The 179,159-nt window shown below is 73.6% G+C and carries 148 protein-coding genes, 1 tRNA gene, 1 other RNA gene and 5 pseudogenes; 76 read left to right on the top strand and 79 right to left on the bottom strand.

The genetic code is table 11. The features are described 5' to 3' along the window. Positions 1-118 precede the first annotated feature (118 nt). The 3 genes and pseudogenes from POF43_RS02855 to paaI all read right to left on the bottom strand — a co-directional run. Positions 119-982, bottom strand: a complete 864-nt coding sequence (locus tag POF43_RS02855; protein ID WP_271318097.1) for a carbohydrate ABC transporter permease — start codon at positions 980-982, stop codon at positions 119-121. A 761-nt stretch (positions 983-1,743) separates the two neighbouring features. Continuing rightward, a complete protein-coding gene (gene paaK, locus POF43_RS02850) occupies positions 1,744-3,066 on the bottom strand; it encodes a phenylacetate--CoA ligase PaaK (RefSeq protein WP_271322863.1) in 1,323 nt (440 codons plus the stop codon). A 215-nt stretch (positions 3,067-3,281) separates the two neighbouring features. Continuing rightward, positions 3,282-3,665, bottom strand: a pseudogene (paaI, locus tag POF43_RS02845) (hydroxyphenylacetyl-CoA thioesterase PaaI); the annotation flags it as partial. A 300-nt stretch (positions 3,666-3,965) separates the two neighbouring features. On the opposite strand from paaI, the gene POF43_RS02840 reads away from it, so the two are divergent. Both POF43_RS02840 and POF43_RS02835 read left to right on the top strand, forming a co-directional pair. Continuing rightward, a complete protein-coding gene (locus POF43_RS02840) occupies positions 3,966-4,937 on the top strand; it encodes an NADP-dependent oxidoreductase (RefSeq protein WP_271318006.1) in 972 nt (323 codons plus the stop codon). Positions 4,938-5,115: 178 nt separating this feature from the next. Further along, positions 5,116-5,610 carry a DUF2000 domain-containing protein gene (locus POF43_RS02835; RefSeq protein WP_271322862.1) on the top strand — a complete coding sequence of 165 codons (495 nt, stop codon included), beginning with the start codon at positions 5,116-5,118 and terminating at the stop codon, positions 5,608-5,610. Positions 5,611-5,731: 121 nt separating this feature from the next. On the opposite strand, the gene POF43_RS02830 is transcribed toward POF43_RS02835, so the two are convergent. Further along, on the bottom strand, positions 5,732-6,178 hold the full coding sequence (locus POF43_RS02830) for an SPW repeat protein (protein WP_271318008.1): 447 nt from the start codon (positions 6,176-6,178) through the stop codon (positions 5,732-5,734). 662 nt (positions 6,179-6,840) lie between these two features. Between POF43_RS02830 and POF43_RS02825 the strand changes: the two genes are divergently transcribed. The 5 genes from POF43_RS02825 to POF43_RS02805 all read left to right on the top strand — a co-directional run bounded on the left by POF43_RS02825 (position 6,841) and on the right by POF43_RS02805 (position 14,298). After that, the gene (locus POF43_RS02825; RefSeq protein ID WP_271322861.1) at positions 6,841-7,797 is read left to right on the top strand and encodes a hypothetical protein; all 957 of its coding nucleotides are present in this window, start codon (positions 6,841-6,843) and stop codon (positions 7,795-7,797) included. After that, on the top strand, positions 7,787-8,614 hold the full coding sequence (locus POF43_RS02820; RefSeq protein ID WP_271317554.1) for a hypothetical protein: 828 nt from the start codon (positions 7,787-7,789) through the stop codon (positions 8,612-8,614). The genes POF43_RS02825 and POF43_RS02820 overlap by 11 nt, the downstream gene beginning before the upstream one ends. 127 nt (positions 8,615-8,741) lie before the next feature. Then, on the top strand, positions 8,742-10,703 hold the full coding sequence (locus tag POF43_RS02815; RefSeq protein ID WP_271322860.1) for a hypothetical protein: 1,962 nt from the start codon (positions 8,742-8,744) through the stop codon (positions 10,701-10,703). Between the two features lie 536 nt (positions 10,704-11,239). Then, positions 11,240-12,916, top strand: a complete 1,677-nt coding sequence (locus POF43_RS02810; protein ID WP_271316465.1) for a glycoside hydrolase family 13 protein — start codon at positions 11,240-11,242, stop codon at positions 12,914-12,916. Positions 12,917-13,386: 470 nt separating this feature from the next. Next, entirely contained in the window at positions 13,387-14,298 is a 912-nt protein-coding gene (locus tag POF43_RS02805; protein ID WP_271316466.1) for a phosphatase PAP2 family protein, read from the top strand. Between the two features lie 280 nt (positions 14,299-14,578). Here POF43_RS02805 and POF43_RS02800 read toward each other — a convergent pair whose 3' ends face one another. Continuing rightward, on the bottom strand, positions 14,579-17,593 hold the full coding sequence (locus POF43_RS02800) for a bifunctional [glutamine synthetase] adenylyltransferase/[glutamine synthetase]-adenylyl-L-tyrosine phosphorylase (RefSeq protein ID WP_271322859.1): 3,015 nt from the start codon (positions 17,591-17,593) through the stop codon (positions 14,579-14,581). Between the two features lie 258 nt (positions 17,594-17,851). On the opposite strand from POF43_RS02800, the gene POF43_RS02795 reads away from it, so the two are divergent. After that, on the top strand, positions 17,852-18,280 hold the full coding sequence (locus tag POF43_RS02795) for a hypothetical protein (protein ID WP_271322858.1): 429 nt from the start codon (positions 17,852-17,854) through the stop codon (positions 18,278-18,280). Positions 18,281-18,465: 185 nt separating this feature from the next. On the opposite strand, the gene POF43_RS02790 is transcribed toward POF43_RS02795, so the two are convergent. Beyond that, positions 18,466-18,984: a hypothetical protein gene (locus POF43_RS02790; RefSeq protein WP_271325950.1), complete on the bottom strand. Its 519-nt coding sequence runs from the start codon at positions 18,982-18,984 to the stop codon at positions 18,466-18,468. Between the two features lie 1,139 nt (positions 18,985-20,123). Between POF43_RS02790 and POF43_RS02785 the strand changes: the two genes are divergently transcribed. After that, positions 20,124-22,823 (top strand): type 1 periplasmic-binding domain-containing protein, encoded by a 2,700-nt coding sequence (locus tag POF43_RS02785; protein ID WP_282704378.1) that lies wholly within the window; start codon positions 20,124-20,126, stop codon positions 22,821-22,823. 183 nt (positions 22,824-23,006) lie between these two features. On the opposite strand, the gene glnA2 is transcribed toward POF43_RS02785, so the two are convergent. Both glnA2 and POF43_RS02775 read right to left on the bottom strand, forming a co-directional pair. After that, positions 23,007-24,368 (bottom strand): gamma-glutamylpolyamine synthetase GlnA2, encoded by a 1,362-nt coding sequence (glnA2, locus tag POF43_RS02780; RefSeq protein ID WP_271318237.1) that lies wholly within the window; start codon positions 24,366-24,368, stop codon positions 23,007-23,009. A 448-nt stretch (positions 24,369-24,816) separates the two neighbouring features. Next, positions 24,817-25,509 carry an NADPH-dependent F420 reductase gene (locus tag POF43_RS02775; protein ID WP_271324921.1) on the bottom strand — a complete coding sequence of 231 codons (693 nt, stop codon included), beginning with the start codon at positions 25,507-25,509 and terminating at the stop codon, positions 24,817-24,819. 438 nt (positions 25,510-25,947) lie between these two features. Here POF43_RS02775 and POF43_RS02770 point away from each other — a divergent pair, with 438 nt between their 5' ends. From POF43_RS02770 to POF43_RS02755, 4 genes are all read left to right on the top strand, one after another. Continuing rightward, a complete protein-coding gene (locus tag POF43_RS02770) occupies positions 25,948-27,540 on the top strand; it encodes a multicopper oxidase family protein (RefSeq protein WP_271325844.1) in 1,593 nt (530 codons plus the stop codon). Between the two features lie 318 nt (positions 27,541-27,858). After that, complete coding sequence (locus tag POF43_RS02765; RefSeq protein ID WP_271325593.1) at positions 27,859-29,610, top strand: NAD+ synthase; 1,752 nt, start codon at positions 27,859-27,861, stop codon at positions 29,608-29,610. A 133-nt stretch (positions 29,611-29,743) separates the two neighbouring features. Continuing rightward, positions 29,744-31,513 (top strand): RNA ligase family protein, encoded by a 1,770-nt coding sequence (locus POF43_RS02760; protein ID WP_282704377.1) that lies wholly within the window; start codon positions 29,744-29,746, stop codon positions 31,511-31,513. A gap of 112 nt (positions 31,514-31,625) precedes the next feature. Continuing rightward, complete coding sequence (locus POF43_RS02755; protein WP_282704376.1) at positions 31,626-34,880, top strand: RNA repair domain-containing protein; 3,255 nt, start codon at positions 31,626-31,628, stop codon at positions 34,878-34,880. An 83-nt stretch (positions 34,881-34,963) separates the two neighbouring features. Here the strand turns inward: POF43_RS02755 and POF43_RS02750 are convergent, their stop codons facing one another. Continuing rightward, positions 34,964-35,452, bottom strand: a complete 489-nt coding sequence (locus tag POF43_RS02750) for a MarR family winged helix-turn-helix transcriptional regulator (protein ID WP_271316944.1) — start codon at positions 35,450-35,452, stop codon at positions 34,964-34,966. A gap of 88 nt (positions 35,453-35,540) precedes the next feature. Between POF43_RS02750 and POF43_RS02745 the strand changes: the two genes are divergently transcribed. The 3 genes and pseudogenes from POF43_RS02745 to POF43_RS02735 all read left to right on the top strand — a co-directional run bounded on the left by POF43_RS02745 (position 35,541) and on the right by POF43_RS02735 (position 37,123). Then, complete coding sequence (locus POF43_RS02745; protein ID WP_271325208.1) at positions 35,541-36,128, top strand: NADPH-dependent FMN reductase; 588 nt, start codon at positions 35,541-35,543, stop codon at positions 36,126-36,128. 162 nt (positions 36,129-36,290) lie between these two features. Beyond that, positions 36,291-36,419 (top strand): annotated as a pseudogene (locus tag POF43_RS35075) (IS5/IS1182 family transposase); the annotation flags it as partial. Between the two features lie 101 nt (positions 36,420-36,520). Further along, positions 36,521-37,123 (top strand): GNAT family N-acetyltransferase, encoded by a 603-nt coding sequence (locus POF43_RS02735; protein ID WP_271325209.1) that lies wholly within the window; start codon positions 36,521-36,523, stop codon positions 37,121-37,123. Positions 37,124-37,223: 100 nt separating this feature from the next. Here the strand turns inward: POF43_RS02735 and POF43_RS02730 are convergent, their stop codons facing one another. From POF43_RS02730 to POF43_RS02720, 3 genes are all read right to left on the bottom strand, one after another. After that, on the bottom strand, positions 37,224-37,853 hold the full coding sequence (locus POF43_RS02730; RefSeq protein ID WP_271325210.1) for a GNAT family N-acetyltransferase: 630 nt from the start codon (positions 37,851-37,853) through the stop codon (positions 37,224-37,226). A 446-nt stretch (positions 37,854-38,299) separates the two neighbouring features. Beyond that, complete coding sequence (locus POF43_RS02725; RefSeq protein WP_271325905.1) at positions 38,300-39,514, bottom strand: MFS transporter; 1,215 nt, start codon at positions 39,512-39,514, stop codon at positions 38,300-38,302. Positions 39,515-40,005: 491 nt separating this feature from the next. After that, the gene (locus tag POF43_RS02720; protein ID WP_271326028.1) at positions 40,006-41,031 is read right to left on the bottom strand and encodes an endonuclease/exonuclease/phosphatase family protein; all 1,026 of its coding nucleotides are present in this window, start codon (positions 41,029-41,031) and stop codon (positions 40,006-40,008) included. 391 nt (positions 41,032-41,422) lie between these two features. On the opposite strand from POF43_RS02720, the gene panB reads away from it, so the two are divergent. From panB to POF43_RS02705, 3 genes are all read left to right on the top strand, one after another. Beyond that, positions 41,423-42,298 carry a 3-methyl-2-oxobutanoate hydroxymethyltransferase gene (gene panB, locus POF43_RS02715; RefSeq protein WP_271324864.1) on the top strand — a complete coding sequence of 292 codons (876 nt, stop codon included), beginning with the start codon at positions 41,423-41,425 and terminating at the stop codon, positions 42,296-42,298. Positions 42,299-42,590: 292 nt separating this feature from the next. Then, complete coding sequence (locus tag POF43_RS02710; protein WP_271324865.1) at positions 42,591-43,625, top strand: ATP-binding cassette domain-containing protein; 1,035 nt, start codon at positions 42,591-42,593, stop codon at positions 43,623-43,625. After that, positions 43,622-44,452, top strand: coding sequence for an ABC transporter permease (locus tag POF43_RS02705; RefSeq protein WP_271324866.1), 831 nt, complete (start codon positions 43,622-43,624; stop codon positions 44,450-44,452). The genes POF43_RS02710 and POF43_RS02705 overlap by 4 nt, the downstream gene beginning before the upstream one ends. A 143-nt stretch (positions 44,453-44,595) precedes the next feature. Here POF43_RS02705 and POF43_RS02700 read toward each other — a convergent pair whose 3' ends face one another. Continuing rightward, entirely contained in the window at positions 44,596-48,318 is a 3,723-nt protein-coding gene (locus POF43_RS02700) for an AfsR/SARP family transcriptional regulator (RefSeq protein WP_282704375.1), read from the bottom strand. A gap of 440 nt (positions 48,319-48,758) precedes the next feature. On the opposite strand from POF43_RS02700, the gene POF43_RS02695 reads away from it, so the two are divergent. Further along, entirely contained in the window at positions 48,759-49,544 is a 786-nt protein-coding gene (locus POF43_RS02695; RefSeq protein WP_271318775.1) for a site-2 protease family protein, read from the top strand. 213 nt (positions 49,545-49,757) lie between these two features. Here the strand turns inward: POF43_RS02695 and POF43_RS02690 are convergent, their stop codons facing one another. The 3 genes from POF43_RS02690 to POF43_RS02680 form a co-directional block, all read right to left on the bottom strand. After that, on the bottom strand, positions 49,758-49,952 hold the full coding sequence (locus POF43_RS02690) for a hypothetical protein (RefSeq protein ID WP_271318776.1): 195 nt from the start codon (positions 49,950-49,952) through the stop codon (positions 49,758-49,760). A gap of 301 nt (positions 49,953-50,253) precedes the next feature. Beyond that, positions 50,254-51,003, bottom strand: a complete 750-nt coding sequence (gene npdG / locus POF43_RS02685; protein WP_271314581.1) for an NADPH-dependent F420 reductase — start codon at positions 51,001-51,003, stop codon at positions 50,254-50,256. A 47-nt stretch (positions 51,004-51,050) separates the two neighbouring features. Then, positions 51,051-51,242: a hypothetical protein gene (locus tag POF43_RS02680; RefSeq protein WP_271314580.1), complete on the bottom strand. Its 192-nt coding sequence runs from the start codon at positions 51,240-51,242 to the stop codon at positions 51,051-51,053. An 82-nt stretch (positions 51,243-51,324) separates the two neighbouring features. Between POF43_RS02680 and map the strand changes: the two genes are divergently transcribed. Then, positions 51,325-52,182, top strand: a complete 858-nt coding sequence (gene map, locus POF43_RS02675; protein WP_271314579.1) for a type I methionyl aminopeptidase — start codon at positions 51,325-51,327, stop codon at positions 52,180-52,182. Between the two features lie 260 nt (positions 52,183-52,442). Next, positions 52,443-53,477: an SCO2278 family lipoprotein gene (locus POF43_RS02670; RefSeq protein ID WP_271326035.1), complete on the top strand. Its 1,035-nt coding sequence runs from the start codon at positions 52,443-52,445 to the stop codon at positions 53,475-53,477. A gap of 103 nt (positions 53,478-53,580) precedes the next feature. On the opposite strand, the gene POF43_RS02665 is transcribed toward POF43_RS02670, so the two are convergent. Next, positions 53,581-54,276 (bottom strand): bifunctional DNA primase/polymerase, encoded by a 696-nt coding sequence (locus POF43_RS02665; protein ID WP_271314577.1) that lies wholly within the window; start codon positions 54,274-54,276, stop codon positions 53,581-53,583. A 303-nt stretch (positions 54,277-54,579) separates the two neighbouring features. On the opposite strand from POF43_RS02665, the gene POF43_RS02660 reads away from it, so the two are divergent. From POF43_RS02660 to POF43_RS02645, 4 genes are all read left to right on the top strand, one after another. After that, positions 54,580-55,248, top strand: a complete 669-nt coding sequence (locus POF43_RS02660) for a biliverdin-producing heme oxygenase (protein WP_271314576.1) — start codon at positions 54,580-54,582, stop codon at positions 55,246-55,248. Between the two features lie 348 nt (positions 55,249-55,596). Next, complete coding sequence (locus POF43_RS02655; RefSeq protein WP_271324153.1) at positions 55,597-56,061, top strand: hypothetical protein; 465 nt, start codon at positions 55,597-55,599, stop codon at positions 56,059-56,061. 203 nt (positions 56,062-56,264) lie between these two features. Further along, positions 56,265-57,041, top strand: a complete 777-nt coding sequence (ddaH, locus tag POF43_RS02650) for a dimethylargininase (RefSeq protein WP_271314583.1) — start codon at positions 56,265-56,267, stop codon at positions 57,039-57,041. A gap of 228 nt (positions 57,042-57,269) precedes the next feature. Next, positions 57,270-58,805, top strand: a complete 1,536-nt coding sequence (locus tag POF43_RS02645) for a phytoene desaturase family protein (protein ID WP_271314574.1) — start codon at positions 57,270-57,272, stop codon at positions 58,803-58,805. Between the two features lie 70 nt (positions 58,806-58,875). Here the strand turns inward: POF43_RS02645 and POF43_RS02640 are convergent, their stop codons facing one another. The 3 genes from POF43_RS02640 to POF43_RS02630 form a co-directional block, all read right to left on the bottom strand. Continuing rightward, positions 58,876-59,889, bottom strand: coding sequence for a small ribosomal subunit Rsm22 family protein (locus tag POF43_RS02640; protein WP_271324152.1), 1,014 nt, complete (start codon positions 59,887-59,889; stop codon positions 58,876-58,878). A 116-nt stretch (positions 59,890-60,005) separates the two neighbouring features. Continuing rightward, on the bottom strand, positions 60,006-60,722 hold the full coding sequence (locus POF43_RS02635; RefSeq protein ID WP_271324154.1) for a YdcF family protein: 717 nt from the start codon (positions 60,720-60,722) through the stop codon (positions 60,006-60,008). 34 nt (positions 60,723-60,756) lie between these two features. Continuing rightward, positions 60,757-61,539, bottom strand: a complete 783-nt coding sequence (locus POF43_RS02630; protein ID WP_271314572.1) for a GntR family transcriptional regulator — start codon at positions 61,537-61,539, stop codon at positions 60,757-60,759. A gap of 202 nt (positions 61,540-61,741) precedes the next feature. Here POF43_RS02630 and POF43_RS02625 point away from each other — a divergent pair, with 202 nt between their 5' ends. Next, on the top strand, positions 61,742-62,314 hold the full coding sequence (locus POF43_RS02625) for an ATP-binding protein (protein WP_271324151.1): 573 nt from the start codon (positions 61,742-61,744) through the stop codon (positions 62,312-62,314). 132 nt (positions 62,315-62,446) lie between these two features. Here the strand turns inward: POF43_RS02625 and POF43_RS02620 are convergent, their stop codons facing one another. Further along, entirely contained in the window at positions 62,447-63,388 is a 942-nt protein-coding gene (locus POF43_RS02620) for a glycosyl hydrolase family 18 protein (protein WP_271325991.1), read from the bottom strand. 427 nt (positions 63,389-63,815) lie between these two features. On the opposite strand from POF43_RS02620, the gene POF43_RS02615 reads away from it, so the two are divergent. Further along, positions 63,816-64,580, top strand: coding sequence for a metallophosphoesterase family protein (locus tag POF43_RS02615; RefSeq protein WP_271316118.1), 765 nt, complete (start codon positions 63,816-63,818; stop codon positions 64,578-64,580). A gap of 165 nt (positions 64,581-64,745) precedes the next feature. Here the strand turns inward: POF43_RS02615 and POF43_RS02610 are convergent, their stop codons facing one another. From POF43_RS02610 to POF43_RS02570, 9 genes are all read right to left on the bottom strand, one after another. Beyond that, the gene (locus POF43_RS02610; RefSeq protein ID WP_271324523.1) at positions 64,746-65,591 is read right to left on the bottom strand and encodes a metal ABC transporter permease; all 846 of its coding nucleotides are present in this window, start codon (positions 65,589-65,591) and stop codon (positions 64,746-64,748) included. Then, positions 65,588-66,529, bottom strand: coding sequence for a metal ABC transporter permease (locus tag POF43_RS02605; protein ID WP_271324524.1), 942 nt, complete (start codon positions 66,527-66,529; stop codon positions 65,588-65,590). The genes POF43_RS02610 and POF43_RS02605 overlap by 4 nt, the downstream gene beginning before the upstream one ends. Continuing rightward, entirely contained in the window at positions 66,516-67,475 is a 960-nt protein-coding gene (locus POF43_RS02600) for a metal ABC transporter ATP-binding protein (protein WP_372515783.1), read from the bottom strand. Before POF43_RS02600 ends, POF43_RS02605 begins: the two co-directional genes overlap by 14 nt. A 128-nt stretch (positions 67,476-67,603) precedes the next feature. Beyond that, positions 67,604-68,566, bottom strand: coding sequence for a metal ABC transporter solute-binding protein, Zn/Mn family (locus tag POF43_RS02595; RefSeq protein ID WP_271324526.1), 963 nt, complete (start codon positions 68,564-68,566; stop codon positions 67,604-67,606). A gap of 246 nt (positions 68,567-68,812) precedes the next feature. Further along, the gene (locus POF43_RS02590) at positions 68,813-69,934 is read right to left on the bottom strand and encodes a serine hydrolase domain-containing protein (protein ID WP_271324527.1); all 1,122 of its coding nucleotides are present in this window, start codon (positions 69,932-69,934) and stop codon (positions 68,813-68,815) included. Positions 69,935-69,982: 48 nt separating this feature from the next. Next, entirely contained in the window at positions 69,983-71,308 is a 1,326-nt protein-coding gene (locus tag POF43_RS02585) for a multidrug effflux MFS transporter (RefSeq protein ID WP_271324528.1), read from the bottom strand. Between the two features lie 234 nt (positions 71,309-71,542). Further along, positions 71,543-71,806, bottom strand: coding sequence for a hypothetical protein (locus POF43_RS02580; protein WP_271316125.1), 264 nt, complete (start codon positions 71,804-71,806; stop codon positions 71,543-71,545). Between the two features lie 239 nt (positions 71,807-72,045). Next, positions 72,046-72,708: a DNA polymerase beta superfamily protein gene (locus POF43_RS02575; protein WP_271325988.1), complete on the bottom strand. Its 663-nt coding sequence runs from the start codon at positions 72,706-72,708 to the stop codon at positions 72,046-72,048. A gap of 154 nt (positions 72,709-72,862) precedes the next feature. Beyond that, a complete protein-coding gene (locus POF43_RS02570) occupies positions 72,863-73,297 on the bottom strand; it encodes a hypothetical protein (protein ID WP_271325987.1) in 435 nt (144 codons plus the stop codon). Positions 73,298-73,960: 663 nt separating this feature from the next. Here POF43_RS02570 and POF43_RS02565 point away from each other — a divergent pair. The 4 genes from POF43_RS02565 (at position 73,961) to POF43_RS02550 (ending at position 78,347) form a co-directional block, all read left to right on the top strand. After that, positions 73,961-74,926 (top strand): LamG domain-containing protein, encoded by a 966-nt coding sequence (locus tag POF43_RS02565; RefSeq protein WP_271317149.1) that lies wholly within the window; start codon positions 73,961-73,963, stop codon positions 74,924-74,926. A 302-nt stretch (positions 74,927-75,228) separates the two neighbouring features. Then, a complete protein-coding gene (locus tag POF43_RS02560; RefSeq protein ID WP_271325339.1) occupies positions 75,229-75,687 on the top strand; it encodes a MarR family winged helix-turn-helix transcriptional regulator in 459 nt (152 codons plus the stop codon). Between the two features lie 227 nt (positions 75,688-75,914). Then, the gene (locus POF43_RS02555; protein WP_271325340.1) at positions 75,915-77,606 is read left to right on the top strand and encodes an MFS transporter; all 1,692 of its coding nucleotides are present in this window, start codon (positions 75,915-75,917) and stop codon (positions 77,604-77,606) included. 180 nt (positions 77,607-77,786) lie between these two features. Continuing rightward, positions 77,787-78,347 carry a cysteine hydrolase family protein gene (locus POF43_RS02550; RefSeq protein WP_271325338.1) on the top strand — a complete coding sequence of 187 codons (561 nt, stop codon included), beginning with the start codon at positions 77,787-77,789 and terminating at the stop codon, positions 78,345-78,347. 54 nt (positions 78,348-78,401) lie between these two features. On the opposite strand, the gene POF43_RS02545 is transcribed toward POF43_RS02550, so the two are convergent. The 3 genes from POF43_RS02545 to POF43_RS02535 form a co-directional block, all read right to left on the bottom strand. Then, positions 78,402-79,010, bottom strand: a complete 609-nt coding sequence (locus tag POF43_RS02545) for a cysteine hydrolase family protein (RefSeq protein ID WP_282698464.1) — start codon at positions 79,008-79,010, stop codon at positions 78,402-78,404. Positions 79,011-79,175: 165 nt separating this feature from the next. Then, complete coding sequence (locus tag POF43_RS02540; RefSeq protein WP_271317248.1) at positions 79,176-79,664, bottom strand: MarR family winged helix-turn-helix transcriptional regulator; 489 nt, start codon at positions 79,662-79,664, stop codon at positions 79,176-79,178. A gap of 261 nt (positions 79,665-79,925) precedes the next feature. Next, positions 79,926-80,888: a quinone oxidoreductase family protein gene (locus POF43_RS02535; protein WP_271325619.1), complete on the bottom strand. Its 963-nt coding sequence runs from the start codon at positions 80,886-80,888 to the stop codon at positions 79,926-79,928. Between the two features lie 119 nt (positions 80,889-81,007). On the opposite strand from POF43_RS02535, the gene POF43_RS02530 reads away from it, so the two are divergent. Further along, positions 81,008-81,541, top strand: coding sequence for a MarR family winged helix-turn-helix transcriptional regulator (locus POF43_RS02530; protein ID WP_271325618.1), 534 nt, complete (start codon positions 81,008-81,010; stop codon positions 81,539-81,541). A gap of 276 nt (positions 81,542-81,817) precedes the next feature. On the opposite strand, the gene POF43_RS02525 is transcribed toward POF43_RS02530, so the two are convergent. The 11 genes from POF43_RS02525 to POF43_RS02475 all read right to left on the bottom strand — a co-directional run bounded on the left by POF43_RS02525 (position 81,818) and on the right by POF43_RS02475 (position 93,797). Then, positions 81,818-82,105 carry a LuxR C-terminal-related transcriptional regulator gene (locus tag POF43_RS02525; protein WP_282698463.1) on the bottom strand — a complete coding sequence of 96 codons (288 nt, stop codon included), beginning with the start codon at positions 82,103-82,105 and terminating at the stop codon, positions 81,818-81,820. 515 nt (positions 82,106-82,620) lie between these two features. After that, positions 82,621-83,877: an MFS transporter gene (locus POF43_RS02520; RefSeq protein WP_271325693.1), complete on the bottom strand. Its 1,257-nt coding sequence runs from the start codon at positions 83,875-83,877 to the stop codon at positions 82,621-82,623. A gap of 58 nt (positions 83,878-83,935) precedes the next feature. Then, on the bottom strand, positions 83,936-84,121 hold the full coding sequence (locus POF43_RS02515; RefSeq protein ID WP_271325692.1) for a hypothetical protein: 186 nt from the start codon (positions 84,119-84,121) through the stop codon (positions 83,936-83,938). Positions 84,122-84,315: 194 nt separating this feature from the next. Then, entirely contained in the window at positions 84,316-85,569 is a 1,254-nt protein-coding gene (locus tag POF43_RS02510; RefSeq protein WP_271323953.1) for a hypothetical protein, read from the bottom strand. Positions 85,570-85,575: 6 nt separating this feature from the next. Continuing rightward, positions 85,576-86,037, bottom strand: coding sequence for a hypothetical protein (locus POF43_RS02505; RefSeq protein ID WP_271316441.1), 462 nt, complete (start codon positions 86,035-86,037; stop codon positions 85,576-85,578). 54 nt (positions 86,038-86,091) lie between these two features. Beyond that, a complete protein-coding gene (locus POF43_RS02500; RefSeq protein ID WP_271316440.1) occupies positions 86,092-87,378 on the bottom strand; it encodes a cation:proton antiporter in 1,287 nt (428 codons plus the stop codon). A gap of 76 nt (positions 87,379-87,454) precedes the next feature. Then, positions 87,455-88,009 (bottom strand): nucleoside/nucleotide kinase family protein, encoded by a 555-nt coding sequence (locus POF43_RS02495; protein ID WP_271316439.1) that lies wholly within the window; start codon positions 88,007-88,009, stop codon positions 87,455-87,457. A gap of 1 nt (position 88,010) precedes the next feature. Next, a complete protein-coding gene (locus POF43_RS02490) occupies positions 88,011-88,973 on the bottom strand; it encodes a S66 family peptidase (RefSeq protein ID WP_282704374.1) in 963 nt (320 codons plus the stop codon). Positions 88,974-89,059: 86 nt separating this feature from the next. Then, positions 89,060-90,106, bottom strand: coding sequence for an amino acid--tRNA ligase-related protein (locus POF43_RS02485; RefSeq protein WP_271316437.1), 1,047 nt, complete (start codon positions 90,104-90,106; stop codon positions 89,060-89,062). Between the two features lie 48 nt (positions 90,107-90,154). Next, positions 90,155-91,534, bottom strand: coding sequence for a B12-binding domain-containing radical SAM protein (locus tag POF43_RS02480; RefSeq protein WP_271323952.1), 1,380 nt, complete (start codon positions 91,532-91,534; stop codon positions 90,155-90,157). A 1,540-nt stretch (positions 91,535-93,074) separates the two neighbouring features. Next, entirely contained in the window at positions 93,075-93,797 is a 723-nt protein-coding gene (locus POF43_RS02475) for a dienelactone hydrolase family protein (RefSeq protein ID WP_271325904.1), read from the bottom strand. Positions 93,798-94,339: 542 nt separating this feature from the next. On the opposite strand from POF43_RS02475, the gene POF43_RS02470 reads away from it, so the two are divergent. After that, a complete protein-coding gene (locus tag POF43_RS02470) occupies positions 94,340-94,642 on the top strand; it encodes a putative quinol monooxygenase (protein ID WP_271325045.1) in 303 nt (100 codons plus the stop codon). 146 nt (positions 94,643-94,788) lie between these two features. Here the strand turns inward: POF43_RS02470 and POF43_RS02465 are convergent, their stop codons facing one another. Both POF43_RS02465 and POF43_RS02460 read right to left on the bottom strand, forming a co-directional pair. Then, entirely contained in the window at positions 94,789-95,982 is a 1,194-nt protein-coding gene (locus POF43_RS02465) for a methyltransferase domain-containing protein (protein WP_271325044.1), read from the bottom strand. Between the two features lie 390 nt (positions 95,983-96,372). Next, a complete protein-coding gene (locus POF43_RS02460) occupies positions 96,373-96,930 on the bottom strand; it encodes a TetR/AcrR family transcriptional regulator (protein WP_271325043.1) in 558 nt (185 codons plus the stop codon). A gap of 87 nt (positions 96,931-97,017) precedes the next feature. On the opposite strand from POF43_RS02460, the gene POF43_RS02455 reads away from it, so the two are divergent. The 3 genes from POF43_RS02455 to POF43_RS02445 all read left to right on the top strand — a co-directional run bounded on the left by POF43_RS02455 (position 97,018) and on the right by POF43_RS02445 (position 99,381). Next, positions 97,018-97,998: an NADP-dependent oxidoreductase gene (locus tag POF43_RS02455; RefSeq protein WP_271325042.1), complete on the top strand. Its 981-nt coding sequence runs from the start codon at positions 97,018-97,020 to the stop codon at positions 97,996-97,998. Further along, a complete protein-coding gene (locus POF43_RS02450; protein WP_271325041.1) occupies positions 97,995-98,156 on the top strand; it encodes a hypothetical protein in 162 nt (53 codons plus the stop codon). Before POF43_RS02455 ends, POF43_RS02450 begins: the two co-directional genes overlap by 4 nt. A 703-nt stretch (positions 98,157-98,859) precedes the next feature. Further along, on the top strand, positions 98,860-99,381 hold the full coding sequence (locus POF43_RS02445; protein WP_282704373.1) for a hypothetical protein: 522 nt from the start codon (positions 98,860-98,862) through the stop codon (positions 99,379-99,381). 243 nt (positions 99,382-99,624) lie between these two features. On the opposite strand, the pseudogene POF43_RS35070 reads toward POF43_RS02445, so the two are convergent. The 4 genes and pseudogenes from POF43_RS35070 to POF43_RS02430 form a co-directional block, all read right to left on the bottom strand. Further along, a pseudogene (locus tag POF43_RS35070) lies at positions 99,625-99,720 on the bottom strand (hypothetical protein); the annotation flags it as partial. 247 nt (positions 99,721-99,967) lie between these two features. Further along, on the bottom strand, positions 99,968-101,494 hold the full coding sequence (locus POF43_RS02440) for an NHL domain-containing protein (protein WP_271323615.1): 1,527 nt from the start codon (positions 101,492-101,494) through the stop codon (positions 99,968-99,970). 32 nt (positions 101,495-101,526) lie between these two features. Then, positions 101,527-102,009 (bottom strand): hypothetical protein, encoded by a 483-nt coding sequence (locus tag POF43_RS02435; protein WP_271314778.1) that lies wholly within the window; start codon positions 102,007-102,009, stop codon positions 101,527-101,529. 32 nt (positions 102,010-102,041) lie between these two features. Continuing rightward, on the bottom strand, positions 102,042-103,142 hold the full coding sequence (locus tag POF43_RS02430) for a hypothetical protein (protein WP_271314779.1): 1,101 nt from the start codon (positions 103,140-103,142) through the stop codon (positions 102,042-102,044). Positions 103,143-103,548: 406 nt separating this feature from the next. On the opposite strand from POF43_RS02430, the gene POF43_RS02425 reads away from it, so the two are divergent. Next, positions 103,549-104,268, top strand: a complete 720-nt coding sequence (locus POF43_RS02425) for a hypothetical protein (RefSeq protein WP_271323614.1) — start codon at positions 103,549-103,551, stop codon at positions 104,266-104,268. A gap of 67 nt (positions 104,269-104,335) precedes the next feature. After that, positions 104,336-106,228: an FG-GAP-like repeat-containing protein gene (locus tag POF43_RS02420; protein ID WP_271323613.1), complete on the top strand. Its 1,893-nt coding sequence runs from the start codon at positions 104,336-104,338 to the stop codon at positions 106,226-106,228. A gap of 802 nt (positions 106,229-107,030) precedes the next feature. Here POF43_RS02420 and rnpB read toward each other — a convergent pair. Then, an RNA gene (gene rnpB, locus POF43_RS02415) (RNase P RNA component class A) lies at positions 107,031-107,433 on the bottom strand. 74 nt (positions 107,434-107,507) lie between these two features. Here rnpB and yaaA point away from each other — a divergent pair. After that, on the top strand, positions 107,508-108,290 hold the full coding sequence (gene yaaA, locus POF43_RS02410) for a peroxide stress protein YaaA (RefSeq protein WP_271323612.1): 783 nt from the start codon (positions 107,508-107,510) through the stop codon (positions 108,288-108,290). A gap of 18 nt (positions 108,291-108,308) precedes the next feature. On the opposite strand, the gene POF43_RS02405 is transcribed toward yaaA, so the two are convergent. Genes POF43_RS02405 through POF43_RS02395 form a run of 3 tightly spaced genes read right to left on the bottom strand, consistent with a single transcriptional unit; the run spans position 108,309 to position 111,151 of the window. Next, on the bottom strand, positions 108,309-109,529 hold the full coding sequence (locus tag POF43_RS02405; protein WP_271323611.1) for a bifunctional RNase H/acid phosphatase: 1,221 nt from the start codon (positions 109,527-109,529) through the stop codon (positions 108,309-108,311). After that, positions 109,526-110,269, bottom strand: coding sequence for a zinc ribbon domain-containing protein (locus POF43_RS02400; RefSeq protein WP_271314787.1), 744 nt, complete (start codon positions 110,267-110,269; stop codon positions 109,526-109,528). Before POF43_RS02400 ends, POF43_RS02405 begins: the two co-directional genes overlap by 4 nt. A gap of 42 nt (positions 110,270-110,311) precedes the next feature. Beyond that, positions 110,312-111,151, bottom strand: coding sequence for a Nif3-like dinuclear metal center hexameric protein (locus POF43_RS02395; protein WP_271323610.1), 840 nt, complete (start codon positions 111,149-111,151; stop codon positions 110,312-110,314). A gap of 237 nt (positions 111,152-111,388) precedes the next feature. Here POF43_RS02395 and POF43_RS02390 point away from each other — a divergent pair, with 237 nt between their 5' ends. Then, entirely contained in the window at positions 111,389-113,131 is a 1,743-nt protein-coding gene (locus POF43_RS02390; RefSeq protein ID WP_282704372.1) for a hypothetical protein, read from the top strand. Between the two features lie 246 nt (positions 113,132-113,377). Beyond that, positions 113,378-113,536 (top strand): hypothetical protein, encoded by a 159-nt coding sequence (locus POF43_RS02385; RefSeq protein WP_271317605.1) that lies wholly within the window; start codon positions 113,378-113,380, stop codon positions 113,534-113,536. A 167-nt stretch (positions 113,537-113,703) separates the two neighbouring features. Here the strand turns inward: POF43_RS02385 and POF43_RS02380 are convergent, their stop codons facing one another. Beyond that, positions 113,704-114,558: a MaoC/PaaZ C-terminal domain-containing protein gene (locus POF43_RS02380; RefSeq protein ID WP_271324975.1), complete on the bottom strand. Its 855-nt coding sequence runs from the start codon at positions 114,556-114,558 to the stop codon at positions 113,704-113,706. A 171-nt stretch (positions 114,559-114,729) separates the two neighbouring features. Between POF43_RS02380 and POF43_RS02375 the strand changes: the two genes are divergently transcribed. From POF43_RS02375 to POF43_RS02345, 7 genes are all read left to right on the top strand, one after another. Next, complete coding sequence (locus tag POF43_RS02375) at positions 114,730-116,118, top strand: histidine kinase (RefSeq protein ID WP_271324974.1); 1,389 nt, start codon at positions 114,730-114,732, stop codon at positions 116,116-116,118. A 31-nt stretch (positions 116,119-116,149) separates the two neighbouring features. Next, on the top strand, positions 116,150-116,854 hold the full coding sequence (locus tag POF43_RS02370; protein WP_271324973.1) for a response regulator transcription factor: 705 nt from the start codon (positions 116,150-116,152) through the stop codon (positions 116,852-116,854). A 291-nt stretch (positions 116,855-117,145) separates the two neighbouring features. Further along, complete coding sequence (locus tag POF43_RS02365; RefSeq protein ID WP_282698460.1) at positions 117,146-117,847, top strand: class I SAM-dependent methyltransferase; 702 nt, start codon at positions 117,146-117,148, stop codon at positions 117,845-117,847. 2 nt (positions 117,848-117,849) lie between these two features. Beyond that, entirely contained in the window at positions 117,850-118,761 is a 912-nt protein-coding gene (locus POF43_RS02360; RefSeq protein WP_271325687.1) for an N-acetylmuramoyl-L-alanine amidase, read from the top strand. Between the two features lie 167 nt (positions 118,762-118,928). Continuing rightward, positions 118,929-119,768 carry a hypothetical protein gene (locus POF43_RS02355; protein WP_271325686.1) on the top strand — a complete coding sequence of 280 codons (840 nt, stop codon included), beginning with the start codon at positions 118,929-118,931 and terminating at the stop codon, positions 119,766-119,768. A 309-nt stretch (positions 119,769-120,077) separates the two neighbouring features. After that, on the top strand, positions 120,078-121,088 hold the full coding sequence (locus POF43_RS02350) for an LLM class F420-dependent oxidoreductase (RefSeq protein WP_271323336.1): 1,011 nt from the start codon (positions 120,078-120,080) through the stop codon (positions 121,086-121,088). Between the two features lie 142 nt (positions 121,089-121,230). Further along, on the top strand, positions 121,231-121,491 hold the full coding sequence (locus POF43_RS02345) for a hypothetical protein (protein ID WP_372515771.1): 261 nt from the start codon (positions 121,231-121,233) through the stop codon (positions 121,489-121,491). 79 nt (positions 121,492-121,570) lie between these two features. On the opposite strand, the gene POF43_RS02340 is transcribed toward POF43_RS02345, so the two are convergent. The 3 genes from POF43_RS02340 to POF43_RS02330 are packed head-to-tail and all read right to left on the bottom strand — an operon-like array spanning position 121,571 to position 124,748. Further along, a complete protein-coding gene (locus POF43_RS02340) occupies positions 121,571-122,650 on the bottom strand; it encodes a prenyltransferase/squalene oxidase repeat-containing protein (RefSeq protein WP_271316950.1) in 1,080 nt (359 codons plus the stop codon). After that, positions 122,647-123,381, bottom strand: a complete 735-nt coding sequence (locus POF43_RS02335) for a class I SAM-dependent methyltransferase (protein WP_271316951.1) — start codon at positions 123,379-123,381, stop codon at positions 122,647-122,649. The genes POF43_RS02340 and POF43_RS02335 overlap by 4 nt, the downstream gene beginning before the upstream one ends. After that, positions 123,375-124,748: a glycosyltransferase family 4 protein gene (locus POF43_RS02330; protein ID WP_271316952.1), complete on the bottom strand. Its 1,374-nt coding sequence runs from the start codon at positions 124,746-124,748 to the stop codon at positions 123,375-123,377. The genes POF43_RS02335 and POF43_RS02330 overlap by 7 nt, the downstream gene beginning before the upstream one ends. Positions 124,749-124,977: 229 nt before the next feature. On the opposite strand from POF43_RS02330, the gene POF43_RS02325 reads away from it, so the two are divergent. The 9 genes from POF43_RS02325 to POF43_RS02280 all read left to right on the top strand — a co-directional run bounded on the left by POF43_RS02325 (position 124,978) and on the right by POF43_RS02280 (position 134,614). Then, a complete protein-coding gene (locus POF43_RS02325; RefSeq protein WP_271323335.1) occupies positions 124,978-125,607 on the top strand; it encodes a TetR family transcriptional regulator in 630 nt (209 codons plus the stop codon). Between the two features lie 312 nt (positions 125,608-125,919). Then, positions 125,920-127,194, top strand: a complete 1,275-nt coding sequence (locus POF43_RS02320) for an SCO2321 family membrane protein (protein WP_271323334.1) — start codon at positions 125,920-125,922, stop codon at positions 127,192-127,194. 2 nt (positions 127,195-127,196) lie between these two features. After that, positions 127,197-127,865 (top strand): SCO2322 family protein, encoded by a 669-nt coding sequence (locus tag POF43_RS02315; protein ID WP_504992271.1) that lies wholly within the window; start codon positions 127,197-127,199, stop codon positions 127,863-127,865. Next, positions 127,835-129,091, top strand: coding sequence for an energy-coupling factor transporter transmembrane component T (locus tag POF43_RS02305; RefSeq protein WP_372515769.1), 1,257 nt, complete (start codon positions 127,835-127,837; stop codon positions 129,089-129,091). The genes POF43_RS02315 and POF43_RS02305 overlap by 31 nt, the downstream gene beginning before the upstream one ends. Then, positions 129,088-130,701, top strand: coding sequence for an ABC transporter ATP-binding protein (locus POF43_RS02300; RefSeq protein WP_271323333.1), 1,614 nt, complete (start codon positions 129,088-129,090; stop codon positions 130,699-130,701). Before POF43_RS02305 ends, POF43_RS02300 begins: the two co-directional genes overlap by 4 nt. Then, positions 130,698-131,516 carry an ECF transporter S component gene (locus POF43_RS02295; protein ID WP_271323332.1) on the top strand — a complete coding sequence of 273 codons (819 nt, stop codon included), beginning with the start codon at positions 130,698-130,700 and terminating at the stop codon, positions 131,514-131,516. The genes POF43_RS02300 and POF43_RS02295 overlap by 4 nt, the downstream gene beginning before the upstream one ends. A gap of 617 nt (positions 131,517-132,133) precedes the next feature. Continuing rightward, positions 132,134-133,303 (top strand): acyltransferase family protein, encoded by a 1,170-nt coding sequence (locus POF43_RS02290; RefSeq protein WP_271323331.1) that lies wholly within the window; start codon positions 132,134-132,136, stop codon positions 133,301-133,303. A 94-nt stretch (positions 133,304-133,397) separates the two neighbouring features. Further along, complete coding sequence (locus POF43_RS02285; protein ID WP_282698459.1) at positions 133,398-133,976, top strand: hypothetical protein; 579 nt, start codon at positions 133,398-133,400, stop codon at positions 133,974-133,976. Positions 133,977-134,107: 131 nt separating this feature from the next. After that, positions 134,108-134,614, top strand: a complete 507-nt coding sequence (locus POF43_RS02280; RefSeq protein WP_271326097.1) for a DinB family protein — start codon at positions 134,108-134,110, stop codon at positions 134,612-134,614. Between the two features lie 179 nt (positions 134,615-134,793). On the opposite strand, the gene POF43_RS02275 is transcribed toward POF43_RS02280, so the two are convergent. Continuing rightward, the gene (locus tag POF43_RS02275; RefSeq protein ID WP_271318907.1) at positions 134,794-135,201 is read right to left on the bottom strand and encodes a PGPGW domain-containing protein; all 408 of its coding nucleotides are present in this window, start codon (positions 135,199-135,201) and stop codon (positions 134,794-134,796) included. 349 nt (positions 135,202-135,550) lie between these two features. Between POF43_RS02275 and POF43_RS02270 the strand changes: the two genes are divergently transcribed. Then, a complete protein-coding gene (locus tag POF43_RS02270) occupies positions 135,551-136,213 on the top strand; it encodes an HAD-IA family hydrolase (protein WP_271323872.1) in 663 nt (220 codons plus the stop codon). An 86-nt stretch (positions 136,214-136,299) separates the two neighbouring features. Next, positions 136,300-137,190, top strand: a complete 891-nt coding sequence (locus POF43_RS02265; RefSeq protein ID WP_271315597.1) for a helix-turn-helix transcriptional regulator — start codon at positions 136,300-136,302, stop codon at positions 137,188-137,190. Between the two features lie 30 nt (positions 137,191-137,220). Here POF43_RS02265 and POF43_RS02260 read toward each other — a convergent pair whose 3' ends face one another. Next, entirely contained in the window at positions 137,221-137,805 is a 585-nt protein-coding gene (locus POF43_RS02260) for a TMEM165/GDT1 family protein (protein ID WP_271323873.1), read from the bottom strand. A 387-nt stretch (positions 137,806-138,192) separates the two neighbouring features. Between POF43_RS02260 and POF43_RS02255 the strand changes: the two genes are divergently transcribed. From POF43_RS02255 to POF43_RS02245, 3 genes are all read left to right on the top strand, one after another. Next, entirely contained in the window at positions 138,193-140,148 is a 1,956-nt protein-coding gene (locus POF43_RS02255; RefSeq protein ID WP_271323874.1) for an FAD/NAD(P)-binding protein, read from the top strand. Then, positions 140,145-141,041 carry a DUF2797 domain-containing protein gene (locus POF43_RS02250; protein WP_271323875.1) on the top strand — a complete coding sequence of 299 codons (897 nt, stop codon included), beginning with the start codon at positions 140,145-140,147 and terminating at the stop codon, positions 141,039-141,041. Before POF43_RS02255 ends, POF43_RS02250 begins: the two co-directional genes overlap by 4 nt. Positions 141,042-141,225: 184 nt before the next feature. Then, positions 141,226-141,897 carry a DedA family protein gene (locus tag POF43_RS02245; RefSeq protein WP_271315593.1) on the top strand — a complete coding sequence of 224 codons (672 nt, stop codon included), beginning with the start codon at positions 141,226-141,228 and terminating at the stop codon, positions 141,895-141,897. Positions 141,898-141,931: 34 nt separating this feature from the next. On the opposite strand, the gene POF43_RS02240 is transcribed toward POF43_RS02245, so the two are convergent. The 5 genes from POF43_RS02240 to nicT all read right to left on the bottom strand — a co-directional run bounded on the left by POF43_RS02240 (position 141,932) and on the right by nicT (position 149,506). Continuing rightward, a complete protein-coding gene (locus tag POF43_RS02240; protein ID WP_271315592.1) occupies positions 141,932-142,909 on the bottom strand; it encodes a DUF6227 family protein in 978 nt (325 codons plus the stop codon). Positions 142,910-143,070: 161 nt separating this feature from the next. Beyond that, positions 143,071-144,810, bottom strand: a complete 1,740-nt coding sequence (locus POF43_RS02235) for a pyruvate dehydrogenase (protein ID WP_271323876.1) — start codon at positions 144,808-144,810, stop codon at positions 143,071-143,073. A 59-nt stretch (positions 144,811-144,869) separates the two neighbouring features. Further along, on the bottom strand, positions 144,870-147,554 hold the full coding sequence (locus POF43_RS02230; RefSeq protein ID WP_282704371.1) for a chorismate-binding protein: 2,685 nt from the start codon (positions 147,552-147,554) through the stop codon (positions 144,870-144,872). Between the two features lie 129 nt (positions 147,555-147,683). Beyond that, positions 147,684-147,953, bottom strand: a complete 270-nt coding sequence (locus POF43_RS02225; protein WP_271317262.1) for a hypothetical protein — start codon at positions 147,951-147,953, stop codon at positions 147,684-147,686. Positions 147,954-148,432: 479 nt separating this feature from the next. Continuing rightward, the gene (gene nicT, locus POF43_RS02220) at positions 148,433-149,506 is read right to left on the bottom strand and encodes a Nickel transporter NicT (protein ID WP_372515779.1); all 1,074 of its coding nucleotides are present in this window, start codon (positions 149,504-149,506) and stop codon (positions 148,433-148,435) included. Between the two features lie 321 nt (positions 149,507-149,827). On the opposite strand from nicT, the gene POF43_RS02215 reads away from it, so the two are divergent. From POF43_RS02215 to POF43_RS02205, 3 genes are all read left to right on the top strand, one after another. Then, positions 149,828-149,974, top strand: coding sequence for a hypothetical protein (locus POF43_RS02215; RefSeq protein ID WP_271317260.1), 147 nt, complete (start codon positions 149,828-149,830; stop codon positions 149,972-149,974). 17 nt (positions 149,975-149,991) lie between these two features. Next, positions 149,992-150,705, top strand: a complete 714-nt coding sequence (locus tag POF43_RS02210; protein ID WP_271317259.1) for an acyl-CoA thioester hydrolase/BAAT C-terminal domain-containing protein — start codon at positions 149,992-149,994, stop codon at positions 150,703-150,705. 470 nt (positions 150,706-151,175) lie between these two features. After that, positions 151,176-151,934 (top strand): AfsR/SARP family transcriptional regulator, encoded by a 759-nt coding sequence (locus POF43_RS02205; RefSeq protein WP_271317258.1) that lies wholly within the window; start codon positions 151,176-151,178, stop codon positions 151,932-151,934. 202 nt (positions 151,935-152,136) lie between these two features. Here POF43_RS02205 and POF43_RS02200 read toward each other — a convergent pair whose 3' ends face one another. The 3 genes from POF43_RS02200 to POF43_RS02190 all read right to left on the bottom strand — a co-directional run bounded on the left by POF43_RS02200 (position 152,137) and on the right by POF43_RS02190 (position 155,907). Beyond that, positions 152,137-154,437, bottom strand: a complete 2,301-nt coding sequence (locus POF43_RS02200) for a tetratricopeptide repeat protein (RefSeq protein WP_282704370.1) — start codon at positions 154,435-154,437, stop codon at positions 152,137-152,139. After that, entirely contained in the window at positions 154,434-155,690 is a 1,257-nt protein-coding gene (locus POF43_RS02195; protein ID WP_271325773.1) for a hypothetical protein, read from the bottom strand. The genes POF43_RS02200 and POF43_RS02195 overlap by 4 nt, the downstream gene beginning before the upstream one ends. Positions 155,691-155,784: 94 nt before the next feature. After that, positions 155,785-155,907 carry a hypothetical protein gene (locus POF43_RS02190; RefSeq protein WP_271318462.1) on the bottom strand — a complete coding sequence of 41 codons (123 nt, stop codon included), beginning with the start codon at positions 155,905-155,907 and terminating at the stop codon, positions 155,785-155,787. A gap of 753 nt (positions 155,908-156,660) precedes the next feature. Between POF43_RS02190 and POF43_RS02185 the strand changes: the two genes are divergently transcribed. Continuing rightward, positions 156,661-157,416, top strand: coding sequence for a L,D-transpeptidase family protein (locus tag POF43_RS02185; RefSeq protein ID WP_271324821.1), 756 nt, complete (start codon positions 156,661-156,663; stop codon positions 157,414-157,416). A 520-nt stretch (positions 157,417-157,936) separates the two neighbouring features. Beyond that, entirely contained in the window at positions 157,937-158,299 is a 363-nt protein-coding gene (locus POF43_RS02180) for a peptidase inhibitor family I36 protein (protein WP_271324822.1), read from the top strand. A 333-nt stretch (positions 158,300-158,632) separates the two neighbouring features. On the opposite strand, the gene POF43_RS02175 is transcribed toward POF43_RS02180, so the two are convergent. From POF43_RS02175 to POF43_RS02165, 3 genes are all read right to left on the bottom strand, one after another. Next, a complete protein-coding gene (locus POF43_RS02175; RefSeq protein WP_271317340.1) occupies positions 158,633-159,919 on the bottom strand; it encodes a hypothetical protein in 1,287 nt (428 codons plus the stop codon). A 914-nt stretch (positions 159,920-160,833) separates the two neighbouring features. Next, positions 160,834-161,568, bottom strand: a complete 735-nt coding sequence (locus POF43_RS02170) for a glycine-rich domain-containing protein (RefSeq protein ID WP_271324823.1) — start codon at positions 161,566-161,568, stop codon at positions 160,834-160,836. A 660-nt stretch (positions 161,569-162,228) separates the two neighbouring features. Beyond that, positions 162,229-162,435, bottom strand: coding sequence for a hypothetical protein (locus POF43_RS02165; protein ID WP_282704369.1), 207 nt, complete (start codon positions 162,433-162,435; stop codon positions 162,229-162,231). Between the two features lie 93 nt (positions 162,436-162,528). On the opposite strand from POF43_RS02165, the gene POF43_RS02160 reads away from it, so the two are divergent. Both POF43_RS02160 and POF43_RS35265 read left to right on the top strand, forming a co-directional pair. Continuing rightward, a complete protein-coding gene (locus POF43_RS02160; protein WP_282704368.1) occupies positions 162,529-163,140 on the top strand; it encodes a hypothetical protein in 612 nt (203 codons plus the stop codon). A gap of 188 nt (positions 163,141-163,328) precedes the next feature. After that, positions 163,329-164,381: pseudogene (locus POF43_RS35265) on the top strand (IS630 family transposase). A 451-nt stretch (positions 164,382-164,832) separates the two neighbouring features. Here the strand turns inward: POF43_RS35265 and POF43_RS02145 are convergent. Both POF43_RS02145 and POF43_RS35060 read right to left on the bottom strand, forming a co-directional pair. Next, the gene (locus POF43_RS02145; protein ID WP_282704367.1) at positions 164,833-165,273 is read right to left on the bottom strand and encodes a hypothetical protein; all 441 of its coding nucleotides are present in this window, start codon (positions 165,271-165,273) and stop codon (positions 164,833-164,835) included. A 1,029-nt stretch (positions 165,274-166,302) separates the two neighbouring features. Next, the gene (locus POF43_RS35060) at positions 166,303-166,584 is read right to left on the bottom strand and encodes a peptidase inhibitor family I36 protein (protein WP_372515776.1); all 282 of its coding nucleotides are present in this window, start codon (positions 166,582-166,584) and stop codon (positions 166,303-166,305) included. Positions 166,585-167,209: 625 nt separating this feature from the next. Between POF43_RS35060 and POF43_RS02140 the strand changes: the two genes are divergently transcribed. Beyond that, positions 167,210-167,389, top strand: a complete 180-nt coding sequence (locus tag POF43_RS02140; protein ID WP_271325052.1) for a hypothetical protein — start codon at positions 167,210-167,212, stop codon at positions 167,387-167,389. A 490-nt stretch (positions 167,390-167,879) separates the two neighbouring features. Here the strand turns inward: POF43_RS02140 and POF43_RS02135 are convergent. Then, positions 167,880-167,951, bottom strand: a tRNA-Val gene (locus POF43_RS02135). A 165-nt stretch (positions 167,952-168,116) separates the two neighbouring features. Between POF43_RS02135 and POF43_RS02130 the strand changes: the two genes are divergently transcribed. The 3 genes from POF43_RS02130 to POF43_RS02120 all read left to right on the top strand — a co-directional run bounded on the left by POF43_RS02130 (position 168,117) and on the right by POF43_RS02120 (position 170,670). Beyond that, positions 168,117-169,361: a hypothetical protein gene (locus POF43_RS02130; protein WP_271325958.1), complete on the top strand. Its 1,245-nt coding sequence runs from the start codon at positions 168,117-168,119 to the stop codon at positions 169,359-169,361. A gap of 302 nt (positions 169,362-169,663) precedes the next feature. Next, positions 169,664-169,885: an FmdB family zinc ribbon protein gene (locus POF43_RS02125; RefSeq protein ID WP_282698454.1), complete on the top strand. Its 222-nt coding sequence runs from the start codon at positions 169,664-169,666 to the stop codon at positions 169,883-169,885. Positions 169,886-170,043: 158 nt separating this feature from the next. Further along, on the top strand, positions 170,044-170,670 hold the full coding sequence (locus POF43_RS02120) for a DUF4383 domain-containing protein (RefSeq protein ID WP_271322000.1): 627 nt from the start codon (positions 170,044-170,046) through the stop codon (positions 170,668-170,670). Here POF43_RS02120 and POF43_RS02115 read toward each other — a convergent pair. Continuing rightward, a complete protein-coding gene (locus POF43_RS02115) occupies positions 170,627-171,286 on the bottom strand; it encodes an O-methyltransferase (protein ID WP_271321999.1) in 660 nt (219 codons plus the stop codon). The genes POF43_RS02120 and POF43_RS02115 overlap by 44 nt on opposite strands. A gap of 53 nt (positions 171,287-171,339) precedes the next feature. Here POF43_RS02115 and POF43_RS02110 point away from each other — a divergent pair, with 53 nt between their 5' ends. Then, positions 171,340-171,969: a nucleoside/nucleotide kinase family protein gene (locus tag POF43_RS02110; RefSeq protein ID WP_271312637.1), complete on the top strand. Its 630-nt coding sequence runs from the start codon at positions 171,340-171,342 to the stop codon at positions 171,967-171,969. Between the two features lie 383 nt (positions 171,970-172,352). Here POF43_RS02110 and POF43_RS02105 read toward each other — a convergent pair whose 3' ends face one another. The 3 genes and pseudogenes from POF43_RS02105 to POF43_RS02095 all read right to left on the bottom strand — a co-directional run bounded on the left by POF43_RS02105 (position 172,353) and on the right by POF43_RS02095 (position 176,865). Beyond that, positions 172,353-173,189, bottom strand: coding sequence for an HAD family hydrolase (locus POF43_RS02105; protein WP_271321998.1), 837 nt, complete (start codon positions 173,187-173,189; stop codon positions 172,353-172,355). Further along, positions 173,186-175,660: pseudogene (locus POF43_RS02100) on the bottom strand (phosphoribosyltransferase). The gene POF43_RS02105 and the pseudogene POF43_RS02100 overlap by 4 nt, the downstream one beginning before the upstream one ends. A gap of 17 nt (positions 175,661-175,677) precedes the next feature. Continuing rightward, positions 175,678-176,865 (bottom strand): HpcH/HpaI aldolase/citrate lyase family protein, encoded by a 1,188-nt coding sequence (locus POF43_RS02095; RefSeq protein ID WP_271312639.1) that lies wholly within the window; start codon positions 176,863-176,865, stop codon positions 175,678-175,680. Positions 176,866-177,200: 335 nt separating this feature from the next. Between POF43_RS02095 and POF43_RS02090 the strand changes: the two genes are divergently transcribed. Next, on the top strand, positions 177,201-178,355 hold the full coding sequence (locus tag POF43_RS02090) for a TerD family protein (protein WP_271321997.1): 1,155 nt from the start codon (positions 177,201-177,203) through the stop codon (positions 178,353-178,355). Positions 178,356-178,398: 43 nt separating this feature from the next. Here POF43_RS02090 and POF43_RS02085 read toward each other — a convergent pair whose 3' ends face one another. After that, positions 178,399-179,136, bottom strand: coding sequence for a TerD family protein (locus POF43_RS02085; RefSeq protein ID WP_271312641.1), 738 nt, complete (start codon positions 179,134-179,136; stop codon positions 178,399-178,401). Positions 179,137-179,159: the final 23 nt, after the last annotated feature.

Below are 179,159 nucleotides of genomic sequence, written 5' to 3'. Positions count from 1 at the left end.
GGGGTGCTTTTCGGCGGCGGGGCGGGTGGCGGGGGCGGAGGTGCTCTTCGGCGGCGCGGGGGCGGGTGGCGGAGGCGGCGTCGGGGCGGGCAACGGCGGCGGGGCGGGGGCCGGGCGGTCAGGTGGTGTCGGCGATGCTGCTGGTCGTACGCCGTTGCAGCAGGGTGAAGGCGGCGATCACCAGGAACAGGACCAGGGCCAGCGAGGCGCCGTAGCCGGTGTGGCCGATGACGGCGAACCCCTCCTGGTAGACGAGGTAGCTCAACGTGGTGGTCGCGTAGACCGGTCCGCCGCGGGTCATCTCGTAGAACTGGGTGAACGCCTGGAGCGACATGATGCTGGTGATGATCACCACGAAGACCGTCACCGGGCGCAGCTGCGGCCAGGTGATGTGCCAGAACTCCTGCCAGGCGTTGGCGCCGTCCACCCGGGCCGCCTCGCCCATCTCGGGGGAGATGACCGCCAGCCCGCCGAGGAAGAGCATCATCGTGAAGCCCACCTCGTGCCACAGGCTGTAGATGATGATGGCCGGCATGGCCAGCGAAGGCGACTGGAACCACTGCGGGTTGCCCAGGTGCAGTGCCTTGAGCACGGTGTCGATCAGGCCGAACTGCGGGTTGAAGATGAAGATCCAGGCGATCGAGGTGGCCACCACCGGTGTCGCGTACGGCGCGAAGATGGCCACCCGGGAGGCGGTGATCAGCCGTCCGCCGCCCTGCACCAGCAGCGCCAGGGCCAGCGAGATCACCGTGCCGCCGATGACCATGCCGCCGGTGAAGTACAGCGAGTGCCAGGTGCTCGACAGGAACGACGGCGAGTCGCCGGCGAACAGGTTGCGGTAGTTGCCCAGCCCGATGAACTGCGACATCGAGGTGTTGAGGCTGTTCCACCGGAAGAAGCTGACGTACACGGTGTACGCGGTCGGCACGATGGTGAACACCGCGAAGATGATCAGCGCGGGCGCGGTGTACAGCCAGCCCATCCGGCTCTGCCGGAGCCGCGCTATCCGGCGCCCCGGGGCCGGACCGCCCGTGCGGGGCACGCGGCCGCCCGGGCCGGTCCCGTCCGCCTCGGCCGGCCGGCCCGACGTGGCCGCGGCAGCGGCTCCTTGTGACATCGTTCTCGACACCCCACGCTCAACTGCTGTCGGACCCAGATCGCTTGGAGGGCGGAACCCATCGTTCCCTTCCCCCGGGGACCGTCCGGCGGATCGGCCGCGAACAGCTAAACGCGCGTAGATATCAGCCAGGCAACCATCCGAACAACTTTGCATGACATGCTGGCGGTTGATCATGATCATATGAAATTCTGAAAGGCTGGGCGCACTCTCATCGCCTCCCTCTCGCCGACTCCTCTTGAACGGCCGTTAACCCGCGCTTGGAGAGGTGTTGACCAAGTGGCGGTGGGGGTTGGTGGGGTGCGGTCGGCGGTGCGGCGGCTGGACGGTGCGGCCGGTCGACGGCAGGGTGCGGCGGCTGGACGGCGCCGTGGCTGACGGGGGTTGGCGTGGTTGGCGGACGATGGCGTGGCTGACGCGGCAGGTTGACGCGACGGTGCGGTGCCTGGCCGGTGCGGCCGGTCGACGCGGCGGTGCGGTCGCTGGGCGGCACCGCGACTGACGGACGGGGGCGTGGTCGACGGCGGTGACGCGGCCGGACGGTGACGTGGCCCGACGGTGGCGTGGCCCGACGGTGGCGTGGCCGGCGGAGCCACCGGCTCTGACGTGCCGGGACGGGAACGCCCTTACGCCTCGCGGGAGTCGATGACGCGGCGGATCTTGCCGACGGAGCGTTCCAGCGTCTCGGGATCGACGACCAGGACGTCCGCGGAGACGCCTATCCGGTCCTTGATCTCGGCGGCGATGGCGGTGGCGGCGCGGTCGCGGTCGTCGGGGGTGGCGCCGGGGCGGGCCTCGACGTGCACCGCGAGCTGGTCGAGCCGGGCCGGGCGGGTGAGATGGAGCGTGAAGTGCGGCGCGACGGCGGGGGTGCGCAGCACGATCTCCTCGATCTGGGTGGGGAAGAGGTTGACCCCGCGCAGGATGATCATGTCGTCACTGCGGCCGGTGATCTTCTCGATGCGGCGGAACGCCGGCCGGGCGGTGCCGGGCAGCAGCCGCGTCAGGTCCCGGGTGCGGTACCGGACGACCGGCATCGCCTCCTTGGTCAGCGAGGTGATGACCAGTTCGCCGCTGTCCCCGTCGGCCACCGCCCCACCGCTGAACGGGTCGACGGTCTCCGGGTAGAAGTGGTCCTCCCACAGGTGCGGTCCGTCCTTGGTCTCCACGCACTCCGACGCGACGCCGGGCCCCATGACCTCCGACAGTCCGTAGATGTCGACCGCGTGCAGCCCGGCCCGGGTCTCCAGTTCCTGGCGCATCGCCTCGGTCCACGGCTCGGCGCCGAAGATCCCGGTGCGCAGCGAGGACGTGCGCGGGTCGACGCCCTGCCGGTCGAACTCGTCGAGCAGGGTGAGCATGTACGAGGGGGTGACCATGATGATGTCGGGCTCGAAGTCCTGGATCAGCTGGACCTGGCGGGCGGTCATGCCGCCGGAGGCCGGGACGACCAGGCAGCCGGCCCGTTCGGCGCCGTAGTGCGCGCCGAGGCCGCCGGTGAACAGCCCGTAGCCGTAACCGACGTGCACCCTCTGCCCGGCCCGGCCGCCGGCCGCGCGGATGGAGCGGGCCACCAGGTCGGACCAGCGGGAGATGTCGCCCTCGGTGTAACCGACCACCGTGGGGCGCCCGGTGGTGCCGGACGACGCGTGCACCCGCCGCACCTGGGACGTCGGCACGGCGAACGCGCCGAACGGGTAGTACTCGCGCAGGTCGGCCTTGGTGGTGAACGGGAAGTGCGCGAGGTCGGCCAGGCTCCGGCAGTCCTCGGGCCGGACGCCGGCGTCGTCGAACTTGCGGCGGTACATCGGCGAGTGGTCGTACGCGTGCCGCAACGTGGCCTGCAAACGGCGCAGTTGGAGGTCGAGCAGCTCCTCGCGGGTCAGCCGCTCCCCCGCGTCCAGCAGTTCCCGCGGCGGCCCGTCGCCCAGCCGGCGCCCGGCGCTCACGACGCGACTCCGTCCGAGCCGGCGGGATCGGCGGGTTCGGCGGACGCGGGGCTGTCCGGGGTGAGGGGCGCCGCACCGGAGGCTTCGGGTGCGGCGCCGGGGGCGGCGGACTCCGCGCCGGGCGGTTCGGGCACGGCACCGGCCGCGATCACCTCGTCCCCCGAAGAGCCGGCGTCCACCCCGTCCCCGGAAGTCCCGGCGGCCGGCGGGGTCGGGCGCAGGGCGCGGCTGCGGCCGCGGAACTCGGCGACGACCTCGTCGCCGCGCCGGACGGTGACGTCGTAGATGCCGCTGCGGCCGGACCTGCCGCGTTCGGCGGCGGTGGCGGTGAGGGTGTCGCCGAGCCGGGCGGGAGTGAGGAAGTCGATGGCGGCGCCGGCCGCGACGGTGACGGGTCCGTGGCTGTTGCAGGCGCAGGCGAACGCGGAGTCGGCGAGCAGGAACAGGAAGCCGCCGTGAGCGATGCCGTGGCCGTTGACCATCGTGTCGGCCACCGTCATCCGGACCGTCGCGGCGCCGTCGCCGGCCGCGAGCAGCTCGATCCCGAGCCCCCGGGACGCACGGTCCGCGGCGAACATCTCCTGCGCCGGTCCTGCCATGTCGCACCACCTCGTACGCCGAGCCGCGGCAGCGAACCGACCGATCATTCGGTCACCCGCGACGAGATCAAGTAATCCAGTACCCGCACTCGCTGTCAAGACATCCCCAGAGGTAATCGACCGACCTCCAGGTTGACGCGGAACGCCCGACGACGCGCGGAAACCCGCCCTGACGTCGTTACTTCCCATGGGGAACTAGGAGACCTTGCGGGTTACTAGGGCGAGACGGGTAGCTTCAGTGCGTCGGCGTGCCCCTTCCCGGTGCCGTCGGCACGACGGCCCCGCGACGAGGAGAGAGCCATGACCACCACCCCCACCATGCGCGCCATCACCCAGGACACCCTCGGCGGCCCCGAGGTGCTGCGGCTCGCCGACGTGCCGCGTCCCGACCCGCTGCCCACCGAGGTGGAGGTCCGGGTGCACGCGGCCGGCGTCAACCCGGTGGACTGGAAGACCCGGGAGGGCGGCGGCATGGCCGGCGTGCTGGGCGAGCCGCCGTTCATCCTCGGCTGGGACGTCTCCGGCGTCGTCGAGCGCGTCGGCTTCGGGGTGACCGGCGTGGCGGTCGGCGACGAGGTGTACGGGATGCCGTGGTTCCCCCGGCAGGCCGGCGCCTACGCCGAGTTCGTGACCGCGCCGTCGCGGCAGTTCGCCCGCAAGCCGGCCTCCGTCGACCACGTGCGGGCCGCCGGGGTGCCGCTGGCCGCGCTGACCGCCTGGCAGGCGCTGACCGACGCCGCCCGGGTCCAGCCGGGGCAGCGGGTGCTGGTGCACGCGGCGGCCGGCGGCGTCGGGCACTTCGCCGTGCAGTTCGCCCGGCACCTGGGCGCCCACGTCACCGGTACCGCGCGGGCCGCCAAGCACGACTGGGTGCGCGAACTGGGCGCCGAGGAGGTGATCGACTACACCACGACCCGTTTCGAGGACGCCGTCAAGGACGTCGACGTGGTGATCGACCTGGTCGGCGACGGCCACGACCGCACCAGCACCCGCTCGCTGGACGTGCTGCGGCCCGGCGGCACGCTCGTCGCGGTGCCCTCCGGCGTCTCCGGGGACCTGCTCGACCTGGCCAGGACGCGCGGCCTGCGGGCCACCGGCTTCCTGGTCGAGCCGGACGGCGCCGCGCTCACCGCGATCGCCGGCCTGATCGACGGCGGCAGGGCCGTCGTCGGCGTCGACGACGTGCTGCCGCTCGCCGAGGCCGCCGAGGCCCACCGCCGCGGCGAGCAGGGCCGCACCCGCGGCAAGCTGGTCCTGCGGGTGGCCGGCTGACGTCCCCGCCCCGCCCGCCGGCGCATGCGGCGTGCGGCGGGCGGGGCGGATCGCCGCACGGGGTTCGACGAGTCACCCGGCGGCACGTCACGTACCGAATTTCGTACGGCAATCGAGCAGCAACACCACCTGACCGCCTAGCGTTGGCCGGTAATTCCGTACGAACGAGAGGCCAGCAGTGGAATCGTCCAGCTCTGATACGACGCGGACGCCCGGGGTCGGATTCGCCCCCGACGAGGTGATCACCGACCAGCCGACGCGGTCCGCCCGGCTGAAGTGGGTCATCGTGGTCGACCGGACCGTGCCGGCCGGCCAACTGGCCAACGCGGTCGCCTGCGTCGCCGCCAGCACCGGGCAGGCCGTGGCCAACCTCATCGGCCCGGCCGGCCCCGACGCCGCCGGCCACCTGCACCCCGGCCTGCCGTGGGCGGGGTGCAGCGTCCTCGCCGCCGACCCCGGCGAACTCGCCGAGGTCCGCGAGAAGGCCGCCGCCAGCGACGGCGTCCTGGTCGCCGACATGCCCGTGCTCGCCCAGCGCACCCTGGTCTACGACGACTACCTCGCCGGGCTCGCCGGCACCGGGGCCGCCGACCTCCAGGTGCGCGCCATCAGCGTGGTCGGACCGCGCAACAAGGTCGGCAAGCTGGTCAAGCGGCTCGAACTCCTGCCGTAGCCACGGCCGTCGACGCCACCGGCCGTCCGCCGGCCCGGGCTCTCGAGACCGGCGGCCGCACACCGGCAGGCCCCTGTCGCGTCGTTCACGTCATCAGGGGCCTGTCGCCGTGCGGCACCGGCTAGCGGGTGGAGTGCTTCCCGCGCCGGATGGCGAGCGTCGCGGCGAGCCCCAGAAGGCATATGACGGCGCCGATGATCACGTTGTTCCAGATCATTCCGGTGTCCGGGAAGCGGGTGACCACCCAGGGCGAGACGATCAGCCAGATCCCCACGCCGGTCGCCGCGAGGGACATGCCCCGCATGCGCTGCGGTGCCATGCTCATCCCGACGCCGATCAGCGCCACCGCGAGCCCGAGGATCAGGTTGTTGATCATCAGGTCGTTGCGGGCCCCGGAGAAGTGGACGACCCACGGCGAGATGGCGGCGTACAGACCGGCCATCACCACCAGCCCGTCGACAGCCACTTCACCCCGGCCCGCCTCCACCCGGGCGTACCGCGCCCGCATCTCGGATGCGTCGGGGTGGCTGGAAAGATCGCTCGCGTGGTGCGAGACATCGCCGCCCATACGTCTCATCTCCTTCGCTGTGCGCTCCGTGACGTGCGCGATCCGGCGCCACCGCGCACAGCCGTGATCCGACCTCACGCGGCAACAGGGACCGCACAGTCCATTGTGCCTTCTCCTTGCCATAACGGAAATACCCGCCAAAAAGGTCCGATAACCTGTTCGAGGCTGCCAGCTGTTCCCCGTCCGCGGATCACCCGCTGACCGGCCCCCGCCGTGCGGCGCCTCGGACCGCCGGGACCCACGCCAACCGGCGCCGGGCTCCGCGACGTTGGCCGGCGGCGGAGGTCGACCGTCAGGTCCCGCGCCGGGACGTGCCCCCCGACCTGGCGATTTCGCCCACCCGCCGACGGTCCGGCCGCGCTCCCCCACGCACGCCGTCCCGGCCCGGCCGGCCGCTCCCGGCTCCCCGGCTCCGCAGCGCCGCCACTCCGCAGCCCCGACCCCGACCCCGGCCCTGCCATCCCCCCGCGGCCGCCTTGTCCGGCCGCCCGGACCGTTCCCGTGGGACCCCATGGGGGCGGGTGGCGGGCCGCCTGCCAGGATCGGACCGGGGACACAGGGAACGACCGACAGTGCGGAGCCTGAGCGTGCGCGAGCGGAACGATGGCCGGCGCGGGAGGAGCGGCCGGGGCGACCGCCCGGTCGGACGGCTGATCGCGGCCATGCCGGCGGAGCGTGCCGTCCTGCTGGAGCGCGGCGCCGGGCTGAGCCCGCGCGAGCTGCGGGAGCTGGCGGCGACCGAGGAGGGCGAGCGGCGGGTACGCGCCCTGCTGACCGCCCCGGCGCCCGGTCCGCTGGACGTGGTGCCGCTGGACGCCTCCGCGATGGATCAGCTGCTGGACGCGCTGGGCGAGGACAACCGGGCGGCGCTCGCGGCCCGTCATCTCGACCTCGACGTACTGCGGCGGATGTGCGCGATTCCGGAGGGCCTGGCGTTCGTGCGCGCCCTGGTGGCGCCCCCGGCGCTCGTGGCGTACCCGGAGGTGCTGCCGGACCGGCCGCAGCCCCCGGCGACCGGGCGGCGGGTGGCGACGGCGTGGCTGCTGGTGGTGGCCGGGGCGCTCGCCGGGGTGGCGCTGTGCATGGGGATCAGCGCGCTGATCGGCGGTGCCGCGTTCCTCGTCGGCATCATCTATCTGATCTTCGGACTGACGATCTTGTTCCTCAAGGTGCCGGAGACCCGCGGTCAGAGCCCGGCGGCCGGCCTGGTGGCGCTGGCGTTCTCGGTGCTGATGGTCGTCGCCTCGTTCAGCGTCAGCGACTGGTACCTGGCGGTCCGCGGCGTACCGGAGCACGTGACGGTGGTCCCGCCCGCGCACTACCGGGAACGCGGCGGCGACGTACCGGTGTGCCAGGTGCGGTACGCCGACGGGTTGGTGCGGCGGGTCGCCACCAACGACGCCGGATGCGCGCAGCACGACGTGGGCAGCCGCACGACGGTGATGACCGACCCGGCGGGGTGGTTCGCCCCGCACCTGGGTACCGCGGCGGACCTGAACCTGGCCGAGACCGGCAGCGTGGCCGGGGCGGCCGGCGCCCTGCTGGTGATCGCGCCGCTCAGCGTGGTCGTCATGGCGGCGGCGGACCGCAGGAGGAGGGGGACCCGCGGTGACGCGTGACGAGGGCGCGACGTCCGCCGGCCTGTCGGCCGACGAGGCGGCGATCCTGGGGGAGTTCGGCTACGACTCGCGTTACGTGGCGAGGTTCGCCCGCCGCCGGGACGGGCCGCGGCGGCTGGCGGAGATGGTGCCGCTGGCGCGGGCCGGGCTGCTGCCGTTCCGTGAGACCCCTTCGCCGGTCTCCATCGCGTCGTACCGGCGCCCGCCGGCGGGGTCGGCGGCCCTGCGCGGGTGCCTGCTGTCGTGGCTGGCGCTGGTCGTCGTGGCGGCGCTGGTCGTGGTGCTGAGCGTCGGCGCGGTGGTGCTGCTCTCCCGTGTACAGGGCGAACGCGGTGCGTATTACGGCACGATGATGCCGTGGTGGGCGGCGGCACTGCTGGTGGCCGTACCGCTGGCGGTGCTCGACGCGCTGGCCCGGTGGCGCGGACCGCGCGCGGTGTGGGGCGAGGCCGGCGAACACGCCGGCCTGCTGCCGTCCCTGCTCGGGCTGCGCCCGGTACCGCCCGGCGTACAGGAGCTGGCGTGCCTGCCGCTGCTGACGCTGATCCCGTTGTGCGTCGCGCAGCAGAACGCGCGGGTGCCGGTGATCGTCCCGCTGGAACTCGCCGCGGTACTCCTGCTGGGGGCGTGTGCCCTCACCATGGTGCTGATCGGCGGCCTGGTACCGGTGGTGGCGCTGGTCGCGGCGTGGGCCGGCTGGGCGTGGATCGCGCTGCGCGGCCCGAGCGGCTGGGCGACGCTGGCGCTGCTGGGCGTGACGGTGGTCATCGGCGTGCCGTACTGCGCGCGCATGGTGCGCCGGGTCAACGGCGGTTGACGGCACGGTGTCGTGACGGGCGACGGCGAGGGCCCGGCGGGCGCCCGCGACCGGCGCGGCGTGCCGGCGCGGGGAGAAACGGGCGCCGGCGCGGTGACCATCGCTCCGACGGCTCGTTGGGCGGGATGTGGATACGCAGACGCCCCCGCGCGCGAACGGCGGCACCCGGCGAGCCGGTCAGGTCGAGGTCGACGAGGCCGAGGCGGCCCTCGTCGAGCATTACGCGCGCCTGGTGAGGATCGCCTACGTCACCCTTCCGGCGACCCTGAGCCGCCACCGCAGGGTGATGCTGGCGCACCGGGTGGTGCAGCGCGCGCTGCCGCGCCGCCGTACGCGGGGCCCGGCGAACCCGGCCGGTGCCCCGCCGGCGTACGCGCTGGTGCGCACCGCCGCGGTGCGCGGCGCGCTGGAGCACGGGCGGGCGCGTGACGGGTGGCGCCGCCCGGCGGGGCGGGTGGCCGACGCGGTACCGCTGCCGCCGCTGGCGGTGGGCCTGCGGCTGTTCCCGCGGTCCGGCGGCGCCGGGGAACTCGCCCTGGAGCGGGCGCTGTCGGACCTGACGGCACCGGCGCGGGCGGCCTTCGCGCTGCTGGGGGTCGACCGTCTGGCGCAGGACGTCGCGGCGGAAGTGCTGGCGGACGCCGGCGTGGAGGCGCCGCGGCGGGCGGTGCGCGACGCCGTCGAGGCGGCGCGCGGCACGGACGCGCGGCTGCTGGCGTCCGGCGAGTTCGACCCGTGCGTCCTGCTCGCCGGCCCCCCGGACCTGCTGCGGCGCCGGCAGCACGTCCGGGCCGCGGTGGCCACCGCGGCGGCGCTGGCGGTGGCGGTCACGCTGCTCGCGGCGCCGGGAGGCGGCGGCGCGGGTACGGGCGCGGCGGGGTCGCCGGGATCGCCGGCGGCATCCGTGCTGGACCCGGCGTCGGTGCTGCGCGGCTCGGCGACGGCGTGGCGGCGGTCGGACCGGCTGGGGTTCGCCGCCTGGCCGGCCCGCGGCGCCCGTACGTCGGACGCCGCGCTGCTCGGGCGGGCGCTGACTACCTGGGGGGCGCCGGGCCGCGCGGTACGCGTGTCGGCGAGCGTCGGAACGGTGCGTACACCGCCGGCCGAGCCGCCGCGGCTGCTGTTCGCCGGCGACGTGGACGGCGCGGCCGTCGTGCTGTTCTACGACGGCGTGCGGCTGGTGCGGTACGCCGAACCGCTGTCCGGCACCGGCCCGGTGGCGCTGGACTTCGCGCGCGCCGACGGGGCGACCGGCGCGTCGGCCTCCGCGGTGCTGCTGGACCGTTCCGACGGCAACGCCCGCTACTTGACCGCGCCCTGGGTGGCCGGCGTCTCGCTGCGCAACCTGCTGACGCCCGGCACCGCCGCGCAGCCGGTGCGTACCGGGTCCGACGGTGTCACCGACCCGGTGCCGACCCCGGCCGCCGACGCCGGGTGCGGCGCCCAGGCCGCCTCGGCGCCGGCCGCCGGCTGGCCGGCCGTCGTCCTGGCCCCGCGGCCGGGCGTGCCGGGCGGGCACCCGATGGTGCTGACCGACCTCGGCGACCTGACGCCGGTCCACCTGACGTACGCGGCGGGCGCCGGTGCCCGGCAGGGTGAGGCGTCCGGCGCGGCGGGGCTGGCGGCGTGGGCGCACTCCTCGTGCGAGCTGGCGGTGCTGCGCGGTACCGGGGTGCGGACCACCGGGGCCTGGGACTTCGCGCAGCAGACGCTGCCGGACGGCGCGGGGGTCGCGCGGTGGCTGTGCACGCGGGCGGATCTGTGGTCGGGCGACGACCACGTGCTGGTGCAGTTCCTGCCGCCGGGCTCGGCGCCCGCCGCGCCGGCCGCAGTCTCCGCGGCGACCACGTCCACCGCCGCGTGCGGCCCGATGACGCCGGCCGTGCTGTCCGGGGTGCTGTGGAAGTCGCCGGCCGGACGCTGGTTCCTGGTGGCGGCCGGCAGCCCGGAGGTGGCGTCGCTGGCGGTGAGCGGCGGCCTGCGGTACGCGGCACCGGGCCGCACCGCGATCGTGCCGGCCGCTTCCGGCAGCAAGGCGACGCTCAGCGCACGCCTGACGGACGGGACGGCCCTGGCAGCGCTGAAGTGACCGACGGCTCCCCCGCCGCGCTGCTCGGCGGCGCCGCACTGCTCGGCGCCGGAACGCCCCCGGCCGCGCTGAAATGACCAACGGCGCCGGCGGGATCGCCCCACGCGATCACCGCCGGGTCCGCCCGCGCCCGATCGCCGGCGGACCGCCCGCCGACCGGCGGTGCCGACCCCGCCTCCCCGCGATGTGCCCCGGCCGGTGGGGGGCGCGTGCACGGTGCGTGACCACGGGGTGAACGCGCCCGCGTACGAGCCCCCGGGAGCGGTTGCCGCAGGACGACCCCGCGGTCGGCCTGCGGGGGCCAACCGGCAGGTGACAGCGGTGATGTGGGGGCCCTGACCGGTCGTGAGGCGGTGGTGGCGGGTGCTGCGGGAGGGGTGCGGGCCCTGCGGGGGGTGACCTCGGGCGAGGTGCGACCGTAGGCTTTCGAGCTGGTGCGGCGGCACCGGTCCGTGCGGGGGTGCGCCCCTGGCGACGGGCGGCCGCGGCATCCGACGTATGCCGGCACCACCTGTTCCGAAGATCGTTAGGACGCCATGACCAGCCAGACCTCCGCCGTTGTCCCGCAATCGGCCGACCGGTCCGCCGCCGCGACGCAACGTGAGGAGTGGTGGCGCGGCGCGGTCATCTACCAGGTCTACCCGCGCAGTTTCGCCGACTCCGACGGTGACGGCATCGGCGACCTGCCCGGCATCCGTGAGCGTCTGCCGTACCTGAGGCGGCTCGGGGTGGACGCGGTGTGGCTGTCGCCGTTCTACGCCTCGCCGCAGGCCGACGCCGGCTACGACGTGGCGGACTACCGGCGGGTCGACCCGGTGTTCGGCACGCTGGACGACGCCCGCGAGCTGCTCGACGAGGCGCACGGTCTGGGCCTGCGGGTGATCGTCGACCTGGTGCCCAACCACTGCTCGGACCAGCACGAGTGGTTCCAGCAGGCGCTGCGCGAGGGGCCGGGGTCGCCGATGCGCGAGCGGTTCCACTTCCGGCCGGGCCAGGGCGACGACGGTGAACTGCCGCCGAACGACTGGCAGTCGGTGTTCGGCGGCTCGGCGTGGGACCGGGTCACCGAGCCGGACGGCACGCCGGGCGAGTGGTACCTGCACCTGTTCGCGCCGCAGCAGCCGGACTTCGACTGGCAGCACGAGACGGTCCGCGAGGAGTTCCGCTCCGTCCTGCGCTTCTGGCTCGACCTCGGGGTGGACGGGTTCCGCATCGACGTCGCCCACGGCATGGTCAAGGCGCCCGGCCTGCCCGACGTCGGCGGCCGTACCGAGGTGCAGTTGCTGGACAACCGCGAGCTGCCGTTCTTCGACCAGGACGGCGTGCACGAGATCTACCACGACTGGCGCGCGATCCTGGACTCCTACCCGGGTGAACGGATCGGGGTGGCCGAGGCGTGGACCTCGACGGTGGCGCGCAGCGCCCGTTACCTGCGCCCCGGCGAGCTGCACCAGGCGTTCAACTTCTCGTACCTGACGACCGACTGGGACGCGGACGCGCTGCGCACGGTGATCACCGACTCGCTGGAGGCGATGGCCGCGGTCGGCGCGCCGGCGACGTGGGTGCTGTCCAACCACGACGTGGTGCGGCACAGCACGCGGCTGTCCGGCGGGGACGCGGCGGTCGCGGTGCCGCGGGCCCGGGCGGCGACGCTGCTGATGCTGGGGCTGCCGGGGTCGGTGTACGTCTACCAGGGCGAGGAGCTGGGGCTGCCGGAGGTGACGGAGCTGCCGGCCGGGGTGCGGCAGGACCCGGCGTTCTTCCGCGGCGACGGCCAGAGCGGGCTGCGGGACGGCTGCCGGGTGCCGCTGCCGTGGTCGGGCGAGCGGGCGCCGTACGGCTTCGGGCCGGCCGGGGACGGGCCGAGCTGGCTGCCGCAGCCGGAGAGCTGGGCCAAGCTCAGCGTCGCGGCGCAGACCGGGGACCCGGATTCCACGCTGGAGTTCTACCGCTCGGCGCTGGCGGTGCGGCGCGCGGAGCCGGCGCTCGGCGCGGGCGAGTCGGTGACCTGGCTGGACGCCCCGGCGGGCGTGCTGGCCTTCCGCCGCGACGCGGACGGCGGGTCGGTGGTCTGCGCGGTCAACGTGGGTGGGACGCCGGCCGTGCTGCCGTCGTACGGCCGGCTGCTGCTGGCCAGCGGTCCGCTGGCGGTGGACCCCGACGAGGCCGAGGTGACGCTGCCGGCCGACACCGGGGCGTGGTGGGCGGTGTGACCCGCGCGGTCCGACCCGCGCCGTCGCGGTCCGCCCCGCGGAGTCGCGGGGTGGCCCGGGGCCGTCGCGGGGTGGCCCGCGCCGTCACGGGGTGACCGGGGCCGTCGCGGAGTGGCCGGGTACGTCCGCCTTCGTACCGGGGGCGGACGTTCCCAAACATCGCGTCGCTGATGTCACTCGTTCGGCCGAATCCCCCGTGCGCGTCGGCTGTTCGGGGGCGCCGGTCCGTTCGCGATCGCCCGGAGCCGTTACCGCAGACGGGTGACACGGCCTGCGGAGTCATTACGTGACGCTTTGGGGTGAATTTTCCCGGTTGAAATTTTAGTTCAACCGGCAACTTCCGAGGTCCCCACAACGGCTTGTCCATGGGGTGGGGTGCGGCCCGTGGGGCCGGCGGGCGGCTACGAGATGACCTGGAACCAACCAGGGGATGATCGGCGGTACGGGGCCGTCTGGCAGACTATCGACCTATGGGGGAACCGACGAAAACCACGGAAGGCCGCACTCCCGCCCCTCCGCGTTCCTCCGGTTCCATCGACAGCGATGGAACCGGGCCGCAGGAACGCCGGGCGCCGGGCGGGCACACCGTCGTCGGCTGGATCCGCCGGCCACGCAGGCCGCGCCTGTGGTTCGAAGTCCTGCTGATCGGCGTCAGTTACTGGATCTACTCCCTGGTGCGCAACGCGGTCCCCGAGCAGGAGGCCGCCGCGATGCACCACGCCGACCAGATCTGGCGGCTGGAGTCGACCCTCGGTATCAACGTCGAGGACCACATCAACCACGTCATGAACTCGGTGACATGGCTGATCGTCGGGATGAACTACTACTACGCCACGCTGCACTTCATCATGACCATAGGCGTGCTGGTGTGGCTGTTCCGCAAGCATCCGGGGCGGTACGCCTCCGCGCGGCTGACCATCTTCACCACCACCGCGTTCGCCCTGGTCGGCTTCTACTTCTTCCCGCTGGCGCCGCCCCGGCTGATGCGCGGCGGCGACTTCGTCGACACGGTCACCGTGCACCACACCTGGGGATCGATGGCCTCGGGCAACCTGTCGCACGTCTCCAACCAGTTCGCCGCGATGCCCTCGATGCACATCGGCTGGTCCCTGTGGTGCGGTCTGACCATGGCCATGCTCGCCAAGCACGTCTGGGTCAAGGTGCTCGGCCTGCTCTACCCGGCCGTCACCCTGCTGGTGATCATCTCGACCGCCAACCACTTCTGGCTCGACGCGGTCGGCGGCGTGGTCTGCCTGGCGGTCGGCCTCGGCGTGTCCTTCCTGGTCTACGGCCGCCTCACCTACCGCCTGCCACGCCTCGTGCCGTCGACACCGGTCGCCACACCGGTCGCCACGAAGGCGTCCAGCAAGAAATCGGCGTAAGCACCCCACGCCGGAACGGGCCACGGACGCGTCACGTCCGAGCCGGACGACGGCCGCACGTCAGGCGGGGAACGGGCTCCGGGCGCGTCACTTCCGCGGGCGGAACCGCGTTAACGTCACGTCTGCGGGCGGCACCCGTTCACGTCACGTCCGCGGGCCGCCTCCGTTCACGCCACGTCACGTCTGCGGGCCGCCGGGGAATCGTGGGGCCTTCGGCGGCAGACGTCCTCCGGGGCCGGACCGTCTTCCGGGCGTCCTCGGCGCCGTTACGTCCCCGCGCTCAGTCCTCGTACTCGTAGAACAGCCGCTCGACCACGCCGCGGGCCCGGCGGGTGATGCGGCGGTAGTCGTCGACGAGGTCGCCCGCGTGGCCGGGGCCGTAGCCGAGGTAGCGCCCGACGGCGGCCAGTTCGCGGCCGTCGCTGGGGAAGGTGTCGCCGGAGCGGCCGCGGACCAGCATGACCGCGTTGCGCACCCGGGTGGCCAGGACCCAGGCGTCGTCGAGCACCGCGGTGTCCTCGGCGTCGGCCAGGCCGGCGTCACGCAGAGCGGCCAGCGCGGTGCGGGTGTGCGGAGTGCGCAGGCTCCCATGTTCGGCGCCGTGCCGCATCTGGAGCAGCTGGACCGTCCACTCCACGTCGGACAGCCCGCCGCGGCCCAGCTTGGTGTGCGTCGTCGGATCGGCGCCGCGCGGCAGCCGCTCGGTCTCCATCCGGGCCTTCAGCCGGCGGATCTCCACCACCGCCTCCTCCGACGGGCCGCCGCGCGGGTACCGCAGCGGATCGGCCAGCGCGAGGAACCGCTCGGTCAGCCCGGCGTCACCGGCGGCCGGCGCGGCCCGCAGCAGCGCCTGGCTCTCCCACACCAGCGACCAGCGGCGGTAGTACGCGGCGTACGAGGCGAGACTGCGCGCCAGCGGCCCCGACTTGCCCTCCGGGCGCAGGTCGGCGTCGATCAGCAGCGGCGGGTCGGAGGTGGGGATCTGGAGCAGCCGGCGGGTCTCGTCGGCGACCTTGAGCGCGGCGCGGGCCGCCGCGGTCTCGTCGGCGCCCTCCAGCGGCTCGTGCACGAACAGCACGTCGACGTCCGAGCCGTACCCCATCTCCCGGCCGCCGAACCGGCCCATGCCGATCACCGCGATCCGGGTCAGCGGCGGCTCCCCGGTGCCGACCGTCTCCACCGCGGCCTGGAGCGCGCCGCCGATGGTGGCCCGGGTCAGGTCGCTGAGCGCGGCGCCGACCACGTCGACCGCCGCACCGGCGTCGTCCCCGGTCCCCAGCGCACCGGTGAGGTCGGCGGCCGCGGTGCGGAACAGCTCCCGGCGGCGCACCCCGCGCACCACCGTGACGGCGGTCTCCGCGTTGCCGGCCCGGCTGACCGCGGCGTGCACCTCCTGGGCCAGCGCGGCGTACCCGTGCGGGCGCAGGCCCTCGGCGTCGCCGAGCAGCGCGACCGCCTCGGGGGCGCGCATCAGCAGGTCGGGGGCGAACCGGCCGGCCGACAGCACGCGGGCGAGGTTGACGGCGGCGGCGCCCTCGTCGCGCAGCAGCCGCAGGTACCACGGGGTGCGGCCCAGCGCGTCGGAGACCTTGCGGAAGTTCAGCAGCCCGGCGTCGGGGTCGGCCGAGTCGGCGAACCAGCCGAGCAGCACCGGCAGCAGGGTGCGCTGGATCGCGGCCTTGCGGCTCACCCCGGACGCCAGCGCCTCCAGGTGGCGCAGCGCGGCGGCCGGGTCGAGGTAGCCGAGCGCCTCCAGCCGCTGCCGGGCGGCGTTCGGACTCAACCGGGTCTCGCCGGGCTCCAGTTGGGCGAACGCGTCGAGCAGCGGCCGGTAGAAGATCTTCTCGTGCAGCCGCCGGACCTCCTTGGCGTGCCGGCGCCACTCCCGGTTGAGTTCGGCGACGGGCTCGGCGCGCAGCCCGAGCGAGCGGCCCAGCCGCCGCAGGTCGGCCTCCTCCTCCGGCACCAGGTGGGTGCGGCGCAGCTTGTACAGCTGTATGCGGTGTTCCATCGAGCGCAGGAAGCGGTACGCGGCGTCCAGCGCGGCGGCGTCGGCCCGGCCGACGTAGCCGCCCTCGGCGAGCTGGGTCAAGGCGGTGAGCGTGGTGCGGCTGCGCAGCGCCGGGTCGGTGCGGCCGTGCACCAGCTGGAGCAGCTGGACGGCGAACTCGACGTCGCGCAGGCCGCCGGGGCCGAGTTTGAGTTCGCGTTCCACCTGGGCGGCGGGGATGTTGTCGACGACGCGGCGGCGCATCTCCTGCACGTCGGTGACGAAGTTCTCCCGGTCGGCGGCCTGCCAGACCATCGGGGCGAGCGCGTCGAGGTAGGCGTGGCCGAGTTCGTCGTCGCCGGCCACCGGGCGGGCCTTCAGCAGCGCCTGGAACTCCCAGGTCTTGGCCCAGCGCCGGTAGTACGCGACGTGGCTGGCCAGGGTGCGCACCAGCGGCCCGTTCTTGCCCTCGGGGCGCAGGTTGGCGTCGACCTCCCAGATGCGGCCCTCGGCGGTGGTCTCCGAGCAGACCCGCATCATGCGGGCGGCGAGCCGGGTGGCGGCCTGCACGGCCGCGCCCTCATCGACGCCCTCGGGGGCGGCGGCGACGAAGATGACGTCGACGTCGGAGACGTAGTTGAGTTCGTGGCCGCCGGTCTTGCCCATGGCGATCACGGCGAGCCGGCCGGCGGCCGCGTCGGCCGGTGCCTCCCGCATGGCGATGGCGAGCGCCGCGCGCAGCGTGGCGGTGGCCAGGTCGGCCAGTTCGCCGGCGGTCTCGGCCAGGTCGCTGGTGCCGCAGACGTCGCGGGCGGCGATGGCCAGCAGGCAGCGCCGGTACGCGACGCGCAGCGCGTTCTGCGGGGTGATGGTGCCGGGGGCGGCCGGGCGGGCGTGCGTCATGCCCTTGCGCAGCGCGGCCTCGAAGTCGCCGACGCCGGGGTGCAGGTCGCTGGAGTCGTAGGTGACCAGCGCGTGCCAGTCGTGCGGCTGCCGCGACAGGTGTTCGCCGAGCGCCTCGGAGGCGCCCAGGACGCCGAGCAGTCGGTCGCGCAGCGGTTTGGCGGTGATCAGGGTGTCGAGCAACGTGTGCCGGTCGGCGTCGTCCTGGCTCTGGACCAGCCGCACCAGCGACCGCAGTGCCAGGTCGGGGTCGGCGGTGACGCCGAGCGCGTCGAGCAGGACGGGGTCGGTCCGCACCGACGACAGCTCCGGCACGTCGAGGAGCGCCTCCGCCCCCGAGGGGTCGGTGAACCCGTGCCGCAGCAGCCGGGTGAACGTACTGCTGCGCCGACCGTCCCGCATGGGCCCACCGCCTCCTGGTCCGGCGTTGATCGCCGGACCGAGGGTAACCGCCCCGACCACCGGTCCGGTATGCCGCCTCGACGCCACACCGCGAAGTTCCCCTGAGGGGGGCGGTTTTCGGCTTCCGGCGTCACCGGCGGGGAGCACCGGGACCCGTTCCCGACTCTCCCGGCGCCGGCAGTCACACAACGGCCCCCGCCGACGTCATCTGTGCGGAGCCTCGCCCGGACGGTCCGGGCGAGCAGGAAGGTCCACACGATGCGTACCAGGATCGCGGCCCTGGCCGCCGCTGTTCTCCTCGCCGGCGGGGTACTCGCCACCGCGTCGCCGGCGTCGGCCGCCCCGGCACCTCCCCAGGGCAGCTGGGACCACACCTGGACCACGTCGGACGCCGCCCACGGCGGCACGGTCTACGTCGAGGAGCACGGCGACACCGTCTCGCTCTGCGACACGGCGGCCGACGGGTACGCCCCCAGGGCGGAGGTCTTCTCCGAAGGCACCGACGGCCTCTACCACGCCCGCTACATCATCACCGCCTCGGGCGGATTCGCCTCCTGCACCGGCTACAGCGCCTCGAACGGCGGGGTGTACGACCTCCCGGAGGGCGTGGAGATCCTCGTCGAGATCTGGCTGGGCCCGGACGCGGGACACGACGGCACCTCGCACTATTTCCTCAACGACCACTGAGGGGCACGCGGCGGGGGCGGCGGGCCGGTCGCCCCCGCGGCGGGTCTGCGGGGCCCGGGCGCCGGGTGGGGCGGGCGGGTGTGAGCGGGCCACCCGGCCGCCCGTCCTGACGACGCGTCACCGTCGCCCCTGGGGCCCTCACCGTCCGGCCACCGGCACCCTTCGCCCGCCGGGCAGGCACGTCCCTACAGGGTCACCGTCGCGCTGTACGCCTCGGCGGTGAACTCCCCGTTGCCCGTGCTGTCGAAGTACCCGAGGATGGCGCCGGCCTTCCACTGCCCGGCCTGGTAGGGGGCCGTCACCGTCACGTAGCAGTTCGTGCAGTTGGTCACCTGCGCGTTGTTCTGGGCGGCGCTCGCACCGTCGTAGTACAGGGCCGTGCCGAACGAGAGGCTGGCCGCGTTGCTGTTGCAGTGGGCCCACACCGTGCTCGACACCCCGGCGGTGCCGTGGAACGGATTGCCCGGGGCCACGGTGCACGTCAACACGGCGACGGAGGGGTGCGCCGGCTTGACGACGGTCACGGTCGTCCCGCCCACGGTCAAGGTCGCGCTGCGCTGACCGGCCGGGACGGTGACGACCGCGGCACCGGCCACGGACTGCGACGCGGCGGGCGAGGCGGCCTGGGCGACCGGGGCGCCGAACAGTGCGAGGGAGACCGACGCCGTCACAGCGAGCAGACAGGCGGATATTTTCGTGCGCATGCGACCTCATTCGAAGAAGGGAGAGCGGGCACGGTGGTCACGCACGAAAACGCTGCGTCCGACCACTGCGGAACGACCGGGCGCACGCGGCGCCGCGGAAAAGGCTGGCCACGAGCCGGGCAACCGGAAAAGCGGAATGCCTGATTCTTTCCGGAATTCACGACTCCCGAAGAAGTCAACGATCTTCACCGGTCGTCCACGGGAGAAGTCTTGCGACACGCGTCAGGCATGTCAATTGCTGCTCGCATATTTCTCTCCCGCCACCCCTCCCCGACAGGACGGAGATACCCGGCAACAGGCGGTCGTACGGCCACCCTGACATGCCGTTGTCACTCACCGGAGCGGTAATCGGCCAGCCGTCGGCCGGAAGTCGACCCCCAACCTGTCGCGAATTCCCCTGTCAATGCCCTCACACGGCGCGAGAGCCGTCCCCGCCGCACGGCGGCGGGGACGAGGGCGGGATGCCACGCCGTCCCTGACGACGGAGGAGCGAAGACGCGGCGCGGCCCGCCGGGGGCGCGGCCTCGGATTCGGCAACGGTACGTCAGGACACCTGTGGCCGACGTACCGTACGGCCGGATCGAGCGAAAGGCATATGCACGGGGGAGGAATTGCGCAAGATGCTTCACGCAATACTTGCGCCCGCCCACCGAGGCATCCAAGAGCTCGCCCGCCTTCCCGCGCAGCTTCTTTCTGGCCAAGCGAAAATCGAAGTCTTGGCAGGCCGTCCCTCCGCTGGGACAGTGACGCCCATGACCGACTCCAGGGGACGACGCCGCCGAGTCCGCACTGTCCTCCAGCGCACCCAAGCCTCCAGAAGCCTCCCGAAGGAAAGGCTTCACAGAATCCCACCACCCCCAACCCCGCCCCGACCTCCTTCACTGGAACACTTCGAAGGAGCCCGGGAATTCCTGCAGCTCATAGAGGCCCTCTGCAAACGCCCGTCCTTCCGGGACAATCCCAGGTCCTTCAACCCGGCAACTCACCGATGGGGGGAAAGCTACCCCCGGAGTGAGCGTTCCGCACGCAAGGGCCTGCCGATGGTGTGCCTGATCCACCACGCGAGGGGCCGCGAAGCACTCAAACCCGTCCAGGAGAAGTTGGAGAGGGCGAAGCCGAAATCCATCCAGAGTGCGCACGTGTTCCTGAAGAACATGAAGAACGTGGAAAAGGAGTCGGATGTCTGGTCTTCTTCGACGATCAAGGGCGTCGGAGAAGTCCTCTCCCAAATCGAAGCCGCGTTCACCCAGGACACCAGGACCAAGAACCCCAAGCTGAAGTTCACCCGGTTCAAGCTCGTCCACTGGCTCATGACAGTGGATCATCCAGAAATATCGGGGGCCCGTCGGGAGCGAAAGGTACTGGCGGAAATACGGAAGTACAACGTCACGCAGTCCCCCACCCTCACCGCCGTGGCGAACTTCTTCCGCAACGGAGCGGATGAGAAGACCAAGGACATCCTCAGCGGATGGGCCAACGGGTCCAAAGCGGTGGAGTCGATCCCGCTGAAGGCGCTCCTCCTGCTGGGCCAAATCGTCGTGTTCCTGCTCTTCTGGGCCAGGACACAAGGAAGATCGAAATTTCTCTCCCAGAAGTACTGGTGGTTCATGCACCAGCCCCACCTCGCACCGGAACTGTCCGGGAAATTCTCCCACTTCGCCCTGCGGCTCACCAAGGAGGAACTGGGGAACGAGGCGCCGGAGTACGCCACCCGGCTCCTCGTCAATGCTTTTCTCGAAGATCTTCGCGCGGCGTACAAGATTCGGCCCCTGGAGTGCGGGAAGCCCCGGCGGAGAACATATCCGGTGGTTCTGCTGGACAACATCACGTCGACGAACGGCGGATTCCGTCTTCTCGAACTGATCAACGTGGTGCGAAACCAGACGGGTCAATTCGACCCGCTGCTGATGATCACCGCCGGAACGGAGATCCCTCCGCACGGAACCCCTGACGCCAAGAATCGGACGAAGTATCCGCCATCGAACTCCCTGCACGCCTACGAAGTGTGGCAGGGGCAACTGCTCAGGGACCGCCGGGCCCGCCGGGACACCGCCTGGTACCTTCCCCTCACCCTTCCGGAATCAGGGGACAGGACCAGATGGCCGTCCATCCGCAAGATGGACGAACTGTCAGCACGGCGCCGGACCCTGCGCCCGGGCAGGTGGATGTCCCGGGTCACCCACACCGGCCTCATCGTGCTCCTGGTGGGCGGGGTGACAGCCGTTCCCGCCTGTCACCACCGGCGGTACTTGCAGGAGCACTGCCAGACGCGCGAGCCGGACCTCGTCAGGCTCAGGTCGTCCGTGGCCTCCCGCTGGACGTGCGTCGGCGTCACCACCAGCGGGCACAATCTCTTCGATCCGTCGGACCCCGACACCACGTCGGTGGAAAACACGGTGGAAAAGCAGAACCAGCGCGCCGTCCAACTGCACCGCGACTTCCCGGACCGGCCGTACATCACCCTGATACCCCTGTGGGCCCTGACCTCGGCCGACCACACCTCCGCCAGCCTGACGGCCGACCGGGAGTCACTCGAGGGCCTCGCGGTGGCGCAGCAGCAGCAGGAGGGAAAATCCGCCGACTCCGATCCGATCGTGCGCATACTGCTCGCCAACGCCGGTCCCGACATGAGCGACGGAGTACGGGCGGCGCAGAAGATCGCCGACGAGGAGCGCCGGGACAAGAGCGTGGCCGCCGTGGTCGGGCTGGACATGAGCAGCAGCAACACGGAGAGGACCATCAAGGAACTGACCCACTCGGGAATTCCGATGATCGCGTCGACCCTGTCCGCGGACGATCTCACGTCACTCAGCAAACTGTACTTCCAGGTCTCCCCACGCAACATCCGGGAAGCCGCCCTGGTGGCGAATTTCGTCAAGAGCCTGCTGCCCTCGGCCGGGGAAACGAACAACAGGGCGAACGCCAGCACGAGCAGCGCAGCGGACACAGCGAAGGATAGGACGGGCAGCGCGGCGAGCGGGAAAACGAAGGGCGAAAACAAGGGCGGGCCGGCCGGTCCGGCCGGCTACAAAGTGAAGATATTCTACTCGAACGACCGGGCCGACACCTACAGCAAGAACCTGGCAGATGACGCGGAAGCGCAGTTCCGCGATCTGAAGTTCGGGAAGACCTCGAAAATCGCCTACACCCCCAGTGGCGGGAAGGGGCTGGACTTCTCCGCACGGGAAGCGGGCATGAGCACCTGCGGCGACACGAAGGAGTACGTGTTCTTCGCCGGCCGGGGTGATCCGGACTTCCGGTCCTTCATGGACGGGGCCCGACAGTGCAACAGTAAAGTGGTCGTGGTCGGCGGCGACGACGTGAGCCGGTTCGTGGCGGCCGACGGGAAAGACCTCGGTTACCCGGCCTATTACTACGTATCCTTCGCCTCGATCTCGACCGGGAGCGGCGGGAAGTCCCCGGGCAGGCAGTCCGCTTCCACTGCCGCGGATCGCTACGCGAACACGCTCCAGGGCCTCTTCCCCTTCGAGCACCCGAATCCGGGTTCGTCCGACGGACACGCGGCACTGTCCTACGACGCGGCACAGGTCGCCATCACGGCGGCCTCCTACCTGGCGTCCGGCGCGACCCTTCCCGTCTCCGCCGGCACCGAGTGGCGCGAGATCACGGCGATCGGGCAGCCGGGGAAGGACAGCGAGGACAGGTCGTACCTGGGCATCAGCGGTCGGATCAACTACTCCGACGGCAACCTGCAGTACCCCGAGGACAAAGAGGTGGAGATCCGCCGGGTCGCCGACGACGGAGGGGTCAACACGCAGGTGGCCATCTGCGGGGACCCGCAGAGCAGCGCGTCCTGGTGCGCGAAGCTGCCCCACTGATCCGGACAACCGCTCACGTCACCCGTACGGAACGGCCGTCCGGGTCCCGGACGGCCCGGGGACGGGCTCGCGGTCGCGGTCGCGGACGCGGACGGCCCAGCAGTCGCGAACAGCCCGAGGGCCGACGGTCGGTGACCGTCGGCCCGTACCGGCGCAGGGCCCAAGGACCCCGCCGACCAGCGGTTACAGCACCGGCAGCATCTTCCGCAGTTCGAACGGGGTGACCTCGGAGCGGTACTCCTCCCACTCCTGCTTCTTGTTGCGCAGGAAGAAGTCGAAGACGTGCTCGCCGAGGGTCTCGGCGACCAGTTCGCTGCGTTCCATGAGGGTGATCGCCTCGCCGAGGTTCTGCGGGAGGGGTTCGATGCCCATGGCGCGGCGTTCGGCGTCGGAGAGGGCCCAGACGTCGTCGTCGGCGCCGGCCGGGAGTTCGTAGCCCTCCTCGACGCCCTTCAGGCCGGCGGAGAGCAGCACCGCGTAGGCGAGGTAGGGGTTGGCGCCGGAGTCGATGGAGCGGACCTCGACGCGGGTGGAGACGGTCTTGCCGGGCTTGTACATCGGCACCCGGATCAGCGCCGAGCGGTTGTTGTGGCCCCAGCAGATGTACGACGGGGCCTCGCCGCCGGCGCCGGCGGTGCGCTGGGAGCCGCCCCAGATGCGCTTGTAGGAGTTGACCCACTGGTTGGTGACCGCGGAGATCTCCCCCGCGTGCCGCAGCAGGCCCGCGATGAACGAGCGGCCCACCTTGGACAGCTGGTACTCGGCGCCGGACTCGTGGAAGGCGTTGCGGTCGCCCTCGAAGAGCGACAGGTGGGTGTGCATGCCGGAGCCGGGGAACTCGCTGAACGGCTTCGGCATGAAGGTGGCCTGGATGCCCTGCTCCAGCGCGACCTGCTTCATCACCAGCCGGAACGTCATGATGTTGTCGGCGGTGGACAGCGCGTCGGCGTACCGCAGGTCGATCTCCTGCTGGCCGGGGGCGCCCTCGTGGTGGGAGTACTCCACCGAGATGCCCATCGACTCCAGCATGGTGATGGCCTGGCGGCGGAAGTCCTGGCCGACGTGCTGCGGGGTGTGGTCGAAGTAGCCGGAGGAGTCGCCCGGGGTGGGGCGGCTGCCGTCGACCGGCTTGTTCTTGAGCAGGAAGAACTCGATCTCGGGGTGGGTGTAGAAGGTGAACCCGAGGTCGGAGGTGCGCGACAGGGTGCGCTTGAGGACGTAGCGCGGGTCGGCGTAGGACGGCGAGCCGTCCGGCATCAGGATGTCGCAGAACATCCGGGCCGTGCCGGGGGACTCCGCGCGCCACGGCAGGATCTGGAACGTGCCGGGGTCGGGCTTGGCCAGCATGTCGGACTCGAAGACCCGCGCGAAGCCCTCGATGGCCGAGCCGTCGAAGCCGATGCCTTCGTCGAACGCCTGCTCCAGCTCGGCGGGCGCCACCGCGACGGACTTCAGGAAGCCCAGCACGTCGGTGAACCACAACCGGACGAAACGGATGTCCCGCTCCTCCAGCGTCCGGAGCACGAACTCCTGCTGCTTGTCCATAACGCCAGTCCTCGCAGAGTCGTTGCAGGTCAGCGGCCCATGGGCCGTACGTGGGCACTCCTGAGGGCACGTGTGCACAACAGTATGACGCCCGCGTGTTTCCGGGGCGTCACGAAGTTTCCCCCACCCCGGCCGCAAGGCGGCCACGACCCTGCGGGCCCTCCTCCTGACGGCCGCTCCGTTGCCGCCCAACCCCATACTGCCAGCGGCCGGCCCCCTCGTCCCGCCCCGGCCCGCCCGGGCACCGCGGCGGGAACGGACGAGGGCCCGCTTCCACCCCGTATGGCCCGTTGTCGGCCGCAGGGGACGGCTGTCCTCGCCACGTCCACCACTGCTTACCGCCGCTCGCCACCCCACCGATGGCCGTTTACCGCTCTCCTTGCGGGGGCGGCATGCGCCGGGGGCGACCGCCGGACGGCGGCCGCCCCCGGCGGTGGTCGGTGCGGGCTCAGCCCTTGGCACGCTCCGCGGCCGCCAGGGCGTCGCGGACAACCTGGGCCGCGCCGGGCTGACCGGGGTCCTCGGGGAACGGCTGGCTCGGGTCCTTCAGGTACGGGACGCCGTACGCGGGGGTGTCCGGCTGGAACCGCCATCCCTCGGCGAGCGGGCCGGCGTCCACGGTGTCGTAGCCGAGGGCGTCGAGCAGTTCCGTGGCCTGCCGCTTGGCGGCGGCGGCGTCACCGGCGATGGGCAGCGCGCTGCGGTCGGGGGCGCCGGAGGGGCGGGCCAGGCCGAGCAGGTGCTTGAAGAAGATGTTGTTGAACACCTTCACCACGTGGGCCCCGGCGAGGTGGGCCTGGAGCAGCTCAGCGCTGGTCGTGGCACCGGAGTCCAGCTCGGGGAACGCGCCGTCCCGGCCGGGGTAGTAGTTGTTGGTGTCCAGCACGGTCTTGCCGGCCAGCGGCGCCACCGGGATCTGCCGGTAGTTCTTCAGCGGCACGGAGACCAGCACCCAGTCCCCCGCCGCGGCGGCCTCCGCGGCCGTCGCCGCGCTCGCCCGCGGTCCCAGCTCCGCCACCAGCCCGGCGAGGGTCTCCGGGCCGCGCGAGTTGCTGAGCACCACGTCGATCCCGGCGGCCACCGCCAGCCGCGCGACGGTGCTTCCGATGTTTCCGCTGCCGATCAGTCCAAGTCGTCCCATGAAAGCGGCAACAGCCCGAAGCGCGGCGGCATTCCCTGACACGGGGTGACATTCCGTCGCCCGCCGGTGATGTGATCAGCATTCCGGCCCCGGTCACCGTCACGGCCGCACGTCACGGCTCCCCGTCACCGCGGTCCACGCCCAGCCCCACCCGGCCCCCGCCCGGCACCCCACCCGGCACCGCACCGGCACACGCAGGCACCGACGCAGATACAGACACACGCGCAGACGCAGACGCCGCCGAGAACGCCCGCCCGACGCACTCACGCGTTGATGCCGATTGATTGTCATATGCGGTGTGTAGGGTGATTCGCAGGTGATCGCAGGCAGTAGTGGGGAGCGTCCGGTGGACCGTCGGTTGTCGGGTGAGCGCATAGCGGGTGCGGCGTGCGCCGTAGCCGTCGTCGCGTTGACCACCGACATCACGAGGGGCACCCCATGCGTAGTCTTCGACGCCGTTCCGTACTGAGCGCGGGTCTGGCCGCGGCCGGGGGCGGGCTGCTGGGCGCCTGCGGGCCGGCGCTGGGGAGCGGGCGGAACGCGCCGCCGCCGCCGGGATACGTCAGGCCGGACGGCCCGCAGGTGCTGGCTGCCGAGCGGGAACGCGGCGGGACCGGGCCGGTGACGAAGGTGGAGCTGGCGGCGCTGGCGGCACTGGCCGACCTCGGCGGCCCGACCGTGCCGACCTGGACGTACGGCGGCCAGGTGCCGGGCAGGTGTGTACGGGTGAAGGCGGGCGGCACCCTGGAGCTGACCCTCACCAACCACCTGCCGCAGCCGACCACGATGCACTGGCACGGCTGCGTGATCCGCAACGACATGGACGGCGTGCCGGGGCTGACGCAGGACCCGATCACGCCGGGTTCGGAGTTCATGTACCGCTTCAAGCTGGAGCGGCCGGGCACGTACTGGTTCCATCCGCACACCGGGGTCCAGCTGGACCGCGGACTGTACGCGCCGCTGATCGTGGACGACCCGCGGGAGCCGCTGCGGTACGACCACGAGTGGATCGTCGTACTGGACGACTGGGTGGACGGGGTGGCGGGCTCGACACCGGACATCGTGCTGGCGCAGCTCGCGCAGGACGACGAGTTCGGTCCCCGCCGCGGCCGCCGGGACGGGGGCAGGGACGGGGACCGGGACGACGGCATGGGTGACATGGGCGGCATGGGCGCGCCGACCGCCGATCCGTCGGTGGGGCCGGACCGGCGGTTCGGCCGCGGCGGGAGTGACCTGCTGGGCGGCCATCCCGGTGATGTCGCTTATCCGTACTACCTGATCAACGGCCGGGTGGCGTCGGCGCCGGAGACGTTCCGCGCCCGGCCCGGGGACCGGGTGCGGCTGCGGATCATCAACGCGGGCGGCGACACGGCCTTCCGGGTGGCGCTGGGCGGGCACCGGATGACGGTGACGCACACCGACGGGCAGCCGGTCGTGCACCGTGACACGGACGCGCTGCTGCTGGGCATGGGCGAGCGGTACGACGTGCTGGTGACGGTGGGCGACGGGGTCTTCCCGCTGGTGGCGCTGGCGGAGGGCAAGGACGCGACGGCGATGGCGGTGCTGCGGACCTCGGCGTCGGGGGCGGTGCCGGCGGCGGGCACCCGGCCGTCGGAGCTGGACGGCATGCCGCTGTCCGCGCACCGGCTGACCGCGGACGAGTCGGTGGCGCTGGAGCCGCGCCCGGTCGACACCACGGTCCCGCTGCGGCTGACCCGGAACATGCCGGCGTACGACTGGGGCTTCAACCGGCGCGACTACTCCCCGTCGGAGCGGATGCCGGTGAGCCGGGGGCAGCGGGTGCGGTTGTCGTTCGTCAACGAGACGCGGATGTGGCACCCGGTCCACCTGCACGGCCACAGCTTCGCGCTGCCGGACGGCGGCCCGATGAAGGACACCGTGATCGTGCTGCCCCGGCGGTCGCTGGACGTCGAGATGGACGCCGACAACCCGGGGCTGTGGATGCTGCACTGCCACAACATCTACCACGCGGAGAGCGGCATGATGACGGTCCTCGGCTACCGGTCGTAGCGGGCGGGTCACGGCGGGCGCGGGGCCCTACCGGGGGCGGGGCGCGGCCCAGCCGGGGGACGGGGTGAGGGCCCTGCGGGGTGGCACGGGGGCCTACCGGGGCCGGCACGGGGCCCTGCCGGAGGACGGCGCGAGGCCCTCCCGGGGACGTTGCGGGGCCCCGCCGGGCGCCCGCGCGGAGCCCTGCCGGGCGCCGCGCACGGCCCTGCCGGGGGACGGCCGGGCCGGCGCCGGGCGCTTGGCCGGCCGGGGTGCGGAGCCTGTGAGTCGTGCTACCCCGGGGGACATCGCGTCGGTTGGACGATTACGCTGGGAACCGTGCCTCAACTACGTCTCGCTCTCAATCAGATCGACAGCTCCGTCGGGGACCTCGCCGGCAACTCCGACACGATCGTGCGCTGGGCCCGGCATTCCGCTGACCAGGGCGCGCACCTGATCGCGTTCCCGGAGATGGCGCTGACCGGCTATCCGGTGGAGGACCTGGCGCTGCGGTCCTCGTTCGTGGAGGCGTCGCGGTCCGCGCTGACGGCGCTGGCGGCCCGGCTCGCCGACGAGGGGCTGGGCGACATCCCGGTGGTCGTCGGCTATCTCGACCGCAGTGAGCAGGCGCAGCCGAGGTACGGCCAGCCGGCCGGTGCGCCGAGCAACGCGGCGGCGGTGCTGCACGCCGGCGGGGTGGTGCTGACGTTCGCCAAGCACCACCTGCCGAACTACGGCGTCTTCGACGAGTTCCGGTACTTCGTGCCGGGTTCCACGCTGCCGGTGGTGCGGGTGCGCGGGGTCGACGTGGCGCTGGCGATCTGCGAGGACCTGTGGCAGGACGGCGGCCGGGTGCCGGCCGCGCGCGAGGCCGGGGCCGGGCTGCTGCTGTCGATCAACGCGTCACCGTACGAGATGGCCAAGGACGACACGCGGCTGGACCTGGTCCGGCGGCGGGCGAAGGAGGCCGGCTGCACGCTGGCGTACCTGGCGATGATCGGCGGGCAGGACGAGCTGGTCTTCGACGGCGACTCGATCGTGGTGTCCGGTGACGGCGAGGTGATCACCCGCGCGCCGCAGTTCGAGGAGGGCTGCGTGCTGGTGGACCTGGAGCTGCCGGCCGCCGGCGAGGTGCCGTCGGGTACGGCGGGCGACGGGCTGCGGATCGACCACCGGGTGGTGTCGGCGGAGCCGCTGGAGGCCTACGAGCCGCAGGTGCCCGGCGAGCACGCGCCCCGGATGGACGACGACGAGGAGATCTACACCGCGCTGGTGGTGGGTCTGCGGGCGTATCTGCGCAAGAACGGGTTCGGCAGCGTGCTGCTGGGGCTGTCCGGCGGGATCGACTCGGCGCTGGTGGCGGCGATCGCCGCCGACGCGGTCGGCGCGGGCAACGTGCACGCGGTGTCGATGCCGTCGCGGTACTCCAGCGGGCACTCCAAGGACGACGCGGCCGAGATGGCCCGCCGTACCGGGCTCAACTACCGCGCGGTGCCGATCGGTTCGATGTTCGACAGCTATATGAAAGCACTGCGGCTGACCGGGCTGGCGGAGGAGAACCTCCAGGCGCGGCTGCGGGGTGTGACGCTGATGGGCATCTCCAACCAGGAGGGCCACCTGGTGCTGGCGACCGGCAACAAGTCGGAGCTGGCCTGCGGTTACTCGACGCTGTACGGCGACGCGGTCGGCGGGTTCGCGCCGATCAAGGACGTGCTGAAGACCAAGGTGTGGGACCTGGCGCGGTGGCGGAACGCGGCGGCCCTGCGGGGCGGGCAGACGCCGCCGATCCCGGAGAACTCCATCACCAAGCCGCCGAGCGCGGAGCTGCGGCCGGGCCAGATGGACTCCGACTCGCTGCCGGACTACGAACTGCTGGACCGGGTGCTGGACCTGTACGTCCAGCAGGACCTGGGCCGGGACGCGATCGTGGCGGCCGGGTTCGACGCGGAGACCGTCAACCGCATCCTGCGGATGGTGGACACCGCCGAGTACAAGCGCCGGCAGTACCCGCCGGGCACGAAGATCACCTCGAAGGGCTTCGGCAAGGACCGCCGGCTGCCGATCACCAACCGCTGGCGCGAGGGCTCCTGACGCAACGTCAGCTACGGCCGCGCAGCCGACGCACCGTTAGAAGCGCTCCCCCGTACCGGAAAACGGATGGCCGCCGTGCCCCGCCGACTCGTACCGTCGGCGGGGCACAGGCACATCACGGGGGAACGTCATCATGCGTACGCCATATCCGCGCACGCCGCACCTGCCCTGGTCGCCGGGGGCGTCGCCGGACGACGTGCGCACCGGGGACCTGTCGGGGCTGGCGGGGCGCGAGGTCGTCGTCACCGAGAAGCTCGACGGCGAGAACACCACGCTGTACGCGGACGGGCTGCACGCCCGGTCGCCCGACTCGGCGCACCATCCGTCCCGGGCATGGGTGAAGGCGTTGCAGGGCCGCGTCGGCCGGGCGATCCCGCCGGGCCGGCGGATCTGCGGGGAGAACATGTTCGCCCGGCACTCGCTGGGCTACCGGGAGCTGGACAGCTGGTTCTACGCGTTCTCGGTGTGGGACGGCGAGCGGTGCCTGGACTGGGACGCGACGGTGCGGTTCACCCGGCGGCTGGGGATACCGGTGCCGAAGGTGCTGTGGCGCGGTGTGTTCGACGAACGGGCGCTGCGCGGGCTGAAGTTGGCGACCGACCGGGTCGAGGGGTACGTGGTGCGGACCGTCGCGGGTTTCGACCGGGCGCGGTTCGGGTCGCGGGTGGCGAAGTGGGTGCGGCCCTCGCACGTGACGACCGACGCGCACTGGATGCTGGCGCCGGTGGTGCCCAACGGACTCGGTCCGGCGGCCGTGTTGTGGGACGTGCGCTCGGGTGCGGCACCGGACGCGGCGGCGCTGCTGGCGGCGACCGGTCTGACGGCCGGCGATCTGGGCGGCCCGGCCGCGGTGGAACGGGCGGCGGGCGCGGCGGCCGACGCGGCCGGGCGGCTGGACCTGCTGGGGCGCACCGGGGACGCGCGGCTGGCCGGGGTGCTGGCGGCGCTGGCGGTCCCGGCGCGGCGCGGCGTCGTGGCGGGCCGGCTGGCGGGGCCGCGCGGGGTCGCGCTGGGGGTGCCGCTGGCGCGCCGGGTGGCGGACCTGGCGGGGCTGTGCCACGTGCTGCGGCGGCCGTTCCCGGACGAGGAACGGCGGGCCGGGCTGGTACGGCTGGCGTCCGCGGTGGATGTCGGGGCGCTGCACGCGGTGGCGGCGGCGCTGCCGGGCGGGGCGCGGGAGCGGGAGGCGGTGCAGTGGTCCGAGCTGTGGGCGCGGGAGGCGGGGCTGCTGGGGCCGGAGCCGCTGGAGGCGCTGCGGCGCGAGGTGCGCGAGGCGCTGGACGTGGCGGACGCCGCGGCCGGTGACCGGTGCTGGGCGGTGGCCCGGCAGGCGTACGCGCTGGGCCGGATCGGCTCCGGGCGGCAGGCGGCGGCGCTGACCTGGCGGTGGCGGTCGGGGGCGTTCCCGCGGCTGGTGCAGCTGGTGGGCCCGGCGGGCAGTGGCAAGAGCACGTTCGCGGCCGGTCTCGGCGCACCGGTGGTGTCGCTGGACGGCCTGCGGGCGGCGCGCGGCGACCGGGCGGACCAGCGGGCGAACGCGGCGGTGCTGGCGGAGGGCCTGGCGCGGCTGGACGAGGCGCTGGCCCGGGCGGCGGCGGACGGCGGCACGGTGGTGTGGGACGCGACGTCGCTCAACCGGCGGCAACGGTCCGTGGTGCACGCGGTCGCGGCCCGCCGGGACGCGTTGCTGACGCACGCGGTGCTGGTCGTCGACGACGCGGAGACCGCCCGGCGCAACGCGGACCGGGCCCATCCGGTGCCGGCGGCGGTGCTGGCCCGGCAGCTGGACCGGTTCGCGCCGCCGTCCCCGGCCGAGGCGGACCGCACCTGGTACGTCGACGCGCACGCGACGGTGCGCGACACCGCGGGAACGCTCAACGACGCCGACGGGGACGGGGATTGATGCGCCGCGTACCGGCGCCGGGCCGAGCCGGACCGCACCGGCACATCGACACGCACGCGACGGTGCGCGACACCGCGGGATCGCACAACAACGGTGACAGGGACGGGGATTGATGCGTACCAGTGAGGAGATCTACCACCGGGTGCGCTGGGACGCGCGGTTCGACCCGGCGCGGTTCGTGCTGGGTGTGCGGCAGCGGGGCGCGGTGGCGAAGCGGGTGCCGTTGGCGTCGTTCGTGCCGGGCGGGGAGATCCCGTGGCACCGGGTGGAGTTCGTCGAGGCGGACGGCGAGCCGGTGTGGGACCGGGCGTCGGGCCTGGACCGGCTGGACGGTTGCGCGGCCGGCCGGGTGCGGCGGGCCCGGCTGCTGCGGGCACCGCACTTCACCGCGCGGACCCCGCACCGCTGGGACGCGGTGGCCGGCGGCTGGACGCCGGTGACCGGCGAGGGTGCCGAACGCCCGCCGGGGGACGGCCGGTTGCGGGTGCTGACCTGGAACACGCTGTGGGACCGCTACGACGCCGACCGGATCGACAGCGCGCGGCGGCGGCCGATGCTGCTGGCGGCGCTGGAGCATGCCGACGCCGACGTGGTGGCGTTGCAGGAGGTCGACGCCGCCCTGCTGCGGGCGGTGCTGAACTCCCCGTGGGTACAAGCCCGTTACCTGCTGGCCGGCGATCCAGGCGGCCGGGCGGTCGCGGACACCGGTCTGCTGCTGCTGAGCCGGTTGCCGGTACGGGAGGCGGGCGACCGGCCGCTGGGGCCGCACAAGGCCCTGCTGGCGGCCACGGTGGAGACCGCGGCGGGACCGGTGGTGGTGGCGGTCACGCATCTGTCGAGCGACCACTCCCCGGCCGGCGCGGACCGGCGGCGGTCCGAACTCGGCCTGATCGCCGAGGGGTTGGCCGGCATCGACGGCGAGGTGGTGCTGGCCGGCGACTTCAACGACGGCGGTGCGACGCCGTCGCGGGCGCTGGGCCTGTCGGACGTCTGGTCGACGGTACGCGGCGCACGCGACCGCACGCCGACCTTCGACCCGTCGGTCAATCCGCTGGCGGCGGTCTCGTCACTCACCGGGCGGGCCGCGCGGCTGGACCGGGTGCTGCTGCGCCCGGGCGGTGCGCTGCGCCCGCGAGGGGTCCGGCTGATCGGTGAACTCCCGGACGCCGAGGGCTGGTTCGCCTCGGACCACTTCGGGGTGGTGGCGGAGCTGATGCCGGAGGCGATGTCGGGGTGGTCCGTGGGGGTCGCGCCGGGGGTGCCGGGCAGGCTGAACGCGGCGGGCGGGTCGGAGGTGCTGGGCGGGTCGGAGGCGTTGGGCGAGCCTGAGGTGCTGGGCGAGCCTGAGGTGCTGGACGTACCGCCGACCGCGCGGACCGCCGTCGCGTGGATACCGCCGCGTGGCCTGTGGCCGGCCGTGCAGGAGGTCCGGCGGCGGCACGACCCGCAGGTGGACCGCTGGCCGCCGCACGTCAACGTGCTGTTTGGCTTCGTACCGGAGGCGGACTTCGACGCGGCGCTCGGACCGCTGGCGGCAGCCGTCGCCGAAGTCCCGCCGTTCGAAGCGGTGTTGGCCGGGGTGCGCTCCTTCGACCACCGTGACGACGCGACGGTGTGGCTGGACCCGGCGGCCGGCGGCGCGGCACCGTGGCAAGCGCTGCGCCGGGCGCTGGAACGACGCTTCCCCCGCTGCCGCGGCCGGGCCGAGGGCTGGACACCGCACCTGACGCTGGGCCGGACCCGCGAACCCGCCCGGCTGGCGGCGGAGTGCGCACCCCGGATCGGTGAACTGACGTCATACGTGGGCGAGTTGGCGGTGCTGTCCCGGCGCGGCGACGAACCGTTCGCGATCCGGGCGACGGTGGCACTGGGCACGGGTGAGGTGCGGTGGGCAGGGGTGCATCCGCAGGCAGGGGTGCGTCCGCGGGGGGAGGCACGTCCGCAGGGGGAGGCGGAGGGCGGGGCCGGGGGCAGCGGTACGGCTGCGGGCGGGGCGGGGATCGCGGACGGCAACGGGATCCTGGCCTGCGCGACGGACTTCGACGGTGCCGGGACCGGGGACGGCGCGACGGGCTCCGGCGACACCCGGATCTCGGACCGCGCGACGCCCGACGACACCCGGATCACGGACCGCGCGACGGCCGCCGACCGGGTCGTGGCCGGCCTCGTCGCCCGGTTGGAGGATGTCGCGGCGCGGGGTGGCGGGGTCGCGCGGGTCGTCGGGTCGCGCCGTACGGGGTGCGCGCGGGCCGGGGCCGACCTGGACCTGGTCGTCGCGCTGCCCGGTGCGGTGGACACCGGCGCGGTCCGGCGGCAGGTGGCCGCCGTGCTGCCGCCGGGCACCGCGGTACGGGAGGTGACCGGCGCCCGGGTGCCGGGGCTGCGCTGGCGGGCGGAGGGGGTGGCGGTCGACCTGGTGCTGGTCGGCACCGGTGAGGTCGCGCCGGCGGGGGCGGTCGCGCGGCGGACGGAGCTGGGCGACGCGGCGGCGGTCGCGCTGAGCGCGGTCAGCGACGCCGACGCCGTCGTGGCCGCGGTCGCCGGCCGGCACGCCGCCTTCGCCCGGCTGGCCCGCACGGTGAAGGCGTGGGCGGCCTCCCGCGGCCTGGACTCGGCGCCGTTCGGCGGGCTGCCGGGGCTGGCGTGGAGCGTCCTGGCGGCCCGAACCGTGCTGGACGCGGCGGCGGCCGGGGAGTGCGAGGGCGCCGGGACTCACGGGGTGACCGACGACGCGGCGGAGGCATTGCTGCGGCGCTTCTTCGGCACGTGGGCGGCGTGGGACTGGCGGGAGCCGGTGGCGCTGTCGCCGGCGGACTTCGCCGAATCCCGTTCCGTCGCACCGGAGTCGGGCTCCCCCGGGGTCCGTTCCGCGTGCGTCACGCAGGAGTCGGACCGCCCGGGCGATGCGCTGACCGTGCTGACGCCCACCGCGCCGGTGCGGTCGTGCACGGCGCAAGTCGGCTCGGGGACGCGGGAGTTGCTGACGGCGGAGCTGTACCGGACATGGGAGCTGCTGGCGGCCGGGGGCGGTCTCGGTGGGCCGGAGGCACCGCACCGGCGGCACGCGGCGTGGGCGGTGCTGACCGTGGACGCGGTGGGCGGTGAGGAGTTCGGCGTGACGGTGGGCCGGTTCCGGGGGCGGGTGCGGGCGCTGGCGGCGGCGTTGGAGGACGGCGGCGTACCGGACGCGCACGTCTGGCCGCGCCCGTTCAGCAGCACGCCGGACCGGCTGCGTTACGCCGTCGGGCTGGGCCGGACCCCACCGGACGCCGGACGGCTCGCCGCACTGTCGGCCCGCTGGGCGCGGGGGCTGCCCGGGGTGACGGTGACCCGGGCCGCGGGCGGGGACGTACCCACACTGGGGTAGGACCGGTCGACCGCTGGGGTAGGACCGGTCGACGGTGCCCAGGGACGTATCGGCGGCGCCCAGGGGGTGATGCGGGACGCGGTCTAGGACGCGCCGTCGCCGGCAGCCTCGCCGGGGGGCGGCTCGAAGCGGTCGACTGTTCGCCCGCTCCACGCCCGGATGACTGATGCCTGCTCGGGGGTCAGTGACTCGAAGAAGTGGCGGCGGATGTTGCCGCCGTGCACGAGGACGGCATGCCGGGCGGCGCGGCGGCCCTCGGCCGTCAGCCCGATCCCCGCGCGGCGGCCGTCGGCCCCGTACTGGGTGCGCTCGACGAAGCCGCGTTTCTCCATACGCGTCAGCTGATGCGAGACACGGCTCTTGTCCCAGCCGAGCGACTCGGAGAGCTCGCCGACACGCATCTCGGGGCCGGCGGCCTGCCACAACGTCACCAACACGCTGAACTCGGGCTTCGAGATGTCGCAGTCACGCTGCAGACCACGCTCCAGCTCCCTGGTGAGCAGGCGCTGCGCGCGCATCCAGACGTCCCAGAACTCCCACTCCTCCGGTTCCAGCGATCGGGTCTCGTTCATGTCGCCGAGGATACCGCCACCAGGAGAGTTGTCACATCAACTCGCCTCCGCCTAGAGTTGACGTGACAACTCCTCCGGAGGGAAGACCATGCCGCTCCGCATCGCACTCATTCTCGGAAGCACCCGCCCCGGACGCCGCGGCGACCAGATCGCCGCCTGGGCGCTGGAGGCCGCCCGCGCGCACGGCGGCGCCGACTACCAGCTCGTCGACCTCGCCGACCACAACCTCGGCAACCTCGACGAGCCCGGCAACCCGAACCTCCAGCAGTATCAGCACGACCACACCCGCGCCTGGGGCGCACTCATCGACGGCTTCGACGGCTACGTATTCCTCGTCCCCGAGTACAACCACTCCTACCCCGGAGCCCTGAAGAACGCCCTGGACCACGTCTACCGGGAGTGGAACGACAAGGCCGCCGGGATCATCAGCTACGGCGGCTGGGTCGCCGGGGCCCGGGCCGCCGAAGCGCTGCGGCTCGTCCTCGCCGAACTTCAGATAGCCACGGTCCGCGCTCAGCCCACCATCTCGACACACCCCTCATTCCACACCGGGGCCTTCGTCCCCCAGGAGGGCCTGGAGACCGCCGTGACGGGCATGCTCGATCAGGTGATCGCCTGGTCCGGCGCCCTGCGCGGGGTGCGCCGGGCCAGGACGCAGACGGCCATGGCTGTCTGAGGCCCGTTCGTGGCCGATCCCGTGACAGGACGTGGCGAGCCGACCGACGCCGCACGGGAGGCCGGGAAACCCCTGCTCCCGGCTACCGATGGACCGGGCCGTCCGCGGCGCGACCACCGGCGGGTGATCAACGGCGCGTTATGGCGGTGACGAACCGGCGCGCCCTGGCGCGACCCGCCGGAACGCCACGGGCCATGGCAGACCGCCTATGAGTGGTTCACCCGCTGGGAGCGCGACGGGACTTGGGCCCACCTCTGGACTCCACCAGCAACCGGTCCCATCAGCACGTGACCCGCGTGGGACGTGACCGGCGTGGGATTGGCGGGCGTAGGAGTGCAAGGCGCTGGAGTGGAAGGCGTTCGCCAGGATGAGGGCTGGTTAGGCTGCCGGTCATGGAGACGGCCATGACCAGCGGCGGGAGCGGTGAGACCGTCATCCTCGACGTGCGGGAGCTGACGTCCGATCCGGACCTGCGGGCCCGGTTCGCTGAGTCGGCCCATCGGATCCTGGCGGACCTGGTCTGCGGAGGTGCGGCACTCGGCTGGGTCGAACCGCCCTCGCCCGGCGAGGTGGCGGAACTCCTCGACCACGTCGTCTCCGCGGTGCACGCCGGCGACGGGGGCCTGCGTGCCGCTTACGTCGACCGCGGGCTGGTCGGGCTGGGGTACTGGCTGCGTTACGCGCGGCCGACCCATCGTCCGCACGCCGACCTGGAGAAGCTCGCGGTGGACGCCGCCGCCCACGGCCGCGGCGTCGGCCGGGCCCTGACCGCCGCCGTGATCGCCGACGCCAGGCGGGCCGGGATCGAGGTCCTCACCCTGGACGCCCGTGCCGACAACAGCAACGCCCTGCACCTCTACCGGTCGCTGGGCTTCAGCGAATACGGCCGGCTGCCCGACTTCGTCGCCGTCGGCACGCGCCGCTACGACAAGGTCTTCTACATGCTGGACTTCCGCCAGGAGGCCGACGGACGGCAACCGGCCGACCACGCCTGATCCCACCGGTCACGGCCGGCAGGCCGCTGGTCCGTTGCCCGGCCCACGCTCCTGGCGTGCCGTGCCGTGTCGCTCGCCCGTCCGCCCGGTGGTCGGAGTCCTACCCCGTCGGCCCCTCCGCGGGAGCGGCCGGTTCCGGGTCGGTGGCCAGGCGGGCGTGCAGGTGCTCGTCGTGGTGGGCCCCGTCGCCGAAGCGGTGCGAGGCGCGCCGGGTGCCTTCGGGGAGGTAGCCGCAGCGGTGGGCCACCCGGCAGGACACCTCGTTGCCGGCCGCGTGGGCGAGCTCGATCCGGCGGGCGCCGGCCGTGCGGAACGCCCAGCTGGTGACCGCCCTCGTCATCCGGGTGGCAACGCCCCGACCGCGGGCGGCCGGCAGCGTCCAGTAGCCGATCACCGCCGCGCCGTCCGCGCGGTCGGTCCAGCGCAGGATCACGCTGCCCAGCAGGGCGCCGTCGGTGGCGTTCCGCGCGGCGAACGAGGCGACGGCACCGCGGTCCCAGCCCTCGTCGCGAGCTTCGAGCCAGGCCAGGGCGTCGCCGCGGTCGGTTGTCGCGAGAGGGTTCCACAGGGCGATCAGCGGGTCCGCCGCCGCGGCGATCAGGTCGTCCAGCACGGTGTCCGGCCCGGCGGTCGCCCGGCCCCACGGGTGCAGCAGCACATCGCCCAGGTCGAGCGTGGTGCGGACGAAGCTCCGCCGGTCGGCGTCGTTCTGGGCGGCGGAGGTGCTCATGGCGTCCTTCCTACCCGGCCATCGGGCCGGTGGCCAGCCTTTTTCCACCGTCCACCGGTCGTGCTGAGCCCGGTGGGCGCGCAACCCGCAGCTGGGCGATCCCCCGGTTCTTCCGATCATTCATGCCGGCCGACCCTCATCTGCCCGGTGGGGACGGTCTGTTCGGGATCGGGCCGGTCGGGCCGGTCGGGCCGGTCGGGCCGGTCGGGCAGAGGAAGCCGCGGGGTCGTGGGTCGGCGGTGGACACAGCGTTCCGGATTTCCGACCCGCGCCAGGCCCTGCCGCCGCTGCGCCACTGCTCCCGGCGCCGGAAACCGCACCGCCGCCAATACCGCACCGCCAGAACCGCCCCGCCGCCCGAAACCGCACCGCCAGAACCCGCACCGCCGCCGGACCCCGCCCCGCCCCCGGAAACCGCACCCCGCCGGAGCCAGTCCCCCGACGTCCTACGCGGTCTCGCGGTCGCGTTCCCGGACGGCGTAGGCGACGACGCGGGAGCGGATCGGGGTGCGGGGGCCGGTGCGGTCGAGGCGGCCGGCGGTGACGGCGACGGCGAGGCCGGTGAGGGCGAGGGCCGCACCGACGAAGGCGGGGGACGTCCAGCCCCAGCCGGAGGCGATCGCCACGCCGCCGGCCCAGGCGCCGCCGGCGTTGGCCAGGTTGAAGGCGGCCTGGTTGGAGGCGGAGGCCAGCGTGGGGGCGTGGGACGCCTTGCGCATGACCATCATCTGGAGCGGCGTGGTGGTCGCGAAGCCGACCAGGCCGAGCAGGACCACGGCGACCAGCGCGGTCGCGGTGTGCCGGACGGCGAACGGGAAGAGCACCAGCACGACGGTCAGCGCACCGAGCGAGGTGTAGAGGGTGGGCCGCAGGGCGCGGTCGGTGAGCGGTCCCGCGATGAGCGCGCCGAGGGTCATGCCGACGCCGAACAGCGCGAGGACCACGGTGACCGTGGTGTCGGTGACGCCGGTGATCCGGGTCAGCATCGACGCCAGGTAGCTGTAGACCGCGAAGACGCCGGCGAAGCCGAAGACGGTGGTGAGCAGCCCCAGCCACACCTGGCGGTCGCGCAGCGCGCCGGCCTCGCGGCGCAGTCCGGCGGCCGGGCCGGCCGCGGGCAGTTCGGGGACCAGGACGGCCAGCGCGGCGACCGCGACCAGGCCGATCACCGCGACGACGCCGAAGGTCGCCCGCCAGCCGAGGTGCTGGCCGAGCAGGGTGGCCGCCGGGACGCCGAGGACGTTGGCGAGGGTCAGTCCGAGGAACATCTTCGCGACGTTGCGGGCGCCGCGGCCCTCGCCGCCGATCCGGAAGGCGACCACCGCGCCGACGCCGAAGAACGCGCCGTGCGGCAGGCCGGCCAAGAAGCGAGCGGCCAGCAGCGAGTCGTAGCCGGGGGCGAGCGCGGAGGCGAGGTTGCCGACGGTGAACAGCGCCATCAGGCCGATCAGCACCCGCTTGCGGGGCAGCCGCGCGCACACCGCGGTCAGCAGCGGCGCGCCGACGACCACGCCGAGGGCGTAGGAGGAGACGAGATATCCCGCCGCGGGGACGGAGGTGTGCAGGTCGGTCGCCACTTCGGGCAGCAGGCCCATCATGACGAACTCGGTGGTGCCGATGCCGAATGCCGCAACCGCGAGGGCCAGCAGGGCGAGGGGCATGGGGGTGGTGCCTTTCCGGTCGGCGGGGGCGCCGGCGAAGGGCCGGCGAGTATGTTCCTCTACTGAACAAAGTATGCGGCACGGCACTTCCCCGCATGTGACCGCTGTGCGTCAGGACGGCTACAAAACGCCGAACTCCGTTACGAATCGCCCCCGCCGCGGGCGCGCGCCCTCCCGATGGAGACGCATTTCACGCCCGGACCTCGGCGGGAACGCCCGGACCGCGGTGCGAACGCCCGGACCTCGCCGGGTACGTCCGGGCTTCGGTGGGAACGCCCATGCCTCGGTGCGAACGCCCGCGGCCTCGAAGGGGACGCCCGCCTCACCGGGAAGCCCCGCATGGGGAACGCCCGCCCTCACCGGGAAGCCGACCCCGCCGGGAAGCCCCGCGTGGGGAACGCCCCACCCCGCCGGGAAGCCCCGCACCCCCGCGGCCCCGGCCCGGACACCCCGCACCGCCCAACCCCCGGCGGGGACCCCCGGCGGGATCGTCAGTGCGGGATCTCCAGGCGGGCGGCGATCGGGCGGTGGTCGCTGCCGGTGGCCGGCAGTACCCAGGAGCTGGTGGGGTCGATGCCCCTGACCATGATCTGGTCGATCCGGGCCATCGGGAACGCGGCCGGCCAGCTGAAGCCGAACCCGTCGCCCGCCGCGCCCTGTGCCGACCGCATCTGGGCGGTGATCGGCGACAGCGCCCGGTCGTTCATCGTGCCGTTGAGGTCGCCGAGGAGGATCACGTCGTGCAGCCGTTCCTCGGCGATCGCATTGCCCAGCGCGGTGGCGCTGGTGTCGCGCTGGTCGGCGGTGAACCCGCCGTCGAAGTGCACCCGCACCGACGGCATGTGCGCCACGTAGACCGCGACCGGGCCGTAGGGCGTGGCGGCGGTGGTGCGCAGCGCGCGGGTCCAGCCCAGCTTGATGTCGACCGGCCGGGTCGCGCTGAGCGGGTACGCGCTGAACAGCGCCACCGTGCCCTCGACCGCGCGGTAGGGGTAGCGGGCGGCCAGCACGTGTTCGTAGACCGGCAGGGCCTTCGGGGTCAGCTCCTCCAGCGCGATCAGCGCGGCGCCGGAGCGGGCCACATCGCGGGCGGTGCCGGCCGGGTCGGGGTTGGCGGCGTCGACGTTGTGGGTCAGCACGGTCAGGTCGCCGCCGGCGGCGGTCTTCGGTTCGAGCAGCCCGCCGAACAGGTCGGCCCACACCAGCGCGGGCAGCAGCAGCACCAGCAGCGCGGTGACCGAGCGGCGCAGCAGCGCGGCGGCCAGCAGCACCGGCACGGCCAGGCCCAGCCAGGGCAGGAAGGTCTCCAGCAGGCTGCCGAGGTTGCCGACGCGGTTCGGCACCGCCCGGTGGAAGATCATCAGCAGTCCGGTCAGCAGCGCCAGCACCGCGATCACCCGGCCGCGCCGCCAGACGCCGCCGTCCCGCCAGGCCGCCCGCGGCCGTCCGCCGCCGGTGCGGTCCGCACGTGCCGGACGCCCGCCCCGCGCACCGCCAGCCGTCCGTGCCTGCGCCATACGCCGTCCTCGCTCGTCTCGCCGTCGCCTGCCACCCGCCGGTCCCGCCGGCCCCCGCGCGGCCCCCGCCGATCCGCCGGTACGCGGGCCGCCGGCGTTCACCCGGATGCCGTGTCGCGGCGGCCGGCCGCCCTTCGACCCTAGACCCCGCCCGCCCCACCGGTCCCCCGGCGGCGCGGCGCGGCACCGGCGCCGCGGGCCCCTCACCGGTCAGGACGCCCGGCACCCCCGACGGGTTCCGCCGTCCCCGTGCGGACCGTGCGGACCACGCCCCTCGTGGGCGACACACGTCTCGCTCGTGCGGGGTTACGGGCTCCGGCGCGACGTGTCAGCATGGAAGTGATCCGGGGACGCCGTAAGGGCGCCTCGAGACATGAACAGGAGCCGAGCCATGACGCACGTGGCTGCGCAGAATCCGGCACGCCCGCAGGCCGACAGCAGCAAGGCGCTGTACGGGGGCAAGGGCACACGACGCATCACCGTCAGGGACATCGCCGCCGCCAAGGAGCGCGGTGAGAAGTGGCCCATGCTGACCGCCTACGACGCGATGACCGCCTCCGTCTTCGACCAGGCCGGCATCCCGGTGCTGCTGGTCGGCGACTCGGCCGGCAACTGCCACCTGGGCTACGAAAGCACCGTGCCGGTCACCCTGGACGAGATGATCATGCTCTCGTCGGCCGTGGTACGCGGTACCAGCCGCTCGCTGATCGTGGGCGACCTGCCGTTCGGCTCCTACCAGGAGGGCCCGACCCAGGCGCTGCGCAGCGCCACCCGGCTGGTCAAGGAGGCCGGGGTGACCGCCGTGAAGCTGGAGGGCGGTGAGCGCTCGGCCCACCAGATCGAGCTGCTGGTGCAGGCGGGCATCCCCGTGATGGCGCACATCGGCCTGACCCCCCAGTCGGTCAACGCCTTCGGCGGCTACCCCGTGCAGGGCCGCGGCGAGGAGGCGGCCCAGCAGCTGCGCCGGGACGCCAAGGCGGTGCAGGACGCCGGCGCGTTCGCCGTCGTGCTGGAACTCGTCCCGGCCGAGCTGGCCGCCGAGGTCACCACCGCGCTGCACGTGCCGACCGTCGGCATCGGCGCCGGCTCCGGCTGCGACGCGCAGGTGCTGGTGTGGACCGACATGGCCGGCATGACCGACGGCCGGATGCCGAAGTTCGTCCGGCAGTACGCGGCGCTGCGCGAGTCGCTGGGCGACGCGGCGAAGGCGTTCGCCGACGACGTCGTGGGCGGCGCCTACCCGGCCGAGGAGCACAGCTTCCACTGACCTCCGCCGGCGTCTCGTGGCGTCCACCGACACGTTCACCGACATCCGCGGGTGCCCGTCCGGCGCCCGCCCGCTCCACCGGCCACGCCGGCGGGTCCCCCGGGAGCCGCCGGCGTCGTCGTTCCCCACCCGGAGCGGCGACTTCGGCACCGGCGCCCGTACCCGTACCGGCACCGGCGCCCGACTCCGTAACCCCGCGGAGCGCGCCCGCCGTCAGTGGGCTGTCAGCGGGTGGGCGGGGCTGTCAGTGGTCTGTCGGCCCGGTGTCGGTGGCATGGCGCAATCTAGAGGCATGACAAGCATCAAGGCGACCAGCGGCGGCGAATCGGCCGTGCGAGTTCGGGGCCTGGTCAAGCACTACGGCTCCACGAAGGCGCTCGACGGGGTGGACCTGGACGTCCGGCAGGGCACGGTCCTGGGGGTACTCGGCCCGAACGGCGCGGGGAAGACAACGCTGGTCAGGGTCCTGTCGACCCTGGTCCAGCCGGACGCCGGCACCGCGATGGTCGCCGGGTACGACGTGTTGACGCAGCCCCGGCAGCTGCGGCGGGTGATCGGGCTGACCGGGCAGTACGCCTCGGTGGACGAGAAGTTGTCCGGCCGGGAGAACCTCTACATGATCGGGCGGTTGCTGGACCTGTCCCGCAAGGACGCCCGGCGGCGGGCCGAGGAGATGCTGGAACGCTTCTCGCTCACCGAGGCCGCCAAGCGCCCCGCGGCGCAGTACTCCGGCGGTATGCGGCGTCGGCTGGACCTGGCCGCCAGCATGGTCGGCCACCCGGCCGTCCTCTACCTGGACGAGCCGACCACCGGACTGGACCCGCGCACCCGCAACGAGGTGTGGCGGGAGGTGCGGCGCATGGTGGGCGACGGCTCCACGGTGCTGCTGACCACGCAGTACATGGAGGAGGCCGAACAGCTCGCCGACGAGCTGACGGTGGTGGACCGCGGCCGGGTCATCGCCGAGGGCCGGGTCGACGAGCTGAAGGCCCGCATCGGCGGCCGCACCCTGCGGATTCGCCCGACCGACGGCCACCGGCCGGCCGAGATGGCCGAGGCACTGGCCGCCTCCCCGGTGACCGGGGTCGGCGGCGCGACCGCGGACGTCGAGGACGGCACGGTGACCGTGCCGATCGTCGACGACGACCAACTGACCGCCGTGGTACGCCTGCTGGCCGAACGCGGTTTCGGCATCGCGGAGATCGGCACCAGCCTGCCCAGTCTGGACGAGGTCTTTCTGGCCGTCACCGGACAGAAGGCGTCCGTACCGCAGGACCCGCGGCCGGCGGCCGACAACAGCGACGACCTCGAGGGGGCTGCCGTATGAGCACGGCGACGATCACACCACCGGCGGCCGTGCGGGGCGCCCGCAGCGAGGGCCGCATCGGACTGCGGGCCAACCTGCGGCACATCAGCGCGCTGGTACGGCGCAACGCGCTCCAGATCAAGCAGGACCCGGAGTCGATGTTCGACGCCCTGCTGATGCCGATCATCTTCACCCTGCTGTTCGTCTACGTCTTCGGCGGCGCGATCTCCGGCAAGGGCCACCAGGCGGCCTACGTCAACTACGTCGTCCCCGGGCTGATGGCGATGATGGGGATGAACATCGCGCAGGCGGTCGGCACCGGCATCAACGACGACTTCAAGAAGGGGGTGATGGACCGGTTCCGCACCATGCCGATCGCCCGGTCCTCGGTCCTGATCGCGAAGATCGTCGTCGAGATCGGCCGGATGCTGGTCGCCACCGCGATCCTGCTGGGCATGGGCTTCGCGCTCGGCATGACCGTCCACACCGATGTGCTGCACCTGCTGGCCGCCGTGGTGTTGTCGCTGGTCTTCGGCGCGTCCTTGATGTGGATCTTCATCCTGCTGGGTCTGACCATGAAGACGGCCCAGTCCGTGCAAGGGGTGGCGATGCTGGTGCTGATGCCGCTCCAGTTCGGCAGCTCGATCTTCGCGCCGACCACCACGATGCCGGGCTGGCTCCAGTCGTTCACCGACGTCAACCCGCTGTCCAACCTGGCCGACGCCTCCCGCGCGCTGGTCAACGGCGGCGCGGTGGCGCACTCGGTGTGGATGACGCTGGCCTGGGCGATCGGCATCACCGCGGTCACCGCGCCGCTGGCGGTCATGCGGTTCCGCAAGAAGGCGTGAGGCAGCGGGATGTGACGTCGCGTCAGGTACGCGGGTCATATCCCTCCGCCCCGGAAGGCGGGTCGCGTCGCGTCGGCGACATGGCGCCGGCCGTCCGAAGTCGGGTCCGGGATGTGACGTCGCGTCAGTCGCGTGGCGTCACGTCAGTTCAACGCGTCGCGCACCAGGGCGGCGGCCTCCTGCGGGGTGAGGCCGCCGCCCTCGGCGTACGCGGCCGTGTAGGCGTCGTCGCCGAGCACCGCGCGGCACACCGTCTCGGCGAGGGCCATCTCCGCGCGTTCCAGCGGAACGGTCTGGTTGGGCCGGACACCGCGGTTGACGGCCAGCAGCATCGTGGCGTGCCGGGCGCGGACCGGGGTGCGCGGGTCGGCGGCGGCCGGGTCGTGTTCGGCGACGCGGGTGAGCAGTGCGGTGACCACCGGCAGGATCACCATGCCGATGCGCGGCACGAAGATCTCGGCCAGCGGGTGCGCGTACAGGTCGTCCAGTCCGGCGCGGGCCAGCTCCAGGCCGCGGTCGCCGTGGTCGGCCCGGGCGGCCAGCCAGCCCTTGACGCACAGCAGGACGCCGCGCACCAGCTCCTGCGGCAGGGTGGTGGCCGGCTCCAGCATGAGGTCGACCAGTTCGCCGGCCTCCGCCAGCCGGCCCTGGTGGCACAAGCAGGCGACCAGGCTGATGCGGCCGTGGAAGACCGCGCCGATCGCGCTCTGGCCCATCCGCAGGCCCTCGTCGACGCCGGCCCGCAGCAGCCTCTCGCCCTCCTGCGGGTCGCCGCCGTTGAGCACCGCCTCACCGAGCCGGACCGTCAGCTCGGGAACCTGCTGGTGGGCGCCGAGTTCGCGGGCGAGCGCCATCGCCTCGCGGCAGCAGCGGGCGGTGTCCTGCCAGTCGCCGCGCCGGCTCACCGACTCGGCCTGCGCGGACAGCGCCTCGGCCATCCCCCAGCGGTCGCCGACCCGGGCGAACAGCTCACGGCTCTCGCGCACGTCGCCCATGAAGTCCCGTTCGCCGGCCCGGTCGTCGAGCGCCTTGGCCCGCAGCTGGAGGGCGAACGCCAGCTCCCAGACCCGGCCGTGGGCCCGGCAGGCGTCGACGAGTTCGTCCAGCAGCACGATCAGCCGGTCGAAGTCGCCGGTGAGGAAGGCGGCGAACGGCCGGACCAGGCCGGGGCGGGCGCCGGACTGCGGCAGGTGCGGCGGGTAGGCGGCGATGACGGCGGCGCCGAACTCCCGGTCGTCGCCGCGCGCCAGGTGGTCCAGGCTCTCCTCCCACACCGCCATGCCGGCGGTGCGGATCCAGCGGCGGGCCTCGTCGAGCTGGCCTGGCGGGAAGGGCAGTTCGACCTCCAGCGGGGTCAGGTCGAGCGGCAGCAGTGCCGGCCGGGGCACGGCGAACGGGTCGGGTCCCAGCGCGGCGACGGCCGGCAGCCAACTGCGGATCTCAGTCCGGTAGTTGCGCATCATCCAGAACCAGACGCAGGCGAGGGCCAGTTGCAGCGCCTCGGGCTCGTCGGCGGCGTCGACCGCGCGGCGCAGCGCGGCCCGCAGGTTGTCGTGCTCGCGCTCGAACAGCTCCAGCCAGCGCAGCTGTTCGGGGCCGCGCAGGTAGGGGTCGGCGGTGCGGGCGTACTCGCGGAAGTAGGACAGGTGCCGGCGCTCGACCGCGTCGCGTTCGCCGGACTCGGTGAGCCGGTCGGCGGCGTACTCCCCGATGGTCTCCAGGGTGCGGTAACGGGCGGCGGGGGCGCTGAAGTCGGCCACCACCAGGGACTTGTCGACCAGCGCGCCCAACAGGGCCGCCACGTCGAGGGGTTCGACCCCGCCGCCGGCGCAGACCGCTTCGGCGGCGGTGAGGTCGCAGCCGCCGGAGAAGACCGACAGCCGTCGCAGCAGGGCGCGTTCGGCCGGTTCCAGCAGGTCCCAGCTCCAGTCGACGACCGCGCGCAGCGTCTGCTGGCGTGGCAGCACGGTACGGCTGCCGGCGGTCAGCAGGCGGAAGCGGTCGTCGAGCCGCTCCGCGATCTGACGTGGCGTCAGGATGCGCAGCCGGGCGGCGGCCAGCTCGATGGCGAGCGGCAGGCCGTCCAGGCGGCGGCAGATCTCGGCGCAGGCGCCCGGGTCGTCGTCCGGGGTGAAGCCGGGGCGGGCGGCGGCACCCCGGTCGGCCAGCAGGCGCAGCGCGGTCGGCACCGGCAGCGGGTCGACCGGGCGGGTCAACTCCCCCGGCACACCGAGGGGTTCGCGGCTGGTGGCGAGCACCGTGACGCCGGGGCAGTGCGTCAGCAGGCGTTCGGCGAGGGCGGCGCAGGCGTCGATGACGTGTTCGCAGTTGTCCAGCACGAGCAGCAGGCGGCGGCCGGCGCAGTACTCGGTCAGGGTGCGGACCGGGTCGGGGTCGCGGGGTTCGGCGGCCAGCGCCTTGTCGGCGGTGGAGTGCAGGGCGATCTCGCGCAGCCCGAGGGCGTTGAGCACCGCCTCCGCGACGGTGGCACCCTCGGCGACCGGGGCCAGCTCGGCCAGCCAGACCTCGCCGGGCCAGCGCTCACCGAACCGGTCGGCGGCCTCCTGCGACAGCCGGGTCTTGCCGGAGCCGCCGGGCCCGGTGAGCGTCACCAGGCGGGCGGCCGCCAGGTCCTCGCCGATGCCGCGCAGGTCCGCCTCCCGTCCGACGAAGCTGGTCAGCCGGGCCCGCAGATTGCCCCCGGGCCGCCCGGGCGCCTCCGGCGGGACGGCACCGGGGCGGGCCGCGTGCGCGGAGCCGGGCGCTTGCACGGAGCCGGGGTCGTGCGCGGGGCCGGACGTCGGCGCAGGGCGGGGCGCGTGCGCGGGGCCGGGGTCGGCGGACGCGGCGGAGTGGGTGGAGCCGGGGTCGGCGGGCGCGGCGGGGTGCGCGGAGCCGGCGGACGCATCGGGGTGCGCGGGGCCGGGGCGGCCGGTGCCGGAGCCGGGGTGGCTGCCGACGGAGTGGTTGCCGCCGGAGTGGCTGCCGCCCCCGGAGAGGCTCCCGTCGGAGTGGCTCCCGTCGGAGTGGTTGCCGCTGCCGGGGAGGCCCGTGCCGGAGCGGCCGTCGACCTCGGAGGGGCTCGCGCCGGCCGGGCTCGCGCCGCGGTGGCCGGCCGGCGCCTTGGCGCGCAGCGGCGGCTCGCTCGTTCCGCGGAGCAACTCCCCGTGCAGGGCGCGCAGTTCGGGGCCGGGGTCGGTGCCGAGGCGGTCGGCGATGGCGGCCCGGACGGTGCCGTAGGCGTCGAGGGCGTCGGCGGTGCGGCCGGCGTCGCGCAGGGCACGGATGTGCAGGGTGTGCAGCGCCTCGTTGAGCGGCTGCTCGGCGCACAGGGCGGCCAGTTCCGGCAGCACGCGTTCGGCACGGCCCAGAGCGAGGCCGGCGGTCAGCCGCAGACGTATCGCGTCGTCGCGCAGCGCCCCGCAGCGGGCGGCCTCGCCGGTGCGGGCGGGCAGGTCGGCCAGCGGCGGGCCGGTCCACAGCGCGAGGGCGTCGTCCAGCAGCGCCGCCGCCTTCGCCGGGTCGCCGTCGTCCAGCGCGCGGGCGCCGTCGGCCACCAGGCGTTCGAAGCGGAACAGGTCGACGTCGTCGCGGGTGGCGGCCAGCCGGTAGCCGCCGTCGACGGAGGTGACCGCGCCGGCACCGAGGGCACGGCGCAGCCGGGCGACGAGCGCCTGAAGGGCACCGGCCGCGTCGGCGGGCGGGTCGTCGTCCCAGACCTCGGCGATCAGCGCGCCAGCGCCGGTGGTATGGCCGGGGCGCAGCGCGAGCGCCGCCAGCAGGGCCCGCAGCCGTGCTCCGCCCAGGGACACGGACGTGCCGTCGTCACGGTGGGCCCGGGCCGGGCCGAACAGGCTGATGCGCATCCCCCCATTCTGGTGGACGCGCGGTGCGAGCGGCGGCGAAGCCTCCGGCCGGGGGCGGTGCGCCGGTCCGCGGGGCGTTCCGCGGGACGTTCCGCCGGGTGCCGCCGAAGGCCGCCGGGCGCCGGGGCGGGGGCCGGAGGGCTTCCCGGCCGGCGAGGAAGCCGTAGCGGCCGGGGAACGGGAGCCACCGCCGCCGGGGCCGGGGACCGTCACGGGCGGCGAGGGAAATCCCCCGGGGCCCGCCCCGGAGGCCGTCACGGCCCGCCCCGGAAGCCCTCGCGCCCCGGCCCCGGAGGCTCTCGCTCCCCGGACCCGGAGGCCATCGCGCCCCGGCCCCGGAAGCCGTCGCGGCCCGGCCCCGGAGGCCGCCGTGACCGGGGTCACCGGGGCGCCGACGGGCGCGGGCGGGCGCGGGGCGGGGCGGGTGCTACCGTCCGCGCATGACGACCGCAGCGGCCAGCCATGAGCGCCGGATCAGTCCCGTATTCATCGGCCTGGCCCTGATAATGGGCGTGTCGGGCTGGGCGGTGTGGGACGGGTACTCGATCAACACCGGCTTCGGGGTCTTCCTGTTCGTGGTGTCGGGCTGGGTCGTCTCGCTGTGCCTGCACGAGTACGCGCACGCCAGGACCGCGCTGCACGGCGGCGACATCTCGGTGGGCGCCAAGGGCTACCTGACGCTGAACCCGCTGAAGTACACGCACGCGGCGCTGAGCATCGTGCTGCCGGTGGTCTTCGTGATCCTGGGCGGCATCGGCCTGCCGGGCGGCGCGGTGTTCATCGAGCGCGGCCGGATCCGGGGGCGGTGGAAGCACAGCCTGGTCTCGGCGGCCGGTCCGCTGACCAACGTGCTGTTCGCGCTGCTGCTGGTGGTGGCGTTCGCGCTCGGCGGCCCCGCGGACGGCCTGCCGACCCCGTTCCGCTCGGCGCTGGCGTTCCTGGTGCTGCTCCAGATCAGCGCGGCGATCCTCAACTTCCTGCCGGTCCCGGGCCTGGACGGCTACGGCGTGATCGAGCCGTGGCTGTCGCACGGCGTGCGCCGCCAGGTCGAGCCGTTCGCGCCGTTCGGCATGATCGCGGTCTTCGGCTGCCTGTACATCCCGACGGTCAACGCCGGCTTCTGGGACCTCATATACGGGATCATGAACACGCTCAACGTGCCGGACTACTACGCGGCGAACGGCTACGCCTGGTTCCAGTTCTGGCACGGCGCGCCGACTCTGTGACGGCCCCGGCGGACACCGCCGGCGAGGGACCGCAGGAGGCGGACACCGTCCGGCGGGAGGAACCGCCGGCGGTGGACCCGTCAGAGGCGGACACCGTCGGCGCGAGGCACCATCGGCGGCGGACGCCGTCCGGCGGGAGGGCTCGTCGGCGCGAGGAACCGCCGTTCGGCCCCCCGCCGCCAAGCGGGAGCACCGCCGGACGCGAGGCGACCGTCAGCGGGAGGCGCGGGCCTTGCGCAGGTAGTACCAGGCCATGTTGCTGGACAGGCCCGCCAGCAGCACCCACACGATGCCGATGAGGCTGCCGCGGGCGAACGACACGACGGCGGCGGCCACCGCCAGCACGCAGACGACGGCGGCGAACCAGGCGAGTCGACCGGTCGGGCCGAAGGGGGCGGCGGGGGCCATGGGGGACGCTCCAGGATCGGTAGGGCTGCTCGGCCATTCTTCCCCATGGTCCCTCATGCCCGCCGCGCCCTCCGCCCCGACCGCCGGCCTCCCCCGGCCCCGCGCCCGCCCGGACTCCGGCCCCGCGCCGACTCCTGCGCCGGACCAGCACCCGGCCCACGCTCAGGCCCGCACCGGCTCACACCTCGGCCCCGCGCCCACGCACCCGTCGGCCCCGCACCGGATCACATCCCGGCCCCGCGCCCACGCACCCGTCGGCAAGCCGCACCCGGCCCGCGCTCACGCGCCGCGCCGCACCGGCTCACACGTCCGTGAGCCGCACCCCGGCGTGCGCCTTGTAGCGGCGGTTGACGGAGATCAGGTTGGCGACCAGCGACTCGACCTGGTGGGCGTTGCGCAGCCGGCCGGCGAAGACGCCGCGCATGCCGGGGATGCGGCCGGCCAGTGCCTGGACGGTCTCGGCGTCGGCGCGGCGGTCGGCGAGGACCATGACGTCGGTGTCGATGGTCTCCACGGCGGGGTCCTGGAGCAGGACGGCCGACAGGTGGTGGAAGGCGGCGGCTACCCGGGAGTCCGGCAGCAGGGCGGCGGCCTGCTCGGCGGCGCTGCCCTCCTCGGGGGTGAGGGCGTAGGCGCCCTGCTTGTCGAAGCCGAGCGGGTTGACGCAGTCGACGACCAGCTTGCCGGCCAGTTCCTCGCGCAGCGCCTCCAGGGTCTTGGCGTGGCCCTCCCAGGGCACGGCGACGATCACCACGTCGCAGGCGCGGGCGCAGCCGGCGTTGTCCAGGCCCTCGACACCGTGGCCGAGTTCGGCGGCGGCGGTCCCGGCGCGGGTGGCGTCGCGGGAGCCGATGACGACCCGGTGGCCGGCCAGGGCGAAGCGCAGCGCGAGGCCGCGGCCCTGGTCACCGGTGCCGCCGAGTACACCGATGGCGAGGCCGGAGACGTCCGGCAGGTCCCAGGGGTCCTTGGCCGGCGCCTTGGCGGGGCCCTTCGGGTCGGCGGCGGAGGCCGCGGCGTCCTGGGCGGGGGCGTTCGCGTCATTGGTCATGACCGGAACCCTACTCGCTGGTAGCCGCCAGTTCCCGCTGGTCGCCGTCAGTCCTTGGCATCCCACTCGTCGTTGCGCTCGGAGACCGTCGCCATCGCGTTGGCGGCCGCCTCCCGGCTGGGGTACGGGCCCATCCGGTCGCGGCCGGCGCACTCGGGGCCCTCCTCGACCTTGTGGTGCTTGACGCAGTAGTACCACTCGCCGGCCTTGCCGGTCGGCTTGCCGCTGAACAGTCCCATGTCGTCCTCCTGGAGCCGTGGGCCGCCGTCACGGCCCCCTGCCCGCCATCGTGCCCGGGATGGCGCCGATACACTCGCTGCCATGTCTGGCCAGTCGCTCCTCACCCCCGGCACGCTGTCCCCGCCCCGCAGGGTGCCGTCCGCCATCCCGCGCCCCGAGTACGTGGGCCGGCCCGGCCCCACCCCGTACACCGGCCCCGAGGTGCAGGACGCCGAGACGGTGGACCGGATGCGGATCGCCTCGCGGATCGCGGCGCGGGCCATGCAGGAGGCCGCCGCGGCGATCCGGCCCGGGGTGACCACCGACGAACTGGACCGGATCGCGCACGAGTACATGTGCGACCACCGGGCCTACCCGTCCGACCTGGGATACCGCGGCTTCCCCAAGTCGATCTGCACCTCGCTCAACGAGGTCATCTGCCACGGCATCCCCGACTCCACCGAACTGCGCGACGGCGACATCGTCAACCTGGACGTGACGGCGTACATCCACGGCGTGCACGGCGACACCAACGCCACCTACCTGTGCGGCGAGGTCGACGAGGAGTCGCGGCTGCTGGTGGAACGCACCCGGGAGTCGCTGGACCGGGCGATCAAGGCGGTCAAGCCGGGCCGGCAGATCAACATCATCGGCCGGGTCATCGAGTCCTACGCCAAGCGCTTCGGGTACGGCGTGGTGCGGGACTTCACCGGCCACGGCATCAACACCTCCTTCCACTCCGGGCTGGTCGTGCCGCACTACGACTCCCCGCACGCCACCACCGTCATCCAGCCGGGCATGACGTTCACCATCGAGCCGATGCTGACGCTGGGCAGCTACGACTACGACGTGTGGGAGGACGGCTGGACGGTGGTCACCAAGGACCGCAGGCGCACGGCCCAGTTCGAGCACACCATGGTCGTGACGGCCACCGGCGCCGAGGTGCTGACGCTGCCGTAACGGATTGGGTCGGCGCCGCCTTGACGGACCGCGGGGCGCCGCCGCAACGGGCCGCGGGGGTGCCTCCGCAACGGGCCGCGGGGAACGTTCGCCCGCGCCGGGCCGGTGACCGGTGCGCGGCGGGGCGCGGATACCTCGGGGAGCGCACGCGGGCCGGACAACGCCCGGTAATCTGGCGGCGTTTCCCCGCCCGGTGCCGCCCCGCCGCCCGGCGCCCCGTCCCCCTGGGGGTCCGCCCCCGTGAAGGAGCCGACGTCCCGATGTCCGCGCCGTGCGCCGTGCGACCGCCGCTGTCCCCGCGCCGACCGGCCGCAGCCCGGCGGTACTCCCGCCGGCTGTCCGCGCTGGCCGCCGTCCTGCTGCTGTCCTCGGCGGCCACCGGCTGCGTGACCGTCCACGGCCGCACCGCGCTGATCCCGTCGGTGTCGAAGGCGGACGCCCGCAAGGCGCTGGCCCGGTTCGTCTCGGTCGGCAACCGGGCCAACATCAAGCTCGATCCGTCGCTCAACTCCCAGGTGGAGAGCGGCCCGATGTACACCGTCGACGAGAGCTACATCCGCGGGCAGCACACGTTGCACCCGAACGGGAACCCGCAGTACAAGCCGCTGGTGCTGACGGACACCCGCCTGCTGATACCCCGCCAGGTCGGCTGGCCCAAGTGGTTCGTGGCCGACACCGGGGAGAACCGCGACAACGGGCGGTGGATCCTGGTCTTCACCCACAGCGCCGCCGCCCGGCCGTGGACCGTGTCGTACCTGGTGGCGACCGGCGCCGGGGCCGACCCGGACTTCGCCACCGACCGCCAGGGGTACGCGGAGCCGGTGCCGTCGGCCGGGACCTCGCTGGCGGTGCAGCCCGGCGAGCTGGGCGCCCGGTACGCCGCCTACCTGCACAGCGGCACCGGGGCCGCCGCCTTCGCCCCCGGACCGGCCACCACCGGGGCCCGGGCCGAACGGCGGGCGCAGTTGCGGCCCCAGCAGGGCGTCGCCACCCAGTTCGCCGACGAGACCGGCGACCCCAAGCGCTACCCGGCGGTGGCGGTGCGCCTGACGGACGGCGGCGCGCTGGTGTTCTTCAGCAGCCAAACGCAGCGCGAGCAGACCATCGCGAGCGGCACCTTGAAGGTGACCGACCAGAACGTCACGGCGCAGCTGACCAGCCCGGTGCACAAGTCGATCACCGAGTACACCTTCACCGAGGAGGGCGCCGAAGTCCCGCCGGCCGGCGCCAGGGGCGGTGCCGCCGTGCGGTTCCTGGCCCAGATCTCCCAGCTGATCGACGCCCGCGGCGCCTGAGGCCGACGGCGCGGGGCGGGGCGGGGCGGGAGGCACGCCGCCCTCCGCCTCCGGGACAGCGCCGCGCACGGGCAACGATGGGCCGCAACCGGCGGCGCGACAATCACACCGCGCCGTCCGCCTCCGGGACGGCGACGCGGGCGCAGGCGTCGGTGAGCACGTCGAGCAGCGTCAGCGGGTCGGGCAGCGGCAGGAGGGGCGGGCGCAGCCAGTCGACCGCGGTGCCGTCCGGCAGGCGGGACGGCGGCAGCAGCACGTAGGAGCCGCGGCAGTGCCAGCGCAGGCCGGGGTGCTCCTCCAGGGTCTCCGGATGGCAGTCCAGCTCGCAAGGCCACCACTCGTCCTCGTCGTCCGGGGTGCCGCGGCTGGCGGTGAAGAACAGCGTGCGGTCCTCGCCGTAGCGGGCCACCGGGCCGGTGGCGGTCCCCCGGGCGTCCAGCCGGGCCAGCGCGAGCCGGCCGGCCTCGGCGGGCACGTCGAGCACGTCGTGGCCGGTGCCGGTGGCGCTGATGAAGTTCGACCGCGGGTCGGCGCGCAGCCAGCGGGTGACGCGTTCGGGGTCGGCGCTGGCCTCGGTCTGCCAGGCGAAGGAGACCGGGTGCATGCCGGGCGTCGGGCACCCGACGCGGTCGCACGAGCAGCCGTAGCCGCTGGGACGGGCGGCTGGCGCCACCCGGAACGCGGCGGCCACGGCGGCCAGCAGGAGCCGGTCGCGCTCGGCCGAACCGGCCGGGGTGTCGGCCCCCGCCGCGCCGGGGCGCCTGCGCAGCCATCGCGACACCTTGTTACCGCGTTCCATCGAGCCCCTTTCCACGTGGTCCGGGCAGGTTCGTCCCGCCCGGAATCCACGGTCCATCCTGCTACGTCCGAAGCGCTCGCGCGGCGCCGGGGTGGTCGGGTGCGGCGGCGAGGCGGGCGCGCGGCGCCGGACGGCCGCCGGCCCGCCGGGTCCGGCCGGGGCGGTCGGGGCCGGTGTGGCGGGCGTTGGGTACGGAACGGGTGGTTTTTCCGGCCGAGCGGTTTTTCCCGACACCGCGTCGGGAAGTGTCCCGGGTGACCGGCGCGCCGTCCGGCCCCGGCCCGATCCGCTCGGAGGCCCCTCGTGACCGCCACCACCACCCCGTTCTCGACCCTGATCCGCGCGGCGACGCAGGAACAGCACGCGCGGGCCGAGGCGTCGCCGTTCATGGCGGACCTGCTGGGCGGCCGGCTCGGGGTCGCGGCGTACGCGCGCTACACCGAGCAGTTGTACTTCGTCTACGCGGCGCTGGAGGCCGGCGCGGCCAAGCTGGCCGGCGATCCGGTGGCCGGCCCGTTCCTGCGCCCGGAACTGACCCGGCTGCCCGCGCTGGAACGTGATCTGGACCACCTGTCGGGGCCGGGGTGGCGGCGGACCGCCCGGCCGCTGCCGGCCACCGCGGCCTACGCGGCCCGCGTCACCGAGGTGGCCAGCGACTGGCCGGCCGGCTACGTCGCGCACCACTACACCCGCTACCTCGGCGACCTGTCCGGCGGCCAGGTCGTGCGCGGCATCGCCGAGCGGACCTGGGGCCTGGAGCACAAGGGCGACGGCGTGCGGTTCTACGTCTTCGAGGAACTCGGCAGCCCGGCCGCGTTCAAGCGGGAGTACCGCGAGGCGCTGGACGCGTTCGCGGCGGACGAGGCGGAGCGCGAGCGGGTGGTCGAGGAGTGCCGCACGGCGTTCACCTTGAACACAGCGGTCTTCGCCGACCTCGGCGGGCTCTTCCCGCACCACGCGCAGGCCGGCTGACGGCGCTTCCGGGGCAGGGGCGGGAGGCGGGCCGGCCGGTGCGTTCCGGCGGCGACCTGACGCCCCGACGACCCCTCCGGCGCGGGACCGGACCGCCCCTCCCGGCGCACCGCGGCGACGCCCTGACGCCCCGAAGGACGCTCCGGCGCGAGGACCCGGATCACGGCCCGGCGGCATCTCGCGGCAGCGCGCGGCATCGTGCGACGTCACGCTGCCCGGGGCCGCCGCATTACCACCGGGAGGTCCGTGACGGGCCGCCCGGCCGGAATTGTCTGCCCATACTGCTACTGTCTGCGATTCCCCGTCACCCTTCGGCGGATCAACAGCACTTGCACAGGACGGTAGTTCATGGCGATTCTCCGGGCGACCCAGAAGGCCCAGGTCATCGAGAAGCTCTCCCAGGCGGCCCCGGCCGGCGAGACCTTCATAGCCTGCGTCCACGCGGAGACCGGTCCGAGCCCCTGGCTCAACACGCTTTTCGACCGCATCCCGTTCGTGGGCCTGATCGTCGCCCTCACCCGGCGGTTCTACTTCCTGACCCTCACCAACACCTCCGTGGTGGTCAACAGCGCCAGCCGCTGGACCAACCGCCCCGGCGAGATCGTCGCCGTCTTCCCGCGCCACGCGATGCCGGTCGGCCGGATCAAGCGGGCCACGCTGTGGAGCTCGATGTACGTGCAGTTCCCGGGCGAGGCCAAGGCGACCCGGCTCAACATCCACCGCTACTGGCGTGACGAGCTGGACCAGCTGATCGCCTCCTTCCCCGCCACCGCCTTCCCGGCGGACGCCGTCCAGGCGGCCGCCGGCCTGTGAGTCGCGTCACCCTGGGGAAGTTGTAAAGGCGACACGCTGCACGGCCGTCACATGACGCGCAATCTTCACCCGTCCGGCTCGTGCATTTCGGCGCGTGGGGGAGGACCATTTGTGCGCGTACGTAACCCGCGTACCACCGGAGCCTCAACCATGAGGAGCCCTCATTGCGCACGAATCGCGTCGCCGCACCACGGCGCTACCTGATGTGTCCACCCGCGCACTTCCAGGTGACGTACTCCATCAACCCCTGGATGGACCCGGCCAAGCCGGTGGACACCGCGGTCGCCCTGCTCCAGTGGGAGGACCTGCGGGACCGCTACCGGGCGCTCGGGCACACGGTCGAGATCCTCGAACCGGTGCCCGGGCTGCCCGACATGGTCTTCTCGGCCAACGGCGCGACCGTGGTCGACGGCAAGGTGTTCGGTGCCCGGTTCGCCAACGCCGAGCGGTGGGACGAGGCTCCGGCGCACCTGGAGTGGTTCCGCGCGCACGGCTACACCGAGATCCACGAGCCGGAGCACGTCAACGAGGGTGAGGGCGACTTCACCCCGACGGCGTCGTGGGTGCTGGCCGGGGCGGGCTTCCGCAGCAGTCCGGCGGTGCGCGCCGAGGCGCAGGAGTTCTTCGGCCGCCCGGTGATCGGCCTGGAGCTGATCGACCCGCGGTACTACCACCTCGACACCGCGCTGGCGGTGCTCGACGGCGACGAGGTCATGTACTACCCGGAGGCGTTCTCGGCCGGCAGCCGGGCGGTACTGGCCCGGATGTTCCCCGACGCCCTGCTGGCCACCGAGGACGACGCCCGCGCGTTCGGCCTCAACGCGGTCAGCGACGGCCTGCACGTGATCCTGCCGGTGCAGGCCACCGGGCTGGTGCAGCCGCTGCGCGAGCGCGGGTTCGAACCGGTGCCGGTCGACATGTCGGAGCTGCACAAGGCCGGCGGCAGCGTGAAGTGCGTCACGCAGGAGCTGCGGGACTGATCCCGGCGCGGCGGGCCTGTTCCTCCCGGGGCAGGCCCGTGGCCAACGAACCGCACCCGGGCCCTGAGGCGGCCGGGCCGCTCGCGGCAGGCGCCGAGGCGGCCGGCGGACCGCGCGGTGGTGCGCCGCACGGGGGGCGTCGCGCGGGCGGGCGCCGCGGGTGGTGCGCGGCGTGCGGATCGCGGATAGCGTGCGGGACCGTAACCGATCTTCGACTTCGGAGGGTCCATGCCCGAGCGCACCTCGTACGACGCCGTGATCGTCGGCGGTGGCCACAACGGGCTGGTGGCGGCCGCCTACCTGGCCCGGGCGGGCCGCTCGACGCTGGTGCTGGAACGGCTGGCGGGCACCGGCGGCGCGGCCGTGTCGACCCGGGCGTTCCGCGGGGTGGACGCGCGGCTGTCGCGCTACTCCTACCTGGTGAGCCTGCTGCCCCGCAAGATCGTCGACGACCTGGGACTGTCGTTCGCGGTGCGGCGGCGGCGGATCTCCTCCTACACCCCGACCCCGGACGGCGGCGGCCTGCTGGTCGACGTCGAGGACGCGGCCCGCACCCGCGACAGCTTCCGGCGGCTGACCGGCTCCGACCACGACTTCGACGCCTGGCAGCGCTTCTACGCGATGACCGGCCGGGTCGCGGCCCGGGTCTTCCCCACCATGACCGAGCCGCTGCCGTCGCGCGCCGAGCTGGAACGCCTGGTGGACGAACCGGCGGCGTGGCAGGCGCTGTTCGAGCGGCCGATCGGGGAGAGCGTGGAGGCCGCCTTCGACGACGACGTGGTGCGCGGCGTGGTGCTGACCGACGCGCTCATCGGCACGTTCAGCCACGCGCACGACCCGTCCCTGCGGCAGAACCGCTGCTTCCTCTACCACGTCATCGGCGGCGGGACCGGCGACTGGGACGTGCCGATCGGCGGCATGGGCGCCTTCACCGACGCGCTGGCGGGCGCGGCGCGCTCGGCCGGCGCGGAGATCGTCACCGGCGCCGAGGTCACCGCGGTGCGCACCGACGGCACCCGGGCCGAGGTCAGCTGGGCCGGCGGTACGGTCGACGCCCGGCACGTGCTGGTGAACGCCTCGCCGCGGGCGCTGGCCGCGCTGCTGGACGAGCCGGAACCGGAGCGGCCCGAGGGCGCCCAGCTGAAGGTCAACATGGTGCTGTCGCGGCTGCCGCGGCTGCGCGACCGCGGCGTCGACCCGCGCGAGGCGTTCGCCGGGACGTTCCATGTGGCCGAGTCCTACGACCAGTTGGCGACCGCGTACCGGCAGGCGGCGGCCGGCGAGGTGCCGGCGGCACCGCCGTCGGAGATCTACTGCCACTCGCTGACCGACCCGTCGATCCTGTCGGCCGAGCTGGTCGCCTCCGGCGCGCAGACGCTGACGCTGTTCGGGCTGCACGCGCCGGCCCGGCTGTTCGACGCGGACCCGGACGGCACCCGGGAGGCGCTGCTGCGGGCGACCGTCGCCCAGCTCGACGGGGTGCTGGACGAACCGCTGGAGGACTGCCTGCTGCGGGACGCCGACGGCCGCCCCTGCGTGGAGGCGAAGTCGCCGCTGGACCTGGAACGCGAGGTCGGCCTGCCCGGCGGCCACATCTTCCACCGCGACCTGTCGTGGCCCTACGCCGAGGACGGCACCGGGCGCTGGGGCGTGGAGACCGCGCACGGCAACGTGCTGCTGTGCGGGGCGGGCGCGGTGCGCGGCGGCGGCGTCAGCGGGGTGCCGGGGCACAACGCGGCGATGGCGGTCCTGGAGTCCGACTGACGCGTGCGGTACGGCAGTTAACGACGCGTCATGTCTGACGTGCCGTCACGACTGCTCATACGCGGTGCCGTTACCCGGCGTCCGGCTGGGGCGGCGGCCACGGGTCGCCCCAGTCGGTGTCGCGGGCGGCCCGGTAGAGGTCGCCGTGCCGCTTGGAGACGGTGGTCCGGCGCACGGCGCCGTCGGCCTCGCACAGGTCCAGCAGGACCTGGCCCTTGCGGATCTGCGGGTGCCGCACGACGCGGCCGGCGGCGGGCCCGGCGCCGGGCAGGTCGCGGATCGCGGCGACGTAGGAGAACTTCTCGTCCTCGTAGGCCAGTTGGCCGCCCTTGACCTGCCGGTGCAACGCGGACCTGCTGACCCGGGCGGCGAAGTGGCACCAGTCGTCACCGGTCAGCGGGCAGCTGTCGCCGTGCGGGCAGGGGGCCAGCACGGTGAAGCCGGCCTGCGTCAACCGCGCCCGGGCCTCAAGGATCCGGGCGTATCCGGCGGGCGTGCCGGGTTCGGCGACCAGCACCGCCCGGCCGGCGGTGGCCGCCGCGGCGATCACCGACTCCCGGTCGGCGTCGGCGAGTTCACCCAGTACGTAGCTGACGGTGACCAGGTCGGCGGCGGGCAGGGTGAGCGCGGCGCCGATCGCCTGGCGCTGCCAGCGCGCCGTGCGCAGCGCCAGGTGCGAGGCGCCGGCGGCCAGCGCCTGCCCCAGGTCCAGCGCGGGCTGCGCCCAGTCCAGCACGGTCGCGGTGTACGGCTGCGGCCAGGCGTCCGCCACCGCCCAGGTCGCCGCACCGGTGCCGCCGCCGACGTCGAGGTGGCTGCGCGGCGCCCACTCCCCCGCCCGGGCCCGGAACGCCGCCAGCGCCGCCCGCACCGCCTGGAACGTCGCCGGCATCCGGTACGCCGCGTAGGCGGTCACGTCGGCCTCGTCGCGCAGCACCGGCGCGTCGGTCGGGGTCCGCCCCCGGTAGCTGGCGATCAGCCGCTCGACGGCCCGGGCCGCCTGCTTGGGCGCGATACCGTCCAGCCGCGCGGCCAGCGTCGCGCGCAGTTCGTCGTCAAGGGTGAGGTCAGCCCGGTCGTCCACCGGGACAGCCTAGGCGCTGCGACGGTCGCCGCCCGCCGCCCGCCGGGGGAACGGGTCGCCGTGCACCGGTGAGGGGGCCGGCTCGCCTCCCGGGCCGTCCGACCCGGGATCGCAGGTCAGTGGCCCGGGGCGCGGGAACCGCGGCCCGGCGGGCGACCGTCCTCGTCCAGCGCCCGGCGCGCGCCCACGGGCGCCAGCCGGCCGGTGAAGCCCGCCCGGCACAGCCGCTCGTACGCGTCCAGCACGTCCGCCGGCACTTCCTGCTCGATCATGAACCCTTCCGCCGGGTAGATCAGCAGCCGTTGCAGAGCGCCGACGAGCATGTCGACGACCAACCGCGCGTCGCCGATCGACCCGACGTACTCGTCGAGGTTCTCGGAGGTCGACGCGCTCACCACGTCCACCTGCGGCCAGAGCTTGCGGGCGGTCGCGTAGGCCCGCCGTTCCTCATAGGGCTTGCTCACCAGGAGTACCGACCCGACCGGGACGCCGCGGTCTTCGAGCAGGGCCCGGGAGAAGGCGATGTTCTCGCCGGTGTTCCGCGCCCGGGGCTCGACGAGCACGGCGTCCGCCGGCACTCCCAGTTCCAGGGCGCGCTCGCGGTAGCGCACCGCCTCGCCCTGGGGCATCCGCTCCCGCGTCGTGGGGCTGTTGGCGCCGGTGAAGACGAGGAGCGGGACCATCCCGCGGTGGTACAGCCCGGCAGAGGCGTCGGCCACGCCCACGTCGTGACTGCCCAGGCCGACGGCCACCGAGCACGGGCGCACCCGGTGGTCCATCCGGTGGTAGTCCCAGACCCGTTGGGCGTCCTGCCACGTCTGCGGTGAGAACACCATGCCTTTGCTCCTTCCGCGGGGTGCGAGCCGGCTACGGGGTGCGAGCCGAGTCGGGGACCTTGAAGTCGTAGGACCACGCGAAGCGCGAGGCGGCGTGCACGCCGATCGCGTATTCGACCACGGTGCCGTCGGCGATGCGCGTGGTCCGGCGCAACTCCACCACGGGTTCACCGGCAGGGAGCAGCAGGAGCTTCACCTCCTCGCGCGTCGGCACCCGGGCGAAGAGCTCCTCCCGCATGTGGTCGATCTCGTACCCGGCGTCGTAGAGCGCCCGGAAGCCGCCGCCGCGGCCCGCCGGACCCGGACTCGGATCGACGATCCGGGTTCCTTCCACGTGCTCCGGGCGGTAGTAGCTGGTCAGGGTGTGGGTCGGCCGCTCGCCCTCTTTGACCAACCGGGCGCGGGCGTAGACCGGGGCCCCCACCGGCAGACCGAACGCGGCAGCGACAGGCGCGGTGGCCTCCACCCGGCTGACGGTCTGGGTCTGTTCGCCGCGGCGGTGGGGCCGTCCGGATGCCACCCGGTCCGCGATGAAGGCGACCTCGTCACCGTCGCGCCACTTGGCCTTGTCATAACGCTCCATACCCAGGCGCTCGAGCGGGGTCCGCGGGCGCACGACCGTCCCGTGGCCGCGGGATGACGTGACCAGCCCTTCCGCCTCCAGCGCCTTGTAGGCGGCGTGCACGGTGGCCCTGGAGCCCTCCCCGGCGTCGACCAGGTCCCTGATGTGCGGCAACCGCTGTCCCGGTGCGAACTCACCGGTCCTGATCCGTTCGGCCATCCTGTCGGCCAGCTCGCGCCACTTCGGTGCCATGCAGCACTCCTCTCACCAGGGAGAGTGAACCACACAGTCCTAGGACTGTTGACACCTTCGGGATTGCGAGCGCACAGTCTCCTCAAGGGGACGCAGTCCTGGGGCAGCGCCCGAAAGGCGCTTCCCTGCTCGTGGTTGATCCCGCGTCCGGAACAGCAGCGCTGTCGGTCCTCACCGCCCGACCCACCGAGGGGGTCTCGCCATGCAGTCACTCGTCAACCGCATCAAGCTCGCCGCGACGCCGACGGCACCGCACTGCGCCCGCGCCCACGTTCGCCACACGGTGCTGTCCTGGGCCGTCCCGCACCTGTTGGACGACGCCCGGCTCATCGTGTCCGAACTCGTCACGAACGCCGTCGAGGCGACGGGACGGCCCGAGCGGGACCGGACGTGCTGCGTCCCGGAGACGCTGCCCGTCATCGCCGTGCGGACGAGGATCAGCGGGGACAAGTTCTTCATCGAGGTCTGGGACAACGACACCGTGCCGACGGACCGCGAAGCGCAAGCCGATCGAGACCCCGACGAGGGTGGGCGCGGACTGGGCATCGTCACCGCCCTGAGCCGGGACTTCGGGGTCGTCGTCCTCCCGGGGCGCGGAAAGATCGTCTGGTCGGAACTGTGCGCCGGACCGGGCGTCGCCAGGGTGCGCCGGGCGGCACCGACGCCCCTGCCGCCGACGTACCGGCGGATGCCGCTCGCCGCGCCCCGGCAACCGGTGGGGGCGAGCACACCCGGGCCGGCCTTCACGCGGCACGCCGCGGACCGGTGGGCGTGAACACGGTGGTCAGCCCGGTCGTCCACCGGGACAGCCCAGGCGCTGCGACGGTCGCCGCCCGCCGCCCGCCGGGGGAACGGGTGACGGGCGGCGAGTGCGGGGCCGGCGGGTGCCGGGGGTGCCGGGGGTCGGTCAGCCCATGGCGTCGCGGACGTTGCCGTACCAGCTGGCGGGGCCGCCGCCGTTGACGCCCTCGGCGTTGAAGTACTCCCAGCCGGCGACGCCGCCGAAGTCGGAGTGCTCCGAGGCGAGGGAGCGTACGGTGCCGGCCAGCGTGCCGGGGTCGACGTAGCCGGAGCAGGTGCCGGGGTTGGTGACGGTGCCGGCGACGACGCGGGAGGCGGCGAACCCGTTGGCCAGCACGGCGTCGTAGCCGGAGGTGGAGGACAGGTCGCCCCAGCCGCAGTAGAACTGCGCGTTGTACCAGTTGATCTGCGAGCCCATGTCGCTCTCCAGCTGCTTGTAGCTGAAGCCGCCGGAGAAGGACGAACCGCCGGACAGGTCGCTGGCGACCGGTGCGAGCGTGATGACGAACGAGCTGCCGAAGTCGGTGCGCAGCTGGCTGATCAGGTGCTCGGTGTCGGCGAGCGAGAACGACTCCTCGATGTCGAGGTCGATGCCGTTGAAGTGGTAGGTCTGCAGGGTGTTCTTCAACAGGGCGTAGTAGGTGTTGAAGTCGTTGTGGAGGTTGGCGTACGAGCCGGCCGCCGCGCCGCCGAGCATCGCCTCGACCCGCACGCCGCTGCTCTGCATCGCGGCGAGGTCGGTCCACATCTGGTTGAACTTCGGGTCCGACGGCGGGTCGTCGTTGAGGTGGATCGTCCCGTCGCCGTTGAGGTGGAACGCGGCCACCTCGACGTCGGTGGCGATGCCGTTCAGCGGCGAGGGCGAGACGTACGTGCCGTTGTCGTACTGCGTCTGGTAGTACGCGACGACGTGCTCGGTGCCGGTCAGCGCGGGGGCCGCGGCGGCGGCCGAGGCGGCGGAGGGCGCGAAGGCGGTGAGGATCGCGGTCGCGGCGGCGGCGAACGCCAGCGTGACGCGGCGTCTGGGACGGGAGGCCATGAGGCGCATTGCGTACTCCTGGTGCAGGGGGTGGTGGGGGGTCTTCCCTGGTACAGGTGGAGCGGTTCGTGCAACTGCTGGTGCCGACACTCCGCGCAAAGCTCCAGACCGTCAATACCTCTGTCATCTGCCCTGACAACGATGTCCACAACCGCCCCCGTTCGTCCGGACCGCGAACTGGCCGGATTCGTACGCCTGTCCGCTACCCGGCTCCTCCCGACAGCGACCGGGACGACGGCGGCTCCCGCTCCCCCGCGGCCGGCAACTCGGCTGATCGCGGGGTGCGTTGCGCGGCGACAGCGGTCCGGGCGGAGGCGTTCGGCCGCGCCGCGCGGGCGGTCCTTCCGGTCGGGCGAGGGGCGGAATCCGGCCGGGAAAGGGGCGTTGGCGCGGTGGGGGTGCGCCGGGGCGGGGACGCGGTGATGGGATGGGGCGTATGACGTCGAACGTGCGCACCGTCGCCGTGATCAGTGACATCCACGGCGTGCTGCCGGCGCTGGAGGCGGTGCTGGCCGAGCCGGACGTGCGCGGCGCGGACCGTGTCGTGCTCGCCGGGGACCTGGCGGCCGGGCCGATGCCGGTGCCGACGCTGGATCTGCTGGCGTCGCTCGGCGAGCGGGCGCTGTGGGTGCGCGGCAACGGCGACCGCGAACTCGTCGAGCTGCGGCGCGGTGCCGGCGGCGCGGTCCCGGACCCGGTCGCGCCCTGGGCCGCGGCCCAACTGCGCGAGGACCAGGTGGCGTTGCTGGCGGCGCTGCCCACCGGCGTGGAGCTGGAGGTGGACGGTGTGGGGCGGGTGCTGTTCTGCCACGCGACCGCGCGCGACGACGAGGAGGTCGTGCTCGTCGACTCCCGCCCGGCGCGCTGGGCCGAGGTGCTCGACGGCCTCGACCCCGGCATCGGCACGGTGGTCTGCGGCCACACCCACATGCCGTTCGCCCGCCTGACCCACGGCCGCCTCGTGGTCAACCCCGGCAGCGTCGGCATGCCCTACGGCCGTCCCGGCGCCCACTGGGCCCTGCTCGGCCCCGGCGACACGGTCCAGCTGCGCCGCACCCGCTACGACGTCGACGCCGCCGCCGCCACGATCACCGCGCGCTCCGGCTACCCGCAGGCCGCCGCGTGGGCCCGCGAGTACGTCCGCGCCACCGCGACCGCGGAGGAGGCGCTCGACGCGTTCGGCCCGAGGGACGGGCGGTAGGGGGGCGGTAGGGGGGCGTCGGGGGGCACGGGTCGTCAGGGGTTCACGGGTCCAGGACGGGCCGGCCGGTGGGCCGGTGGGCGGACGGCGCGCGGGGCCGCCGCGGTACGCCGTCCGCCGCGGTACGCCCGGTACGGTGCCGGCCCGCGCCCGTGGTCCGTTGCCTCACGCCGTCGCCGTCACCGCGGCCGTACCGGTGTCCGGGCGGCGGATCAGGAACGTGGCGGCGAACACCAGGGTCGCGGCGGCCATGATGGCGAAGCTCGGCGGGACGCCGGGGACGGCGTAGCCGACGGCGAGGCCGGTCCACATCTCGCCGACGGCCAGCAGCGCGGACAGCGCGAGGGCGCGGAACGGGGAGTCGGTGAGGCGCTGGGCGGCGCCGGCCGGGGCGGCGAGGAGGCCGAGCAGGAGCAGCGAGCCGACCGCCTGGGTGGCCTCCGCGGCACAGGCGCCGACCAGGACGAGGAACGCCAGGCCCAGCAGCCGGACCGGCACCCCGCGGGCGGCGGCCACCGCTTCGTCGAGCGAGGCGAACAGCAGCGGGCGGGCCAGGACCAGCAGCGCCACGCAGACCCCGGCGGCGACGGCCACCGCGATCCAGGCGGCCGAGGCGGACAGGCCGAAGATGGAGCCGAACAGCACGCTGACGCCCGCGTTGCCGTCGGAGGTGGAGCGGTGGGTGGTGTAGAGCGTCAGGAAGAACACGCCCAGGCCGAGGATCCAGGCGAACGCGCTGCCGATCGCGACGTCGTCGGCCTTGCTGCGGCTGCCGAGGAACCCCAGCAGCAGGGCCACGCCGACGGTGGCGGCGAACAGCCCGATCCGCAGGTCCCAGCCGACCGCCAGCGCGGCCAGCGCGCCGGTGAACGCGGTGTGGCTGAGGGCGTCGCCGGTGAAGATCTGGGCGCGCAGCACCAGGAAGTACCCGGTCAGCCCGGCGGCGGCGGCGATCGCGGTGCCGGCCAGGACGGCGTGCAGGAAGAACGGGTGGGACAGCGCGGCGATCACGCGGCGGCCTCCTCGACGGCGTGGGGCGTACCGCCCGTCGCTCCGGTGCCCGGGCGGGGGCCGCGTGCGCCGAAGGCCGTCGCGGCGGTGCGGGCGGCGCGGGCCAGGACGTAGGCGGCGAAGGCGAACGTGGTGACGAAGAAGCCGACCGGGTAGGGCGAGTAGTAGGCGGCGGTCAGGCCGAGCCAGGTGACGGCCAGGCCGATGAGCATGCCGAGCGGCAGGCTGACCGCGGCGCGCGGGCTGAGCAGTTGCGCGGTGGCCGGCGGCATCACCAGCAGGGCGAAGACCAGCAGGGAGCCGGTGATCTGGCTGGCCTCGGCGGTGGCGGCGCCCAGCAGCACCAGGAAGACCACCGACAGCGCCCGTACCGGCAGGGCGCGGGCGGCGGCGACCGAGGGGTCGACGGAGGCGAACAGCAGCGGCCGTCCGACGGCGGCCAGCACGGCCAGCACGACGACGGCGACCACCGCGAGCAGCACTACCTGGCCGTCGCCGATGCCCAGGAAGCTGCCGAACAGCAGGGCGTCGACGCCGCCGAGGAAGCCCTTGTAGAGCGCGACGAACAGGAAGCCGCAGGCCAGCAGGAACGCCTGGACGGTGCCGATGAGCGCGCTCTCCTCACCGTGGCCCTGGCCGGCGCCGGGGAGCATCGCGATGACCACGGCGGCGGCCAGGCAGAACGCGAAGTAGCCGTAGCCGGAGGCCACCCCGACCAGGACCGCCCCGGAGGCGCCGGGGAAGCCGACGACGGCCAGGGTGTGCGCGGCGAAGGTCTGGCGGCGCAGCACCACGAACCAGCCGACGGCCGCCGACAGCACGGCGATCACCGCGCCGGCCCGGAAGGCGTTGACCATGAACGGGTAGGACCACATGACCTGGATGTCGGTCAGCGGGTTCCACGACCAGGCGGTCAGGCCGGCGTCAGCGAGCGGCACGGCGGGTCCGCTCCGGCGCGGGCGCCTCGGGTGTCCCGGTCGCGCGCGGTGCGCCGGCCGGCGTCCTGGGCCCGGCGGCGGTGTCGTGGCGGTCGGAGTGCAGGGCCGGGGCCTCGGGGCCGCCGACGACGACCAGGCGGCCGTCGCTGGTGCGCAGCACCTCCACCGGGGTGCCGTAGAGCCGGGTGAGGGTGGCGGAGGTGATGACCTCGGCGGGGGTGCCGGTGGCGGCGCCGCCCTCGGCGAGGTAGATGACGCGGTCGAGGTGGCCGAGGATCGGGTTGACGTCGTGGGCGACCATGACGACGGCGACGCCCTCCTCGCGGCAGATGCGGCCGATGAGCGCGGCGACGGCGGCCTGGTTGGGCAGGTCGAGGCTGTCCAACGGCTCGTCGAGCAGGAGGAGTTCGGGCTTGCGGCACAGCGCCTGGGCGATCAGCAGGCGCTGTTGCTCGCCGCCGGAGCACTGGCCGATGGGCCGGTCGGCGTAGCCGGTGGCGCCGACCAGGTCGATGACCTCCTGGACCCGGACCGCCTCGGCGCGGCGGCGGGCGCCGAACCGGGACGGCAGCGGCAGCGGAACGCCCCAGCGGTCGCCGTCCAGGCCCATGCGGACGATGTCGCGGCCCCGGATGCGCAGCCCGGGGTCGAAGCTGCGGCGCTGCGGCAGGTAGCCGACGCGGCGGCCGGCGGTGCCGGGTGCGCCGCCCAGGACGGTGACCGAGCCCAGCGCGAGCGGGCGCAGCCCGAGTACCGCCTTGAGCAGGGTGGACTTGCCGACGCCGTTGGGTCCGAGGATGGCGGTGAACTCGCCGGGGGCCACGGCCAGGTCGACGCCGGACCACAGGGTGCGGCCGCCGACGCGGACACCGGCGCCGCGCAGCCGCAGTACCGGGGGCGCGGCCGGTTCACCGCCGCGCGACTGCGGGGGAATGGGGGGTGCCATCATCTGACTCACCGTCACTTAACGGTCGCTTTCGGTCTGTCGGGGGCGCGTCGGCCCGTCGTGGGTCCGGCCGGCGGTCGGCCGGCCCTGCCGGTCGGCCGCGCGCCGGTGGGGCGGCGGCGGCCGGGTCACTTTCCGGTGGCCTTCGCCAGGGCCCGCTCGATGTCGCGCAGTTGGCGCACCTGCCACTGCTGGAAGGAGTCGCCGGCCGGCGAGAGGGTCTCGGTCACGGTGGCCACCGGGATACCCGCCATCTTCGCCTCCCTGACCTGCTGCTGGACATCGGGGGTGGAGTTCTGGCTGTTGTAGACGTAGATCTTGATCTGCTTCTTCGTGATCTGCCGGTCGATCGTCGCCTTGTCCTGCGCGGTGGGGTCGGAGCCCTCGCTGATGGCGTCGAGGAACGACTGCGGGGTGAGCGTCTTCAGGCCGAGGCCCTGGGCGAGCGGGGTGACGATGGACTCCGAGGCGCCGATCGGGGTGCCGGCCCAGCGGGCCCTGATGTCGGCGATCAGCCGGTCGTAGGGCGCGAGGGCGGTGGTGTCGAACGCGGCCCGGCGGGCGGTGAAGTAGGCGGCGTCGGCGGGGTCGGCGCGGCGGTAGTCGGCGGTGATGGCGGCGACGACCTCGCGCACGTCGGGCGGGGAGTACCAGCGGTGCGGGTTGCCGCCGGGCTTGACGCCGACGACGTCGCCGACGGTCAGCTCGGTGCGGTCGCCGCCGGGGTTGGCGGCCAGCAGCTTGTCGGCCCAGGTGTCGTAGCCGATGCCGTTGACGACGGCGACGCGCGCCATGGAGACGGTGCGGGCGTCGGCGGCGGTGGGCTCGTAGTCGTGCGGGTCGGTCGCCGGGTTGGTGATGACGCTCGTCACGTGGACGTGGCTGCCGCCGAGTTGGCCGGCGATGCTGCCCCAGAAGTTCTCCGCGGCGACGACCTGGATGACGCGGCCGGTGCCGCCGGTGCCGCTGCCGCCGCCCGCCGCGCCGGGCGCGGTGGTCGCGCAGGCGGTGGCCGCGCCGCCCAGGACGGCGACGGCGAGCAGGGGCAGGACCGCGCGGGATATACGGGCGCGGACGGCGGCGGGGGGCATGGCGCGGATCTCCTCGGGTTGACTGCCCGATCAGATTAATTGGAAACGATTTTCACCACCACCCGACCGGACAGTGAGATGACAATCGTTGCCAACTCTTGACGTACCCGCGCGCCCGCCGCGCGTCGCGCCTCCCGTCGTCCCACGGGCGTACTGCTGGAGGCCGGGAGGCCGCGGGCGTGCCGCAGAAAACGCACCGGGCGGCGTACCGCGGCAGGCCGCACCGGGCGGCGTGCGACGGGGACGTCATCCGGCGGCGTACCGCGCGACGTGCGTGGCGACCGACGGGCGGGGGCCGTGGCCGGAGCGGCGGGTGCGGACCGGGTGAACGCTGTTGGCCAGCAGCACCACCCAGGCGCCACTGTCGTGATCCAGCACCACGCCGGTGCCGGTGAAGCCGGTGTGGCCGACGGTGCGCGGACCGGCCAGCGCGCCCATGAACGACGGCTGGTCCAGGTCGAATCCGAGGCCGCGCGGGTGGCCGGGCGTGCCGTGGTCCGCGGTCATCAGGGCCACCGACTGCGGGCGCAGCACCCCGGCGCCGCCGGACAGCAGCGCCCGGCACAGCCGGCCGAGGTCGGCGGCGTCGGCGAAGAGCCCGGCGTGGCCGGCGATCCCGCCGAGGGCGTGGGCGTTCTCGTCGTGCACCTCGCCGTGCACCATGCCGCGGTCCAGCCGGCCCCACGGCCGCCGCTGGTCCTCGGTGGCCGCGATCCGGTGCCGCCAGCCGGCCGGCGGGTTGAAGCGGGTGGACGTCATGCCCAGCGGGCCGGTGACCCCGTCCGCGACCAGCCGGTCGAGCCGGGTGCCGGTGACGCGTTCCAGCAGCAGGCCGAGGGTGATCAGGTTGGGGTCGGAGTAGCGGAAGACCTCACCGGGCGGGGTCAACGGCCGCTGCTCCCACAGCAGTCGCAGGCGTTGCGGGCCCTCGGGGCTTGCGTGGAAGGGCAGTTCGGCCGGCAGTCCCGAGGTGTGCGTCAGCAACTGACGCACCGTCACCTCCTGCTTGCCGGCGGCGCCGAACTCCGGCAGGTAGTACGCCACTTCGGTGTCGAGGTCGATGACGCCGCGCTCGGTCTGCTGGACGGCGACGATCGCGGTGAACAGCTTGGTCACCGACGCGAGGTCGAAGACGGTGTCCCGCCGGGCGGGCAGCCACCGGTGCGGGGGCAGTTCGACGGGCTCCTCGGCGCGTTCGTCCCACGCGGCGTACCGCAGGGCGTGGCCGGCGGCCTCGTGCAGCACGATGTCGTCGCCGACGCCGGCGAGCACGACGGCGCCCGCGCACCAGGGATGCGCGGGCGCCGGGGGCTCGCAGGCGGCGGCCAGGTCCGCGAGGACCAGGGCGGTCAGTTCGTCAACGGTCACCGGGCGACCGTAGCCGTCCGGCGGCCGTCCGCCGCGGACCGCCGCCGGTCAGCGGCCCGCCGCCGACCGCCACGGGCGGCACAGCCCGAGGAACGCGGCCGCCGCGACGCCGGTGCAGCACACCTGCACCAGCGCCATCGGCACCGCCGTACGGCTGCCGGCCACGCCCACCAGCGGCGAGGCGATCGCGCCGATCAGGAACTGGCTGGTACCCAGCAGCGCCGAGGCGGACCCGGCGGCGTTGGGCGTGCGCATCAGGGCGAGCGCGTTGGTGTTGGGCATCGCCAGGCCCATCGCCGACATCAGCACGAAGAAGCCGGCCACCACCGCGAACAGGCTGGGCCTGCCGAAGACGCCGCAGGTCAGCAGGAGCAGGTAGGTCGCGGCGGCGAAGATGACACTGAGCCCGATCCCCAGGGCCCGGTCCAGCGACACCCGGCCGATCAGCACCTTGCCGTTGAGCTGGCCGATGGCCACCAGGCCGATGGAGTTGGCCATGAACACCAGGCTGAACGTCTGCGGGGACGCGCCGAAGATGTCCTGCACGACGAACGCGGACCCCGACACGTAGGCGAACAGCGCGGCGAAGGCGAAGCTGCCGGCCAGCATGTAGCCGCTGAACGGGCCGTCCATCAGCAGCGCCCGCACCGTGCGCAGCGTCTCACCGAGGCCGCCGGCGTGCCGCCGTTCGACGGGCAGCGTCTCCGGCAGCACCTTGGCCACCAGCACGGTCAGCAGGGTGCCGACCACGGTGAGGACGACGAACACCCCACGCCAGTCGGTGAACCGCAGGATCTGTCCGCCGATCACCGGTGCGGCGATCGGCGCCACCCCGGAGATGAGCATCAAGGTGGAGAAGAAGCGGGCCATCGCCTCCCCGTCGTACAGGTCGCGGACGACGGCACGGGCGATCACCACCGCGGCCGCGCCGGCCAGGCCCTGCAACAGCCGGTAGGTGATGAGGAGTTCGACGTCGGGGGCGAACGCGCAGGCGGCGGTGGCCAGGATGTAGATGACCATGCCGGTCAGCAGCGGCCGGCGCCGGCCCCATTTGTCGCTCATCGGGCCGACCACCAACTGGCCGAGCGCCATGCCGAGCAGGCAGCCGGTCAAGGTGATCTGGACGGTGGCCGCCGGGGCGTGCAACGCCTTCGTCACGGCGGGCAGGGACGGCAGGTACATGTCGATGGACAGCGACGGCAGCGCGGTGAGCGCGCCGATCGCGAGGGTGACGAGCATGCCGACGCTCCGGCGGGAGACGGGTCCCGCGAGGCGCTGCTCGGTCGTGGAGGGTGATCCTTGCGGATCGGGAGCCGGGGGAGCGGTTCGCTCTATTCGGTCTTCGGTGGGCGCAGCGGGGCTGGGCTCCGTCATTCCTGGTCTCCATGAGGTGGTCTCGACCACTTCATCCTCCCAGGCTTCCCCCGCCGCCGTCGGCCGATAAGCCGGTCGACGGTGTGCTTTTGGCTACGTCGCGGCGCCGCGCGCGGCCGGAAACCACGCGTGGCGTGCGGGGCGTGGAGCCCGGTCACCTCGCGCGGGGTGCGGCGTGCGGGGGCCGGTCACCTCGCGTGGCGTGCGGCGTTCGGGGCCCGCGCCGCGCCGGGCTCAGTCGCCGGGGTCGTGCTCGCGGGCGCGCTCCAGGCGGAGGATCGCGTCCTGCCACATGGAGACGGCTTGTTCGTGGTCGGCGCCCGCGTCGGCGGCCCAGCCCTCCAGGCCCTCGGCGGCCCGCACCGCGAGCCGGCCGACCAGGCGGCGCAGTTCGGCGGCGTCCAGCGGGCGGATGAGGGTGACGAGGCCGTCCACGTCTTCGCGCAGGGCGCAGGCGATGGCGGCGTCCGCGGTCCGGTCGAGGTCGATTCCGTGCATAACGGAAGGGTTGCCCCCGTAGGACCCGGCGCAAGCGCCGCGGCGCGATCCGAACCGCCCGGCGTGCGCCGTCCGGGTGAACGCCGCAGCGCCCACCACCACCCCGCTCCCCCGCTCCCCCGCACGCTCCCCCGGTCCGGCACACGCTCTCCCCCGGCCCGCCCCCGTCTGCCCGCCCCCGCCGACCCGGCCCCCCGCCCCGGTCCCGGCGCATCAACCCCCGTCCCGCCGACCCCCGTTCACTCCCCCGGCCGGTAGAACGCGGCGCGTACCCGGCGCAGCCAGGCGTCGGCGGCGGCCTCGTCCGGGGCTTCGGGCAGCACGCCGGGGGCGTCCAGCCGGTCGGCGGCGCGGGCGAGGAAGGTCTCGGCGCGCAGGGGTGCGGCGGCGAAGGACTCCCCCAACTCCCGTACCGCGTCCGGGTCCTCGACGCGGAGGGTGAGGTGTCCTGTGCGGTGCAGCTGCTCGGCCTGGCGGACCAGCCGCACCAGATGCCTGGCGTGCTTGGCGGCCTTCGCCGGATCGGTGGCCGGGTCACGGGCGAGCAGCTTGCGGAACTGCTGGCGCGCGTAACCGAGGTAGGCGTCGCGGACCGCACGCTCCGACAGCAACCGGCCGCGCATCGCGACGAGTTCGTCACCGAGCGGGGTACGGGTCTCGTACCGCGCCAGCCACAGCAGTTCGCCCGCGGTGGGGTTGCACGCCAGGATCAGCCGCACCGCCTTGCCGGCCTCGTGCAGCGTGACGTCGGGCCCGGTGCTGACGTGGGACTCCCTGGGCCGGTGCAGGCCGTGCAGCCGCTCGGTCGGCACGGCGAACATCCCCAGCCGGTCGACGTCCGACCCCTCGTGCGCGAGACCGTGGGCGACGGAGCCCACGACCCCGGACAGCAGCACGTTCATACCCGCCCCTTCGGTACGCCGTCGGCCTTCGGTGAGCCGTCAGCGTGCCGGGTGCGCGGATGCGGGCGCGACCGGTTTTCCGCCGGGCCGGCCACGCCCCGGGGCGGCCCCCGGCCCGGGACAGCGCATGCCCCGGGTCGGCCCACGCGTCGGGTCAGCCCGCGGCGGCCGTCACCGTCGCGGCCGTTGCCGTCTCGGCCATCGTGGCGGTGCCGTGGCCGCGATACGCCTCGGCGGCGAAGTGCAGGAAGACCCTGAAGTCCTCGCCGAGCGCGGCCTCCACGTTCGCCAGCGACCGCACCGCCAGCCGGGTCACCGGCGTGTACGCGCCCTCCATCCGGCCGTAGACGCCCTGTTCCAGCCGCGCCTGGAACCAGTCGCCGCGCAGCCGGAACCGGTCCGGTTCGTTGAGCGCCTCCGCCGCGCCGTCCAGCAGGCGGCCGAAGTCCCGGCGGTCGAGGTAGCGGCTGACGCCCAGCAGCGTCTGCACCGAGGCGGCGACGACGGCCGGCCAGCGTTCGCCGTAGTACTGCGACAACCGCTCCGCCACAATGTCCTGAAAGCGCAACGGTTCGTACGTGATGCTCATGCCCCACAGATAGTCAGCCCGTCCGGGTGACACGCCGCGAAGCGGTCCGCGACACACCGGGAATCACTCTCCTGGCCGATACCCCGGCGCCCGCCGCGTCCCCCGAGCCCCCCACCGCCCGCCGTATGCGCCGCGTGCACCACGTACGCGGCAGCACGATCGCGCCATCGCCGCGGAGCGACGGACGGCCCGGCGGAGCAGGCGACGTTCCACCATCCGATCGCGGGCCGGTGCCGGCCGGCCGGGTGTGTTCAGGGAGTGAACGCTAGTGGGGCGAGCGGTGAGGGGGTGGCACGGCCCGATATGTCCGGCAGCGTGGCCGGGCCGCGCCGGACACCGTCGTCGCGGCCGGCGGCAAGGGTGCGGTGACGGGACGCGGACCTGCGCTTTCGCATCGACGGCTCGCGGGGCGGGACCGGTTGGCGCGGGCCGGCGGCCGGATCGCGGCGGGCCGGGGCCGGGAGAGCGGTGAGCGGCAGGCACTGCACACTTCTTGACGCCGTAATTGACACGACCCCAGACTGCAATACGGAACGCCGGTGCTCTGGCGCCGGCACTCCCCAGGGTCCGCGAGCCCCGCCCCCCACGGGCCACGAGCGCGACCCCAGGTCCGCAAAGTACGTGCCGGAGTAGTCCGCTGCCGCCAGAAGGGCCGTTCCCCCCATGCGCACACTCGTCAAGCGTCGCCGCACAGCCTTGTTCTCCGCTCTTCTGCTTCCCGTCGCCGCCCTGCTGGGGCTGGCGATGCCCGCCAGCTCCGCGGGAGCGGCGGGGGTGACCGCCCCGTCCGACGTGCCCGCCCCGCCGACCGGCTGGACGACCGCGTTCAGCGACGACTTCAACGGCGCGGCCAACACCGGCCTGAACACCAGCGACTGGCTCTACGACACCGGCACCGGGTACGCCGGCGGCGCGGCCGCCTGGGGCACCGGTGAGGTCGAGACCGACACCACCTCCACCGCCAACGTCTACCAGGACGGCAGCGGCCACCTGGTGATCAAGGCGATACGCGACGGATCGGGCAACTGGACGTCCGGGCGCGTGGAGACGCAGCGCACCGACTTCGCCGCCCCGGCCGGCGGGGAGCTGGAGATGAGCGCCTCGATCGAGCAGCCCAACCCGGCCTCGGGCCTGGGGTACTGGCCGGCGTTCTGGGCCCTCGGCGCGGCGGCCCGTCCCGTCGCGGCGACGAACTGGCCGAGCATCGGCGAGTACGACATCATGGAGGACGTCAACGCGCTGAGCGAGCACTCCACCACGTTCCACTGCGACGTGTGGGCCGGCGAGTGCAACGACCCCGACGGGATCAGCAGCGGTCTCCAGGCCTGCTCCGGCTGCCAGACCGGGTACCACACCTACTCGGCGATCATCGACCGCACCAACGCCTCCGACGAGCAGCTGCGGTTCTACCTCGACGGCGCGCTGACCTACACGGTCGACCAGAGCCAGGTGTCCGCCTCCGTGTGGGCGGCGGCGATCGACCACGGCTTCTACGCCATCTTCGACCTGGCGATCGGCGGCTCGTACCCGAACAAGGTCTGCGGCTGCACCTCGCCGTCGGCCGACACGACGTCCGGTGCCGCGATGAGCGTGGACTGGTTCGCCGCGTACGAGAAGGCCGGCAGCTGAGTCCCACCGGTTCCACCGGCGGCGCCGGCCAGGTCCCGCGGCTGACGCACCACGACGTCAGCCGCGGTCCCGGCCCCGCCGACCAGCCCTTCGCGGGCCCGCACCGGCCCGGCCCCTCCACCGGCTGACCGGCGCGACCCGCCGCCCCGGCCCCCACCGGCTTTTCGAAGCCGGTGGGGGCCGGGGCGTTTTTTCGTGCGGGGCGCGGCGGGGGTCGGCAGAGGGCGCAGAGGGCGCGGCTCGGCGGGGTGGCGCGTGGCGGAGGTAGTTACGTTCAACTGATAAGCCTATTGTTAGTAATCGTGACTTCCGATCCTCTCCCCGACCAGCCGTCCGGCGACGCCGCGACGCTCGCCTCCGGTCTGCGGCTCGCCGTCTCCCGCATCACCCGGCGGCTGCGGCAGACGCACGCCGTGGGCGACGTGTCGCTGTCCGGTGTCTCCGTGCTGGCCCGCCTCGGCGGCGACGGCCCGGACTCACCCGGCTCGCTGGCCGAGCTGGAGCACGTACGGCCGCAGGCCATGGCCGCCACCCTGGCCGCGCTGGAGGAGCGCGGGCTCGTCCGGCGCGGCCAGGACGCGGCGGACGGGCGGCGGGCCGTCATCACGATCACCGAGGAGGGACGGAAGGTGCTGGTGGAGCGCAGATCGGAGTCCGTACAGCGGCTCACGGACGTGCTGGGCGGGGAGTTCACCCCGGCCGAACGGGACGTACTGGCATCCGTGCTGCCCCTGCTGCACCGGCTGGCGGAACGGCTGTGAGCGGCGAGCGCCCCACGGGCAGCGGCGGCAGCGGCGGCACGGGAAACGGCACCGGCGGCGGCACCGGAAACGGCAGCGGCGGCACGGGAAACGGCACCGGCGGCGGCACCGGAAACGGCAGCGGCGGCACGGGAAACGGCACCGGAGCCGGGGGCAGGGGCGGCGGTGGTCGGCTCAGCCGGGCCGAGCGGCTGCGCAGCTCACCGGTCGGACCGAACTACAAGTGGATCGCGCTGTCCAACACCACGCTCGGCGTGCTGATCGCCACGATGGACGCCTCCATCGTGATCATCTCGCTGCCCGCGATCTTCCGGGGCATCGGCCTCGACCCGCTCGCGCCCGGCAACATCGGCTACCTGCTGTGGATGATCCTGGGCTACCTGCTGGTGTCGGCCGTCCTGGTGGTGGTGCTGGGCCGGCTCGGCGACATGTTCGGCCGGGTCAAGATCTACAACCGGGGCTTCCTGGTGTTCGCCGTCGCCTCGGTGGCCCTCTCCCTGGACCCGTTCCACGGCGGCCACGGCGCGCTCTGGCTCATCGTCTGGCGCATAGTGCAGGCCTTCGGCGGTTCGATGCTCACCGCCAACTCGGCGGCGATCCTCACCGACGCCTTCCCCTCCCGGCAGCGCGGCACGGCGCTGGGCATCAACCAGATCACCGCGCTCGCCGGGCAGTTCCTCGGGCTGCTGGCGGGCGGCCTGCTCGCCGCCATCGACTGGCGCGCGGTGTTCTGGGTGAGCGTGCCGATCAGCGTCGTGGGCACGGTCTGGTCCTACCTGAGCCTGCGGGAGACCTCGATCGGGCGGCGCGGCCGGATCGACTGGGTCGGCAACATCACGTTCGCGGCGGGCGCGGGCATCCTGCTGGCCGCCATCACCTACGGCATCCAGCCGTACGGCGGCAGCGCCACCGGCTGGGGCAACCCCAAGGTGCTGGGCGGCCTGTTCGGCGGCGTGCTGCTGCTGGTGGTCTTCTGCGTCACCGAAACGCGCGTCAAGGAGCCGATGTTCGAGCTCGCGCTGTTCAAGGTGCGGGCGTTCGCGGCGGGCAACCTGGCGGCCCTGCTGACCGCCATCGCGCGCGGCGGCCTCCAGTTCATGCTGATCATCTGGCTCCAGGGCATCTGGCTGCCCCTGCACGGCTACCGCTTCGAGGACACACCGTTGTGGGCCGGCATCTTCATGCTCCCGTTGACCTGCGGCTTCCTGATCGCGGGGCCGATATCGGGCTTCCTGTCCGACCGGTTCGGCGCCCGGCTGTTCTCCACGGCCGGACTGATCGTGGTGGCCTGCTCGTTCATCGGGCTGCTGCTGCTCCCGGTGGACTTCGACTATCCGCTCTTCGCCCTGCTGCTCCTGCTCAACGGACTCGGCCAGGGCATGTTCTCCGCGCCCAACACGTCCTCGATCATGGGCAGCGTGCCGCCGCGGTACCGGGGCGTGGCGTCCGGGATGCGCTCCACGTTCCAGAACTCCGGCACCGCCCTGTCCATCGGCGTGTTCTTCTCCCTGATGGTCTCCGGGCTGGCGACCTCCCTGCCGGGCACCCTCAGCCGCGGACTCCAGGCGCACGGTGTGCCCGCCGGCACCGCGCACCAGGTCGCGTCGCTGCCACCGGTGAGCACGCTGTTCGCCACGTTCCTCGGCAACAACCCCATCGAGCACCTGCTCACCCCCAGCGGTGTGCTCGCCCACCTGTCGGCGGCGCAACACCGGACGCTCACCGGCGCCGGCTTCTTCTCCCGCCTGGTCGCCGGCCCGTTCCACCACGGCCTGGTGATCGTCTTCGGGGTGGCCGCCGGCATGGCGGTGGTCTCCGCCGTCGCGTCGGTACTGCGCGGCAAGCACCGGCCGGGGGACGGCCTGGCGGACGATCCGGCCGACGACCCGAAGGGGTCCGGCGCGGACGCGCCGGGGTGAGGGGGTCCACGACGGGCGGGGTGCTCGCGGTCGGCGGGACGTCCGTCGCCGCGGGGCCGTCGTGGGGAACGGGACCCGCGTGGGGAACGGGACCGTTGTCGGGAGCGGGACCGGTATGACGAACGAGAACTGCGCGGCGCGCTCCGGGGCGCCGCGGTGAACGGGAAAGGAAACTCCGCCATGGCGACGAGCGCCCTGCTGGTGATGGACGTACAGCGGTCCATCGTGGAACGGTTCGACCGGGACGGCGACTACCTGCCGCGGCTGCGCGGCGCGATCGACGCGGCCCGCGCCGCCGGGCTGCCGGTGATCCACGTGGCCGTCGGCTTCCGGACCGGCCACCCCGAGGTCAGCGCGCGCAACGCCTCGTTCGGCCGGATCGCGACGAGCGGCGCCTTCGCGGAGGGCGACCCCGGTGCCGCGATCCACCCGGACGTCGCGCCCCGGCCGGAGGACGTCGTGGTGACCAAGCGCCGGGTCAGCGCGTTCGCCGGCAGCGACCTCGACGTCGTGCTGCGCGCGGGCGGTATCCACGGGCTCGTCCTCACCGGCATCGCGACCAGCGGCGTCGTGCTGTCCACCCTCCGCCAGGCCGCCGACCTCGACTTCGACCTCACGGTCCTGGCCGACGCCTGCCTCGACGACGACCCCGAAGTGCACCGCGTCCTGACGGAGAAGGTCTTCCCCCGCCAGGCCCGGGTCACGACCGTCGAGGAGTGGACGACGACCCTCGCGCGGTAGGCACCGGCGGGTTCCCGGGCGCCGCACGCGCGGGCACGCGTGCGGCGGTCGACGTCAGTTGCCGGTCAGGAGGCCGCGCAGCCCGGCGGTGTCGGTGACCTGGGCGCGCGAGGGGAAGACGCTGGCCAGCAGGACGCGGTGCGCCTCGGCGTCCGGGTCGGCCACGGCGTCGGACAGCACGTACAGGCGGTAGTCGCGGTCGGCGGCGTCGATGACGGTGGACAGCACCACCCCGCTGGTACTGATGCCCGCCAGGACCAGCGTGTCGATGCCGCGCTCCCGCAGCCGCGCGTCGAGATCGGTGGTGGACAGCGCGCCGAAACGGGTCTTGCGCACCACGATGTCGCCCTCGCGCGGCGCGAGACCGTCCAGAACGGCCGTCTCCGGCGCCTCGTCGTGCATGGCCCGGTACCGGGCGACGGTGGCGAACATGGCGTTGGTCTCCGGAACGGCGTCCCAGTCCTTCTCGGTGAAGGCGACCCGGACGTAGGCGACGGTGCCACCGTGGGCGCGTATGTCCTCGATCGCACCCGCGACCCGGCCGACCAGCGCACCGGGGTCGTCGAGACCGGGCAGCGCGGCGAGGATCGCGGGCTGGAAGTCCATCACCAGCAACGCGGTGCGGCTGGGGTCGAAGGCGGGGGCGGGGGCGGGGGTGCTCACGGGTTCTCCCTGGGTTCAGCGGTGTTACGGAAGGGTGGGCGGTCGGCGGGGCGGCGGGGTGATTCGCCGGCGGGGCGGCCGGGTTGGCGGTGCGGCGGTGCGGCGGTGTGATGTGCGGACGGTACGGCCGGGTTGGCGGTGCGGCGGTGCGATCGGCTGACGGTGTTACCGGTCGGCGCTGTCGCCGGGCGGGCGGAGGTCGGCCGCGGCCAGGCGCTCCAGCAGCTCGATGGCCCGTTCCAGATCCGCGCGTTCCGCGTCCGGCACGAGCTGCTCGATCGCACGCGCCAGGAACGACTGCCCCTGGGTGTCCAACGAGGCCAGGAGCAGGGCCGCCGGCTCCCGCGCGTGGACCAGGACCTTGCGGCCGTCGTCCGGATCGCGCTCACCGCGTACCAGCCCGGCCGCCTTGAGCACCGCCAGGTTCTGCGCGATCGACTGCGGGCTGACGTGTTCCAGCTGGGCCAGCCGGGCCGCCGTCACCGGCCCCTCACGTACCACGGTGGCCAGTACGCCCAGTTGGGAGATCGACAGGCCCGTCGCGTGCAGCCCCGCCTCCTCCCGCAGCCGGGACCGCAGACGCTTGACCGCCACGCCGAGCCGGCGGGCGACCGCGCCGGACGGCTGCCGCGCGGCAGGAGGCTTCCGAGGCATGGCGGAAACCTAGCAGATGGACAAGTAACTTAACCAAGTTACCTGCTGAACGGGTGCTGCTCCGGAACGGACGGCATCGGCCCGTTCCTTCCCTGCCTTGGCCAACCGGCAGTTCGCGGTGCGGCGCCCGACGGGGTGACCGAAGCCGGCACCCCAGTGGAGTCGGCCCCCCGGGCGGAACCCGGCACCCCGAGCAGAGTCCACCGCCTCAAGCGGAAGCCGGCACCCCGAGCGAGGGCCGGCACCCCCAGCAGCCGCCGCCTAGGCAGAAGTGGTGAAGACGACGCGGCTACCCGGTTCGGTGGGGGCGGTCCAGGCCCGTTCGACCTGGGACAGCGGCAGCGGCAGCGCGGCGGCGGTGAGGGTGCCGGCGGTGAGTTCGCGTACCAGGGACGGCAGTTCGGCGACGATGCCGGCGGCGGTGAGGGAGCCCTGGCCGCTGCCCATGATCCGCAGGTTGGCGGCGCGCAGCACGAAGGAGGGCAGGGTGATGTCCGGCCCGGCCATGGAGCCGATCTGGATCCAGTCCAGCGGGGCGCTGCGTTCGGTGCGGCGGGTGAGCACGGCGGGGATGGCCAGTTGGGTGGGGTGGCCCCAGGTGTAGTCGATCACCACGTCGACGTCCGCGGCCGCCTCGCCGACCCGTTCCGCCGCCAGGTCCGGGTCGCCGGCCAGCGACACCACCCGGGTGGCGCCGAGGCCGGGGAGCAGGTCCAGCCGCCGCGGGTCGCGGCCGGCGGCGACGACGTCGGCCGCGCCGAGGTGGCGGGCGATCTGCACGGCCATCCGCCCGGCGTTGCCGGTGGCGCCCAGCACCAGCACGCTCTGCCCCGGCTGGAAGGAGACCCGGCGGCGCAGCGCCACCCACGAGGACATGGCGGGGTTCATGGCGGCGGCGACGATCACCGGGTCGGCGTCCGGCGGCAACGGAACGGCGCGGCGCGGGTCCAGGAGCGTGCGTTCGGCCATCGTGCCGGGCGCGTCGTCGTCGGCCACGAAGTACACCCGCCGCCCGTCGGGCAGCCGGCCGACCCCGTCGACGCCGGGGACCAGGGGCAGGTGCCCGTCGCTGGTGTAGTGGGTGCCGTTGGCGCCGGAGCGGACGCGGGGGTGCAGGCCGGCCGCCAGCACGTCCACCAGGACCCGGCCCTCGGCGGGGTCGGGGGTGGCGAACTCCTCGTAGCGCGGCGGGCGGTCGAACGAGCGGACGACGGCGGCGTGCATGGTGACTCCATTCGTCCCCGGCGCGGAGCGGGCCGGTGCCCGGGACCGCCATCCAGGATTAGTACGTGGCACCAATCAAATTAATTGGTGCCACGTACTACGTCAATTACGATGAGGTCATGCCGAACGACGCCACGCCCGCCCCGCACTCCGTACGACCGCGCCCGGACGAGCCCGCCGGGGGGACATCACCGGCGCCGGCCGGTGCGGGCGGCGGACCGCCGCAGGCGCGGACGGCGGACCTGGGGATCGTGGACAGCCTGGCCCAGCTGTCGTTCCTGGTACAGGGCACGCTGGGGAAGGTCGCCGCCGAGCACGGGCTGTCGATCATCCAGCTGCGGCTGCTGGGCGTGCTGCGCGACCGCGAGCCCGGCATGCAGGAACTCGCCCGGCACCTGGGGCTGGACAAGTCGAGCCTGACCGGCCTGGTCGACCGGGCCGAACGCCGCGAGCTGGTCCGCCGGGCCCCCGCGCCGCACGACAAGCGCTCCGTGCTGGTCTCGCTGACCGACCGGGGACACGAAGTCGCCCGCGAGATCACCGAGGACGCCGGCCGGCGCGTCCACGCCCTGACCGCGGACCTCACCGACGCGCAACGCGGCGAACTCTCCCTGCTGGCGAGCGCCCTGGTCAACCGCGTCACCACGATCTGACGCACCGGCGCCCGGGGGCCGGGCACTCGCTCCGGCGCCCCGGGGAACCGGCGTCAGCGAACGGTTGGCGGAAGCCGGCGCAGTCTCACCGGCGGCCCCGGGGCACCGCCTCGCGGGCGGACCACCTCACGGGCGCACCGCCGCACCGGCACCCCGGGGCACCACCTCACCGGCGCACGGGCGCATCGCCGCACGGGCGCACCGCCGCACCGGCGGACCCGCAGACCGCCGCGGAGCGATCCGCGCGCCCCGGACCCTCCCGCCCCGCCCCGCGGATCAGCCCACGCAGTCAGGCCACACCCGCGGCGGCCAGGAATCGACGACCATGATGCCCAGCGTGTACGCCTTGGACACCAGCCCCGGGCGGTTCACCGCCTTGAGCGACCGCAACATCGCATGAATGTGGTAATCAACGGCCTGCCGGCTCATGTGCAGATGCGTGGCGATCTTCACGCTGGACGAACCTGCGGCAAGTAATTGCAAAATCGCCGCATCGGTCTCACTCAGCGTCCGGGGGCGAAGAACGGTCTGGTCGGACGGTGAAGCGGGATTCTGACAGTTCACGCATGCTCTCTGCGGGTCCGGGCCTTTTGGACGATTGAGTTCCGAGGGTGCCGCGTCCAAGTCGTACACGTGTGCTCCAAATCGGTCCGAAATCGGCAAGCGTGCCGAGCCGGTTCGGAATATGGTCCGCCGCCCGCAGGAAACCCCTGGCCGGGGCGGCCGGAACGGGCCCGGTGGCGTACGACTCGGAAGAAGTGGCGTCAATGGCCCGGCGCCGACCGTGGGGTCCTACCGGACTGGGGGCCGACGATGCCGCAGCCGCACGCCGCGTCATGCCGTTTTCGCCCCCACCGCCTTCTCGCCGCGACGACGATCCGCCGGATGAGCGGTAATGAATTTCCCCGCGAAGGGGGTGAGACCATCCTTGGCATTTTCGTGTGCGGTGGCAGTCGCCTTCCGCACATCAAGCTGCCCCGCACCGGTGAACGCGGATTACGCATCACCGGACGGAAACCAACCCCTGACGCAGCGTCAACAATACCGCGCCGAACGGGCGTCCGTGATCGCCGGGCTTCCTACCGGGGCACCGGGAGCCGTCTGAGACGTCCGACCGTCACGGCGGCGACCGCGCACATCACCAGCAGGACGGACCACGGCCACTGCGTTCCCCGCGACAGCAGCCAGATGAGCAGGGCCGGGGCCAAGGTGGTGCCGAGCGACCACGACAACTGGAAGACCGCGAAATGCCGGCCCGGCGACCCCGGGGGCGCGATCTCGGTGGCGAGGGTGCTGATCGAGGGGGCGTGCAGCATCTCCGCCACGGTGTACACGGTGACCGCCACGACGGCGCCGGGCAGCAGCAGCCACCGGGGGGCGGCGGACAGCGACCACAGGATGACGAAGGACACCGCCCACAGCAGCGCGGCCACCTGCACCACCCGGGGGCGCGGCACGTCGGCGACCCACCGGGTCACCGTGGTCTGCGTCAGCACCACCAGCGCGGTGTTCAGGCTGAACAGCGCGCCGCCCAGCCAGGCCGGCAGCCCCAGCACCTCGACCACGTAGACCGTGAGCAGCACCGACAGCACGCTCATGCACAGCACGAGCAGCAGGTTGGTCGACCACACGACCTGAAGCGAGCGGTCCCGCAGGACGGTGCCGTAGCGGCCGGGCGGCGACTGCTGCGCCGAGGCGGCCGGCCGGGGACGTGCCGGCAGCCGCCAGCGCAGCAGCAGCACGGCCACGACCAGGTAGCTGACCGCGTTGACCACGGCCAGCAGCGGGTAGGCCCAGTGCGCGCCGGTCCCCACCGCCACCGCGCCGGCGATGCCGCCGAGTCCGTAGCCCATGTTGCGGGTGGCGCTCTGCACGGCGAACCAGTGCCCCCGCTCCTCGGGGGTGCTGACCAGGCCGACGAGACCGAGCATCGTCGTCCAGCCGGTGCCCTGCCCGACGCCGGCCAGGAACGCCGCGACGACGAGCAGCCACGGCGAGTCCGCCACCAGGTAGCCGGCGAAGGCCAGCGCGCACACCAGGTTGGCCACCACCGCCACGGCGCGCGGCCCGAACCGGTCGATGAGCGGGCCGACCAGCGGCAGCGGGGTCAGCGACAGCAGGCCGGCCGTGGTCAGGGCGAAGCCGATCGTGGCGAGCGGGATCGTCGTGGTGTGCTGGAAATACACCACGGCGAACGGCAGGAACATACCCGACCCGATGCCGTCCGCGACCAGGGTGACGAGCAGCGGCCCCCGGCCGGCCCGCTCGGCCGTCGGCGGACCCGCCGGGCCGTCCGCGCCGGGGGGTTGGGTGCCGGCCACCGCCTCGGACGTCACGGCCGCTCCCCCGGCCCGGCGGCCGGGGCGCCCGGGCACGCCGCGGTGGTCGACGCCGTCACAGCGCAGCCGCTCCGGCGAACCGGGCGGCGTGCGCGATCGGCCCGGGACCGGGGCGGCCGGCCGGCGGCAGGTGCGGCCCGTCGGCCGGGCCGGCGACACCGGAGAGGTCCGGGGTACGGTTCCCGGCGGCCGGGAGCCGGCCGGGCGCTGCCGGGCCGGTGTCGGTGTTCGTGCTGGCCACGCGGTACTCCTGAGTCTTTCGGGTGGTACGGGTGCGGAGGGAGGCCGTACGGCGCCGGGTAGCGGGGACCGCACGGCGATTGGCCCCCGGCGGTGCGCACGTCGGCCTCGCGAAGCCCGGTCAGGGTCTGGTCGCGGGACGTCGCGCCGATCGGGTCCGAGCGGGGCGGGCGGGGGCGGGCCCGGTGGCGTTCATCAGTAGAAACGTCCTTCCTCGCTGATGAAGAGCCGCTCCCCCAGCGGGTCGCCGCACCGCTCGCACGGTACCGCGGCCTGCGGGGCGAGGGTGCCGAAGACGGCCAGGCCGAGGGCGTCGGCGCACGGCCGGCACATCGACCGCAGGTGTTCGCCCCGGGCCATGCCGGTGTCGAAGACCCGCTGGGCGCGGCCGGCCAGCCGCCCGTCGCCGGCGGCCAGCAGCGCGCGCAGCCGGGCGGGGCCGGGCAGGTCGGGCAGCGCCTCGCGGGTCAGCGGCAGCCGGGTGCACGCCACGACCGATCCGGGTTCGCGGTCCAGGCCGATCACCAGCGGTACGCCGGCGCGGTGCCAGGCGTGTTCGGCCCGGGTGCGGGCGCCCGGGGTGCGGGCCACCCGGGTCGCGCAGCGCAGTCCGGCCCGCCGCAGGTCCGCCAGCCAGCGGTCGTACCGCTCGGGCGGTGCCTTCGGGCCGACGGTGACGCCCACCTGCACCGGGGCGATCGCGCTGGGCAGCACCAGGCCGCGCGAGTCCGCGTGCAGCATGGCGGTCATGGCGAGCATCTTGCCGGTGAACCCGATGTCGATCACGTCCTGGTCGGCGCCGAGCGCCAGCCGCAGACGGTCGTTGAGGATGTACAGCGTGGCCAGCACGGTGGGGCGCCGGCTGGGCAGTACGCCGACCGTGACGTAGGAGGTCTTGCCGTACTCGGCCATCGCGGGGGTCTCGACGGTCAGGCAGGGGATGCCCATCGAGCGGAGCAGTTCGGTGACCACCTGCGCGTAGAAGTCGAGCAGTTCCCGGCCGTCGGTGTCGCCGGCGAGCTGGTTGAGTTCCACCACCGGCCACACGTTGCGGTCGCGGAACATCGGCGGGGTCTTGCCCGGGGCGTCGCGGATGACCTCGCCGACCGACACCACCGGTGAGGAGGAGCGCTCCTCCAGCAGCCGGGGGACGACGGTGGCGATGTTGTCCGACCGGAACTGCGCGTCCGGGTGCCCCGGGGCGTCGAGCACCTCGTAGACGTTGTCGTACGCGCCGAAGACGCTGCGGTTGACGGTGGCGGAGGACAGGAAGGGGTGCGTGACGACGGTGGGTTCGTCGCGGGCCGCGACCAGGTCGACGTAGCGTTCGAGGATCAGCCGCACGGCCTGGATGCCGGGGCCCTGCCAGATCGGGATGCCCTTGATGACCGGCGCTCCCGCGAGGAAGCCGGCTCCTTGCAGGACGCGGAGGTAGGACGGTACGGCCATGGCCGGTCAGCACCCCCCGCCGGGCATTCGGTCCAGCACGGCGCAGGCGCGCAGTTCCGCGCCCCACCGTCCCGGGCGCCGCTCGCTGGTCCGCGACGCGGCGTCGAACCCGTCGACCTCGTCGAACCCGCTCGCCAACTCGGCCTCGATGTCGTCCAGTTCGGCCGCGTCGGCCGTTCCGACGTGCAGCAGCAGCAGTTCGGCCACCTGGCGACGGTCGACCAGTCCCCAGCCGAGCGAGTACCAGCGGCCCCGGCCGCCGCGGCGGTCCGGGTCGACCAGGTCGAACGTGGTGCCGTAGGAGCGCAGGTACCACCGGCCGCCGTCCGGCTTGGTGGTGACCGTCACCGGGTAGCGGATCTGCCGGGCGTTGTTGACCGGGACCGCCGGCAGCGCGAGCAGTTGCTGGAACCCGCGGGATTCCAGCGCGGACATCGTGGCGCGCGCGGTGGCGCTGCTGACAAGCATCTCGTTCTCCTGTGGCGTCCAGGTGGCGGTGCCGACGGCCGGGGGCGCGTCCCGCTACGGCTTTCCGGGCAGGTCGGCCGGGTGCAGCAGGCCGACCGGTCCCCTCCGGGTCTGCAACCGGGTTATCAGGCTCAGGGCCGGGCCGGTGGACGCGGTCGTCACCAGGGCCATGATCGCGAAGGCGAGGAAGAACGTCCCGGTCAGGATGCCGTTGGTGAAGCCGATCTGGAGGACGACGAACTCGGTGAGCCCGCGGGTGTTCATCAGCACGCCGCTGCGCGCGCTGTCCCAGCGGTCGGCCCGGCCGAGCCGGGCGCCCAGGTAACCGCCGCCGGCCTTGCCCAGCACGCCCAGCAGGAGCAGGGCCAGGACCAGCGGCCAGGAGACCGCGGAGGTCGACGAGGCGAACACGGTGATGCCGGAGACCACGAAGAACAGCGGGACCATCCGCCGTCCGACGCCGCTGACCGCTTCGACCGGCCGGGTCCACGGCGACCGTTCGCCGCGGGGGACGGCGAGCCCGACCAGGGCGCCGCCGAAGATCGAGGTCAGCCCGAACTGCTGCACGGTGAACGCGACCACGACGGCGATCACCGCGATGACCACGGCCGTCACGGTGGTGTTGCGCACGCCCCAGGCCGCCAGCCGCTCGACCTTCAGCAGCCAGCGCAGCGCGAAGGCGACGGCCACCCCGCCGACCAGCACCAGCATGTCCTGGACGAAGCCGGCCACGCTGCCGCTGTTGACGCCGAGGGCGATCGACAGCACCAGCCAGCCGGCGGAGTCCTGGAAGATGGCGGCGGCCAGCGCCTGCCGGCCGACCGGGGAGTGGCTCATCCGCCGGTCGCTCAGCAGCCGGGCGAGCACCGGTACCGCGGTGATCGAGGTGGCCACCGCGACGAACAGCACGAACGCCAGGCCCGGTGCGCTGCCGCGGGCGTTGGCCGGGCCGTGGTGCAGCAGCCACTCGCCGTACAGGCCGCCCAGCAGCAGCGGCGGGACGAACGAGCCGGCGGTGAGCCAGCCGACGGCCCGCCGCTGCGGCCCGCTGCGGTCGAACCGCATCTCGTGCGCCACGCCGACCAGGAACAGCGTCAGCCCGACCTCGCCCAGCCACTTCAGACCCAGCAGGACGTGGCTGGGCACCGTGCCGTGCAGGAATCCGGGGCCGGCCAGCCACAGCACCACCGGGCCCACCAGCAGGCCGGCCAGGATCTCCCCGATCACGGCGTCCTGGCGCAGCCCGCGCGCCAGGGCGCCGCCCCCCGCCGCGGCGGCGAGGAAGACGGCGGCCGCCACGGCCACCAGCAGGATGTCGAGCGGGGTCATGTCGATCGCCACCTTTTCGTTGCTCCGCCGACCGCGTCGTGCCGGGGCGGCCGGGCCGGGAGGGCGTCGCGCCGGCCGGCCGGGCGGGTCAGCACAGTCCCACCAGGTAGTCGACGGAATCGGTGAGCCGGCCGGTGTTGTCCAGCCGGCGCGGGAACCGCTCGGTGATCACGCGGTCCTCCGTGCGCCGGGCCTGTTCCTCGGCGATCCGGGGATCGCCCGGCCGCTGGGCGAGGCGCTGGTCCAGTTCGCCGTCCGCGGCGTCGACCCAGACCACCCGCCAGTCGGGGGAGGCCAGTTGCTCCAGGGCCGCTCGCGGGGTGAGCGTCAGGATCGGGGTGCGGCCCTCGTCGTGCACCGCCGCGATGTCGTCGTACGCGAACCCGTAGTACGAGCCGGCGTAGCCGGAGTGCACGAAGAGCTGTCCGGCGTCGCGCATGCCGAGGAAGTGCGCCTCGGTGAGGTACCGGTACTCGGCGCCGTCGCCGGCCCGCGGCGCCCGGGTCGTGACGCCGACCGGCTGGGCGAACCGGTCCGGGTGCGCGGTCATCAGCTCGCGCGCGAGAGTGGTCTTGCCCGCGCCGCGCGGCCCGGTGAGGATCAGGCCGGCACCGCCGGCGCTCGTGGTGCGTGGGTCCGCCATGTCAGGACACCCCCGGTTCGAGAACGGTCAGGACCGAGTCGCACAGCGCGGCCCGGCATCCGATGGGCAATGTCAGACAGGGGTCGGCATGCCCGCATTCGAAGTTGGACACGACGGGGAAGTCGAACGGCGCGCAGACCTCGCGGATCACCGCGTCCATCCGGGTGCGTTCCTCGTCCGTCACCCGGGCCATCCTGCCGACCAGGAGCGCGGCCACCTGACCCAGCAGCCCCGCGTTGCGCAGGTGCCACAGGTCCGCGTCCAGTTCACGGACGTCGTACCCGTCGTCGGGCAGGTCCAATACCAGGATCGCGTCCGTGAAGTCGGGCTGCCACGGCGTGCCGATCAGGTGGCGCAGGGTGGGCAGGCAGCCGCAGAGCAGCCGGCCGGTGGCCGAACCGGCCCGCAGCAGGCGCCGGCCGGCGGTGCGGCCGACGTGCCGGGGCCGGCGGACGTCGTCGCCCCAGTCGCAGAACTCGTCGACCACGTGGTCCCACTCCGGCACCTGCCCGAGCGGCCGGGGCCGGGTCACCGCCCGCTGGAACGCGGTGACCGTCTCGGCGAGCGGTTCGGGGTACTCGCCGAACTGCGGCAGCAGGGCCGGGCCGTAGAAGGTGACCAGCCCGGTCGCGACGTGGATGCCGTTGAGGAGGCTGGTGATGTCGGAGTAGCCGCACAGCACCTTCGGGTGGGCGGCGATCAGCTCCATGTCGAGGCCGGCCAGCAGTTGCGCGCTGTGGTTGCCGCCGATGGTGGGCAGCACCGCCGCGACGCCCGGGTCCAGGAACGCCTGCTCCAGGTCGGCCCGGCGCTCCTCGACCCCGGCCGACACCCACGACCGGCTCTCCCGCGCGTGCGGCATCACCCGCACCTGGTAGCCCAGGGCGCGCAACGCGGTGATGCCGCGCTCGGTGCGCCGCGGGAACCGGCCGGCCAGCCCGGCCGAGGGGGCGACGACCGCCACGGTGTCGCCCCGCCGGAGCGGTCGCGGTCGAACGACCGCGACCGGCTCCGGCGCCGCCGGGAGCGCCCCGGCGTACGACGGCCTCATTAGGGCACCATTCCGCTTCCGCGCATCCGCGGCAGCAGTTGCAGGTCGCGCACGTCGTCGTGGTTGAGCACCCACAGCAGGAAGCGCTCGATGCCGATCCCGAATCCGGAGGTGCGCAGCGGCGCCTCGTCCTTCATCGCGATGTACCACTCGTACTCCGCCTCGGGCACGCTGTGGCGCTGGAGCGCCGCGCGGGCCGCGTCGCCGGTGACGTGGCGTTCGCCCGCTCCGGCGGCCTCGCCCTCACCCATCAGCAGGTCGGCGTTGAGGGTGCGTTCGCCGGTTTCGTCGAGCGCCTGGTAGAAGGGCACCGCCAGCGGGTCCCAGTGGGTCAGCCACACCGGGCCGCCGACGTGGTCGATGAGCGCCTTCTCGGCCGCGCGGTCGACGTTGCGGAAGCCGTGCACCGGGTCCACCCGCACGCCGCTGCCCAGCCGCGGCAGGAGCTTCTCCGCCTCGTCGAAGGTGATCCGCTCGATGGTCCGGCCGCCGGCCAGCGACTCCAGGTGCTGCGTGCTGCCGGCGACGGACTCCACGCCCTGCGGGCAGTTGGTCATCAGCGCCGTGCACAGCGCCCGCACGTAGTCGTCGACCGCGGTGAGGGTGTCGTCCAGGCCCAGCGGGAGTTCCGCCTCGCTGTGGAAGAACTCGCTCATGTGGGTGCGGTCGGTCTCCTCGCCGCGGAACGAGGGCATCACGTAGTAGCAGCCGTTGTCGACGAACCGGCAGCCGTACTCCAGGAGGAACTGCATGGAGTCGGCGAGGTAGGTGCGTTCACCGCCCAGCTCCACCTCCACCGGCAGCGAGTCGCTGCCGAGGCCCATCGGGCTCGACACCGCCGTGGTGGTCACCGGCAGCAGCAGCGACTTGACACCCCGGCTGCTCCAGAAACCGGTGGTGGCGGTGGTGATGACGTCCTGGGTCTCCAGCAGCGTCCGGTACCAGGGGTGGTTCACCGCGTCCAGGAAGTGCCGGGACGGCTGCTTCCAGGATCGTGGTGGCGCCAGCCGCCCCGTCCGGCTCTCCTGCGTGTGCGACGTGGTCATATCGCGAAACCTCATCCTTCTCGATGGGAAAACGGCCGTCGTTGGCTTTCAGCCGGTGACCGGGGTCAGGGACAGCTCGACCCGCACCTTGCCGTTGGTCAACCCTCGGGTCATCTGCTTCACCGAGAGGTCCGGGACCTCTTCGTGCTGGAGCCACATGTCGTCCTTCGACGACAGGATCTCCAGGTATTCGGCCCTGACCTCCTGGTACCGGTCCCGCGTCTCCGGGAAGATCCGGTCGTAGATCAGGTCGCACAGCTTCAGGTTGCGCTTCCAGTCGTCCTCGTCGTCCGCGGTGACGGGCATCACGCCCCAGAAGCGGAACGGGATGTCCAGCAGGCGGTCTCGCTTGTCCGGGATGTAGGGCGTGTAGATGTTGCTCTGGATGTTGTGGTTCTCCACCAGGCCGGCCTCGATGAGGCTCTCGATGTAGTGGATCTGGGCGACGTCCGCTTCGTAGGACATGTCCAGCAGGCCGGAGATGAAGCTGGGCTTGATCTTGATGCCCAGGCTCTTGGCTATCTTCAGCCGGTCCTCGAACACCACGGTGTCGACGGGCTTGTCGATCTCGCTGGTGGAGAAGTTCTCGATCCCGCACAGCACCGACGTGCAGTTGGTCGCCGCCATCTGCTCCAGGTGCTCGGGGGTCAGCGTGGACAGCGTGGTCTGCTGGGACCAGCGCAGGCCCTGCTTCGACACCTCGGTGATCATGTCCTGCGCGTGCTTCTCGCGCATGTAGAAGAACGGGTCCGCGAAGGAGATGGCGTCGGCGCCGTAGGTGGTCCGCAGGTCGTCGATCTCGGCGCGCAGCACGTGCGGCGCCTTGTAGTTGATGTCGTAGACCTTCGGGTTCAGGCAGAAACTGCACTTGAACGTGCAGCCGATGCTGCTCACCACGGTGTAGCGGATCTGTTCACGCTGCTCGGCGGTGTAGGTCTGCGCGATCCAGCTGTTGTCCGGCTGCAACGTGCGGAACTTCAGCCCGTCGTCCTGGCCCAGGACCGCCTTCGTCCACTGGAAGATGTCCCGGTTGGTGACGTCGTAGCGGACCGGTACGCCCACCTGCACCAGCCGGGGGCGCAGGTAGTAGTTCGAGCTGACGGCCGGGCCGCCCACGTGGAGTTCGGCCTGCGGGATGCGGGTGTGCGCCGCGGCGGCGATGTCCTTCGTGCTGTCGAAGGAGTTCACGGTCGACGAGATCATCAGTTTGTCCGGAGCGAACGTGATGACCTCGGCCATGTTCTCCTCGAACGTGCCGAAGTTGAAGTCGAACACCCGTACGTCCGGCGTGTAGTGCCGGGCCGTGGTGTACAGGTACGTCAGCGCCTGCGCGATGTGGTAAGTGGAGCCGTTCTTCACCTCGGTCGCGAGATGCGGTCGCCAACCCGTGCAGTAACCCACATGGGGGAAGACAATTGCGATTCTCATGCGTTTCCTCTTGTCCAGGAGGGCATCCAGACCGCGGGGCACACTCTTCGCCCCCCGAAGGCACGGCTGAAACAGCGCCTGCCCGACCGTCTCCTGTGGAGGATCGCGAGCAGGTCTGCTACGGCGTTGGCGGTGGCCACGCCGAGACGACAACCGAGCCGAGGACTGCACCGTGCGGAAGGCGGCACCTTCATGGTTCATCAGGTCTGCGGCTTCGTAGATCAAACCATCGCCGGAGTTGGCAATCCGCCAGTTTTTCAGCCACCACGAACCGCCTGCCGAACGAGGGTTGACGCGTGATCCCGCCGGGTATCACGCGCGCCGGAGCCGGTCCGTCGCGGCGGCCGGGCGGCCGAATCCGGCCCCGGCGGCCCGCTGACGGACCGAAACCCGGACGGCGCGCCGGCGGCGGTGCCCGACCTCGGCGCACGGTCGGGGCACGGCCAACTGCCATGTCACGGTGCGTGATCGCGGCACCCGCCGCCGCCCCCGGCGCCGGGCCGGCGCTCCCGCCGGCCGCCCCGCGCGGCGTTCCGCACCGCCCGGCGGACGACGCGCCGTCAGCACCCGGCGACTTCGCCGACCCCGGCACCGTCTCCGCCGTCGCCGCCGGGTGCGCCGGCTCCGCGTGGCCGGATATCTCCGCTGCGCGCGGGCCGGCACCGGCCGGCCGGGGACGGCTTCTTCGGTCACCCCGGCGCCGGGGCGGCCGGTTCCGGGGGCGGGCGCGGGGGCGGGTCCGGACGCGCGCGGGGGGCGGTCGGGAGCCGGGCGATCGGCGGGTGGCGGGAATCCGTGTACCGCGGACGGCGGGAATCCGACGGTCCGGGGACCGGAATCCGTCTGATCCGGGAGGGCCGGAATCCCTCTGACGCGGGAGCGGTTGGGGCGAGGTCCGCCCGGAAGGGGTCGGCGGGAATCCACGGGCATGACGCTTCGGCGGACAGGGACGCGGCGTCAGATGCTTTGTATGCGGAATGGTTTGGGGCGGGCTTTTGGAGCGGGCTTTTGGGGCGGCTGGAGGGGGCTGGTCGGGCTGTTGGGTCGGGGGCTCTGATCGGGTGCGGTGGGCTTCGGCGGCTCGGTCGGCCTTGTCGGCTCCGGCGGCTCCGTCAGCCCGTCAGCTTCAGCGGCTCCGGCGGCTCCGACCCAGGCGGGACGCGGCAGGACGCGGCGTTCGGCGAGGGCGGGCCGGTTCCGCTCGATGCGGTGCCGGCACCGTGGGAATTGCGGGAGTTGCGGGAGTCGCGGTGCCGCTGCCGCGCCGGACGCGGTGCCGGCACCGTGGGAGTTGCGGGAGTTGCGGTGCCGCTGCCACGTCGGGCGCGGTGCCGGCGCCGCGGGAGTCGGCGGGGGCCGGGGGCCGAGCGCCGCCGCGCCGCCCCGACCGGCCGCGGCACGGCCGAGGGCCGGGAGGGGCGCGATCGGGGCGGTCGGCGTCGGCCGGCCACCGCCATCGAGGGGGCCGGTAGCCCGTCCTCGATGAGCGGCGTCCTGGCCGACAGCGCCCAGCGGCTGCCGCCGGCGCGGCGGCCCGGCGTTACTTCAGGTGCCGGTCGAAGAACCGGTTCCCGTTGTCCACCTCGAACCACGGGGTGTCGGCGTGCCCGCCCGCGTTGGCGTGCAGCGTCTTCTCCTTGGTGCCGAAGGCGTCGAACAGGTCCAGGGCCCGTTGCCGGGGGTTCCCCTTGTCGTCCCACTGCAACAGGAACTGCAGCGGAATGGTGATCCGCCGGGCCTCCTCACGCTGGGCGCGGGGCACGTAACCGCCGGCGAAGAAACCGGCGGCCGCGACGCGTGGTTCGACCACCGCCAGCCGAATGCCGATGGCGGTCATCCCCGTGTACCCGACCGGGCCGGCGATCTCGGGCAGCGCGAGCAGGGCGTCCAGGGTGGTCCGCCATTCCGGGACCGCGTTGTCGACCAGCGGGCCGACGAAGGATTCGAAGATCTCGTCGACCGGCTCACCGGCCGCCATCGCCCGGCGCATCTCGGCGCGGGCCTGCTCGTCGGCGGCGGAACGGGGCCGGTCGCCGTGCCCGGGGTGGTCGATGGCGGCCACCGCGTAGCCGTACTCGGCCGCGGAGTGCCGGGCCCGGGCCACCAGGCGCGGTTCCCGCTTGTGCAGGCCGCCGTTGTGGGCCATCAGGATCAGCGGGGCGGGGGCGGATCCGGGCGTCCACAGGATGCCGGGGATCTCGCCGAGGGTGAATTCGCGTTCGAGGACGCCGTCGTCGAGGCGTTGCTCAGAAGTGAATCGCATGGTCGTGCCTTTCGGGAGTGCTCGTGATGGCGCTCCCGGACGACCTATCGCCCGACCGTGACCCCGGAGGGGAGCACCCATGTCGATACTGCGTTCACGGGTACCACCTCCTCGTTCTCTCGCACGGCTTCCGGAAAAGTAGCAGCGGCCGCCATGGCCCGCAAACGGGTTTTACGGCGGCGCCGGCGCGGGTTGCGAACGTGATGTCGGCCGGCGCCGGTGCGATCGCGGCCTCCGCCAGCGCCGGCACCGGTGCGAACGCGGCCTCCTCCGGCGCGGGTTGCGAACGTAGTGTCGGCCAGCACCGGTGCGATCGCGGCCTCCTCCGACACCCGTGCGAACGCGACCCTCCGGCGCCGTCGCAGCGGTCCCGTCGGAAACACCGGGAACCTTTTCGGGCGGCAGGGGGTAGGGGGTAGGAGACGACGGGCGGGGCCGGGCGCCTGTCCGCGGCGACCAGCCGTCGCGGTCGCCGGCACCGCACGGCCGGCGAGCCCTTTCCCCACCGTCAGGCCCTTCCCCGACCACGGAGGCAAGCGATCGTGAGCGTTCAGGCCACGAACACCTTTCACACCAAGCCCGGCCGCGCCGGGGAACTCATCTCCACCCTGCGGCGAGTCCTGCCCGACACGCTCACGCACGGAGGCTGCGAGGAGATCCGGCTGTGGCGCGACCAGGACGACGAGGACCGGGTCGTGTCCATCACCCGCTGGACCACCCGCGGCGACTACGAGTCCTACCTCACGTGGCGGGAGGGAACGGGCGACACCGCGATGTTCCGGGAGCTGCTGACCGAGGACATGGAAGTCCGCTACTACGACGAGGTGTTCACCGCGGAGGTGTGAGGACGACCGGAGGCCCCGGACCGCGGTGCCGTCATGTGGCCGCAGCAAGCCGATCCGCGTCGCAGTCCGAGCCGGGCCACCCCGTCAGCCGCGTCACGCATTCGGCCGCGTGCCCCCGGGTACGTCGCGGCCCGGGCGCAGCCGCCCTACGTGGCGAAGGAGGGGACGGGCCGGGACGGGGTACCCAGCCACGGTCGGTGCGCCCCTCGCGAGGTCACGGTGAGGCCGAAGGATTCGACTGGGGGCGAGCCCTGTCCCCGCCACCAGTCCAGCGCGGCGGACACCTCGTCCCACAGCCTGCGCGGCCCGGACTGGTGGACCGTGGCGTCCGTCTCCTGCGGACGGAAGACGACCGAGGCCCACGAGCGTGTCCCGGACATGTCGAAGAACCAGGCCGTCGACTCGTCCCCTCCGGCGTTCAGCACGTGGGCGCAGTCCGGCACGCACAGTCCCAGGACGAACGTCGCGGCCTGGAACCGCCCGCGCCCGCCCAGGTCCGGCAGTCCCACCGTTGTCGCCGACCGGTCGGCGTCCCCGGGGTAGCGGTCCACATGCCTGCCGAAGCGCCCCCAGTCCAGGCGCTGGGACCGGAGCTTCATGAACTCCAGGGGGCGCAGGAACGGCCCGCTCGCACTCCCGTCCCCCGAAACGGTCAGCCGCACCAGCGCGTCCTCGGGCGAGTAGTGCGTGCCCCAGGGGGCCAGGATCAGCCCGCCGGGACGGGTCTGCTCCCGCCACGCCGACGGCACCTGCCGCACCCCGGCGGTGACGATCACCCGATCGTAGGGCGCGCCGGCCGGCCAGCCGTCCCGGCCGTCGCCGCACACCGCCTCGGGAGACAGCCCGGCGCGGTCGAGGGCCTCGCGCGCCGCCGCCGCGACAGCGGGATCGACCTCGACCGTGACGACGTGCCCCTCCCCCAGCCGGGCGGCCAGCAGCGCGGCGTTCCAGCCGGTCCCGGTGCCGATCTCCAGCACGCGCGCACCGGCGAAGACGTCGAGATCCGCCAGCATGCGGGCCACGACCGACGGCATGCTCGCCGAACTCGTCGCGACCCGCCCCGGTCCGGGGCCGGCGTGCTGCCCGTCGTCCCACTGGATCGTGACGGGGACGTTGGCGTACGCCTGCCGTTCCCAGTCCGCGGGGTCCGCGCGCCGGTCCACCGGCCGACTCGCGCCGGTGTCCATGTCGTAGGGCCACATCAGATCGGGAAGGAACGCACCGCGCGGGACCGCCGCCCACGCCGCGCTCCAGTCGCCGGTCAGGGCACCCGCCTCCAGCAGAGACCGTGTCAGCCCCTCGGCAGGGCCGACACCGCCCGTTGGATGTTCATCGCTCACTTGCGGTGGTCCCCATCCCCTTCGGGCATACCTCCGTCGGGCGACGGTTCCGCCGGCGGGGTCCACGGCTGCCCGGGAAGCAGGTCCCCGTTCCCCTCGTCCGGCTCGTTGTCGGGTTCACTCATAGCGTGCCTCCCCTGTCTGCCTCGGGTCTCAAGGCTCGTGTCCGCCCTGGGTCTCAAGGGCTCGCACCGATCCTGACGGCTCATCAAGAAGTGATGCAAGGCGGCAATAGGCACGAGCGACGCAAGTGCCAAAAGGAGACTCATAGCACCATCCGCCATCCGCCGGCCGCCGGAGTTCAGCGGCGTCGCGCACGCCCGGACACCACCGAAAGGTGCGTCGCCGCGCTGCCGGGCCCCGTCCGGTGCGGGTCGCCCGAACGGGTGGCTACCAGTCCAGAGCGCGCAGCTCGTCCGCGGCCTGCCGGAGAAGCGTCTCGAGCTCCGCGGCCGAGGTGCCGTTCCAGGCGCGGCTCGCACGCTCGAAGGTGGCGGCACCGGCTCGTGTGCTCAGGCGGGCGGTGGGCTCGGGGATTCCGCGTTCCACCAGTGCGCCGATCAGGGCCTGTGCGAGTGCGGCCGACTTGGCAAGGGCTCTCTCCTGCAGCACGGTGGACGACGCGATGATCCGTTCCCGTCGTTCGGCCACGGGGCGGCCGGCGACGAAGAGCGGCATCGCCGCGCGGTACCCGCGCATGACGAGTGCCAACGGTGACGGTTCGCCCTGCGCCGAGGCGATCGCGGAGGTCATGACGTCCCGCAGCCGCGTCTCGCCGTCGAAGAGCACCTCGCGCTTGTCGGCGAAGTGCCGGAAGTAGGTCCGTTCGGTCACTCCCGCCCGCTCGGCGATCTGCGCGGTGGTCGTGGCGTCGTAGCCGCGCTCCTCGTACAGCTCCAGAGCGGCTTCGCGCAGTCTGGCCCGCGCCTCGGCACCACTTCTCGGCATACGCACAGGGTAGTTGACGTCAGTGACTGTCACATCGTAGCGTCAGTGACTGTCACTACGTCGAGAGCCACGCCCGGAGATGAGCCCATGTCCACTGTGCCGTCACGCGTCCTCCGCTTCCACGAGACCGGAGAACCGTTGGAGGTCCTGCGCGAGGAGCGCATCGAGATCGCGGATCCGCCCGGCGGCACCGTCCGGGTGAGGGCCGTCGCCACGGGGCTGAACCCCGCGGACTGGGAGCTCTGCCGCGGGTTCATGCCCGGAGCGCTGCCGCGTGGGATCGGCTACGACGTGGCCGGGGTCGTCGAGGCGGTCGGTGACGGCGTCGACCCCGAAGCCGTGCGGATCGACGATGTCGTGTTCGGCACGGCCGACTTCCTCAGGCAGCCCAGCGCGGGCGCTGCCGACGTCGTCCTGGTGAACAACTGGTCCCACGTGCCCGCGGGACTCGACCCGGTACGCGCGGCCACCTTGCCGATGGTCGTGCAGACGGCCGCGTGGACGCTGGAGGTCATGGAGCTCAAGCCGGGCGCGACGCTCCTGGTCCACGGGGCCGGCGGCATGGTCGGGTACGCCGCCGTACAGATCGCGCTGAAGCGCGGCGTGCGGGTGGTCGCCACCGCCGGCCCCACCTTCACCGCCGACCTGGAGGGGTTCGGCGCCCGCGTCACCGGCTACGGCGACGGCATGGTCGACCGGGTACGTGCCCTGACCAAGGGCGCGGATGTCGACCTGGTGCTCGACACACCCCGCCCCAGCCCGGGAACGCTGCCCGACCTCATCGCCCTGGCCGGGGGTGACCCGCGGCGGGTCGTGACGATCAGCAACCACGCCGAGGCCAGGGCCCTCGGTGCCCGCGTCAACATCGATGAGCTACGACCCGGCCGCACCCCGCTGACCGTACTGCTGGCGGAGTACGCGTCCCTCGCCGCACGGGGAACGTTCCGTCTTCCGATCGCGAAGACCTACCCGTTCGAGCAGTGGCGCGACGCCGTCCGGCTCAGTCTGTCCGGAAATCCGCACGGCAAGGTCGTGCTGCTCCCCGGCCGCGAGGAGCCTTCGGCGTGAACGAGCGGTCGTCGGACACCCGCCACGAACGCATGGCGTCCGTTCCGCAAAAGCAGTGGGGGACGGCGATCGGCACCGGACATCCCGAGGAGACCGCCTGCGACCTCCACGGCAGGACCGGCCCCCACCATCCGCAGCGCGGTCCTGCGCGGCCCTGATAAAAGGGGGCCAACACGCTGGAACCATGGTGGAACGACGGCGCCCCCGGCGCCAGCGATGGCGCCAGGCGCTCCCGCCACCTCGGAGCCCGGATCAGGATCTACCAGACCCAGGCCGGCGACGACGGAGTCACCTACGACTTCCTCAGCACCGGCGACTTCACCGGCGACGGGTACCCGGACGTCTACGACGACCATGTGGTCGCCGGCACCGGCTTGCTCCTACTCGGCCCGGGCGACCCGACCCACGCCCCCGCGATGGCCAGTTCGTTCACCACACTGGGCTCCAGCCGCTGGGAGCCGTACACCCTGGCCAATCCGGGGGACGCGGACTACGACGGTCGTGAAGACCTGCTCGCCCGCAACGTCACCACCAACACCGTCCACCTCTACCGCGGGGCGACGAACCACTCACTGGCCGCCCGCACCACATGGGGAACCTCCGTCTGGTCGGTCACGGACCGCCCGCTGCTCGCGTCCGGCAACGACGCCGACTGCAACGGCGTACCCGACCTGTGGGCCACCGACAACGACGGCACCTCCGTTTCTACCCTGGCAACTACGACGGCTCGGGAAACCCGACGACGCTTCCGTGATCGTCGGAAGCGGCGGATGGCAAGATATGACGGACATCAGCTGACTCAACCCGTCTCCGGGGGCCAGCAGTTCGCCCCCGGAGACGGGTCGGCACGGAAGGTCACCCGTGAACCGCTCCCCCGTCCGGACCGTGCACGTGCGGCCACTCGTCTCCTACACGACCTTCGTCCTCATCGACCACGACGCGGACTACTCACGCGCCGCGTCCGCCCGGCAACCCGATGGAACCGGTCTGGTAAAGCTCTGGGACGAAGGACTCCTGCTGCACTCGCACGGCAACGACTTCCGCCCCTCGGTCGTGCTGAACTCCTGGCCCCAGGCCGTCCCCGCGCCGGACGGCGAGTGGGACGTGTCCGGCCCGCACGCCATACGGCTGTCCAGCGGACGCCTGAAGGTCAGGAACCTGCTGGAGTGGGACGACTCCGAACCACTCTCCCTCCCCACCGACGGCGGATACTGGATCCGCACCGCCCGCCGCGGCCAACCGGAAGAAGCCACCGAATACGGCGACTTCGGCCCCGAGGACGTGCTCGAGGAGTGGACGATCGACCTGTGGCCCGCCGCCGACGGCGAAGCCCCACCCCCCGCTCCACGCCGCGGCCGCCTCCCCGCCTCCGCCCGGGAATGACCCTCGCAGGACCGAGAGACGCCGACCACGCATTCGCGCTGGCATCGGTCCCACCTCGTTCGGACTGCGTGCGCTCCTGCGACCATCAGCGGTTCCGGCGACCGTGGCGCCGCCGACCCGCCCCAACTCGCCCGGCCGTAAGGCTTTTGCCCGCCGACGCCGTCCCAGCAGCTGTTCGCCGCCGCCACATTCGCTCCACGGCCGTCTGTCGCCATTCTCCGCTCCCCACTTGTGGATACCCAAGTCCTTCGCCACATGGGCCACCGGACGACCGGAGGTCTGGACTTCTCGGACGGCTCGCTCACGCAGCTCGTCGGGGTACTTGCGTGGTGCAGGCATCGGACCTGTGTTCTCCCATCTGCCGAGGCGATCCTGCCCGGCTTCAGGGCCGCTACAAAAGCCGGTTCAGCTCAGACCGCGAACTTGTCATTACGTGTGACCACGGCCTGATGGCGCTTGGGTCTGTTCATTCCGCACTCCACCGCATGGCACCGACCCGCCAGGCGGCCGGGACCCCGCAGCCCGCTCACCAGCGGCGCCGGAGGCCCAGTGCCGGTACGCGTTCCGCACGGTCCCTCAACCCCGGTCACACGGGGAGCAGTTGCCACTGCCGTTCCCGGTGGTCGCCCTCCGCCCTGTGCTGCTTGATCGCGGTGCGGGCGTTGGTGTCGACCCGCAGGAGCAGACCGCTGTTCCGGTTCTCGATCTCGTACACCGGCGGGGTGTCGGTCGCGGAGCTGACCGGGATCAGTTTCCACTGCTGGTGGTGTGCGTCGTCGCCTTCGTAGGCGCGTTGCGCGGCCACCGCACCGGCCGCCCCGTGCGCGTCGGCGATCTCCAGGACCTTGCCGCTGCGCACGTTCTCGATGGTGTAGAGGGTTTCGCCGTCTTCCTGGCCTGCCGCGACGAGCCGCCATTGCTGGTGTTCCCTGGGGGTGGCCAGGGCCTGGTGGATCTCGGCCCCGTCCTTGGTGGACTCACGGTGGACCGCCATTCGCAGCCTGCTGCGGACGTTGGCCCAGGAGACCACCGTGCCGGACTCGGGCAGCCCGGCCCTCTTCGGCAACGTGAGCTTCCGGACCCGGTGGTTGACGTGGTCGGCGATGTAGAGGGTGCCGGCGCGATCCAGAGCGAGGCCGATCGGGTTGTTCAGCTGAGCCGAAGCGGCCGGGTCGCCGTCTCCGCCGAAGCCCTTGGTGCCATTGCCGGCGACCGTGCTGATCTTCCCGTCAGTCGTGACCTTCCGGACCCTGTTGTTGCCCCATTCGGCGATGTAGAGGGTGCCGATGCGGTCCACCACCAGCCCGAACGGGTGGTCCAGCTGGGCGGCGGTGGCGGGGCCGCCGTCACCGCCGAAGCCCTTGGTACCGGTGCCGGCGACCGTGTGGATCTTCCCGTCGGCCGTGATCTTGCGGACCGTGTGGCTTCCGGAATCGGCGACGTAGAGCTCGCCCGCGCGGCCCAGCTCCACGTCGCGCGGGTGGCTCAGCTGGGCCGCAACCGCCTGCCCGCCGTCTCCGCCGGACCCATCGGTGCCGGTGCCGGCGACGGTGATGATCTTTCCGTCAGTCGCGATCTTCCGAACTCGGCGGTTGCCGTAATCGGCGACGTGGAGGATGCCGGTGCTGTCCACCGCAACCCCGTACGGAGTGTTCAACTGCGCGGCGGTGGCGAGGCCGCCGTCACCGCTGAAGCCCTTGGTACCGGTGCCGGCGACCGTGTGGATCTTCCCGTCGGCCGTGATCTTCCGGACGCGGTGGTTCTCGGAATCGGCGATGTAGACGGCTCCCATGCTGTCCACCGCCATCCCGCGCGGGATGCTCATCTGGGCCGAGACGGCAGGTCCGCAGTCACCGCTGAAACCCTTGGCACCCGTGCCCGCGATCGTGCAGATCTTCCCGTCGGCCGTGATCTTCCGAACCCGGTGGTTGCCGTAGTCGCAGACGTACAGCGCTCCAGTGGTGTCCACCTCGACCTCGTACGGGTTCCTCAACTGGGCCCTGGCGGCCGGCCCGTTGTCTCCTGCGAACCCCGCGACCCCGTTGCCCGCGGCCGTGCTGATCGGCGGGGCGGAGGCCGCGCCGGTGGTGGCTGTCTGGTGGGCAGTGCTCATGGTCATCCCTTCACCGTTCGCTGACCGGGCTGCTACGCGTGGTTGTCGTCGGGGGCGGTCGGGTCCTCGGCGGTCGGCTTGGCTGCCTCGGGGGGCTTGGAGAAGTCGCTCTTCTTCGGCATGTTCTCCAGGTCCTCGTTCTTCTTCAGGCCGCTGTGCTCGGTCACCGTCGCGCTCGACTCCCGCATGCCGGCGGATGCCGCGCCGGAGACCGAGCCGGGGTTCTGGGCGTACTGGGCCTGCGCGCCGGCCGACGCCTGGGTGGTCCGGACGAAGGAGCCGAGGAAGCCGAGGATGGCCCGCGCTTCGGGCGATGTCTCCTGGACGGTCTTGGCGCGGGAGTTGGCCCCGTGGATCGAGCTGGTGAACAGGCTCGTGCTCGTGTCGTCGTAGGTGTCGTCGTCGGCGTCCTCGAAGTCGACGCCCGCGCCGGGCTGCGGTTTGGCTCCGTCGGTGGTCACGGAGAACAGTCCCGCGCCCTGGCCCGCGAAGCCGAAAATGTTGTCGAACACCATGGTCGTCACCTCAGGTTGTCCAGCCCGACTGCTCAGGGCGTCTTGTGCAGCTCTCGTTCGCTGCCGGTCAGGCTCTCGCCGTCGAACATCGTGTGGTGGGCCTCCAGGGCGGAGACGACTTCGGCCAGCCCCGTCATGCGGAAGCCGTTGCCGCCCGCCAGGTCGATGTCGCCGAGGTCCCGGGCGACCACGTATTCGAGGCCGGGGTACTCCCTGGACTGCGGGGGAGCCAGGACCGCCACCGGTACGTCGTACTTCACCGCGAGCAACCCGGAGAACGTCACCGGGATCTCGTAGGTGTACTGCTTGCGGGTGCGCCGTTGCGTGACGATGGTCTCCACACGCGATCCCGGCGGGACCTCACCCTCGATCTGGGAGTTCGACGCCCAGCTGGTGGTGAGGGTGCCGCCGACGGAGGCCAGGATGCCCTGCATCAACTGGGCGTTGACCTCCGCTTTGCCGGTGGCGCTGCCGGTGGTCGTGAAGGCCGTCGAGCCCGTCACCGAGCTCGACGCGGAGTTCGCCACCGAGTTCGTCACCCCGTTCTCGGTGCCGTTCTCGGTGTCGGACCCGGTGTCGTCCTTGCTGTTCTCGTTGGTCACGAGGTTTGTGACCTTGTTCTCCATGGCGTTCTCCAGCTGCGTCCCGAGCTGCGCCTGGAGGTCGAGCTGGAGGTGGTTCTGGAGCTGGAGCTGGAGTTCCGCGCCGACGCTGCCGCCGAAGGTGAGCTGGGTTTCGCCCTGGAGCGTCCAGGTCACCTCGTTCGACACGGTGAACTGGACCGAGTCGGTGAACTTCATCGTGGCGGTCTCGCTGCGGTTGACGTAGGTGCGCGAGGAGAACGTCTCGGGCGGCGGCTGGCTGACGTTCCGCCGCTCCTCGATCAGCGGCTCGCCGAGGTTCAGGTAGGCGAGCCAGCCCAGCTTGAACGCGGATCCGGGGAACGCGCCGAAGCTCGACTTGTTCAAGGAGAACCCGACCGGCTTGTGCCGCGTCCCGTAATCGTCGACGTAGACCAGGTTGGGGTGGTCCAGGACAGACTGCCAGGTCTGCTCGATATTGAGTTCCCGCAGGTTCCTCTTCGTCAGCGGCTGGCGCTTGGCCCGTTCCAGATTGTACGCGTTGGAAGGCATTTCCCGTCCTCGACTGATCCGGTCGAAATGGGCTCGCGAACGACAGATCGGCAACAGGAATCTGCGCGTGTCCCGTCAGTGACAATTGCCGCGGACTCCACCGCCCAAACGGTGGCTCTGCGCGTTCATCCAATCGGGTGACCGTGATCGGCGAGGGTTCTCAACTCGCACTGTGCGCAAGTACGTTGAAGCGCCACCCAGCACCGTCCATGCTTTCCAGCTGTCCTGCCCGCCGATGCCGCGACGTCACCGTCGACGCAGGTGAAAGTATCCGGTTCGGCCATCTCATCAATTCCGCAGCCTCATGGGACGAGAGCGGTTGAGCCTGCGGGATTACGCGCGATGAAGCAATGAGCCGAGCGAGCGACGTGCATTTCTCCACATCGGAACAGGTGAGGTTTCCGCTATGTACACCCAAGAGCGCACGGCCATGTCGAATTTGGTGGTTGGCGGGCCGGTGGCGGTGAACAGCTACGACAACGCGATCGTGGCGGCGCTGCTGGAAAACCGGCCGGTCATGCTCGTCCACGCCTTCAACGGCGGCTATTTGCGGCCCGCCGAACTGAAGGAGGAGAGCCATGACAAGGGGGTCAAACTGGCCACCGCGCTGGACCCGGACACCAAGGAGGCCCAGGGCCACCTGTGGTACATCACCCCCGCCGGCTTCTTCGGCCAGCGGCCGCTGTACTTCATCGAGAGCGCCGCGGGCCAGGTGACCCCCGCCCCCGCCGGTGCGGGCGAAGCCGACGCCGGGCGCGGCGACGACGGCGCGCCGAAGCCGCAGCGCCGGCGCGTCACCGTCCACCAGGACGCCCCCAAGAGCACGGCCGACACCGTCCAGGTGGGTCTGCCCGACAAGGTCGGCGACAAGTGGCGCGGGAGGAACGGCGCGCCCGAGGACACCCAGTTGTGGGTCGTCACGGTGACGCCGTGGGGCGGGATCACCTTCGTGCCGATCACCCACCCCGACGTCATCCTCGGGTTCAAGGACCACGCGGTGACGGCCGACAGCGAGGTGCGCGTCACCTACAACTGGGGCGGCGACTTCACGGGGACGGTCATCAACACGTTCTACCCGCGGCTGCCCAGCGAGTGGAACGTCCCCTACCACCACGTCTTCACGTGATGCGCGGCCGCCGCCGCACCGAAGCCGTCCCGAGCCAACGCCCGCGCCACCTGGAGGGGGCACCACGATGCCCGTGCCCGTCGAAGAACTGAAGCTGCAGATCGTCAACGCCGCCACGGGGACGCCTCTCGGCACCGAGGCCGCGCCGAGCGCGGAGGGGGCGCTCGTCGTCCGCGACTTCCCCGAGGACGGCCCGAGCCCGGAGCAGTGGCAGCTCGCCCCCGTACAGGACGCGGGCGGCGGGGACAGCGAGGAAGCAGCGGAGCACCCGGCCTACGTGATCCGCAACGCGGACAGCGGCCAGGTACTCGACAACCCCGCCGCCACCGGCCGTGGTGTCCGCCAGTCGGACGCCGCCACCGGCAGTCAGAGCCAGCAATGGCACGTCGTCCCCGTCGAGGGCGAAGCGGGCCTGTACTTCATCGAGGGCGCGACCGACGGCAGCGTCCTCGACCTCGACCCCGATATCGACCCCGACCCCGACCCCGATCTCGACGCGCCCCGCGCGGACGGCACCCGGATCGTCCTGCGCGAGCACGACGACAGCGCGGAGAGCCAGCGGTGGCGGTTCGTGCCGGCCGAGCCCGAGCGCACCAGCGACCTCGTGCTGGACTGGGCAGCTCTGTCGCACTGGAACGGCCGCCGGTCCTGGCGGCTGACGCCCTCGACCGCGCTGCGGCCGGCACCCGGCGCGACGCCGTCCTTCAGCAACATGCTGCTGGTCGCGCAGCAGTTCGGGAGCGACGAGGACGCCGGGGAATGGAAGAACGAAGGGGCCACCCGCTCTCCCGGCGGGCAGCCGAACTGGTGGGCCGGGACCGGCGCACGGTTCCTCGCCGACACCACGGGAGCGGGGCGCGAGGACATCGTCGGACTCAAACCCGAGCAGGGCGCCGTGACGTCGGCCAGCAGGGGCGACGGCACGTTCGACGACGAAGAGCGCGAACTGCACCCGCCCCTAACCTCCGCGAGCCCCGAGGACCTGTGGACCCTCGCGGACACGACGGGCAACGGCAAACCCGACGTCGTCGTCCTCGCCGCCGACGGCGTCCGGGTAACGCTCCAGAACGAGGACGGCACGTTCGCCCCCGCGAGTGGCGAACCGGTCCTGAAGGCGTTCGGGCACGGCGAGCAGGCGGGCGGCTGGCTCGCCGGCAAGCATCCGCGCTTCCTCGCCGACACCACCGGTGACGGCAGGCTGGACCTGGTCGGCTGCCACGACGACGGCGTGTGGGTATCCCACCAGGACGAGGAAGGAAAGTTCGCGCCGCTCGGCGACGAACCGGTCCTGAAGGCGTTCGGACACGGCGAGCAGGCGGGCGGCTGGCTCGCCGACAAGCACCCGCGCTTCCTCGCCGACACCACCGGAGACGGCAGGCTGGACCTGGTCGGCTGCCACGACGACGGCGTGTGGGTATCCCACCAGGACGAGGAAGGTGGGTTCGCCGAACCCCTGTACATCCTCGACGACTTCGGGACCGGGCAAGGGTGGAGCTCGGTCGAGGAACACCCCCGCTTCCTGCTCCCGACCACCGGTGCCGAAGGGCCGGACCTCGTCGGGTTCGGGCCGCTCGGCGTCGTCGTGTCACGCGGGCGCGGCGACGGCACATTCGGGCCCCCGAAGCTCGTCCTGAACGACTTCGGGACCGCCCAGGGGTGGACGAGCAAGAAACACCCCCGGTTCCTCGCCGACGTCACCGGCGACGGCAACCCCGACATCGTCGGCTTCGGCAACGAGGGAGTCTGGGTGTCGCACAACCGCGGCGACGGCCGGTTCGACCAGGCCCAACTGGTGTGCCGCGGCTTCGGGTACAACGAGAACGCGGGCGGCTGGCGGGTCGACCGGCACCCCCGCTTCCTGGCCGACATCACCGGCGACGGCCGCGTCGACATCGTCGGCTTCGGCGGCCCGGGGGTATACGTGGCCCGAAACCTCTTCCGCCGCTTCAGGACCCGATAACCCCCGCAGAACCTTCGCGGCCGACGGCTCCCCTCGGTGGGCCGAACCCCGTCACCGCGACCCGACGTGCGGCCTGGCCCCTTCGCCGGCGAGGCCGCACGTTCGAGGTCATCAGGCCCTTCGCATCGGCCTCGACCCGGTCGAGGTCCACGCAGGCCGGGGAAACCCTCCGTTGGCCGGGCAGCAGTCCGGCCAGGGGCTGTGAGGACCGGTGACGACTGCCGGCATCGCGGCGCTCCGCGGCCCGGGGACGAACACGCCGGCTTGTGCGACTGCGTGGCCTCCCGCTCCGACAACTCGCACACCGTCGTGGCCTACAGGGGCGAGTCGGGGAACGGCTTCTGGTCGCCGATGTGCTCGTAGCCCCAGCGTCGCGGGCACGCTTCAGGGTCCTCAGTACCGGCCACCGCCTTGCAACGCGCCCGGTTCTCGTCAGATGCACCGTGGAGTCGCCCGCTGCCCCGATCGTGCCAGCCCCTCCCGCCGACTCCTCGAACGAGCGGTCACACCGCCGACGCGAAGCACACCCCTCGTCTGCGCGGTGGCGCTACGGATCGTAACGACAGGGTGGGCCTGCTCCGATGTCCCACGTCTGGGAGTCCTCACGCGGAAGCGAAGCTGCCCGCAGGGGCTGTGACCTTGGAGGACCAGCCGGATCTGTGGGGGTTTTCTGGCACTTTCCACGTCGTCCGAGGGACTTTTCAGGGACTTTCGTGGTGCGAAGCAGTACGCCCCGGACACCACGGAAACGTGCATCGCCGCAGCTCGGATGGGCGATGCGAGCCAAAGTCGCTGGGAGCGACAGACGAGTCGTGCTGTACGCCGGGTTCTGTCTCCGGGGAGCCTCGCGGCTCGCCGGGAGGCGGTCATCCATCTAGGGCCGGCGTTGCCGCCGGCCTCGTGCGGTCTACCCGCGGACTCGGGCGGGCAGCCCTCGAACGTCCGCGTGGGCCGCCTCGCGGCGACCCTTCTTGACCTTGCTCCAGGTGGGGTTTACCTAGCTGCCCAGGTCACCCTGGGCACTGGTGGTCTCTTACACCACCGTTTCACCCTTACCGGGGGCCTGAGCCCCCGGCGGTCTGTTTTCTGTGGCACTTTCCCGCGGGTCACCCCGGGTGGGCGTTACCCACCACCTTGCCCTGTGGAGCCCGGACGTTCCTCGGCAGGACCCCTGAAGGTCCTGACGCGACCGCCCGCACGACTCGTCTGCCGTGCCGCCATCGTAGTGGACGCGGCGGCATAGGCTGCCTGCGCCACCGCCGTACGAAGGAGACCTGCCGTGCTCGTCCTGTTGCCGCCGTCCGAGGGCAAGGCCGCACCGGCGAAGGGGGCCGCCGTGGACGTGGCGGGGCTGTCGCTGCCGGGGTTGCGGCCGGCGCGCGAACGGGTGCTGGCGGAGCTGGTGGAGCTGTGCCGGGGCGACGAGGACAAGGCGCTGGACGTGCTGGGCCTGGGCCCGACGCAGCGCGGTGAGATCCGCAGGAACGCCGCCCTGCCCGACGCCCCCGCCGGGCCGGCCGGTGAGGTCTACACCGGGGTGCTGTACGACGCGCTGGGCCTGGCCTCGCTGGACGCGACGGCGCGGCGGCGGGCCGGGGAACGCCTGCTGGTGTTCTCCGGGCTGTGGGGCGCGGTCACGGTGGACGACGCGATCCCGTCGTACCGCTGTCCGATCGGGGTGCGGCTGCCGGGGCTGGGCGGGCTGGCGGCGTTCTGGCGCGGCGCGCTGGCGCAGGTGATGCCGGCGGTGGCGGACGGCGGCCTCGTGCTGGACCTGCGGTCGGGCGCGTACGCGGCGGCCTGGAAACCCACCGGCGACGTGGCGGCCCGCACGGTGTGCGTGCGGGTGCTCCAGGTCCGGACGGTCGGCGGCGTCGAGAAGCGCACCGTGGTCAGCCACTTCAACAAGGCGACCAAGGGCCGCCTGCTCCGGGCCCTGCTGGAGTCCGGAGCCGATCCCCGTGACGCGGATCAACTGGCCGCCCACTGGCGGGAGTCGGGCTTCACCGTGGAGGAGGCCGGCGCCGGGCGGCTGGACGTCCTGGTGCGCGACGTGCACTGACCCCGGTCCGGGCAGGCGTCAACCGCGAAGGTACGACGTGTCGTTGAACAGCCGCAGCGTCATGGTGCCGTCCGGGCGGCGGGCGACGACCGACAGCGAGGCCGCCGACAGGTCCATCCGGAACAACGCCTCCGCCGGGGCACCGAGGGCGAGGCGCACCAGCGTCTTCACCGGGGTGAGGTGGGTGACCAGCAGCACGGTGCGTCCGGCCTGACGGGCCGTCAATTCCTCCTGAGCCGCGGCGATCCGGGACGCCACCATGGTCAGGCTCTCACCACCGCCGGTGGGCCGGACGTCCGGTGAGGCCAACCAGGCCGCCAGGTCGGCCGGGTGACGCTCCCTCACCTCCGCGAACGACAACCCCTCCCACGCCCCGAAGTCGGCCTCGCGCAGCTCCGGTTCGACCTCGACGGGGAGACCGAGCCGGTCGGCGACGATTGCGGCGGTGGCACGGCAGCGGGCCAGCGGCGAGCAGACCACCGCCTCGATCGTGCCGCGGGCGGCCAGCGCCTCGGCGGCACGGCGCGCCTGCCACCGCCCCTTGTCGGACAGTTCGGGGTCCTCCGCTCCCCCGCTGCCGGAGAACCGCCGCTCCGGGGTCAGCGCGGTCTCGCCGTGCCGCAGCAGGACGAACGTGGTCGTCACACCGGCACCGGGAGCGTCAGCCACCGCGCCGGCGACGCCGGACACCTCACCGGAAGCCGACGCACCGTCAGCCACGGCACCGGCAACGTCAGCCGCCTCACCGGAGAAAGCTCCGGCACCGTCAGCCGCCTCGCCGCCGGAGGCGAACTGCGCGGTGGAGTCGGCCGGTTGCCAGCGTTCGCCGCGCTGTCCCGCGTCCATCGCCTCGTTGGCCAGGCGGTCGGCGTGCTTGTTGCGCTCGCGCGGCATCCACTCGTACGTGACCTGCCCGGGCGGGAAGACGGCCCGGGCCTCGGCGGCGAGCGGGCGCATGCCGGGGTGCTTGATCTTCCAGCGGTCCGACATCTGCTCGACGACGAGCTTGGAGTCCATCCGCACCAGCACCTCGGCGCCGGGGTCCAGCCGGCGGGCGGCGCGCAGGCCGGCGATCAGGCCGCGGTACTCGGCGACGTTGTTGGTGGCGGTGCCGATGAACCCGGCCTCCTCCAGGAGGGTTTCACCGGTGGCCGCGTCCTTGACGACGGCACCGTAGCCCGCGGGCCCCGGGTTGCCCCGGGACCCGCCGTCCGCCTCGACGAGGAGGCGTCCCGTCACAGGCCGGAGTCCGGCACGCGGACCAGGATGCGGCGGCAGTTCTCGCAGCGGACCACCTCGTTGCGCGGTGCGGCGCGCACGTCGTTCAGCTCGGTGATGTTCAGCTCCAGGCGGCAGCCTTCGCAGCGCTTCTGGTAGAGCTTGGCGGCGCCGATGCCGCCGGACTGGGCGCGCAGCTTCTCGTAGAGCTTGAACAGGTCGGCCGGGACGGAGCCGGCGACCACCTCGCGCTCCTTGGCGGCCTTGAAGCCCTCGGCGTCGATCTCCTCCATCAGCGCGGACTTGCGGGCCTCGGCCTCGGCGATCTTGGCCTGGACGGCCTCCAGCCGGCCGGTGAGTTCGGTGACGCGCTCCTGGGCGGCCTCGCGGCGTTCCATGACCTCCAGGACGACGTCCTCCAGGTCACCCTGGCGCTTGGCGAGCGAGGTGATCTCGCGCTGGAGGTTCTCCAGGTCCCTGGGCGAGCTGACCGCGCCGGAGTCCAGCCGCTGCTGGTCGCGGGTGGAGCGCTGGCGGACCTGGTCGACGTCCTGCTCGGCCTTGGTCTGCTCGCGGGCGGTGTCGCTCTCCTCGGTCTGGGCGGCGACCAGCAGGTCGCGCAGGCCGGTGGCGTCGGCGGTGAGCCGGTCGACCTCGGCCAGCTCGGGCAGGGTCGCCCGCTGGTGGTCGAGCCGGCTCAGACGGGAGTCGAGGGCCTGGACTTCGAGAAGTCGGATCTGGTCGGCGGGCTCGGCGTTCAGTTCGGGGCTCCTGGGCTGCTGGCGGGGTTGCGGGAACGGGTGTTACGGGACGGGGTGCGGCGCGGCGGCGTGCAGGGTCCACGGGTCGGTGACCACCCGGGAGACGTGGGTGCGCAGCTGCCAGCCGTGCCGGTCGGAGATCTCGTCGAGCTGGGCGGCGGCCTGCTCGCACCAGGGCCATTCGGTGGCCCAGTGGGCGGCGTCGAGCAGGGCGGGGCCACCGTGCTGGACGGCCTCGGACGCGGGGTGGTGGCGCAGGTCGGCGGTGAGGTAGGCGTCGACGCCGGCCGCGCGGACCGCGTCGAAGAGGCTGTCGCCGGAGCCGCCGCAGACCGCGACGGTGCGGATCTCGCGGTCGGGGTCGCCGGCGACGCGCAGGCCGGCGGCGGTGCCGGGCAGGCCGCGGGCCGCCTGGGCGGCGAAGTCGGCCAGCCGCAGCGGGGCGGGCAGTTCGCCGACGCGGCCCAGCCCCCGGCGGCCGGCCGGGTCGTCGGCGTCGGGCACCAGCGGGCCGGTGACGCGCAGGCCGACGACGGCGGCGAGGGCGTCGGAGACACCGGGGTCGGCGCGGTCGGCGTTGGTGTGGGCGACGTGCAGCGCGACATCGTGCTTGATGAGGTCGTGCACGACGCGGCCCTTGAAGCCGGTGGCGGCGACGGTGGTGGTGCCGCGCAGGTAGAGCGGGTGGTGGGTGACGAGCAGGTCGGCGCCGAGCCGGATGGCCTCGGCGGCCACCTCGTGGACCGGGTCGACCGCGAGGAGCACCCGGCTGACCTGGGCCTGCGGGTCGCCGCAGACCAGGCCGACGGCGTCCCACGGTTCGGCCCGTCCGGCGGGCCAGAGGGCTTCCAGGGCGTCGATGACGTCGGACAGTGTGGGCACGGGGGAAGGTTACCTCCCGGCCGGGGCACCGCGCCGGGGCGTGAGCCCCCGGCGGCCCCGGGGTGGTGGCCGGCCGGCGGGCGGTGCGGTGGGCCGGATACGACGGGCGGCGCAGCCGGGGGTGCGTTCCGGGGTGGATTCGCCCCTTCACCACTCTTACGGGTGAAGCATCCCGCAGATGCACTGATCGTCTACAAGTACGAAAAGTAGCTTCTGTGACCGGAGGTGCCACCGACCATGACCGCCTGCACTCTCGAAGCCGACACCGCTCTCACCGTCGACACCGCTCTCGCAGTCGACAACGCCGAAAACCCCGCCCTCGAAGCCGAACCCCCGGCCCCGGAGGCCGACCCTCTCCCCTCGGAGGCCGACCCTCACGTCCCGGAAGCCGGCGCCCACGTCCCCGGCGCCCTGCCCGCCTCCGGCGTCACCCTCGCCGATGCCCCCGCCGGGCCCGACTCCGACCCCGACCACCGCGCCGCCCCCACCCACGGCCCCGACCGCCTGGTGCTGCTGGCCCCCGGTGCGATCGCCCCGGCCGCACCGACCGCACCGGTCGCACCGGTCGCACCGGTCACGCCGACCGCCCCGGCCGCGCCGACCGCGTTCCCCGGCCCGGCGGGCGCCGTGCTCACGCCGGCGTTCCGTGCCGAACCCGTGCGGCGTACCGGGTTCAGCGTGGCGGCGGACGGCTCGTACGCCGCGTGCCTGGCGGACGCCGGGGCGGGCGCCTGGTACCCGGAGCGGTGGACGCTGGGCGGGCCGGAGCCGTACACCGTCGCGCTGCCGGGCAATCAGCCGGAGGAGGCGGACACGCAGGTGCTGCCGCTGCCGGACGGGCGGGTGCTGATACGCCGCGGGTCGCCGGGGCGGCACGACATCGCGCTGCTGTACCCGACCGGGCCGGGCACCGGCGAGGTGCCGGTGGGGTTCCTGCACGGCGAGGAGGTGCGGCTGCTGCCGCCGCTGGCCACCGGGTCGGCGTACGCGGTCGGTTACGCGGACGGGACGAGCACGGTGTGGCTGGTGCACGGCGGCCAGGGGCTGGAGCGGCTGGCCCGGGTGGAGGGGCGGTGCACCGGCGGGGTGTGGCTGGACCGGGGCGGGCGGACGCTGGCGCTGGACCGGGAGGTGGACGGCCGGGTCAAGACGGTGGCGGTGGACCTGGCCACCGGTGGGGTCAGCGCGTTGCTCCAGCTCACCGCGGACAGCGACGACCGACTGCTGATGGCGGACCCGGACAGCGGACTGCTGCTGGTACGCAGCGACGCGCCGGGGACCGAGCGGCTGGGGTGGGGCGTGCTGGGCGGCGGCCGGCCGGTGCGGTTCCCGGCCTGCCTGCGCGACGTGCCGGGGCCGGACGGCGGGCGGGTGGAGCCGGTGGCAGTGCAGCCGGGGCGGCCGCTGGCGCCGGAGTCGTGCGCGGTGCTGCTGCGGATCGGGACCCGGTCGGCGCTGTGGCGGCCGGCGGCGCGGCGGCTGGCGTCACTGCCGACCCCGCCCGGGTGGCTGGCGGGCAGCGCCTGGTGGTCCCGGCGCGACACGCTGCGCCTGCCGTTCGCCCGCGCGGGGGAACCGTACGGGGGACGGGAGCCGTGGGGACGCGAGCCGTGGGGGCCGGAACCGTACGGGGTGCGGGACGTCGCGGCGGAGGAGTTCCTGCCGTACGTGCGCCCGGTGGCGGCGGACGGGCCGGCGCGGGGCAGCGCTGCGGGGACGGCGGCGACCGCGCAAATCGATATGACGTCACGTCAACTCATCGACGTGACACCACTGTTGTCTCCTCCCGCCCCGGCCCGCGCCGCAACCGTTCCGCCGCCGGCCCCGGCCGCCGGACCCGGGGCGACGCGGGAGGCGCCACGGGAAACGCCGCGACCGGCGCCCGCGCCGGCGCCGGAACAGGCCGAACCGGCGGTGCCCAAGGGGCGGTTGGGGCGGGTGGTGCCGTTGCAGCAGGCGCCGCTGGCGGTGGGAGCGTGACCGCGGGGACGCAACCGCGGCGGCCCAGGACGCGTCCGTACCGTGCGGACGATGTCGGTACTCCGTGCGCGACGCGGCCGTCAGGTACCTGGTATCCGGATCTTGGACGTGGCTAGACTCGGGACAGGAGCCGTACAGCCTGACGGCCCGGCCACCAGAGGCGTTCGACCGGCGGCTGCGGCACGGCGCGTGCGGTCTCGCGCACCCGACTCGTCATCCCGTAAGCGAGCCCGACGGAGAACTCTGATGTCCGAAGCCCGGAACAACGCCACCGACGACCGCGCACTGCTGGCGGCCGCCATGGGAGCAGAGGGCGGCAAGCACCGAGGCACCTCATCACCCGTTGAGGAACCTCAGACGCCGGCCCACGGCAGGCACCGCCGTACTGAGCACAACGAGGCCTGAACAACCGCGCGTGTGAAGGCCGGTGAGGAATCGCTTCCTCACCGGCCTTCACACGTTTGCTGCCTGACGCCATCTCAGTGACCGGTGTCGGAAGTGACGAACCGTCAGTGGCGGTCCGCGTACCGCACCGCCTGACGCGCCGTCAGCACAGACCCCGGCATCGCCCGTCAGTCGTGTTCCACGACCGTGTCCGTGAGGACGTCCGCGTCGTCGCGTTCCACCGCCGTCACGGTGAGCTGGACCCGGCCGGGCGAGGTCCACATCCGCACCCGGAGCGTCTCGCCGGGGACGACGACGCCGGAGAAGCGGGTGGCGCAGGAGCGCACGCGGTCGGTCGCGCCGTCCAGGACGCGGTCGACGACCGTCTTCAGCGCGATGCCGTAGGTGCACAGCCCCTGGAGGATGGGCCGGTCGAAGCCGGCCAGGGCGGCGAACTCCGGGGGGGAGTGCAACGGGTTCCAGTCGCCGGAGAGCCGGTACAGCAGCGCCTGGCCGGGGGTGGTCGGGCGGTCGGCGGTCAGGTCCGGGGCGCGGTCGGGCCGTTCGAGCCGGCCGGACGGACCGCGGTCGCCGCCGAAGCCGCCCTCGCCGCGCAGGTAGAGCTCGCTGTCGCAGGTCCACAGCGGGCCGTCGGCGTCGGCGGCCTCGACGCGCAGCACCAGGACGGCGGCCTTGCCCTTGTCGTGGACCGCGACGACCCGGGAGGTCTGGGTGGCGGTGCCGCCGGACGGGATCGGGCGGTGCACCTCGACGCGCTGGCCGGCGTGCAGGACCGCCATCAGGTCCACGTCGACGCCGGGCGCCGACAGACCGTCCATCATCGCCATCCCTCCGCCGGCCACCGTGGCGAACGACGGCAGGACCGTCAGCCGGTCCTCCAGCGTGTAGCGCAGCTCGGCGGGGTCGAGGGGGTCGGTGCCGGCGCCGAGGCCGAGGTGGTAGAGCTGGACGTCCTTGTGCTGCCAGCTGATCGAGGTCTCCGCGGGCGGAGCGCCGACGGCGGCGGCGACGTCGATGGGCATGGTGAGGACCTCCCCGGGACGGGTGCGGTGCCGGGCGCCCGAGGACGCGTGACGTCGGCGGCCGCCAGGTACGGGCAGGGCCATGTATAACGCATCGCACCGCATGATGGACCGGTACGGCGGGGCCCGGGGGCGACCGGGCCGGGGCGAGCACGACGGGACGGACACGACGTGGCAGGCAGCGGCGGGGACGGGCACGCCGGGGACGCGCACGGCGGGAACGGGTGGGCCGGCGCGGTGTGGCGGCGGACGCGGCAGGCCGCGCTGGGGCTGGTGGCGGCGCGGCGGCGGGCGCACGAGCGGAGCACCGGCCTGCTGGAGGTGCACGACCTCGAACGGCTGCGCGGCGCGGAACTGGACGCGTACGTCGAGCGGATCAAGCCGCCGGACGGCCGCCCGATGCTGCCGTGGCTGTTGATAGCCGTCGGGCCGGGCGCCGACGTGGCGCACGGCCGGGTGACGCCGGCCTGGCTGGGTTACGGGGCGCTGGCGGTGTTCTGCGCGCTGTACGCGGCGACCGTGCTGGCTGCGGCGCGCGAGCCGGTGCGGTACGGGCCGCGGCCGAAGGTGCTGCTGGTCGCGATGGCCGTGCTGGCGTACGGCACGGCGATCGCGTTCGGGCACAACTGGGTGCTGACGTTCATCCTGCTGGCGCTGGCGTGCGGCACGGTGCTGCGCGGCCGGCGGCTGGCGGTGGTGCTGGGGGTGCTGGCCGCCTGCGACGGGGCGATCGCGGGCCGCGGCACGCACGACCAGTGGCTGTCGATCAGCACCGCGTACGGCACGGTCCTGTCCGGCCTGGTGACCGCGGCCGTGCTGTCGCTGCACGAGGTGATCCGCCAACTGCGGTCCACACGGCAGGAGTTGGCGCGTAACGCGGTGAGCCAGGAACGGTTGCGCTTCTCGCGGGACCTGCACGACCTGCTGGGGCACACCATGTCGGTGGTGGTGGTGAAGGCGGAGGCGGTACGGCGGCTGGCGCCGCGGAACCTGGACGCGGCGCTCGGGCAGGCGGCCGACATCGAGGCGGTGGCCCGGCAGGCGCTCACCGAGATCCGCGAGGCGGTCACCGGGTACCGGGAGGGCAGCCTGCCCGCCGAGCTCGACCGGGCCCGCTCGGCGCTGGACGCCTCCGGCATCACGCTGTCGGTCACCCGGACCGGTCCCCCGCTGCCGCCGCGCACCGAGGCGCTGCTGGGCTGGGTGGTGCGCGAGGGGGTGACCAACGTCGTCCGGCACAGCGGGGCCGCGACCTGCCGCATCGAACTGGTCAGCGCGAACGGCCGCGCCCGGCTGGAGATCACCGACGACGGCGACGGGAAGGGGAGCGGGAGCGGAGGCGGTACGGGTTCCGGTGGAGCTTCCGGAGGCGGCACGGGTTCGGACGGCGGCGCCGGTGCCGGTTCCCGCGGAGCTTCCGGGGGCGGCGGGACCGGGCTGACCGGGCTGAGCGAACGGCTCGCGATGGCCGGCGGCGAGCTGACCCGGGGGCCGTCGCCGCGCGGCGGTTTCCGGCTGGCGGCGGAGCTGCCGGCCCTGGACGACGAACCGGTGGCGTGACGGTACGGCGGGCACGGCCGGTGGGTGAATCATGGGGGACGACGTGCGGGGTGCCGGCGACACGGGCGGCGTGGACGCGGCGGGCGACGACGGGGAGCGGGACGTGACGGGTGACGCGGGCGCGGTGCGGGCCACGCGGGTGCTGCTGGCGGAGGACCAGGGCATGATGCGCGGCGCGCTGGCGCTGCTGCTGGACCTGGAGGACGACATCGAGGTGGTCGCCCAGGTCGGCGAGGGCACCGCGATCGTGCCGGCCGCGCGGGCGGCGCGGCCCGACGTCGCGCTGCTGGACATCGAACTGCCCGGGTGCAGCGGGCTGGACGCGGCGGCGCAGCTGCGTACCGCGCTGCCCGGCTGCCGGGTGATCATCCTGACGACGTTCGGGCGGCCGGGGTACCTGCGGCGGGCGATGGAGGCCGGCGCGTGGGGCTTCCTGGTCAAGGACGGTCCGGTGGAGGAGCTGGCGGTCGCGATCCGCCGGGTGCTGGCCGGGGAGCGGGTGATCGACCCGGTGCTGGCGGCGGCCGCGCTGTCGGCCGGCCCCAGCCCGCTCACCGGGCGGGAACGCGACGCGCTGGCCGCCGCGGTCGACGGCGCGACCATCGCGGACATCGCGGCGCGGCTGCACCTGTCGGAGTCCACCGTCCGCAACTACCTGTCCTCCGCCATCGGCAAGACCGGCACCCGCAACCGCATGGAGGCGGCCACCACGGCCCGCGCCAACGGCTGGCTGTGACGGGGGCGCGGGCGGCGCAACGGGGTCGGGCTGCGCAACGGGGTCAGCGGCACCGGTGTCGTGGGGCCGGCACCGGTGCGACGCCGTCACGGGGGCGGCGTCAGGCACCGGCGTCGCGCTCGCGCGCACCGGCGCGGGACCGGTGCCGGTGCCGGGGGCCGCGTACCGGGGCGCGTACCGGCGTCGGACCGGCACCGGCGTCGTAGGACCCCGCGCCCCCGCCGGCCCCCTCGGCCGGCGCGTCCGCCCCCGGCGGCCCGGCGGTCGGTCGACGTGCGGCACGATAACCGTATGAACGACACGACAGCCGCGGCCGCGACGGCGGCGACCGGCGGCCCAGCGATGCCGACGCCCGACGACGCGGTGCTGGAGGCGTTCCGGACCGCGAAGGGGTTCATGCCCGAGGACGAGGGCATGGCGCTGTACCGGGCGGCGGTGGATGCCGCGCGGCTCGGGCTGCCGCTGCTGGAGGTCGGCAGCTACTGCGGGCGGTCCACGCTGCTGCTGGCGGCGGCGGGGCGGGCGGCCGGGGTGACCGCGGTGACCGTGGACCACCACCGGGGCAGCGAGGAGCAGCAGCCGGGGTGGGAGTACCACGACGCGGAGCTGACCGACCACGACCCGCGGGTCGGCGGGCGGATGGAGACGCTGCCGGAGTTCCGCCGCACGCTGCACGCGGCCGGTCTCGAGGAGCACGTGGTCGCGGTGGTCGGCCGGTCGCCGCGGGTGGCGGCGCTGTGGGGGCGGCCGCTGGGGCTGGTCTTCGTCGACGGCGGGCACACCGACGAGCACGCCGCCGGTGACTACGAGGGCTGGGCGCCGCACGTGGCGCCGGGCGGCCTGCTGGTCATCCACGACGTCTTCCCCGACCCGGCCGACGGCGGGCAGGCTCCGTACCGGATTCATCAACGGGCCCTGCGCGGCGGCGCGTTCACCGAGGTGTCGGTGACGCGGTCGCTGCGGGTGCTGCGGCGGACCGGGGAGGGGATCTGACGGTGACGGCCCCCTTCAGGCTCCGGGTGCGCGGTGCGGCGGCCGGTCTGCTGCTGTGCGCGCTGCCGGCCGCCGGGTGCGCCGCGCACCCCGCCACCACCCCGGCCGGGACCGACCCCGCCGCGCGGCACGGCGGTTCGGCCACCATGTCCGCCGCCTCCGGCCGGCCGGCGACGGCCTCCGGCGCCGCGACCCCGACGGCCCCGGCGTCCGCGGGGGCCTCCGCGGCGAAACCGCTGGCCGGGAAGGTCGTGGTACTCGATCCCGGCCACAACATCGACAACCAGTTCCACACCGCCGCGATCGGCCGCAGCGTCGACATCGGCAACGGGCACACCGACTGCGACACCACCGGCACCGAGACCGACGCCGGCTACCCGGAGGCGTCGTTCACGCTGGACGTCTCCCGGCGGGCGGCGGCGCTGCTGCGGGCGCTGGGCGCGACGGTGAAGCTGACCCGCGACCACGGTCCGGCGTACGGGCCGTGCGTCAACGAGCGGGCCCGGATCGGCAACGAGGCGCACGCCGACGCGGCGGTGTCGGTGCACGCCGACGGCGCCGGGGCGGACGACCGCGGCTTCAGCGTCATCCTGCCCGCCACCGTGCACCAGGGCATCGCCGACACCCGCCGGATCACCGGGCCCTCGCGGGTGCTGGGGACCGATCTGCGCGACCGGTTCGCGCACGACACCGGAACCTCGTACTCCGATTACGTGGGACACGGGAGCGGTTTGGACGTACGCGGTGATCTCGGCGGGCTGAACCTGTCGACCGTGCCCAAGGTCTTCATCGAATGCGGCAACATGCGCAACGCGCGGGACGCGGCACTGCTGACCGACGCGGCCTGGCGGCAGCGGGCGGCGCGCGGGGTGGCGGACGGGATCTCCGCGTACCTGGAGGGCGCCGGGCGGTAGCCCGGGGCCGGGCGGCGGCGCGGGCGGCGCCCGGCGGACGGCGGCCGGGCCGAGCCGCGGTGGCGCTCACCCGTACGATGGGTGCTCTTGCCCTCCGCACTGTTCACCAGCCGTGCCGGGACCGCCGGCGACGTGCGACGACGAGACCGATGGAAAAAGGACCTCACGTGAACTTCCGTTCCTTCACCCGAGGAGACGGCGCGGTGATCGGCGCAGCGGTGCTGCTGCTGATCGCGTCGTTCCTGCCGTTCGAAACGATCAAGGTCCCGGACCTCGTCGGGTCGGGCCCCGGCATCGCGCCCGTTTCGAACAGCCTGTGGCACGAGGGCTACCTGGACATACTGGGCTCGGTGACGCTGGCCGGCCTGATCGTGGCCGCGCTGTTCGCCGTGGCCCGGCTGCGCGGTGAGGGCACCGCGCTGCTGGGCCTGGGGCTGCGGCAGTGGGGCACGGCGCTGGCGGTCTTCACGGTCTGGGCGACGATCTGGGCGATGTTCGCCGGCGGCCAGTACGAGACCCACGCGGCCGGTGCCTGGCTGTCGCTGCTGTTCGCGCTGGTGCTGGCGGCGGCGGCGGTGCTGTCCGACCGCCACCCGGCCCTGAAGGCCCCGCTGCTCGGCGCCCCCAAGCCGCCCCGGGGGCAGGGCTACCCGCAGCCGTACGGACCGGGTCAGCCCGGCGGCGGCTACGGCTACCCGGGCGCGGACCAGAACCCGTCGTTCGGCGGCCGTCCGCAGCAGCCCGGTTCGCCGACCGGCGGCATGACCCCGGAGCCGGCCGCGCCGTACGGTGCGCCGGCCGACGCGCCGGAGTTCGCGCCGTTCTGGTTCGCGGTCCCGGTGGCCCGCCCGCTGTACCCCGAGGACGGCTCGGCCGGCCCGGTCGCCGACCTCACCCCCGGCACCTGGTACCTGGCCGTCGACCAGCGCGGCCCCGCACTGGTGGCGCAGACGCAGGACGGCCGCCGCGGCGTGCTCCAGGACACCACCGGTATCCAGCGCGGCTGACGCCCGCCGCTCCTCCCCCGAAGGCCCCCTCCCGGCACGGAGGGGGCCTTCGGCGTCGCGGGGCACGGGAGCGGGGGTTGACGGACGCGGCCGAGGCGGACGGGCGGCGCGGGGCGGCGGGGGCGCGGGGCGGAGGCGGGGGTGTGCGACGGCGGGGTGCGGCGGCGGCGGGGTGCGGCAGCGGAGGCGGTGTGGTGCGGCGGCTGATGCGTCACCGGTGGAGTGCGGCACTGCGGCTTGCGGCGGCATTGCGGGCGGCTTCGGCTCCCCCGTACAGTCCGGGAATTCGGGCGGACCACGGAGGCAGGCATGCGGCTCGGGCTGGCGCTGGGCTACTGGGGGCGCGGTCCCGGGGCGGCGCACACGGCGCTGGCGGTGGAGGCGGAGCGGCTCGGGTTCGACTCGGTGTGGACCGCGGAGGCGTGGGGGTCGGACGTCTTCACCCCGCTGACCTGGATCGCGGCGCACACCTCCCGCATCCGGCTGGGTACCGCGGTCGCGCAGATGGCGGCGCGCACCCCGACCGCGACGGCGATGCAGGCGATGACCCTGGACCACCTGTCGGGCGGGCGGGTGCTGCTGGGCCTGGGGCTGTCCGGGCCGCAGGTCGTCGAGGGCTGGTACGGGCGGCCGTTCCCCCGCAGCCCGCTGACCGCGACGCGCGAGTACGTCGACGTGGTGCGCCAGGTACTGCACCGGCAGGGCCCGGTGGAGCTGGACGGCGACTACCACGCGCTGCCCTACCGCGGTCCGGACGCCACCGGTCTGGGCCGGCCGCTGCGGTCGATCACCCATCCGCTGCGGTCCGCGCTGCCGGTGCTGCTGGGCGCCGAGGGGCCGCGCAACGTGGCGCAGACCGCGCGGATCGCGGACGGCTGGCTGCCGCTGTACTTCTCCCCGCTGTCCGCCGGGCTGCACCGCGAGGCGCTGGCCGCCGCGCCGCCGGGGTTCATGGTGGCGCCGATCGTGCACGTCCAGCTGTGCGACGACCTGGCGCGGGGCCTGGCACCGGTGAAGGCGGCGGTGGCGCTGTACATCGGTGGCATGGGGGCGGCGTCGCGCAATTTCCATGCCGACCTGATGGCCCGCATGGGGTACGAGGAGGCGGCCGGGCGGGTGCGCGAGCTGTTCCAGGCCGGCCGGCGCGACGAGGCGGTGGCGGCGGTGCCGGACGCGTTCGCCGACGAGGTCTCGCTGGTCGGACCGCGCGAACGCATCGCGGAACGGTTGGAGTTGTGGCGTTCCAGTGCGGTGACCGACCTGCTGGCGCTGACCACCGACCCGGCGGCGCTGCGGGTGCTGGCGGAGCTCAACGGCTGACGGCCGGGCTCGGAGTGGCTCCGGGGCGGCTCCGGGGTGGCGAAGATCGTTCGCGCACACTTTCGAACGCGTCGCGCCGGAGTTGTTTCAATCCGGCGGTGGGGGCAAGGCGTTGAGCATGTCTAGATACGGTGGCGATGGCGTGGCGCGAATCATCGCCGTCATCGCGGATGTAGCGGCCCTGATCCTCATCGGATGGATCGTCCTGTACATACTCAAGGCCAACACGGGCAACGAGGTGGTCGGCTGGGTGCACAGCACGGCCGACTGGTTGTCCGGCTGGTCCCACGACATCTTCACCCCGAACTCCAAGTGGCTGAGGGTGCTGCTGAACTACGGCATCGCAGCGGCGGTGTACCTGTTCATCGGCAACCTGCTGGCAGGCCGGATACGCCGCGCCTGACCGGTTCCTGACGCCGCGTCAGCACTCCTGGCGGTGGCCGCCGCCGGCCCGCGGGCCGGCGGCGCCGCCGGGTGCGGGGTCAGCAGCAGGGGTCGCCGGCCGGTTCCAGCAGGCCGGTGGGCAGGCGCTCGCCGCCGAAGACGGCGGTGGTCGCCTCGTCGCCGCCGAGCGCGGAGACGGCCAGCAGCAGGGCGCCGGCGGTCCAGGCGGTACGTTCCTGCGGCCAGACGGCCTGGTCGGCGAAGACGTACCCGGTCCAGTACAGCCCGTCGTCGGCGCGCAGGTGCTGGATGGACCGCAGGATCTCCACCGCGCGGTCGGACTCGCCCATCGCCCACAGGGCCAGGGCGAGTTCGGCGCTCTCCCCGCCGGTCACCCACGGGTTGGGCAGGACGCACCGCACGCCCAGGTCCGGCACCACGAAACGGTCCCAGCCCTCGTCGATGCGCTGCCGGGCGGCCTCGCCGCGCAGCGCGGTGCCCAGTATCGGGTAGTACCAGTCCATGGAGTAGCGGGACTTGTCGAGGAACCGCTCGGGGTGGCCGGTGATCGCGTGCCGCAGCCGGCCGGTGGCCAGCTCCCAGTCGGGCTGCGGGTCCTCGCGTTCCTCGGCGATGGCCAGCGCGCAGCGCAGCGCGTGGTGCACCGAACTGCTGCCGGTCAGCAGCGCCTCCCGCGGCCAGCTGCCGTCCTGCGCGCGCTTCCAGCCGATCTCCCCGCCGGGCAGTTGGAGTTCCAGGACGAACTCCACCGCGGCGTACACCGTCGGCCACAGCGTCTCCAGGAACGTCTCGTCCCCGGTCGACAGGTAGTGGTGCCACACGCCGGCCGCCACGTAGGCGACGAAGTTGGTCTCACGGTCCCGGTCGGTGGGCACCCCGTCGGTGTAGGCGGCGTACCACGAGCCGTCCGGATTCTGCTCGCGGGCCAGCCAGTGGTAGGCCGCCGCGGCGCGCCGGTGCTCGCCGGCCGCGTCGAGCGCCATGGCGGCCTCGACGTGGTCCCACGGGTCGAGGTGGCCGCCGGTGAACCAGGGTATGGAGCCGTCGGGCCGCTGGATGCCGGTGATGCCGGCCACCGTGCGGGCGGCCTGCTCGGCGGTGAGCACGCCCGGCAGCACGAGGTGTTCGGTGCGTCCGGGGCCGCGGGGGACGTTCACGCCCGCACCCGCTCGTCGTGCCGGGGCTTGGTGGCGTAGGCGACGAAGCTCTTGCCGATCACCGGGTTGAGCGCCTGCTCGGCGAGCCGGGTGACCAGCGGTTTCTTCATGATGTCCCACACCAGCAGCTGGTGGTACGCCTTCACCGGCAGCGCCTGGTCGTTGTCGACGCCGACCGCGCACTTGATCCACCAGTACGGCGCGTGCAGCCCGTGCGCGTGGTGGGTGCCGTACGGCTCCAGGCCGGCCTCGCGCATCCTGCCGAGCAGTTCGTCGCCGCGGTAGATGCGGATGTGGCCGCCCTCGACCTCGTGGTAGGCGTCGGACAGCGCCCAGCAGATCTTCTCCGGCAGCCAGCGCGGCACGGTGACCGCGATCCGGCCGCCGGGGCGCAGCACCCGGACCATCTCGGCGAGCACCCCCTTGTCGTCGGGGATGTGCTCCATGACCTCGGAGATGATGACGACGTCGAAGCTGTCGTCGGGGAACGGCAGAGCCAGCGCGTCGCCCTGCATGGCGGTGGCGGTGGCGCCGGCCGGGGCCTCGCCGGCCTCCTTCATGGCGGCGAACCACCTGGCGACCTCGCGGATCTCCTCGCCGTTGCGGTCCAGGGCGACGACCCGGGCGCCGCGCCGGTAGCACTCGAAGGCGTGCCGTCCGGCGCCGCAGCCGAGGTCGAGCACCCGGTCGCCGGGGGCGAGCGGGAAGCGGGAGAAGTCGACGGTCAGCACGGGGCTCCTGCCTTCGCGGGATGACGGGGGCCGGCCGGGGTGCGGCCGGTGCGGTCGCCGATGGCCGCGCGGTAGCGTTCCACGGTCTGCCGGGCGGCCTGCTCCCAGGTGAAGCGTTCCAGCACCCGGCGGCGGCCGGCCGCGCCGATCCGGGCGCGCAGCGCGTCGTCGGCCAGCAGCCTGCCGATGGCGCAGGCCAGCGCGTCGGCGTCGCCGGGCGGCACCGCCAGGCAGGTCTCGCCGTCGGGTCCGGCGACCTCCGGTATGGCACCGCCGGTGGTGGCCACCAGCGGGGTGCCGGTGGCCATGGCCTCGGCGGCGGGCAGCGAGAAGCCCTCGTAGAGGGAGGGGACGCAGGCCACCTGGGCGCCGCGTACCAGGTCGCCGAGTTCGGCGTCGCTGATGCCCTTGACGAACTCGACGGCGCCGGCCAGCCCGTGGCGTTCCACCGCGTCGGCGACCGGGCCCTTGTCGGGGCGTTTGCCGACCACGACGAGGTGGGCGCCGGGGTGGTCGGCGCGGATCTTGGCGAGGGCGTCGACCAGGTGGACCAGGCCCTTGAGCGGCACGTCGGCGCTGGAGGTGGTGACGATCCGGCCGGGGACGACGGGCACCGAGGGGTCGGGGTGGAAGACCCGGGTGTCGGCGCCGATGGGCACCACGTGCAGCCGTTCGGGCCGTACCCCGAGGTCCTCGACGATCTCGCGGCGCGAGGAGCCGGAGACGGTGAGCACCGTCGGCAGCAGGCGGGCGACCCGGCGCTGCATGGCGATGAAGCCGTACCAGCGGCGCACCGACAGGCGGCGCTGCCAGGTGGCGGCGGCGGCCAGCTCCAGGCGGCGGTCGACGGTGATGGGGTGGTGGATGGTGGTGACCAGCGGGGCGCCGAGCCGGTCGCCGCCGCCCAGCAGCCCGTAGCCGAGGGTCTGGTTGTCGTGGATGACGTCGAACTCGCCGCGGCGGGCGGCCAGGTGGCGGCGGGCGCGCAGCGAGAAGGTCAGCGGTTCGGGGAAGCCGCCGGTCCACATGGTGGCCACTTCGAGGGCGTCGACCCAGTCGCGGTACTCCGCGCGGCGGGGGGTGCGGAACGGGTCGGGCTGGCGGTACAGGTCGAGGCTGGGCAGCTCGGTGAGGGTGACGCCGTCGTCGAGCACCGGGTAGGGCTGGGCGCCGATGACCTCGACGCGGTGGCCGAGGGCGGCCAGCTCGCGCGACAGGTGGCGGACGTAGACGCCCTGGCCGCCGCAGAACGGGTTGCCCTTGTAGCTCAGCAGCGCGATGCGCAGCGGGCGTTCGCCGTCGGCCGCGGGCCCGGCGCCGGGTGAGGTCACGGGCCGTCCGACCGCCGCGGCGGCGTCAGCTGTCACGTGCCCGGCCCCTTTCTGCTGTAATGCGCCGGAGCGTAACCGTCGGCGCTAATCTGGAACAAGTTTCAAGGACGACCGGTGCCGTGGTTCGAATCTACCGGCAGTAACTCCGCTCGGCGGGGCCCCGGCGGGTGATTCGCGCCACCGGCCGGACCGGTCGGCACCCCGCGCCACCTCCTTCGCCGCCCGTTTCGCGCCGGGCGGCCCCCACGGATCACGGATGGGGACGATGCCCACTCGACCGCGCCCGGCGGCCCGCCCGCCGGCCCCTTTGCTGACGGCCCGTCAGGAAGAACGGCGTCAGCGCATCCTGCGCGCGACCGCGCTGCTGGCCGCGCGCGGCGGCTTCGAGGCGGTGCAGATGCGGGAGGTCGCCGAGGGCTCGCAGGTCGCGCTCGGCACCCTGTACCGCTACTTCCCGTCCAAGATCCACCTGCTGGTCGCCACCCTCAACGACCAGCTGCGGCAGCTGCACGCCACCTTGGGCAAACGCCCGCCGACCGCCGCGGCACCCGACGAACGCGTCGCGGAGACCCTGCTGCGCGCCTTTCGCGCCATGCGCCGCGAACCGCTGCTGGCCGACGCCATGGTGCGGGCGCTGACCTTCGCCGACCGCTCCGCCAGCGCCGAGGTCGCCACCGTCTCCCGGCTGACCACCGCGATCATCCTGGACGCCATGCGGTGCCCGGAACCGCCGACCGCGCAGCAGCTGTCGGCGATCCGTGTCATCGAACACACCTGGCTGTCGGCGCTGGTGGACCGGCTGTCGGGCCGGGCCTCGATCGCCCAGGTCACGCTGGACATCACCACCGCCAGCCGGCTCATCGCCGCACCCGCCGCACCGCCGCCCGCCGGTTGACCGGAATCGTCCGGCGCCGCCGGAGCGCACCGGGACGTAAGGTGTGCGGGACAATTTCATCCGCGTAGCGCGGGGGAAGCCGGTGCGAATCCGGCGCTGACCCGCAACCGTGACCCGGCGGCCGCCCGGCGGCCGGGAAGCCGGAGTGCCCGCGACGCGCGAGCGGCTCCCGGTGGACGACGCGTCAGCGCCGCGCACCGGACACCGTCGAGGTATACGGAGCCGGAGCCCGGTGCCGAGCCCGGACAGCCCGCGGCCCCGGTGACGGAGCGCCCGGCTGCGCCCCGCTCACCGAAAGGCACCCCCACCGCCATGCCACCCTCCCTGCCCACCCGGCGGGCCGCCGTGCGCCCGCTCGGCGCGCTGGCCGCCGCCGTCCTGCTGACCGTGATAGCCGCGCCGGCCGCCACCGCCGCCGGCGGCGCGACCAGCACCGCCCCGGCGACCAAGCTGCCGGCCGGCCTGTTCGGCACCGCCGACCCGACGTACGACGGGGTCTTCCGGCAGTCCACCGCACTGCTGGCGCTCTCGGCGGCCGGCGTGACCCCGGCCACCGCGGCGGTGAACTGGCTGACCGGCCAGCAGTGCGCCGACGGCGGCTTCGGGGCGTTCCGCGCCTCGACGGCCAAGCCGTGCGCCCGCGGCGGTGAGGACACCAACTCCACCGCCATGGCCGTGCAGGCGCTGTCCAGCTTCGGCGGCGACCCCAGGACCGTCACCAAGGCGGTCGGCTGGCTGAAGTCGGCGCAGAACAAGGACGGCGGCTGGGGCTACCAGGCCGGCGCCGGCAGCGACCCGGACTCCACCGCCGTGGTGGCCGGCGCGCTCCAGGCCGCCGGGGTGAACCCCGACAGCCTGGTCAAGGCCGGCCAGGGCCCGCTCCAGTCGCTGCTCAAGCTCCAGCTGGGCTGCGGTGCCAAGGCCGCCCAGCGCGGCGCGTTCGCCTACCAGCCGGACAAGAACGGCAAGCTGGCCGCCAACGACAAGGCCACCACCGACGGCATCCTGGCCCTGCACGACGAGGGCTACCTGGTGCGCAAGCCCGCCGCCGACAGCCGTCCGAAGGCGATGAACTGCCCGTCCGCGGCGGCCGGCCGGCCCGGTGACGCGAACTCCGCCGCCTCGGCCGCCGCCGCGTACCTGGCGGCCGACCTCGCGGGCAACGGCGACCACCTGGTCGCCGCCCGCCCCGGCGCCGCCAAGCCGGCCGCCGACCCGGGCACCACGGCCTACGCGGTCATCGCGCTGGCCGGCGACGGTCAGCTGACCGACGCCCGCGCCGCGTACCGGTGGCTGGAGTCCGACGGCACCGCCTGGGCCGCCTCCAGCCCGGCCGCGCTCGGCGCGCTCGTGCTGGCCGCGCACGCGGTCGGCGCGAACCCGCACCTGTTCGGCAGCGCCGACCTGGTCTCCCTGCTCAGCCGGCTCGGCCCGGCCAATAGCTCCGGCACCACGAAGGCCACGGTCAACGTGCCGGACCACAGGAGCAGTTCGTCGCTCACCGTCTGGTGGATCATCGGGGTCTGCCTGCTGGCCGGCATCGGGGTGGGCATCGCGATGAGCACCCGCAACAAGAAGCGGGCCTGACCGTGCGGCGGGACGCGCGCGCCGCGGTCCGGCGCCGGGCGGCAGCGGCGGCCGGCGCGCTGCTGGCGTCGGTGGCCGCCGTCGTCGCGGTGGCGTGTCCCGCGCAGGCGACCGGCTACCGCTACTGGTCGTTCTGGGAACACGGCGGCACCGGCTGGACGTTCGCGCAGACCGGCCCGGCCTCCGCCACCCCGGCCGACGGCGCGGTGGAGGGCTGGCGGTTCGCGGTCAGCGCCGACTCCTCGGCCGCGGTCACCCCGCGCGGCACCGCGGCGTTCGCCGCGATCTGCGCCGGCACCCCGGCGGCCCGGGGACGCAAGCGGGTCGCGCTGGTGGTCGACTACGGCACCGCGGCCGACGCGGACGGCGGGACCGCACCGCCGCGCGAGCGCACCGGCTGTGCCTCGCTGGCGCCGGACGCGTCCGCCGCCGACGCGCTCGCGGCGGTCGCGAAACCGCTGCGGTACGACAGCAGCGGCCTGGTGTGCGCCATCTCCGGCTACCCGGCGGCCGGTTGCGGCGAGCAGGTCTCCGGCCACGGCACGACGGCCGCCGCCGCGGCCGGCCGGCACGGCGGTTCACCGTCGGTGGGGCTGTACGCGGGGATCGGCGTCGTGGTGGTGCTGGGCGCGGCTGCCGGGTGGCAGGTGCGCAGGCGGCGCGAGCGGTGAGCGGCCGGTCGCACGCGCTGCACGCCGGCGCCTGGTGGCTGTGGGCGCTGGGACTGGCCACCGCCGCCTCCCGCACCACGAACCCGCTGCTGCTGTCCCTGGTGGTGGCGGTCGCCGGATACGTGGTGGCGGTACGCCGCACCGACGCGCCGTGGGCCCGCTCCTACGGGGCGTTCCTCAAGCTCGGGCTCGTGGTGCTGGTGATCCGGCTGGTCTTCGCGATCGTGCTGGGCTCACCGGTGCCGGGCACCCACGTGCTGTTCACCCTGCCGCAGGTGCCGTTGCCGCACTGGGCGCAGGGGGTGCGGCTGGGCGGCCGGGTCACCGCGGAGGGGCTGGCGTTCGCCGGCTGCGACGGGCTGCGGCTGGCCACCCTGCTGGTCTGCGTCGGCGCCGCCAACGCGCTGGCCAACCCGGCGCGGCTGCTGAAGTCGCTGCCCGGCGCGCTGTACGAGGCCGGGGTGGCGGTGGTGGTGGCGATGACGTTCGCGCCGAACCTGGTCGCCGACGTCTCCCGGCTGCGCGCGGCCCGCCGGATGCGGGGCCGGGCCGACCGGGGGTGGCGGGCGCTGGCCCAGGTGGGGCTGCCGGTGCTGGAGGGCGCGCTGGAACGGTCGGTGGCGCTGGCGGCGGCGATGGACGCGCGCGGCTACGGCCGCACCGCCGACGTCCCGCGCCGGGTGCGGCGGTTGACGGCCGCGCTGACGCTGGGCGGGCTGATCGGGGTGTGCGCCGGGTCCTACGGACTGCTGGCGGAGGCCGGCGGCGGACTGGGCACCGGGGTGCTGGTGCTGGGGCTGCTGGTGGCGCTGGCCGGGCTGTGGCTGGGCGGGCGGCGCACGGTGCGCACCCGGTACCGGCCGGACCGCTGGGGGACGCGGGCCTGGCTGGTGAGCGGCGCCGGGATCGCGGTGGCCGTCCTGATGATCCGGGCCGCCACCTCGGACCCGGGCGCCCTGACGCCGCCGGCGGTACCGCTGGCCGCGCCGGTGCTGCCGGTGTGGCCGGCGCTTGCGGTGCTGGTCGGACTGGTCCCGGCGGCGGCCGCCCCGGCACCGGCCGCCCGGCCGCGCACCGGACGGGGTGAGCCGGACGGGCGGAGTGAGCCGGCCTGGCTGGACGGGCCGGATGGGCGGCCCGGCCCGGACGCACGGAACGGGCTGGACGGGCGCGGCGCGGCGGCGGCCGTCGTGGCGGAGTGGGAGAAGAAGGGGACGAGCGGGTGATCCGGTTCGAGAACGTGGGCGTGCGGTACGCCGACACCGCGGCGCCGGCGCTGGCCGGTATCGAACTGACCGTTCCGGAGGGCGAGTTGTGCCTGCTGGCGGGTCCGTCCGGGGTCGGCAAGTCGACCCTGCTGAACGCGGTGAGCGGTCTGGTGCCGCACTTCACCGGGGGCCGGCTGACCGGCCGGGTCACCGTGGCCGGGCGCGACACCCGCACACACCGGCCGCGGGAGCTTGCCGACGTGGTCGGCACGGTGGGCCAGGACCCGGCGGCGCACTTCGTCACCGATGTCGTGGAGGACGAACTCGCCTACGGCATGGAGTCGTTGGGCATCGCGCCGGACGTCATGCGGCGCCGGGTGGAGGAGACGCTCGACCTGCTGGGGCTGGCGGAACTGCGGGAGCGGCCGATCGCCACGCTGTCCGGCGGGCAGCGGCAGCGGGTCGCGATCGGTTCGGTGCTGACCGCCCACCCCCGGGTGCTGGTGCTCGACGAGCCGACCTCCGCGCTCGACCCCGGCGCCGCCGAGGAGGTGCTGGCGGTGCTGCAACGCCTGGTGCACGACCTGGGCACCACCGTGCTGCTGGCCGAGCACCGGCTGGAACGCGTCGTGCAGTACGCCGACCTGGTGGTGCTGCTGCCCGCCCCCGGCGCCGCCGCGGTGGTCGGCGGACCGGCCGAGGTGATGGCGGTCTCGCCGGTCCGGCCGCCGGTGGTGGACCTGGCCCGGCTGGCCGGCTGGAGTCCGCCGCCGCTGTCGGTGCGCGACGCGCGCCGCCGGGCCGGACCGCTGCGCGAACGGCTGGCGGGGTGCTCCCCCGCGCCGCCGCGGCAGGTGGCCGACGCCGAGCCGGTCGCCGTCGTCCGGCGGCTCGCGGTGCGGCGCGGCCGGGTCGAGGCGCTGCGCGGTGTCGACCTGACGGTGCGGCCCGGCGAGGCGATCGCGCTGATGGGCCGCAACGGCGCCGGCAAGTCGACGCTGCTGGGCTGCCTGACCGGGCTGCACGCGCCGACCGGGGGCAGCGTGCAGGTGGGCGGCGCGGTGCCGCACCGCACGGCGCCGCGCGAGCTGGTGCGCCGGGTCGGGCTCGTTCCGCAGGAGCCGCGCGACCTGCTGTACGCGGACACGGTGGCCGGGGAGTGCGCGGCGGCCGACACGGACGCGGGCGCGGCGCCGGGCAGTTGCCGGGCGCTGGTCGGCGAACTGCTGTCCGGGGTGCCGGACGCGACGCACCCGCGCGACCTGTCGGAGGGGCAGCGCCTGACGCTGGCGCTGGCGGTGGTGCTGACCGCGCGGCCGCCACTGCTGCTGCTGGACGAGCCGACCCGGGGGCTGGACTACGCGGCGAAGGCCCGGCTGACCGCGCACCTGCGGTCACTGGCCGACGCCGGCCACGCCATCGTGCTGGCCACCCATGACGTGGAGCTGGCCGCCGAACTGGCCGACCGGGTGGTGATCCTGGCCGACGGCGAGGTGGTGGCCGACGGTCCGACCGCTGAAGTCGTCGTCTCCTCACCGGCGTTCGCCCCGCAGGTCGCCAAGGTCCTGCAACCGCAGGAGTGGCTGACGGTCGGTCAGGTCGCGGCGGCGCTGGACGGCGGACGGTGAGCCGGCGGACCGCCGGGGCGCCGGTGCGGCTGGGCGTGCGGTCGCTGGTGGCGCTGGCGCTGGTCTCGGCGGTCGGGGTGGTGGCGTTCGGCTGGCCGCTGCTGGCGGACCCCGGTTCGGGGCTGGCGCACAGCTCGGACGCGCCGTGGCTGTTCGCCGCGCTGCTGCCGATGCTGCTGGCGGTGGTGGTCGCCACCATCGCCGACACCGGGCTGGACGCCAAGGCGGTCGCGATGCTGGGGGTGCTGGCGGCGGCCGGCGCCGCGTTGCGGCCACTGGGGGCCGGCACGGCCGGGATCGAGCCGATGTTCTTCCTGATGGTGCTGGCCGGCCGGGTGCTCGGGCCCGGGTTCGGCTTCACGCTGGGCGCAGTGTCGATGTTCGCCTCGGCGCTGCTGACCGGCGGGGTGGGGCCGTGGATGCCGTTCCAGATGCTGGCGATGGGCTGGGTCTCCTTCGGCGCCGGACTGCTGCCGGGGGCACGGGCGCTGCGCGGACGGCGGGAACTGGCGCTGCTGGCGGGGTACGGCGTGGTGTCGTCGGTGCTGTACGGCACGGTGATGAACCTCCAGGGGTGGCCGTACCTCGCGGGCCCGACCTCCGGGGTGTCCTACGTGCCGGGCGCGGCGGTGCCGGCCAACCTGGCGCGGTTCGCCGCGTACTGCCTGACCACGTCGCTGGGCTTCGACCTGCCGCGCGCGGCGGTGACCGCGGTGCTGACGTTCGCCCTGGGCACCCCGATCCTGAAGGCGCTGCGCCGGGCGACCCGCCGGGCGGCGTTCGGCGCGGAGGGCGAGTTCGCACCGCCGGGGTAAGGGGACGAGCCCCGGCCGGGGGCCGGTGCGTGGGCGGGACCGGCGCCGCACGGACGGGAGCGGTGCGCCACGCAGGGGCGGCACCGGTGAGGTGGCACCGGCGAGCAACCGGGGCGGCCGGCAGCCCCATCGCGGCGGCACCGGTGAGGTCGCACCGGCGAGGTCGCACCAGCGAGGTCGCACCAGCGAGGTCGCACCGGTGAGGTGGGCGGCCCGGCGGCGGTTCCCGGGCGGAGCGGCCCGTGTCGCGTCGGCGACAAAGCGGGCCGGTCCGGGCTCAGGCACCTCACCCGGCATCGCCAATCCCAGGATTTTTACCGGCAGTTGACTCGGCGTCACCCCGGGTGACCGCACCCCGCGGCCGCCCTCGCGCCACCGGGGCCGACGGCGCGGACCCGTCACCGCGTGCGACGCCGGGGCCCGGCCGGTTGCGTCTGGCCGCCGCGTTCCGGGGCAGGAGTGCCATGACAACGCAACGCCGGTCCAGGACCGACGGGAGACATTCGTCACCGGCTGTCCGACTTGGGGGCATTCACCGGAGAAATGCCAACAGGTTGGTCTGCTAACGTCCAAGGACCCGTAAAAGCCTCGTCCGCACAGCCGATACGGAGTTCCGCATGGCAGCCGTCATATCCGCCACCCAACCCCAGGACCGGCCGAATCCGCAGGCCGGCGCCGCGCAGGCGCCGAGACCCGGCGGACGCCGCCCCCGGTTGTACGTGCTGGACGGACTCCGCTTGTGCGCGGCCCTGTTCGTGGTCGCCTTCCACTACACGGCACTGACGATCCACGGCAGCCACCCCTGGGGCCGGCCGGTCCAGCAGGTCTTCCCGTTCGTGGGGAAGTTCACCGCCTACGGCTACCTGGGCGTGCCGCTGTTCTTCCTCATCAGCGGATTCGTCATCTGCCTCACCGCGTGGGGCCGTTCGCCGAAGCAGTTCCTGGTCTCCCGGGTGACCCGGCTGTTCCCGGCGTACTGGTTCGCGGTGCTGGCCACCACCTTGCTGACGCTGGCGTTCGGCGACGGCTGGCTCGGCGACAACATCACCGCGCAGCAGACGGTCACCAACCTGACGATGCTCCAAAGCCCGCTGCACGTCGCCGAGACCGACGGCGTGTACTGGACGCTGTGGTGCGAGATGGTCTTCTACCTGCTCTTCCTCTTCCTGGTGCACCGCGGCCTGTCCTACAAGCGGGTCGTCGCCTTCGCCGGGATCTGGCTGATCGCCTCGGTGGTCGCGGAGAACGCCGGTATCTCGCTGCTGGGCACCATCACCATGCCCGGCGAGGCCATGTACTTCTCCGCCGGTCTGATGATGTACCTGATGTACCGGTTCGGCCCGGACATGATCACCGTCGGGATGACCGGCCTGTGCTGGCTGCTGGCGCTGCACCAGGTCTCGCGCCAGCTGCCCGGGGAGAGCACCGACGTCGGCCACCCGCTCCAGTGGTGGTGCGCCGCGGCCGTCGTCACCGCGTGCTTCGCGGTGCTGCTGCTGGCCGCCAACCACAAGCTGGACTTCATCCAGTGGCGCTGGCTGACCACGGCGGGCGCGATGACGTACCCGCTGTACCTGCTGCACGAGCACCTCGGCTGGATCGTCATCGACCACCTGCACGGCTTCGTCCCGTCCTGGGTCCTGCTGGTCGCGACCATCACGTTCTTCCTGTACGCGGCCTGGCTGGTGCACCGGTTCGTCGAACGTCCGCTGGCCGGCTTCCTCAAGCGGGGCCTGACCAAGGTCCGCGCGACCGGCTGGGACGCCCCGGAGCGCCGCGCCCAGTAGCGCCGTCGGCCCGGTGACGTCAGCGCCTGCGCGGCACGGCCTCCCCGCCACGTCAGCGGCTCCGCGGCATCGGCGGCTCAGTAGCATCGGTGTGATGAGCGGCGACTTCGGCCCGGCGGGTCTGCAACTGGTCCTGCTGCGCAGGATGGCCGACCACCAGGCCGACCTGGTGCGGGACGCGCTGCGCGAGCTGGGCACCGACCGGGACGCGATGCGCCGGGCCAACCGGCACTGGCAGGCCACCTTGCGGGCCCGCGGCTTCCCGCAGGGCGAGCGGCGGCTGTGGATGCTGCTGGGAGCGCCGTCGCAGCAGGCGGACCAGCGGCTGGGCGACGTGACCTGCCGGGCGCTGCGGTGGCCGGTGCCGCTGTGGCCCGGCCTGCGGTTCGAGGCCCTGGTCGGACCGGACGGCCGGGTGTGGAACGAGTGGCTGGTACGCGCCCCCGGCGCCGCCGCTCCCCCGGCCCCCGCCACCCCGGCCGCCCTCGCCCCCTGGTCGCACACCGTCGAGGAGGCCGCCCGCGCCTTCCCCCCGGCCCGCCCGCGCGAGGGTGACGCGCCGACCCGCTGGCGGCTGGTCTTCCCCGGCGGCGAGACCGGCCACTTCACCTACGGCCTGCTCCAGTACGTCGAGCCCCCGGCCGGCCCGCCCGTCGAGCCGCCGGCCGGCTGACCCCGCCGAACCACGGACCCGCCCACCCCGTCGAGCCGTCGGCGGACCGAACCCGCTGGGCCGCCGCCCGGGACGCGTGGCAGGGTGACCCGGTCCGGGGCGGCGAGCGCGCCGGGGTGAGGGAGGCGGCCGTGGCCACCGAACGGATCGACCCGCCGCTGGTGGGCGGGGAACGCGAGATGCTGCGGGCGTTCCTGGACTTCCACCGGGCGACGCTGGCGATGAAGTGCGACGGGCTCAGCGACGAGCAGTTGCGGACCCGGTCGGTGCCGCCGTCGACGCTGACCCTGCTGGGGCTGGTGCGGCACATGGCCGAGGTCGAGCGGCAGTGGTTCCGCCGGGTGGTCAACGGCGAGACGCTGCCGCACGTGTGGTCCGACGAGCACGACTTCCAGGCCGCCTACGACGCGGCCGGCGCGACCCGCTCGCAAGCGTTCGCCGCCTGGCGGGCGGAGGTCGAGCACGCCCGGCGCATCGAACGCGACGCGGAGTCGCTGGACATCGTCCGGCACGCCGAACGGTGGGGTGAGGACGTCTCGCTGCGGCTGGTCATGCTGCACCTCATCCACGACTACGCCCGCCACAACGGCCACGCCGACCTGCTGCGCGAGGCGGTCGACGGCTCGGTCGGCGCCTGAGACGGCCGGCCGCGGACCGTGCGCGGGCGGGTTCGGGGCGGGCGGGAGCGGTGGCCGCGGCGGGGGTCCGCGCTTTGCTACCGGACAGTCACTGGCGCGGAGGGCACTTCTCTTTGTATCGTGGAGGAACAAAGTGGCTCCCGCCCGTTTACCCTGACCGGCGGGCGGGGGCCGCTGCGTCAGTCTTCTCCGGTACGGCCGTCCGCCGCCCGGACCTGGCGGCGGCTGTGGACCAGCAGGCCCAACAGCACGACGCCGGACAGGATCAGCCCGGAGCCGGTCGGCCAGCCGCCGAGCGGGAGACCGGGATCGACCGTCCAGACCACACCGCCCGCGACGAGCGCGGCACCGACGGCGACCGAGCCGGCGATGCGCGACGGCGAGGAGACGCTCTCCCGCGCGGCCCGCAGCGCCCGGCGCCGCACCGGCGCGAGATGGCGCTCCAGCCGGGGGAAGACGGGGGACAGGACCACCAGACCGGCGAGCACCAGCAGCAGACCGGGACCGGGCAGCACCAGGAGCACGACCCCCAGCGCCAGCAGCAGCGAGCCGGCGACGGTGCGGACGATGCGCTGGAGGGGGTCCATATTCATACGATATGCGCCATGTCACCGCCGAATCCGTGGCCCGGCACCGGGCGGCCTTTGTAGCCTGGGTGACTCAAGAGATTGATCGTTGGACCATCTGCCGGACCGCGCGCCCGCCCGGCCGCCCGGACCTAGCTCCCCGGACCCCGCGGAACCGCGGAACCGTACGCCCCGACCGGCCCCGGACCACCCGGACCACCCGCAGCACCACCGCGGGCCGGCTCAGGACCGAAGGGCCGTTGAACCGCACCACCGCACGACCACAGAACCGCACGACCGCAGAACCGCACGACCCCCGACCGCTCGCCGAGAGGCGCACCCTCTCGCCACCCGAAGGACGGCCCGCCTGATGACCACCCCCCAGCCCCTCGGTACCTTCCAGGCCGTCCTGCTGGACATGGACGGCACGCTCGTCGACTCGGACGCCGTGGTCTCGCGGGTCTGGCGGCGCTGGGCGGACCGCCACGGGCTGGACGGTGACGCGGTGCTGAAGGTCGTGCACGGCCGCCAGGGCCACGCCACGATGGCGGCGCTGCTGCCGGACCGCCCGGCGGCGGACAACCTGGCGGAGAACGTGCTGATGCTCGCCGAGGAGACCGCCGACATGGACGGGGTGACGCAGGTGGGCGGCGCCGCCGGGTTCCTCGCCTCGCTGACCGGCCGGCCGCACGCGCTGGTGACGTCGGCCGACGCCGCGCTGTCCGCCGCGCGGATGGCCGCCGCCGGACTGCCGCTGCCCGCGGTGCGGGTGACCGCCGAGAGCGTCAGCGCCAGCAAGCCCGACCCCGAGGGCTTCTTGAAGGCCGCCGCCGAACTGGGCTTCGCCCCCCGCGACTGCGTGGTCTTCGAGGACTCCGAGGCGGGCATCGCCGCGGGCCTGGCGGCCGGCATGCGCGTCGTCGGCGTCGGCCCGCGGGCGCTCGCCCACCACCCGACGGTGCACGTCCCCACCCTGGAGGGGCTGCGCGTGGAGCCGACCGACGGCGGCGCGCTGACGCTGCGCTTCGGCTGACGGACCGCGCGGCGGCCGGTCCCGGGGGTGCGGCAGGCCCCCTTTGGGCCGGGCCGCGCGGGCCGGCCGCCGCATACCGTGGAGGCATGGACCGTACCGAGGAACTGAGCGAGTTCCTGCGCTCGCGGCGGGCCCGGATCACTCCCGAGGAGGCCGGGGTCGGCGCCGGCCCCGGAGTGCGCCGGGTGCCGGGGCTGCGCCGTGAGGAAGTCGCGCGGCTGGCCGGCATCAACGTCGACTACTACGTCCGGCTGGAACGCGGCCGGAACCTGAACGCCTCCGAGGCGGTGCTCGACGCGGTGGCCCGCGCGCTGCGGCTCGACGCGACCGAACGCGCCCACCTGTTCACCCTGGCCCGCCCCAAACCGTTCCGCGGCAGCGGCCGGCCGCGCCCGCTGCCGCCGCAACGGGTACGGCCGGCGATGTACCGGGTGCTGGAGGCGCTGGAACCCAAACCGGCCATGATCACCGGCCGCCGGATGGACGTGCTGGCCGCGAACCGCACCGCCCGGGCGATGTACACCGACTTCGACGCGCTGCCGCACCGCGAGCGCAACTTCGCCCGCTTCGTCTTCCTCGACGAGAACGCGCGCAGCCTGTTCACCGACTGGCGGCGCAACGCGGCGGACGTGGTGGCGGTCCTGCACCTCTACAGCGGCCGTCACGCCTGCGATCCGCAACTGGCCGAGCTGATCGGCGAACTGTCGCTGCGCAGCCCGGAGTTCCGCACCTGGTGGGCGGACCACAACGTGCACCAGCACACGCACGGCACCAAGCAGTTCCACCACCCGGTGGTCGGCCGGATGACGCTGTCGTACGAGACGCTGGCCGTCATGGGCGACCAGGACCAGACGCTGACGGTCTACACCGCCGAGCCCGCCTCCGCGTCGGAGGCGGCGCTCGACCTGCTGGCCAGCTGGACCGGCGGGACCGCGCCCCATCCGGCCCCGGCGTACGAGCGGCCCGGCGGGGCGTGACCCGCCGGGCGGCGGCGCGCGCCGGCCGGCTCAGCCCGCGACGGCCTCGTAGAGGCTGATGCCGGCCATGACGACCATGACGGCCGCCGCGACCTTGGTGATCAGCGACAGCGGGACGCGCTTCATCAGCGCCTTGCCGCCGAGGATGCCGAGGGCGGCGACCGCCCACAGGGCCAGGACCGCGCCGACGCCGACGGAGAACGGGGAGTCGTAGCGGGCGGCCAGGTTGGCGGTCATGATCTGCGTCAGGTCGCCGAACTCGGCGACCAGGATGAGCGTGAAGCCGGCGCCGGCCACCTTCCAGAAGCTCTCGTTCTTCGGCTCCTTCGGGCCGTCCTCCTCCTCGTCCTCCTTGTGCAGCAGCAGCATCGCCGCCCCCGCGAGGAAGAGCAGGCCGACCACGCCCTGCACCCAGCGGTGCGGCAGCAGACCGAGCAGGCTGCCCGCCGCGATGGCGACGCAGACGTGCACCAGGAAGGCGGCGGCGATGCCGCAGAAGACGTAGGAGGAGCGGTAGCGGGCGCCGAGCATGAGGCTGGCCAGCGCGGTCTTGTCGGGCAGTTCCGCGAGGAAGACGACGCCGAAGACGATGGCGGCGACGGTGATGCTGAACACGTCGGGTGGTTCCTGTCGGGTCGGGCTCGCCGCACCGGTCGGACCTGAGGGGGCTCAGGGGTCGCCTCGGCACGGCAGCGTCGGTCATCAACACTGCGGCCGAAGGTCTCGCTGGCACGCGCGGCGTCCCGCCGCACGGCCTCCGGGCGCCGGCCAGGCCCCCGCGAGCGGGTCCCCGGCAGTATGTCGACGGTCCGGCGAAGAGCTACTCCCCTTCTGCGGGGCCAAGGATAGTCGACGCGGTGACCGGCGCCCCCCGACGGGAGTGATGTGCGCCACACCAGCGGTTCGCATAACGGATGTATCACGTTAAGCGTTCCGGTGGCCCGGCATGATTGTGCGTAAACCACGCAGCGGTCATCACATCCGTCCCCGGGAGTACGCACCTTGACCGGTCAGCACCACAACATAGCCGTCGTCGGCGCCGGTCCCCGGGGCACCAGCCTGCTGGAACGGCTGTGCGCGAACCTCCCGGAACTCGCCGCGGACGCCCGGCTGACGGTGCACGTGGTCGACCCCTACCCGCCGGGCGCCGGCCAGGTGTGGCGCACCGCGCAGTCCGCCGAGCTGCTGATGAACACCGTCGCCTCACAGGTCACCTTGTTCACCGACGCCAGCGTCAGCTGCGAGGGCCCGGTGCTGCCCGGCCCCAGCCTGTACGAGTGGGCCGCCGCGCGGTCGATCCCGCTGGGGCCGGACGAGTATCCGCGCCGGGCGCTGTACGGGCGGTACCTGGAGTGGGTCTACGCCCGGGTCGTGGCCGGCGCCCCGGGCCGGGCCACCTTCGTCACGCACGCCTGCCGCGCGGTGCGGCTGCGCGAACTGCCGGGCGGAGCACAGGCGTTGGAGCTGGAGGACGGCACTACGGTGGCGCCGCTGGACGCGGTCGCGCTGGTCCAGGGCCATCTGCCCGAACGCCCGCGCCCCGACCAGGAGTCGACGGCGGCGTTCGCGGCGGTCGGCGGGCTGCGCTACCTGCCGCCCGCCAACCCGGCCGACGTGCAGGAGCAGTTGGACCGCATCGCGCCGGACGAACCGGTGCTACTGCGCGGCCTGGGCCTGAACTTCTTCGACCACCTCGCCCTGCTGACGTCCGGCCGCGGCGGCCGCTTCGCCCCGGACGCCGACGGCACCGGCCTGGTCTACCTGCCCAGCGGCCGCGAACCGCGGCTGTACGCCGGATCGCGCCGCGGTGTGCCCTACCAGGCGCGCGGCGACAACGCCAAGGGCGCGCACGGCCGCCACCTCCCGCTGCTGCTGACCCCGCCCGTCATCGCGGCCTTCCGGGCCCGGGCGGCGGCCGGCGACCCGCCGGACTTCCGCGCCGAGGTGTGGCCGCTGGTCGCCAAGGAGGTCGAGGCGGTGCACTACACCGCCGCCCTCGCGGCCGGCGGCGCGCGGCGCGCGGTGGTCGGCGCGTTCCGCGACGCCTTCACCCGCACCGCGCACGGCGGCCCCGCGGAGGACGCGCTGCTGACCGCGGCCGGCTTCGGCCCGGGCCGGCGCTGGGACTGGGAACGCGTCGCCCGCCCGTACGGCGAGCGCGCCTTCACCGGCCGGGCCGACTTTCGCGACTGGCTGCTCGGCGTGCTGGGCGAGGACGTCGCGCAGGCCCGGCTGGGCAACGTCGCCGGACCGGTCAAGGCGGCCCTGGACGTGCTGCGCGACCTGCGCAACGAACTGCGGCAGATCGTCGACCACGGCGGACTGGACGGCGTCTCGCGCCGCGACCACCTCGACCGCTGGTACACCCCGCTCAACGCCTTCTTGTCCATCGGGCCGCCGCGCCGCCGCATCGAGGAGCTGGCGGCGCTGATGCGGGCCGGCGTCGTCGAACTGCTGGGCCCCGGCCTGCGGGTGCGCACCGGCGCCGCACCGGACGGGCCCGCCTTCCTCGCCGACTCCCCGGTGGTTCCCGGCGCGCCGGTGGCGGTCCGCACCCTGGTCGAGGCCCGGCTGCCGGAGCCCGACCTGCGCCGCACCGCCGACCCGCTGCTGGCCGCACTGCTGGCCGACGGCGGCTGTCGCCCGCACCGCAACGGCGCCTACGAGACCGGTGGCCTCGACGTCACCGGCCGCCCCTACCACCTGATCGACCGTCAGGGGCGCCCGCACGCACGGCGGTTCGCCCTCGGGGTGCCCACCGAAGGGGTCCACTGGGTCACCGCGGCCGGCGCCCGCCCCGGCGTCGACTCCGTCACGCTGTCCGACACCGACGCGGTGGCCCGCGCGATCCTGGGCACCCTCGGCCGGCCGGCCGGCGCCGCCGCGGCGATCCCGTCGGCGCGTGCCTCCCGGGAGAACGCGGTGCTGTCGGCGCCCGCGGGCAGAATCGGGGTGTGAACCCCTGGCGTTGCGAAGGGCCCGCCTGGCGCGACGGCCGCCCCGCGCTGGCGTGGGCGTCCCGCACCGGCGGCGACCGCGTGCGGCCGCTGGCCTTCGGCGGACCGCTGGCGTTCCGCGCGACCGGTGAGCGGCGGTGCGCCGGGGTGCGGCGGGCAGGGCGGCGCACCTGGTGCCCGCACGACGCCGAGATCCCGGCCGGCCGGACCATGGCACGCTGCCCGTCGTGCGCCGCGCTGGACCGTTCCTCCTCCGTCGCGGCCGACACCGCCCTCGACGACCCGCGGCTGTTCGCGCTCTACCTCGCCTGGTTCGGCCCCCGGCTGGTCAAGCTCGGCATCACCGCCCACGTGCGGGGGCCGGCCCGGCTGCTGGAGCAGGGCGCGCTGGCGCACAGCTGGCTCGGCGAGGGCCCGCTGGCCGCGGTCCGCCGGGCGGAGTCCGCGCTCGGCGCCGCGCTCGACGTCCCGGACCGGATCAGCGCCCGGGTGAAGCACGCCGCGCTGGCGGCCGGCTGGGACCAGGCGCGGGCGGCGGCCGACCTGTCCGCCGCGCACGCCCGCGCCACCGCCTCACCGTCCTGGCCCGACACCGTCACGCCGCGCGCGCTGTCCGTCGCCGACCACGCCCCCGCCTACCGGGTGGACCCCGCCGGCCCGCCACGCCCCCGCGCGCACGTCACCGCGCTGGCGCCCGGCGCGGTGGTCGCCGGCACGCTGACCGCCGTCGTCGGACCGTACGCGCACCTCGACCGCCCCGGTGGCCCGCTGCTGGTCGACCTGCGCCTGCTGGCCGGCTGGCCCCTGACCGCGGCGGCCCCGGACAGCGCCGTGACGGCCCCGTCGCGTCCGCTTCCCGCGGCGCCCGAACCGCCGCCCGACGGACTGTTCTGACGGACGAGCCGCAGGTCGGACGGCGAGATATCCACAGGCTGTTGAGAAGTTGGTGAGAAAGAGTTCACATCGTGCCCCTGCACGGGAAGAAAACAGGTGCACGCGTACGCTGTACGGCTGGGTGGAGCGTTACTTCCGCCTCGCTGAGCAGTGACGCATAGACGGGGACCAGGAGAGCGCGACCGTGTCCGCAGACGTGAATTCGCTAGTCGGCACCCCTTGGGTGTTCGTCCTCGTCGGGCTGTCCGTTTTGCTGGACGTCTTCGTACCGGTGCTGCCCTCCGGCATCCTGCTGATCTCCGCGGTGACCGCGGTGGCCGCCGGGGGCAACGGCGCCCAGGACATACGGGACGTCGTCGCGCTGCTGGTGTGCGCGGCGGCGGCCTCGTGCCTGGGCGACCTGGCGGCGTACCGGCTGGCATACCACGGCGGCGCGTGGCTGGACCGGCGGCTGGCCGGTTCGCGGCGGCTGGCGACGGCGCAGGAACGGTTGGGCGCGGTGCTGTCGCACGGCGGCGGCGGTCTGGTGGTGCTGGCCCGGTTCGCGCCGGCCGGCCGGTCGGTGATGAGCCTGGGCGCGGGCGCCGCGCACCGCAGGCCGGCGGAGTTCCTGCCGTGGTCCGCGGTGGCCGGGGTGGCGTGGGCGACGTACGGCGTGGTGGTGGGCTGGCTGGGCGGCAAGTGGCTGGGCGCCGGCTGGCTGGGCACCGCGATGTCGCTGGTCTCGCTGGTCGGCGCCGGCGCGGTGGCCAGTTGGGTCTTCAAGCGGGAACGCCGCCTGGAGGAGGCCGCCGCCGCGGCCGCCTCGCTGGCCGGCGCGGCGGGCGTGACGGTCACCCCGGCCGAGGCCGGCTGACACCGGTCGGGCACCTGCCGGCCGCGGCCCGGGGTCACTCCCCCGCGCGGTAGTGGTCGGCGCGGTCGCGGGCGGTGGACTCGTCGAGGTAGACCTCGCACACCGGGGCGAGCGCGCCGGGCGACCGGGTGTGCTCCAGTTCCCACAGGCTGATCTCCGCGCCGTCGGCGAGCAGGAACGCGTGCTGGTACAGGGCCCATTCCAGGACGTGGCCGGGCGTGGCGTCGTGGCGGCGGGTGATCAGGACGGTCTCGTGGCCGACGGCGGCCCGCAGCCGGCGGCGCACCGCCTCGCCGGGCCGGTCGGCGTTCTCCGCGCGGCGCAGCACCCGCCAGGCGTGGTCGGCGGACTGGCCGCGTTCGGTGGTCCGGTCGGCGCGCGAGCGGCGGGTGCGGTGTTCGGCGCGGCGGGCGGTGAAGAAGATCTCCGCGATCATCCGGCCGAGTTCGGAGGCGGGGTCGGCCGGCGGGTCGAGCGCGCCGGCGGTACCGGCCACGAAGTCGGGGTCGGGGCGCGGGCCGGAGCCGGCGGTGAAGCCGAAGACCCCGTCCAGCGCGGGCCCGGCGAGTCCGTGGCCGGGGACCGGGTCGACGGGGAGGCCGTCCTCGGCGGCGAGCCGGGGCCACAGGTCGAGCAGCGGGGGTTCGCCGAACCGTTCGCGCGCGTACGCCTCGGCGCTGCCCCGGTCGGGCAGCAGGCGGTGCCGGGTGCGGCCGTCGGGGTGGGTGTTGTGCTCGACCTCCCACAGCACCTCGCCGGTGCCGTCGGCGAGCAGGAAGACGTGCTTGACCACCCGGTGGCCGACCGGCCCGTCGGTGCCCTTGCGGCGGCGCATGGCGTGCAGTTCGGTGCAGTGCATGAGCGCGGTGCGCAGCCGGGGCAGCGCGTGGGCCACGCCGTCGCCGGCCGCCTCGTCGCGGTCCAGCAGCCGCTCCAGGAACCGTCCGCTGTCCTCGTCCCCGACGGGCGAGGGGTCGCCGCCCGTGGGCCTGTTGTCGTTGTGGCTGTCCATCCTGCCCTCCCACGACCGCGTTTCGCCCACTCAAGGTAGCGGTGCCGGTGCCGTGCGTGTCCGCACTTGCGAAGACTTACGGAGAGTTTCTCCGCCTTTCGCACTACTGACGCCGCGACGCGTGCCCCCGGCCGCGACGCTCACACCTCCCGCGCGGGGGCTCAAGGGCGGGGCAGGTTGCGGAGGTTGGAGCGGGCCAGGTCGAGCATCGAGCCGACGCCGCCGTCGAGGACCGTGCGGCCGGCGGCGAGGGCGAAGCCGCGCACCTGGCCGGCGGTGATGTGCGACGGGATGGACAACGCGTTGGGGTCGGTGACCAGTTCGACCAGCGCGGGCCCGGGCCGTTCCAGCGCGTGCTGGAACGCCTCGCGGATCGCGCCGGGCTTCTCGACCCGGACCGCCGGGATGCCCAACCCCTCAGCGACAGCGGTGTAGTTGACGGCCGGGTGGTCGGTCTCGAAGGCGGGCAGCCCGTCGACCATCATCTCCAGCTTGACCATGCCGAGCGAGGAGTTGTTGAAGACGATGACCTTCACGTCGAGCCCGTGCTGGACGACGGTGATCAACTCGCCCATCAGCATGCTCAGTCCGCCGTCGCCGCACAGCGCGACGACCTGGCGTCCCGGCTCGGCGAACGCGGCGCCCACGGCGTGCGGCAGCGCGTTGGCCATCGTGCCGTGGGTGAACGAACCGATCACCCGGCGGCGGCCGTTGGGGGTGAGGTAGCGGGCGGCCCACACGTTGTTCATGCCGGTGTCGACGGTGAACACCGCGTCGTCGGCGGCCAGTCGGTCCAGCAGGCTGGCGGCGTACTCGGGGTGGATCGGCAGGTGGCTCTCGACGTCGCGGGTGTAGGCGCCGACGACCTTGGTCAGGGCGCGTTCGTGCTTGCGCAGCATGTCGTCGAGGAACCGGCGGTCCTCGCGAGCGGTCAGCAGCGGCTGCACCGCGCGCAGGGTGGCACCGACGTCGCCGTGCACGGCCACCTCCAGCGGGGTGCGGCGGCCGAGCCGGGTGGCGTCGTGGTCGACCTGGACCGTGTGCTCGCCGGGCAGGAAGTCGTCGTACGGGAAGTCGGCGCCCAGCAGCACCGCGAGGTCGGCCTCGTGCAGCGCCTCGTAGCACGCGCCGTAGCCGAGCAGGCCGATCATCCCGACGTCGTAGGGGTTGTCGAACTGGATCCACTCCTTGCCGCGCAGCGTGTGCCCGACCGGGGCGTGCAGCGTGCCGGCCAGCCGCATGACCTCGGCGTGCGCCTGCCGCGCCCCGGCGCCGCAGAAGAGCGTGACGCGGCGGGCGGCGTTCAGCGCGGCGGCCAGCGCGCGCACCGCGTCCGGGTCGGGGTGGACGGCGCCCGGCGCGGCGACCGCCGAGGGGGCGCCGGTGGGGTGGGCGGCCGGGCGGGCCGCGATGTCGCCGGGCAGCACCAGCACCGAGACGCCGGGGGCGCCGACGGCGTGCTGGACGGCGATGCGCAGGATGCGCGGCATCTGCTCGGGCTGCGAGACGAGTTCGCAGTAGCCGGCGGCCTCCGCGAACAGCTGCTCCGGGTGGGTCTCCTGGAAGAACCCGGTGCCGATCTGCGTCGAGGGGATGTGCGAGGCGATCGCCAGCACCGGGGCGGCGGAGCGCTGGGCGTCGTACAGGCCCTGGACGAGGTGGGTGTTGCCCGGTCCGCACGATCCGGCGCACACCGCGAGCCGCCCGGTGATCTGGGCCTCGGCCGCGGCGGCGAACGCGCCGGCCTCCTCGTTGCGCACGTGCGCCCAGTCGATGCCCGGCGTGCGGCGGATGGCGTCGACCAGCGGGTTCAGGCTGTCGCCGACGACACCGTAGACACGCTGGACGCCGGTCTGCACGAGGACCTGCACGAACTGGTCGGCGACGCTGGGGGTGGGCACCGGGGGGCTCCTCGCGGTCGGGGGCGTCCTGCGGGCGGCGGGTGCCGTCCGCAGGACGGTCACCGTCCGGTTGTACCGGATATCGCCGCGTTCGCACCGCGCCCGCCCCCGGTGTCGCGCGGGATCACCCGGGCTCCGGCGCCGGGACCGTGACCGGCACCGGCCCGCCCGGCGCCGGGGAAGACGCCTCCGGTCAGGGCGAGCAGCGGGGCTGCCTTGACGACGGTCTCGGTGAACTCGGCCCCGGGGTCGGACAGCGCGACGACGGCGCCGCCGGTGCCGTAGCGCACCCGCGCGGGGGTGGGGGGCGTTGCCGGGGGGCCGGGGGTGCCGGGGATTGCGTGGGTGCCGGGGGTGCCGGGCTCACCGGGGATTGCCTGGGCGCCGGGCGTTCCGGGGGTGGCGGGGATTCCGGGGGCGCCGGACTCACCCGGCGTTCCGGGGCTGAGGACGGCGGTGCGGATGACGACGCTGAGATCGGCGGCGCCGGTGAGCGAGAAGTAGCCGACGGCGCCGGAGTAGACACCGCGCGGTCCGGCCTCCAGGCGGTCCAGCACGCTCAGGGTGCGGATCTTGGGGGCGCCGGTCATCGAACCGGGCGGGAAGGCGGCCCGCACGCAGTCCACCGCCGACGCCCGCGGCCGCAGGGTGGCGCGCACCGTGCTGACGAGCTGGTGCACGGTGTCGTACGTCTCGACCTCGAACAACCCCGGCACCTCGACCGATCCGGGGACCGCGCTGCGCCCGAGGTCGTTGCGGACCAGGTCGACGATCATCAGATTCTCCGACCGGTCCTTCTCCGAGGTGGCCAGCTCGTCGCGCAGCGCGGCGTCCTGCTGCGGGGTGGCGCCGCGCGGCCGGGTGCCCTTGATCGGGCGGGACTCGGCGCGGCCGTCGGCGGCGACCCGCAGGAAACGTTCCGGCGAGGTGCTGAGCACCGCGAGACCGCCGAAGCACAGCAGCGCCCCGAACGGCGCGGGCGCGGCACGCCGCATGGCGCGGTACGCCCGCCAGGCGGTGTCCGGCCGGTACCCGGCGAGCGGCGCCACGATCTCGTTGGTCACGCAGACCTCGTACGTCTCGCCGGCCGCGATCTGGCGCTGCGCGTCGGCTATCAGCTCCAGGTAACGCGCCCGGTCGTGCCGCAGGGCGAGCGGTCCGGCGAGTTCCAGCGCGGGCCCGGCGGCGGGCGGCGCGAGCGCGGCCAGGGACCGCAGCCGGTCGGCCGTCTCCCGCAGCCAGCACGCGGCGGCGAGGCGGTCTGCGGGGCGGTCTACGGGGCGGTCTGCGGGGGCGGGGTGGATGTCGGCCGCCGGGCCGTCAGCGGCGGGACCCTCGGCCGCGGCACCGTCGGCCGACGGGCCCTCGGCCACCGTCGCCGGATCGTCGGCCGCCGGGTCATCGGCCACCGTCACCGGATCGTCGGCCGCCGGATCATCGGCCGGCGGGGTCCGGGCCAGCGCCAACAGATACGTTTCCCCAGCGAGGTGGTCGATGACGAGCGCGCGGTCGGCGAACACCATCACCGCGTCCGGGTCGGGCGACCGGTGCGCGTTCCGGCCGCCGCACTGCGCCTTCAGCTCGTAGCCGAGGTAGCCCACCCAGCCGAGCGCGAAGTCGCACGGCGGCACGGGCGGCGCCGGAGTGGTGAGGCGGGTCGCGCGCAGGTCGCGGTCGAGCCAGTCCAGGAAGGCGCCGGCGACCGTCTCCTCGCCCGCCGCGGACCGTACGGTCACCGTGCGGGCAGCGACGTCCGCGGTCGCCACCCGGGCCAGCGGGCCGCTCGCGTCGCCCAGCACCGAGAACCGCCCGCGCTGCGGCCCGCCGCCCGCTCGGGAGCTGTCGAGCCAGTACGCGTACGGTCCGCGGCGGAACAGCGCGTCGAAGGCGGCTTCGGCGTCCACCGGCCCGCCGACCCGTTCGACCATCAGCTCGTACGACCGCGTCACCCGCGGCGGCACGACGTCCCCCGGCGACCGCGGCCACACGTCCGGTCCCGGTGGCGGTCCTGATTGCGGTCCTGGTTCCGGTGCCGGCTCCGGTCCAAGGCCCGCCCCCGGCATCAGGCCCAACCCCGGCTCCAGGTCCGCTTCCGACGCGCCCGCCCACCCGGATTCCCCCGCTGTCCTCCACTCCCCCGCCGTCCCGATCCGTTCGCGCGGGACGCGTTCCGCCGCCGCCAGGGCAACGAAGTTCGCCAGCAGGCGGTCGCCGTGGCGGGTGGCTATGGACTCGGGGTGGAACTGGACGCCCCACTGCGGCCGGGTGCGGTGGCGCAGCGCCATCAGGACGCCGTCCGGGGTGCGGGCGAGGGCGGCCAGTTCGGCGGGGAGGCCGGTGACGGTCAGCGAGTGGTAGCGGACGGCGTCGAACGGGGAGGGGAGGCCGGCGAACAGTCCGGTGCCGTCGTGCAGCACCGGCGAGGTCCTGCCGTGCACGGGCTCCGGGGCGGGGGCGACCGTGGCGCCGTACCGGGCGGCGATGCCCTGGTGGCCCAGGCAGACGCCGAGCAGCGGCAGTCCGCAGCGGTCGATCACCTCGCGGCAGACGCCGAAGTCGGCGGCCCGCTCGGGGGTGCCGGGGCCGGGCGAGAGCACCACCGCGTCGAAGCCGGCCAGCCGGCCCAGTCGCCAGCCGGGGTCGTCGTTGCGCACCACGACCGGCTCACGGCCGGTCACGGCGGTGATCTGGTGGGCCAGGTTGTGGGTGAACGAGTCGTAGTTGTCGATCAGCAGGGTGCGCATCGGCCGGGTCACCTCCCGGCGGATTCTCCCATGACCTGCGTAAACGGCCCGATGGCGGGGAGCGGTGGAGCGCCGGACGGCGCCGGGGGCGGCCCGCCGCGGGGACGGTTCACGGGCGTCGCCGCCGGCTCAGGCCTCCGTCACCGCGCGGGCGGCGCGGCGCAGGGCGGTCTGGATGCGGCCGTAGGAGCGTTCCTCGGCGGCGCGGCGCATCACGGGGTGGGCGGCCAGGGTCCGGACCGAGACGCGGTAGGTCTCCCAGCGCTCCTCCCACTCCTGCCGCCGTTCCGCCGACCACTGCGCCGGGGGAACGTCCCACTCCCCCAAGGCGGCGAACGCCGCGTCGACGGCCCGCTGCAACCGGATGAGTTCGTCGGTTATCTCCAACGCGTCACGCATGGAGGGATGGTAGGCGGATTCTGTGATCGTTTCGTCATCAGGTGACCGTCGGCAATCCGCCTCGGCCAGTCGGTTTTACGCCACAGGAACGGTCAACTTGCCTGATGACAGCGTCATATGAGCCGGTGGTGGGTGTGACGGTGCGTTCGGAGTTGAGTGGAACCTGTGAGATTTCGCACCAAAGGATGTCCCATTCCGATCGGTCACCAGCTCGACGCGGAACGTCAACGACCGCCGCGAGCCCCCGCGTTGACACGGCGGGAGGCGAACGGCGGCCGGGAGGAAGCCGGGGCGGGGGCCCACCGAAGCCGGGGCGGGAGGCCAACGGCGGCCGGGCGGTAGCCGGGGCGAGAGGCCAACGGAGGCCGTGGCGGAGGCGATCCGCGGCCGGGAGCAGACTTGGGCGCGAGGCGATCCGCGGCCCGGAGAAGGCCCGGGCGGCGCGGCGGTGGGCCAACGGGCGGGCCGCCGAAGGGTGTTCAGTCGGCGGGTTCGGGGGCGGGGCGCAGTCCGGCCGACCACTTCTCCTCGATGCGGCCGAACTTCCACACCGCGAGCGCCGCCAGCCAGGTGACGAAGAACAGTCCGACGATCACGAAGCCGATGGCGTTGAGGTCGATGCCGCCGACCCAGTTCCAGAACGCGCCGCGCAGGTGCAGCTGCTGGACGAGCAGGCCGAGCAGTTCCACGGTGCCGATGATCAGGGCGACCGCGACCGACAGGCCGGTGATGGTGAGGTTGTAGTAGACCTTGCGGACCGGCTTGGAGAACGCCCAGTCGTAGGCGAAGTTCATGAACGAGCCGTCGATGGTGTCCAGCAGCGACATGCCGGCCGCGAACAGCACCGGCAGGCACAGGATCGCGTACCAGGGCAGGCCGGAGGCGGCGCCGGAACCGGCCAGCACCAGCAGGGCGATCTCGGTGGCGGTGTCGAAGCCGAGGCCGAACAGCAGGCCGACCGGATACATCTGCCAGGGCTTGCTGATGGACTTCATCACCCGGCCCAGCAACCGGTTCATCAGGCCGCGGTTGTTGAGGTGCTCCTCCAGCGCCGCCTCGTCGAACTCGCCGGAGCGCATCGAGCGGAAGACCTTCCAGATCCCCAGCAGGATCACGATGTTGATGATCGCGATGACGTAGAGGAACGCGCCGGAGACCGTGGTGCCGACCAGCCCGGTGACGTTGTGCAGCTGGGAGCCGTCGTCCTCCACCGGGCCGGCCAGCGCCTTGACGCCCATCGACAGCAGGAACGCCAGCCCGAAGACGATGCTGGAGTGGCCGAGGGAGAACCAGAAGCCGACCGACAGCGGCCGCTGGCCCTGATGCATCAGTTTCCGCGTGGTGTTGTCGATGGCCGCGATGTGGTCGGCGTCGAACGCGTGCCGCATACCGAGGGTGTAGGCGGTCACGCCGATGCCCATGCCGAACGACTTGGCGCCCACACTCAGGTGCTGCGGCGCGACGATCACCAGCAGCGTCACCCAGCCGACCACGTGCAGCAGCACGACGAAGCCGGCCATCCCGCTCATCCGCGCCCACTCACGCCGGGTCATCGAGTTACGGAACCGGCTCCAGCCGGACGCCGGCGCCTCGGGCGCGGCGGCGGTCGTTGTGACGGCCATGCGGGCCTCTCCCTACTCGTCGGCGCACGCCTCGTCGGCGCAGCACAATGAGCGTAGTAGCCGTTTCTTCCTACTTGCAAGTGGTTCGCAATAGCGTCGGATCGGCATCCGGGTGGGGGTTTACCACGAGTGAGACCAACTCCTATTGAACAAACGGGACTTGGGCGCAACGGGAGGGGTGTGAGAGGTAGATCTCACTGAAGTCTGTGCAACCACTGTGCGGGTAGTCGCGTGTACATGATCATGTCGAAGATGCGGACGCTCGCCGCCACCACCGGACTTCTCGCCGTCGCCCTGTTCTCCAGCGCGTGCACCCACCACACCGTCACGCACCACACCGTGGTCCACCACACGGTGGTGCACCACCACGTCATCGTCCACCACTACCACCACCACTGATCGGCGGCCCGGCGGCTGTGCCGGACCCCGTCGAGCGCGAGACGACCGCCCCCTGGCCCGGACTGCTCGTGCGACCGGCGGGCGGCGCCGCGGCCGGGGTGCTGGTGCTGTCCGGGTCCAGCGGCCGGCTGGAACGCGAGCGGGCCCGGCTGCTGGCCCGGGCCGGCCTCGTCGCGCTGGCGATCCGCTGGTTCGGCGGCCCGGGGCAGTCACCGGGGATCTGCGAGATCCCGCTGGAGACGTTCGCCGCCGGCCTGGCGACGCTGCGCGCGCACGGCGCCGGCCGGGTCGGCGTGCTCGGCGTCTCCAAGGGCGCCGAGGCCGCGCTCGCCCTGGCGGTCCGCGACCCCTCGGTGGACGCGGTGGTGGCGCTGTCGCCCACCGGCACGGTGTGGGGCAACGTCGGCCCCGGCACCGACGGCGCGTCCCGGCCGTACCGCTCGTGCTGGACCTGGCGGGGCGTACCCCTGCCGTTCGTGCCGCCGGTCGACGGCTGGACACCGGACGAGCCGCAGGACGGACCGGTGTCGATCCTCGGCTGGTACGAACGCAGCCTGCTCGCCTACGCCGACCGCGCGGTCGCCGCGCGACTACGGGTGGAGGACGCCGCCGCGGACCTGCTGCTGGTCGCCGGCGGCGACGACCTGATGTGGCCCTCGCTCCCGGCCGCGAAGGCTCTGGCGGTCGGCTCCGGTCACGGTGGGCGAAGGCGCCGGCTCCGCCTCCGGTGACGTCGGACACCGGGCCGCGCCGTCCAACCCCTGACGCCGGCCGCGTTGTCAGTGGCACCGTCTAGCGTGGACCGCGTCCAGGCTGCTGGCGCTCGCCGCGGACATCGGGGCCGGGCCTGTGGCGGGTCCGGCCCCACCCTGCCGCCCGACGGAGGCCGCGCCCCACGCCTCCCGGCCGCACCGCCGGCCCCTCTGGGCGCACCGCCGGACGCGGTGGCCGGACCGGCGGCCAACGTCGCGCAAAAGCTGGGCAATGACTTCGCCGTTCGGGGGCGTCCGGCCGTACAACAGCAGGGAACGCGCCTCCTGCGGCCGAGGTCACGCACGTCCCTCGCGGATGCCGTGCCGACGTCCCCCGGGCCTCATGCCCGCCCCGATCATCCGTGTGCGCGAGCTCTGTTGTTTTCTCTCGACGGGTCCTACATTGAGGATCCCATTAGCTGAGATGAATGCTCATCAGGGGGATAAGTATGAAATTCGGCGTTCTGGGACAACTCCTGGTCCACGACGGGACCGTCCGCCGTCTGGTCCCCGCCCCCAAACAGCGGGTCCTGCTCGCCACCCTGATCCTGAGCGCCAACCACCCCGTCTCCGTCGACCACCTGGCCGACCTGGTCTGGGACGGCACGCCGCCCCCGTCGTGGCGCGCGGCGCTGCACAACCACGTCAACCGGCTCAGACGGACGATCGGCCCGGCCGGCGCGCGACTCGTGACGAGCTTCCCGGGCTACCAACTGGAGGTCCACGACGCGGAGTCGGACCTGATGGCCTTCGAGACGCTCTCCCGCGCCGCGCAGGCCGCCGTCGTGGCCGGCGCCTGGGAACGGACCGGGGCGCCGTTGCGCGCCGCGCTGAACCTGTGGCGCGGCACCCCGCTGGGCGACGTGCCGTGCGAACCGCTGCGCGGCGCGTGGGTGCCGGCGCTGACCGAACGGTGGCTCCAACTGGTCGAGTGGCGCATCGAGTCGGACCTGCGGTCCGGCCACGACCCGCTGCTGGTCGGCGAATTACGCCAGCTGGTCGGCGCCCACCCGCTGCGTGAGCGCTTCCACTGCCAGTTGATGACCGTGCTGTGCCGGACCGGCCGGCAGGCCGAGGCGCTGGCCGTCTACCAGGACGCCCGCCGGCTGCTCAACAGCGAGTTGGGCATCGAACCCGGCTTCGAACTGCGCCAGGCGCACCAACGCGTCCTGTCCGGCGAGTCGTTCGCCCCCGGTACGTACGCCTGACGGCGGGCCGCGCGGGAGGCACGCCGGTGCCGGGGCCGGGGGCTGCGATGTCCGGGGCCCCGCGCCCCGGACCTCCGGTGCCGGAGCCGGAGCCACGATCTCCAAGCCGCGATGTCCGGGGCCGGCGACATCCGGGGCCAACGACATCCGGGGCCGCGACGTCCGGGGCCGCGACGGGGACGACCCGCCGCGGCCCCGTCGCTCACCGGGCGGCCACCGCCCCACCGGCCACGGCACCGTCGACCACCGCACCGTCAACCGCGGCACCCCCAGCCACCGCACCGCCCCTCACCGCATCCCCCGCCAGCGCCTCCTCCACCTCCGCCGTCGCCTGCGCCGCGCGGTCCGGCGCGAGGGCGGCGCAGTGGGCGAGGTCGGCGCGGGCGGTGGCGTGGTCGCCGAGGCGGGCGGCGCAGACGGCGTGCCGCAGCCAGCCGTCGGGGTCGCCGGGGTCCTGGCCGATCGCGAGGCCGAAGTCCTCGGCGGCCTCGGCGAACCGGCCCAACTCCTCGTGCACCGCACCCCGGTTGAACCGGACGGCGGCCGACTCCTCGCGGTCCAGCGACGCGGTCAGGTCGGCGAGCGCGCCGGCCGGGTCCGCGTCGTCGAACCGCACGGCGGCCCGCAGCGCCCACGCCTCGGCCATGTCGGGCGCGTCGCGCAGCACACCGTCGAGTACCTCGATCGCCTCCCGCAGCGCGCCGCGTTCCCAGGCCACGCGGGCCCGCTGGCTGCGCAGGTGCGGGTCGCCGGGGCGCAGCCGCAGGCCGGCCTCGACGTCGCGTGCGGCGCCGTCGAGGTCGCCCTCGCGCAGCAGCAGCGCCGCCCGGTTGACGTAGGCGTCGACGTACTCCGGGTCGAGTTCGAGCACGTAGTCGAAGTCGGCGAGCGCGCCGGCCACGTCGCCGCGCACGGCCCGCAGGTCCCCGCGGTTGTAGAACAGCTCGACGAACGGCGGGGTCAGCCGGGCGGCGACGTCGTACTCGGCGAGCGCCCGTTCCTCCTCGCCGAGGCCCCGCAGCAGGCCGGCGTACTCGAAGTGGTACTCGGCGTAGTTCGGGTCGAGGGCGATGACCGTCTCGTAGTCCTCGCGTGCCTCCTGGAGCCGGCCGAGGCCCTTCAGGACCAGGGCGCGGTTGTGGCGCAGTACCGAGCGGTGCAGCGCGTGGTCGTTCTCGCCCAGTTCGGCGTCCAGCCGGGCGATCCCGTCAGTGACCAGGGCGAGCGCCTCCTCGGCGTTGCCCAGGTGGCCCTCGACCAGGGCGCGGCCGTTCTGCTGGAAGACGGTGGAGAACGCCCGGTCCTCGCTCTCGTCGATGCCGGCGGCGAACGCGATGGCGATGTTGGCCCAGCCCAGGGCCATGCGGTGGTCGCGGCGTTCGGGCGGCAGGTGGCGGGTGTAGAGCATGGCGGTGGCGTAGGCGGCGTGCATGTGGACGCGCGGCGAGGTGGTGCGGGCCCGGGTGGCGTCGTAGACGGCGAGCGCCTCCTCGGCCCGGTCGAGCGCGGACAGCGACATGGTGACCTTGGTGGTCAGCGGCCACCAGCGCGGCACCGGCCCGCTGCCGAAGTCCTGTTCCTCGCCCTCGGGGGTCAACGCGATCCCGCGCCGGGCCAGTTCGATGGTGATGTCGTAGAAGCCGAGCGCGATGCACCAGTCGGAGGCGAGGTAGAGCGCCTCGACGCCGGCGCCGGACGGGTCCGCGCCGTGTTCGCGGTGGAACGGGATCGCGCCGAGGCGCCGCGAACCCTGGCCGCCGTTCTCCAGCGCCTCGGCGCGGGCGTCGTGCAGCGCGGCGCGGTCGGCCGCATCCAGCGCCCGGTAGGCGGCCCGGCCGGCCGGATCGGTGGCCAGGCACTCGCTGTCGACCCAACGGCGGGCGGCGTCAAACGGGTTGGCGGTCTCCTCGGCGGGGGCCGGCGGGGCCGGGGGCAGGTCGGTGCGGGTCGCGTACCGCTCCAGCGCGGTCACCAGTCCGGGCTGCGGCGTGGCGCCGGCGGCGGTCACCACCGTGACGGCCAGCAGTTCGGCGGGCATCCGGCGCAGCAGGATCGCGGTGAACTCGGCGTCGGTGGCGTCGGCTTCCTCGGCGCGTTCAATCACCAGCGTTGCGGGACCGCTTGGTTGACGGAGCATCAGATCACGGAGGAAGTCGGTGATGCCGTGCGCGATGCGCTGGGTGCGCAGCCGGGAGTAGAACCGGGTGCGTTCCTTCGGGATGGCCAGCGAGGTCAGCGTGCCCTCCGGAGCGGGTACCGAGTTGCGCAACTCCGGTGCGGCGGACAGCAGTTCGATGAGGTGGGCCTCGACCAGGTCGGGGAAGCGCTCCAGCGCCTGCGGCACCACGGCCCGCAGGATCGTGCCGGCCGCGGTGTACGGACCGCGCAGCCGCCGGTGGGCGCTGACCGTCGGCAGCAGCGCCGGCGCGTCCGGGCCGGGGGCGGCGGCGGCCCGGGTGCCGTCCGCGGTGACGAGCCAGCGGTGTGCGGGGGCGGTGGTCATGACTCTCCGTTCAGCAGGACGCGGTCGGCGGTGGCCGCCCGGGCGGCGCGGCGGGCCTGGAGGGTGGGCCGCAGCAGCAGGAAGACCTGGGCCAGGATGATCAGGACGAACGTGCCGCTGTCGACCAGCCCGCCGGTACTGGCCTGCGCCGGGTGCAGGAAGCGGCCGAAGACCAGGCGGATCATGGTGATCATGGGCACGGTCGTCATCAGCAGCATGCCGATGGACACCGCGTACCCCACGACGACCAGCCAGGAGTACCAGCGGGCCACCTCGCGGTCGCGCGGATGGAAGACCGACTCGTCGTACCTGGGGGTGCGCCGCCCGGCCAGCCGCGCCAGGTTGTTGTACGCGACCCGCCGGGCCGTCGTCTGGAGGTCCACGCAGCCCAGCACGGTGACGGCCACGTAGTACAGGTCCGTCTCCAGATAGAACAGGAACTGCCACAGGATGCGGACGAGGGTGAAGTAGGCGACGGCCAGCAGCATCCGGCCGGCCATCGTCAGGTGGCCGTCCTGCCGGATGGCGTCGGCGGCCAGCACGAGCGCCGCGGCCACCAGCACGTCGGTGATCATCCCGGCGAGCATCGGCAGGTAGCGTTTGCGCCGCTCGACGGTGACGAGGCCGTTCAGCTCAGTGAGGAACACCAGGTAGTACAGCCGCCGGCCGATCGACAGGTGCGAGCGCAGACCCAGCCGCCGGCCGGCCAGCGCGTGCGCGGCCTCGTGCAGCAGCACCAGCGGGATCTGGCCGAACGCCAGCACCACGCCGTTGAGCACCATCGAGCGGCTGAAGAAGACGTAGGTGTAGCGCGGTGCCAGGCCCGGCACCCGGAGCATCTCCACGACCGCGAACGCCAGCAGGGCGACGGCGAGCAGCGCCCCGGGCAGCGAGAACAGCGCCCGGCCCAGCCGCTGCCAGCGCACCGGACCCTCGTCCGCGACCGCGTCCTCGCCAGCCGCCCGCAGGAAGCCCAGCTCGCCGAGGGTGTCGCAGAAGTCGGCCATGTCGACCGGCTCGCCGTAGGTCTCCCGGTACCAGGCGGCCGCCTCGGCCGGCGTGGCCCCTGCCTCCAGTCTGCGCAGCAGCGCGGCGCCGTCCGCGGGCAGCACCACGTACGTGCCGGCCTCCCGGCGGCCCACCGTGACCTCGTCCCCCTCGTCGAGGTAGGTCAGCGGGTGCACGGGAACCGGCCGCGAGGGGTCGAAGACGGCCGGTCCGGCCTGTTGTCCTTCGTCGGCCACGGTTGCCAACGCTCCACCTTCGTCCTGATCGGGTCAGCGGGGTGTGGCGGCTGCCCGCGGGGCCGCGCCGGGCGCGGTCCCGCGGGCAGCCGGCGTCAACGGCTCAGCCGCAGGTGATGATCGTCAGGTTGGCGTGCACGCCCGCGTTCACCGCGCCGTACAGCGGGTTGGCGTGGCTGGTCAGGCGGACGTCGCCGGTCTTGCGAACCTCGATCTTCTTCATCATCGGTCCCTTCGTTAAGGGGCCTCCCTCGGCGACGACCGCCGGCGGACTGCCCGGACGAAGAGTCCACCGGCGTCCTAACGCGCCCCCAACGCCCGCCTGTCACCACGATGTCGCCCCGCTCCCATCCCGCCGCCCCGCCAGCTCACAGCCCCCGCGCCCCCGTCGTCCCACCCGGCAGACCCGACCGTCCGGGCGGTACGGGTACGCTGCGCGGCGGTTGGGGGCGGGGGTTGGGGGGCGGTGCGGGTGTGGGGGCGGTATGCGGTGCGCGGCGCGGCTGCTGGGGAGGCGGTACGCGGCTCGGCTGGTGAAGAGACGGCACGCGGTATACGGCACGACCGTGGACGAGGCAGCACGCGGCACACCGCACGACCGTGGACGAGGCAGCACGCGGTACACCGCACGATTGCCGAAGAACACGCAGTACACGGCACGACCGTCGACAAGGCAGGACGCAGTACACCGCACGATCGTCGAAAAGGCGGTGGCGGTGCGCCGCAGGGGAAGGTGTCCGCCGCGGCGCGGCATGCGGTACGTACACGTCAGCCGGCGTCCGCGCGGGCGCACGGCACGCAGCACGTGTACGTCAGCCGGCCCCTGCGCGGGCACGGCACACGGCACGCCGTACGACCGTCAAGGAGCGTCCGTGGCGGTGCGCGCGGGACAATCGCTGACGTAACGTCCGATTTCCGTCGGCCCCGATGGACCGGGCAGCGTCGAACCGCCACCGTCACCCCACCGGAAGCGCACCGCATGCCCCCCTCTTTCGGCTCCTCCAACTCCCCCCGCCGCACCGGCGTCCTGCGCCGCAGCGCCGTCCCGGTGCTCGCCGCCGCCCTGCTGCTCGGCGGCGGCGCCGACGCGGCCGGTGCGGCCGGCGTGCCGGGGCCCGTTCTCCCGAGCCCCGTCCTCCCGGTAGCGGTCGCCGCCGGGCCGGCCACCACGCAGGTCATCACGGTCGTGGCCCGCGGCACGCACGCCACCGTCACCGCCTGGCAGCGCACCGGCGGCGGCTGGGAGCCGGTCGTCAGCACCGACGGCGCCCGCGTCGGCGCCCACGGCCTCACCCCCGGCGCCACCCGGCGGCAGGGCACCGGCACCACGCCCGCCGGCACGTACTCCCTCAGCCGCGCCTTCGGGGTGGGCGCCGACCCCGGCACGCGGATGCCGTACCACCGGGTGACCGGCACCGACTGGTGGGTGGAGGACCCCACGTCCGCCTACTACAACACGATGCGCAGTTCGGTCCTCGGCGGCTTCCACCTCACCGAGACCGGCGACAACGGCAGCGAGCACCTGGCGGAGTACCCCGTCCAGTACCACAACGCCCTGGTCGTCGACTTCAACACCGCCCCCGCCGTCAGGGGCCGCGGCGCCGGGATCTTCCTGCACGACCTCGGCCCCCGGGGCGGCCCCACCGCCGGCTGCGTCGCGGTACCCGCGCCGGTGCTGACGCGCGTCCTGCGGTGGATCGACCCGTCCGACCACCCGGTGATTGCCATCGGCTGAACGGTGCCAGGCTGAACGGCGTCCGGCTCAACGGTGCCCGGCTCAACCGTGCCCGACTGAACGGCGTCCGCCGACCGCGGAACGCCGGGCGCGTCCGGGGCCGTATCCGGCACGCTGACGGCATGCGCGACACCGAGCACCCGCCCGGCCGGTCATCCCGCGCAACGGCACGTCCAGCTCCGGCAAGAGCGGCATCGCCGGTGAGCTGCTCGACCTGCTGGAGGCGGCGGGAGGTGGACCTCCCCGGCAACGGACGTACCGGCAACGGACCTCACCGGAGGTGAACGCACGGCAACGTCCAACGGAGTCCACCGGTGGCACCGCGCCCCGGGGCTTCACTCCGCAGCCGACGCACGAGATCGACAAACGGCTCACCAAAGCGCTACCGAGAAGCGACAGCCGAAAAATAAATTGCTATTTGCAGATAACGCCTCTTATCGAGCCCTGGTTTCGTCGCGTTGCTCACGTGATATCCATCAGTCGAAGAGCACGCAGAATTCACGGAATCGAAGGGGTGCGCATGAAGACTTTGCTGAAGAAAATGGGACTGCTTTCCGCGACGGCCACGGTGAGCCTCGGCACGGCCGTCCTCCCCGCCGCCCCAGCGCAGGCCGCCCAGCCGATCTGTCCGCAGGTCATCGCGGTCTGCACCTGGACGGAGCCGAACTTCGAGGGTGACTCGCGTCTCCTCTTCGACGAGGAGGCCGCGCTCCAACCGCCCGTGCGGAGCGCGGTGAACCAGGACTTCCAGACGTGGTGCTTCTACGACCGGCCGTTCTTCGACAACCGGGGGCGGACGCGCGAGGTCAACCGGGGCGAGACCGTGTACGACTTCGGCTTCAGCGCTCTGTCCGCCAAGCGGGGGCAGTGCGTCAACGATTGAGGCAGCCCTCTCCCGAAGTCCGCCGCCAGCCCGGCCGGTGACCCGATCCGGCCCACCGGCGCCATGGCGTACACGTCCCGGCCGGCCGCATCACCGCCCCACGGCGATCGCGCTGAACGGCAAGCCGGGTTTTCGACCGTCTCCGGAAAGGACGCCAGCTCGTACGGGACGGCGAGCGGATACCGGCCTGGAAGCCGCGGGCCTTCCGGAACAGGGAAATAGGCGCTGACGCTCGAATGCATGACTTCATTGAGCGTCCGCGCACAATGGGCGGGCCGAAAAATGGGCGGGCCGCGCACGGTGGTCCGTGCGCGGCCCGCCCCGGGTGCTGTGTCAGTCCCCGAGGTCGCTCATGAACTTCTTGGTGTACTCCAGCGGTGTCGTGCTGGAGATCGAGTTGCAGGTGGGGGACGCGTAGTCGTCGGAGCAGGGGGTGTCCCGGTCCAGCGACCAGTAGTGCAGCCCGGCCAGGCCGTTGCTCTTCGCGTACGACGCCAGCGTGTCCACGTCACCGGCGGTGAAGGTCTCGGTGGTGGCGTCGTTCATGCCGATCATCGGCGTGACGGCGATCTTGCTCGCCGGGACCTTGTAGGTGTGCTCGAGGTTCGTCACCGCCTGGATCGCCGACTGCGCCATCTCGCAGCTGCCGGAGGCGACGACGCACACGCTGCTGGACGCGTTGCCGTAGTCCATGGTCATCAGGTTGATGACGTAGTTCTTCAGGCTGGAGCCGAGCACCGCCTGGACGACCCCGGCGCCGAGCGAGTTCACGCCGCCGTAGCTGCCGTCGGACGCTCCCAGCGTGGCGAGGGTGAACGAGAACTGCAGGTTCGGGTACTGCGCCTGCGCTCCCGCCGCCGCGGCGACCAGGTTCTGGATGTCCGACTGGGACTGGCCGCCCTCGATGTCGAAGTCGATGCCGACCAGGTGCGGGCTGGCGTAGCGGGCGATGAACGATTCCATGCCGGCCGTCGAGCCGCAGGTGAAGGTGCCGGCCGCACCGCCGGTCGATATGACGTAGTTCAGGTTGGCGGCCTGGAGCTGCGGCACGTTCTCGGCGGCCCAGTTGGCGCCCGAGACACCACCCCAGTTCTCACTGCCGCAGGCCCCGGTGGCGAACGCGACCGTGAGCGCGGGCAGCTTCGGCAGGTCCTGCGACACCAGGCTGCCGGAGCCCACCACCGGCAGGACGGCCCCGCTCGCGGCCGACTGCATCTGGTAGGTGTTCCAGTTCATGTTGATCGTGACGTCTTTGTACGGGCTGAAGAGCAGGCCGCTCACGGAACCCGTTCCGGTCCCGGTGCCGGTCCCGCCCCCTCCCCCCGATGATCCGCCGGTACACGCGCCGTTGGACGTCCACGGCTGCCCGGAACCGCTTCCGCCGCTGCTGGTCGCCGGGTTGTTGCCCTGGGTCCAGTAGTTGGCGGTGTAGTTGGTCCCGTTCTCACTCGCCTGCTGGCTGGCGGTGTAGGCGGTGGTGGAACTCCAGGCCGCGGCGCAGGTGGTGGCCGGCTGCGCGGCTGGCGTCGCGGCCGCCGCGAAGGCCGAGCCGCCGACCGTCAGCCCGAGCACCGAGCCGGCGATGAGAGCTTTGCGCAGAATCCGTCTTCCAACTCGCATGGACCCTCCAAGGGTGAGAGGAGTGTTGCGATCGCGGCACCGCACCGGGCCGGTGGACCGGCAGGGTGACCACTTTGCACGTGGGCGAACGGAGTGGTCTTGACCACTCGAACCGATTGGTCAAGACCACTTTGTACGGGCGGCGAACAGGCCGGTCAACCCTTCAATAAAGTTGCGTATTTAGTTTGGCCGGATGAGTGGGTGACCTTTCAGCCACAGATCAGCCACAAACGTCACAATATTTCGCGGCGGACGTCGATGGGATGCGGTGGCTCCATCGGTGGTGAGTGGTGGTGGTCGGGCAGGTTCGGAGCCCGGGCCCGGGTGCCGTCGCGGGTGAACGCCGGGTTCCACCGCACCCATTGGGCCGTTCTCCGGCGGGGGCGGACGGGTCGGCCCGACAGGCGCGTCTGGCCCGAAAGCCGTGTCCGGCCGGACAGGGTGGGCGTGGGCTTCCAGGGCGACGGATCGAGTGCGGTCGGGACGAGGTCCGGACGGACCTGGTGCCGGGCGGTGTCGCGCGGGGCGGGTTTCGCGGGCCCGTTGCCCGGGCGGTTCGGATGGTCGGCGCGTTCGCCGGACCGGGCGACAACTCGCGGATCACCGCCTGGACGGAGGCCGGCCCGTACCGCCTCACGGTCGCGCGCAACGGCCGCGTCGTCCACGGGGGCACACGATGACGACGCCGACGCGGCCGCCGAGGCGCACCACCGCACCGGTGGCATCCGCACCGGCGCCAGCCGCACCGCCGCACCGCGTTCGGCCCGACCGAGACCGACGGCGAGTGGTACATCATCCGGCAGCTCTGCGGCCACCCGCTCACCCGAGCCACTCCTGTCAGGGGCGAGCCTCACGCCCAGGCGCGCACCGTACGGCCCCACCGTGGCCATCGGAGGCCACGGTGGGGGCGAGGGTCAGGCGCTTCCGGTGAGGAATTCGACGCGGGCGCAGCCGGGGCGGCCTGGTTTGGCGGGGGTGTAGCCCACGGAGCCCTTGCCGCCGCGGCCGGCGTCGGTGGGGCATCCGGCGGGCAGCGGGCGGGCGGCGGCTCCGCCGGTTCCGCCGTTGCTGTTGGAGGTGCCGGGGCTTCCGGCGGTCCTGGTTCCGGTGGTGCGGTCGTAGCAGAAGGTCCGGGGATAGGTGCCGCTGCCGCCTGCGCCGCCCTTGCCGGCCGCGGGCTTCTTGGCGAGGATGACGCCCGGTTTGCCGCCACTGCCGCCGTCGGCCTCGACCCTGCCGCCCAGGGACGAGAAGGTCGTGCTGCCCTTCCCGCCCGCCGTGCGGTCCGTGCCGGGCTTGCCGCCGGCGCCGACGGACAGGGTGAAGACCAGGTCTTCGGACGTTGGGGTGTAGGTGCACTCGATCAGGGCGCCCCCTCCGCCACCACCTCCGCCGGGCGAGATCTCGCTGAGAAACGAGCTGGTCCCGCCACCGCCACCGCCGGCTCCGACGAGGCGGACGCGCACCCGCCCGGTACCGGCCGGCGGCGAGCACTCGATCCGCTTCGCGGTCGTCACGGTGATGACCTTCGCGCACGTCGGCAACGCCGCCTGGGCAGACGCCGCCAGCCCCATCGGAACCACCGCACCACCCGCCATCACCAGCACACCCACCGCACGCGACACCCGCGCACCCGTGATCACCTTCATCGACGCCACCTTCCCGAGTCCCGTCTCTTTGCGCAGAAAATACCTATTTCTTACGTAGAGTGACGACGATGCCGGGCGGCCTCCCGCCACATTCCCCCCATCGGCCGTTGATGTGCCCACTCACCCACCCCCGTCCGCAGCGGGGCTGACGCCGTTCATCCGCTGCCGAGGCCGCCCAGCGCGCCGACAGTCGCGGCGCCGTGCCATCAGCACCGGGCTCGCCGGCGTACGACCGCTCACGATCCGCAGGTGGGGAGAGCGCGGACGCCTGAAGGCCACCGGCCTCACCGATCGCCGGGGGCAGTTGTTCACCCTCGCCGACGTCGCTCGCGCCGAACCCGCCACTCGCGCGCGGGCTTTGCGCCCCGTCGGCATCACGGCACCGTCCACCGCAGTCCGCCAGCGGCACCGCATTCCGAGGGCGGCAGCGAATCCGGGATCACCTGCTCGGGGCTTTCGTGCCCGGGACGAACCGGCCACGGCTGAACCTGTGCCTTGCCCGGCCGGACAAGGCACAGGTCACGGCCAGGAGGGGTCGGCTGGAAGCAACAGCTGTGGCCGTCGCGGTGCGCATTTTCCTCATGAGGAAAATGATGGTTCGCCAATCGGATCGATGAATTCACGCACCTGAGCGGATTTCCCTCTCCGCAGTGGAGCCGGTTACCAGCTCACGACCACGTATCCGGTGTGCCCGGTCGCGCCGCCGGTGCTGTTGTCGCTGCTGCTGGAGCCGCCTGCCGCGCCCTGGCCCGCCGTTGCCGGAATGCCGGCGGGCAGGCCGTCGAGGGTGCCGCGGTGGCCGGCCGTGCCTCCGGCCTTGGCCTCGCCTCCCGTCCCACCCTGCGCCCCGTGCCCACGCGATTGCACCTTCCAGATACCGCCCCCGCACAGGTACCTGGCGCCCCCGCCCCCGCCGCCGTTGTGCGGGCCCTTCCTGAGATCGCTTCCCCGGGCGCCGGCGTGACCACCGGACGAACCTCCGCCGGAGCCGCCCCTGCCACCAGGCACCATGCCCTGCTGCGCGGCGAAGCCGGTGCCACCGCCACCGCCACCGCCCCCACTCGCGACGGCCGCATCGGTGACGTCTCTGTTCGGGCCACGGAAATTGACGAGGAACATCTTCGAATCGCCGCCGCCTCCGCCACCACCGCCTCCGCCACCGTCGTTCCGGTTACCCGGAATGCCGTCACCACCGCCGCCCGCGCCCTGGCCGCCCTTGCCACCGCCGCGCAGTTCCCCCTTCTGCCCGCCGCCTCCGCCGCCCCCGACACGCACTCCGATCATGGCGAACCCGTCGTCCAGGAGCGACACGGTGCACGTGGCGACTCCGCCGGCTCCACCACCACCGCCGCCACCACCGACATCGTGACCTTCATGGCCGCCGCCACCTCCGCCGCCGCCACCGCCGATCAGCGCGACCTTGAACGTCTCCACGCCATCAGGCAGCTTGAACTCGAAGTAGCCCGGCTCGTCAAAAACCCTGCTGTGGGATTCGGCAGCCTGCGCCGGATCGGAACCCAATCCGGCGACCAACAGGGCTGCGGTAATGACCGCACCCACGCCCCTCAATGACTGCAAATTCTTCATACTTCTCCCTCGGCGCCACGCGCTTTTGCAACATGATGACCCGTCAGTTGATATGGCGCAGTCACCCATATGGGTGAAGCGCCTGCCGCGATACCGCATCGGCGGGTCGGCGCCCGGGTCTCCACAACTGTCCGCGGCGCCCAGTTGTGTGTCGGCACCGGTAGCCCTGAAGCGTGAGGTACGCACAGGGCGGCGGGTTGACCGACGCCGAGAGAGCCACGCGGGAGCGGTTACCGGCTTCAGGCTGTGGAGCGGGTCGAGGTTGGGCAGAAGAACGCGGAGATCGCCTCTGTCCTGCGGATCAGCGTGCGGTCGGTCGAGCGGTGGCGCCGGGCCCGGCCCGAGAGCGGAGAGGCTGGAGTCCTGTCGAAAGGGCCGCCGGGAAGACCTCGGCTCAGCGAAGCCCAGATCGCCAGGCTGGAGCGGGAGTTGGAGTGCGGCCCGTTGACTCACGGGTGGGCGGACCAGCGGTGGACGCTGGCGCGGATCAAAAGGCTGATCGGCCGACTCTTCCCTGTCTCCTGCACGGTCGAGGCACTTGGCGGCTGCCGAAGCGACACGGCTCGAGCCGGCAGCAGCCCACCAGACGCGCGATCGAGCGCGATGACGACGCGGTCGAGGTCTGGAAGAAGGAGACCTGGCCGCGGGTAGGACCACGGTGGCGGAGCGTGGGGCCCGGATCGTCTCCGAGGACGAGGCCGCGCAGTAGATGACTCCGCCGCGAGCCAGGACCTGGGGCCGGATCGGCCGGACCCCGGTCGTGAAAATCAGAGGCCGGGGCTCCGGACGAGTGTCGATGGCAGGCATGACCTGCTGAAGGCCCGGCGAGCGCTTCCGACTGATCTACGCGATCCAGGAGTACCGGGGTCGGAAGGACGAGCCGAAGGGCTTCGGCCGGCGCGACTTCCACAACCTGATCGTCCGCGCCCGCATCCGGCTCGGCGGGCCGATCGTGCTGATCTGGGACAACGTCCGCCTCCACCCGACGGTTGGCATGCGCGAATTCATCGACGCGAACGCCGAGTGGCTGCTGCCCACTTATGCTCCGGACCTCAATCCGACCGAGGGCGTCCGGTCACTGGTCGAGCGAGACATCGGCAATCTGGCTGCGGCCGACCTCGGCAAAATCACCCGCGCTGTGAAGCGCAAACTGAAGATGCTTGCAGTACCGACCGGAGGTCATCAACGGCTGCCTCGCCAGCACCGACCTTCCCCTGAACCTGTGAGCGCCGGGTCAGTGGACCCGACGTGGTCGCGGCCAAAAGCCGCTGGTCAGCTACGGTGACGGCATGACTGACAGTCTGCCCGAGGACGTAACCGACGTGCTTGGCCTCGTCCTGAACCCGGACGAGCCCGCTCACCTCGCCCTCCGACGGCAGGTGTCCCCTCAGGGTGCGATCCCGTCGCAAATGCGGTTGCGGTACTGCCTACTTCGAACTCGACACCGACGCGGTGGAGCCGGCGCCAACAGGCCCCGGCACTGTCGTGGCTGCCGACGTACAGCCACTCACCGAAACCGGTGAGTGCCCAGGCGAGGTCCTGGTCTTCGCGCAGGGCGGCTGCCTCTCATGGCTGGAGGTCTGCTCCCGGAGCGATGAACGTCGAGGTGAATCTCGCTGCGGCCTGGCGCCGGGTGCAGACACCGTCCTGAACCCGGGCCGGCAGCATCCGGCGGTCTCAGCCCCCGACACCGCCACCACGAGCCGATCGACATCGCGCGTTCAAGTTCAGTATCCGGACACGCATCACGCCCGACACTGCCACCGGCTTCCTCACCGCCGGGATCGCCATCATCGGACGGCCCATCAGCCACACGGTGCAGATCAACAAGGGGCTCGGCCGGCTGCCAGCGATCGAACCCGCCGCACGGAAGGCGCCGGCGACCGGCGCGGCGACCGGCGTCAGCCCGGTCGTCCGCAAGGTCGAGGCCGAGCTGAGCGACGACGCCAAGGCGTTCCCCGACGGCGTGGTGGCACAACTCGGCGCCCCGGCCGCGCCGATGGCCGAGCCCAGCACCAACACCGCAGCCGACACCGGGCCGACCCCGGCCGCCGTGCCCGCGCCGGAGCCCGTCACCGCGTCGGCCGGGCCGTCGAGGGCGCCGTGTTCGTCGTCCACGGCGGGCAGATCGTTCCGCAAACCGCCTCATCCGGAAGTGACCCGTGGCTGATGAGCCGTCCAACTCCGAGCTGTGGCGGCTCATCACGGACACGCTCGCGGCAACCTGACCGTCCGCCTCGACCAGCTCGTCCGCCGGGACGTCTATGACGCCCGCGGGGCCGCCGGGCGACCGCGACATGGCTACGATGCGCAAGGAGTTCGAGGGCGCCGAGCGCGAGCGGGAGAAAGCGGCCGAGCAGCAGGCGGCCGATCGGCGGTCGATCTTCACCGCGCTGATCGCACCGGTCCTCGCCCTCGTGCTCGCCCTCGCCCTCGTGCTGACGATCCACCTCGCGTCCCGGGGGTGCACTCGTGAACCGACGCAAAGACGTGCTGTTCGCGGTCGCCGTCCTGCTCGGCCTCGCCGCGTTCGCGTGGATCGCCATCACCCCGCAGAGCCCGTCCACCCGGGTACACACCGCCAACGCGGCACGCGACGCTCTCGCCCGGCAAGTCGAGGGACTGGGCCACACCCCCGTCGCCGGGCCGCCCGGCAGCCGATGCCTCCCCGGCTGCCCGGAGCGTCCGGCTCGCCGGGACGAGGCGGCGCCACGGGACCGGTGGTCGGGAAATCGGGCCCCAGCGACCCCGCCGGCGCGGTCGGGCCGTCCGGCGCAGCGGGCGCTGCGGGCGCCACAGGTTCCCCCGGCACGGACGGCGCCCAGGGCCGGCCTACCCGACAGGCCCCCAAGGTGAGCACGGAGCGGGGGGCGACACGGCGACAAGGGAGACCGCGGCGAACCGGGGCGGACGCCAGCCGGACGGACATTTGCGAACCTACGGGGACCACCTGTACGCGCAGTGCGGACGCGGACGGCAGCACCCACTACACACGCGCTCCCGACACCAGCCCGACCGAGCCGACCTCACCGTCCCCGACAACTTCGGCCGCCGCGCTCGATCTGCGGCGTCGCCACTGAACACCTCGTCCTTGCCCGGCCCCCGGGACCGGGCAAGGACGATGGGCGTGTCCGGCGCCGCCTTCCCTTACCTCCAGGAGTTCACAGTGCCAAGGTTTTCCCGGTGCCCAGGATTGAGGGTCGTGTAAGTTCCCCCGCAGTTCGGCTCGTTGTAGAAGTCCCACGCCTTTGACGAGTTGTTCGCGACAACCCGGGCGTAGCCTCCCGGAACGTTGTCACACGTGTGCTCCGTGGGGTTGTAATACATGTTGTCGGGGGGGCCGGAGGGGTCCGAGGTCTTCCAGAAGCACACATAGCCCTGCGGGCAGAGATCGTTTCGACCGCTGGGTTCGTCAGCCTGAGCCGACATCATCGGCGCGAGGAATGCCGCAGCGATTACCGACACAGCCATGAGGCGACGAAGAGCCATCGTTGATACCTCCACTATTCACGGGACCGTCGGATCGAGTCCTGTCCGGCCATCGTAAATTGCCAAATCCGCCCAACGGAACAGAGCAGATCGCGTTCCACTCGAACGAGTCATTGGCGAATAGATTCCCTCCGGAAGCATTTTCTCCCACCTATCGCAATCTCATGCGCATGGATTAATTACATAATTAATCCTATCTGGATAACAACTGCCATATCAGGCCGCCGCCCTGCCGATGCGCCGTGCGGCACCGGCCCGGCGTCCTCCGAACAGGACGCAAGGGCGCCACAGGGGTCGCCCACACATGCGTCCCCGATCCACCCCGTTCGCGCCCGCATCCCCGTCTCCGACGGCTTCGGCCGCCGCGCTCGACCCGCGGAGCCATCACTGAACCGCCTGTCCCCGTCCGACCTTCGGGCCGGGCGGGGCGTTTCGCCAGCTGCCGCACCCGGTCCCGGCCGGCACTCGCCTCGGGCCCACTCGGGCGCGTCGGGCGCTTCCTCACACATTATTCGGTAAATATAGGTTCATACAGGCAGTAATCGAACCACGTGGAGGACGCTCAATGCGCCGTATCGCCGCTGTACTCCTCGGATCCCTCCTGCTCAGTGGAATCGCCGTCACGTCGGCCCATGCGGACGACGAGTCGGACTTCCAGCACTTCAGTTCACAGCTCGACGTGGGCAGTACGGGAATCGAGTACACGCAGGACAAGGACGGTGGCTGGAGCAGCAACGACGACTGATCGTCGCCGGCTCCCGGGCCCCTTCCTACGGCCTCCCGGACGGAGCCGTGGAGAACGAGCCGACCGGGACGCGCCGCCGCCGAACCACTCGCGCCCCCGGCCGGCCTTCGGGCCGGGCGGGGGCGTTCGTCGTTCCCCGCAACGGCAACGGCCCCGCGACGGAGGGCCGTTCGCCGTTTTGCGGCGGTACCGCTCTGGTGTCGAGGCAGAACGGGAGCCCAGCCTGCCGCGGGACACATCGGCGCCCGCATCGCCGCGCTCCGCGCGCAACGCGGTCGCACACAGGCCGGGTTGGCCCTCCGGGCGGACGTGCCGTGGAGCCTGCCGTCCACGATCGAGACCGGCGACCGGCCGGGCAACGCCGTCGTTCACTGCGGCATGCGCACGGGCTCTCGCGGCGCCCACCGCCCGGCTCGCCGGGCAGAGGAACGGCCCAGGTCAAAACAGCGTTCGACCTGGGCCTTCGCCCTGTTCACCAGGGCGTTTCCGGTGGGCACAGCTGGGTTCGAACCAGCGACATCCGCTTTGTAAGAGCGGCGCTCTACCGCTGAGCTATGCGCCCGGGTGCGTGCGGGGGCACGCACGGGAGAGGTCACCCTACCGTGCTGGAGGGCGGCGGGGACAAATCCTGGGAGGGGTGCGGGAGGACGGGGGGCGCGTCGGGGGGTGCGGGGGTGCGAGGATGGACGGGGAGTGACGCGGACGGGTGGAGCAGCGGGAGAGGGATGTGACGACGGCACGATCGTGGTGGCGCGGGCGGGGGGACGACCACCGTGCGGGCGCGCAGGCCGCGAAGGACGCCGCGGCGGAGGCGTTCTACGAGCTGGACACCGCCCAGCGGGACCTGACGATCTCGATCGAGGCGATCACGGCCGTCGACAGCTCCCCCGCCGGCCGCAAGGCCGCCGCCGACTTCGAGACGCTGGGCCGGCGGATCGACCAGGTCAGCGCCGCCTACATCGACACCGTCGACGCGCACGACCTCGACGCGGTCGAGCTGGACCTGGCCACCGCGACCCGGGCGCGCAACGCCTTCACCCTGGCGAAGGACGAGATCGGCAAGGTGCGCGCGGACCTGGGACGGTTCGCCGACAGCCTCGGACCGCTGCTCACCCGCGCGGAGACCGAACTCGCCCGGCTGGCACCGTCGGTGGAACGCGCCAAGCAGTCGCTGCTGGCGGCCACCCGGGCGCTGGACACCGTGCGGGCCGGCCGGCTGAAGGCGGACGACCTGGCCGCGCGGCTGGCGGCGCTGGCGCCGGAGCTGACCAAGCTGAACCAGGGCGCGAGCGCGCACGGCGTCCAGGAGACCATCCGCCGCGCCGACGACGTGCGGCGCCGGGCGGAGGAGATCCGCACCGAGGCCGAACGGCTGCCGGAGCGGGCCGCGGAGATCGACAAGCGGCTGGTCAGCCTGCGTACCCGGGTCGAGGCGCTGACCACCCGCGCCGAACAGGTCGGCCCCACGCTGAGCGAGCTGCGGCGCCGGTTCAGCGCCGCGTGCTGGCAGGACCTCCAGCAGGTGCCGGACCAGGCCCGTACCGCCGCCGCCCAGGCGCACCGCAAGCTGGACGAGGCGGCGGCCGCCCGCGACGGGCAGCGCTGGCAGGAGGCGGGCGACGCGATCGCCGCGGTCCGCGACCTGCTCAGCGGCACCGACGCGGCGGTGGCCGCGGCCGGCGACCGGCTGCGCCGGCTCAACGAGGTCAGCAAGGACCAGCAGGCGGAGATCGACAAGACGCGGTTCGCCCTGCGGGACGCCCAGCGGCTGGCCATGCAGGGCCGGGCCACCCCGGAGCCGAAGCACGCCCGCCCGCTCGACGAGGGCGTCACCCGGCTGGACGCGGCCGTCGCCGCGCTCACCGGGCGGCACCCGGACTACTGGGCGTTCCTCACCGAGACCGCGGCCATCCGCCAGACCGCCGAGCGCGTGGTGCTCAACATCCGCGAGGAACGCGCCACCCAGCGCTGACCCCCGCCGACGGCGCCGTCCTCGCCGGGCACCGCGGCTCTCGGCGCCGCCGACCGCGTTCACCGGGGGCCGCTTTCACCGCCGCCGGCCGCCTTCACCGCAAGGCGCCGCCTTCACCGGTGGCCGCCACCTCCCCGGCACCGGCCGCCTCACCGCCACCCACGCCACCCCCGGGCGCCCTCACCGCCGCCGGCCCGCCTCCCCCGCACCCCAGCACCCTCACCGCCCACCGCAAGGCGGCGCCCACCCGGCCCACCCGTGGCCCGTATCCGAAACGGTGACCCGCGGTTATCCTGCGTGGCATGCCTCGTTACGAGTACCGCTGCCGCGCCTGTGGCGCCACGTTCGAAAAGAACCGGCCGATGGCCGAGTCCGCCGCGCCGGCCAGTTGCCCGGACGGGCACGAGGACACGGTGAAGCTGCTGTCGACGGTGGCCGTGACCGGTGCCGCCTCGCAGTCGGCCGCGCCGCGGGCCGGCGGGGGCGGGGGCGGCGGGTGCTGCGGGGGCGGGTGCTGCGGCTGACCCCGGCGTCGGCGGGCCGGGTGCGCCGGGCCGGCGGGGCCGTGGCCTGCGGCTGAGCCGGGCGAGTGGCCTGTCCGCCGATCGCGGCGGATGCTGGAGGGACGCGGTGGCGGCGGACGCCTGCTGCGGTGCCGCGTCCGTACCAGGGAGGCCGGCCGATGCTGAGACTCGACGAACACCTGCCGACGGACCACCCGCTCAGCCGGGTCTACCGGGCCGGGGCCGGGCTGATGGGTCTGGTCCTGCTGACCTTCGGCATCCTGGGCTTCTTCGGCCAGGTCGGGTTCTTCTCCACCAACGGCGACCAGGTGGCGGGGCTCAGCTCGAACGGCGCGCTGAGCCTGCTGTCGGTGGTGGTCGGTCCGCTGCTGCTGGGCGGCATGATCATCGGCGGGAACGTCGCGTCCACCGTGAACATGGTGCTGGGCGTGGTGTTCGTGCTGAGCGGCTTCGTCAACCTGGCGCTGCTGGACACCGGTGCGAACTTCCTCGCGTTCAAGATCTCCAACGTGCTGTTCAGCTTCGTCTTCGGGCTGATCCTGATGACGTTCGGGATGTACGGGCGGGTGCACAGCCATCTGCCGCACGACAACCCGTACTGGCAGCAGCGCCACCCCGAGCAGGCGGAGCGCGAGCGGCTGGCGCAGGACGACGGCACCGGGAGGCAGCCGGAGGCGGTGACCGCGCACGGCCGGCCGCTGCGGCCGCCGCCCGGTGCCCCGCCGGGCGGCAGCCGGCCGCTCAGCCCGAGCGACGGGCGAGGGTCAGACCGTCCGCGACGTTGAGCTGGACCGACTCGACGCGGTCGTCGGCCAGCACCAGTTCGTTGAACGCCCGGATGGCGGCGGCGCTGCCGGTGGCGGCGGGGTCGGCGGCGCCGCCGTGGAAGTAGGTGTTGTCGACCACCAGCAGCCCGCCGGGCCGGGTGCGGGGGACCAGCTCCTGCCAGTACGACGGGTAGCCGGCCTTGTCGGCGTCGAGGAAGGACAGGTCGATCCACGGGTCGGCCGGCAGCGAGCGCAGGGTCTCCAGGGCCGGCGCGATGCGCAGGTCGATCCGGTCGCCGACACCGGCCGCCTGCCAGGCCTGCTGGCCCAGCGCCGTCCACTCCTCGTTGACGTCGCAGGCGATGAGCGTGCCGTCGTCCGGCAGCGCCTGCGCCATCGACAGCGTGGAGTAACCGGTGAAGGTGCCGACCTCGACGATCCGCCGGGCACCGGTGAGCCGCACCAGGAAGGCCAGCAGCGGTCCCTGCTCCGGCGCGGTCTGCAGGCCGGCCACCGAGCCGAAACGTTCCTCCGTTACCGCGATCAGGTCGCGCTGGGCGGCGGAGAGCGGATTGTTGGCGAGCAGGTAGTCGTACAGCTCGGGGGTGAGCGGCGGATTCTTGCTGTCGGTCACCAAAGCCTCCACGGGGGATTCACGGGCACGTCGCGGGTGCATAGGGTACGCGCATGCTGAGCGCCTTGATCGACGAAGCGGCGGAGCTGGCGGACGGCGCGCCGGGCGGCCGGGCGCTGCTGGGCCTGGCGGGCGCGCCGGCGGCCGGCAAGTCGACGCTGGCCAGGCGCCTGGCGCGCGGCGTCGAGGAACGTCTGGGGCCCGGCACCGCGGCCCGGGTGCCGATGGACGGCTTCCACCTGTCGACCGCGCGGCTGGACGCGCTGGGGCTGCGGGACCGCAAGGGCGCGCCGGAGACCTTCGACGTGTGGGGGTACGTGCACCTGCTGCGCCGGCTGCGCGAGGAGACGGCGCGGCCGGTCTACGTCCCCGACTTCGACCGCGCGATCGAGGAGCCGGTGGCGGCGGGCCTGGTGGTGCCGCCGTCGGCGCGGCTGGTGATAACGGAGGGCAACTACCTGGCCGACGACGGCGAGGGCTGGCGCGAGGTGCGGGGGCTGCTGGCGGCGCTGTGGTACGTGGAGGTCCCCTGGCCGGTGCGCGAGGCCAGGCTGCTGCGCCGGCACGTGCGCGGCGGCCGCAGCCGGGGCGAGGCGCTGAAGTTCATCGCGTCCAGCGAGCGCCCGAACGCCGACCGGGTGGCGAAGGGGAAGGCCAACTGCTCGCGCGTCATCCGCCGTTGAGGCGGCGGACCGGTGAGGGTACGCACCGGCGGCGCGGTTCGCTTGGAGCGGCACCGGACCGGTGCGGGCCTCCCCCGGAGCGCCCCCACCGGAGCGGCCGTTCGACGGCGCCGCGCACCGGGGGCCGCCGGCCAGCGGCGCGATTCGCTTGGAGCGGCACCGGACCGGTGCGGGCCTCCCCCGGAGCGCCCCCACCGGAGCGGCCGTTCGACGGCGCCGCGCACCGGGGGCCGCCGGCCAGCGGCGCGATTCGCTTGCAGCGGCCCCGGACCGGCGCGGGCCTCCCCCCGGAGCGCCCCCACCGGAGCGGCGGTACGACGGCGCCGTACCCCGGGGCCGCCGGCCGGCGGTGCGGCCCACCTCCGGCCGCTTCTGACGGCGCGTCAGTTCTCCTTGAGCCAGGCGGCCATGCGGGTCACGATGAGTTCGCCGGCCGCGACGCCCCGGGTGGTGAGGGCGGTCAGGTGCGGCGCGGTCCAGCCGGTGTCGGCGAGTTCGCCGTGGCCGGGGCGCCAGGCGTGGTCCGCGGCGAGCAGCAGGTCGGCGTCGAGCAGGGAGTCGCCGGCCGCCAGCACCCGGTCGGCGCCGGTGCGGCGGACCACCTCGGCGAGGGCGGCGGACTTCGTCAGCGGGACCGGGACCGCGTAGAGCTTGCGGCCCTGGAGGGAGACGGTCCAGCCGCGGTCGGCCGCCCAGCCGCTGATCTCCTTGATCCACTCCTGCGGCACCAGGTCGCGTTCGACCACCAGGTAGACGAACAGGTCCTCCGCCACCCGGGCCTTGCGCAGCCAGCCGGGGTCGGCGTGGCGCACCAGGTGGTCCAGCACCTGCGCGAGCGGCGCGCAGCCGGCGGCGACGGTCCGGCGCACCCGGTCGTGCCAGTCGCGGTCGGTGCGGCCGTCGACCAGCAGGTGGCCGCCGTTGGCGCAGACCGCGTAACGCGGCGGCGGTCCGGGCAGGTGGACGCGGCGGTACTGGTCGCGGGTGCGGGTGGTGACCGGCACGAAGTCGGTGGCCGCCGCGAGTTCCTCGATGAGGGCGGCGGCCCGCTCGGTGACGAAGGACAGCGGGCGGCCGTTGTGGACCTCGACGCACAGCAGCCGGGGCGCCTGGTCGTCCGGCATGGTCAGGGCGAGGGCGGCGTTGGAGTAGATGAGGGTGCGGTCGAGGTCGGTGGCGACGAGTGTGGCGCGGTGGGCCGGCGCCGGGCGGACGGTCACCGGGTGGCCGCCAGCCTGCCGTCGGCACCGGTGGCGCCGCGGGTGTAGTGCGGGTGGATCAACCCGACACAGGAGTACGGCAGTTCGTCGACCTCCTCGACCGGTACGCCGCGCTGGGCGGCGAGCAGCCGGACGTGGTCGAGGTCGGCGCCGGTGCCGCGCCGGGCCAGCACCCGCCACGGCACCCGGCGCAGCATGACCCGGGTGGTCTCGCCGACGCCGGGCTTGACGAGGTTGACGTCGTGGATGCCGTACTCGTCGCTGATCCGGGTGACCGCCTGCCAGCCGGCCCAGTCGGGGGCGCGCTCGGCGGTGGCGCCGAGCAGCCGGGCGGTGTCGTTCGCGGCGGCGTCGTCGGTGGCGCCGAACCGGCCGGCGACGGTGTCGGTGAAGTGCCCGGAGACGTCGTCGGCGGCCAGGTCGCGGTAGAACTTGGCGCCGTGGAAGTCGCGCGGTCCGGTGAGGTCGGCGCGCAGCACGGTGCGCGAGACCAGGCCGGAGACGGTGGAGTTCAGGCACGCGGAGGGGATGAGGAAGTCGTCGCGGGTGCCGTACTCGGTGACGCAGCGGCCGGGGTCGGCGAGCACCGCCAGCCGCGGGTCGAAGCCGGCCGGTCCGCCGTGGCGGCCGAACTCCTCGACGGCGGCGGTCAGTTCGCGGGTGATGGCGCCCTTGCCGGTCCAGCCGTCGACGAACACCACGTCGCGCGGGTCGTGGTGGGCGGCCAGCCAGCGCAGCGCGTTGGTGTCGATGCCGCGGCCGCGGACGATGGAGACCGCGTAGTGCGGCAGGTCCAGGCCGTGGGCGCGGCGGGCCCAGCGGCGCATCAGGACGCCGACCGGGGTGCCGGCCCGGGCCAGCGAGACCAGCACCGGGGGGTGGCCGGGGCGGGCGCGTTCGGCGAGCAGCAGGCCGGTGACGGCGCCGACCGCGCGGGCCACCCGGTCGGCGGAGGCGGCCAGCGCCGCGTGGAAGAGCGCGAGGTACTCCTCGGTGGGCCGGTACTCCACCGGCAGCGACTCGGCGTAGTGCGCGCCGCCGTGCTGGACGGCCTCCTCGCGTTCCTCGACCGGCGCCTCCAGCGGCACGTCGCTGAGGTCCTTCAGCAGCCAGCCCACCTCGTCGGCGGGGTAGCTGGAGAAGGCGGGGCCGCGCAGCGGTTCGGACAGCATGGGTTATCGGACCTGCCGTTCGGTGGTCGGCCGTCCAGCGGCCGGCCGGTCGGGGGTGTGGCTGGGTACGACGGCCAGCGCGAGCCGGTCGGTGTGTGCGGCCAGGTGGCTCAACAGGCCGCCGGGCGCGTGCAGTTGAGGGGTGTCGGCGGTGGAGTCCAGCACGGCGACGATCGCGTCGAACCGGCGGGCCGGATCGCGGCCGGGGGCGACGTTGTAGGCGTAGCGCTCGCCGGGGCCGTCGCCGGGGTCGTCGTGGGCGGGGAAGACCAGCCGGGTGCGGATGGCGTAGCCGGGTTCGTCGACCGCCAGCACCGGGGACCGGGTGGTGGTGGAGAACCGCACCTCAAGCCCGCCGGCCGCCTCCAGCGCGCCGGCCAGCCGCAGCGGGGCGTACATCAGCTCCTCGCAGCCCAGCACCAGCACGCGACGGGCGGTGGGCGGCAGCGCGGCGCGGATCCGGTCGGCCATGCCGGGCAGCGCCGCCTCCAGCCGGGCGCGGTGGGCCGGGGTGAAGCCGTGCCGGCCGCCGTCGGGCAGTGCGGCGGGCCAGCCGAGGTCGATCCGCACGGCGTGGTGTCCGGCGGCCGGGGCGGGCGGCGGGGTGCGGTGCCGGGCGACCAGGGCCAGGCCGCGTTCCAGCACGCCGTCGGGCAGCGTGACCTGGCCGGTCGCCAGGGCCACCACGTCGACGCGGGCGCCCAGTTCGGCGGCGTACTTCTCCAGCCGCGTGCGGTCGGCACCGGTGCGCATGTCGACCAGCGCCACGACGACGTAGTGGTCGCGCGGGGCGCGGGCGTGCAGCGCGGCGACGGTGTTCAGCACGGTGTTGCCGGTGGAGAACTCGTCGTCGACCAGCACCAGCGGGCCGCTGCCGGACAGCAGCCCGGGGTCCTCGGGCAGCAGCAGGTGGGAGGTGGCGTGGCTGTGCGCCTCCTCGAAGCGCCCGGCGTCGGCCACCCCGGGCACCGCGCGGCGGGTGGAGTGCAGGTAGGGCGCGGTGCCGATGCCGTCGGCCACCGAGTGGCCCAGCGCGGTGGCGGTCTCGGCGTAGCCGAGCACCACGGCGCGGGCGGCGGCGGCCGGGCCGAGCAGCGTCCGGGTGGTGCGCCCGAGGGCGAGTCCGGCGCCGTGCACGGCGGCCGGGGCGGCCGGCACGTGCTTGCCGAGCACGCCGGAGACCAGCAGGTGGGCGCGTTTGGGGTTGTCGCGCACGGCCAGGCCGAGCATGCCGGTCAGCCGCGGCGATCCGGTCAGCCGCACGCCGAGCCGGTCACCGACCCACGAGCCGGTCCACACCTGCGCCGGCGGGGTCGTCACGCGGTCACCGCGATCGCCGAGGCGGCACGGCCGCAGGCGGCCAGCAGTTCCACGAAGGTGATGTCCGGCCGGGCCACCCCGAACACCTCGGCGCGGCGCATGGTGCGCAGCGCCCAGGCGCGGTGCGGCTTCACCTCGTTCATCTTGTTGGTGTAGGCGGACCGCAGCACGCCTCCGCCGCCGTGTTCCTCGCGCAGGATGTCGGCCGCGTCGCAGTACTCCTCGTGCGTGACGACGGAGACGGCGTGCACGGTGGCGACGTGCGAGGGGTGGATGCAGGTCTTGCCCAGCAGGCCGTTGGCCCGGTCGAGGGCGACCTCGCGCAGCAGGCCGTCGAGGTCGTGCTCCAGCAGCGTGGTGCGCAACTCCTCGGCGTCCGGTTCGAACGGGCTGTGCCGCAGCCGGGTGGCGAACATCCGTTCCTGCTGCGGGAAGTACTCCCACACCGGGCCGGTGATGGTGTAGCCGGTGCCGTCGGCGCGGCCCAGCACGTTGACGACGTCGCCGATGACGGAGGCGATCACGCCGACGTCGTAGGCGGTCATGTCGGGGGCGCGGCGCAGGGCGTAGGCGGAGCACAGGTCGGTGACGCCGAGCCGGACGGCCAGCACCCGGTCGCGGTACCTCTCCAGGGTGCGCGCGATGCCGCGCAGCGTCCCGGTGCGGCTCTCCAGGTGGGCCAGGCCGGGCGACTCCAGCACCGGCATGGCCAGCAGCCGGTGGCCGCAGGCCCGTTCCGCGGCGGCGATGGCCTCCATGAAGGGCACGCCGCTGTCCTCGGTGAACTTCGGCAGCACGAATCCGGTCAGCGTGCCGACCGCCGGACCGAGCCGGCCGGTGAGCGAGCCGATCTGTCCGGGGTTGCGGACCCGGACGAACAGCAGGGGCAGCCGGTCGGTGCCGTACCGGGCCAGTTCGGTGAGCTGGACGACGAGGTTGGCCTCGGCGGCCTCGACCTCGGTGTCGTCGATGGCGTCCTCCAGGCACAGCACCATGGACACCACGCCGGACCCGGCCTGTTTGCGCACGTCGTCGGCGAGCCGGGGACGGGTGGCCGGACTGTAGAGGGTCGCGCCCAGTGCCATGGACAGCAGCTGGACCGGGGAGTCGGCGCCGAACTCGGCGGGCTCCCGGTGGAACAACACGTCGCGCTCACCGGGCGCGAGGTGTCCGAAATGGCGCATACGGCTCCCCGGAGGTGTGGGTGGGACGCGGACCTCGCGGACGGGTCCGACCGACGGTGCGGGCCGGTTGGGGCCGGTCCGGGTTCGCGGCCGCGGCTCCCGTCCGGCCGGACCGTGCGACGACGTGCGTCGTGGCGCCGGTGGCCGGGCGGGGCACGCGGTACGACGCGTGGCGGTCATCGTACGCACGCGTGTGATGCACTCTTTACCATCACATATGAATTTCTCGTAACCTCTTCGGCACAGGTTTCCGCATCCGTGCGCCGGTCCGGTTCCGTTCGGCGATCCGGTCCCCGCGTTGTTCCCGACCACGGTCAACAGGCAGGATGACAGGCATGACGCACGAGATGGTGAAGGGGTCCAACGTCGCGGTGGACGCCGGCGCGGTGCGGGCGGTGCTGAGCTGGTCCTCCGGCGCCGCCGTGCCGGACGTCGACGCCTCGGCACTGCTGCTCGGCGCCGACGGGCGGGTGCGCTCCGACGCCGACTTCGTCTTCTACAACCAGCCCCGGCATCCCTCCGGCCGGGTACGGCACCGCCCGAAGCAGCAGGGCGAGGACGGGCTGACCGACAGCATCGAGGTGGACCTGGCCGGCCTGGAGGCGTCGGTGGACCGGGTGGTGCTGGCCGCCTCCGCGGACGGCGGCACGTTCGGGCAGGTCGTGGGCCTGCGGGTGTTGCTGCTCGACGGCACCCCGGGCGCCGGCCCCGAACCGCTGGCCGCCTTCGACGTGGTGCCGGACACCGGCGAGGAGGCCGCCCTCATCTGCGGCGAGCTGTACCGCCGCGCCGACGGCTGGAAGTTCCGCGCCCTGGGCCAGGGGTACGCCGACGGCCTGGTGGGCCTGGCGACCGAGTTCGGCATCCTGATCGAGGACGACGACGCGGGCGACGCCGCGGACGGCCGGCCCGCGTCCGGTGCGGCGGACCACGCCTCCGGGGCCGGCGGGGACAGCGGCTGGGCGTCCTCCGGGACCGGGCTGTCGGCGCGCGCGTCCGAACCGGTACCGGTGCCGGACTCCGGTGCGCCCGGCGCCGGCGAGCCGGCCTCCCCGGTGCCGCCGCGGGCACCCGTCGTCCCGCCGATGCCGTCGACCGCACCGGCCGCGGCGGCGGCCTCCGCCACGCCGCAGACCGCACCGCCGACCGCCCCTCCGACCGCCTCGCCGACCGCGCCGCCGGCCGCCGTGCCGGGGTCCGCGCCGGCCTACGGCGGTTACGGCTATCCGCCGCCGGCCCCGGGCGGCTACGGGTACCCCCAGCAGGCTCCCGGCGGGTACGGCTACCCGCTCCAGGCGCCGCAGCAGGCACCGCTCCAGGCACCGCAGCCGGCGCCGCCGCAGGACGGTTACGGGTACCCCCCGCACCCCGCCTACGGCTACCCGCAGACCACGCAGCCGGTGCCCCAGCAGCAGCCGCAACAGGCCCCGCAGGCGCCGGCGTTCGCGCTGCCGCCGCAGGGGCCGCAGTTCCAGCGCCGGGCGCAGTGAGCACGGCCGCGGCGGGCGGTGCCGCGGCCGTCCGGCGGGCCGGTCAGGTCTTCGGCTTGTAGCCGCGGCCCCAGTTCAGGCCCCAGCCGTAGAGCCGGTCCAGCTCGGACTGGAAACCGTAGACGTAGCGCACCTCGCGGCGCACGAACAGCTCGCCCTTGCGGTTCTCGATCAGCACGACCGCGCACGAACGCGCTTGCGGGGCGCGCTCGTTGAGCGGGATCTCGATGCTGGGGCCGCTGCTGGGGTAGAGCGTGACGACGGCGTGGGTGCGGTCGAAGGCGGGCGTGCCGTCGTAGATGTAGACGAACAGCAGCAGGCGGCGGAACTCCTCCTTCTTGTCCATGTTGATGTGCATGGTCTCGCCGGACGCCGAGCCGAACCGGTCGTCCCCGCTGAGCTGGATGTACGGCGCCTCGTTGAAGCTGCCCAGGAAGTCGCCCAGCGGCTGCACGACACCCTTGGTGCCGTTCGTCAGCTCGTACATGCAGGCCAGGTCGAGGTCGACGTTGACCATCGCCGGCCCCTGCGCCTGGACCAGTTGGGGCTTGAACAGGTTTAACGACAGCGGCCGGCTGAGCAGCGGACCGCCGCGCCGGTCGTCGAAGTCGGAGGTGCGCATCTGCCAGCTGAGGTTGACCCGCAGGCTGCCGCCGGCCGAGCCCTGTCCGCCGAGCGAGACCGCCTGACGGCGTTTGGTCAGCGTGACCGTGCCCGCGGTCCCGACGTCGAACTGCGTCGGCGAGTTGCCGCTCCGCATGAATTCCCACACCGATGCCATGCCGTGGTCCTCCCCTTGGCACG

The sequence above is a fragment of the Streptantibioticus silvisoli genome (assembly GCF_027947535.2).
Classification (GTDB): domain Bacteria; phylum Actinomycetota; class Actinomycetes; order Streptomycetales; family Streptomycetaceae; genus Streptantibioticus_C; species Streptantibioticus_C silvisoli.
The sequence above is the reverse complement of the archived record's forward strand: the minus strand, read 5'-3'. Positions and strand labels throughout refer to the sequence as shown.

Bases quoted from the DNA above. Each gene is read 5' to 3' on its own strand.
- POF43_RS02855 (WP_271318097.1), bottom strand. From the start codon at position 982: ATGGGCTGGCTGTACACCGCGCCCGCGCTGATCATCTTCGCGGTGTTC.
- POF43_RS02840 (WP_271318006.1), top strand. From the start codon at position 3,966: ATGACCACCACCCCCACCATGCGCGCCATCACCCAGGACACCCTCGGC.
- POF43_RS02830 (WP_271318008.1), bottom strand. From the start codon at position 6,178: ATGGGCGGCGATGTCTCGCACCACGCGAGCGATCTTTCCAGCCACCCC.
- POF43_RS02825 (WP_271322861.1), top strand. From the start codon at position 6,841: ATGCCGGCGGAGCGTGCCGTCCTGCTGGAGCGCGGCGCCGGGCTGAGC.
- POF43_RS02810 (WP_271316465.1), top strand. From the start codon at position 11,240: ATGACCAGCCAGACCTCCGCCGTTGTCCCGCAATCGGCCGACCGGTCC.
- POF43_RS02805 (WP_271316466.1), top strand. From the start codon at position 13,387: ATGGGGGAACCGACGAAAACCACGGAAGGCCGCACTCCCGCCCCTCCG.
- POF43_RS02800 (WP_271322859.1), bottom strand. From the start codon at position 17,593: ATGCGGGACGGTCGGCGCAGCAGTACGTTCACCCGGCTGCTGCGGCAC.
- POF43_RS02795 (WP_271322858.1), top strand. From the start codon at position 17,852: ATGCGTACCAGGATCGCGGCCCTGGCCGCCGCTGTTCTCCTCGCCGGC.
- POF43_RS02790 (WP_271325950.1), bottom strand. From the start codon at position 18,984: ATGCGCACGAAAATATCCGCCTGTCTGCTCGCTGTGACGGCGTCGGTC.
- glnA2 (WP_271318237.1), bottom strand. From the start codon at position 24,368: ATGGACAAGCAGCAGGAGTTCGTGCTCCGGACGCTGGAGGAGCGGGAC.
- POF43_RS02775 (WP_271324921.1), bottom strand. From the start codon at position 25,509: ATGGGACGACTTGGACTGATCGGCAGCGGAAACATCGGAAGCACCGTC.
- POF43_RS02770 (WP_271325844.1), top strand. From the start codon at position 25,948: ATGCGTAGTCTTCGACGCCGTTCCGTACTGAGCGCGGGTCTGGCCGCG.
- POF43_RS02760 (WP_282704377.1), top strand. From the start codon at position 29,744: ATGCGTACGCCATATCCGCGCACGCCGCACCTGCCCTGGTCGCCGGGG.
- POF43_RS02755 (WP_282704376.1), top strand. From the start codon at position 31,626: ATGCGTACCAGTGAGGAGATCTACCACCGGGTGCGCTGGGACGCGCGG.
- POF43_RS02750 (WP_271316944.1), bottom strand. From the start codon at position 35,452: ATGAACGAGACCCGATCGCTGGAACCGGAGGAGTGGGAGTTCTGGGAC.
- POF43_RS02745 (WP_271325208.1), top strand. From the start codon at position 35,541: ATGCCGCTCCGCATCGCACTCATTCTCGGAAGCACCCGCCCCGGACGC.
- POF43_RS02735 (WP_271325209.1), top strand. From the start codon at position 36,521: ATGGAGACGGCCATGACCAGCGGCGGGAGCGGTGAGACCGTCATCCTC.
- POF43_RS02730 (WP_271325210.1), bottom strand. From the start codon at position 37,853: ATGAGCACCTCCGCCGCCCAGAACGACGCCGACCGGCGGAGCTTCGTC.
- POF43_RS02725 (WP_271325905.1), bottom strand. From the start codon at position 39,514: ATGCCCCTCGCCCTGCTGGCCCTCGCGGTTGCGGCATTCGGCATCGGC.
- POF43_RS02720 (WP_271326028.1), bottom strand. From the start codon at position 41,031: ATGGCGCAGGCACGGACGGCTGGCGGTGCGCGGGGCGGGCGTCCGGCA.
- panB (WP_271324864.1), top strand. From the start codon at position 41,423: ATGACGCACGTGGCTGCGCAGAATCCGGCACGCCCGCAGGCCGACAGC.
- POF43_RS02710 (WP_271324865.1), top strand. From the start codon at position 42,591: ATGACAAGCATCAAGGCGACCAGCGGCGGCGAATCGGCCGTGCGAGTT.
- POF43_RS02705 (WP_271324866.1), top strand. From the start codon at position 43,622: ATGAGCACGGCGACGATCACACCACCGGCGGCCGTGCGGGGCGCCCGC.
- POF43_RS02700 (WP_282704375.1), bottom strand. From the start codon at position 48,318: ATGCGCATCAGCCTGTTCGGCCCGGCCCGGGCCCACCGTGACGACGGC.
- POF43_RS02695 (WP_271318775.1), top strand. From the start codon at position 48,759: ATGACGACCGCAGCGGCCAGCCATGAGCGCCGGATCAGTCCCGTATTC.
- POF43_RS02690 (WP_271318776.1), bottom strand. From the start codon at position 49,952: ATGGCCCCCGCCGCCCCCTTCGGCCCGACCGGTCGACTCGCCTGGTTC.
- npdG (WP_271314581.1), bottom strand. From the start codon at position 51,003: ATGACCAATGACGCGAACGCCCCCGCCCAGGACGCCGCGGCCTCCGCC.
- POF43_RS02680 (WP_271314580.1), bottom strand. From the start codon at position 51,242: ATGGGACTGTTCAGCGGCAAGCCGACCGGCAAGGCCGGCGAGTGGTAC.
- map (WP_271314579.1), top strand. From the start codon at position 51,325: ATGTCTGGCCAGTCGCTCCTCACCCCCGGCACGCTGTCCCCGCCCCGC.
- POF43_RS02670 (WP_271326035.1), top strand. From the start codon at position 52,443: ATGTCCGCGCCGTGCGCCGTGCGACCGCCGCTGTCCCCGCGCCGACCG.
- POF43_RS02665 (WP_271314577.1), bottom strand. From the start codon at position 54,276: ATGGAACGCGGTAACAAGGTGTCGCGATGGCTGCGCAGGCGCCCCGGC.
- POF43_RS02655 (WP_271324153.1), top strand. From the start codon at position 55,597: ATGGCGATTCTCCGGGCGACCCAGAAGGCCCAGGTCATCGAGAAGCTC.
- ddaH (WP_271314583.1), top strand. From the start codon at position 56,265: ATGTGTCCACCCGCGCACTTCCAGGTGACGTACTCCATCAACCCCTGG.
- POF43_RS02645 (WP_271314574.1), top strand. From the start codon at position 57,270: ATGCCCGAGCGCACCTCGTACGACGCCGTGATCGTCGGCGGTGGCCAC.
- POF43_RS02630 (WP_271314572.1), bottom strand. From the start codon at position 61,539: ATGGCACCGAAGTGGCGCGAGCTGGCCGACAGGATGGCCGAACGGATC.
- POF43_RS02625 (WP_271324151.1), top strand. From the start codon at position 61,742: ATGCAGTCACTCGTCAACCGCATCAAGCTCGCCGCGACGCCGACGGCA.
- POF43_RS02620 (WP_271325991.1), bottom strand. From the start codon at position 63,388: ATGCGCCTCATGGCCTCCCGTCCCAGACGCCGCGTCACGCTGGCGTTC.
- POF43_RS02615 (WP_271316118.1), top strand. From the start codon at position 63,816: ATGACGTCGAACGTGCGCACCGTCGCCGTGATCAGTGACATCCACGGC.
- POF43_RS02600 (WP_372515783.1), bottom strand. From the start codon at position 67,475: ATGGCACCCCCCATTCCCCCGCAGTCGCGCGGCGGTGAACCGGCCGCG.
- POF43_RS02595 (WP_271324526.1), bottom strand. From the start codon at position 68,566: ATGCCCCCCGCCGCCGTCCGCGCCCGTATATCCCGCGCGGTCCTGCCC.
- POF43_RS02585 (WP_271324528.1), bottom strand. From the start codon at position 71,308: ATGACGGAGCCCAGCCCCGCTGCGCCCACCGAAGACCGAATAGAGCGA.
- POF43_RS02580 (WP_271316125.1), bottom strand. From the start codon at position 71,806: ATGCACGGAATCGACCTCGACCGGACCGCGGACGCCGCCATCGCCTGC.
- POF43_RS02575 (WP_271325988.1), bottom strand. From the start codon at position 72,708: ATGAACGTGCTGCTGTCCGGGGTCGTGGGCTCCGTCGCCCACGGTCTC.
- POF43_RS02570 (WP_271325987.1), bottom strand. From the start codon at position 73,297: ATGAGCATCACGTACGAACCGTTGCGCTTTCAGGACATTGTGGCGGAG.
- POF43_RS02565 (WP_271317149.1), top strand. From the start codon at position 73,961: ATGCGCACACTCGTCAAGCGTCGCCGCACAGCCTTGTTCTCCGCTCTT.
- POF43_RS02550 (WP_271325338.1), top strand. From the start codon at position 77,787: ATGGCGACGAGCGCCCTGCTGGTGATGGACGTACAGCGGTCCATCGTG.
- POF43_RS02540 (WP_271317248.1), bottom strand. From the start codon at position 79,664: ATGCCTCGGAAGCCTCCTGCCGCGCGGCAGCCGTCCGGCGCGGTCGCC.
- POF43_RS02535 (WP_271325619.1), bottom strand. From the start codon at position 80,888: ATGCACGCCGCCGTCGTCCGCTCGTTCGACCGCCCGCCGCGCTACGAG.
- POF43_RS02530 (WP_271325618.1), top strand. From the start codon at position 81,008: ATGCCGAACGACGCCACGCCCGCCCCGCACTCCGTACGACCGCGCCCG.
- POF43_RS02510 (WP_271323953.1), bottom strand. From the start codon at position 85,569: ATGGCCGTACCGTCCTACCTCCGCGTCCTGCAAGGAGCCGGCTTCCTC.
- POF43_RS02505 (WP_271316441.1), bottom strand. From the start codon at position 86,037: ATGCTTGTCAGCAGCGCCACCGCGCGCGCCACGATGTCCGCGCTGGAA.
- POF43_RS02495 (WP_271316439.1), bottom strand. From the start codon at position 88,009: ATGGCGGACCCACGCACCACGAGCGCCGGCGGTGCCGGCCTGATCCTC.
- POF43_RS02485 (WP_271316437.1), bottom strand. From the start codon at position 90,106: ATGACCACGTCGCACACGCAGGAGAGCCGGACGGGGCGGCTGGCGCCA.
- POF43_RS02480 (WP_271323952.1), bottom strand. From the start codon at position 91,534: ATGAGAATCGCAATTGTCTTCCCCCATGTGGGTTACTGCACGGGTTGG.
- POF43_RS02475 (WP_271325904.1), bottom strand. From the start codon at position 93,797: ATGCGATTCACTTCTGAGCAACGCCTCGACGACGGCGTCCTCGAACGC.
- POF43_RS02460 (WP_271325043.1), bottom strand. From the start codon at position 96,930: ATGCCGAGAAGTGGTGCCGAGGCGCGGGCCAGACTGCGCGAAGCCGCT.
- POF43_RS02455 (WP_271325042.1), top strand. From the start codon at position 97,018: ATGTCCACTGTGCCGTCACGCGTCCTCCGCTTCCACGAGACCGGAGAA.
- POF43_RS02440 (WP_271323615.1), bottom strand. From the start codon at position 101,494: ATGAGCACTGCCCACCAGACAGCCACCACCGGCGCGGCCTCCGCCCCG.
- POF43_RS02435 (WP_271314778.1), bottom strand. From the start codon at position 102,009: ATGGTGTTCGACAACATTTTCGGCTTCGCGGGCCAGGGCGCGGGACTG.
- POF43_RS02430 (WP_271314779.1), bottom strand. From the start codon at position 103,142: ATGCCTTCCAACGCGTACAATCTGGAACGGGCCAAGCGCCAGCCGCTG.
- POF43_RS02425 (WP_271323614.1), top strand. From the start codon at position 103,549: ATGTACACCCAAGAGCGCACGGCCATGTCGAATTTGGTGGTTGGCGGG.
- POF43_RS02420 (WP_271323613.1), top strand. From the start codon at position 104,336: ATGCCCGTGCCCGTCGAAGAACTGAAGCTGCAGATCGTCAACGCCGCC.
- POF43_RS02390 (WP_282704372.1), top strand. From the start codon at position 111,389: ATGACCGCCTGCACTCTCGAAGCCGACACCGCTCTCACCGTCGACACC.
- POF43_RS02385 (WP_271317605.1), top strand. From the start codon at position 113,378: ATGTCCGAAGCCCGGAACAACGCCACCGACGACCGCGCACTGCTGGCG.
- POF43_RS02380 (WP_271324975.1), bottom strand. From the start codon at position 114,558: ATGCCCATCGACGTCGCCGCCGCCGTCGGCGCTCCGCCCGCGGAGACC.
- POF43_RS02370 (WP_271324973.1), top strand. From the start codon at position 116,150: ATGGGGGACGACGTGCGGGGTGCCGGCGACACGGGCGGCGTGGACGCG.
- POF43_RS02365 (WP_282698460.1), top strand. From the start codon at position 117,146: ATGAACGACACGACAGCCGCGGCCGCGACGGCGGCGACCGGCGGCCCA.
- POF43_RS02350 (WP_271323336.1), top strand. From the start codon at position 120,078: ATGCGGCTCGGGCTGGCGCTGGGCTACTGGGGGCGCGGTCCCGGGGCG.
- POF43_RS02325 (WP_271323335.1), top strand. From the start codon at position 124,978: ATGCCCACTCGACCGCGCCCGGCGGCCCGCCCGCCGGCCCCTTTGCTG.
- POF43_RS02320 (WP_271323334.1), top strand. From the start codon at position 125,920: ATGCCACCCTCCCTGCCCACCCGGCGGGCCGCCGTGCGCCCGCTCGGC.
- POF43_RS02290 (WP_271323331.1), top strand. From the start codon at position 132,134: ATGGCAGCCGTCATATCCGCCACCCAACCCCAGGACCGGCCGAATCCG.
- POF43_RS02285 (WP_282698459.1), top strand. From the start codon at position 133,398: ATGAGCGGCGACTTCGGCCCGGCGGGTCTGCAACTGGTCCTGCTGCGC.
- POF43_RS02275 (WP_271318907.1), bottom strand. From the start codon at position 135,201: ATGGACCCCCTCCAGCGCATCGTCCGCACCGTCGCCGGCTCGCTGCTG.
- POF43_RS02270 (WP_271323872.1), top strand. From the start codon at position 135,551: ATGACCACCCCCCAGCCCCTCGGTACCTTCCAGGCCGTCCTGCTGGAC.
- POF43_RS02265 (WP_271315597.1), top strand. From the start codon at position 136,300: ATGGACCGTACCGAGGAACTGAGCGAGTTCCTGCGCTCGCGGCGGGCC.
- POF43_RS02240 (WP_271315592.1), bottom strand. From the start codon at position 142,909: ATGGACAGCCACAACGACAACAGGCCCACGGGCGGCGACCCCTCGCCC.
- POF43_RS02230 (WP_282704371.1), bottom strand. From the start codon at position 147,554: ATGCGCACCCTGCTGATCGACAACTACGACTCGTTCACCCACAACCTG.
- POF43_RS02225 (WP_271317262.1), bottom strand. From the start codon at position 147,953: ATGCGTGACGCGTTGGAGATAACCGACGAACTCATCCGGTTGCAGCGG.
- nicT (WP_372515779.1), bottom strand. From the start codon at position 149,506: ATGACCCGGCGTGAGTGGGCGCGGATGAGCGGGATGGCCGGCTTCGTC.
- POF43_RS02215 (WP_271317260.1), top strand. From the start codon at position 149,828: ATGCGGACGCTCGCCGCCACCACCGGACTTCTCGCCGTCGCCCTGTTC.
- POF43_RS02205 (WP_271317258.1), top strand. From the start codon at position 151,176: ATGAAATTCGGCGTTCTGGGACAACTCCTGGTCCACGACGGGACCGTC.
- POF43_RS02200 (WP_282704370.1), bottom strand. From the start codon at position 154,437: ATGACCACCGCCCCCGCACACCGCTGGCTCGTCACCGCGGACGGCACC.
- POF43_RS02190 (WP_271318462.1), bottom strand. From the start codon at position 155,907: ATGATGAAGAAGATCGAGGTTCGCAAGACCGGCGACGTCCGCCTGACC.
- POF43_RS02185 (WP_271324821.1), top strand. From the start codon at position 156,661: ATGCCCCCCTCTTTCGGCTCCTCCAACTCCCCCCGCCGCACCGGCGTC.
- POF43_RS02180 (WP_271324822.1), top strand. From the start codon at position 157,937: ATGAAGACTTTGCTGAAGAAAATGGGACTGCTTTCCGCGACGGCCACG.
- POF43_RS02175 (WP_271317340.1), bottom strand. From the start codon at position 159,919: ATGCGAGTTGGAAGACGGATTCTGCGCAAAGCTCTCATCGCCGGCTCG.
- POF43_RS02170 (WP_271324823.1), bottom strand. From the start codon at position 161,568: ATGAAGGTGATCACGGGTGCGCGGGTGTCGCGTGCGGTGGGTGTGCTG.
- POF43_RS35060 (WP_372515776.1), bottom strand. From the start codon at position 166,584: ATGTCGGCTCAGGCTGACGAACCCAGCGGTCGAAACGATCTCTGCCCG.
- POF43_RS02140 (WP_271325052.1), top strand. From the start codon at position 167,210: ATGCGCCGTATCGCCGCTGTACTCCTCGGATCCCTCCTGCTCAGTGGA.
- POF43_RS02125 (WP_282698454.1), top strand. From the start codon at position 169,664: ATGCCTCGTTACGAGTACCGCTGCCGCGCCTGTGGCGCCACGTTCGAA.
- POF43_RS02120 (WP_271322000.1), top strand. From the start codon at position 170,044: ATGCTGAGACTCGACGAACACCTGCCGACGGACCACCCGCTCAGCCGG.
- POF43_RS02110 (WP_271312637.1), top strand. From the start codon at position 171,340: ATGCTGAGCGCCTTGATCGACGAAGCGGCGGAGCTGGCGGACGGCGCG.
- POF43_RS02095 (WP_271312639.1), bottom strand. From the start codon at position 176,865: ATGCGCCATTTCGGACACCTCGCGCCCGGTGAGCGCGACGTGTTGTTC.
- POF43_RS02090 (WP_271321997.1), top strand. From the start codon at position 177,201: ATGACGCACGAGATGGTGAAGGGGTCCAACGTCGCGGTGGACGCCGGC.
- POF43_RS02085 (WP_271312641.1), bottom strand. From the start codon at position 179,136: ATGGCATCGGTGTGGGAATTCATGCGGAGCGGCAACTCGCCGACGCAG.